General features: G+C 73.3%; 192 protein-coding genes and 1 pseudogene (2 of these 193 running past the window's edge). 90 read left to right on the plus strand and 103 right to left on the minus strand.

Annotated elements, in window-relative coordinates; all coding sequences use genetic code 11:
• Positions 1-191: the end of an Lrp/AsnC family transcriptional regulator gene (locus HS045_RS26510; protein ID WP_196454190.1), read on the plus strand. Its footprint begins 262 nt before the window's first position; only the last 191 of its 453 coding nucleotides appear in the window; its start codon lies beyond the left edge, outside the window; the stop codon is at positions 189-191.
• A gap of 156 nt (positions 192-347) precedes the next feature.
• Here HS045_RS26510 and HS045_RS26515 read toward each other — a convergent pair whose 3' ends face one another.
• The 3 genes from HS045_RS26515 to HS045_RS26525 all read right to left on the minus strand — a co-directional run bounded on the left by HS045_RS26515 (position 348) and on the right by HS045_RS26525 (position 3,085).
• Complete coding sequence (locus HS045_RS26515; protein WP_196454191.1) at positions 348-1,274, minus strand: DUF2382 domain-containing protein; 927 nt, start codon at positions 1,272-1,274, stop codon at positions 348-350.
• 179 nt (positions 1,275-1,453) lie between these two features.
• Positions 1,454-2,086, minus strand: coding sequence for an ATP-binding protein (locus tag HS045_RS26520; protein ID WP_230884832.1), 633 nt, complete (start codon positions 2,084-2,086; stop codon positions 1,454-1,456).
• A 183-nt stretch (positions 2,087-2,269) separates the two neighbouring features.
• Entirely contained in the window at positions 2,270-3,085 is an 816-nt protein-coding gene (locus tag HS045_RS26525) for an SAM-dependent methyltransferase (protein WP_307827734.1), read from the minus strand.
• 297 nt (positions 3,086-3,382) lie between these two features.
• On the opposite strand from HS045_RS26525, the gene HS045_RS26530 reads away from it, so the two are divergent.
• From HS045_RS26530 to HS045_RS26540, 3 genes are all read left to right on the plus strand, one after another.
• Positions 3,383-4,219: a helix-turn-helix transcriptional regulator gene (locus HS045_RS26530; RefSeq protein ID WP_196454193.1), complete on the plus strand. Its 837-nt coding sequence runs from the start codon at positions 3,383-3,385 to the stop codon at positions 4,217-4,219.
• Positions 4,220-4,367: 148 nt separating this feature from the next.
• Complete coding sequence (locus tag HS045_RS26535) at positions 4,368-4,748, plus strand: hypothetical protein (RefSeq protein WP_196454194.1); 381 nt, start codon at positions 4,368-4,370, stop codon at positions 4,746-4,748.
• Positions 4,749-4,926: 178 nt separating this feature from the next.
• Positions 4,927-5,451, plus strand: coding sequence for a TraR/DksA family transcriptional regulator (locus HS045_RS26540; protein WP_196454195.1), 525 nt, complete (start codon positions 4,927-4,929; stop codon positions 5,449-5,451).
• A gap of 134 nt (positions 5,452-5,585) precedes the next feature.
• Here HS045_RS26540 and eda read toward each other — a convergent pair whose 3' ends face one another.
• The 4 genes from eda to zwf all read right to left on the minus strand — a co-directional run bounded on the left by eda (position 5,586) and on the right by zwf (position 10,770).
• Positions 5,586-6,206 (minus strand): bifunctional 4-hydroxy-2-oxoglutarate aldolase/2-dehydro-3-deoxy-phosphogluconate aldolase, encoded by a 621-nt coding sequence (gene eda / locus HS045_RS26545; RefSeq protein ID WP_196454196.1) that lies wholly within the window; start codon positions 6,204-6,206, stop codon positions 5,586-5,588.
• On the minus strand, positions 6,203-7,168 hold the full coding sequence (gene glk, locus HS045_RS26550) for a glucokinase (protein ID WP_196454197.1): 966 nt from the start codon (positions 7,166-7,168) through the stop codon (positions 6,203-6,205). The genes eda and glk overlap by 4 nt, the downstream gene beginning before the upstream one ends.
• The gene (gene edd / locus HS045_RS26555) at positions 7,165-9,189 is read right to left on the minus strand and encodes a phosphogluconate dehydratase (RefSeq protein ID WP_230884834.1); all 2,025 of its coding nucleotides are present in this window, start codon (positions 9,187-9,189) and stop codon (positions 7,165-7,167) included. Before edd ends, glk begins: the two co-directional genes overlap by 4 nt.
• 84 nt (positions 9,190-9,273) lie before the next feature.
• On the minus strand, positions 9,274-10,770 hold the full coding sequence (gene zwf / locus HS045_RS26560; RefSeq protein WP_196454198.1) for a glucose-6-phosphate dehydrogenase: 1,497 nt from the start codon (positions 10,768-10,770) through the stop codon (positions 9,274-9,276).
• A gap of 142 nt (positions 10,771-10,912) precedes the next feature.
• Between zwf and HS045_RS26565 the strand changes: the two genes are divergently transcribed.
• Both HS045_RS26565 and HS045_RS26570 read left to right on the plus strand, forming a co-directional pair.
• Positions 10,913-12,082, plus strand: coding sequence for an ROK family transcriptional regulator (locus HS045_RS26565; protein ID WP_196454199.1), 1,170 nt, complete (start codon positions 10,913-10,915; stop codon positions 12,080-12,082).
• 90 nt (positions 12,083-12,172) lie between these two features.
• Positions 12,173-14,521: an ATP-binding protein gene (locus HS045_RS26570; protein ID WP_196454200.1), complete on the plus strand. Its 2,349-nt coding sequence runs from the start codon at positions 12,173-12,175 to the stop codon at positions 14,519-14,521.
• A 49-nt stretch (positions 14,522-14,570) separates the two neighbouring features.
• On the opposite strand, the gene HS045_RS26575 is transcribed toward HS045_RS26570, so the two are convergent.
• Positions 14,571-14,843 carry a hypothetical protein gene (locus HS045_RS26575; RefSeq protein ID WP_196454201.1) on the minus strand — a complete coding sequence of 91 codons (273 nt, stop codon included), beginning with the start codon at positions 14,841-14,843 and terminating at the stop codon, positions 14,571-14,573.
• Between the two features lie 216 nt (positions 14,844-15,059).
• Between HS045_RS26575 and HS045_RS26580 the strand changes: the two genes are divergently transcribed.
• From HS045_RS26580 to HS045_RS26595, 4 genes are all read left to right on the plus strand, one after another.
• Complete coding sequence (locus tag HS045_RS26580) at positions 15,060-15,452, plus strand: ChaB family protein (protein ID WP_196454202.1); 393 nt, start codon at positions 15,060-15,062, stop codon at positions 15,450-15,452.
• A gap of 185 nt (positions 15,453-15,637) precedes the next feature.
• The gene (locus tag HS045_RS26585; RefSeq protein WP_196454203.1) at positions 15,638-17,299 is read left to right on the plus strand and encodes a catalase; all 1,662 of its coding nucleotides are present in this window, start codon (positions 15,638-15,640) and stop codon (positions 17,297-17,299) included.
• A 247-nt stretch (positions 17,300-17,546) separates the two neighbouring features.
• Positions 17,547-18,089 carry a cysteine hydrolase family protein gene (locus HS045_RS26590; RefSeq protein WP_196454204.1) on the plus strand — a complete coding sequence of 181 codons (543 nt, stop codon included), beginning with the start codon at positions 17,547-17,549 and terminating at the stop codon, positions 18,087-18,089.
• 93 nt (positions 18,090-18,182) lie between these two features.
• The gene (locus HS045_RS26595; RefSeq protein WP_196454205.1) at positions 18,183-19,634 is read left to right on the plus strand and encodes a DUF2254 family protein; all 1,452 of its coding nucleotides are present in this window, start codon (positions 18,183-18,185) and stop codon (positions 19,632-19,634) included.
• Positions 19,635-19,682: 48 nt separating this feature from the next.
• Here the strand turns inward: HS045_RS26595 and HS045_RS26600 are convergent, their stop codons facing one another.
• From HS045_RS26600 to HS045_RS26620, 5 genes are all read right to left on the minus strand, one after another.
• Complete coding sequence (locus tag HS045_RS26600; RefSeq protein ID WP_196454206.1) at positions 19,683-22,403, minus strand: ATP-binding protein; 2,721 nt, start codon at positions 22,401-22,403, stop codon at positions 19,683-19,685.
• 96 nt (positions 22,404-22,499) lie between these two features.
• On the minus strand, positions 22,500-23,174 hold the full coding sequence (locus tag HS045_RS26605; RefSeq protein WP_196454207.1) for a DUF6766 family protein: 675 nt from the start codon (positions 23,172-23,174) through the stop codon (positions 22,500-22,502).
• 94 nt (positions 23,175-23,268) lie between these two features.
• Entirely contained in the window at positions 23,269-23,664 is a 396-nt protein-coding gene (locus HS045_RS26610) for a hypothetical protein (protein WP_196454208.1), read from the minus strand.
• A 51-nt stretch (positions 23,665-23,715) separates the two neighbouring features.
• The gene (locus HS045_RS26615) at positions 23,716-24,675 is read right to left on the minus strand and encodes a glycosyltransferase (RefSeq protein ID WP_196454209.1); all 960 of its coding nucleotides are present in this window, start codon (positions 24,673-24,675) and stop codon (positions 23,716-23,718) included.
• Positions 24,672-25,217, minus strand: a complete 546-nt coding sequence (locus tag HS045_RS26620) for an HAD-IIIA family hydrolase (protein WP_196454210.1) — start codon at positions 25,215-25,217, stop codon at positions 24,672-24,674. Before HS045_RS26620 ends, HS045_RS26615 begins: the two co-directional genes overlap by 4 nt.
• Before the next feature lie 189 nt (positions 25,218-25,406).
• Between HS045_RS26620 and HS045_RS26625 the strand changes: the two genes are divergently transcribed.
• The 8 genes from HS045_RS26625 to HS045_RS34970 all read left to right on the plus strand — a co-directional run bounded on the left by HS045_RS26625 (position 25,407) and on the right by HS045_RS34970 (position 34,463).
• Complete coding sequence (locus HS045_RS26625) at positions 25,407-27,047, plus strand: carbamoyltransferase C-terminal domain-containing protein (protein ID WP_196454211.1); 1,641 nt, start codon at positions 25,407-25,409, stop codon at positions 27,045-27,047.
• Positions 27,044-28,081 (plus strand): glycosyltransferase family 2 protein, encoded by a 1,038-nt coding sequence (locus HS045_RS26630; RefSeq protein ID WP_196454212.1) that lies wholly within the window; start codon positions 27,044-27,046, stop codon positions 28,079-28,081. Before HS045_RS26625 ends, HS045_RS26630 begins: the two co-directional genes overlap by 4 nt.
• A 137-nt stretch (positions 28,082-28,218) precedes the next feature.
• On the plus strand, positions 28,219-29,289 hold the full coding sequence (locus HS045_RS26635) for a glycosyltransferase family 9 protein (RefSeq protein ID WP_307827735.1): 1,071 nt from the start codon (positions 28,219-28,221) through the stop codon (positions 29,287-29,289).
• Positions 29,286-30,494: a glycosyltransferase gene (locus HS045_RS26640; RefSeq protein ID WP_196454214.1), complete on the plus strand. Its 1,209-nt coding sequence runs from the start codon at positions 29,286-29,288 to the stop codon at positions 30,492-30,494. The genes HS045_RS26635 and HS045_RS26640 overlap by 4 nt, the downstream gene beginning before the upstream one ends.
• Before the next feature lie 6 nt (positions 30,495-30,500).
• A complete protein-coding gene (locus tag HS045_RS26645) occupies positions 30,501-31,052 on the plus strand; it encodes an SIS domain-containing protein (RefSeq protein WP_196454215.1) in 552 nt (183 codons plus the stop codon).
• Positions 31,049-32,623, plus strand: coding sequence for a D-glycero-beta-D-manno-heptose 1-phosphate adenylyltransferase (rfaE2, locus tag HS045_RS26650; protein ID WP_196454216.1), 1,575 nt, complete (start codon positions 31,049-31,051; stop codon positions 32,621-32,623). The genes HS045_RS26645 and rfaE2 overlap by 4 nt, the downstream gene beginning before the upstream one ends.
• A 17-nt stretch (positions 32,624-32,640) precedes the next feature.
• On the plus strand, positions 32,641-33,330 hold the full coding sequence (locus tag HS045_RS26655) for an SDR family oxidoreductase (protein WP_196454217.1): 690 nt from the start codon (positions 32,641-32,643) through the stop codon (positions 33,328-33,330).
• Entirely contained in the window at positions 33,321-34,463 is a 1,143-nt protein-coding gene (locus tag HS045_RS34970) for a glycosyltransferase family 9 protein (RefSeq protein ID WP_230884835.1), read from the plus strand. Before HS045_RS26655 ends, HS045_RS34970 begins: the two co-directional genes overlap by 10 nt.
• Before the next feature lie 34 nt (positions 34,464-34,497).
• On the opposite strand, the pseudogene HS045_RS26665 reads toward HS045_RS34970, so the two are convergent.
• Positions 34,498-35,688: pseudogene (locus HS045_RS26665) on the minus strand (RNA-guided endonuclease InsQ/TnpB family protein); the annotation flags it as partial.
• Positions 35,689-35,837: 149 nt separating this feature from the next.
• Here HS045_RS26665 and HS045_RS26670 point away from each other — a divergent pair.
• Positions 35,838-36,860, plus strand: coding sequence for a UDP-glucuronic acid decarboxylase family protein (locus tag HS045_RS26670; RefSeq protein ID WP_196454219.1), 1,023 nt, complete (start codon positions 35,838-35,840; stop codon positions 36,858-36,860).
• 5 nt (positions 36,861-36,865) lie between these two features.
• Positions 36,866-37,357, plus strand: coding sequence for a cupin domain-containing protein (locus HS045_RS26675; RefSeq protein ID WP_196454220.1), 492 nt, complete (start codon positions 36,866-36,868; stop codon positions 37,355-37,357).
• A gap of 59 nt (positions 37,358-37,416) precedes the next feature.
• Here HS045_RS26675 and HS045_RS26680 read toward each other — a convergent pair whose 3' ends face one another.
• The 4 genes from HS045_RS26680 to HS045_RS26695 all read right to left on the minus strand — a co-directional run bounded on the left by HS045_RS26680 (position 37,417) and on the right by HS045_RS26695 (position 42,312).
• Complete coding sequence (locus tag HS045_RS26680) at positions 37,417-38,385, minus strand: DUF72 domain-containing protein (protein WP_196454221.1); 969 nt, start codon at positions 38,383-38,385, stop codon at positions 37,417-37,419.
• 71 nt (positions 38,386-38,456) lie between these two features.
• Positions 38,457-40,799, minus strand: a complete 2,343-nt coding sequence (locus tag HS045_RS26685) for a xanthine dehydrogenase family protein molybdopterin-binding subunit (RefSeq protein ID WP_196454222.1) — start codon at positions 40,797-40,799, stop codon at positions 38,457-38,459.
• On the minus strand, positions 40,796-41,791 hold the full coding sequence (locus tag HS045_RS26690) for a xanthine dehydrogenase family protein subunit M (protein ID WP_196454223.1): 996 nt from the start codon (positions 41,789-41,791) through the stop codon (positions 40,796-40,798). The genes HS045_RS26685 and HS045_RS26690 overlap by 4 nt, the downstream gene beginning before the upstream one ends.
• The gene (locus HS045_RS26695) at positions 41,788-42,312 is read right to left on the minus strand and encodes a (2Fe-2S)-binding protein (protein WP_196454224.1); all 525 of its coding nucleotides are present in this window, start codon (positions 42,310-42,312) and stop codon (positions 41,788-41,790) included. The genes HS045_RS26690 and HS045_RS26695 overlap by 4 nt, the downstream gene beginning before the upstream one ends.
• Positions 42,313-42,522: 210 nt before the next feature.
• On the opposite strand from HS045_RS26695, the gene HS045_RS26700 reads away from it, so the two are divergent.
• Positions 42,523-43,176, plus strand: coding sequence for a TetR/AcrR family transcriptional regulator (locus tag HS045_RS26700; RefSeq protein WP_196454225.1), 654 nt, complete (start codon positions 42,523-42,525; stop codon positions 43,174-43,176).
• Positions 43,177-43,486: 310 nt separating this feature from the next.
• Positions 43,487-43,936 (plus strand): DUF4383 domain-containing protein, encoded by a 450-nt coding sequence (locus HS045_RS26705; protein ID WP_196454226.1) that lies wholly within the window; start codon positions 43,487-43,489, stop codon positions 43,934-43,936.
• A gap of 182 nt (positions 43,937-44,118) precedes the next feature.
• Here HS045_RS26705 and HS045_RS26710 read toward each other — a convergent pair whose 3' ends face one another.
• Together HS045_RS26710 and HS045_RS26715 are read right to left on the minus strand one after the other, a co-directional pair.
• Complete coding sequence (locus tag HS045_RS26710) at positions 44,119-45,168, minus strand: NAD-dependent epimerase/dehydratase family protein (RefSeq protein ID WP_196454227.1); 1,050 nt, start codon at positions 45,166-45,168, stop codon at positions 44,119-44,121.
• Between the two features lie 79 nt (positions 45,169-45,247).
• A complete protein-coding gene (locus tag HS045_RS26715) occupies positions 45,248-45,619 on the minus strand; it encodes an STAS domain-containing protein (RefSeq protein ID WP_196454228.1) in 372 nt (123 codons plus the stop codon).
• Between the two features lie 192 nt (positions 45,620-45,811).
• Between HS045_RS26715 and HS045_RS26720 the strand changes: the two genes are divergently transcribed.
• The 3 genes from HS045_RS26720 (at position 45,812) to HS045_RS26730 (ending at position 48,569) form a co-directional block, all read left to right on the plus strand.
• On the plus strand, positions 45,812-46,765 hold the full coding sequence (locus HS045_RS26720; RefSeq protein ID WP_196454229.1) for an LLM class F420-dependent oxidoreductase: 954 nt from the start codon (positions 45,812-45,814) through the stop codon (positions 46,763-46,765).
• 85 nt (positions 46,766-46,850) lie between these two features.
• Positions 46,851-48,032 (plus strand): zinc-dependent alcohol dehydrogenase, encoded by a 1,182-nt coding sequence (locus HS045_RS26725; protein ID WP_196454230.1) that lies wholly within the window; start codon positions 46,851-46,853, stop codon positions 48,030-48,032.
• A gap of 63 nt (positions 48,033-48,095) precedes the next feature.
• Positions 48,096-48,569, plus strand: coding sequence for a hemerythrin domain-containing protein (locus tag HS045_RS26730; RefSeq protein ID WP_196454231.1), 474 nt, complete (start codon positions 48,096-48,098; stop codon positions 48,567-48,569).
• A gap of 58 nt (positions 48,570-48,627) precedes the next feature.
• Here HS045_RS26730 and HS045_RS26735 read toward each other — a convergent pair whose 3' ends face one another.
• The 5 genes from HS045_RS26735 to HS045_RS26755 form a co-directional block, all read right to left on the minus strand.
• Complete coding sequence (locus HS045_RS26735; RefSeq protein ID WP_196454232.1) at positions 48,628-49,845, minus strand: sensor histidine kinase KdpD; 1,218 nt, start codon at positions 49,843-49,845, stop codon at positions 48,628-48,630.
• A gap of 208 nt (positions 49,846-50,053) precedes the next feature.
• Positions 50,054-51,349: a Dyp-type peroxidase gene (locus HS045_RS26740; protein WP_196454233.1), complete on the minus strand. Its 1,296-nt coding sequence runs from the start codon at positions 51,347-51,349 to the stop codon at positions 50,054-50,056.
• Positions 51,346-51,990 carry a copper chaperone PCu(A)C gene (locus HS045_RS26745; RefSeq protein ID WP_196454234.1) on the minus strand — a complete coding sequence of 215 codons (645 nt, stop codon included), beginning with the start codon at positions 51,988-51,990 and terminating at the stop codon, positions 51,346-51,348. The genes HS045_RS26740 and HS045_RS26745 overlap by 4 nt, the downstream gene beginning before the upstream one ends.
• 222 nt (positions 51,991-52,212) lie before the next feature.
• Positions 52,213-52,797, minus strand: coding sequence for an MFS transporter (locus tag HS045_RS26750; protein WP_196454235.1), 585 nt, complete (start codon positions 52,795-52,797; stop codon positions 52,213-52,215).
• A gap of 108 nt (positions 52,798-52,905) precedes the next feature.
• On the minus strand, positions 52,906-53,634 hold the full coding sequence (locus HS045_RS26755) for a DUF2470 domain-containing protein (protein ID WP_196454236.1): 729 nt from the start codon (positions 53,632-53,634) through the stop codon (positions 52,906-52,908).
• 87 nt (positions 53,635-53,721) lie between these two features.
• Here HS045_RS26755 and rpsD point away from each other — a divergent pair, with 87 nt between their 5' ends.
• Complete coding sequence (gene rpsD / locus HS045_RS26760) at positions 53,722-54,336, plus strand: 30S ribosomal protein S4 (RefSeq protein WP_196454237.1); 615 nt, start codon at positions 53,722-53,724, stop codon at positions 54,334-54,336.
• A gap of 127 nt (positions 54,337-54,463) precedes the next feature.
• Here rpsD and HS045_RS26765 read toward each other — a convergent pair whose 3' ends face one another.
• Positions 54,464-55,132 carry a TetR/AcrR family transcriptional regulator gene (locus HS045_RS26765; protein WP_196454238.1) on the minus strand — a complete coding sequence of 223 codons (669 nt, stop codon included), beginning with the start codon at positions 55,130-55,132 and terminating at the stop codon, positions 54,464-54,466.
• A 75-nt stretch (positions 55,133-55,207) separates the two neighbouring features.
• Here HS045_RS26765 and HS045_RS26770 point away from each other — a divergent pair, with 75 nt between their 5' ends.
• Both HS045_RS26770 and HS045_RS26775 read left to right on the plus strand, forming a co-directional pair.
• Complete coding sequence (locus tag HS045_RS26770) at positions 55,208-55,942, plus strand: ABC transporter ATP-binding protein (protein WP_196454239.1); 735 nt, start codon at positions 55,208-55,210, stop codon at positions 55,940-55,942.
• Positions 55,943-55,974: 32 nt separating this feature from the next.
• Positions 55,975-56,709: an ABC transporter permease gene (locus HS045_RS26775; RefSeq protein WP_196454489.1), complete on the plus strand. Its 735-nt coding sequence runs from the start codon at positions 55,975-55,977 to the stop codon at positions 56,707-56,709.
• 9 nt (positions 56,710-56,718) lie between these two features.
• Here HS045_RS26775 and HS045_RS26780 read toward each other — a convergent pair whose 3' ends face one another.
• On the minus strand, positions 56,719-58,416 hold the full coding sequence (locus HS045_RS26780) for an ATP-binding protein (protein ID WP_196454240.1): 1,698 nt from the start codon (positions 58,414-58,416) through the stop codon (positions 56,719-56,721).
• A 129-nt stretch (positions 58,417-58,545) separates the two neighbouring features.
• Positions 58,546-59,538, minus strand: coding sequence for a 2-hydroxyacid dehydrogenase (locus HS045_RS26785; protein ID WP_196454241.1), 993 nt, complete (start codon positions 59,536-59,538; stop codon positions 58,546-58,548).
• A gap of 393 nt (positions 59,539-59,931) precedes the next feature.
• Between HS045_RS26785 and HS045_RS26790 the strand changes: the two genes are divergently transcribed.
• The gene (locus tag HS045_RS26790; protein WP_196454242.1) at positions 59,932-61,008 is read left to right on the plus strand and encodes a methyl-accepting chemotaxis protein; all 1,077 of its coding nucleotides are present in this window, start codon (positions 59,932-59,934) and stop codon (positions 61,006-61,008) included.
• A gap of 217 nt (positions 61,009-61,225) precedes the next feature.
• Here the strand turns inward: HS045_RS26790 and HS045_RS26795 are convergent, their stop codons facing one another.
• Both HS045_RS26795 and HS045_RS26800 read right to left on the minus strand, forming a co-directional pair.
• On the minus strand, positions 61,226-61,453 hold the full coding sequence (locus HS045_RS26795) for a hypothetical protein (RefSeq protein ID WP_230884959.1): 228 nt from the start codon (positions 61,451-61,453) through the stop codon (positions 61,226-61,228).
• A 76-nt stretch (positions 61,454-61,529) separates the two neighbouring features.
• Positions 61,530-62,882 carry a S8 family serine peptidase gene (locus tag HS045_RS26800; RefSeq protein WP_196454244.1) on the minus strand — a complete coding sequence of 451 codons (1,353 nt, stop codon included), beginning with the start codon at positions 62,880-62,882 and terminating at the stop codon, positions 61,530-61,532.
• A 180-nt stretch (positions 62,883-63,062) separates the two neighbouring features.
• Here HS045_RS26800 and HS045_RS26805 point away from each other — a divergent pair, with 180 nt between their 5' ends.
• Complete coding sequence (locus HS045_RS26805; protein ID WP_196454245.1) at positions 63,063-65,108, plus strand: spermidine synthase; 2,046 nt, start codon at positions 63,063-63,065, stop codon at positions 65,106-65,108.
• Between the two features lie 213 nt (positions 65,109-65,321).
• Here the strand turns inward: HS045_RS26805 and HS045_RS26810 are convergent, their stop codons facing one another.
• Together HS045_RS26810 and HS045_RS26815 are read right to left on the minus strand one after the other, a co-directional pair.
• On the minus strand, positions 65,322-67,196 hold the full coding sequence (locus tag HS045_RS26810) for an LCP family protein (protein WP_230884960.1): 1,875 nt from the start codon (positions 67,194-67,196) through the stop codon (positions 65,322-65,324).
• Positions 67,197-67,339: 143 nt separating this feature from the next.
• The gene (locus HS045_RS26815; RefSeq protein ID WP_307827737.1) at positions 67,340-68,596 is read right to left on the minus strand and encodes a neutral zinc metallopeptidase; all 1,257 of its coding nucleotides are present in this window, start codon (positions 68,594-68,596) and stop codon (positions 67,340-67,342) included.
• Between the two features lie 478 nt (positions 68,597-69,074).
• Between HS045_RS26815 and HS045_RS26820 the strand changes: the two genes are divergently transcribed.
• The 3 genes from HS045_RS26820 (at position 69,075) to HS045_RS26830 (ending at position 71,606) form a co-directional block, all read left to right on the plus strand.
• A complete protein-coding gene (locus HS045_RS26820; RefSeq protein WP_196454247.1) occupies positions 69,075-69,944 on the plus strand; it encodes a LysR family transcriptional regulator in 870 nt (289 codons plus the stop codon).
• Positions 69,945-70,061: 117 nt separating this feature from the next.
• Entirely contained in the window at positions 70,062-70,925 is an 864-nt protein-coding gene (folP, locus tag HS045_RS26825; RefSeq protein ID WP_196454248.1) for a dihydropteroate synthase, read from the plus strand.
• Positions 70,926-70,943: 18 nt separating this feature from the next.
• Positions 70,944-71,606 (plus strand): TrkA family potassium uptake protein, encoded by a 663-nt coding sequence (locus HS045_RS26830; protein WP_196454249.1) that lies wholly within the window; start codon positions 70,944-70,946, stop codon positions 71,604-71,606.
• A 96-nt stretch (positions 71,607-71,702) separates the two neighbouring features.
• Here the strand turns inward: HS045_RS26830 and HS045_RS26835 are convergent, their stop codons facing one another.
• Positions 71,703-73,136, minus strand: coding sequence for a cell wall metabolism sensor histidine kinase WalK (locus tag HS045_RS26835; protein WP_196454250.1), 1,434 nt, complete (start codon positions 73,134-73,136; stop codon positions 71,703-71,705).
• Positions 73,126-73,800, minus strand: a complete 675-nt coding sequence (locus HS045_RS26840; RefSeq protein ID WP_196454251.1) for a response regulator transcription factor — start codon at positions 73,798-73,800, stop codon at positions 73,126-73,128. The genes HS045_RS26835 and HS045_RS26840 overlap by 11 nt, the downstream gene beginning before the upstream one ends.
• Positions 73,801-74,018: 218 nt before the next feature.
• Between HS045_RS26840 and HS045_RS26845 the strand changes: the two genes are divergently transcribed.
• The 3 genes from HS045_RS26845 to HS045_RS26855 all read left to right on the plus strand — a co-directional run bounded on the left by HS045_RS26845 (position 74,019) and on the right by HS045_RS26855 (position 77,260).
• The gene (locus HS045_RS26845; protein ID WP_307827738.1) at positions 74,019-75,212 is read left to right on the plus strand and encodes a DUF2092 domain-containing protein; all 1,194 of its coding nucleotides are present in this window, start codon (positions 74,019-74,021) and stop codon (positions 75,210-75,212) included.
• 74 nt (positions 75,213-75,286) lie between these two features.
• On the plus strand, positions 75,287-76,270 hold the full coding sequence (locus tag HS045_RS26850) for an ABC transporter ATP-binding protein (RefSeq protein ID WP_307827739.1): 984 nt from the start codon (positions 75,287-75,289) through the stop codon (positions 76,268-76,270).
• A gap of 144 nt (positions 76,271-76,414) precedes the next feature.
• Complete coding sequence (locus tag HS045_RS26855) at positions 76,415-77,260, plus strand: ABC transporter permease (RefSeq protein WP_307827740.1); 846 nt, start codon at positions 76,415-76,417, stop codon at positions 77,258-77,260.
• A 170-nt stretch (positions 77,261-77,430) separates the two neighbouring features.
• Here HS045_RS26855 and HS045_RS26860 read toward each other — a convergent pair whose 3' ends face one another.
• Positions 77,431-78,216 carry a YcnI family protein gene (locus HS045_RS26860; protein WP_196454253.1) on the minus strand — a complete coding sequence of 262 codons (786 nt, stop codon included), beginning with the start codon at positions 78,214-78,216 and terminating at the stop codon, positions 77,431-77,433.
• A 48-nt stretch (positions 78,217-78,264) separates the two neighbouring features.
• A complete protein-coding gene (locus HS045_RS26865) occupies positions 78,265-78,834 on the minus strand; it encodes an MFS transporter (RefSeq protein ID WP_230884838.1) in 570 nt (189 codons plus the stop codon).
• A gap of 213 nt (positions 78,835-79,047) precedes the next feature.
• Between HS045_RS26865 and HS045_RS26870 the strand changes: the two genes are divergently transcribed.
• Positions 79,048-79,542 (plus strand): hypothetical protein, encoded by a 495-nt coding sequence (locus HS045_RS26870; RefSeq protein ID WP_196454255.1) that lies wholly within the window; start codon positions 79,048-79,050, stop codon positions 79,540-79,542.
• Between the two features lie 55 nt (positions 79,543-79,597).
• On the opposite strand, the gene HS045_RS26875 is transcribed toward HS045_RS26870, so the two are convergent.
• Positions 79,598-80,794, minus strand: a complete 1,197-nt coding sequence (locus HS045_RS26875) for an ROK family transcriptional regulator (RefSeq protein ID WP_196454256.1) — start codon at positions 80,792-80,794, stop codon at positions 79,598-79,600.
• Between the two features lie 95 nt (positions 80,795-80,889).
• On the opposite strand from HS045_RS26875, the gene HS045_RS26880 reads away from it, so the two are divergent.
• Entirely contained in the window at positions 80,890-82,335 is a 1,446-nt protein-coding gene (locus HS045_RS26880; protein WP_196454257.1) for an MFS transporter, read from the plus strand.
• Here the strand turns inward: HS045_RS26880 and HS045_RS26885 are convergent.
• The 4 genes from HS045_RS26885 to HS045_RS26900 form a co-directional block, all read right to left on the minus strand.
• A complete protein-coding gene (locus HS045_RS26885) occupies positions 82,296-83,072 on the minus strand; it encodes an ATP-binding cassette domain-containing protein (RefSeq protein ID WP_196454258.1) in 777 nt (258 codons plus the stop codon). The two genes, HS045_RS26880 and HS045_RS26885, sit on opposite strands and share 40 nt — an antisense overlap.
• A 4-nt stretch (positions 83,073-83,076) precedes the next feature.
• Positions 83,077-83,865, minus strand: coding sequence for an ABC-2 family transporter protein (locus tag HS045_RS26890; protein WP_307827741.1), 789 nt, complete (start codon positions 83,863-83,865; stop codon positions 83,077-83,079).
• A gap of 53 nt (positions 83,866-83,918) precedes the next feature.
• On the minus strand, positions 83,919-84,716 hold the full coding sequence (locus HS045_RS26895) for an ABC-2 family transporter protein (RefSeq protein WP_196454493.1): 798 nt from the start codon (positions 84,714-84,716) through the stop codon (positions 83,919-83,921).
• 149 nt (positions 84,717-84,865) lie between these two features.
• Positions 84,866-85,849, minus strand: a complete 984-nt coding sequence (locus HS045_RS26900; RefSeq protein WP_196454260.1) for a helix-turn-helix domain-containing protein — start codon at positions 85,847-85,849, stop codon at positions 84,866-84,868.
• 98 nt (positions 85,850-85,947) lie between these two features.
• Here HS045_RS26900 and HS045_RS26905 point away from each other — a divergent pair, with 98 nt between their 5' ends.
• From HS045_RS26905 to HS045_RS26920, 4 genes are all read left to right on the plus strand, one after another.
• Positions 85,948-86,979, plus strand: a complete 1,032-nt coding sequence (locus tag HS045_RS26905; protein WP_196454261.1) for a trans-acting enoyl reductase family protein — start codon at positions 85,948-85,950, stop codon at positions 86,977-86,979.
• Positions 86,980-87,303: 324 nt separating this feature from the next.
• Entirely contained in the window at positions 87,304-88,401 is a 1,098-nt protein-coding gene (locus tag HS045_RS26910) for an alpha/beta hydrolase (RefSeq protein ID WP_196454262.1), read from the plus strand.
• A 260-nt stretch (positions 88,402-88,661) separates the two neighbouring features.
• Entirely contained in the window at positions 88,662-90,275 is a 1,614-nt protein-coding gene (locus HS045_RS26915; RefSeq protein ID WP_196454263.1) for a serine/threonine-protein kinase, read from the plus strand.
• Positions 90,276-90,353: 78 nt separating this feature from the next.
• Positions 90,354-91,166, plus strand: coding sequence for an ABC transporter ATP-binding protein (locus tag HS045_RS26920; protein WP_196454264.1), 813 nt, complete (start codon positions 90,354-90,356; stop codon positions 91,164-91,166).
• Positions 91,167-91,219: 53 nt separating this feature from the next.
• Here the strand turns inward: HS045_RS26920 and HS045_RS26925 are convergent, their stop codons facing one another.
• The 4 genes from HS045_RS26925 to HS045_RS26940 form a co-directional block, all read right to left on the minus strand.
• The gene (locus tag HS045_RS26925) at positions 91,220-91,507 is read right to left on the minus strand and encodes an HU family DNA-binding protein (RefSeq protein WP_068893833.1); all 288 of its coding nucleotides are present in this window, start codon (positions 91,505-91,507) and stop codon (positions 91,220-91,222) included.
• Between the two features lie 206 nt (positions 91,508-91,713).
• Positions 91,714-91,926 carry a hypothetical protein gene (locus HS045_RS26930; RefSeq protein ID WP_196454265.1) on the minus strand — a complete coding sequence of 71 codons (213 nt, stop codon included), beginning with the start codon at positions 91,924-91,926 and terminating at the stop codon, positions 91,714-91,716.
• Positions 91,927-92,169: 243 nt separating this feature from the next.
• Positions 92,170-93,054 carry an SDR family oxidoreductase gene (locus HS045_RS26935; RefSeq protein WP_196454266.1) on the minus strand — a complete coding sequence of 295 codons (885 nt, stop codon included), beginning with the start codon at positions 93,052-93,054 and terminating at the stop codon, positions 92,170-92,172.
• A gap of 66 nt (positions 93,055-93,120) precedes the next feature.
• Positions 93,121-94,332 (minus strand): MFS transporter, encoded by a 1,212-nt coding sequence (locus HS045_RS26940; protein WP_196454267.1) that lies wholly within the window; start codon positions 94,330-94,332, stop codon positions 93,121-93,123.
• Positions 94,333-94,412: 80 nt separating this feature from the next.
• On the opposite strand from HS045_RS26940, the gene HS045_RS26945 reads away from it, so the two are divergent.
• A complete protein-coding gene (locus HS045_RS26945) occupies positions 94,413-95,312 on the plus strand; it encodes a LysR family transcriptional regulator (RefSeq protein ID WP_196454268.1) in 900 nt (299 codons plus the stop codon).
• A 217-nt stretch (positions 95,313-95,529) separates the two neighbouring features.
• Here the strand turns inward: HS045_RS26945 and aceA are convergent, their stop codons facing one another.
• Complete coding sequence (gene aceA, locus HS045_RS26950) at positions 95,530-96,828, minus strand: isocitrate lyase (RefSeq protein WP_196454269.1); 1,299 nt, start codon at positions 96,826-96,828, stop codon at positions 95,530-95,532.
• Positions 96,829-97,191: 363 nt separating this feature from the next.
• On the opposite strand from aceA, the gene HS045_RS26955 reads away from it, so the two are divergent.
• The 5 genes from HS045_RS26955 to HS045_RS26975 all read left to right on the plus strand — a co-directional run bounded on the left by HS045_RS26955 (position 97,192) and on the right by HS045_RS26975 (position 103,411).
• Positions 97,192-98,661: a helix-turn-helix domain-containing protein gene (locus HS045_RS26955; protein WP_374191417.1), complete on the plus strand. Its 1,470-nt coding sequence runs from the start codon at positions 97,192-97,194 to the stop codon at positions 98,659-98,661.
• A gap of 99 nt (positions 98,662-98,760) precedes the next feature.
• Positions 98,761-99,726: a glucosyl-3-phosphoglycerate synthase gene (locus tag HS045_RS26960; protein WP_196454270.1), complete on the plus strand. Its 966-nt coding sequence runs from the start codon at positions 98,761-98,763 to the stop codon at positions 99,724-99,726.
• Positions 99,727-99,772: 46 nt separating this feature from the next.
• A complete protein-coding gene (locus HS045_RS26965) occupies positions 99,773-100,993 on the plus strand; it encodes an acyl-CoA dehydrogenase family protein (protein WP_196454271.1) in 1,221 nt (406 codons plus the stop codon).
• A 337-nt stretch (positions 100,994-101,330) separates the two neighbouring features.
• Entirely contained in the window at positions 101,331-101,882 is a 552-nt protein-coding gene (locus tag HS045_RS26970) for a TetR/AcrR family transcriptional regulator (RefSeq protein ID WP_196454272.1), read from the plus strand.
• The gene (locus HS045_RS26975) at positions 101,879-103,411 is read left to right on the plus strand and encodes an MFS transporter (RefSeq protein WP_196454273.1); all 1,533 of its coding nucleotides are present in this window, start codon (positions 101,879-101,881) and stop codon (positions 103,409-103,411) included. The genes HS045_RS26970 and HS045_RS26975 overlap by 4 nt, the downstream gene beginning before the upstream one ends.
• A gap of 178 nt (positions 103,412-103,589) precedes the next feature.
• Here the strand turns inward: HS045_RS26975 and HS045_RS26980 are convergent, their stop codons facing one another.
• The 3 genes from HS045_RS26980 to HS045_RS26990 all read right to left on the minus strand — a co-directional run bounded on the left by HS045_RS26980 (position 103,590) and on the right by HS045_RS26990 (position 106,808).
• Positions 103,590-104,315 (minus strand): radical SAM protein, encoded by a 726-nt coding sequence (locus HS045_RS26980; protein WP_196454274.1) that lies wholly within the window; start codon positions 104,313-104,315, stop codon positions 103,590-103,592.
• Positions 104,287-105,834 (minus strand): YjjI family glycine radical enzyme, encoded by a 1,548-nt coding sequence (locus tag HS045_RS26985; RefSeq protein ID WP_196454275.1) that lies wholly within the window; start codon positions 105,832-105,834, stop codon positions 104,287-104,289. Before HS045_RS26985 ends, HS045_RS26980 begins: the two co-directional genes overlap by 29 nt.
• 317 nt (positions 105,835-106,151) lie before the next feature.
• Entirely contained in the window at positions 106,152-106,808 is a 657-nt protein-coding gene (locus HS045_RS26990; RefSeq protein WP_196454495.1) for a TetR/AcrR family transcriptional regulator, read from the minus strand.
• 176 nt (positions 106,809-106,984) lie between these two features.
• On the opposite strand from HS045_RS26990, the gene HS045_RS26995 reads away from it, so the two are divergent.
• Genes HS045_RS26995 through HS045_RS36280 form a run of 4 tightly spaced genes read left to right on the plus strand, consistent with a single transcriptional unit; the run spans position 106,985 to position 112,272 of the window.
• A complete protein-coding gene (locus HS045_RS26995) occupies positions 106,985-108,235 on the plus strand; it encodes an oxygenase MpaB family protein (RefSeq protein ID WP_196454276.1) in 1,251 nt (416 codons plus the stop codon).
• Positions 108,223-109,458 carry an oxygenase MpaB family protein gene (locus HS045_RS27000; protein WP_196454277.1) on the plus strand — a complete coding sequence of 412 codons (1,236 nt, stop codon included), beginning with the start codon at positions 108,223-108,225 and terminating at the stop codon, positions 109,456-109,458. The genes HS045_RS26995 and HS045_RS27000 overlap by 13 nt, the downstream gene beginning before the upstream one ends.
• Before the next feature lie 3 nt (positions 109,459-109,461).
• Positions 109,462-111,780 carry a molybdopterin cofactor-binding domain-containing protein gene (locus HS045_RS27005; protein ID WP_196454278.1) on the plus strand — a complete coding sequence of 773 codons (2,319 nt, stop codon included), beginning with the start codon at positions 109,462-109,464 and terminating at the stop codon, positions 111,778-111,780.
• Positions 111,781-111,795: 15 nt separating this feature from the next.
• The gene (locus HS045_RS36280) at positions 111,796-112,272 is read left to right on the plus strand and encodes a (2Fe-2S)-binding protein (RefSeq protein WP_196454279.1); all 477 of its coding nucleotides are present in this window, start codon (positions 111,796-111,798) and stop codon (positions 112,270-112,272) included.
• A 133-nt stretch (positions 112,273-112,405) separates the two neighbouring features.
• On the opposite strand, the gene HS045_RS27015 is transcribed toward HS045_RS36280, so the two are convergent.
• From HS045_RS27015 to HS045_RS27025, 3 genes are all read right to left on the minus strand, one after another.
• Positions 112,406-113,014, minus strand: a complete 609-nt coding sequence (locus HS045_RS27015; RefSeq protein ID WP_196454280.1) for a CueP family metal-binding protein — start codon at positions 113,012-113,014, stop codon at positions 112,406-112,408.
• A 42-nt stretch (positions 113,015-113,056) separates the two neighbouring features.
• Complete coding sequence (locus HS045_RS27020) at positions 113,057-113,713, minus strand: DUF6803 family protein (RefSeq protein WP_196454281.1); 657 nt, start codon at positions 113,711-113,713, stop codon at positions 113,057-113,059.
• Between the two features lie 293 nt (positions 113,714-114,006).
• Entirely contained in the window at positions 114,007-115,395 is a 1,389-nt protein-coding gene (locus tag HS045_RS27025; RefSeq protein ID WP_196454282.1) for an FAD-binding oxidoreductase, read from the minus strand.
• Positions 115,396-116,140: 745 nt separating this feature from the next.
• On the opposite strand from HS045_RS27025, the gene HS045_RS27030 reads away from it, so the two are divergent.
• Positions 116,141-117,724 carry an MFS transporter gene (locus tag HS045_RS27030; RefSeq protein ID WP_196454283.1) on the plus strand — a complete coding sequence of 528 codons (1,584 nt, stop codon included), beginning with the start codon at positions 116,141-116,143 and terminating at the stop codon, positions 117,722-117,724.
• Here HS045_RS27030 and HS045_RS27035 read toward each other — a convergent pair.
• The 10 genes from HS045_RS27035 to HS045_RS27080 form a co-directional block, all read right to left on the minus strand.
• A complete protein-coding gene (locus tag HS045_RS27035; RefSeq protein WP_196454284.1) occupies positions 117,687-118,274 on the minus strand; it encodes a TetR/AcrR family transcriptional regulator in 588 nt (195 codons plus the stop codon). The genes HS045_RS27030 and HS045_RS27035 overlap by 38 nt on opposite strands.
• A 119-nt stretch (positions 118,275-118,393) precedes the next feature.
• Positions 118,394-119,974 carry a class I adenylate-forming enzyme family protein gene (locus tag HS045_RS27040; RefSeq protein WP_196454285.1) on the minus strand — a complete coding sequence of 527 codons (1,581 nt, stop codon included), beginning with the start codon at positions 119,972-119,974 and terminating at the stop codon, positions 118,394-118,396.
• A 28-nt stretch (positions 119,975-120,002) separates the two neighbouring features.
• A complete protein-coding gene (locus HS045_RS27045) occupies positions 120,003-120,524 on the minus strand; it encodes a hypothetical protein (protein ID WP_196454286.1) in 522 nt (173 codons plus the stop codon).
• A gap of 78 nt (positions 120,525-120,602) precedes the next feature.
• Entirely contained in the window at positions 120,603-121,394 is a 792-nt protein-coding gene (locus HS045_RS27050; RefSeq protein ID WP_196454287.1) for an ABC transporter ATP-binding protein, read from the minus strand.
• Entirely contained in the window at positions 121,391-122,383 is a 993-nt protein-coding gene (locus tag HS045_RS27055) for an ABC transporter ATP-binding protein (protein ID WP_196454288.1), read from the minus strand. Before HS045_RS27055 ends, HS045_RS27050 begins: the two co-directional genes overlap by 4 nt.
• Positions 122,380-123,237, minus strand: a complete 858-nt coding sequence (locus HS045_RS27060) for an ABC transporter permease (protein ID WP_196454289.1) — start codon at positions 123,235-123,237, stop codon at positions 122,380-122,382. Before HS045_RS27060 ends, HS045_RS27055 begins: the two co-directional genes overlap by 4 nt.
• Entirely contained in the window at positions 123,237-124,199 is a 963-nt protein-coding gene (locus HS045_RS27065) for an ABC transporter permease (protein WP_196454290.1), read from the minus strand. Before HS045_RS27065 ends, HS045_RS27060 begins: the two co-directional genes overlap by 1 nt.
• Positions 124,196-125,842, minus strand: coding sequence for an ABC transporter substrate-binding protein (locus HS045_RS27070; RefSeq protein ID WP_196454291.1), 1,647 nt, complete (start codon positions 125,840-125,842; stop codon positions 124,196-124,198). The genes HS045_RS27065 and HS045_RS27070 overlap by 4 nt, the downstream gene beginning before the upstream one ends.
• A gap of 213 nt (positions 125,843-126,055) precedes the next feature.
• A complete protein-coding gene (locus HS045_RS27075; RefSeq protein WP_196454292.1) occupies positions 126,056-127,471 on the minus strand; it encodes an amidase in 1,416 nt (471 codons plus the stop codon).
• A 288-nt stretch (positions 127,472-127,759) separates the two neighbouring features.
• Positions 127,760-128,134: a DUF5997 family protein gene (locus HS045_RS27080; protein WP_196454293.1), complete on the minus strand. Its 375-nt coding sequence runs from the start codon at positions 128,132-128,134 to the stop codon at positions 127,760-127,762.
• A gap of 54 nt (positions 128,135-128,188) precedes the next feature.
• On the opposite strand from HS045_RS27080, the gene HS045_RS27085 reads away from it, so the two are divergent.
• The gene (locus tag HS045_RS27085) at positions 128,189-128,902 is read left to right on the plus strand and encodes a LysR family substrate-binding domain-containing protein (RefSeq protein ID WP_307827742.1); all 714 of its coding nucleotides are present in this window, start codon (positions 128,189-128,191) and stop codon (positions 128,900-128,902) included.
• A 111-nt stretch (positions 128,903-129,013) separates the two neighbouring features.
• Here the strand turns inward: HS045_RS27085 and HS045_RS27090 are convergent, their stop codons facing one another.
• The 10 genes from HS045_RS27090 to HS045_RS27135 all read right to left on the minus strand — a co-directional run bounded on the left by HS045_RS27090 (position 129,014) and on the right by HS045_RS27135 (position 145,231).
• On the minus strand, positions 129,014-130,261 hold the full coding sequence (locus HS045_RS27090; RefSeq protein WP_196454294.1) for an MFS transporter: 1,248 nt from the start codon (positions 130,259-130,261) through the stop codon (positions 129,014-129,016).
• Between the two features lie 133 nt (positions 130,262-130,394).
• Entirely contained in the window at positions 130,395-132,443 is a 2,049-nt protein-coding gene (locus HS045_RS27095; RefSeq protein WP_196454295.1) for an MBL fold metallo-hydrolase, read from the minus strand.
• On the minus strand, positions 132,440-138,805 hold the full coding sequence (locus HS045_RS27100) for a hypothetical protein (RefSeq protein ID WP_196454296.1): 6,366 nt from the start codon (positions 138,803-138,805) through the stop codon (positions 132,440-132,442). Before HS045_RS27100 ends, HS045_RS27095 begins: the two co-directional genes overlap by 4 nt.
• A gap of 334 nt (positions 138,806-139,139) precedes the next feature.
• On the minus strand, positions 139,140-139,721 hold the full coding sequence (locus HS045_RS27105; protein WP_230884840.1) for a GNAT family N-acetyltransferase: 582 nt from the start codon (positions 139,719-139,721) through the stop codon (positions 139,140-139,142).
• Positions 139,722-139,731: 10 nt separating this feature from the next.
• Positions 139,732-140,082 carry a helix-turn-helix transcriptional regulator gene (locus HS045_RS27110; protein WP_196454297.1) on the minus strand — a complete coding sequence of 117 codons (351 nt, stop codon included), beginning with the start codon at positions 140,080-140,082 and terminating at the stop codon, positions 139,732-139,734.
• 204 nt (positions 140,083-140,286) lie between these two features.
• Positions 140,287-140,892 (minus strand): ABC transporter ATP-binding protein, encoded by a 606-nt coding sequence (locus HS045_RS27115; RefSeq protein ID WP_196454298.1) that lies wholly within the window; start codon positions 140,890-140,892, stop codon positions 140,287-140,289.
• Entirely contained in the window at positions 140,880-141,683 is an 804-nt protein-coding gene (locus HS045_RS27120; RefSeq protein ID WP_196454299.1) for an ATP-binding cassette domain-containing protein, read from the minus strand. The genes HS045_RS27115 and HS045_RS27120 overlap by 13 nt, the downstream gene beginning before the upstream one ends.
• 7 nt (positions 141,684-141,690) lie before the next feature.
• Complete coding sequence (locus HS045_RS27125) at positions 141,691-142,560, minus strand: ABC transporter permease (RefSeq protein WP_196454300.1); 870 nt, start codon at positions 142,558-142,560, stop codon at positions 141,691-141,693.
• Positions 142,557-143,525, minus strand: coding sequence for an ABC transporter permease (locus HS045_RS27130; protein WP_196454301.1), 969 nt, complete (start codon positions 143,523-143,525; stop codon positions 142,557-142,559). The genes HS045_RS27125 and HS045_RS27130 overlap by 4 nt, the downstream gene beginning before the upstream one ends.
• A gap of 32 nt (positions 143,526-143,557) precedes the next feature.
• The gene (locus HS045_RS27135; RefSeq protein ID WP_196454302.1) at positions 143,558-145,231 is read right to left on the minus strand and encodes an ABC transporter substrate-binding protein; all 1,674 of its coding nucleotides are present in this window, start codon (positions 145,229-145,231) and stop codon (positions 143,558-143,560) included.
• Positions 145,232-145,954: 723 nt separating this feature from the next.
• On the opposite strand from HS045_RS27135, the gene HS045_RS27140 reads away from it, so the two are divergent.
• Both HS045_RS27140 and HS045_RS27145 read left to right on the plus strand, forming a co-directional pair.
• Positions 145,955-147,157 (plus strand): RNA-guided endonuclease TnpB family protein, encoded by a 1,203-nt coding sequence (locus tag HS045_RS27140; RefSeq protein ID WP_196454303.1) that lies wholly within the window; start codon positions 145,955-145,957, stop codon positions 147,155-147,157.
• A 20-nt stretch (positions 147,158-147,177) separates the two neighbouring features.
• Positions 147,178-147,768 carry a hypothetical protein gene (locus HS045_RS27145; RefSeq protein ID WP_196454304.1) on the plus strand — a complete coding sequence of 197 codons (591 nt, stop codon included), beginning with the start codon at positions 147,178-147,180 and terminating at the stop codon, positions 147,766-147,768.
• Positions 147,769-147,804: 36 nt separating this feature from the next.
• Here HS045_RS27145 and HS045_RS27150 read toward each other — a convergent pair whose 3' ends face one another.
• Positions 147,805-148,440: a hypothetical protein gene (locus tag HS045_RS27150; RefSeq protein WP_196454305.1), complete on the minus strand. Its 636-nt coding sequence runs from the start codon at positions 148,438-148,440 to the stop codon at positions 147,805-147,807.
• Between the two features lie 7 nt (positions 148,441-148,447).
• Entirely contained in the window at positions 148,448-148,603 is a 156-nt protein-coding gene (locus HS045_RS27155) for a hypothetical protein (RefSeq protein ID WP_196454306.1), read from the minus strand.
• A gap of 226 nt (positions 148,604-148,829) precedes the next feature.
• Here HS045_RS27155 and HS045_RS27160 point away from each other — a divergent pair, with 226 nt between their 5' ends.
• The 5 genes from HS045_RS27160 to ligA all read left to right on the plus strand — a co-directional run bounded on the left by HS045_RS27160 (position 148,830) and on the right by ligA (position 153,599).
• A complete protein-coding gene (locus HS045_RS27160) occupies positions 148,830-149,690 on the plus strand; it encodes a universal stress protein (RefSeq protein WP_196454307.1) in 861 nt (286 codons plus the stop codon).
• A gap of 130 nt (positions 149,691-149,820) precedes the next feature.
• Positions 149,821-150,303, plus strand: a complete 483-nt coding sequence (locus HS045_RS35940) for an HPP family protein (protein WP_196454308.1) — start codon at positions 149,821-149,823, stop codon at positions 150,301-150,303.
• The gene (locus tag HS045_RS27170; protein WP_196454309.1) at positions 150,300-150,764 is read left to right on the plus strand and encodes a PLD nuclease N-terminal domain-containing protein; all 465 of its coding nucleotides are present in this window, start codon (positions 150,300-150,302) and stop codon (positions 150,762-150,764) included. Before HS045_RS35940 ends, HS045_RS27170 begins: the two co-directional genes overlap by 4 nt.
• 13 nt (positions 150,765-150,777) lie before the next feature.
• Positions 150,778-151,449: a CBS domain-containing protein gene (locus HS045_RS27175; protein ID WP_230884841.1), complete on the plus strand. Its 672-nt coding sequence runs from the start codon at positions 150,778-150,780 to the stop codon at positions 151,447-151,449.
• 44 nt (positions 151,450-151,493) lie between these two features.
• Positions 151,494-153,599 carry an NAD-dependent DNA ligase LigA gene (gene ligA / locus HS045_RS27180; protein WP_196454310.1) on the plus strand — a complete coding sequence of 702 codons (2,106 nt, stop codon included), beginning with the start codon at positions 151,494-151,496 and terminating at the stop codon, positions 153,597-153,599.
• Positions 153,600-153,752: 153 nt separating this feature from the next.
• On the opposite strand, the gene HS045_RS27185 is transcribed toward ligA, so the two are convergent.
• On the minus strand, positions 153,753-154,760 hold the full coding sequence (locus HS045_RS27185; protein WP_196454311.1) for a helix-turn-helix transcriptional regulator: 1,008 nt from the start codon (positions 154,758-154,760) through the stop codon (positions 153,753-153,755).
• 151 nt (positions 154,761-154,911) lie between these two features.
• Here HS045_RS27185 and HS045_RS27190 point away from each other — a divergent pair, with 151 nt between their 5' ends.
• The gene (locus HS045_RS27190; protein ID WP_196454312.1) at positions 154,912-156,429 is read left to right on the plus strand and encodes an MFS transporter; all 1,518 of its coding nucleotides are present in this window, start codon (positions 154,912-154,914) and stop codon (positions 156,427-156,429) included.
• Between the two features lie 197 nt (positions 156,430-156,626).
• Here the strand turns inward: HS045_RS27190 and HS045_RS27195 are convergent, their stop codons facing one another.
• Both HS045_RS27195 and HS045_RS34990 read right to left on the minus strand, forming a co-directional pair.
• On the minus strand, positions 156,627-158,243 hold the full coding sequence (locus HS045_RS27195) for a methyl-accepting chemotaxis protein (RefSeq protein WP_196454313.1): 1,617 nt from the start codon (positions 158,241-158,243) through the stop codon (positions 156,627-156,629).
• An 82-nt stretch (positions 158,244-158,325) separates the two neighbouring features.
• Positions 158,326-159,345 carry a polysaccharide deacetylase family protein gene (locus HS045_RS34990; RefSeq protein WP_230884842.1) on the minus strand — a complete coding sequence of 340 codons (1,020 nt, stop codon included), beginning with the start codon at positions 159,343-159,345 and terminating at the stop codon, positions 158,326-158,328.
• A gap of 281 nt (positions 159,346-159,626) precedes the next feature.
• On the opposite strand from HS045_RS34990, the gene HS045_RS27205 reads away from it, so the two are divergent.
• Complete coding sequence (locus HS045_RS27205) at positions 159,627-160,832, plus strand: hypothetical protein (protein ID WP_196454314.1); 1,206 nt, start codon at positions 159,627-159,629, stop codon at positions 160,830-160,832.
• Here HS045_RS27205 and HS045_RS27210 read toward each other — a convergent pair.
• Both HS045_RS27210 and HS045_RS27215 read right to left on the minus strand, forming a co-directional pair.
• Complete coding sequence (locus tag HS045_RS27210; protein ID WP_196454315.1) at positions 160,809-161,774, minus strand: LysR family transcriptional regulator; 966 nt, start codon at positions 161,772-161,774, stop codon at positions 160,809-160,811. The two genes, HS045_RS27205 and HS045_RS27210, sit on opposite strands and share 24 nt — an antisense overlap.
• A gap of 76 nt (positions 161,775-161,850) precedes the next feature.
• Positions 161,851-162,840: an LLM class flavin-dependent oxidoreductase gene (locus HS045_RS27215; RefSeq protein ID WP_196454316.1), complete on the minus strand. Its 990-nt coding sequence runs from the start codon at positions 162,838-162,840 to the stop codon at positions 161,851-161,853.
• Between the two features lie 151 nt (positions 162,841-162,991).
• On the opposite strand from HS045_RS27215, the gene HS045_RS27220 reads away from it, so the two are divergent.
• On the plus strand, positions 162,992-163,870 hold the full coding sequence (locus HS045_RS27220) for a TIGR03619 family F420-dependent LLM class oxidoreductase (protein WP_196454317.1): 879 nt from the start codon (positions 162,992-162,994) through the stop codon (positions 163,868-163,870).
• Between the two features lie 42 nt (positions 163,871-163,912).
• Positions 163,913-164,359 (plus strand): nuclear transport factor 2 family protein, encoded by a 447-nt coding sequence (locus HS045_RS27225; protein WP_307827744.1) that lies wholly within the window; start codon positions 163,913-163,915, stop codon positions 164,357-164,359.
• A gap of 205 nt (positions 164,360-164,564) precedes the next feature.
• Here HS045_RS27225 and HS045_RS27230 read toward each other — a convergent pair whose 3' ends face one another.
• The 9 genes from HS045_RS27230 to HS045_RS27270 form a co-directional block, all read right to left on the minus strand.
• Positions 164,565-166,205, minus strand: coding sequence for a GMC oxidoreductase (locus HS045_RS27230; protein WP_196454318.1), 1,641 nt, complete (start codon positions 166,203-166,205; stop codon positions 164,565-164,567).
• A gap of 181 nt (positions 166,206-166,386) precedes the next feature.
• Positions 166,387-166,887, minus strand: a complete 501-nt coding sequence (locus tag HS045_RS27235) for a carboxymuconolactone decarboxylase family protein (protein WP_196454319.1) — start codon at positions 166,885-166,887, stop codon at positions 166,387-166,389.
• Positions 166,884-167,963 carry a dihydrodipicolinate reductase gene (locus HS045_RS27240; RefSeq protein WP_196454320.1) on the minus strand — a complete coding sequence of 360 codons (1,080 nt, stop codon included), beginning with the start codon at positions 167,961-167,963 and terminating at the stop codon, positions 166,884-166,886. The genes HS045_RS27235 and HS045_RS27240 overlap by 4 nt, the downstream gene beginning before the upstream one ends.
• A 285-nt stretch (positions 167,964-168,248) precedes the next feature.
• On the minus strand, positions 168,249-170,666 hold the full coding sequence (locus HS045_RS27245) for an RICIN domain-containing protein (RefSeq protein ID WP_196454321.1): 2,418 nt from the start codon (positions 170,664-170,666) through the stop codon (positions 168,249-168,251).
• Positions 170,667-170,818: 152 nt separating this feature from the next.
• Entirely contained in the window at positions 170,819-172,126 is a 1,308-nt protein-coding gene (locus tag HS045_RS27250; RefSeq protein ID WP_196454322.1) for a pectate lyase, read from the minus strand.
• Positions 172,127-172,567: 441 nt separating this feature from the next.
• Positions 172,568-172,804: a hypothetical protein gene (locus tag HS045_RS27255; protein WP_196454323.1), complete on the minus strand. Its 237-nt coding sequence runs from the start codon at positions 172,802-172,804 to the stop codon at positions 172,568-172,570.
• Positions 172,805-172,923: 119 nt separating this feature from the next.
• Complete coding sequence (locus tag HS045_RS27260) at positions 172,924-173,718, minus strand: SPFH domain-containing protein (protein WP_196454324.1); 795 nt, start codon at positions 173,716-173,718, stop codon at positions 172,924-172,926.
• Positions 173,715-174,500: a hypothetical protein gene (locus tag HS045_RS27265; protein ID WP_196454325.1), complete on the minus strand. Its 786-nt coding sequence runs from the start codon at positions 174,498-174,500 to the stop codon at positions 173,715-173,717. The genes HS045_RS27260 and HS045_RS27265 overlap by 4 nt, the downstream gene beginning before the upstream one ends.
• Complete coding sequence (locus HS045_RS27270) at positions 174,497-176,905, minus strand: nitric-oxide reductase large subunit (protein ID WP_196454326.1); 2,409 nt, start codon at positions 176,903-176,905, stop codon at positions 174,497-174,499. Before HS045_RS27270 ends, HS045_RS27265 begins: the two co-directional genes overlap by 4 nt.
• A gap of 197 nt (positions 176,906-177,102) precedes the next feature.
• Between HS045_RS27270 and HS045_RS27275 the strand changes: the two genes are divergently transcribed.
• Together HS045_RS27275 and HS045_RS27280 are read left to right on the plus strand one after the other, a co-directional pair.
• Entirely contained in the window at positions 177,103-177,990 is an 888-nt protein-coding gene (locus HS045_RS27275; protein WP_196454327.1) for an ATP-grasp domain-containing protein, read from the plus strand.
• Positions 177,991-178,220: 230 nt separating this feature from the next.
• Positions 178,221-180,560: an ATP-binding protein gene (locus tag HS045_RS27280; RefSeq protein WP_196454328.1), complete on the plus strand. Its 2,340-nt coding sequence runs from the start codon at positions 178,221-178,223 to the stop codon at positions 180,558-180,560.
• Here the strand turns inward: HS045_RS27280 and HS045_RS27285 are convergent.
• A complete protein-coding gene (locus HS045_RS27285) occupies positions 180,544-181,089 on the minus strand; it encodes an RNA polymerase sigma factor (protein WP_230884980.1) in 546 nt (181 codons plus the stop codon). The genes HS045_RS27280 and HS045_RS27285 overlap by 17 nt on opposite strands.
• Before the next feature lie 147 nt (positions 181,090-181,236).
• Here HS045_RS27285 and HS045_RS27290 point away from each other — a divergent pair, with 147 nt between their 5' ends.
• Positions 181,237-182,022 (plus strand): hypothetical protein, encoded by a 786-nt coding sequence (locus HS045_RS27290; RefSeq protein WP_196454330.1) that lies wholly within the window; start codon positions 181,237-181,239, stop codon positions 182,020-182,022.
• 75 nt (positions 182,023-182,097) lie between these two features.
• On the opposite strand, the gene HS045_RS27295 is transcribed toward HS045_RS27290, so the two are convergent.
• Both HS045_RS27295 and HS045_RS27300 read right to left on the minus strand, forming a co-directional pair.
• Positions 182,098-182,721: a DUF305 domain-containing protein gene (locus tag HS045_RS27295; RefSeq protein WP_307827746.1), complete on the minus strand. Its 624-nt coding sequence runs from the start codon at positions 182,719-182,721 to the stop codon at positions 182,098-182,100.
• Complete coding sequence (locus HS045_RS27300; RefSeq protein WP_196454502.1) at positions 182,718-183,530, minus strand: NAD-dependent protein deacetylase; 813 nt, start codon at positions 183,528-183,530, stop codon at positions 182,718-182,720. The genes HS045_RS27295 and HS045_RS27300 overlap by 4 nt, the downstream gene beginning before the upstream one ends.
• Positions 183,531-183,731: 201 nt before the next feature.
• Between HS045_RS27300 and HS045_RS27305 the strand changes: the two genes are divergently transcribed.
• Together HS045_RS27305 and HS045_RS27310 are read left to right on the plus strand one after the other, a co-directional pair.
• Positions 183,732-184,268, plus strand: a complete 537-nt coding sequence (locus tag HS045_RS27305; protein ID WP_196454331.1) for an NUDIX hydrolase family protein — start codon at positions 183,732-183,734, stop codon at positions 184,266-184,268.
• 73 nt (positions 184,269-184,341) lie between these two features.
• Positions 184,342-185,595, plus strand: coding sequence for a methyltransferase (locus HS045_RS27310; protein WP_196454332.1), 1,254 nt, complete (start codon positions 184,342-184,344; stop codon positions 185,593-185,595).
• Here HS045_RS27310 and HS045_RS27315 read toward each other — a convergent pair.
• Positions 185,585-188,086 (minus strand): PEP/pyruvate-binding domain-containing protein, encoded by a 2,502-nt coding sequence (locus HS045_RS27315; protein WP_196454333.1) that lies wholly within the window; start codon positions 188,084-188,086, stop codon positions 185,585-185,587. The two genes, HS045_RS27310 and HS045_RS27315, sit on opposite strands and share 11 nt — an antisense overlap.
• Entirely contained in the window at positions 188,083-188,805 is a 723-nt protein-coding gene (locus tag HS045_RS27320; protein WP_196454334.1) for a TetR/AcrR family transcriptional regulator, read from the minus strand. The genes HS045_RS27315 and HS045_RS27320 overlap by 4 nt, the downstream gene beginning before the upstream one ends.
• Positions 188,806-188,933: 128 nt before the next feature.
• Between HS045_RS27320 and HS045_RS27325 the strand changes: the two genes are divergently transcribed.
• The 6 genes from HS045_RS27325 to HS045_RS27350 all read left to right on the plus strand — a co-directional run bounded on the left by HS045_RS27325 (position 188,934) and on the right by HS045_RS27350 (position 199,680).
• Positions 188,934-189,356 carry a YchJ family protein gene (locus tag HS045_RS27325; protein WP_196454335.1) on the plus strand — a complete coding sequence of 141 codons (423 nt, stop codon included), beginning with the start codon at positions 188,934-188,936 and terminating at the stop codon, positions 189,354-189,356.
• A 199-nt stretch (positions 189,357-189,555) separates the two neighbouring features.
• Positions 189,556-191,688 (plus strand): ATP-dependent RecD-like DNA helicase, encoded by a 2,133-nt coding sequence (locus tag HS045_RS27330; protein ID WP_307827748.1) that lies wholly within the window; start codon positions 189,556-189,558, stop codon positions 191,686-191,688.
• Positions 191,689-191,905: 217 nt separating this feature from the next.
• The gene (locus tag HS045_RS27335; protein WP_196454336.1) at positions 191,906-194,287 is read left to right on the plus strand and encodes a bifunctional diguanylate cyclase/phosphodiesterase; all 2,382 of its coding nucleotides are present in this window, start codon (positions 191,906-191,908) and stop codon (positions 194,285-194,287) included.
• A 288-nt stretch (positions 194,288-194,575) separates the two neighbouring features.
• Entirely contained in the window at positions 194,576-197,236 is a 2,661-nt protein-coding gene (locus tag HS045_RS27340) for an exo 1,3/1,4-beta-D-glucan glucohydrolase (RefSeq protein ID WP_196454337.1), read from the plus strand.
• A gap of 289 nt (positions 197,237-197,525) precedes the next feature.
• Entirely contained in the window at positions 197,526-198,518 is a 993-nt protein-coding gene (locus HS045_RS27345) for a Ca2+-dependent phosphoinositide-specific phospholipase C (protein WP_196454338.1), read from the plus strand.
• Between the two features lie 271 nt (positions 198,519-198,789).
• On the plus strand, positions 198,790-199,680 hold the full coding sequence (locus tag HS045_RS27350) for an IclR family transcriptional regulator (RefSeq protein WP_196454339.1): 891 nt from the start codon (positions 198,790-198,792) through the stop codon (positions 199,678-199,680).
• A 24-nt stretch (positions 199,681-199,704) separates the two neighbouring features.
• On the opposite strand, the gene HS045_RS27355 is transcribed toward HS045_RS27350, so the two are convergent.
• Positions 199,705-200,226, minus strand: a complete 522-nt coding sequence (locus tag HS045_RS27355; RefSeq protein WP_196454340.1) for a DUF3841 domain-containing protein — start codon at positions 200,224-200,226, stop codon at positions 199,705-199,707.
• A 124-nt stretch (positions 200,227-200,350) separates the two neighbouring features.
• Positions 200,351-200,851, minus strand: a complete 501-nt coding sequence (locus tag HS045_RS27360; RefSeq protein ID WP_196454341.1) for an NUDIX domain-containing protein — start codon at positions 200,849-200,851, stop codon at positions 200,351-200,353.
• Between the two features lie 784 nt (positions 200,852-201,635).
• Here HS045_RS27360 and HS045_RS27365 point away from each other — a divergent pair.
• From HS045_RS27365 to HS045_RS27385, 5 genes are all read left to right on the plus strand, one after another.
• Positions 201,636-209,555, plus strand: a complete 7,920-nt coding sequence (locus HS045_RS27365; RefSeq protein WP_196454342.1) for a LamG-like jellyroll fold domain-containing protein — start codon at positions 201,636-201,638, stop codon at positions 209,553-209,555.
• Positions 209,539-210,135 (plus strand): SMI1/KNR4 family protein, encoded by a 597-nt coding sequence (locus HS045_RS27370; RefSeq protein WP_196454343.1) that lies wholly within the window; start codon positions 209,539-209,541, stop codon positions 210,133-210,135. The genes HS045_RS27365 and HS045_RS27370 overlap by 17 nt, the downstream gene beginning before the upstream one ends.
• Before the next feature lie 385 nt (positions 210,136-210,520).
• Entirely contained in the window at positions 210,521-211,846 is a 1,326-nt protein-coding gene (locus HS045_RS27375) for an ISL3 family transposase (protein ID WP_196454344.1), read from the plus strand.
• 166 nt (positions 211,847-212,012) lie between these two features.
• Positions 212,013-213,476, plus strand: coding sequence for an IS1634 family transposase (locus HS045_RS27380; RefSeq protein WP_196454504.1), 1,464 nt, complete (start codon positions 212,013-212,015; stop codon positions 213,474-213,476).
• Positions 213,477-213,704: 228 nt separating this feature from the next.
• Positions 213,705-214,157: a hypothetical protein gene (locus HS045_RS27385; protein WP_196454345.1), complete on the plus strand. Its 453-nt coding sequence runs from the start codon at positions 213,705-213,707 to the stop codon at positions 214,155-214,157.
• A gap of 205 nt (positions 214,158-214,362) precedes the next feature.
• On the opposite strand, the gene HS045_RS27390 is transcribed toward HS045_RS27385, so the two are convergent.
• The 4 genes from HS045_RS27390 to HS045_RS27405 all read right to left on the minus strand — a co-directional run bounded on the left by HS045_RS27390 (position 214,363) and on the right by HS045_RS27405 (position 216,772).
• Positions 214,363-215,349 carry a hypothetical protein gene (locus HS045_RS27390; RefSeq protein WP_196454346.1) on the minus strand — a complete coding sequence of 329 codons (987 nt, stop codon included), beginning with the start codon at positions 215,347-215,349 and terminating at the stop codon, positions 214,363-214,365.
• An 81-nt stretch (positions 215,350-215,430) separates the two neighbouring features.
• The gene (locus HS045_RS27395; protein WP_196454347.1) at positions 215,431-215,790 is read right to left on the minus strand and encodes a hypothetical protein; all 360 of its coding nucleotides are present in this window, start codon (positions 215,788-215,790) and stop codon (positions 215,431-215,433) included.
• A gap of 92 nt (positions 215,791-215,882) precedes the next feature.
• Positions 215,883-216,299: a DUF1801 domain-containing protein gene (locus HS045_RS27400; RefSeq protein WP_196454348.1), complete on the minus strand. Its 417-nt coding sequence runs from the start codon at positions 216,297-216,299 to the stop codon at positions 215,883-215,885.
• Positions 216,300-216,400: 101 nt separating this feature from the next.
• Positions 216,401-216,772 (minus strand): VOC family protein, encoded by a 372-nt coding sequence (locus HS045_RS27405; protein ID WP_196454349.1) that lies wholly within the window; start codon positions 216,770-216,772, stop codon positions 216,401-216,403.
• Positions 216,773-216,827: 55 nt separating this feature from the next.
• Here HS045_RS27405 and HS045_RS27410 point away from each other — a divergent pair, with 55 nt between their 5' ends.
• The 4 genes from HS045_RS27410 (at position 216,828) to HS045_RS27425 (ending at position 219,430) form a co-directional block, all read left to right on the plus strand.
• Positions 216,828-217,481, plus strand: a complete 654-nt coding sequence (locus HS045_RS27410) for a helix-turn-helix domain-containing protein (protein WP_196454350.1) — start codon at positions 216,828-216,830, stop codon at positions 217,479-217,481.
• Between the two features lie 156 nt (positions 217,482-217,637).
• Positions 217,638-217,958 (plus strand): TfoX/Sxy family protein, encoded by a 321-nt coding sequence (locus HS045_RS27415; RefSeq protein WP_196454351.1) that lies wholly within the window; start codon positions 217,638-217,640, stop codon positions 217,956-217,958.
• A 6-nt stretch (positions 217,959-217,964) separates the two neighbouring features.
• Positions 217,965-218,438, plus strand: coding sequence for a hypothetical protein (locus tag HS045_RS27420; protein ID WP_196454352.1), 474 nt, complete (start codon positions 217,965-217,967; stop codon positions 218,436-218,438).
• A 170-nt stretch (positions 218,439-218,608) separates the two neighbouring features.
• Positions 218,609-219,430: a type II CAAX prenyl endopeptidase Rce1 family protein gene (locus HS045_RS27425; protein WP_196454353.1), complete on the plus strand. Its 822-nt coding sequence runs from the start codon at positions 218,609-218,611 to the stop codon at positions 219,428-219,430.
• Between the two features lie 110 nt (positions 219,431-219,540).
• Here the strand turns inward: HS045_RS27425 and HS045_RS27430 are convergent, their stop codons facing one another.
• The 3 genes from HS045_RS27430 to HS045_RS27440 all read right to left on the minus strand — a co-directional run bounded on the left by HS045_RS27430 (position 219,541) and on the right by HS045_RS27440 (position 220,972).
• Positions 219,541-219,798 (minus strand): hypothetical protein, encoded by a 258-nt coding sequence (locus HS045_RS27430; RefSeq protein WP_196454354.1) that lies wholly within the window; start codon positions 219,796-219,798, stop codon positions 219,541-219,543.
• Between the two features lie 187 nt (positions 219,799-219,985).
• Positions 219,986-220,753, minus strand: a complete 768-nt coding sequence (locus tag HS045_RS27435; protein WP_196454355.1) for a pirin-like bicupin family protein — start codon at positions 220,751-220,753, stop codon at positions 219,986-219,988.
• A 66-nt stretch (positions 220,754-220,819) separates the two neighbouring features.
• Positions 220,820-220,972 (minus strand): hypothetical protein, encoded by a 153-nt coding sequence (locus tag HS045_RS27440; RefSeq protein ID WP_196454356.1) that lies wholly within the window; start codon positions 220,970-220,972, stop codon positions 220,820-220,822.
• 112 nt (positions 220,973-221,084) lie between these two features.
• Here HS045_RS27440 and HS045_RS27445 point away from each other — a divergent pair, with 112 nt between their 5' ends.
• The 3 genes from HS045_RS27445 (at position 221,085) to HS045_RS27455 (ending at position 224,397) form a co-directional block, all read left to right on the plus strand.
• Positions 221,085-221,549: a MarR family winged helix-turn-helix transcriptional regulator gene (locus HS045_RS27445; protein WP_196454357.1), complete on the plus strand. Its 465-nt coding sequence runs from the start codon at positions 221,085-221,087 to the stop codon at positions 221,547-221,549.
• Positions 221,550-221,812: 263 nt separating this feature from the next.
• Positions 221,813-223,597, plus strand: a complete 1,785-nt coding sequence (locus HS045_RS27450) for a histidinol-phosphate transaminase (RefSeq protein WP_196454358.1) — start codon at positions 221,813-221,815, stop codon at positions 223,595-223,597.
• The gene (locus HS045_RS27455) at positions 223,594-224,397 is read left to right on the plus strand and encodes a phosphatidate cytidylyltransferase (protein ID WP_196454359.1); all 804 of its coding nucleotides are present in this window, start codon (positions 223,594-223,596) and stop codon (positions 224,395-224,397) included. The genes HS045_RS27450 and HS045_RS27455 overlap by 4 nt, the downstream gene beginning before the upstream one ends.
• A gap of 17 nt (positions 224,398-224,414) precedes the next feature.
• Here the strand turns inward: HS045_RS27455 and HS045_RS27460 are convergent, their stop codons facing one another.
• The gene (locus HS045_RS27460; RefSeq protein WP_196454360.1) at positions 224,415-225,029 is read right to left on the minus strand and encodes a flavin reductase family protein; all 615 of its coding nucleotides are present in this window, start codon (positions 225,027-225,029) and stop codon (positions 224,415-224,417) included.
• A gap of 205 nt (positions 225,030-225,234) precedes the next feature.
• Between HS045_RS27460 and HS045_RS27465 the strand changes: the two genes are divergently transcribed.
• Positions 225,235-226,116: an alpha/beta fold hydrolase gene (locus HS045_RS27465; RefSeq protein ID WP_196454361.1), complete on the plus strand. Its 882-nt coding sequence runs from the start codon at positions 225,235-225,237 to the stop codon at positions 226,114-226,116.
• Positions 226,113-227,749, plus strand: partial view of an FAD-binding protein gene (locus HS045_RS27470; protein WP_196454362.1) — the 5' portion only. It continues 118 nt past the right edge of the window; only the first 1,637 of its 1,755 coding nucleotides appear in the window; its start codon is at positions 226,113-226,115; its stop codon lies off the right edge, out of view. The genes HS045_RS27465 and HS045_RS27470 overlap by 4 nt, the downstream gene beginning before the upstream one ends.

Genomic DNA, 227,749 nt, shown 5'->3' on the forward strand with positions numbered 1-227,749 from the left:
AGATCGAGGACGTCGTCGAATGCCTGCGCATGTTCGGCCGTCCCGACTACGTGCTGCGGGTCGCGGTACCCGACATGGAGGCCTACGGCCAGCTCTGCCTGGAGCGGCTGGGGCGGCTGCCCGGCCTGGACAAGCTCACCTCGCAGATCGCGATGAAGGCGCTGAAGCCGGGCGGTGTCCTGCCGCTGTGAGGACGGGCCGGGACGGGGATGGGGACGGGCGGGCGCCCGTGGCGGCCGGTCCTCCGCGAGGGCGCCGGGCGGGAGGCTCCGCGAGAGCACGGAGGTTCCGCGGGGCCCCGGCGAAGGACCGTCCCGTGAACATCGGGGGCGCGCCTCGGCGGCGCCTCAGTAGGAGGAGCGGCCGGGCTCGCCCTCGTCGCCCTCGAAGTCGATGCGCTCCTTGCGCACCTGCTCCGAGACCGTCTCCTCCTCGGTGACCCGGTCCTTGGTCAGGCGGACCCGCTCGACCGGGACGGTGTCCTTCTCCACCGTCGCCCGCTCCTCGTGCAGGACCACCTCGTGCTCGGCCTCGCCGAGCTCCGGTCCGCTCAGCGCGTCGCCCCGGTTGGCGTCGGTGATCGGCTCGCGCTCCAGGCGGACCTCCTCGTGGCTCACCGGGACGTTGATCTGCTGCTCCTCGGTCACCACGTACTTGCGCAGCCGCGCCCGGCCGGTCTCGTGGCTCTCCGTGCCGACGTGGAGCCGCTCCTCCGAGCGGGTCATCGCGTCGTCCCGGTCGCGGCCGAAGGAGTCGTCGCCGGAGAGGTCGCCGCGGCCGAGGGAGGCGTCGCCGGAGAGGCCGCCGCGCCCCGTCCCGGAGCGGCCGAGGGACTCGTCGCCGCGCAGGTCCGCGCCGGCGGTCCCGCTCCGGCCCAGGCGCTCGCGCTCGCGCTCGCCGCCGGTGTGCGCCCATCCGCTCTCGCCCGGCCGGTTGGCGTCCTGCCAGGAACGCTCCCAGTCGATGTCGTAGTAGCGGTACAGCTCGCGCTCCTCCTCGGCCGACAGGTGACCGCCGGCGTCCACGTCCACGTTGGGCGCGTGCTTGATGCGGTCCTTGTCGAAGGAGACCTCGATGTGGTCGGAGATCATGTCCGCGGCCTGCGTCGGGACGAAGGTCTCCTTGGTGCCGAACATGCCCGTCTTCACGCAGAGCCACTCGGGGCGGCCGGTGGCATCGTCGAGGTAGACGTGCTTGACGTCTCCGACCTTGTCGCCGTTGGAGTCGTAGACGGTCTGGTTGATCACCGTGTTGATCTGCTCCAGAGTGATCATGTCTTTTCTCCCCGTTTGTCGCTTTTGTCGCTTCCGCTGGAAAGCCATACCACCGTCAGCCGGAGAGAAACCTCTCCGGCCGGAGGATCGCCGGGGGAAGGGCGCCGCGAGGAGGGGCGCCGCGGGGGCGCGCGGGAAGGACGGCGGCGACGAGGGCGGGTGGATCGTCCGGTGCCGGGTCAGGAGCCGTCGAAGCGGATGGTCCGGAGCAGGTCGGCGGCGGGGCGGTCCAGGATCGTGACGCTCACCGCCGGAGGGAGGGAGCCCGTGCGGGCCCGGGCGACCAGCGTCCGCCAGCGGCGGCAGTGCCGGGCGAAGAGGGGGCCGGCCACCACCCGGCCCCGGGTGACCTGCCCCGCGCGTGCGGTCCTCGGCTCGACGTCGAGCATGACCAGGTGCAGCCCGGTGCCGTTCAACCGGGCGACCCAGGCCAGGCCGTACAGGATGTGCGGCCAGGTGCCCCGGCTGTGCGCGACGACGGCGTGACCGGCGAGCAGGGCGCGGACGATGCGGGTCATGTGGGTGGTGTGCACGACCGGGGTGCGCAGCCGGACGGGCAGGGAGGAGAGGCGGGGCGCCCACCAGGTGCGGGACTGGCGCGAGTCGATCACCCGCGCGCCTCCCGCGGGCACCGGCTCCGTCTCGTCGCCGCGCAGGCCGTACAACCGGTCCAGCAGGGTGCTCTTGCCCGCGCCGGGGAGCCCGGTGAGCAGCACCAGGGAACCCGGCGGATAGACCAGGTCCCGGACGGACGGCGGGCAGGCCGGGGTGGCGGCCATCGCGTGCACCTCGCAGGGGTCGGGGGACGTCATCCCATCATGCGTGCCCGGAGGCGTCCACGTGCGCGTGAACGACCGGCGGCCTCCGCGGACGTGCGCCACCGGCCCCCGGATCGGGAGCCGCGGGCCCCGGATCGGGAGCCGCGGGCCCCGGATCGGGAGCCGCGGGCCGGGGACCGGGGCTGGGAGCCGCGGGCCGCGGGCCGGGGCCGGGGGTCACGGTTTGCGGGCGACGACGCCGAACTGGGCCACTTCCGCGGGGAGCTCGCCGGGGCCGGCGAATTCGGGACGCCAGCGCGAGCACGACACCATGCCGGGCTCCAGCACCTCGAGGCCGTCGAGGAAACCGGCGATCTCCCGGCTGCCGCGGGCGGTGATCGGCGGGGTGGCGTGGTCGTTCCAGAACCGCATGGCCTCGGCGTTCGCCTCCCCGCCCAGCTCCAGGGTGGGATGGGTGAGCACCAGGTGGCTGCCGGAGGGCACGGCGTCCATCAGCCGGTGCACGATCCCCCGGGCCTCCGCGGTGTCGAGGATGAAGTTGAGGATCCCCAGCAGCATGACCGCCACCGGCCGGTCGAAGTCCAGCGTCCTGGCGGCGGCCTTCAGGATCGCGTCGGTGTCCCGCGCGTCGGCGTCGACGTAGTCGGTGGCGCCCTCGGGCGTGCCCGCCAGCAGCGCGCGGGCGTGCACCAGGACGAGCGGGTCGTTGTCGACGTAGACGATCCGCGCGTCCGGCGCCACCCGCTGCGCCACCTCGTGGGTGTTGTCGACGGTGGGCAGCCCGGTGCCGATGTCGAGGAACTGGCGGATGCCCGCCTCGCCCGCCAGATGGCGGACCGCCCGCCCCAGGAACGCCCGGTCGGCGCGCGCGACGTGGACGATGTCGGGGAACATGCCGAAGACCCGGTCGCCGACCGCGCGGTCGGCGGGGTAGTGGTCCTTGCCGCCCAGCCAGTAGTTCCACACCCGGGCGTTGTGCGCGACGTCGGGGTTCAGCCTGCCCGGCTCGATGGGGGCTCGCTCGTCTTCCACGCGTTCTCCTCGGCGTTCGTGCCTCCGGTGCGGCCGGATTCCGCCGCCGCGGACGGCGGCGCTCCGGGCGATCATGAGGATCATAGTGAATTGTCTGCTTATGGGGTCAGGCTCGCGTGGTCGTCCCGGTCTTGTGCGGTACGGCTGACGCGGCCGTGCGGGCGTGGAAAACTTGACCCGGTCGGACGGGGGCGGTTTGCCGTGAAGGGAGCGGGCTTGCGTACGGTTCCGCCGGTAGGAGAGCACACTGAGGATCATGCCTCCGGTTACGGGCAGGCGGGTCCCACGGTCCTGCGGATGGTGGTGGGCGCGAACCTGCGCCGCCTCCGTACGGCGTGCGGGATCACCCGCGAGGAGGCGGGGAGGGCGATCCGGGCCTCCGACTCCAAGATCAGCCGGCTGGAGCTGGGCCGGACCGGGTTCAAGCAGCGGGACGTGGCCGACCTGCTCACCCTCTACGGCGTCACCGACGAGGCCGAGCGGGAGACCCTGCTCGCCCTGGCGGCCCGGGCCGGCGCGCCGGGCTGGTGGCACGAGTACGGCGACGCGGTCCCCCCCTGGTTCGACGCCTTCCTCGACCTGGAGCAGTCCGCCTGCGTCATCCGCACCTACGAGCTCCAGTTCGTCCCCGGCCTGCTGCAGACCGAGGACTACGCCCGCGCGGTGATCGGCTCCGGCGCCGGGGACGCCTCCCCGGAGGAGATCGAGCGCCGGGTCGCGCTGCGGATGCGGCGCGGGCGGCTGCTGCACCGGCCCGATCCGCCCCGGTTCTGGGCGGTCATCGACGAGGTGGCGCTGCGCCGCCTCATCGGGGGGCGTTCGACGATGCGCGCCCAGATCGAGCACCTCATCCGGCTCGCCGAGCTGCCCCACGTCACCATCCAGATCATGCCGTTCAGCGTCACCGGCCACGCCGAGACGGCCGGGCCGATCACGGTCCTGCGCTTCGCGGAGGGCGAGCTTCCCGACGTGGTCTACCTGGAGCAGCTCTCCGGGGCCGTCTATCTGGACAAGGACGCCGACACCGCGCGCTACCGGTACGTCATGAACCGGTTGAGCGTGGAGGCCGGGCAGCCGACCGAGACGGCCGAGACCCTCCGGCGGATCCTCGCGGAGACCGGCTACCCCGACTGATCCCGCCGCCGGAGGGACCCGGGGCCCGACGGGCTCCACGGGCCCGCCCGGCGCCGCCCGCCGTACCGGTCGCGGCCCGGCGGCCCGGTGCGTCCGCCCGGCCCGCGCGGAGCGCTCCGCGCGGGGAGGTGGGCTATGGTCGGAGGCGATGAGGGAACCGCGGTGGAGTGCACGCAGGCCCGCTGCGGTGGCGGCCGCGGTGGGTCTCGTCTTCGTGGTCCTGCTCTTCGCGGCGGCCCCCTCCTCCTGGTCCGCCGGCTGGTCCGCCGACCGCGGGTCCGCCGAGGCCGGGACCGGCCTGCGGCTCCCGGACACCGGCGGGACGCACCCGTCGACCGCCCCGAGGGTGCTGGCGGGCGGAGCCGAGCACCTGCCGACGCCGGGACAGCTTCGCTCCCTCCCCGCCGTCGGAGAGCCCGCCGCGCTCCTCGTCCTGCTGCCGCTCGCCCTGCTGGGCACGGGCCCGGTGACGGGTTCCCGGCGCTGTGCCCGCCGCGTCGTCACCCCGCGCAGCCCGCCGCTGCCCTAGCGTCCTCCGTCCTTCTTCCCCGACCTTCGCCGGGCCCGCCGCACGCGGCCTCGACGGAGGTCTCCCGGCCGTGCGCCCCGCGCCGCCGCGCGCCCGCCGCCGACCGGACCGGATCTCACGGTGACGGGCCGCGACCGGCCCGAACCGTCAGCGAACCATGCAAGGAGTCGATGCCGTCATGGGTGACATCAGATCAGCGAACAGGCCGCCGGACGAGCGCCGGCGGCACACCGCGCGACCGGAGGAGGCGCGGAGCGTTCCGCGCCCCGCCACCGCACCGCCCGCCACCGCACCGCCCGCCACCGCACCGCCCGCCACCGCACCGCCCGCCACCGCACCGCCGGCCGCCGCGACGCCGGGAGGAAGTGACATGACCGTCGGGGCCCATCTCAGCGGCGTCCAGCTCGGCGCGATCCGGGAGGAGCTGGACGAGCAGCTGTTCCGGTGGAACAAGCGGCTGGCCGAACTGGCGGACGCGGTGAACGACGACGCGGTGGAGGTGTCGGAGAAGGCGGAACTGCTCGCCGACCTCGTCTCCGCGGAGCGGAACGCCGCGGTCGTGCGCGAGGCCCTGGAGGGCATCGCCGGACGGGACTACGGCAGGTGCGACGGCTGCGGTTCCGCGATCCCCTTCGAGCGGTTGAAGGCCCGGCCCCTCGCGCGGCTGTGCGTGCCGTGCCAGCGCCGCCACGAGGGCGGCTGAGCCGCCGGCCGCTGCACCGCTGAACCGGCGTCACCGCGTCCGCGGTGACGCCGGGACCGGCCTCCGGCCTCCGGTCGCCGACCGGGTGGCCGAGGGCCGGTCAGGTGGCCGGGTGGCCGGGTGGCCGGGGTCGGTCAGGCGGCCGGGCGGAGCGCGGCGGCCTCGGCGGCGAGCTTCTCGATCCGGGCGTAGTCGCCGGAGGCGAGCGCGTCGGCGGGGGTGAGCCAGGTCCCGCCCACGCAGCCGACGTTCGGCAGCGCGAGGTAGTCGGGCGCCGTCGCGAGTTTGATCCCGCCCGTCGGGCAGAACCGCACGTCGGGCAGGGGGCCGCCCAGCGACTTCAGGTACGGCAGGCCGCCCGCCGCCTCGGCCGGGAAGAACTTCATCTCGGTCAGCCCGCGCTCGGCCAGCGCCATGACCTCCGAGGCGGTCGCCACCCCGGGCAGGAACGGCACGCCGCCGTCCTCCATGGCGTCCACCAGCGCGGCCGTGCTGCCCGGACTGACCAGGAACCTCGACCCGGCCTCCACCGAGGCGGCGACGTCACGGGCGCTCCTGACGGTCCCCGCGCCGATCACGGCGTCGGGCACCTCGGCGGCGATCCGCCGGATCGCCTCCAGCGCGGCCGGGGTGCGGAGGGTGACCTCGATGACGGGCAGACCGCCCGCCACCAGGGCGCGGGCCAGGGGCACCGCGGTCTCCGGGTCGTCGATCACGACGACCGGGACCACCGGGGCGATGTCGAGCAGGCTCATGGGTACTCCAGGATGGACGGGGTCGCCAGACGCTGGGCCAGCCAGGCCGCCGCGCCGGTGAGGGCGGGCTGCGGGGCCACGATCAGCGTGGTGGCGATGGCGGACAGGTAGTCGCCGAGGGTCGGGGTGGCCTCGAACCTGCGACGGAAGTCGCCGGTCAGAACCCGGTCCACGATACGGGGCAGCACGCCGCCCCCGAGGTAGACCCCGCCGCGGGCGCCCAGTGTCAGCGCGACGTTCCCGGCGAAGGTGCCGAGCAGGCCGCAGAAGACCTCGACGGTCTCCGCGCAGAGCGGGTCGTCGGCCCGGTCCACGATGTCCGCGGGGGCCAGGCGCGGCGCGTCCACGCCGTGCACCAGCGCCAGGGCGTGGTGCAGCCGGGTCAGCCCCGGCCCGGACAGCAGGTGCTCGGCCACCACGTGGCGGGCCCCCTCGGAGTGCAGCGCCCGGACGATCTCGCGGTCCCGCTCGTCCAGGACCGGCACGGTCACGTGCCCGCCCTCGCCGGGCAGGGGCATCCACCCCTCGGCCACGGGCACCAGGCCCGCGACGCCGAGGCCGGTCCCCGGGCCGAGCACCGCCTTGACCCCCTGCGACGGCTCGGGGCCGCCGAGGGAGACCAGGTCGTCGCCGGCCAGGTGCGGCAGCGACGCGGCCAGCGCCTCGAAGTCGTTGAGCAGTTCGACGTGGGGGATCCCCAGGTCGCGCACCGAACCCGACCAGCCGGCGTTGGTCAGCCGGTAGCGGTCGCCCTCCACCGGACCGGCGATCGCCAGACAGGCCGCTCCCGGCCGAACTCCGCCCGCATGGTCTGCGAGATAGGCGGCTACGGCTTCGGGGAGTCCGTCGTGGTCCTTGCCGGCCAGTACGGCCACCGACTCCGGCCGGCCACCGGGTGCGGTGACCAGCCCGAACCGGGCGTTGGTGCCGCCGATGTCGGCGACGAGCCAGGGGTGGCTCATGCGTCTCCTCCATCGGACGGAACGGCGGTCCCGGCGTCCGCGCCGCCGACGGCGGTCCCGGCGTCCGGGACGGTCCCGGCGGCCCCGGTCTCCGGGGTGGTCCCGGCGGACCGGGCGACGCCCTCGGCGCGTCCGTTGAGGGCGAAGATGCCCGCCCCGCGCTCGGCGGGGCCCGCCGCGGCGCGGAAGGCGGCGAACAGCTCGCGGCCGGTGCCGACCCACTGGGCGTCCGTCAGCGGGGCGCCCTGCGGGGTGCGGGCGGCCAGCTCCGCGGCCGGCACCAGCAGCTCCAGGGTGCCCGCCGTGGAGTCGAGGCGGATCGGGTCGCCGTCCCGGACCAGCGCGATCGGACCGCCGTGCGCGGCCTCGGGCGACAGGTGGATGGCGGCCGGGACCTTGCCCGACGCGCCGGACATGCGGCCGTCGGTGACGATCGCCACCCGCTGGCCGCGGTCCAGCAGGACCGACAGCGGCGGGGTGAGCTTGTGCAGCTCGGGCATGCCGTTCGCGCTCGGGCCCTGGTAGCGGATGACCGCCACGAAGTCCTGGCCGTCCAGCTCGCCCGCCTCGAAGGCGCTCAGCAGCTCCAGCTGGTCGTCGAAGACCTTCGCCGGGGCCTCGACCACCCGGTGCTCGGGCTTGACGGCCGAGACCTTGATGACCGAGCGGCCCAGGTTGCCGTCGAGCATGAGGGTGCCGCCGTCGGGGGAGAACGGGTCGCTCACCGGCCGCAGCACGTCCAGGTCGCCGCTGCCCCCGGTGCGCTCGGTCCAGACCAGCTCGCCGGGGGTGTCCTGCGATCTCATGCCGACTTCTGAGATCGTGGTGTCCTGCGCCTCCGGGGCCGCCTTCAGCTCGGGGGCCGAGCGGTAGTGGTCCAGCCCCCGACCGGCGATGGTCAGCACGTCGCGGTGGAGCAGCCCGGCGTCGAGCAGGTCGCCGATGAGCACCTGCATGCCGCCCGCCGCCTGGAAGTGGTTCACGTCCGCCTGGCCGTTGGGGTACATCCGGGTCAGCAGCGGCACGGCCTTCGACAGGGCGGCCAGGTCGTCCCAGAGCAGCTCGATCCCGGCCGCCGCCGCGATGGCGACGATGTGCATGGTGTGGTTGGTCGAGCCGCCCGTGGCCAGCAGCGCCACGCAGGCGTTGACGATCGCCTTCTCGTCGACGACCTTCCCGACGGGGGCGTACTCGTCGCCGTGCGCGGTGATCTCCACCGCCCGCCGGCCCGCCGCCTTCGTCAGGGCCTCGCGCAGCTCCGTGCGCGGGTTGACGAACGTCGCGCCCGGCAGGTGCAGGCCCATGACCTCGACCATGACCTGGTTGGAGTTGGCGGTGCCGTAGAAGGTGCAGGTGCCGGGGGAGTGGTAGGACTGCGCCTCGGCGTCCAGCAGCTCCTCCTTGCCGACCTTGCCTTCGGCGAACAGCTGCCGGGTGCGGGCCTTGACCTTGTTGGGCAGGCCGGAGGTCATCGGCCCGGCGGGCACGAAGACCGCGGGCAGGTGGCCGAAGTGCAGCGCGCCGATCAGCAGGCCGGGGACGATCTTGTCGCAGACGCCCAGCATGAGCGTGGCGTCGAACATGTCGTGGGAGAGCGCGATCGCGGTGGCCATCGCGATGACCTCGCGGCTGTAGAGCGAGAGCTCCATGCCGGGACGGCCCTGCGTGATGCCGTCGCACATGGCGGGCACCCCGCCGGCGAACTGCGCGACGCCGCCCGCCGCGCGGACCGCGGCCTTGAGGATCGCCGGGTAGGTCTCGTACGGCTGGTGCGCCGAGAGCATGTCGTTGTAGCTCGACACGATCGCCACGCCGGGCCTGACGTTCGCGCGCAGCGCGGGCTTGTCGATCCCGGCGGCGGCGAAGCCGTGGGCCAGGTTGGCGCAGCCCAGACTGGAGCGGGCGGGCCCGCGCTCACGGGCGGCCCGGGCCTCGGCCTCCAGCCGTGCCAGGTAGGCGCCGCGGCTGGCGCGGCTGCGGTCGATCAGGCGGTCGGTGACCTCTTGGATGACGCGGTTCATCCGGCCTCCTCCATCGGTGCGGGTGTCGGTTCGGTCGGTTCGGTCGGTTCACCCGGCCGGGGCGGGCCGGGCCGGTCGGGGCGCTCACTCATCTGCGTCCTCCTCGTGCCAGGCGCGGCCGCTGCGGCCGAGGAGCTCGTGCGCCCCGGCCGGGCCGGGGGTGCCCGCCGGGTACGGCTCGGGCAGCGTGTCCTGCGCCTCCCACGCCTGCAGGATCGGGTCGATCCACCGCCAGGCGGCCTCCACCTCGTCGCGCCGCATGAACAGGGTGGGATTGCCGGCCAGGACGTCCATGAGCAGCCGCTCGTAGGCGTCGGGCGCCCGGCCGGAGAAGGTGTCGGCGAAGCTCAGGCTCAGCGGGACCGGCTGGAGCGCCACCTCGCCCGCGCCCGGTTCCTTGGCCATGACGTGCAGCCGGATGCCCTCGCTCGGCTGGAGCCGGAGGACCAGCCGGTTGGGCGCGCTGCCGGGGAAGATGGAGTGCGGCACGTCCTTGAACTGGACCACGATCTCCGAGCACCGGTACGGCATGCGCTTGCCGGTGCGCAGGTAGAACGGCACCCCGGCCCAGCGCCAGTTCTTCACCTCGGCGCGGATGGCGGCGAAGGTCTCCACCCGGTGGGAGGCCTCGGTGGGCGGGGTGCCGTCGGGCTCGTCGAGGTAGCCGGGGACCGGCGCGCCGCCGGACTCGCCGGCGGTGTACTGGCCGCGGACGGTGAAGCGGTTCACCTCGCCGCCGGTGATCGGCCGCAACGCCTCCAGGACCTTGACCTTCTCGTCCCGGATGGACTCGCGGTCGTTGCGCGCCGGAGGCTCCATGGCGACCAGGCACAGGAGCTGCAGCAGGTGGTTCTGGACCATGTCGCGCAGGGCGCCGGCGTGGTCGTAGTAGCCGCGGCGGCCCGGCGTGCCGACGGTCTCGGCGACGGTGATCTGGATGTGGTCGATCCACAGGGAGTTCCAGATCGGCTCCAGGAACGCGTTGGCGAAGCGGAGCACGAGCAGGTTCTGGACCGTCTCCTTGCCCAGGTAGTGGTCGATGCGGAAGATCTGCCGCTCGCGGAAGATCGCGCCGACCTCGTCGTTGATGTGCCGGGCGCTGGCCAGGTCGCGGCCGAGGGGCTTCTCCAGCACCACCCGCGAGGAGGGGGTGACCAGGCCGGCGCGGTGCGCCTCGCGGCAGAAGGGGCCGAACGTCATGGGCGGGCTGGCCAGGTAGAACACCCGGTCCCGCCGCTCGTGGCCGGCGAGCAGGCCGCCGAGCCGCCGCCAGCCGGGGGAGTCCTCGTCGGAGACGCCGGAGACGTCGACGGTGACGTGGTGCAGGCGGTCGAGGAAGCGCTGCCAGAGGCCGCGCTCGGCGGGGACGTCCAGCGGCATGGAGGCGCGGACCTCGGCGTCGACCTTGCCGCGGAAGTCGGCGTCGTCGAGCCCGCCCCGGGACAGCGCGATGATCCGGGTCTCGGGGGCGAGCAGCCCGTCGCGGTCGCAGTGGTAGAGAGCGGGGAGCAGCTTGCGCATGGAGAGGTCGCCTGTGCCGCCGAAGACGATCAGGTCGGCGGTCTTGGGGGTCTCGCGCATGGGGGAGCTCCGTGGGGATCTTCCGGTTCGGGGATGGATCGGACATTAGTCGGATCTTGTGCTTTGCACAAGCGTTCTTTTGTCATCATAGATGAGAAAGTCGGAACTTTTCATTCCTTAAGGGGTGTGGTTCACTGGGCCGATGCCTCGACGTCCCGCAGCCGCGCTCGCCACGAGCGGCGAGGTGCTCCGTCTCATCCGCACCGGTGAAGCCGTCACCCGTGCGGACATCGGGCGTGTCACCGGCCTGTCCCGGCCCGCGGTCTCCCTGCGCGTCACCGAGTTGCTGGACCGCCGCCTGATCGTCGAGGACAACGAGGGCCCCTCCACCGGGGGGCGCCCGCCCACCCGCCTGGTCTTCAACGCCGCCGGCGGCGTCGTCCTGGTCGCCTCGCTGGGCGCCAGCCGCGCGCAGATCGCCGTCTGCGACCTCGCCGCGGGCGAGCTGGCCCGCGCCGACCTCGCCGTCGACGTCGAGGAGGGGCCCGACGTCGTGCTGCCCCTGGTCATGCGGACCTGGGAGGAGCTGCTCGGCGACCGGCCCGTGAGCCTGGTCAGGGCCGTCGGCCTGGGCGTCCCGGCGACCGTGGAGTTCGCGGCCCGCCGTACCGAGAGCGCCCGCATCATGGCGAGCTGGACCGGCGTGGCCATCCCGCCGATCATCGCCGCGCGCTTCCCCGTGCCCGTCTTCCTCGACAACGACGTCAACGTCATCGCCATCGGCGAGCACCGCGCGGTCTACACCGGCCAGGCCGACGACCTGCTGTTCATCAAGGTCTCCACCCGGATCGGCGCGGGAGTCATCGCGGGCGGCGAGATCCTGCGCGGTGCGCTGGGCGCGGCCGGGGAGATCGGCCACATCCCGGTCCGCGACGGCGGGGGAGTGCTCTGCCGGTGCGGCAACACCGACTGCCTCGACTCGGTCGCCAGCGCCACCGCGATCCTGCGCGGCCTGCGCTCCCGGGGGTACGAGGTCACGACGCTCGCCGACGTGGTCGCCCTGGTGCGCGGCGGGGACGCCGAGACGATGACGGTGATCCGGGACGCCGCCCGGATGCTGGGAGAGGTGGTGGCCGGCGCGGTCAACATCCTCAACCCGGCCGTGGTCGTCCTCGGCGGCGACGTCGCCGAGGCGTTCCAGCCGCTGGTGTCGGGGGTGCGCGAGGTGGTCTACCGCCGCTCGACCGCGCTGTCCACCCGCAACCTCCGCATCGAGCGCAGCCGCCTCGGCCCCGGGGCGGGCATCGTCGGCTGCGCCCACATGGTCCTCGACCACGTCCTCTCCCCCGAGGCGATCGACTCCTCCGCCTGACGGGGAGCCGCGACCCGCGATCACGGGCCGTGCCCCCGCCGTGGCGTGGAGTGCCCGGATCCGGGGCAGGGTGCACCGATAGTGGATGCTGTGCGGAGCGGACTCGGGGAGCGGTTCCGCCAGGTCGCCCGGGCGGGGACGGCGCTGGCGGTCCTCGCCGCGCTGCTCGTCGCCGTGCCCGGCATCGTCCTGTCGGCCTGGGTCGGGACCGTGCTGCGGGAGGCGCAGCAGCGCACCGCCGAGCAGCGGGTGGACCGGCGCGCGACGCTGATCACCGAGGCGGTGGCGACCGAGAGCGGCCGGTACACGGACGCGCTCCGCCTCCTGGCCGCCGCGCTGGGATCCCACGAGCGGCTGACGAAGCCCGAGTTCGACCAGGCGACGGGGGCGCTGCAGGGCATGCGGCTGGCCGGCGCGACCTCGATCGCCCTCCTGGTGCCGGCCACCGACGAGCAGATCCCGCGCGTGCAGGAGTTCTGGCGCCGCCGGGGCGTGCCGGACCTGGTCCTGGACCCCCGGGGCCGGGGCGGGGAGCACGTCTTCTCCGTCCTCAGCAGATCGCTGGACGGGTCCGCCCGGACGGCGACCGGGATCGACGCCACCCAGGCCGCCGAGTCCGCCCGGGCCCTGGCCGTCGCCCGCCGCAGCGGTCAGGTCACGGTCTCCGACACCTACCGGCTGATCCGCGACCGCCACCTGCCGCCGGAGCGCAGGCAGCTCTCCTTCGTGCTGACCGCGCCGGTCTACCGGCGGGTCGAGGGCGGCCGCAGGCCGTTCGTCGGCTGGGTGCTGATGGGGGTGCGCGGCAGGGACTTCATCGAGGCGACCCTGCGGCGCGCCACGCAGGGGATGACCGACGTGCGGCTGCTCGCCCGGCACGAGGACGGCGCCCTGGTGCCGCTGGCCGGGCTGTCCGGGGGCTCCCGGCGGGACCTGCCCCGCGACCTGCACCGCACGACCTCGGTGCGGGTCGCCGAGCGCGACTGGCAACTGGAGATCGACTCCTCCTCCGCGCTGCTCCCCGGCGCCCGCAGCCCGCTGCCCGCCCTCGCCGCCGCCGCGGGGACCGCGCTGAGCCTTCTGCTGGCGGCGCTGGTGTCCGTGCTGGTCGGGGGCAGGGCGCGGGCCCGGGCCCAGGTCGTGGCGGCCACCGCCGAGCTGCGCGCCGCCGAGGCCGACGCCCGCCGCCAGGCCGCCCTGCTGACCGCGGTGCTCGACAGCGCCAGCGACGGCGTCGGCGTGGTCGACGGGCAGGGCGGGTTCCTGCTGCACAACCCCGCCGCCATGGAGATCCTCGGGGTCATGCCCACCCCGGGAGGGCCCGAGACCTGGCAGGGCCACTACGGCATCTTCCTGCCGGACGGCAGCGCGCCGTTCCCCGCCGAGGACCTGCCGATGGTGCAGGCGCTGGCCGGCCGGCGGGTGGAGCAGGTGCCGATGATGATCCGCAACCGGGCCCGTCCCGAGGGAGTGGTCATCTCCGTCTCGGCGCAGCCGCTGGACCCGTCGGGCGGGCAGTCCGGTGCGGTGACGGTCTTCCGTGACATCACCGCGATGCGCGAGTACGAGGCCGAGCTGGCCGCGTTCGCGGGAGTCGTCGCCCACGACCTGCGCCGCCCGCTGACCGCGCTGCGCGGGTTCGTCGAGCTGGTCCGCGACGAGCTGGACGAGCTGGCCGGCGACCACCCCGGCGGGTCTCCCGGGGCGGCCGGTGCCGGGGCTGCCGGTGCCGGGGCGGCACGGGATCCGGCGGCGCAGGCCGTGATCGGCGAGTGCGTGCGCCAGCTGGACCAGGCGCTGGCGGGCATCACGCGGATGGCCGGCCTGATCGACGACCTGCTGGCGTACGCCACCGCCCGGGACGCCGCGCTGCACCCGGCGGAGGTCGACCTGGACGCGCTGGTACGGGAGATCGCCGCGGAGCATCTGGCCGCGGCCGCGACCGATTCCGGCCGCCCGCCGCCCCGGGTCGACGTCGGCCCGCTGTCCGCCGTGCACGCCGACCCGCCGCTGGTCCGGCAGCTGGTCGACAACCTGGTCGGCAACGCCGTCAAGTACGTCCGGCCCGGTCACGGCGCCGAGGTGGAGATCCGCGCCCTGCCGGCCCCGCCGGGGCGGGTGCGGATCGAGGTGGCCGACCGGGGCATCGGCATCCCGCCCGGCCAGCACCAGGCCATCTTCGCCGGATTCCACCGCGCCGCCGGCGGCGGCTACACCGGAACCGGTCTGGGCCTGGCCATCTGCGAGCGGATCGTCGAGCGGCACGGCGGCACCATCACCGCCGAGGACAATCCCGGAGGCGGCGCCCGGTTCCGCTTCACCCTGCCCGCCGCCCCGGGCGGATCCGGCGGAGAAGGCGGATCCGCCGGGGACACCGGATCCGCCGGATCCGCCCGGGGCGGAGAGGGCGACGAGGACGGTGGAATCCGGGCGGAGTGAGCGGGTGCGCCCGGCCCGCCCGAGCCGTCCCGGGCGGTCCCGGACGGAGTCAGCCCGCCTCGGTCATCCCCCCGCGCTGCGCGCGGTTCTGGTTCTGCCGGCGGACGGCCAGACCCATGTCCACGGCCGCCACCACGGCGAGTACGGCCATCACCGCGGTGATCCAGCCGAGGCCCGCGGCGAAGCTGAGCACGCCGATGGCGATAGCGGCGATCATGGCGAACGATCCCAGCCGGATATGGACCACGTCACGGGGCGTCGCCGGGACCATCGTCTTGCCGGTCCTGGACGTCTGCTCCGGACGCTGCGGTTCGGAAGTCATCTCACACCCTCCTCCGTATATCAGACCGCTCCCGTACCCACGGCGACCTGTCCCATGCACCCCGCCGGGGTCGGGACCGTACGGCCGTGCGGAGGTGGAGAGGCCCCGGTGAATGTTCCCCGGCGGGGTGGGAAGGGGCGGTGAACCCGGGAACCCGGGAACCCGGGAACCCGGGCACATGGGAACACGGACGAGCGGAGAAGAGGTGATCGTGCGATGCCGGCACGCGAGGAACTGCCGTCGACCCTGCGGCGCTCCCCCCGGAAGGCGCAGGAGACCTGGATCAAGGCGCACGACTCGGCGGTGGAGAGCTACGGAGAGGGCGAGCGGGCGCACCGCACGGCGTTCTCCGCACTGAAGCACTCCTTCGAGAAGGTCGGCGACCACTGGGAGCCGAAGCCGGAGAAGGGGCCGTCGGACGCCCAGGCGCGCCGGAGCACGCCCGCGGCGGGGAAGACCGCCGAGGGGGTGGACGCGTCCGCGTCCAAGGAGCACCTGTACGGCATCGCCCGGCGCCTGGACGTCCGGGGACGGTCCGCGATGACCAAGGCGCAGCTCGTGGAGGCCATCAAGAAGGCGAACAGGAAGCACACGGCGGACGCCCGCTGACCTGCGCCGGGCCGGGACCGGCAGCCGCCTGGCCGGGGCCCGGCCCGGTGCCCGGACGCCGGGTTCCGGCACCCGGCCCCTGGAGCGCGGTATTTTTCCGAAGATTCTTCCCGTCGCCGCTATAAGCCGACCGGCCGAGGATAGGAAACGCCGGAAGCGAACGCCGCAGGGAGGGAAGCGTCATCATGACGGACGTGTCGAGCATGGGACCGCAGCCGGGTGACGAGCGTCCGGTGCTGACCAATCGGCAGGGCCATCCGGTCTACGACAACCAGAACCAGCGCACGGTCGGTGCCCGGGGCCCGGCCACACTGGAGAACTACCAGTTCCTGGAGAAGATCAGCCACTTCGACCGGGAGCGCATCCCGGAGCGGGTGGTGCACGCCCGCGGGGTCACCGCCTACGGCTTCTTCGAGGCCACCGGCTACCTCGGGGACGAGCCGATCAGCCGCTACACCCGGGCGAAGGTCTTCCAGCAGGCGGGCAAACGCACCGACGTGGCCGTGCGGTTCTCCACCGTGATCGGCGGCCGGGACTCCTCCGAGGCGGCGCGCGACCCGCGCGGGTTCGCGGTGAAGTTCTACACCGAGGACGGCAACTGGGACCTCGTCGGCAACAACCTGGCCGTCTTCTTCATCCGGGACGCCATCAAGTTCCCCGACGTCATCCACGCGCTCAAGCCGGACCCGGTGACGTTCCGCCAGGAGCCCAACCGGATCTTCGACTTCATGTCGCAGACGCCCGAGTGCATGCACATGCTGGTCAACCTCTTCAGCCCGCGCGGCATCCCGGCGGACTACCGGCACATGCAGGGCTTCGGCGTCAACACCTACAAATGGGTCAATCAGCACGGAGAGACGCATCTGGTCAAATATCACTGGATGCCCAAGCAGGGCGTGCGGAGCATGACCGTCGAGGACGCCTCGGCCGTGCAGGCGACCGAGCTGGGGCACGCCACCAAGGACCTGCACGAGGCCATCGACCGGGGCGACTTCCCGGAGTGGGAGCTCCTGGTGCAGATCATGACCGACGAGGAGCACCCCGAGCTGGACTTCGACCCGCTGGACGACACCAAGGTCTGGCCGGAGGACCGGTTCCCGGCGCGGCCCGTCGGCCGGATGGTCCTCGACCGCAACGTGCGGAACAACTTCGCCGAGAACGAGCAGATCTCCTTCGGCACCGGCGTCCTCGTCGACGGGCTGGACTTCTCCGACGACAAGATGCTGATCGGCCGGACGTTCTCCTACAGCGACACCCAGCGCTACCGGGTGGGCCCGAACTACCTGCAGCTCCCGGTCAACCAGGCCAGGAACGCCGACGTGCGCACCAACCAGCGCGACGGCCAGATGACCTACCACGTGGACGGCGCCGGGGAGAACCCGCACGTCAACTACGAGCCGTCCATCACCGGGGGCCTGCGGGAGGGGCGGTACCCCACGCACGACGAGCAGGGGCCCACGATCACCGGGCGCCTGACCCGCAAGCGCATCCCGCGGACCAACGACTACACGCAGGCCGGCCAGCGCTACCTGCTGATGGAGCAGTGGGAGCGCGACGACCTCGTGCACAACTTCGTCACGCTGCTCGCGCAGTGCGACCGACCGATCCAGGAGCGCATGGTCTGGCACTTCCTGCTGGTCGAGGACGACCTGGGCCTGCGGGTGGGCGAGGGGCTGGGCATCGCCCCCGACGACGTCGCGCACCTGGAGCCGCTGGCCGGCCAGGACCTCACCGACGAGGACCGCGAGCGCCTGTCGAGACTGGGCAAGAACGGGCCGCGCGACGTGACCGGCCTGCGGATGACCCACTGCGTCCCGAACCAGCGGGCGGTCGTCACCCGCGGGTGAGGCCGCACCCGTCCGCGGCGCGCCGGTGCCGCAGATCGGCAGCGATCCCACGCCCAGGCGCGCCATCTTCCCGGCGGCGTCGATGACCGTCTCGTCCGCGTTCACGCATTCCGCGTTCGGAGTCATGATCTCCCGTGCGGTCGTCGTCCCCGCTCCTTTCGGAGGTTTCGGAATCCTGCGGTCTCCCGCCGCGGACCGGCTGAAATCGTGCCGGCATGAATGGTGGGCACGGGGATAGAAGGGACCCATGAGCACTGCCGCGCTGATCGTCATGGACATGCTGAACCCGTACGACCACCGGGACGCCGACCTCCTGGCGGAGAGCGTCGGGCGGATCGTGGAGCCGCTGGCCGGCCTCATCGGCAGGGCGCACGGGAGCGAGGACGTCGCGCTGGTCTTCGTCAACGACAACCACGGCGACTTCACCGCGACGCGGGACGACATCGCGGCCCTCGCCCTGAAGGGCAGGCGCCCCGAGCTGGTCGAACCGGTGCTGCCGCCGGACGACGCCCCCTTCCTGGCGAAGGTGCGCCACAGCGGTTTCTACGGCACCTCGCTGGAGTACCTGCTGAACCAGCGGGGCGTCGAGACGGTGATCCTGGCCGGGCAGGTGACCGAGCAGTGCGTCCTGTACAGCGCGCTCGACGCCTACGTGCGGCACTTCTCCATCAGGGTGCCGCGCGACTGCGTGGCGCACATCCACCCCGATCTGGGGGAGGCGGCGCTGCGGATGATGGAGCGCAACATGGGGGCGCAGATCGTCGGGTCCGACCGCTGCCTGTCCGGCTGACCGCCCGCCCGCCTGTCCGCTCGTCCGACCGCCTGACCGACGGGGACCGCGCACGCCGTTTCCCAGCGGGGAATCGCGGGTAGGCCGGGCGCGGTGTCCGAGATATCAAGATTGCAGCGCTATGTGCCCGCGCAGCGGGACCTCCGGGTCCGGCTGCGGCTGTCCGTCACCGAGTTCCTGCTCACCCCCCTGCTGATGGTGCTCGGGGCGGTCGCCCTGGCGCTGGGCTCCGTGCTGGTGGACATGTCCTCGCCGGGCTGGTCCCCGGAGGTGCGGAACCTCTTCCTGCGGCTGTTCCCGCACGAGAACCTGGTCGGCATGCTCCGGGTGATCGCGACCGGGCTGGTCACGGTGACCACGCTCACCATCTCGGCCCTGCTGGTGGCGATCTCGCACACCGCCACGACCGTCGCGCCGGTGGTGTTCGACCAGTTCCTGCGGCGCCGCGCCAACCAGGCGTACTTCGGCTACGTCGCCGGCTGCGCCACCTACACCTACCTGGTCATGGCCGTCTCCCGCCCCCGCTGGGCCGGGGTGGGCGCGCTGCTGGCCGTCGTGCTGGCGGCCGGGGCGCTCGTCCTGCTGGTCTTCATGGCCTACGTCATGATCGACCAGATGCGCCCGACCTCCGTGGTCCGTTCGATCCAGGACCTGGCCTTCACGGCGCGCCTGCGCCAGCTCCCGCTGCTCGCCCGCTCCCGTACGGCGCCGGCCGTCGAGGGCGAGTCCCTTCCGGTGACCACCCGGGCGACCGGGTACGTGGTGGACATCAGCACCGCCCGCCTGGAGAAACTGCTCGCGCCGGCCGGGGACCCGGCCGAGGACGCCGTGGAGGTCGCCTTCCAGGTGCGGATCGGCGACCTGCTCGCCTACGGGGACACCGTCGCCCGCATCCGCGGGGGAGACGAGGAGTCCCGCCGCCGGATCGCCGACGACGTCCTGGACTGCGTGACGATCGACCGGGTCCGCAACGCCGACGTCGACCCCGACCACGCCATCGAGCAGCTCGGCAACATCGCCTGGGCGGCCACCTCCACCCGGCAGAACCCCGACGTGGCGCTGGCCTCCGTCGGCGCCCTGCGCGACCTGTCGGCCCGGTGCGCCGCGGCCGGGATCCCCGCCGCCGAGGCGTACGGGGGACCGCTGCCGGTGGTCTACGACGACGCCCTGCAGCGGCGGATCGTGGCGGCGCTGGTGGACCTGGTGGTGGTCAGCACCTCGTCCCGGCAGCACCAGACCTGCGCGGTGGCGCTCTCGACGCTGGCGGAGATCCTGCCCCGGCTGCCGGAGCGCGACCGCGACCTGGCCGTCACGAGCCTGCAGCGGGCGCTCCCGGCGATCCTCTCCCACGTGGCCAGCGTGGAGATGGGCCGCGGCCTGGCCCGGCTGCGCGCCGCGTTCGACACGATCGGCCGGGAGGACATGGCCGACCAGGTCCGGGACATGGGGCCGCGGCTGGTCCGGGAGAACGGCCTGGAGGACGATCTCATCGACCACCTCGACGACAACGACCTCACCGGACCCCGGCCGTTCCGCTTCCGCTGACCGGAACGGGTCCGGGTCACCGCCGGTCCGGGTGTGCGGCGGTCCGGGTCACCGCCGGTCCGGGTCACCGCCGGTCCGGGTCACCGCCGGTCCGGGTGTGCGGCGGTCCGGGTCCGCGGCGGGCAGCCGGACGGTGAAGACGGTGCCGCCGCCCTCCCGGGGCGCGGCGGCCACGCTCCCGCCGTGCGCCTCGACGATCGCCCTGGTGACGGCCAGGCCCAGCCCGGTGCCCTTGATCCCGGCCTCCTGCGCGGTGGAGGCGCGGAAGAACCGGTCGAACAGGCGCGGGTACTCCTCGGCGGGGACGCCGATGCCGGTGTCGGCCACCGTCACCGCGACCGCTCCGCTCACGCACTCCTCGGCGCGGTGACCGCCGTCCCCGTCCCCGTCCCCGTCCGCGTCCTCGTCGCCGCCCCCGTGCCCGTCCTCTCCGCTCCCGCCGTCGCAGCCGGCGGTGACGGTGACGGCGCCGCCGGCCGGGGTGTACTTGACGGCGTTGGACAGCAGGTTGTCGAGCACCTGGCGGAGCCGTACCGGGTCGGCGTGCACCGGCAGGTGCACGGCCAGGTCGGTGGTGATGGTCAGGTCCTTGGCCGCGGCGGCGGCCCGGTGGTCGTCGACGGCCTGGCGGACCAGCCGGGTCAGGGAGACCGGCCGCGGATCGACGGCCACCTGCCCGGCGTCCAGCCGGGCCAGGTCCAGCAGGTCGTCGACGAGCTGCTGCAGGTGGGTGCTCCTGCGGTCGATGACGTCGGCGAACATCCGCGGCTCGTCCTCCAGACCGGGCACGTCGGCGAGCATCTCGGCGTAGCTGCGGATGACGGCGACGGGGGAGCGGATCTCGTGGCTGACCAGGGCGACCAGCTCGTCCTTCATCCGGTCCAGGTCCCGCAGCCGGTGGACCTGCTCCTGCTCCCGGGCGAGCAGGCGCCCGAGTTCCTCCTCCAGCCGGTGGCGCTCGGTGACGTCGGTGCAGATGCCGTCGGCCATCAGCCGTCCGCCCTCGCGACGGGGCGTGGCGCGGGTCCAGATCCAGCGGGTGACGCCGTCCAGGCCGATGACGCGGTACTCGGCCCGGCCCGGTCTGCCGGAGGCGACCGCGCGGTGGAGTTCGTGGAAGGCCGGCAGGTCGTCGGGGTGGACGCGGCTCTCGGTGAAGGCGGCGACGTCGATGCCGAGAGGGACGTGGCCGCCCAGGATCCCGGCGGTGCTCTGGCTCTGGTAGGTCCGGCGGGCGCGGCCCCCGTCGTCGATCTCGACGGTCCACACCAGGTCGTCGAGCTGGGCGACGACCTGGTCGAAGCGGCGCCGGCTGGTGGTCAGGGCCAGGGCGAGGTCCTCGGCGCGGCGGCGCTCCATGAACCGGCCGATGTGCGCGCCGACGCCGTCGAGCAGGTAGAGCAGGTCGTCGTCGCGTTCCTCGACGGCGTCGGCGAAGAAGGTCAGGACGGCCAGCACCCGCTCGCCGCTGCGCACCGGCAGCCCGACGGCGGTGTGCAGCCCCGCGTGCAGGGCGTGCGGGGTGCGCAGGAAGCCGCCGGGTTCGGTGTGCAGGTCGCGGACCCACACCCCGCGGCCGGAGGCCCACACCCGGCCGGGCAGCCCCTGGCCGGGGCGGACGGTCATCAGCTCCGGACCGGTGAACCCCGACAGGTCGCGGCCCGGCTCGACCCAGGAGCCGGTGCGGGAGATGCGCTTCCCCCCGGGGTCGACCTGCCAGTACTCGCCGCAGCTCCAGCCGAACGCGCCGGCGATCGCGCCGATCACGCCGCAGGAGGCCCGCTCGACGGAGTCGGCCTCGGCGAGCGCCTTGAGCACGGCGTGCTGGGCGTCGCGGAACATCCGGACGCGGTGCTGGCCGGTGATGTCCTGACCGGTGATCATCGCTCCGAGGCGGCGTCCGTCGGCGGTCTCGACCGGCCGCCCGTTCACCAGGAACCGGTGCGAGGGATCGCCGGGCGTGCGGACCACCACCTGCTGGTCGCCGAACCGCTCGCCGGCCAGCGCGCGGGCCAGCGGCACCCGGTCGCCGGGGAGCAGGGTCCTGCCGTCGGCGGCGAACAGCCCGAAGGCCGGCGCCCACTCCTCGATCGCGATCGGCTGCTCCGAGGCCTGGAGGATCTCCCGCATCGGCCGGTTGAAGCGGACCAGCACGCCGTCGCCGTCGCAGTACACGACCGGCGCGTTCAGGCTGTCCAGCAGTGCGGACAGGAACGTCCGCTCGTCCTCCAGCTGCCGCCGGAGCTCCCGGTCGGTCAGCCACGCCGCGATCACCGCCTCCGCCGTCACGGCCAGTTCCTCCAGGGTCCGCAGCTCCTCCGGGCTCCACGGACGGGGGCGGTGGTCGATCACGCAGAGCGCGCCCAGCGCCTGGCCGCCGGGCTCGTGCACCGGGACCCCGGCGTAGGCGGCCGGTTCCCCGCGGAAGACGGCGACGATGTCGCGCCACCGCTCGTCGCCGCGGGTGTCGGTCACCGCCAGCGGGGCGTCGTCGAGGACCAGGTGGCGGCACACGGACTGCGACAGGGGGCTCTGCCGCTCCGGCGGGGACGGGCTGGACCCCTCGGCGCTGAGGGTCACCTGCCGGTCGCCGGCGATCAGTGAGATCCGGGCGACGGGCACGTCCAGCAGCCGGGTCGCCATCCGGGTCACCCGGTCCAGCAGCGGCATCCGGGGGACGTCCAGCAGGCCGGTGGCGTGCAGGGCCTCGATCCGCCGCGCCTCGCCGACGCGGTCCTCGGCCGTGTCGGCGCGATCCTCGGTCTTCATGCTCCCCCCTCCCCGAGCATCGCTTCCTATCCGGCTCAGGGGGAGTGAGTCCTATATATCCGTTATATACCAAAAATCTGCGCGCGGCCCCGGGGCTCAGCCCTCGACGTCGGTCGCCCCGTGCGGCGCCCCGACCGGCTTGGACTCCGGCGATCCCCGCTGGCGCAGGTACACCGAGAGCACGACCATCGAGAGCACCGCCAGGAACTCCGACTGCCAGTTCTGCAGGGTCCGGTTCCAGAAGTCGGCCGAGGTGACGTACCCCCACCAGTTCAGCGGATCCTGCAGCCGGGAGAGCCGCTCGGCGTTCCGGCTCGCCAGCCCCGCCACCGACTGGCCCAGCCACGACAGCAGGAAGACCAGCCCCATCACCAGGCCGAGGGAGTTGCCGTACAGCGTCTGGCGCAGGCCCGTCGCCCGGGCCCAGGCCGGGCCGCCCGGCCGGGCGTACCGCCCCGTCTGCTGGTCGGCGTCGCTCTCCGGGCCCTGGTCGCCGGGCTTCTTCGACTCCGGCGAGCCGCGCTGCACCCACCAGACGGTGGCCAGCACGAACAGCAGGAACTGCAGGTACTCGGACTGCCAGTTCTCCGCCACGTCGACGGCGAAGTCCGAGGAGGTGACGTACCCGGCCCAGGAGACCGGCGCCCCGCCCTCGGCGAGCCGCCGGTCGTTGGCGGCAGCGGTCCCGGCCACGGACTGCCCGGCCAGCGCCAGCGCGAACAGGACCAGGAAGAACAGGCTGAGCGCGTTGTCCCTGGCGAAACGTCTCACGGCTCCCCCTACCGCTGCAGCAGGCCGATGGCGAAGACGTACGCCAGGCCCGCCGCGATGACGACGACGGTCACGGCGAACATCACCCGCATGGTCACCCCTCCACCTCACATGAGTACGGCAGCGCGCCGCGCGGCCGGCAGCCCGCCGCGCGCACCAGCCAGCCCCGCGCGAAGCGGTGCAGGAAGACGGTGTCGCGCGTGAGCCGTACCCGGGCCTCGTCCCCCCAGACCTCGGCCGCGCCCGGTGCGCCGCCGGGCAGATCGAGGTCGAGTACGGCCTGCTCGCAGCGCTGCCCGCCGGTGCGCAGGCCCTCGGCGGCCTCCGGGGTCAGCAGCGCGCACGCCCGCCCGCCCTGCCCGGCCGACACCGCGGCGTAGAACGCCTCCGCCGCGTGCCGGGCCGGCACGCGGTCGGCGGACGCGCAGCCCGCCGACGCCGCTCCCGCCGCCAGCGCCGCCGCGGCCGCCAGCATCACTCTCGTTCGCACCGCCGCCCCCTACCCCGGTGATCGCGGAAGTCACCGGAAGAGATCACCGGATCAGCCCCCGGCCACCTCGTCGATCAGGCGGTCCCAGTCGGCCAGGAACCGGGGCAGGCCGTAACGGGCCAGGGCGGCGGCCCGGGCGTGCTTGCCGACCTGCCGGGCCAGCTCCGGCTCCCCGGTGAAGGCCTCCAGCGCCGCGGCGAGCACGGGCACCCGGGTCGAGAGCACGCCCGCCTCCGGCGGCACCGCCTCCACGGCCTCGGTGGCGGCCAGCGCCACGACCGGCATGCCGATCATCATGGCCTCGATCAGCGAGAGCCCCAGCGAGGTCCAGCGGTAGGGGTGCAGGTAGACCCGGCGCCGGGCGAGCTCGGCGTGCATCGCCGCCTGCGGCAGGTCCTCGAAGACGCCCAGGGGGATCCCCAGGTGCCCGGCCAGCCCGGTGACCTGCATGCCGAACACGTCCAGCGGCGCCTCCTCGGCGAAGTGCGGCAGCAGGTCGGTGCCCGCCACGCGGGTGCGCCGGACCGGCTCGTTGACGACGACGGCGGCCCGGGGCAGCTCCCCGGTGTAGAGGGGGCCGGGGTCGAGGACGCCGTGCTCGATCACCCGGACGGGGGCCCGGCCGTTGTCCCAGAACAGCGCGTTGAAGTGGGTCACGTGGACCAGCGGGACGTCGGCGCGGTCGGCCAGCGGGTGCCGGGTGGCCGGGACCTCGCCCCGGGGCGTGTCGTGCTCGACGTAGACGGCGGGCACGTCCCGCCCCGGGCGCCGGCCCAGCCACCGCCCGGCCAGCTCGATCTCGTGCGGGCGCTGCAGGACGACCAGGTCCACCTCCTCCCCGCGCAGCCGGTCCGCCGGCACCTCCCGCACCGCCTCGGGCCACGGGAAGGTCCGCGCCCGGCCGCGCCCGTCAGGGCCCCGGCCGGGGACGAGGGGGACCAGGTAGTCGTGGGACCCGTGGACGAACGACGTGGTCCACGAGCCGTGCACGTGCCAGAGCAGGATCCTCACGAGGCCTCCCCCCGGGCGGGGCCGAGCGCCAGGGCGACCGCGGCGGCGAGGTCCGGGGCGACCTCCGGCGCGGCGGCGACCTCCTCGGGCAGCGTCACCTCCGTCGGGACCAGGATGCCGCGGGCCCCGGCGGCGCGGGCCGCCTCGACGTCCCGGCCGATGTCCCCGATCACCACGCAGTCCCGGGGGTCCGCGCCGAGGTCCCGCGCCGCGCGCAGGACCAGTCCGGGGGCGGGCTTGCGGCAGCCGCAGCCGTCGGCGTCGTCGTGCGGGCACACCGCCCACGCGTCGAACGGGCCGAGCAGCTCCTCGACGCGGGCGTTGACCGCCGCCAGCTCCCGCGCGCCGATCAGCCCCCGGGCCACCCCCGACTGGTTGGTGACCACGCCGACCCGGACGCCGGCGCGCCGGAGCCGGTCGAGCGCCTCCCGGGCACCGGGGACCGGCGCGACCAGCTCGGGCCGGCGGTTGTACGGGACGTCCTTCACGAGGGTGCCGTCACGGTCGAAAAGAATGGCGGCTGGTCGTTTTCCGTGCGGCATTTCATTCCTCCCGAACGTTTCTTCCCTTGCCTTCCCCTGCTTCCCGTTTGCATGGGGGTTAATCGAGAAAAAAACTACTCAGAGTGACAATCTGCTGGTTGCAGGCCATCTAGCTGCACTTCTACCGCCATGTGGTGTTTGAGAAGCGCTCCTCTCGGTAGTGACTAGGTGTCTGCGGGAGGCGAATGCATGAAATTCCTTGGATTGAATGCGATCTTTCATGACCCGGCTGCGGCCCTGGTCGTCGACGGCGAGGTGGTGGCGGCCGCGGAGGAGGAACGGTTCAGCCGCCGCAAGCACGGCAAGCGCCCGGTGCCCTTCGCGGCCTGGGAGCCGCCCGAGCAGGCGGCCGCCTGGTGCCTCGCCCAGGCCGGGCTGAGACCCGAGGACCTCGACGGGGTGGCCTACTCCTACGATCCCGCGCTCGTGCGGCCCGGTCAGCGGGGGCTCGACGAGCGCTGGGAGGACCTGCGCACCACCTACGCCCGCCGGGCGCCGAACTTCCTGGCCACGGCCCTGCCCGGCCTCGACCCGGCGCAGGTGCGCTACGTGCCCCACCACGTCGCGCACGCCGCCTCGGCGGGGCTGGCCGCGCCGTACCGCGACTCGGCCGTGCTGGTCTGCGACGGGCGCGGCGAGGCGGTCTCGCACCTGGCCGGGCGCTACGCCGACGGCGAGCTGGCCGTCCTGGCCGCCCAGGAGCTCCCGCACTCGCTCGGCCTCATGTACGAGGAGGTCACCGAGCACCTGGGCTTCATGCGCTCCAGCGACGAGTACAAGGTCATGGCCATGGCCTCCTACGGCGAGCCGCGCTTCCTGGGGGAGCTGCGCGAGCTGATCCGCGCCACCGGCGACGGCGGGTTCCGCGTCGAGCCGGTCGACTGGGCCGGCTACGCCAAGCGGCTCGGCCGGGGCGAGCCGTGGTCGGAGGACCACGCCGACCTCGCCGCCAGCGTGCAGCGGCGGCTGGAGGAGGTCCTGCTCGACCTCGTCCGCTGGCTGCACGAGCGCACCGGCGAGCGGCGGCTGACCATGGCCGGGGGCGTGGCGCTCAACTGCGTCGCCAACACGCGCCTGCTGGCCGAGGGGCCCTTCGACGAGCTCTGGGTCCAGCCCGCCGCGGGCGACGCGGGCACCGCGCTCGGCGGGGCGCTGCACCTGGCGCAGGCGGCCGGGGAGCCGGCCGCGCCGATGCCCGGCGCCGACCTCGGCCGGGGCTGGACCGACGAGGAACTGGCCGCGTGGCTCCAGGCGGCGCGGGTGCCCTACGAGCGCCCCGCCGACCTGGCCGCGGCGGTCGCCGCCGAGCTCGCCGCCGACCGCATCGTCGCCTGGTTCCAGGGGCGCAGCGAGTACGGCCCGCGCGCGCTCGGCCGCCGCTCCCTGCTGGCCCACCCCGGCCGGGCCGCCAACACCGAGCGGCTCAACGACGTCAAGGGCCGCGAGCAGTTCCGGCCGATCGCGCCGATGGTGCTCGCCGAGCGGGCGGCCGACATCTTCGAGCGGGGACCGATCCCGAGCCCCTACATGCTCTTCGTGCATGACGTGCGCCCCGAGTGGCGCGACCGCATCCCGGCCGTCGTGCACGTCGACGGCACCGCCCGGATCCAGACGGTGGACCGGGCCGGCGACCCGCTGCTGGCCCGGACGCTGCAGGAGTTCGAGGCCAGGACCGGGCTGCCGGTCGTGGTCAACACCAGTCTCAACACCGCCGGGCGGCCCATGGTCGACGATCCCCGCGACGCGCTGGAGTGCTTCGGCTCGGCCCCGGTCGACCTGCTCGTCCTCGGCCCGTACCTGATCCGCCGGGGGCGGGTGTTCGCATCATGATCACTGTTGTCGTGCCGACGATCGGCCGCCCCACGCTGACCGCCGCCCTGGCGGCCCTGGATCCCGGGACCGACGTCATCGTGGTCGACGACCGCCCGGACCCGCTCGCGGGCGACGCCTGGGAGGCCGACGGCGTCCCCGCCGACGGCCCCGCCGCCGCACCCGGCGGCCCGCCCTTCGTCGGCCCGGCCTCGCTCGGCACCGACGCCGACGTGCTGTCGGCCGTGCGCGCGGCGGGCGGGCGGGTCACGGTCCTGCGCTCCGGCGGCCGGGGACCGGCCGCCGCCAGGAACACCGGGTGGCGGGCGGCGTCCACGCCGTGGGTCGTCTTCCTCGACGACGACGTGATCCCCGAGCCCGGCTGGGACAAGGCCGTCCGCGCCGACCTGGAGGACCTGCCCGCCGACGTGGGCGGCAGCCAGGGGCGCATCGAGGTGCCGCTCCCGGCCGGACGCCGGCCCACCGACGCCGAGCGCAACACCGCGGGCCTGGCCGACGCCGACTGGATCACCGCGGACATGGCCTACCGGCGCGAGGCGCTGGAGCGGACCGGCGGCTTCGACGAGCGCTTCCCGCGCGCCTACCGGGAGGACGCCGATCTCGCGCTGCGCGTGCAGGCGGCCGGATACCGGCTGGTCAAGGGGGAGCGCGTCACCCGGCACCCGGTCCGCGACGACGGCTTCTGGGCCAGCGTGCGCTTCCAGCGGGGCAACGCCGACGACGCGCTGATGCGGCGCGTCCACGGCCCCGGCTGGCGGGCGATGCTCGGCGGCGCGCCCGGCCGGCTCCGCCGGCACGCGCTCGTCACCGGGTTCGGCCTGCTGGCGGCCGGGGCGGGGCTGGCCGGGCGGCGGCGGACGGCCGCCGCCGCGGCGGCGGCCTGGGCGCTGCTGACCGCGGAGTTCGCCTGGGCGCGCATCGCCCCGGGCCCGCGCACGCCCGGGGAGATCCGGCGGATGGCGGTCACCAGCGCGCTCATCCCCCCGGCGGCCTGCGCGCACCGCCTGCGCGGCGAGCTGAGGGCGCGCCGATGACGGACGCTTCCACGGGCCCGGGGACGGGCCCGCCCGAGCAGCCCGCCGCAGGCCGGACGGACCGGACGGACCGAACGCATCGGACGGACCGGGTGGGCCGGGCGGACCGGGCCGGTCCCCGGGCGGGGACCGTCCTGGTGGCGCGGCCCGACAACGCCGGCGACGTCCTGCTGGCCGGGCCCGCGATCCGGGCGGTCGCCGCCCGGGCGCGGGAGGTCGTCCTGCTCGCGGGCCCGCACGGCCGCGCGGCGGGCGAGCTCCTGCCCGGCGTCTCGCGGGTGCTGGAGTGGCGGACGCCGTGGATCGACCCCGAACCGCCGCCGGTGTCCGGCGCCCACGTCACCCGGCTGATCAGGGAGATCCGGCGGCTCGCCCCGGAGCAGGCGCTGGTCTTCACCTCCTTCCACCAGTCGCCGCTCCCGCTCGCGCTGCTGCTGCGGCTGGCGGGCACGCCCCGGATCGCCGCGATCAGCACCGACTACCCCGGCTCGCTGCTCGACGTGCGGCGGGTCGTCGACGAGGACGGCGAGGACGCGGACGTGCCCGAGGCCGAGCGCATGCTGGGCCTGGCCCGCCAGGCCGGCTTCGAGCTCCCCGCCGGCGACGACGGCCGGCTCGCCGTACGGCGACCGCTGCCCGGCGTCGGCCACCTGGCCGGGCCGCCCGGATATGTGGTCGTGCACCCCGGCGTCTCGGCGCCCGCGCGGGCGTGGCCGGCCGCGAGCTGGGCCCGGCTGGTCCGGCTGCTGGCCGCCGGGGGCCGGCGGGTCGTGGTGACCGGCGGCCCCGGGGAGCGGGCGCTGACGGCGGGCGTCGCCGGGCCGGGGAGCGTGACCGACCTCGGCGGGCGGACGGACCTCGCCGAACTGGCCGGGGTGATCGCCGGAGCATGCGCGGTGGTCGCGGCCAACACCGGCCCCGCCCATCTGGCCGCGGCGGTCGGCACCCCGGTCGTCAGCCTGTTCGCACCCGTCGTCCCGGCCGCCCGCTGGGCGCCGTACGGCGTGCCGTCCGTCGTCCTCGGCGACCAGCACGCCCCCTGCCGCGGGAGCAGGGCCAGGACCTGCCCGGTCCCCGGCCATCCCTGCCTGTCGTCCGTGACGGCCGAGGAGGTCGCCGTGGCCGTCGGCCGCGTGGCCGCCGATCGCGTGGCCGCCGATCGCGTGGCCGTCGGCCGCGTGGCCGTGCCAAGGGAGGCAACCCCATGAGAATCGCTCTGGTGTCCGAGCACGCGAACCCGCTCGCCGCCGTCGGCGGAGTCGACGCCGGCGGGCAGAACGTCCACGTCGCGGCGCTGGCGGCGGCGCTGGCCGAGCGGGGGCACGAGGTCGTCGTGCACACCCGGCGCGACCGCCCCGACGCCCCCGACGCGGTGGCGCTGCGCCCCGGCGTGACCGTGGAGCACGTCCCGGCCGGGCCCGCCGCCGCCGTGTCCAAGGACCGGCTGCCGCCGTACATGCCGGCCTTCGCCGCGCACCTGCGGCGGCGCTGGCGGCGCCGGCGGCCCGACGTGGTCCACGCGCACTTCTGGATGAGCGGCCTGGCCGCGCTGGAGGCTGCCCGGCCCCTGGGCGTACCGGTCGTGCAGACCTTCCACGCGCTCGGCACGGTGAAGCGGCGCTGGCAGGGCGCGGCGGACACCAGCCCGCCGCAGCGGATCGCGGCCGAGACCGCCGTCGGGCGCGACGCCCAGCTGACCGTCGCCACCTGCACCGACGAGGTGAACGAGCTGCTGGCGATGGGCGTGCCCGCCGAGCGGGTCACGATCGTGCCGTGCGGCGTCGACCTCGACCTGTTCCGCCCGGAGGGCCCGGCCGCGCCGCGAGGGCGGCGGCCGCGCATCCTCAGCATCGGGCGCATGGTGCCGCGCAAGGGCGTCGGCACCGTCGTCGAGGCCCTGCGCGCCCTGCCCGGCGCCGAACTGGTGATCGCCGGCGGTGCGCCGGACGACGAGGAGGCGCGGCGGCTGGAGCGCCTGGCCGCCGCCCACGGGCTCTCCGACCGGGTCAGCGTGATCGGCAGCGTCGGTCGCGCCGACGTCCCCGCCCTGATGCGCTCGGCCGACGTCGTGGTCAGCGTGCCCTGGTACGAGCCGTTCGGCATCGCCGTCGTGGAGGCCATGGCCTGCGGGGTCGCCGTGGTCGCCTCCGCCGTCGGCGGGCACCTGGACACGGTGGCGGGCTGCGGCGTGCTGGTCCCGCCCCGCCGTCCCCGAGCGCTCGCCCGAGCCCTCAGCGACCTGCTGAAACGTCCTGACCTGCGTGCGGCCCTCGCACTGTCCGGCGAGCGCCGCGCCAGGTCCGGGTACGGCTGGCCCCGGATCGCCGAGCGGACCGAGGCCGCCTACCTGGACGTGATCACCGGCCACCGGACCCGGGGCCGGAACCGGATCGCCGCCGCCGCGGGAGGCTGAAGAACCATGCACCCACACCTGTCACGCCTGAGCGCCGCGCTCGCCGCGGTGGACGACGAGACCGAGACCATCGCCAGCTGGGGACGCAAGCTCGCGGCCGTGCTGACCGGCGGCGGCCGCCTGCTCGCCTGCGGCAACGGCGGGTCGGCCGCCGAGGCCCAGCACCTCACCGCCGAACTGGTCGGCCGCTTCCGCGACGACCGCCGGCCGTACGCGGCGATCCCGCTGCACGCCGACACCTCCAGCGTCTCCGCGATCGCCAACGACTTCGGCGCCCGGGAGGTCTACGCCCGCCAGGTGCGGGCGCACGGCCGCCCCGGAGACGTCCTGATGTGCCTGTCCACCAGCGGTTCCAGCCCGAACGTGCTGGCCGCCGCGCTCGCCGCCCGCGAGTGCGGTCTCACGACCTGGGCGCTGACCGGTCCGGGGCCCAACCCCCTGACGGACCTCTGCGACGACGCCCTGCCGGTGGCGGCGGCGGACACCGCGACCGTCCAGGAGGTGCACCTCGCGGTGATCCACATGCTCTGCCACGCGCTCGAGGAGGCCTGCGCATGAGGCCGGGCCCGCTCGTCGTCGTCGGCGACACGCTGCTCGACGTGGACGTCGAGGGCGACGCCGAACGGCTCTGCCCCGACGCGCCGGTCCCCGTGGTGGCCGCCGGGCGCCGGAGCCGCCGTCCCGGCGGGGCCGGCCTCGCCGCCCTGCTCGCGGCCCGCGCCGGGGCGGAGGTCGTCCTGGTCACCGCGCTCGGCGACGACGAGCCCGGCCGGTGGCTGCGGGAGGCGCTCTGCGGCCTGATGGAGGTGGTCCGGCTGCCGCTGCGGGGCGGCACCGTCACCAAGACCCGGATCCGGGCCCGGGGCCAGACCCTGCTGCGGCTCGACACCGGGGAGGGACGGGCGCACCCGTTCCGGCTCGGCGCCGACGGGGACCGGGCGCATTCCGGGGTGCTCGGCGCCGACGGGGACCGGGCGCACCCGCTCGGGCTCGGCGCGGGGGAGGGCCGGGCGCGCCCCGGGGTCCGCGACGACCGGTCCGCCGACGCCGCCCGGGACCACCCGGTGGCGCTGAACGCCCGCCGGGCCGCCGCGGCGCTCCGCGGCGCGGGCGCGGTCCTGGTCTCCGACTACGGCCTGGGCACGGCGCAGGCCCTGGGGGACGTGCCGGCCCTGACCCCGGCGCCGGTGGTCTGGGACCCCCACCCGCGCGGTCCGGTCCCGGCTCCCGGCTGCGCGCTCGTCACCCCGAACGAGGCCGAGGCCCGGCTGCTGTGCGCGCCGGAGCCGTACGGCTCACCCGAGCAGGCGGCCCGTCACCTGGCCCGCGCGCTCGCCGCGGAGGCGGTGGCCGTCACCCTGGGCGCCCGGGGCGCCGCCGTCGCGCGGCGCGGCGGCGCGGTCGTCCGGGTCCCGTCGCCCCCGGTGACGGCGGGAACCGACGCGTGCGGAGCGGGCGACCGGTTCGCCGGGGCCGCCGCGCTGGCGCTGCGCGGCGGCGCGCGCGCCGAGGACGCCGTCGCGGCGGCGGCCCGCGAGGCCGGCCGCTTCGTGGAGGGCGGGGGAGCGGCCGCCGTCCGGCTGCCCGGCCCCGGCCCCGGCTCAGGGCCCGGCGAACGGCTCCCCGGCCCCGGCTCAGGGCCCGGCGGACGGCTCCCCGGCCTGGGCGACCGGCCGCGCACGCCCCTGGAGGCCGCCCGGGCGGTCCGCGCCGCGGGAGGCCGGCTGGTCGCCACCGGCGGCTGCTTCGACCTGCTGCACGCCGGGCACGTCAGCCTGCTGCGGCGGGCCAGGGCTCTGGGCGACGCGCTGATCGTCTGCGTCAACTCCGACGACTCCGTCCGCCGCCTCAAGGGAGCAGGGCGCCCCGTGGTGGGCGAGGAGGACCGGGTCGAGGTGCTGCGCGCGCTGGAGTGCGTCGACGCGGTGGCGGTCTTCGACGAGGCCACCCCCGCGGCGCTGATCGAGCGGCTCCGGCCCGACGTGTGGGTCAAGGGCGGCGACTACGCCGAGTCCGACCTGCCCGAGGCCGAGGTCGTCCGCCGGGCCGGCGGCGAGACCGTCATCCTGCCCCTGATCCCCGGGCAGTCCACGACCAACCTGATCGCCGCCGCCCGCGCGGCGCTGTGAGACCTGGAGGAACCGCGATGCCCGCGACACTGGGGAACATCCTGATCACCGGCGGCGCGTCCGGCCTCGGCCTGGCCTGCGCCGAGGCCGTCGCCAAGGCCGGAGGGCGGCCGCTGGTCGCCGACGTGAACGTCCCCGCCTACGACGTCGAGCACGTGGTGGCCGACCTGTCCGACCGGCGCGAGGCGGAACGGGCCGTCACCGCGCTGGCGGAGCGGGCCGGAGGGCTCGACGGCGTCGTCACCGCCGCGGGCACCGACGCCTGCGGCCGTCTGGCCGACGTCCCCGCCGACCGCTGGGAGCGGGTGGTCCAGGTCAACCTGCTCGGCACCGCCTCGGTGGTGCGGGCCGCGCTGCCGTACCTGACCGCCTCCCGGGGGCGGGTCGTGACCTGCGCCTCCACCCTGGGCCTGCGCGCGCTGAGCGACGCCACCGCCTACTGCGCGTCCAAGTTCGCCGTCGTCGGGTTCACCCGGGCGCTGGCGGCCGAACTCGCCGGACAGGTGGGCGTGACGCTGCTGATCCCCGGCGGCATGCGGACCCACTTCTTCGACGACCGCGACCCGCAGTACAAGCCGGGCCCCGACGCGCGGCTCAACCGGCCGGAGGACGTGGCCGCGGCCGTCGTGTTCGCGCTGGGCCAGCCGGAGGGCTGCGAGGTCAGGGAACTGGTCGTCTGCCCGTCCACGGAGACGTCATGGCCCTGAACGGGGCACTGACCGGGGCGCCGATCGAAGAGCCGACCGGGGGGAGGCCGCCGTCGCTGCTGGTACTGCGCGCGCTGGGGTTGGGGGACCTGCTCACCGCCGTGCCCGCGCTCCGGGCGCTGCGGCGGACCTTCCCCGGCCACCGGATCATCCTGGCCGCCCCGGCGGCCCTGGCCGGACTGCTGCCGCTGATCGGCGCCGTCGACGAGCTGTGCGACGTGCCGGGACCGGACCCGGTGCCCGAGCGCGTCCCCGTCGCGGCCCCGGACATCGCGGTCAATCTGCACGGTCGCGGCCCGCAGAGCACCGCCGCGCTGCGGCGCACCGGACCGGGACGGCTCCTGGCCCACGCGCACCCGGACCTGCCGGACACGGTGGGCCCGCGGTGGTGCGAGGAGGTGCACGAGGTGCGCCGCTGGTGCGACCTGCTCGGCTGGTACGGCGTCCCGGCCGACCCGGCCGACCTGCTCCTGGCCGATCCCGTCCTCTCGCCGGGTCCGTCTGGTCCGTCTGGTCCGCCGGGTCCGTCTGGTCCGCCGGGTCCGTCTGGTCCGCCGGGTCCGTCTGGTCCGCCGGATCCGACTGGTTCATCGGGTACTCCCGGTCTACCGGATCCACCGGATCCACCGGATCCGCCGGGGGAGCGGACCGGCCCGGTCCTGGTCCATCCCGGGGCCGCCCATCCCGCCCGGCGCTGGCCGCCGGAGCGGTTCGCCCGGGTGGCGTCCGGCCTGCACGAGGCCGGTCACGACGTGGTGATCACCGGCGGCGCGGCGGAACGCGGCCTCGCGCGGCGGGTGGCCGCCCTCGCCGGGCTGCCCGCCGACCGGGTCCTCGCCGGGCGCACCGGCCTGCCGGAACTGGCCGCCCTGGCGGCCCGCGCCCGGCTGGTCGTCTGCGGCGACACCGGCGTGGCCCACCTGGCGAGCGCGTTCGCCACCCCGTCCGTGGTGCTGTTCGGTCCCGTACCGCCCGCCCTGTGGGGGCCGCCGACCGGCGGGCCGCACACCGCGCTGTGGGCCGGGTCGCGCGGAGACCCCCGCGGAGAGCGGCCCGACCCCGGGCTGCTGCGGATCGAGGCCGCGCGGGTCCTCGACGCCGCACTCGACCGACTGGAGGTGACCGTCCGTTGACATCCTCCCCTCCCTGAAGGAAGGGGATCCCGACCGTCACCGGTCGGCTTTCCTGCTTCACGGCCCGTTGCCCGCTCGGAGGACTCCGTTGAGGTCTTACACCGGCTCCACAGGCGTTTCACCTCTCCGCCAGCCCGGCGGCGAGGATGTTCTTGGCGGCGTTGACGTCGCGGTCGTGGACCGCGCCGCAGGCGCATCGCCACGTTCGGACGCCCAGCGGCATCGCCTCCCGCACGGCTCCGCAGTTCGAGCAGAGCCTGGAGGAGGGAAACCACCGGTCGATCACGACCAGGTCCCGCCCGTACCAGGCCGTCTTGTACTCCAGCATGGAGCGCAGCTCCCGCCAGGAGGCGTCGGAGGCGGCGCGGGCCGGATTGTGGTTTCCGACCAGGTTGCGGACGGTGAGGTCCTCGATCACGACCGTTTGGTTCTCACGGACGAGCCGGGTGGTGAGCTTGTGCAGGAAGTCGCGGCGGCGGTCGGTGATCCGGGCGTGGACGCGGGCGACCTTCAGCCGGGCCTCGGCCCGGTTGTTCGACCCTTTCGCCGTGCGGGCGAGGGCGCGCTGAGCGCGGACCAGCCTGCGCCGGTCGCGGCGTTCGTGCTTCGGGTTGGTGATCTTCTCGCCGGTCGACAGGGTGAGCAGGGACGTGATCCCGGCGTCCACCCCGACCGCGGCGTCCACCGGCTCCAGCGGCCGGATCGTCTCCTCCACCAGGAGGGACACGAACCAGCGGCCGGCCGCGTCCTTGGACACGGTGACCGTGGACGGCTGCGCCCCCTCCGGCAGCGGACGCGACCACACGATGTCCAGTGGCGCGTCCATCTTCGCCAGCGTCAGCCGTCCGTCGCGCCAGCGGAACGCCGAGCGGGTGTACTCGGCGCTCGCGCGGGACCTCCTCTTGCTCTTGAACGTGGGGTACTTCGCCCGGCGCGCGAAGAAGTTCGCGAACGCCGCCTGCAGGTGGCGCAGCGCCTGCTGCAGCGGCACCGAGGACACCTCGAACAGGAACTCCAGCCCTTCGGTGCGCTTCCAGGCCGTCAGCATGGCGGAGGTCTCCACGTAGGAGACCTTGCGGCCTTCGGCCGTATAGGCGCGGGTCCGCGCCTCCAGGGCCTTGTTGTAGACGTAGCGGACGCAGCCGAACGTCCGGGCGAGCTCGGAGGCCTGCTCGGGGGTCGGGTGGAAGCGGTACTTGTAGGCCCGCTTCACGATCTGCGCCATGCCTCACACCGTATCGCGTGTTCGGTTGAGAGCCGTGCGCGTGTTCGATACGCCGGTTCGCTCGGCGGCGAATCGGCTGCCCCTGTCCTGCTCCGCAGGGGTCCGATTCCTTCCCCGCCTGAAGGCGGGGGTTTCCTCGGAGGTATCTGATGAGTCTTTCCACCCGCCGGCGAGACGAGGGGATCCCGCGGGGCCCCCGCCGGGCCGTGGTGACCGGCGGAGCCGGCTTCCTCGGCTCCTACCTGTGCGAGCGGCTGATCGAGCGGGGGACGGAGGTGATCTGCATGGACAACCTCCTGACCGGCTCGCCGGACAACGTCGCGCACCTGATGGGCCGGCCGGGGTTCCGCCTGGTCGAGTGCGACCTCACCGGTTTCGTGCACGTGCCCGGCGACGTCGACCTCGTGCTCCACTTCGCCTCGGCCGCCTCTCCGGTGGACTACCTGCGCCACCCCATCGAGACGCTCAAGGTGGGCAGCCTCGGCACCCTGCACGCCCTCGGCCTCGCCAGGGACAAGGGCGCCCGCTTCGTGCTCGCCTCCACCAGCGAGGTGTACGGCGACCCGCTGGAGCACCCGCAGCGGGAGGACTACTGGGGCAACGTCAACCCGGTCGGGCCGCGCAGCGTCTACGACGAGGCCAAGCGCTTCGCCGAGTCGCTGACCACGGCCTACCGCAACGCGCACGGGACCGACACGGCCATCGTGCGGATCTTCAACACCTACGGGCCGCGGATGCGCCCGCACGACGGCCGCGCCATCCCGACCTTCATCCGCCAGGCGCTGTCCGGCGAGCCGATCACCGTGACCGGCGACGGCGGCCAGACCCGCTCCGTCTGCTACGTCACCGATACGGTCGAGGGCGTCCTCGCCCTGGCGGAGAGCGACTTCTCCGGCCCGGTCAACATCGGCAACCCGGCGGAGCTGACCATGCTCGCCCTCGCCGAGACGGTCCGCGACCTGACCGGATCGTCCTCGCCGATCGCGTTCGTGGAGCGGCCCGCCGACGACCCGGCCGTCCGGCGGCCCGACACCTCGCTGGCCGCGTCCCGGCTGGGCTGGCGGCCGCAGGTGGACCTCCCGGACGGGCTGCGCCGTACCATCGCCTGGTTCACCGAGGAGCTCCGCGGGTCCGGGCCGGCGCCCCGCCGCCGGGGCGCCCCGGTACATTAAAGATCATGACATATCCTGATCCGCTCTATCTCGGGGAGAAAGGCGAGGTCAACGCGACCTTCCGGCCCGCCGGCCACCAGCCCGAGCTGACCTACCCCAACGGCGGCACCGTGGTGCACTACCTGGCGACGGGGGCCTCCACGGGCGGGAAGTTCGGCCTCTACCGGTGGGACATGGGCCCGAACCCGTCGGGGCCGGGCGCGCACTTCCACCGGTCGATCTCCGAGTCGTTCTTCATCCTCTCCGGCACGGTGCGGATCTTCGACGGGACCCGCTGGATCGACACGGCCCCGGGGGACTACGTGCACGTCCCCGAGGGCGGCGTGCACGCCTTCCGCAACGAGTCGGGCGAGCCCGCCTCGATGCTCCTGCACTTCGCGCCGGGAGCCCCGCGGGAGGGCTACTTCGAGGGCCTGGCGGAGTTCGCCGTCTCGGGCCGGCCCGGCGAGGAGGAGATGGCGGAGTTCTTCCTCCGGCACGACACCCACTGGGTCTGACGGCGGACCACCGGCCCTACCTCCGCACCTCCCGCACCTCTGCGCCGCCTCCGGCCCCGCTACGGGGAGGCCCGCAGCAGGTCGGTGAGGCGGGTGGCGTTGCGCTGGGCGTTGTCGCGGCAGCAGTTGTTCATCAGCACGTGGACGGTCCCGGCCCGGCCGGAGAGCTCCCGGAGCCGCGCCGCCCAGTGCTCCAGCTCCACCTCGGAGTAGAGGTAGGCGAAGCGCTCCTCGATCTTCTTGCTGGTCCACTTCTCCGAGTGGCCGTGGAAGCGGACCACGGCCAGGTCGGCGGTGGCGGCCAGGACCGGCGGGATCGACGACGGGTGGCCCTGGGGCATGTCGACGCCGACGTACGGGACGCCGTGCTCGGCCAGGAAGCCGAGGGTCCGCTCGCGCTCGCCCTCCTCCATCCAGGTGCGGTTGCGGAACTCCACGCACGCGCGCATCGGGGCGCAGCGCCGTACGCACTCCAGCACCCGGCGCCGGTTGCCCTCACCGGCCGGGAACCACGGCGGGAACTGCAGCAGCACGGCGCCCAGCTTGCCCGCCTCGTGCAGCGGCGCGAGCGCGCCGCGGAAGCGCGACCAGACCTCCTCGGCGATCTCGGGGCCGACGTCGCGCAGGTAGAGGGTGCCGTCCGGGTCGCCGAGCCGCAGGCGGAGGTCCTTGTGGAGCGAGCGCGCCCGGGTGGGGTGCCCGGTCAGCAGCGAGAACGCCTTGACGTTGAAGGTGAAGCCCGGCGGCGTGCGGTCCCGCCAGGCCTCCGCCGTCCTGACCGACGGGGGGTGGTAGTAGGTGGCGTCCACCTCCACCAGCGGGAACCGCGCCGCGTAGAAGGCGAGCCGTTCGGCGGGCGTCGCGACCCCGTCCGGGTACCAGCCCGAGTCGAGCAGCGACCGGTCGGTCCACGAGGCCGTGCCGACGAGGACGTTCCCCGCCGGCGCGCCCGCGGCGCCCGCCGTGGCGGTGCCCGCGCGGCGCGGCGGGCGGGGGACCGGGATCGGCAGGGAGGTCTGGGTCGCCATGCCAGGGCACTGCCCGTACGGCGGGCCGCCTCACCTCCCGGTTCCGGAGGCGTTCCCCCGCGTCCTCACCGTCAGAGCAGCTTGTCCGGGGTGACGGGCAGGTCGCGCACGCGCCTGCCGGTCGCGTGGCGGACGGCGTTGGCGATCGCGGCGGCGACGCCGGTGATGCCCACCTCGCCCACGCCGATCAGGCCCAGGGGCATGGTGGGGTCGGGCACGTCCAGGCAGTGCACGTCGATGGGCGGGACGTCGGCGTGGACCGGGACGTGGTAGTCGGCCAGGCCGGGGTTCATGATCCGCCCGTTGCGCGGGTCGACGAGCGTCTCCTCCGACAGGGCCATGCCGATCCCCATCACGATGCCGCCGCGGAGCTGGCTGGCGACCATCTTCGCGTTGACCACCCTGCCGACGTCGAAGACGCCGAGCCAGCGGGAGACCCGGACCTCCCCGGTGTCCGGGTCGACCCGCACCTCGCAGAAGTGCGCCCCGCACGCGGCCTTCACCCAGCGCCGCCGGTCGCGCAGGAGCCTGGCCATGAACCGGAGCCGCCCGGCGGCCTTGCCGACGCGGGTGTCGGACCCGACGGCGGCCTCGACCGAGTCCCGGCCCGCCCGGGCCAGGATCGCCGCGTAGGTCTCACCGGGTCCCGCGGGCCCGGCCCAGAGCCCGCCGTCGCGGGCCTCGAGGTCGGCCAGCCGCCGGCCGCGCAGCGGGGAGCCGTCCGAGCCCCGGGCCAGGGCGAGCAGCGAGCCCTTCAGCTTCTCGCACGCGGCCAGCAGGCTCGCGGCCACGCTCGCGGTCTGCGCCGAGCCGCCGGCACCGGGCCCGTCGGGCAGGGCCGAGTCGCCGTACTCCACCCGCACGGCCTCGAACGGCACGCCGAGGGCGTCGGCGGCGATCTGCGCCTGCGCGGTCGCCCCGCCCATGCCCATCTCGTGGAAGCCGCAGCGCACCACGACGGAGCCGCCGGCCGACAGGCTGACCGTGACGTCGGCGGACATCTGCCAGGCGGGGTGGTAGGCCGAGGCGACGCCCATGCCGACGAGCCGCCCGCCGTCCCGCATCGAGCCCGGTTCCGGCGTCCGGCCGGACCAGCCGAACCGCTCCGCGCCGAGCGCGTAGGCCTCGCGCAGCATCCGGTGCGCGAACCGCTTGCCGTCGATCGGGTTGCGCTCCGGCTCGTTGCGCATCCGCAGCGCGATCGGGTCGAGGCCGAGTTCGCAGGCGAGCTCGTCGACGGCCGACTCCAGTGCGAAGGTCCCGATCGACTCGCCGGGCGCGCGCATGGGCGTGTTCGGGACCGCGTCCAGCTCGACCAGGTGCTGCCGGAGCAGGATGTTCTCCGCGGCGTAGAGGTGGCGCGACTGGGAGGTCACCTGCTCGGGCAGGCCGCCGGTCCGTCCGGTCCGCGTCACGCTGGTGTGGATCAGCGCGGTCAGCCCGCCGTCCGCGCGGGCGCCCAGCGCGACCCGCTGCACCGAGGGGGTGCGCCCGCCGACCGTGCGGTAGACGCCCTCCCGGGTGAGCGCCATCCGCACCGGCCTGCCGGTCACCCGGGCCGCCAGCACCGTCAGCACGGTGCCGGCCCAGACCATGGTCTTGCCGCCGAACGCGCCGCCGACGTACGGCGCGACCACCCGCACGTTCCGCGCCGGGACGCCGAACCGCAGGGCCAGGTGGTCGCGGACCCAGGCGATGTTCTGGGCGCCCTCGTGGACGGTCAGCCGGTCGCCGTCCCACACCGCCGTCGTGGCGTGCGGCTCGATCGCGTTGTGGTGGTACGGCGGCGTGGTGAAGCGCAGGTCCACCGAGACGGGCGCGGCGGCGAGCGCGGCCTCCGCGTCGCCCCTGCGGGCGCCGGCGGACTGCATCGCGGTGCTCTTCTGCGGCACGGCGTTCCCCTCCTCCGCGGCGAAGTCCACGGTGGCGGGCAGTTCCCGGTAGGAGACCCGGACCAGGCCGGCGGCGTGCCGGGCGGCCTCCGGGGTCTCGGCGACGACGACCGCGACGGGCTGGCCGTTCCAGTGCACCTCGTCGGTGTTGAGGTAGTTGACGGTCGAGCCGGAGGCGAGGGTGCTCAGGTTCAGCAGGCTCACCGGCGGCGGCGGCTTCATCGCCGGGGCGTTCTCGTGCGTGATCACGGCCAGCACGCCCGGGACCGCCCCGGCCCCGGCGGCGTCGATGCCGGTGATCCGGCCGCGGGCGACCGCCGCGTGCACCAGCGCGGCGTGCGCGAGGCCGGGGTGGGGGTACTCGGCCGCGTAGCGGGCCGCGCCGGTGGCCTTGGCCATCCCGTCGACCCGGTCGAGCGGCCTGCCGACGGTGCGGCCGGTCGCCGTCTCCGCCGGGGCCGGGGCCGGGGTCGGGGTCGGGGCCGGAGCCGGAGCCGGGGTCCGCGTGGGGGTGGAGGTCATGCCGGACTCCCCTCGGTGAGCAGCCGCCGCAGCGTCGCCGTGACGGCCCGCCGGGCCAGTTCGATCTTGAAGGTGTTCCCCGGCAGGCCCGTGGCGGGCGCGAGCTCGGCCTCGGCCGCCCGCCGGAACGACTCCTCGGTGGCGGGCGCCCCGAGCAGGGCGCGCTCGGCCTCCCGGGCCCGCCACGGAGTGGTGGCGACGCCGCCGAGGGCCAGCGCGACCCCGGTCACCGCACCGTCGCGGACCTCCAGCGCGGCGGCGACGGAGACGAGCGCGAACGCGTACGACGCCCGGTCGCGGACCTTGCGGTAGCGCGAGTTCGCCGCGATCGGCGAGGGCGGCAGTTCGACCGCGGTGACGAGCTCGTCGGGGGACAGGTCGGTCTCGACGTGCGGGGTGTCACCGGGCGGCCGGTGGAAGGAGGCCAGGGGGACGCGCCGGACGCCGCGCACGCTCTCCACCTCCACCACCGCGTCGAGCGCGGCCAGCGCGACGCACATGTCCGACGGGTGCGCCGCGATGCAGGAGCCGCTCACGCCCAGAACGGCGTGGCTGCGGTTGAACCCGCCGATCGCGTCGCATCCGCTGCCCGGCTCCCGCTTGTTGCAGGCGGCCGTGCGGTCGTAGAAGTAGGGGCAGCGGGTGCGCTGGAGCAGGTTCCCGCCGACCGTCGCCATGTTCCGCAGCTGCGCCGAGGCCCCGGCGAGGACCGCCTGCGACAGCACCGGGTAGCGGGCCCGGATCAGCGGATGCGCGGCCAGGCGGCCGTTGCGGACCAGCGCGCCGATCCGCACGCCGCCGTCCGGCCGCTCCTCGACCTCGGCCAGGGGCAGGGAGGTGATGTCGACGACCGTGTCCGGGCGCTCGATCCCGGTGCGCATCAGGTCGACGAGGTTCGTCCCGCCGCCGAGGAACTTCGCGCCGGGGTCGTCGGCGACCGCGCGGACCGCCGTCGCGACGTCGGGGGCGCTGAGGTACGCGAACGGCCTCACCGCTCCGCCTCCGCCGCGGCGAACTCCCGGATGGCGTCGACGATGCCGTTGTAGGCGCCGCACCGGCACAGGTTGCCGCTCATCCGCTCCCTGATCTCCTCGTCGGACAGCTCGAGGCCGTCCGCGCAGAGGTGCTCGGTGACGGCGCTGGGCATCCCGGCGCCGTGCTCGGCCAGCATTCCGAGCGCCGAGCAGATCTGGCCGGAGGTGCAGTAGCCGCACTGGAGGCCGTCGTTGCGGACGAAGGCCCGCTGGAGCGGGTGCCCGGGTCCGTCGCCGGCGATCCCCTCGATCGTGGTGATCTCGCGGCCGGCGTACTGCACGGCCAGGGCCAGGCAGGAGTTGATCCGCTCGCCGTCGGCGAGCACCGTGCAGGCGCCGCAGGCGCCTTGGTCGCAGCCCTTCTTCGTGCCGGTCAGCCCGAGGCGCTCGCGCAGCGCGTCGAGCAGACTGACCTGTGGCGGGAGGTCGAGCGACGCCTCGGCGCCGTTCACCCGCAACCGCACCTCGACCACGTGCATCCTCCGTTCGTGAGCCGGTCCGTGGAGCCGCCGGGACGCCTCCGCGGAGCCGCCGGGACGCCTCCGCGGAGACCGGGCGCGGGGCCGCCCGCCGGGGCGGCGGGACCGTCCGCTGCGACCGACGCTAACAGGACGGCGTACTCTTAACAAGAGAACGCCGTCCCGTTACCTCCGTCGCACGTTTGCGGGGAGTCGTATGCTTGCGGGGACATGACACAGCCGGCGTTCGTCCGGGCCAGGCGGCCGGAGCACAAGCAGCAGCGGCGCGAGGCGATCCTCGCCGCCGCCCGCGAGCTCGCCCTCCGCTCCGGTGTGCGCGACGTCAGCCTGGGCGGGGTGGCGGCGGCCGTCGGCCTGGCCAAGTCCAACGTGGTGCGCTACTTCGGCACCCGTGAGGAGATCTACCTCGAACTGGCCGCCGAGTGCTGGCTGGACTGGGCGGAGGCGGTCACCGAGCGGCTGCGGGACGCCGCCGGGCCGGCCGCCGTGGTCGACGCGCTGGCCGAGACGCTCGCCGAGCGTCCGCTCCTGTGCGACCTGCTCGGCAACGTCTCGACCAGCCTGGAGCACAACGTCTCCGTCCCGGCCGCCCGCGTCTTCAAACGGACCGTGCTGGGAGCCGTGGCCGTGCTCGGCGAGCAGGTGGCGCGGGCGCACCCGGTCCTGACCGCGGGCGAGGGGATCGAACTGGTCGGGGCGGCCGCCGGGTTCGCGGGAACGCTCTACCCGGTGGCCAACCCGGCGCCCGTGCTGGTCGAGCTGTACGCGCAGGACCCGGACATCGCCGCGGCCTGCCCGCCGTTCCTGCCGACGATGAAGAGGCTGCTCGCGGTGCTCGTCGCGGGGCTGCCGGCGGCCCGCTGATCCCGGCGGGGCGGCGGTCCCGGCGGGGCGGCGGTCCGCCGGGCGTGGAGCGGCGGTCGCGGTCGCGGGTGACGCCGCACGACGCCGCACGACGCCGTGTGACGCCGCATGACGCCGCATGACGCCGCACGACGCCGCACGACGCCGTGTGACGCCGCACGACGCGTGTGACGCCGCACGACGCCGTGTGACGCCGTGACGTCATCGTGACCCGTGTTCCCGCCGGCGGTGACTAGACACCCGACGGGCGGGTAGCAGGAGCGGGCACCAGTCCCGATCACCAGTCCCGATCACCTCTGTGGGAGACGTCATGGACGCACCGCACACGCACGCCACCGACCGCTCGCAGCTGCAGCTCGCCGCGAAGGTCGTCGGAATCGTGTTCCTGCTCGTCGGCGTGCTGGGCTTCATCCCCGGCATCACCAGCAACGTCGACCAGCTTCAGTTCGCCGGGCACCACTCCGACGCGATGCTCCTGGGCATCTTCGAAGTCTCGATCCTGCACAACATCGTGCACCTGCTGTTCGGCGTGGCGGGCCTCGCGCTCTCCCGGACCTGGTCCGGCGCCCGCACCTTCCTGATCGGCGGCGGGGCCGTCTACCTGCTGCTGTGGGTGTACGGCCTGCTGATCCCGCACGACAGCTCGGCCAACTTCGTCCCGCTCAACACCGCGGACAACTGGCTCCACTTCTTCCTCGGCCTCGGCATGATCGGTCTGGGCGTCGCGCTCAGCCGCCGCCGCACCGCCTCGCGGGTCTGACGACCGCGTCGGAGGGACGCGCGGAGAGGAGAACGGCCGCCCACCACGGTGGGCGGCCGTTCTCGCGCCCGGGCGCCGGCCACGTCCGGTGACGGCGGTGAGGGGTACGGCCGGCGTCTGGTGACGGCGGTGAGGGGTACGGCCGTCCGGGCGCCGGCCGTACCCCGGCCGCCGTGCCCGGGCTACGGCCGGGTCCCGATCCCGGTCGCCAGCTCACCGGTCCGCGCCGGTCCGCCGGTCTTCGGCGACAGGGGAGGCGTGTCCATGCCCGAGGCGGTGCGGATCCCCTCCAGCACCGCGCGGAGCGCGTCCACCGAGGAGTGCCGGGGCGTCCAGCCCAGCTCGGTGCGGGCGCGGGTGACATCCATGATCGGTACGGTGAACAGCATGTCGAGCAGGTCCGGCGAGGCGGGCACCAGGCGCAGGTGCCAGGCGGCGGAGGCGGCCCCGCGCAGCGCCCAGCCGGGGACGGGCACCCGCCGGGCGCCGAGCGCCTCGGCCAGCACCGCGGAGTCGATCACCGGCTCCGCGGCGATGTTGAAGGCGCCCGAGACCTCCCGGACGACCGCCAGGCGGTAGGCCTCGCCCATGTCCTCGGCGTGCAGCGCCTGGAAGCGGAGCTCGGGCAGGTCGGGGACGAAGGGGACGAGGCCGGGGCGGACGAGCCGGTGGGGGAGGAACGGCCCGGCGAACAGCCGTCGCTGCTCGCTGGCCGCCTCCCGCTTGAAGACGAAACCGGGGCGCAGCCGTACCACCCGGATCTCCGGGTGCTCGTGCTCGAACGCGTCGAGCGTCCGTTCGAGGTAGGCCTTCTCCCGCCCGTAGGCGGCGCCGGGCCAGCCGTGGGTGGGCCAGTCCTCGGTGACGGGGCGGTCCTTCGGGCCGGGGGAGTAGGCGCCCACCGAGGAGGCGTGGACCAGCACGGGCACCTTCGCCCGGGCCACCGCCTCGAAGACGCGGATGCCGCCCAGCGCGTTGGTGCGCCAGGTGGTCACCGGGCGGCGTGTCGGCTGGAAGATCCAGGCCAGGTGGACGACCGCGTCCGCGTCCGCGAGGTGCGGCGCGAGATCATCGGTGGAGATGTCCGCCGTCCGCCACTCGGTCTTGTCCGGATGCCAGTCGGGCAGGCGGCGGGCCAGCCCGAGGATGGATGTGACGCTGCTGTCGGCGGCCAGGGCGGACACCACGCTCGTGCCCACGTTCCCGGTCGCGCCGATGACGATTACCCGCATTCCTCCCAGATGCCCGGAGGGGGGTGACCAAACCGGGGAGGCGGGGTCCGGCTCCTGCCGGGCGGAGGCGGCCGGGGCGTCAGGGGAGCCGGACCGTGGCCGGGCTCTCCGGCCGGGCCTCGGCGAGTGCGTCGCCGAGCGTGGGGTACACGTCGAAGGCGGCGTCGAGGCCGGTCAGCCGCATCAGGCGGCGGGTCGAGGGTTTGAGGCAGCACAGGGCGCAGGTGCCGCCGCACCGGTGAGCCCTGCTGGAGGCCTGGACGAGGAGGCGCAGGCCGCAGGAGTCGATGAAGTTCATGGACGACAGGTCGAAGAGCAGCCGGGGGCTCCCGGACGCGAGCGCCTCGTCGATCTTCTCGCGGAGCCGGGGTTCCTCGGTCTTGTCGACCTCACCCACGATCCGGATGACGGTGAAGGCCCGGTGGCGCTCCCCGCTGATCTGCAATGGCATAAGGACGGCTCCAGAACAGCGACATGGTGACCGCGGTCCCGGCGTCTCCCGGACCGCTCATGCGCCTGGTCCTCCCAGTGTCACCCCTGCGGGGCGGAAGGCACAAGGAGGCGTGCTCCCCTCTTCCGTTTGGCCTCCCCTGCACGGGTATGGAGACAGGTCCGCGCAGCTCGTCCCTGGAGGAGGCGGTACATGACGGCGTTCGGATACTTCCTGTCAAGTGAGGAGCACGACCCCAGAGAGCTGGTACGGCAGGCCAGGCTCGCCGAGCAGGCGGGGTTCGAGGCCCTGTGGATCTCCGACCACTTCCACCCCTGGCTGGACGAGCAGGGGCAGAGCCCGTTCGTCTGGTCGGTGATCGGCGCGATCGCCGAGGCGACCTCGCTGCCGATCACCACGGCGGTCACCTGCCCGCTGGTCCGCATCCACCCGGTGATCATCGCGCAGGCCGCCGCCACCAGCGCGGTGCTGACCGGCGGCCGGTTCCGGCTCGGCGTCGGGACCGGGGAGGCGCTCAACGAGCACATCGTCGACTCGCGGTGGCCCCCCGCCGAGGAGCGGCTGGAGATGCTCGAAGAGGCGGTCGAGATCATGCGGGAGCTGTGGAGCGGCAAGCTGGTGACGCACCGCGGCACCCACTACGACGTGGACACCGCCCGCCTCTACACGCTGCCCGACACGCCGCCGCCGGTCTACATGTCCGGGTTCGGAGAGAAGTCGGTGGAGCTGGCCGGGCGCATCGCCGACGGCTACATCTGCACCGGCCCGTCGGCCGAGTTCGTGCAGCGGTTCCACGCCTCCGGCGGCCAGGGCAAGCCCGTCCAGGGCGGGCTGAAGGTCTGCTACGCCGCCGACGAGGCCGCGGCGCGCAAGACCGTGCACCGGCTCTGGCCGACCCAGGGCATCCAGGGCGAGGCCTCCCAGCTGCTGCCGCTCCCCCGGCACTTCGAGCAGCTCGCGCAGATGGTCACCGAGGAGGAGGCGAGCAAGGGCTCGCCGTGCGGCCCGGACCCGGAGGTCCACCTCGGGGCGATCCGGGAGTACGTCGACGCGGGCTTCGACGAGGTCTACATCAGCCAGATCGGCGACGAGCAGGAGGCGTTCTTCGACTTCTACGCCAAGGAGGTCCTGCCGCGGCTGCGCTGACCGCCCGCCCCCGGGCGGCCGTCCCGGCCGTCCGGGCGGGACCGCCGGGAGGCGGTCCCCGTCGAATCCGGATAGGAGGAAGACCATGAAGGCCGTCACCTGGCACGGTAAGCGCGACATACGGGTCAAGGAGGTCGCCGACCCGATCATCAAGGAGCCGACCGACGCGATCATCAAGGTCACCACCACCGCCATCTGCGGCTCCGACCTGCACCTGTACGAGATCATGGGACCGTTCATCGGGGAGGGGGACGTCCTCGGCCACGAGGCCATGGGCATCGTCGAGGAGGTCGGCCCCGAGGTCTCCCACATCGAACCCGGCGACCGGGTCGTCGTCCCGTTCAACATCTCCTGCGGCCGCTGCCACATGTGCGGGCTGAAGCTCTTCGCCCAGTGCGAGACCACCCAGGTCCGCGACCACGGCATGGGCGCCGCGCTGTTCGGCTACACCCGGCTGTACGGCGAGGTCCCCGGCGGCCAGGCGGAGTACCTGCGGGTCCCGCAGGCCCACTTCGGGCCGATCAAGGTGCCCGAGGGCCCGCCGGACGAGCGGTTCGTCTACCTGTCGGACGTGCTGCCCACCGCGTGGCAGGCCGTGCAGTACGCCGACATCCCCGACGTCGGCAGCGTCGCGGTCTTCGGCCTCGGCCCCATCGGCCAGATGAGCGGCCGGATCGCCAAGCACCTGGGCCACCGGGTGATCGGGATCGACGCCGTCCCCGAGCGGCTCGAGATGGCCCGCCGGCACGGCATCGAGATCATCGACTCCTCGGCGGTCCGCGACGTGCCCGAGGCGGTCCGGGAGCTCACCGGCGGCCGGGGGACCGACTCGGTGATCGACGCCGTCGGCATGGAGGCCCACGGCTCACCCGTGGCCAAGCTCACCCAGACCATCACCGGCCTGCTGCCCGACGCGCTCGCCGCGCCGCTGATGACCAACGCGGGCGTGGACCGCCTGGCCGCCCTGCACCAGTGCGTCGACGCCGTACGGCGCGGCGGCACGATCTCGGTCAGCGGCGTCTACGGCGGCATGGCCGACCCGATGCCGATGCTGCGGATGTTCGACAAGGGCGTCACCATGCGCATGGGCCAGGCCCACGTCCGGCGGTGGACCAACGACCTGATGCCGCTGGTCGCCGACGACTCCGACCCCCTGGGGGTCATGGACCTGGCCACCCACCGGCTCCCGCTGGACCAGGCGCCGCACGGCTACGAGATCTTCCAGAAGAAGCGCGACGGGGCGATCAAGATCCTGCTCAACCCGTGACCCCCGTCGTCTCCCCGTCCCCCCGGAAGAACCCTCCGGGATCACCTCGCAGAAAGGCGGAACGTGGACGCCATCGTGCTCCTGAAGGACGACCACAAGACGGTCGAGAAGCTGTTCAAGCAGTTCGAGAAGGCAGGCGAGGACGCCTACGACGAGAAGCGGAAGCTCGTCGACCAGATCATCGGGGAACTCACCACCCACGCCTACATCGAGGAGGAGGTCTTCTACCCGGTCGCCCGCGCGGAGGTCCCGGAGACCTCCGACCACATCCTGGAGAGCGTCGAGGAGCACCACGTGGTGGTCTGGATGCTCTCCGAGCTGAAGGACATGGACCCGCGGGACGAGCGGTTCGACGCGAAGGTCACCGTCCTCATGGAGAACGTCCGCCACCACGTCGAGGAGGAGGAGGACGAGTGGTTCCCCGAGGTGCGCAAGGCGATGGGCCGCAAGAAGCTCCAGGAACTGGGCGAGGAGATGGAGAAGGCCAGGGCGAAGGCGCCGGCTGAACCGCTGGCCGTCTCCAGCGCGCAGAAGTAGACCTGCCGGGTCCGTCGGGTCCGTCGGGTCCGTCGGGTCCGTGTCCGCACCGGCCGGGTCAGGCGACCCGGCCGGCGGCGGGCTCCACCGCCGGCCGCCCGGCGGCGGGCAGGGTGACGGTGAAGCGGCTGCCGGGGTCGGCCGGGGTGTAGAAGGCGTCGCCGCCGTGCGCGCGGGCCAGCTCGCGGGTGATCCACAGGCCCAGGCCCACCGAGCCGGGGGCGGCGCCGGCGCCGCTGAAGCGGGAGAACAGCAGGGAACGCCTGTCCTCGGGGACGCCCGTGCCGTGGTCGCGTACGTGCACGGCGAGCAGGCCGTCCGCTCCGGTGGGGTCGGCACTGACCACGATCGGCGGGGCGCCGTGACGCACGGCGTTGGCGGTGAGGTTGACCAGCATCTGCTCCAGCCGCTGCGGGTCGGCCCGCACGGTGAGGCCGTCGGGGACCTCGACGCGGACCGGGGCGCTGAGGTAGCCGGCCGCCCTCTCGGCCGCGGCGCGCAGGTCCAGCGGGCGCACGTCCAGGCGGAGGCCGCCGTGGCTGTCGAGCCGGTCGGCGTCCAGCAGGTCGGCGGCCAGCCGCCGGATCCGGTCGACCTGGCGGATGGCGGTCCTGGCGATCGCGTCCCGGCGCTCCTCGGGCAGGTCGGGCCCGTCCTCGTTCAGGGTCTCCACCGCGAACTGGACGGAGGTCAGCGGGGAGCGCACGTCGTGGGCCAGGGCGGCGGTCAGCGCGGCCCGCCAGCGCTCCATGCGGCGGATGGTCTCCCGGTCGCGGCGCTGGTGCTCGACCTGGCGGGCGATCAGCACGCCCACTCCGACCAGCGTGGGCACGAACACCACGACGCTGGAGACCGCCACCGGGTCGCGCCCCGAGACGACCAGCGGCGCCAGGTAGGCCAGCGCCGCCGGCGGGGTCAGCGCCAGCACGGCCGCCGTGGGGAAGTGCAGCCCCACCCACGCGAACAGCATCATGTAGAACGGCGCCGTGCCCGCCGCGGTCCCGCCGAACGCCCAGGTGGAGACGGACAGCACGGCGAGGGCGGGCAGGCTCAGCGCCAAGGGCGCGCGCGGGTCGAGGCGGTCCCACGGGAGCCACCAGGCGGCGGCGGCCACGAGCAGGTCGGCCCCGGCGATCAGGGTCAGCAGGCCGCGCCGGTCGGCCGGCGTCGCCGCGATCCCCAGGATGGCCAGCATCCCCGCCAGGGCGAACAGCGTCGCCGCCTGTCGGGCGGCGTATCTCCCACCTTCCCCCAGCACGGACCACTTTGTGGGCATTCGTCCCCCTGTGGTGAAACGCGTCCGGCTTCCACCATAACTATCGGTGGCCCTCCACCCACCCCCAGTGGTCGGCCTGAGGGGAGGCGCGGGCCGCGGCCGGGCCGCGGCCGGGACGTCGCCGACGGCGCCCCGTCGGGACCCGGCGGGGCCCGGCGGGGCCCGGCGGGGCGCCGTGATCACAGCCGTGCCCGCGCCTCCCCGGCGCTCATCCCGTCCGGCCCCCGAGCAGGGTCTCGCCGATCCAGCCGTCCTCCGCGCAGCCCGGCGGTACGGCGAACACGGCGGAGCCGATCGGGGTCGTCCACTCGTTGAGCAGGTCGGCCTCGGCCAGGCGCCGCTGGATCGGGAGGAACTGCCGGGCGACGTCCGCCTGGTAGGAGGCGAACAGCAGCCCCGAGTCGGCGCGCCCGTCGGCGGACAGGCCCTCGTCGTAGTTGTAGACCCGGCGGAAGATCCGCAGCCCCGGGTCGGTGACGCGGGCCCGCCGGATGTGGGCCTGCTCGGGGATGACGGGGAAGCCGGCCGGGGTGAGCCGCGCGAAGTCCGGTTCGTCGTGCTCCCGGGCGCCGGTGAGCGGGGCGCCGCTGTCCAGCCGGCGGCCCACGGTGAACTCCTTGGCGGTCCGGTCGGCGGCGTCCCAGGTCTCCATCTCCGCCCGGATGCGCCGCAGCACCAGGGTGGTGCCGCCGCGCAGCCACTCCGGCCCGTCGCCCGTCCACACCGCCCGGTCGAAGTCGGCCGTCCCCGGCTTCGGATTGACGGTTCCGTCGAGCTGGCCCATGACGTTGCGCTGGGTCGTGCCGGGGTCCTGGACCCGGAGGGCGCGCCGGAAGCCGCGCTGGATCCACCGCACCCGGGCGAAGGACCGGGCGTCCTTGACCGTCATGCGCAGCGCGTGGGCCACGGTGAGGGCGTCGTCGGCGCAGATCTGCAGCAGCAGGTCGCCGCCGTTCCACCGCCGCTCCAGCCTGTCGATCGGGAAGGCGGGCAGGGGGGCGACCGCCTCCGGGCGCAGGCGCTCGGCTCCGGCCGCGGCGAACAGCCCGGGACCGAACCCGAAGGTGACGGTCAGCCGGGCGGGGAGCGCCGCCAGTTCCGGTTCGGTGTCGGCGAGCGCGGGCCTGCCCGCGGTCAGCCGGCGCGCGTCGTCGGTGAGCAGCCGCATCATCCGGGCGATCGCCTCCCGCCCGGTGCCGGGCCGCAGGTCCAGTCCGACGAAGGCGGCGTGGGCCTGCGGCGCCGTGGCGATCCCGGCCTGGTGGGCGCCGTGGAACGGCTCGACGGCGGTGCCGCCGGAGGCCGCGGCCGAGACGGGAGCCGCGGCGCCCGGCCCGCGCGGGGAGGACGTCCCGGGGCCGCCGGACGCCTCGGATCCGGCGGCCGTCCCCGGCGAGCACGCCGCCACCGCTCCGGTCGCCACCGCTCCGGCCGCCACCGCTCCGGCCGCCGCGGCGCCGCCCGCCAGCAGTCTCCGCCGGGTGAGACGGGGTCCGGCGGTCACCGGTCGTCCCCACCGGAGTGCGCGTCCTCGTGCCCGTCCGTGCCCTCGCCCGTGCCGCCGCCCGTGCCGCCGCCGGTACGGGTGCCGGTGTGCGTGCCGGGCCGGTAGTCCTCCTCGCCGCCGGCGAAGTCCTTGCCGACGGCGGTGAACTCCAGGGTCGAGCCGTCCTTGAGGGTGAGGGTGAAGGGGATCTGCGCGCCGGGCTCCACCTTCTCGGTGACGCCCATCAGCATGATGTGGTCGCCCCCGGGCTGCAGGGGGTGCGAGCCGTGGGCGGGGACGACGAAGCCGCTCTCCTTGGGGCGCATGACCGTCGTGCCGCCCGACTCGACGACCTCGTGCAGCTCGACCTCCGGGGAGAGCGGGGAGGCGCCGGAGACGACGGTCACGTCGGCGCCGCCGTTGTTGACCAGGGTGCCGAAGGCGGCGGTCATGCCCTCTCCGGTGGTCTTCACCCACGGGTCGATGATCGTCAGGGCGGGTGAGGCCGACGGGGCCGCGGCCGGAGCGGCGGGCGAACCGGTCACGGCCGGCGCGGGCGCGGCCGAGGGGGCGGTCGGGGCGGCGCAGCCGGTGAGCGCCGCCGCGGCGGCGAGCAGGACCGCCGCGGGAACGGTGGGAAGGGCGCGTCGAGAGAGCACGCTGAAGGCCTTTCTGACGGGTGCGGCGGGCCGCGGCGCCGAGGGGACCGCGCCGCAGGCAGGGCGCGGATCCGCCGTGTCGGGCCTCGGGGGGCCTCGCCGGAGAAGGGGTCGCAAGGTCGGACCGCCGGGCCGCGGGACGGCGGCCTCGGCGCGGGCGGGCCCGCGCACGCGGGCCCGGGGACGCGGAACCGCCTCCGTCCGGCCCGGGAACCGGCCGGGTCAGGAGGCGGCGGCGAGCCGCGGGGGAGGTCCGCGGCGCGGCATGGCGTGGCGGAGCCCGGCCGGGCGCGGCGGCGCGGGCTCGGCCGCGGGGACCGCGAAGAAGGGCGTCAGATCCGGGACCGCGTAGGCCGCGAGGAGGCGGAGCCGTACCGGCAGCCGGCGCAGCAGCGCCCAGAGCGCCGCCTCGCCGCGCGCCAGCCAGAGGGCGGTCAGCCCGACCGCCCAGCCGTGCACGACCAGCATGCCGAGACCGGGCACGAGCCCCGAGTGGACGTGTCCGGCGGCCTCCGCCGAGGGCATCGGGTGGGACAGCGAGAACAGCAGGTGCAGCGCGGCCTGCAGACCGGCCAGGAGCGGCAGGATCACGGCCGCCGGGCGCTCGCGCCCCGCCGCCGCCAGTGCCGCGGCGAAGGCCAGCGCCGTCCCGCCCGCCGCGCCCGGCGCGGAGACGGCGCCCCCGGCGAACCGGTGCGCCGCCGTGCTCAGCCCGAGGCAGACCGCGGTGAGGACCGCGGCGCGGGCGAGCCGGAAGGGCACGGAGGCGGGGACGGAGGCGGGCATGGAGGCGGGCACGGCGTGCATGGCCGGGCCATCATCGCACGGGGGAGAGCCGCCCTCCCACCGGGCGCCGCCGCGGAGCCGCCGCGGAGCCGGCCGCACGTACGGGCGCGGTTCGCGGTGCGGCGCGGGTCAGCGGTGGCAGAGCAGGCAGTGCAGGGCGCGCTCCAGCGAGGCGGTGTCGCCGACGGGGGCGGGCCAGGGCAGCCGGATCAGGATGGGGTCCGCGACGCCCGAGCGCACGGTGGCGCCGAACCTGTCCAGCTCCCAGAGCCAGACGTCGCCGGCGGGCTCGGAGAGCAGGGCGCCGAGCGCGGCCGAGAGGCGGTCGCGGTGGGCGGTGTTGACGTGGTGGACCATGCGCTCGGCCTCGGCCGCCAGCGGGTCGGGGGCGGCGTCGAGGTACTCCTCGGCGTCCAGGACCCCCGACTCCGGCCCGGTGAGGTAGATCACCTGGCCGACGTCCACCCGGAGCAGGCGCGGGCCGTCCCGGTGCTCCAGCACCTCGAACAGGGCCTCGTCGGGGCAGCGGTCGGCGATCGCGATCGCGGTCTCGCGCAGCTCCCGCTCCGGTACGGCCTGCACCCAGCCCTGCACCTTCAGCAGGCCCCGGGAGAGCTCCACCCCGCCGAGCGAGCGGCTCGCGGTCAGGTCCACGGTCACCACCGGCTCGTCCCGCATCCCGTGGAGCGGGTCACCCGGCAGGACGAGCAGCACCGGCCGCCCGGCCCGGTCCACCCCGCCGCGGGCGGACCACGCGGGCTCGGTCGTTCCCGCCAGGGACACGTGGGTGGGAACGGCGGTCGCGGCGAGGGTGCGGACCCGCTCGGGGACGGGCGGCGCGGTGACGGGCTGCTGCATGGACCGGCTCTCCTTGAGATCTTGCGACCGTTTCGTCTAAGGTAAGGCTAACCTCAGTTAGGCATACCTAAGCACAATGGAGTGACTGTGCGCTACACCGGACCCAAGGTGCGACTCTCCAGGCGCGCCGGCGTCCCGCTGACCCGCAAGGCCGTTCGCTACTTCGAGGAGCGTCCCTACCCGCCGGGTGAGCACGGCCGCAAGACCAACCGCCGGCAGACCGGCGACTACGGCCTGCGGCTGATGGAGAAGCAGAAGCTGCGCTGGTACTACGACGTCTCGGAGCGGCAGATGCGCCGCTACTGGGACATGGCGCTGCGCAGCCCCGGCCGCTCCGGCGCGGAACTGGTGGTGCTGCTGGAGAGCCGTCTGGCCTCCCTGGTCCTGCGCGCCGGCCTCGCCCCGTCCATCTACGCCGCCCGCCAGTACGTCACGCACGGTCACATCGCCGTGGACGGCCGGAAGGTGGACATCCCCAGCTACCTGGTCAAGCCGGGCCAGGTGATCACGGTGCGGGAGCGCTCCCGTGCCATGCAGCCGTTCGTCGCCGCGGCCGAGGGCGTCTACGCCGACGAGCGGACCGCCGCCTACCTGGCCGTCGACCACGCCGACCTGCGCTTCACCGTGGTCTCCCGGCCGCTGCGCGAGCAGATCGCCGTGCCGGTGGACGAGCAGCTGGTCGTGGAGTTCTACTCCCGCTGAGCCGCGGGGCGCGGCCTTCCCGCCCGCTCCCGGTCGCGGGCGGTCTCACGGCCCGCTCCCGGTCGCGGGCGGGCTCCGCGTGCGGGCGCGAAGGCTCCCGGGATCGGAGGGCGGGGGCGGCCCGAGGTCATGACGGGTGCCCGTGGCCGCGGTCCCGGCCCGCCGGCCGGGTGCCGTAGCCGCCGATCCCCGACTCCAGCAGGCCGAAGGCCCGTTCGGCCTGCTCGCGCAGGTCCGGGGCGATGGAGCCGATGCCCTCCCCGGCGAGCATGCGCCGTACGGCGTAGCCGACCACGGCGCGCAGCGCGGCGCCGATCTGCGCGGCCACGACGGCGGGGGCGAGATCGCCGGGGCCGGTGCCGAGATCCTCGGCGATCGCCTCGGCCATCAGCCGCTCCCGGGCCTCGTTCATCTCCCGGACGCGGGCGGCGAGCGACGGGGTGGTCTCGATCATCCGGACGAAGCCGTCGCCGCCCTCGTGGAAGCCGTACCGGTAGTGGCCGGTCTCCAGGGCGTCCAGGAAGTCGCGGCGCACCGCCGCCAGCACGCTCTCTCCCGGCCCGCGCTCCCGCACGATCCGGGCGAGCAGGCCCTCCACCTCCGGGGACCGGTCCAGGAGCAGGTCCTCCTTGGTCGCGAAGTAGTTGAAGACCGTGTTGACCGAGACGTCGGCGGTCCTGGCGACCTCGGCCACCGTCACGCTGTCGAACCCCCGGGCCAGGAACAGCCCCGTGGCGATGTCGGAGATGCGCTGCCGGGTCTCTCTCTTCTTGCGCTCGCGCAGGCCCTCGCTCATGACGCCATCCTAGGTGCGGGATCTATTTTGCAGTCACTTAAAAATTAGTGTTACTGTAAAAATGGAGGCGATCAAATGATCATGACATCGGGTCTGAGCAAGACCTTTCCGAACGGCGCCGAGGCCGTCCGGGGCGTGGACCTCACCGTGGAGGAGGGCGAGATCGTGGCCCTCCTGGGGCCCAACGGCGCAGGGAAGACGACCATCATGCGCATGCTGACCACCCTGCTCCGCCCCACCGCGGGCACCGCCACGGTCGCCGGGTGCGACCTGCTCGCCGACCCCCGCGGCGTGCGCGGGCGGATCGGCTACGTGTCCCAGGGCGGCGGGATCGGCCCCGCCGAACCGGTGGGGGAGGAGCTCGAACTGCACGCCCTGCTCTACGGCATGCGTCCCGCGCAGGCGCGCGAACGGGTCGCGGAGACGCTGGAGCGGTTCGGCCTGACCCACCTGGCCGGTCTGCCGGGCGGCGCGCTCTCCGGCGGCCAGCGCCGCCGGTTCGACCTGGCGTTCGGCCTGGTCCACGGGCCGTCGCTGCTCTTCCTCGACGAGCCCACCACCGGCCTGGACCCGCAGAGCCGGGCCGACCTCTGGGACCACCTGCGGCGCCTGCGCCGGGAGCGGGGGCTCACGGTCCTGCTGACCACCCACTACCTCGACGAGGCCGACGCGCTGGCCGACCGGCTGGTCGTCGTCGACCACGGCGCGGTCATCGCCGAGGGCACCCCGGCGGAGGTCAAGGGCGACGCGGCCACCCTCGACGAGGCCTTCCTGGCCCTCACCGGCCGTTCCCTGCGGGAGGCGGCGTGAAAGGCATGAAAGGTATGAAAGACGTGAGCGGCATGAGCGGCGTGGTCCGCGAGACCTGGCTCGTCTTCCGGCACGCCACCCGCGCCGCCCTGCGGCAGAAGGCCGGTCTCGTCTTCGGCGCGCTGCAGCCACTGCTCTACCTGGTGCTGTTCGGCCCGCTGTTCACCGCCGTCGGCACCTGGGAGGTGCTGGTCCCCGGCCTGCTGGCCCAGCTCGGCCTGTTCAGCGCGGGCCTGGCCGGGTTCGGCATCGTCTTCGACGTCCGGTCCGGCGCGCTGGAGCGGCTGCGGGTGACCCCGGCCCACCGGGCGGCCCTGCTGCTGGGCCGGGTCCTGGGCAGCTCGCTGACGCTGCTCCTCCAGTCGGCCGCGCTGGTCGCGGTCGGCTACGCCTTCGGCCTGCGCGCGCCGCTCCCGGGCGTGCTGGCCGGGCTCGTCCTCATGGCGCTCCTGGGAGTCGGCCTGGCGGCGCTGTCCAACGCGATCGCGCTCACCATGAACCCGGACCTGTTCGCCCCGGTCATGAGCACCGTGGTCGTCCCGCTCACCCTGCTGTCCGGCGCGTTCCTGCCCATGTCCATGGCTCCGGCCTGGCTGGACGCGCTGTCGCGGGCCACGCCGTTCCGCTACGCGGTGGAGGCCGTCCGCGACCTGTTCGCCGGCCGCTACCTGACGCCGACCGTCGGGGTCGGCGTCGCGGTCACCGTCGTCCTCGCGGCGGTCTGCGCGGTGGCCGGCACCCGGGTCTTCAACCGGGTGAACGCCTGAGGGGCGTCCCTATCCCCGGCCGGAGCCCGCCCCGGCGGCCGCGGGGAGGGTGAGGGTGAAGGTCGAGCCCTCACCCGGGGTGCTGGCGGCCGTCAGGGAACCGCCGTGGGCCTGGGCGATCGTCCGGGCGAGGGACAGTCCCAGGCCCATGCCCCGGATGGCGTGCTCCTTGGCGAAGCGGGCGCGGTAGAAGCGGTCGAAGATGTGCGGCAGTTCGTCGGCCTCGATGCCGGCTCCGGCGTCGGTGACCGCGATCGACACGTCCTCCCCGTTCTCCCCGGCGGCGGAGGCGCGCACGGCGACCGGCGCGCCCGCGGGGGAGAACTTGATCGCGTTCGACAGCAGCCCGCCCACCGCCCGCACCAGCAGATCGCGGTCGGCGTTCACGGAGCCCACGTCCGCGTCGAGACGGACCCGGACGGGGTGGCCGCCGGACTCCCGCGCCTCGCCCGCCGTCGCCCGCACCGCCTCGTCGAGGATCCGGCGCACCGGGACCTGGGCCGGTTCGACGGCCAGCGGCCCGCTCTCGATCGTGTTCACCGCCAGCAGGTCCTCGACCAGGTGCTGCAGCTGCCCCGTGCTGCGGACCATGGCCTGCAGCATCCTGCGCTGGCGTTCGCTGACGGGTTCGGCGTCCTCGTCGGTGAAGATCTCCAGATATCCGGAGATGCTGGTCAGCGGGGTCCGGAACTCGTGGGAGACGGTGGCGACGAAGTCGCTCTTGGCCTCGTCGAGCTCCCGCAGGCGGGTCACGGTGGCCTGCTCGGCGATGTACGCCTCCCGCAGCGCCGCTTCGGCGCGCCGCCGGCCGGTGATGTCGTGGACGAACGCGTTGAACGTCCACTCGCCCCCGTCCTGGGCGGCCCACACGACCAGCTCGATGGGGAACTCGCTCCCGTCGGGCCGCCATCCGGTCAGCTCCAGCCGCCGGCCCAGGACCTTCGACTCCCCGGTCAGCAGGAACCGGATCCGGCCCGCCTGGTCGGCGGCTCGGTAGCGGGGCGGCACGATCATCTCGTGCAGCGGCCGGCCCAGCACCTCGTCGCGCGAGCGGTGGAACATGCGCTCGGCCGCGGAGTTCCAGTCGGTGATCAGCCCGGCGGCGTTCATGGAGACGAACCCCTCCAACGAGGTCTCGATCACCTGCTGCAGCCGCTGGCGGCTGTTCTCCAGCATCTGGTGGGCCCGCCTGCGGTCGATCACCCGGCCCAGCTGGTGGCCGAGGCTGGCCATCACCCGCAGCAGCGTCTCGTCCCGGGGGACCACCTGGTCGGAGAAGAACTCCAGCACGGCCGCGACCCCGTCGGCGGCCACGATCGGGAACGCGAAGACCGCCCGCACCCCCAGATCCCGTTCCTGCCGGGCGCGGAGGACGAACGGGTCACGGCTCATGTCGGACGACCAGATCGGCTGCCCCGTGGTGATGACCTGGCCGATGGTGCCGGCGCCGGGCGGGAAGTGGGCGCGGGCGGTGGCCTCCTGCAGGACCGGGAAGCGCTCGATCGCGCCGACCCACAGTCCGGAGGAGACGAAGTCGTCCCCGATGTCGGCGGGCACGCACAGGTGCCCCAGCGGCCAGCCGGTCAGCTCGCACACGGCCGCCAGCGTCGCACGCGCCGCCGGCTCCAGCTCGTGGACGGTGCCGGCCACCGCGGTGACGTTGTCGAGCAGCGCCTGCAGCGCCGCCTCCCGTTCCACCTCCGGCACGGGCCCGTCTCCCTTCACCCCGATGACCTGTGCCCCCAGAGACGGCGATAGCGCCCGTCCCCCGTCAACTTCGGGCAACGAAACGGCCATCGGCCGACGCCGTGCGACCGCCGCCCGGCGCAGGCGGTGCTAGACGGGCGGCCGGGCCGGTCCCGCCACGACGTCGCGGGGCTCCGCGCCGTCGAGGTGGCGGCGGACGTTCTCCACGGCGGCCAGGGCGATGCGCACGAGCGTCTCGCGGGTGACGGCTCCGGCGTGCGGGGTGAGGACGACGTTGGGGGCGCCCAGCAGCCGCGCGCCGGGCGGCGGAGGCTCGGGGTCGAACACGTCGATGCCCGCGGCGGCGAGCCGGCCGTCCTCCAGCGCGGCGGCGAGCGCGTCCTGGTCGATCAGCGGCCCGCGCGCGGTGTTGACGACGATGGCCGTGGGCTTGAGCAGGGCCAGGCGGCGGGCGTCCAGGAGGTGCCGGGTGCCCTCGTTGAGCGGCGCGTGCAGGGTGACGACGTCGGAGGCCCGCAGGAGCTCCTCCAGCCCGGTCCACCGCGCGCCGGTGCGCTCCTCGACGTCGCGCGGCGCGCGGCGCGGAGAGCTGTAGAGGACGGTCATGTCGAAGGCGGCGGCCTTGCGCGCCACGTCGCGGCCGATGTGGCCGAGTCCGACGACGCCCAGGGTCTTGCCGGCCAGTTCGGTCAGGTGCGGGCGGAGGCGGGGCAGCGCCCAGTCGCCCTCGGTGAGCGCGGTGTGGGCGGGCACGATCCGCTTGGCGCAGGCCAGGATGAGGGCGAAGGCGTGCTCGGCGACGCTGTTGCCCTCCGCCCCGCTGGAGGCGATGGTGCACACCGCGACGCCGCGCCGCGTCGCGGCGGCGAGGTCGACGTGGTCGTACCCGTGGCCGACGCACTGGACGAGCTCCAGCGACGGGGCGGCCTCCAGGTGGTCCGCGCCGACCGGGCTCAGCGCGGTGACGATCACGTGGGCGGCGGTGAGGGCCTCCGGGTCCTCTCCGGCGGACTCCACGACGGTGACGTGCGCGCGGTCGGCGAGCAGCCCGGCCAGGGCGGCTCCCGCCGCACGGCCGCCGACCTGCGGGGGGATGACGGCCAGGACGTTCTTGCGGGACACGTTCTTCTCCTGTGCGGGATTCGGGCCGCGGGTGCGGGTGCGGGTGCGGGTGCGGGTGCGGGTGCGCGAGGGCGGACCGCGTGACCGCGTGACCGCGGACGCGGGCCGTACCAGGGTTCGGGACGCGGGTTCGGCGATGCGGGTTCGGTGACGCGGGTTCGGCGACGCGGCCGGTGGACGGACTCCGGGCAGGACCGATGATCGCGGCAACGGCGTCCGGGCGTCCACCCCGCGACGCCGTCCCGTGACGCCGTCCCGTGACGTGCGGAGGCGGGGACCGGTGACGCGCGATGGTGCGGGCCGGAGAAATTCCCGGCCGTCGGGCCGACTGGATCCTCAGGTCCGGTCCCGTCACGCCGATCTGCTTCCGTGAGGGCATAAGGAGCGATAATGATGAAATTCTGGCGATCTCGCCGCGGAGCCGCCGACGTCCACCCGATGATGCAGTCCCGAGAGTCGCTGATGGCGGCGCTGGACAAGGCGCCCGCGGTGCTGCTGATCGTGGACGAGGCGGGGGAGGTCGTGTACCGCAACCAGGCGGCCGAGCGGCTCATGAAGGAGAGCGCGGAGACCTACGGGGTCGAGGCGTTGCTGATGCTGGCGGACGCCCTCAAGAAGGACATCCGCACGGCCAGGTCCTTCCCGTTCAGCAAGGTCAACCTGACGGACTTCAACGGCCAGACGACCCACGGATCGTCCACCTACGACCGCATCCCCGGCGGCTACATCCTGACATGGGGCGATTCCACGAAGCAGGCCCGCACGGAGGAGGCGCTGAGCCAGCTGAGCCAGGAGCTCTCCACGGCCAGCTCCCACCTCGCCGAGGCCGGTGAGGAACTCGTCCGCACGGCCGGGGAGAGCGCGAGCCGGGCGGAGACCGTCTCGCACAGCTCCACCGAGCTGAGCGAGAGCATCCGGGAGATCTCCCAGGGGGTCAGCAGCGCGGCGTCCAGCACCACGACCGCCGCCGACTCGGCGCGCGACGCGACCCGCCGGATGGAGCAGCTGCAGGAGTCGAGCCGGCAGATCGGCAGCATCACCAAGCTGATCACCGAGATCGCCGAGCAGACCAAGCTGCTCGCCCTGAACGCGACCATCGAGTCGGCGCGCGCCGGTGAGATGGGCAAGGGCTTCGCGGTCGTGGCGTCCGAGGTCAAGGACCTGGCCGCCCGTACGGCGGAGGCCACCGCGCAGATCACCGACATGATCGACGGCATCCAGGCGGAGAGCACCCAGGCCGCCGAGGGGATCTCCGGGATCGCCGGGCTCATCAACACCGTGGCCGAGCAGCAGACGCTGATCGCCACCACGGTGGAGGAGCAGAGCGCGACCAGCGCGGAGATGTCCCGCGGGATGGTCGCGGTCGCCGAGTCCGGGCAGTCCGCCGCCCGGGCCGCCGAGACCGTGCTCGCCGCCGCGGCGGCGCTGAAGGACCAGGCCACCCGGCTCACCGCCGTCATGCACGGCTGACCGGCCCCGCGCCGCACCCGGCTCCGCGCCGCACCCGGCTCCGCGCCGCACCCGGCTCCGCGCCGCACCCGGCTCCGCGCCGCACCCGGCCCCCGACCGCTCGACGGCCGGGGGCCGCAGCGCGTCGTGGCCCGTCCCGCGGGCCCGCCGTACCGCGTCGTGGCCCGCCCCGTACGGCCCGCCGCGGCGCGCAGGGCCCGCCGGGGCGGCCCGTCGCCTACCGCGGCGGGCCGTACGGCTCGATGGGCGGGTCGGCGTGGGGCCCGCCCCCGGCCTCCGGATCCACCCGGCGGGCGCCGGCCTCCGTCACGCGCAGGACGTACAGGCCCCGGGCCGGGTCGATCGCGACCAGGCCGTAGCCGGTGTCGACCTCCTCCTCCGGCAGCCCGAGCTCCTCCATGGCCCGCGCCAGCGTCGCCTCGGCCGCCAGGCGCACCGTCACCATCCGCACGGGACCGCCGATCGTCCGCACCGCGCGGGCCCGGCCTCCGGCCCGGCCTCCGGGCCGGGCTCCACCGGCGTCACGCCTCGCTCCTGCGGCGCAGCGCGGCGAGGATCCCGCGCGGGTCGACGACGCCGTAGCCGTAGTCGTGGTCGAAGCCCACCGTGCTGCGGTCGTCGGCGGTGCGGCGGAGCAGGGTGCGCAGCTGGGCGGGGGACAGCCGGGAGGCGGGCCACCGCGTGCGGACGGCGGCCACCAGCCCGGCGGCGACCGGGCAGGCCGCCGAGGTGCCGGAGTCGGGCCGGTCGGCGCCGAACGCCTTCGAGCCGGAGAAGTGCGTGTAGGCGCACAGGTCGGGCTTGCGGTCCTCCAGCCGGCCGGGCCCCTGCGAGGAGTAGCCGACCCGCTCGCCGCGCGTGTCGACGCCGCCGACCGACAGGACGCGGGGGTGGGAGTTGGCGCCGACGATCGGCCGGTCGGGGAAGGCGCACCGGCCGTCGCGGCAGTCGCGCCCGCAGTTGCCCGCCGCGAACAGCACGTCGGCGCCGGCCGCCTCCAGACCCGCCACGATCAGGTTGAACGGGTGGGCCGGGTTGTCGGAGTAGTTGCCCGGGCTGCCGACGGGGAAGTCCCACCGGGGGGAGAACGAGCCCCAGCTGTTGCTGACCACCAGGGCCCGCGACTCCTCGGGCTGGGCGTCCAGGACCGTGCGCAGGTGGGCGAAGGCCGCGACCGCGTCCGAGAGCAGGCCGTCGACGGCCGAGCCGCCCGGCCGCCGGGAGAGCAGCACGGGGATGTCGATCAGCGTCGCCTTCGGGGCGGCGATGAGCGTGTCGAAGGCGCACATCGTGCCGTGGTCCACCTCGAACTCGCCCGGCTTGCCCGTCACCCCGGCCGGGTTCCAGCTGCGCGCGGCGTCCAGCGTGAACTCCCGGCCGAGGTGGCGGGCGACGTGCGCGGCGTTGATCCCGGTGTCCAGCACGGCCAGCGCGACGCCCGCGCCGTCCAGCCCCTCGCCCGCGAGTTCCTCCACGGCCAGCAGCCGCGCCACGTCGTGCCAGTCGCCCACCGGGGGATCGCCGCCGCAGGTGAGGGTCGACTCGATCACCGGGTCGGCGAAGACGCCGGTGACGTCGGGCCGGAGCGTCGGCAGCAGGGCCAGCCGGACCGCGGCCTCGTCGTCGGAGATCTCCCCGCGGACCAGGACCGAGGCGTCCTCGGCGGCGAGCGAGAAGCGCACCGGCCGGCGGAGCGAGAGGGGGTCGCCGCCCGCGGGCGGGACCGGGCGCGGCACCGCCACCGGGGTGAAGGAGGGGTCCAGGACGACCCCGGGCAGGCCGTCGGCGACGTCGGCCGCGGCCGCGGTCCGGCGGGGGTCGGCCACGGCCGCGACGACGTCCGGAGAGGGGCGGAGCTGGATCAGGACCCGCATTGCACACCACCGAGGGTTGAAGGGATTCGAGGACGGCGAACCTCCCCACGTTCCTGCATCTGCACGGCTCCGTCCAGTCCCGCAAACCGCCCGCCACCAGCGTCTGCGGTGCAATCCCGGTGAATCGTCGCGGCCGGTCCTCCTTCCGCGGGAGGGCCGGGATCACTACGTTTGGACGGCATGACCGCCGCGGCGCAGAGCACGCCACCCCACCGCCCCGACACCCGCTCCGAGCACTGGCTCGACACCCGGCCGAGACTCGTCGTGGCCAGCGCCTTCATGCTCTTCCTGGAGCTGGCGCTGATCCGGTGGACCGGGTCGAACATCGTGCACCTGAGCTACTTCACCAACTTCGTGCTGCTCGGCTCGTTCCTCGGCATCGGGCTGGGCTTCCTGCGGGTGGGGCGGACGGACCGGCCGCCGTACTACTCGCCGGTCGCGCTGGCCGTGCTGGTCGCCGTCATCCTGCTGTTCCCGGTCACCGTGGACCGCCACACCGAGGGCGTCCTGTACTGGACCAGCCTGAGCGCGGGCGGGCCGCCGCCCTGGCTGATCCTGCCGGTGGTCTTCGTCGCCGCGGCGGTCGTGCTGATGGGCCCGGCCGAGCTGGTCGGCCGCTGCTTCCCGGAGCTGGACCGGCTGGAGGCCTACCGCTACGACCTGGTCGGCAGCCTGACCGGCATCGGCCTGTTCACCGCGCTGTCGTTCCTCGGCGCGCCCCCGGTGGCGTGGGGCGTCATCGCCGCGCTGGCCTACGCCGTCCTGCTCCGGCCGCGCGGCCTGTGGCCGCGGGTCGCGCTGGCCGTGCCGGCGCTGGTGGTCGTCGCGGCGCTGGCGGCCGAGACGCTGACCGCCGGGGCCCTGTGGTCGCCGTACTACAAGGTGACCCACAGCCGCTTCGCGCAGGAGGGCGTGCCGGTGATGGACATCCAGGTCAACGGGATCCCGCACCAGCGGGCCGTCCCGGCGGCCAGCCGCCTGGAGTGGGAGCGGCAGTACGCCCTGCCGTACGAGCGGGCGGCCGGCGGTCGGCTGGACGACGTGCTGATCGTGGGCGCGGGCAGCGGCACCGACGTGGCGATCGCGCTGTCCAAGGGGGCCGGGCGGGTGGACGCGGTGGAGATCGATCCGCGGCTGCGCGAGCTGGGCGCGGCCCATCACCCCGACCGGCCCTACGCCGACCCGCGCGTCACCACCCACATCACCGACGGCCGCGCCTTCCTGGAGCAGACGGGCAAGAAGTACGACCTGATCCTGTTCGCCCTGCCCGACTCGCTCACCCTGGTCTCCGGGGCGAGCTCGCTCCGGCTGGAGAGCTACCTGTTCACCCGGGAGGCGATGGAGGCGGCCCGGGAGCGCCTCAAGCCGGGCGGCGCCTTCTCGATGTACAACTACTACCGGGAGAGCTGGCTGGTGGACCGGCTCGCCTCGACCGTGCAGGCCGCCTTCGGGCACAGGCCGTGCGTGGACGTGGTGAGCACGGCCGGCCAGCAGGCGGTGATCACCGCGGGGGTCACCGAGCGGGCCCAGTCCTGCGGGGCCGAGTGGGCGGGCGCGACCGCCGCCACCCCGCCGCCCTCCGGGGACGACCGGCCCTTCCTCTACCTGAAGGACCGGACGATCCCGCAGATCTACGTCGTCACCCTGCTGCTGATCCTGGTCGTCAGCCTGCTCGCGGTCCGGGTGGTCGCCGGGCCGTACCGCCGGATGCGCCCCTACGCCGACCTGTTCCTGCTCGGGGTGGCGTTCCTGCTGCTGGAGACCAAGAGCGTGACCGGGTTCGCGCTGCTGTTCGGCACCACCTGGGTGGTCAACGCGATCGTGTTCGCCGGGGTGCTGGTCGCGGTGCTGGCCGCGGTGGAGGTGACGCGCCGCTTCCGGACCCCGCCGCTGCCCGTCATGTACGGCGTGCTGCTGGCCGGCCTGGTGCTGGCCTGGCTGGTGCCGAACTCCTGGCTGCTGGGCCTGCCGGTGCCGGTGCGGGCGGTGGTCGCCGTGGCGGTGGCGTTCCTGCCGATCTTCGCGGCCAACGTGGTGTTCGCCAAGCGCTTCGCCGACTCCGCCGACGGCACGACCGCGTTCGGCGCCAACCTGCTGGGCGCGATGGTCGGCGGCTGCCTGGAGTACCTGGCGCTGGTCATCGGCTACCAGGCGCTGCTGATCGTGGCGGGCCTGCTCTACCTGGGGGCGTTCGCGCTGCTGCCGAGGACCGCGCGGACCGTGTGAGCGCATCCCGGCCGGACGGGACCGTGTGAGCGCATCCCGGCCGGACGGGTGGGGCCGGACGCGCACCGGGCGGGCCGGGCGCGCTCAGCCGGTCCCCGGGCGGACCGGATGAGCGGGGCCCGGGCGGACCGGCCCCCGGGCGCACCGGACGCGCGGGGCCCGGACCCCGCGAGGGGGTCCGGGCCCCGAAGGCGCGGCGCGGATTCCGCGGGTCTAGAGGCCGCAGACCTCGTCGAGGGACTGGGCGCTCCTGTTGGCCGTCGGGCTCTTGCTGGCCGTCGGCTTGGCGGGCGCGCTGAGCGTCGGGGTGGGGGAAGCGCCGATGGTACCGGTGGCACCGGTCGCGCCGGGCGTGGCCGTCCCGCGGCCGGCCAGGGGGGCGCGGCGGGGCTGGGTCGACTGGCGCAGCGCCTTGGCGGACGCGGCGCGGATCTTCTGCCAGTCGGGGGAGCCGGTGTAGAACTCCGGCGGCACGAACTGGAGGCTGGTGATCCTGGCGTCCTTGACCTTGAGGGCCAGGTCGGTCAGGTGCTCCAGCATGTCGCGCGGGATGTTCGTCCGGGCCATGCGCTTGGCCACACCTGCGATCTTGGTGAAGTTCGTCAGGACGACGGCGGGGGTGGCCTGCTGGGCGAACGCGCCGATGACGCAGCGCTGGCGGGCCATCCGGGAGAAGTCGTCGCTGCCGACGCGCGAGCGGCCGTACCAGAGGGCCTCCTCGCCGGAGAGCGTCCGGTAGCCGGCCTTGATCGTGCCGGCGGTGCCGAACGAGCCGCCGTACTTGACGTCCTGGTCCACCTTGATCTTCAGGCCGCCGATGGCGTCGACGAGGTGGGCGAAGCCGTACATGTTGATCAGGGCGTAGTAGTCGACCTTCAGGTTGAGCGTGTAGCCGATGGCGTCCATGAGCGCCCGGGGGCCCTGGTGCTTGCGCCCCATGACCTCCGGATGGTCCTCGGCGTACTGCCAGACCTCGTTGAGCAGGCCGCCGTTGGGCAGCTCGCGCATGAAGCCGTTGGGGAACTGCTTGGCCAGCGGGCTGGTGGGCGGGAAGCGCACGTGCTGCAGGTTGCGGGGGAGGCTGAACATGACGGTGTTGCCGGTCTTGATGTGGATGCTGGCCACGTTCATGCTGTCGGTGCGGATGCCCTCCCGGTTGCCCGCGCCGTCGCCGCCGATGAGCAGGAAGTTGATCCGGTCGCGCCCGTCCCAGGGGTCCTCGGGCTTGAACGTGGGCGCGGCGGGGTCCTGCGGGTCGGTCGGGAAGATGGCGTTGACCGTCTGCTTGACGGTCAGCACCGTGCTGGCGGCCAGCGCGAAGGGAGCCGTCACCGCCACGCAGAGCGTGCCGATGGCGATGCCGGAGACGATCTGGCCGGTGCCGTTGAGCCGGCTGGGGCCGAGCGTGATGTAGGAGGCGAGCACCAGCAGGAACCAGCCGAGCGCGCCGAGTCCGGCCAGGCCCACGCCCAGGCCGAGCACGCCGTCCCGGGTGGCGAGGCCGGTGTTGCCCTCGCCGGAGAGCGTGATCGCGGTGATCAGCCCCAGGAGCAGCAGCACGCCGAAGGCGCCGAGCAGGATGGAGCCGGTGCGGCGCCGCCCGGCGCGCAGGTGCGCCGCGCCGGGCAGGATCACCGAGAGCGCGGTCCAGCCGATGAGCGTCCCGGTGGTCAGCGGCCGGGCGAACCGGGGCGGCGACGCCGGTGCGGCCGTCGGGCCCGCGGAGTCCGTCGGCGGACCCGCCGGGACGGGACCGGGCCGCGCGCCGGACGGCGGGGTCCCGCCCGCGCCCGGGGCGGTGCCCCCCGCCTCCGCGGCTTCCGCGACCGGTGCGCCGGACGCGGCCGGGACGCCGGCCGCCGCGGGAACGCCGGCCGCCGCGGATGCGTCGGTCGCGGCGGGGACGCCGGACGTGGAAGCGCCCGGCGCGCCGGATGCGCGTCCGGGGGTCGCGGCGGGGACGCCGGACGTCTGTCCGGTGGGCGTGTCGGGCACGCCGCCGGGGCGTGGGGCCCGGCCCGCGCGTCGGCGGGGGCGGCGTTTCCCGCCCTCGCCGGTGAGATCCCCCGAGTCCTGCCCAAGGTGCATCGTCACACCGCTTCCTATGGTTTCGCCCGGTCCACCTGGCTGACAGCCGAGGTTCCCCGATTGCACAGAATTGCCCTGGATTCTAGCCCCCATATCTGGACATGACAGACAGCTGGGCAATTCTGGATGAAGGGAGGTTTAACCTATGAGGTCGTGGAGGACGGGGCGAGCCAGGTGTTGCACTGGAAGGTCTTGTTCTTCTCGTAGCCCTGGCGGAACCAGCGGTTGTTGTTCGCCGGGGAGCCGTGGTCGCGGGGCCAGCCCGGATGGTCTCCCACCCGCGAGTAGAAGTAGTAGAGCGTGTTGCGCCGGGCCGGGGTGACCGGGTAGCTGGCCGCGGCCGCGCGCATGAACATCCCGCCGAAGCAGGTGGCCTGGAGCTCGAACCGGCGGCTCAGCGCGAGCTTGCCGCTCCGGCTGCCCGACTCGAGCGTCTGCTGCCACCAGGTGTTGGACAGGCCCGACAGCTGCTGGACGTGGTGACCGTACTCGTGGGCCATCATGCTGATGATCGCGCCGTGCCAGTCGGTGATCTGGCCGTAGCCCAGCGAGTTGCCCGACCCCTTGGCCATCGCCGCGGTGGAGGCGTAGATCGTGGTGTTGCGCGGGCAGTAGTACGGCACGATGCTCCCGGTCTGCGGGAAGTCCCCGCAGGCGCCGCGGCCCCGCCGCGACGCGACGGCGTAGCCCGGGCGGTGCCAGGCGATGCCCTGGTCCTTCAGGACCTTCGACCAGACCTTGTCCATGCACCGGGACGTCTTGAGGATCAGCGACTTGAGCTGGCTGTGGTTGTAGATGCTCCCGGAGCCCGCCGGGCAGTGCACCCGGGGCAGGCCCCGGGGGGAGTAGAGGGAGTTGTTCTTCAGGCTCGTGTTGAGGGTCCGCCGCGGGGTGGAGGTCTCCGATGGCTCCGCGGACGGCCGGGACGTACGGGGCTCCGGTTCGTCGCTCCTGCCGTCGCCGGGCCGTCCGGTGGAGCGCTCGTTCGGGGTGAAGGTGGGGATCGCGACCGAGGGGACCGAGGCCGAGTCGCGGCTGCTCTTGATCACCGCCCCGGCCAGCACGAGCCCGGTGAAGACCAGCGCGAGCAGGCCGAAGACCGTGCCGATGACCACTCCGGCCCCGCCGCCGCGGGGACGCGCCGGCTGCCAGGCGGGCGGCGGGTAGGCGGGCGGGCGGTGGTGGGGAGCCGGGGGCGGGGGCTGGCCGTACGGCATGCGTGCCTGGCCGGGCGGCGGTGCCTGGGGGTGGCCCTGCGGGGGTCCGGGGTGGGGGTAGGGGGCGTTCGGCGGGGGCGGGTAGCCCTGTCCGGCGGGCGGGCCCTGCGGCGGGGCCGGGGGCGGAGGGGCCTGGTACGGAGGGGCCGGGGGCGGAGGGGCCTGGTACGGACGGCCCTGCACGGGCCCCTGAGGCGGGTGGACCGGCGGCCGGTGGGGGGCCGGGGGCGGGGGCTGGCCGTACGGCGCGCGTGCCTGGCCGGGCGGCGGTGTCTGGGGGTGGCCCTGCGGGGGTCCGGGGTAGGGGGCGTTCGGCGGGGGCGGGTAGCCCTGTCCGGCGGGCGGGCCCTGCGGCGGGGCCTGGTGCGGACGGCCCTGCGGCGGGTGGCCGGGCGGCGGCGGGGCGGGATGCGGCCGCCCCTGAGGCGGTGGCGGCGGAGGGTACTGCCCGCTGGCTGTCACTCTGTCTCCCCGTGTCTCCCCGTGCACCAGGCGTCCGCTCGGACCGACCGGCCTGATGCCTTGTCGAATTTGGGGCGTAAGCATACTGATTTATCATTCGTCACGGATGTGACCGTATTCGGCTACCGTCCGAAATCATCTGAGGTGATCTCCGCGATGTGCAGGACCCGGCCGGTCGCCGTGTCCTAGCTTCGGAGCCATGAATCTGCAGCAGCTCCGCTACGTGGTCGCGACGGCGGAGCACCGCACCATGACCGATGCGGCCAGGTCGCTGTACATCGCACAACCTGCGCTCTCCCGTGCGATCAGAGATCTGGAACGCGAGCTCGGGATGACGTTGTTCGCCCGCTCCGGGCGCGGTGTGATCGTCACGGCGCAGGGGCGCCGGGTGGTCACGCTGGCCCGGGAGGCGCTCGACGCCGTCCACGAGATCGAGGCGCTCTCCGCCCAGGGCCGGTCGCCCGCGGCGGAACTGCGCATCGCCTCCCCCCCCGGTCTCGAACCGGGGGTGGCGGGCCGCATCCTCCGCGCCTACAGCGCGGAGCACCCCAAGGTGCGCGTGCACATCGTCCGCTGCGACGGACGGGACGGCGTGGTCAGCGCCATCAGGGACCAGCGGGCCGACCTCGGCCTCACGGACCTGCCCGTCCCCGCCGACCTGATCAGTCACCCGCTGGAGCGGCAGGAGATCGTGCTGATCTCCCCGCCCGGCCTCGACCTGCCCGATCCGGTGCCGGTGCGCATGCTCGACGGCATGCCGCTGGTGCTCCCGGCCCCGGGCGGCCTCCGGCGCAGGGAGTTCGACTCCCTGTTCGCCACGTACGGCGTCGCCCCCGTGGCGGCCCTGGAGACCGACGAGCGCGGCGGCCGGCTGGAGCCGGTCCTGGCGGGCGCGGCCTCCCTGCTCTGGTACCGCGGGACGGCCGAGCAGGCCGTCCGGGCCGGACTGGTGGTCCGGTCGCTCGATCCCCCGCTCCGCCGGGTGATCGCGCTCGTCCACGCGAGGCGGCGCCTGCCCGCCATCGCGCAGGAGTTCCTGACCGTGGCCGAGGGTGGGTCGGCCGCCTAGGAACACCCGGCACGACGGCCGCACACCGGCCGCCACGTCGGTTGACAGCACGACCCACAGAGGCGGCGCAGGTGGGAGCGCCGGCCTCTCCGGCACCGGGCGGTAGGCTCGGTCCCGATGACTATCTTGCGTCTGCGCGGCCGTGCGTTCCGGCCCGGCGAGTTCGCGATCATGGCGGTGGTCAACCGCACCCCCGACTCGTTCTTCGACAGGGGCAGGACCTACGGGTTCGGCGCCGCCCTGGAGGCGGTGGACCGCGCCGTCGCCGCGGGAGCCGACATCGTCGACATCGGCGGGGTCAAGGCGGGACCCGGCGACGAGGTGGACCCGGCCGAGGAGATCCGCCGGGTGGCCGACCTGGTCGCGGCGGTCCGCGACCGCCATCCCGACCTGATCGTCAGCGTCGACACCTGGCGCGCGGAGGTCGGCGAGGTCGTGGCGGAGGCCGGAGCCGACCTGCTCAACGACACCTGGGGCGGGGTGGACCCCGCGCTCGCCGGGGTCGCCGCCGCGCACGGCATCGGCCTGGTCTGCGCGCACGCCGGGCGCGTCGCCCCGCGCACCCGCCCGCACCGCATCGCCTACGCCGACGTGGTGGCCGACGTGATCGACTACACCGTGGACCTGGCCGAGCGGGCGGTCGCCGCCGGGGTCGCCCGCGAGTCGGTCCTCATCGACCCGGCGCACGACTTCGGCAAGAACACCTACCACTCCCTGGAGGTCGGCCGCCGGCTGGACGAGATGGTCGCCACCGGCTGGCCGGTGCTCGTCGCGGTCTCCAACAAGGACTTCGTCGGCGAGACCCTGGGCGGGCTCCCGGTCGACGAGCGGCACGCCGGGACCATGGCCACCCTCGCCGTCTCCGCCTGGCAGGGCGCCCGGGTCTTCCGCGTCCACGACGCGGCCTCCGCTCGCGCCGCCCTCGCGGTCGTCACCGCGCTGCGGCAGGGCCGCCAGGGTTCGCCCGAACGCCCGTTGTGAACGCAGGAGAGGACGATCGTGCCTGACACGAGGAACGACCCGGTCGTGGTGATCGGGTTGGGCCGGTTCGGCAGCTCGCTGGCGGCGGAGCTGGTGCGGCGGGGCACCGAGGTGCTGGCGATCGACAGCCGGCCGAAGGTGGTCCAGAGCATGTCGGGCAGGCTCACCCACGTCGTCGTCGCCGACTCCACGGACCTGGAGGCGCTGCGCCAGCTCGGCGTGCCCGACTTCTACCGGGCCGTGGTCGCCATCGGCACCGACCTGGAGTCCAGCATCCTGACCACCTCCCTGCTGGTGGAGCTGGAGATCGAGGACATCTGGGCCAAGGCGATCAGCCGCGACCACGGGCGCATCCTGGAGCGGGTCGGCGCCCACCACGTGATCCTCCCCGAGCACGACATGGGGGAGCGGGTGGCCCACCTGCTCAACGGACGGATGCTCGACTACATGGAGGTCGACGCCAACTACGCGCTGGTCAAGACCCGCCCGCCGCGGGACTACACCGGCGTGCCCCTGGGGGAGACCAACCTGCGCCGCAAGTACGGCGTGACGGTGGTCTGCGTCAAGAGCGAGGACGAGGAGTTCACCTACGCCGGGGCGGACACCGTCCTCGGCTACGGCGACGTGATCATCATCGCCGGGAGGATCGAGGACGTGGAGCGGTTCGCCGAGCTCCCCTGAGGCGGTGCCGGGCTTCCCCTGAGGCGGAAAGGGGGTCGCCGCTCAGCGGGGCGGGGCCGCTGGGGACAGCGGGAGTGCTCAGGACAGCGGGAGTGCTCAGGACAGCGGGAGGCGGACCACCGCGCGCAGGCCGGGGGAGGCGTCCTCCAGGTGCACCGCGCCGCCGTGCGCGTCGACCGTCTCGCGGACGATCGCCAGGCCCAGGCCCGCTCCGCCCTCGTCCCGGCTGCGCGCGCTGTCCAGCCGGGTGAACCGGTCGAAGACCCGCTCCCGGTCGGCCTCGGGGATGCCGGGCCCGTCGTCGGCCACGGTCAGCACCGCGTCCGCGCCCTCGGTCCGCAGCTCGACCAGCACCGGGGAGACGGTGTGCCGCAGCGCGTTGTCGACCAGGTTGACCAGCACCCGCCCCAGGTCGAGCGCGTCCCCGGCGACCGTGACGGCCGCGCCGCCCTCCCCGGCGATCCGCACCGTGACGGCCCCGCCGTACCGCTCGACGGTCTGCGGGACCAGGTCGTCCAGTCTGACCGGCTCCCGCCGCGCGAGCGCGCCGCCCCGCTCGTCCAGGCGCGCCAGCGCGAGCAGGTCCTCGGCGAGCCGGGTCAGGCGCGTGGTGTCCTCCAGCACGCCCTCGGCGGTCTCGCGCCAGTCGTCCGCGCCGCCCGGATGACCGAGCGCCACCTCCAACTGGAGCCGGATGCTGGCCAGCGGGCTGCGCAGCTCGTGCGCGGCGTCGGAGACCAGGGAGCGCTGGCGGGCGTCGGCCCGCTCCAGCCGGTCCAGCATGGCGTTGAGCGTGGTGGCCAGGCTGTAGACCTCGTCGCGCGACTCGGGCACCGGCAGGCGGCGGGACCTGGCGGTGCCGGTGATCTCCTCGGCGCCCCGGCGCAGCGCGGCGATGGGCCGCAGGGTCCGTCCGACGATCACCCAGCTGACCGCGGCCAGCAGGACCAGCAGCAGGGGCGTGCCGACGACCAGCACCCGCCCGGCCGTGGCGACGCTGGTCTCCACCTCGCTGAAGACCCGCGCCGCGATCACCGTCTGCCCCCGGTCCGCGCTGAGCACCCGCACCCGCAGCAGGTGCGGGATCCCGTACGGCTCGCCGTCCAGGAACCGCGCGCGGCCCTCCGTCAGCGAGGCGGCCCGCTTCCGGGCGTCCAGCAGCGGCACGAGCCGGTCGGTGCCGGTGGTGGCGTGGGTGATCCGCCCGGCGGCGTCGACCACCTGGATCAGGGTGCCGTCGGACGAGGTCAGCTCGCCGGGCAGCCGCCCGGCGTCGGCGAGCGAGACCACCCCCCGGGCGCGCTGGTAGAGCGACTCGTCGGTCCGGTCCAGCAGCGCCCGGGCCAGCACGCCCATCATCACGTGGGCGGAGACGGCCAGCGCCACGGCCAGCACCGCGGAGGCGACCGCGGTCAGCCGGAAGCGCAGGCTCCTGCGCCGCCACCACCCGGCGGTACGGCGGGCGCCCGTGCTCCGCCCGGGCTCGGCGCGGCCGTCCCCTCCGGGAGCCCCGGAGGACTCAGCCGCCATCGCCAGCCAGCCGGTACCCGGCTCCCCGCACGGTCTGCAGCGCGTTGCGGGAGAACGGCACGTCGATCTTGCGGCGCAGGTAGCCCACGTAGACCTCGACCACGTTCGGGTCGGTGTCGAAGGTGTCCCAGACGTGCTCCAGGATCTCGGTCTTGGACACCACCTCGTCGTGCCGGCGGAGCAGGTACTCCAGCAGGGCGAACTCCCGGGGCGTCAGCTCCACCGGCGTCCGCCCCCGGCTGACCTTGCGCCGGGCGGGGTCCAGCGACAGGTCCCCGGCCCGCAGCACGGCGGGCCGCCGTCCGGCGCCGCGCCGCAGCAGGGCCCGGAGCCTGGCCACCAGCACCACGTAGGAGAACGGCTTGGTGAGGTAGTCGTCGGCGCCCAGGTCCAGCCCGTCGGCCATGTCGTACTCGCCGTCCTTGGCCGACAGCATCAGGATCGGCACCCAGTTCTCCTCGGCCCGCAGCTGTTTGCAGACGTTGTAGCCCGAGAGCCGGGGCAGCATGATGTCCAGCACGACCACGTCGTAGTCGCCCTGCCTGGCCCGGTGCAGGCCGTCCTCGCCGTCGTGCGCGAGGTCGACCGCGAACCCCTCGGCCTGCAGCCCGCGCTGGAGCGCCGCGGCCATCCGCCGCTCGTCCTCCACGACGAGCACCCTCATCCCTGCCTCCTCTCGTCCGGCACCATCTTCGGCCAGTGCGGCTGAGAGGCGGCTGAGAACCCTGTGGGACCTCTCAGCTCGTCTCAGCTTCCGCACAGGGGCTCCCGTGCAGTCTTCAGGTGAAGGCACAGACGGACATGAAAGACATACCGTAAGGGAGTGACATGTCAGAGCAGGAACAGCGGCGGACCCGAAGAGGCCGCGCCGTGAGGTGGGGCGTGCCGATCGCCGCGGTCGCGGTGGTCGCGGGAGCCGTCGGCGCGGGCCCGGTCATCGCCGCGGTCCAGGGGGCGCCGGCGCTGCCCGAGCGCACCGCCGAGCAGTTGCTCGCCGACGCCGTCCGGGCCGGAGAGGCCGGGCCGCGGCCCATGTCGGGCACCCTCATGCAGACCTCCTCCTTCGGCCTGCCGGGGCTGCCGCAGGTGACGGGGGCGACCGGCAGCTCGCCCACCGCGCTGCTCGCCGGCTCGCACGAGCTGAAGGTCTGGTACGGCGGGGCCGACAAGGTCCGGCTGGCGCTGCCCGGCCGGATGAGCGAGACCGACCTGATCGTCGGAGGCGGCCAGGCCTGGCTCTGGGAGAGCGACGCGAACAAGGCCACCCGCATCAAGGCCGGTTCCGAGGAGCTCGCCGCGCACGGGGCCGGGCACGGGCGGGGGAAGGGGACCGATCACGGGGCCGAGCACGGGCCGGGGAAGGGGACCGGTCACGGTCCCGGAGCGGCCGGAGCGCTGCCCGAGGGGGCCACGCCGCAGCAGATCGCGCAGGAACTGCTCAAGAAGGCCGACGCCGACACCGCGGTCGGCGTGACCAGCAACGAGAAGGTCGCCGGCCGCGACGCCTACCAGCTCACCCTCGCCCCCAAGGACGCCGCGTCCCTGGTGAAGGAGATCAGGCTGGCGCTGGACGGGGAGACCCTGACCCCCCTGCGGGTCCAGGTCTACGCCGAGGGCTCGGCCGAACCGGCCTTCGAGGTGGGCTTCACCACGGTGACCTTCACCCCGCCCGCCCCGGAGAACTTCACCTTCACCCCGCCGCCGGGCGCGAAGGTCGAGGAGAAGTCGTTCTCCGAGCTCACGTCCGGGCACGCGGCGCGGCAGGACGAGGGCGAGAGGATGAAGGACGGGGCCGAGGTCGTCGGCACGGGTTGGACCGCGGTCGCCGTGCTCCCCTTCTCCCTGCGGGACCTCCAGGAAGGAAGGCCGGAGCAGGCCGCCGGCGGTGAGGCGGCCGGGGACGCGACCGCCGTGGCCGACGCCCTGCTGAAGTCCGCCACCCCGGTCAGCGGGACGTGGGGCAGCGGCAAGGTCATCCGGACCAAGCTGGTCTCCGCGCTGCTCACCGACGACGGGCGCCTGCTCCTCGGGGCGGTCACCCCCGAGAAGCTGGTCGAGGCGGCCGGCCGGAAGTGAGCGTGATCCCGGGGGCGCCCGCCGCGGCGCCCCCACCCGCCGCCCAGGACCGGACGACCGAAGGAGCTTCCGTGGTGACCGTCCGCACCGACCCGACCCCCCGCACGGACAGGACCGGGCCCCCGCAGGACCACGCGATCGTGATCCGGGGGCTGACCAAGCGCTTCCGCGGCGGGCAGGTGGCCGTGGACCGCCTCGACCTGGCCGTGCCGCGGGGCTCGGTCTTCGGCTTCCTCGGCCCGAACGGCTCGGGCAAGACCACGACGATCCGCATGCTGCTCGGGCTCGTCGCCCCGACGGAGGGCAGCTGGGAGCTGCTCGGCACGCCGATGCCCGGTGGGATCGGCGCCGTGCTGCCCCGGGTGGGGGCGCTGGTCGAAGGGCCGGCGTTCTACCCCTACCTGTCGGGCGAGGCGAACCTGCGCCGCTACGACGCCGCCGACCCGGCCGCCGACCCGCGCACCGCCGCGCGCCGGATCGGCCTCGCCCTGGAGCGGGTCGGGCTGACCGCGGCGGCCCGCAAGCGCTACCGCGCCTACTCGCTGGGCATGCGCCAGCGGCTGGCCATCGCCGCCGCGCTGCTCGGCCCGCGGGACCTGCTGATCCTCGACGAACCGACCAACGGGCTGGACCCGCAGGGCACCCGCGAGGTGCGCGCGCTCGTCGCGGAGGTCGCCTCCGGCGGGACGACCGTCTTCGTCTCCTCCCACCTGCTGACCGAGATCGAGCAGATGTGCACCCACGTCGGCGTCATGTGCGCCGGCCGGCTGGTGGCCGAGGGGCCGGTCGCCGAGCTGCGCGCGGGGGAGGAGGCCAGGGTCCGGGTGGAGACGCCGGATCCCGCCGCGGCGGCGGCCGTCCTGGCGGGGCTCGGGCTGACGGGGGTCCGGACCGGTGCGGCGGAGGCCGGCGCGGTGCTCGGCGGGCTCCCGCCCGAGCGCGTCACCGCCGCCCTGGTGACCGGCGGGGTCGCGGTACGCGGGCTGGCCGTGCACCGGCCGAGTCTGGAGGACGTGTTCGTGGAGCTGACCGGGGAGGGTTTCGATGTCGACGGCTGACGTGGTGACGGGGACGCCGGAGGCCGTGGCCGCCGGAACGGCGGCGGGGACCGCGGCGGCGGGGACGCCGGCGGTGAGCGGGACGCGGACCGGGGTTCCGGCGGGGGCGCGGCGGGGACCGGGGCCGGGGGCGCGGCGGGGACGGTGCGGCGGCCGGGCGCGGTGCGGGCCTGGTGGCGGCTGTTCGCCTCGGAGACCGGACTGATCTTCCGCCGGCCGCGCAACCTCGCCATGCTCGCCGTCCTGGCGTTCGTGCCGGTCCTGCTGGGCGTGGCGCTGCGCCTGTTCGGCGGGCCGGGCGAGGGCGAGGCCGACGGTGCAGGAGCGATCTTCACGCAGATCGCCGGGAACGGGCTCTTCCTCACCTTCGCCGCGCTCGCGCTCCTGGTGCAGCTGCTGCTGCCCGTGTCCGTCGCGGTGGTCGCCGGGGACGGGATCGCCGGGGAGGCGGGCGGCGGCACGCTGCGCTACCTGCTCACCGCCCCGGCGGGGCGGACCCGGCTGCTGACCGTCAAGTACGCGGGCGCGGTCGTCTTCAGCCTGGCGGCGGTCACCCTGGTCGCGCTGTCCGCGCTGGTCGTCGGACTGGTGCTGTTCCCGGCGGGGCCGATCACGCTGCTGTCGGGGACGACGGTCCCCTTCGCCGAGGGGCTGCTCAGGATCGGCGTCGTCGTGCTCTACGCCACGGCGGGGATGGCCGCCCTGGCCGCCGTCTCGCTGGCCCTGTCGACGCTGACGGAGGCGGCCGTCGGCGCCATCGCCGCCACCGTGGTGCTGGTCATCGCCACCCAGGTCGTCGGCGCCGTCCCGCAGCTGTCGGGGCTCCAGCCGTACCTGCTGACGCACTGGTGGAGCGGGTTCGACGGCGTCCTGCGCGATCCGGTGGCGACCGCGGAGATGGGGCGGGGCCTGCTGGTCTTCGCCGCCTACACGGTGATCTTCGGTTCGGTGGCCTGGGCCCGCTTCACGAGCAGGGACGTCACCGCCTGAGGGCTCCGGCGGGGGGACGGCGCGGTCCCGCGGAGCGCTGCGCTCTCCGCGGGACCGGCGTTTCCGTGCCCGGACGCCGGTGTCGCCCGCGCCCGGCGGTCACCGGGTGCGGGCGGCCCGGGGCCGTCCGTGCCCGGTGACCGCGCGGACGAGCCGTCGGCGGTCCTTCCTCAGGGGCGCGTCCCGTCCGGGCCCGCCCCGGAGGCCGTACGGCTCCCGCGGCGCAGGCCGAGCAGCCCGGCCGCGAGCCCGGCCAGCCCGGCGGCCAGCCCGGCGCCGCCGAGCAGGCGGGCGGTGCCGTCGGAGGACCCGGAGTGCCCGGAGGACGCGTCGGCGGCGACCGGGGCGACCGACGGCGCGGCGTGCGCCCCCGGGGAGGCCGCGGCGGCCGGGTGACCGCCGTGCCCGTCGCTCCCGGCCGCGGCCGGGGTGAGCCGCAGGACCGGAGCGGGGTGCTCGGGCTCGGAGCCGTCGGCCTTCGGCTCGTCGTCCCAGGCCACGACCTCACCGCTGCTGTAGGTCTGGGTCGCGGGGAAGACCAGCCGGTCGGTGTCGGTGGGCAGCCGGCCCATCGACACCTCGAACTCCTGGAACTGGCCGGGCTCGATCGTCCCGCCCGACCAGGTGACCTTCGTGACGGCCTCGGTCAGCTCGCCGTACTCGGTGGTCACCGGCTCGGGCAGCTCGCCCTCGGTCACCTCGACCTTCCAGCCCGGGACCGGCTTGACCGAGACGAAGGCCAGCGGGTGGTCGGTGGGGAAGGTCACCTCGATCTTGCCGGTCGAGGCGTCGTCACGCTCGTTGGGCACCCGGAAGGCGACCTTGGTGAAGCCGCCCTGTTCGGCGCTGCCGGGGTTGATCGTGACGTGGGCGAGGGCCGGTACGGCCAGACCGAGGGTGAGGGCGGCGGCACCGGCGGTGACCGCCAGGGTGCGGCGCACGGCGGAAGACGGCATGGGAGATCTCCACTTCGACGAGAACGGGGGAATCGGGTCGGGGCGGGGTCAGGCGGCGGGAAGCGGAGGACCGCGCCGGCTGACGGTGTGGCGGAGGAGGCCCCGGCCGGGGACGGGCGGCGGCGCGGGGAGCGGGGCGGACGGCGGGACGCGGAAGGACACGGCCGCCGCGAGCGGCCGGAACGCCGACCCCAGGCGGTGGGCGGCCGCGCGCAGCAGCGTCCACAGGGCGGCCTCGCCGCGGGCCAGCCACCAGCCGGTGATCAGCGTGGCGGTCAGGTGGACCAGGAGCATGCCCAGGCTCTCGCCCAGCCCTCGGTCGTGGAGGTGCCCTGCGGGGGAGGGCGCGACGGTGCCGCCGCCCAGGGTGAACAGTTCGTGCAGGCCCAGCTGCGTCCCGATGAGCACCGCGGTGACCGTGCCGCCGGACCGCTCGCGTCCGGCGAGCGAGGCGGACAGGACCGCCACCGCCACCGCTCCCGCGGCCAGCGCCCGCGGCTGCGGTCCCGTCCCGCCCGCGGCGGCGTGGCCGAGGGCGGCGAGCGTCACGCAGACGGCGGAGAAGACGGCCGCGCGCAGGAGCCGGAGCGGGAGGAGGGCGAGCATGACGCGAGCCATGCTCTCACGGCGGCGGCGGTGCATCGAGTCCGATCCGGCCCGGCATCGAATCCGGACGCGGTTCGGCATCGAATCCGGACGCGGCCCGGCACCGGGTGCGGACGCGGCCCGCATCGGGGCCGATGAACCGAAAGCGTGCGATCCCTGCCGCTTTATGGCTTTTGTGGCTATGGTTGCCGCGACCGGAACATGTCGAGGCCGAGGTGGTGGGGGATGAGGCACGTCTTCGGACTGCTCATCGGACTGGTGGTGACGGCGGTCCTCCTGCTCGGCGCGGGATGGGCCGCCGCGGAGATGGGCCTCGCCCTCCAGCCCGCCCAGGGCGTCGCCCCGCCCGTCGCAGGCACCGGGCAGAACTGGGCCGCGCCGGCCGCGATGGCGGGGATCGGCCTCCTGCTCGGCCTGGTGGTCGTCGGCAGGGTCTCCCCGGTGGCCTCCTTCATCCCGTCGCTGGTCCTGCTCTCCTGGACCGTGGTCTACGTCCTGGACGCCGGCCGCGGCCTGGGGTTCCTGCCCGTCAACCCGACCTTCCACGAGGCGTTGCTCCAAGCGGGCCGGGGCATGCGCATCCTGCTCACCACCGGCGTGTACGCGCTCGTCGGCGTCGCCCTGTTCCTTCCCGTCCTGCTGCCCTCCCGCTGGGCCGGAAGCGGCGGGGACGAGGACGACGACGAGTACGAGGAGTCGAACGGCCGGTCCTCCTACTGATACTGACGGGCGGCGTGCCCAGCCGGGGCGTCCGGACCGCTGACGGGCGGCGTGCTCAGCCGGGGCGTCCGGCAGCCCACGCGCTGAGGCCCTCCTCGGTGAGGACGCCGTCGAGCGCGGTGACCGCGGCCCCGTGCAGCGCGCCGTCCCCGCCGAGCACGGCGGCCACCACGGGTGGCGGATCGGGTCGGCGGAACCGCATCAGCCCGTCGGTCAGGGCCGCGCCGAACTCCGGAGCGGCCGCGGCGCGCAACGGCTCGGCGAAGCCGCCGAGCGTGACGACGTCGGGGTCGAAGGCGTTGACCAGCCCGGCGAGGCCGCGTCCGAACGCGCTCGCGGCGCGGCCCACCGCGGCCCGGACCGGCGCGTCCCGCACCGCCCTGCCCAGGGCCGCCTGCGCGTAGCTGCGCGGATCGCGGGGCGGCGGCTCTCCGAGGTGGCGGGCGATGGCGCGCCCGTCGACGGCGAGGTCCCAGCACCCCGTCGCGCCGCACGGGCAGCGCAGCGCGGGGTCGCCGAACGGCAGGTGGCCGAACTCCCCGCCGGCGCCGGTCGCGCCCAGGACGGGACGGCCGTCCACGACCAGGGTGCCCCCCACCCCGACCTCGATCGTGACGTGCAGCGCGGTGCCGGCCCCCGCGGCGGCGCCGTAGCGGGCCTCGGCGGCGCCGGCGAGCGTCGCGTCGTTGCCGATGAACAGCGGCAGGCGCGGATCGGGCACCAGCCCGGACAGGTCCACCGCGTCCCAGCCCAGCGCGGCGGACTGCACGACCGCGCCGTGCCGGACCGTCGCGGCGACGGCCGCCGACACGGCCCGGACGCGGTCGCCGTGCCGTTCGCAGGCGCGCCGCACCGCTTCCGCGATCACGCCGATCACCCGGCCGGGCTCGCGGTCGGCGTGCGCGCCCGCTTCGGCGACGTGCGGTCTGCCGTCGAGCGCCGCGACCGCGATCCGCCAGTCCTCCTGCCGGATGTCGGCCGCGATGACGACCGGGCCCTCCGGATGCGGGTGCAGCACCGTCGTCGGCCGTCCCCGCCCGGCGGAGGCGGCCGAGGTCTCGGCGAGCAGCGCCAGCTCGCGCAGGCGCGCGGTGATCTCGGTGGCCGAACCGGTGGTCAGCCCGAGCCGCTGGGCGACGCCCGCCCGGGTGACGCCCGGCTCCCGGCGCATCTCCTCCAGTACGGCCAGCGCGCCGCGCCACCGGGCGTCCCGGGCGCGGACGGAGGACGGACGACCCGAAGGGCTTGTCATGGACGCCACCGCCTCCTTATCCTCGACCAACGAGTTTATTAGAGGGGGACGCTGTGCGACGGCTGGGCCGAACGACCGAAGCGGTGCTCCTGGGCATGGACGGCACTCTCCTCGACTCCGGGGCGTCTGTCGAACGCACCCGGCCCGCGCGGGCGGGGGAGCACGGGACGTGGTGGACGGAGGATCCCGGAACGTCCGGGACGCGACGGGCGGGAGGTGCCGGAACGTCCGGGACGCGGCAGGAGGAGCCCGCCGCCGCGCGCGAGGGGGCTTCAGCGCGGGACGGCGCCGCACAGGAGCGGCGGGTCGTCCGGCAGGTCGGGTTCGCGCAGGCGGCGCTCGGATTCACCGTCAACAGCCTCGGCGCGTGCCTGGTGCTGCTCGCCCGCGACCTCGGCGCCCACCCCGGTGAACTGGCCTGGCTCTCGTCGTCCTTCGGCGCCGGTCTGCTGGCCGTCGGCGCCGCGGGACCGCTGATGCTGCGGCCGGGCCCCCGTCCGGTGCTGCTGTCGGCCGCCCTGGTCGCCGCCGCCGGCGCGGCGCTGCTCGCCGTCGCGCCCGTCGCGGCGGCCGCCGCGGCCGGCGCGCTCCTGCTGGGGCTCGGGGCGGCCGGGCTCGTCCTGGTGACCCCGGCCCTGCTGCACGGCCCGGACGCCGCCGCCCGCCTCGCCCGCGCCAACGCGGCGGCGAGCGTCAGCGCGCTGCTCGGCCCGCCCGCCATCGGCGCGCTCGACGCCGCCGGTGCGAACGGCCGGCTGGTCCTCCTGCTGGCCGTCCCGCCGCTGCTGTTCCTGGCGGCCGACGCCCGGGCCCGCCCGGCCGCGGCCTCCGGTGTCCGGGACCGGCGCCCGCCCGCCGCCCCGCGGAGCCTCCGGCCGGGTGCGGACGCCGCCGGAGCACGCGGTCCCTCCCCGGCGGCGCGGCGGGGCGGTGACGCCTCCGGCCCGCCCGCGGGGTGGCGGACGGCCGGGACGTGGGCCGCCATCGTGGTGGCGGTGTCCATGGAGTTCTGCTTCACGATCTGGGCCACGGCCCGGCTGCAGGAGACCGGGCTGACCACGGCCGCGGCCGCCGCGACGGCCACCGCGTTCCTGGCCGGGATGGCGGCCGGCCGTCTGGTGGCGCCGCGCCTGCTCGCGCGGGAGGTCCCGGTCGTCCCGCTGGGATGCGGGCTCGCGGCGGCCGGGACCCTGCTCGTCGCGGTGACCGGCGCGCCCGCACCGGTCACCGCCGGACTCCTCGTGGCCGGACTGGGGATCGCGCCGTTCTACCCGGTGACGCTCGCCCGGCTGGTCCAGGTTCCGGGGCTCCCGGCGGCGCGGTCGGCGGCGTACGGCGCGCTCGCCTCCGGCACCGCGATCCTGGCGGCGCCCGCGGCGCTGGCCGCGCTCGGGGCCGCGCTCGACCTGCGGACGGCGTTCCTGGTCACGGTGCCGCCCCTGGCGGCGGTCCTGGCCGCCGCGTCATGGCCCCGCGGAGGCGCGCGCACGCGGCCGGGCCTTCACGGGGAGGCGGGCGCCTCCGGGGGCGGGCCGGTGTAGAGGCGGGCGACGACCTCCTCCAGGGACTCCCCGTCCGGAGCCGTGGCGCGCAGGTCGTCGAGGGTGCCGTCGAAGCCGAGGCGGCCGTGGTCGATGAGCATGACGCGGCGGCAGAGCTTCTCGATGTCGCCCAGGTCGTGGGTGGTGAGCAGGACGGTGGTGCCGCGCTCGGCGTTGAGGCGGCGCAGGAAGTCGCGCATGGCGACCTTGCTCACCACGTCGAGGCCGATCGTCGGCTCGTCCAGGACCAGGACGGCCGGGTCGTGCAGGAGGGCGGCGGTGACGTCGCCGCGCATGCGCTGGCCGAGGCTGAGCTGGCGGACCGGGGTGTCCATGAACGCCCCGAGGTCGAGCAGGTCCGCCAGCTCGTCCAGCCGCCGCCGGAAATCCATTCGATCTACTTTGTAAAGATGCCGGATCAGCTGGAAGCTGTCCTTCAGCGGCAGGTCCCACCACAGGGTCGTGCGCTGCCCGAAGACCACCCCGATCCTGCGGGCGAGCGCCGTACGGCGGCGCGTGGGGTCGAGCCCGGCCACCCGCAGGCGGCCCGAGGTGGGGGCCAGGATGCCGGTGAGCATCTTGATGGTGGTGGACTTGCCCGCGCCGTTGGGGCCGAGGTAGCCGACGAACTCCCCGGCCCCGACCGTGAACGACAGGTCCCGCACGGCGTGCACGGTCCGCCGGGCGCTGCCCCGGCCGACGGTGAAGGAACGCCCGGCCCGGTCGACTTCGATCATCTGGTCAACTCCCGGTGGAACGGTAGCGGCGGATGCCCGCCCGCCAGGCCAGCGCGGCGGCCAGGGCGAGCAGCAGGGCGGCGAGCGGCGCGGCGAAGCGCAGTCCGTACGGCAGGCCGAGGGGGTCGGGCCGGTCCAGCACGTACAGGGCCGGCTGCCAGTTGACGAACGCCAGCGGGACGATGAACGTCACCCCCTTGACGAGCTGCTCGCCGTAGACGCTGAAGGGGTACTGGGTCAGCGAGCTGCCGCCGTAGGTGAAGGCGTTGGCCACCTCGGGGGCGTCGGTGAGCAGGAACTGCAGGGCCCCGCCGAGCGTGAAGATCGCAGCGAAGATGACGACCCCGCAGGCGATCATCAGCGGGACCGCCCACGCCCGCTCCCACGGCAGGTCGAGCCGGGGCAGGGCGATGCCGAGCACCACCGCGGACTGGGCGAGCCGCCCGAAGCGGTGCACGCTGAAGCGGTCGGTGGCCGTCTGGACGAACGCGGAGGCCGGGCGGATCAGCATGGTGTCGAAGCTCCCGCTGCGGATGTGGTGGCTGAGCCGGTCGACGTTGCCGAAGAGCATGTCGGCCAGGGCGAAGGACATGCCTGCGGTGCCGTACAGGAACATGACCTCGGCCAGGCCGAACCCGCCGAGTGAATCGGTGTGCCGGAAGATGATCCAGATGGCCGCGACGTCCAGGGCGTTGACGGCGAACGAGCCGAGGACCATCATCACCAGCGAGACGGGGTACTGCGCGGAGGCGCGCAGCCAGGTCCACGCGAGCAGCAGGTAGGTCCTAACCACGGGCGGCTCCGCCCGGGGCGCCCGCGGTGCGGCCGGGCCGCGGCCGTCTCGGGTCATCCACCCTGGACCACCACCTTGCGCCGGGCGGCCCGGGTGACCAGGGCGCCCAGCGCGAGCAGCGCCGCCGCCCACCCGGCCTGGAAGGCGAGCGCCTCCAGGGCGTCCCGCTTGCCGAGGTAGACGTCGGCCGGGAGCTGGACCATGGCGGCCCAGGGCAGGGACCGGGCCAGGGCGCCGAACCAGCCGGGGAACAGGTTCAGGGGCAGGATCATGCCGCTGAGGAAGAGCGTCAGCACCAGCGAGAGCGACTGCACGCCCTGGTCGTCGACGATCCAGCAGCACGACAGCGCCGTCAGGTAGCGCAGCGCGAAGCCGATCAGCACCCCCAGGACGAAGGAGGCGGCGAAGGCGGCCCAGGTCGCCGGATCGGTCGGCACGACGATGCCGAAGAGGGCGGCGCCGAGGAGGGTGGGCGGCAGGCTGCGCAGCAGGAACAGGTAGGCGGCGCGGCCCAGGTCGTCGGCCAGGCTCCACAGCTGCAGGGAGGCCGGGCGCAGCAGGTCGACGGCGACGTCCCCGCTGCGCACGCGCCCGGCGAGCTGCAGCCCGCCGCCGAAGACCTGCATGGGGCCGATGAAGGCCTGGCTGAGGAAGCAGAAGGTGACGGCGTCCGTCACGTCGTATCCGGCGAGGCCGGGGCGGGCCTGCCAGAGGGCGATCAGGACGTAGGCGCGGAGGACGCCGAAGACGCTGTTGGTGAAGGCCCCGGCGAGGGCGGCGGCGCGGTAGGCGGAGTGACGGCGGAAGCCGTAGGCGGCGATGCGCGCGTAGAGCAGGAAGACGTCCTCCAGGGAGGTTCCGGGTTCCGGTGCACTGGGGCGGCCGTGTCATTGTCCCCGTCGTACGGCGCCGCGGCAACGGGTTTTCGGCCCGGCGCCGGAGCCCGGCCGCACGTCGCGGCCGTCTACGCCCCCTGTGTTCCCTATCTTCCCTATCTTCCCTATGCCTCCGTCCGTGCCTCCGTCCGTGCCTCCGTGCTGGGGCGGGTGCGCGAGCGGAAGGTGCGGCGGTAGGCGTCCGGAGGCACGCCGACCGTGCGGCCGAAGTGCCGGCGCAGTGTCGTGGCGGTGCCCATGCCGGTGGCCGCCGCGATGGCGCCGACGCCGTCGTCGGTGGTCTCCAGCAGCTCCTGGGCACGGCGGATCCGCTGGGTCAGCAGCCATCGCAGCGGGGTGGTGCCGGTCACCGACCTGAAGCGGCGGGCCAGATGGCGCGCGCTCATGTTCGCCTGGCGGGCCATGTCCTCCACGGTCAGCGGACGGTCCAGCCGCTCGATCACCCAGGGGAGCAGCCCGGCGAGCGGGTGGTCGTGCGGGGCGGGCACGGGGGCGGTGACGAACTGGGCCTGGCCGCCGTCCCGGTGCGGCGGCACGACCAGGCGGCGGGCGACCGCGTTGGCGATCGAGGAGCCGTGGTCGAGGCGGACCAGGTGCAGGCACAGGTCCATGGCCGCGGCCTTGCCGGCGGAGGTGAGCACGCTGCCGCCGTCCACGTACAGGACGTCCGGGTTCACGTCCACCCCGGGGTAGCGGGCCGCCAGGTCACGGGTGTGCGCCCAGTGCGTGGTCGCGCGCCTTCCGTCCAGCAGGCCGGCGGCGGCCAGCACGAACGCGCCCGTGCAGAGAGAGGCCACGCGCGCGCCCGCCTCGTGTGCCGCGCGCACCGCGTCGACCAGCTCGGCGGGCGGGTCCGCCTCGACGTCGGCCCATCCTGGGACGATCACGGTGCGGGCGCGGGGGAGGTGGTCGAGGCCGCGGTCGGGTTCCAGCCGGAACCGTCCGACGCGCACGGCGCCCGGCCCGCAGACGGTGACGTCGTACCAGGGGACCGTCACGCCGGCCGGGGCGGAGGAGAAGACCTCGTACGCCAGGGACAGCTCGAAGTGCAGCATGCCGTCGGTGGCGGCCAGCGCGACGGTGTGCATGTCGGAAATTGTACGCATGATGGCGTTCCAGACGCTCACACTGGGATGCCCGCCCCCGCCAGGATGATCCCGGAGTCGTTCGAGCAGAGGGAGGGTCCATGGGATCGGGGCAGGCAGTGGCGGTGTTCGGCGCATACGGGCACACCGGCCGGTTCGTGGTGGCGGAGCTGCGGGAGCGCGGGTTCGTCCCGGTGGCCTCCGGCCGCGACGCCGGCAGGCTGCAGGCGCTGGCGGCCTCAGAACCCGGGCTGGAGACCCGCACGGCGTCGGTCGACGACCCGGCCTCGCTCGACCGCGCGCTGGCCGGCGCGGCGGCCGTGATCAACTGTGCCGGACCGTTCGCGGTGACGGCCGCCCCGGTGATCGAGGCGGCGCTGCGCGCCGGGATCCCGTACGCGGACGTGGCGGCCGAGATCGAGGCCAACGCCGACACCTTCACGCACTTCGCCGGCCGCGCCCGCGCCGCAGGAGCGGTGATCGTCCCCGCGATGGCCTTCTACGGCGGCCTCGGCGACCTGCTGACCACCGCCGCCATGGGCGACTGGGACGCGGCCGACGAGGCGCACGTCGCCTACGGGCTGAGCGGCTGGCACCCCACCGCCGGGACGCGCGCCGCCGGAGCGGTCTCCCGGCGGCGGCGGGACGGGCGGCGCGTCGTGTACACGAACGGCCGGCTGGAGTACCGCCAGGACGACCCGCCGGTCCTGGAGTGGCCCTTCCCCGACCCGATCGGCCCTCGGGCCGTCATCGGGGAGTTCACGATGGCCGACGTCGTCACCGTTCCCAGCCACCTGTCCATCCCCGAAGTGCGCACCTACATGACGGTCGCGGCCGCCAGGGACCTCGCGGCCCCGGACACGCCGGCGCCGGTCCCGGCCGACGAGCGCGGGCGGTCGGACCAGACCTTCCTCGTCGACGTCGTCGTGCGCTCCGGCGGCGGCGAGCGGCGCGCCACCGCGAGCGGCCGGGACATCTACGCCGTCACCGCCCCGCTGGTCGCGGAGGCGGTCGAGCGCATCCTCACCGGACGCACCACGACCGTCGGCGTCGCCTCCGCCGGCGCGATCTTCGACGCCTCCGACTTCCTCCGCGCGCTGTCCCCGCACATCTCCGTGGAACTGCGCTCCTAGGCCTGCCGGGAGTCCGGATCCCGGGAAGGCCGGAGGCCTCGGAGCCCGGGGACGGCGACCGGTGCGGCCGGCGGGCCGGCCCGCATCGGCGGCGCGGGACTACTCCCGGCGTCCCGTGAGCGGCCGGTCGCTGATCCCGGTGGGGTAGTGCGGATGACTCCGCGAGGGGGACGCCCGCCGCCGGCGGACGGACGACGATTACGGAGAGGCGGTTACGGAGAGATGCATGGGACATACCGTCACATATCCGTAACCATGGCGATAGCTTCGCGGAATGGTAGAAGGAAGTTCTACAGGGCATCCTCCTCTCCAGGAGGTGCCCACATGCGCGACGAGATCAACGTGGACGTCTGCCCCGGTTATCCCGTCAGCTGGCAGGCCACGGCGCTGAACACGATCATGCGCGGCACCTTCAAGCCGATCTCCGGGCTCCTGCTGCGGTCGGACGCCAGCGTGGTCGCCGCCTCCCGGATCGTCGCCCTCGCCACGAAGGTCCCGCTCCGGCTGCCCGGGCACGTGACCGTCGAGGGGGAGTCCATCGGAGGGTGCGAGGGGGAGTGGGTCCGCGGCGGGCGGGAGCTCGACGAGCGCAAGGTCCTGCTCTACTTCCACGGCGGCGCCTACTTCGTCTGCTCCCCGGCCACCCACCGGCCCATCACCTGGCGCCTGTCGGTCGCCGCCCGCCGCCCGGTGCTGGCGCTCGACTACCGCCAGGGCCCGGTGCACACGCTGGCCGAGTCGCTCCAGGACGCGCTCGCCGCCTACCGGTGCCTGCTGGAACGGGGCTACGACCCGGCCGACGTCCTGTTCGCCGGTGACTCGGCGGGCGGCCACCTCACCCTGGCCGCCCTGCTGGCGCTGCGCGACCGGGGGCTGCCGCCGCCCGCCGCCGCCGTGTGCCTGTCCCCGTGGACCGACCTCACCGACACCCCCCGCCGGGTCAACCGGCTGGCCGACCCGCTGATCCCGGCCGGCCGCGTCGACTGGCTCGCCCGGCGCTGGACCTCCGGCCTCGACGCCCGCGACCCGCTGGTGTCGCCGGTGCTCGGCGACTACGCCGGGCTGCCCCCGCTGATGATCGTCACCGGTTCCACCGAGGTCCTCCGCGACGAGGGGCGCCGCGTCGCCGAACGCGCGCGCGAGGCGGGCGTCCCGGTGACCTATGAGGAGTGGCGGCGCATGCCGCACGTCTTCCCGCTCCTCGCCGACATCCTCCCCGAGGCGCGCCGGGCCTTCCTGCACATCGCCCGCTTCCTGGACGCGGCCCGGGTGCTGTCGGCCGGGGCCGCCCCCGCGGACGTCTCCGCCGGCGGCGCGCTCGCCGCGGACCTGCGCGCCGCGGACCCCGGCGCGGCGGACCTGCTCGCCGCGGGCCTCCTCGGCTCCGAGCCCGCTGACGGATCCGGTTCGGCGGCGGCCTGAGGGCGTGGGGATCCGCCGGGTACGGCCCGGCGGCGATCTGACCGCGCAGAGAGGGGTTTCCCCCAGGTAGCGCCGGTATGTCCAGCACCTCGGACCCCATCGGTTACTTACCTTGAGGGATGATTCGCCTTACCCGCCATAGTGCTTGTGACCGGTCGGGAGCGAAGGCCCGCTCCCTCCGGTCACAGTGTGCTTGCCGTAGCGCGCACACGAGAGGCTCGATCCGGATGGCACGTGGCGGAACCGGCCCCGGGAACGGGATGCCCCCTGGCGTGCGGCCGCTGACCGTGGGAGACCCGGTCGTCATCGGCCGCCATCTCCTGCTCGGCCGGCTCGGCGCCGGCGGCATGGGCGTGGTCTACCTGGCCGAGCACCCGTACGGCGGGGTGGTCGCGATCAAGACGCCGCATCCGGTGCACCTCGACGATCCCACGCTCCGCGCCCGTTTCGCGGAGGAGGTGGAGTTCTCCCGCCGGGTGGTCCCGTTCTGCACCGCCGCGGTGATCGAGGACGGCACCGACCGGGAGCGGCCCTACCTGGTCTGCGAGTACGTCCCCGGCCCCGCCCTCTCCCAGGTGGTCTCCGCCCGCGGCCCGCTCACCCCCGACCTCGCCTACGGCATCGCCCTCGGCGTGGCCGCCGCGCTGACGGCGGTGCACGAGGCCGGGCTGGTCCACCGGGACCTGAAACCGGCCAACGTGCTGCTGTCGCCCACCGGCCCGCGGGTCATCGACTTCGGGATCGCCAGGGACATCGCCAGGGACATCGCCGGGGGCGCGAACGGCCTCGCCGCGCTCACCCAGGCCGGGCAGGTCATGGGGAGCCCCGGCTGGGTCGCCCCGGAACGCCTCACCGGCGGCAGGGCCCTGCCGCCCTCCGACGTCTTCTCCTGGGGATGCCTGGTCGCCTACGCCGCGACCGGCCACCACCCCTTCGGCGCCGGCGAGCCCGACGCGCTGGCCCGGCGGATCCTGGTGGAGCCGCCGCGGCTCTGCGCGGTGCCCGCGCTGCTGCGCCCGGTGGTCGAGGCCGCGCTGGACAAGGAGCCCGCCCGGCGCCCTCCGGCGGCGGACCTGCTCGGCGCGCTGCTCGCCGTGGGCGGGGTCGGGGACCCGTGGGACCTGCGGGTGGCGGTCGCCGAGGTGCTGGCGGAGATCTGGACGCCGGTCCCGTACCCGCAGGAGGAGGGGAACCCGGATCCGCCGCGGGCCCGCCCGGCGGCCGGGCCGGCGGACCGGTCCCGGAACCGGCCGCGGGTCCACGAGCGGCCCGAGGCCCCGGTCAGGGGGACGCGCAGGGCCGCCCGCGACGGCGCCCATCTGCCCCAGGCCGGGTTCGCCGCGCTGGCCACGGCCTCCATGGCCGTGCTCGCCGTGCTCGCCGCCGGGAACGGCGGTCTCGGGGAGGGGACGGACCGGCCGCCCGAGCACGTGCCGATGGTGGTCCCGGCCGACGGGACGCCCACGGGCGGCGCCTTCCGCAGGACCCGTCCCCCGGCGGGGGAGGCCCGGACGGTGCCGCCGGTCGGCCCGTCCACGATCACGGTCACCACGACGCGGACCTCGCCGGTGCCGCAGGTGAGCGGGCACGCGGAGGAACGGGTCCCGGACGGGCCGCGCGATCCGGCGGAACCCTCCGACGAACCCGGGGGCGGCGCCCCCGGGGAACCGCAGACCTGCGCCGACGGGGAGGGGCGGGCCGCGGCGCGGGATCCCGGAGAGGACTGCCCGCCGGATACGGCCGCGCCCAGGCCCTCCTTCACCCGGATCCCGCAGACCGGCGACGGGGAGAGCCCCTCACCGTCGCCGAGCGCGACGGCGACCGCCTCCCCCTCCCCGTCCTCCTCCGGTCCGGTGCCGCAGATCGGGGACTGAGGGACCCGTACGGGCCTCCGGGAGGGGCCGAGGCCATCCGTTAGGGTGAACGGCGCCAGCCGAGTCGGAGGGGGAACTGTGCCGGGTGCGGTCGAACTGAGCGGTGTCGGGGTCCGGGTGGTCGGGCGGACGCTGCTGGCGGACGTCGACTGGCAGGTGGAGTACGGCCAGCACTGGGTCGTCCTCGGCCCCAACGGGGCGGGCAAGACGACGATGCTCTCGCTGGCCGCCGCCGTACGGCACCCCAGCGAGGGCGCGGCCACCGTGCTCGGCCAGCGGCTGGGCCGGGTGGACCTCAGGGAGCTGCGCCGCCGCATCGGCCTGGTCGCGGCCAGCCAGCGGCTCGTCGACGAGGAGCTGCTGGAGGAGGAGGGCGCCACCGCGCACACCGTCGTCCTGACCGGATACACCGGGAGCAGCGCCCCGCTGTGGGACCGCTACGGTCCCGGCGAGCACGAGCGCGCCCACCGGCTCCTGGCCGACATGGGCTGCAAGGACCTGGGCGACCGGCTGTTCCGCGTCTGCTCGCAGGGGGAGCGGGCCCGCATCCGGGTGGCCAGGGCGCTGATGGCCGATCCGGTGGTCCTGCTGCTGGACGAGCCGTTCGCCGGACTCGACCTGCCCGCCCGCGAGGACCTGATCACCGTGCTGGAGGAACTGGCGACGGTACGGCCCGCGCTGACCACGATCACCGTGACGCACCACCTGGAGGAGGTGCCGGCGACCACGACGCACGCCCTGCTGATGCGCGACGGCCGGATCCACGCGGCGGGACCGGTGGAGGAGGTCCTCACCGGCCGGAACCTGTCGGAGTGCTTCGGCCGCGCCCTGCGGATCGACCGCCTGGACGGCCGCTGGTCCGCCCGTGCCGTCCGCGGACGGCACGGATAGGACGGAACAGGGACCGCCGACGGGACGGGGGCGTCCCTCCGCGCGGTGCGGGCTCAGTCCTTCTTGCGCTGGCGGATCAGTCCCATGAACCCGGGGCTGGGCTTGAACCGGGCCGTCCAGGTCTCGGCGATCTCCAGCGGTTCGCCGGTCTGCGGGTTGCGGCCGGTCCTGGCGGGTTTGTGGACGATCTCGAAGGAGCCGAAGCCGGGGATCGCGACCTTGTCCTCGCCTGCGACGGCGTGCTGGATGGTGTCCAGGATCGCGTCCAGCGCCGCGGCGGTCTGCCGCCGGGTGAGACCGGCCTCCGCGGCGGCCTTCTCGATCAGCTCACGCTTGTTCATGAGGAGTCCTCCTCGGCGGGCGGTCGGGGGTGACGCAGGAATCCCCTTCAGGGAGGGAGCGGTCACGTGCCTGTTCCTGCGGTGTCCGGGAGGGCCAACACTACGGGGATCACGCGGTCTGTTTCATCCCCGGGTGCCGGGGAAGGCCGGGCGCCGGGAGGAAGGGAGGCGGCCTGGCGCCGGGGAGCGCCACCGCCGGGCGCGGGTCACGCGCCGATGTGACCGAACCTCCGCCGCTCGTCGCCGTCGGCCATGACCAGCTGCGCCAGGTCCACGTGGCGGCCGACCTCCCGCACGTCGGCGCAGTCCGCCACGAGCGTGCGCTCCCCGTCGACCAGACGGGTGACGCGCAGGCACGGTCGATCGTTCACCACGAGCGCCTCGACCTCGATGCCGTTCGGTCCCAGCCAGATCCCCATAAAACCGAGGCTAGGGAGACAAGAGTAAGAACGGGGTAACTGGAAGGGCATATCAGGATGGAACATCCATGTCTGAATAAAATTTCCCCAGAACTCCCGTGTCGCGTGTTTTATCCTCATTCATTCCTCTCTCCTCCCAGGCTCACGCCCGTATCCGCACCCACGCCCGCACCTGGGTCCGTGCTCCGGCCACGGACCTATGGCCGTGCCGGGTGCTCAGAGGCCGTGCCCCGTGCCGGGTGCTCAGAGGCCGCCGACCGGGGCGAACGCCGCGGCGTGGTCACGGGCGAAGTCGGCGACGGTACGCGGCGGGCGGCCGAGAAGGCCGGTGAGCGCATCGGTGGTGAAGTCCCCCCAGCCGGAGGCGTACGCCTGCGCGTACTCCTCGAGCATGTCGGCGATCCAGGCCGGCACGCCGCAGCCGAGCAGCGTCTCGCGCTTGGCGTCGTCGCCGACCGGCAGGTACCTGACGGGTCTGCCGAGCGCGAGGCTCAGCTCACCGGCGACCTCGTCGAACGTCAGCGAGCGCGGGCCCGTGAGGGTGTACGTCGCGCCGTGGTGGCGGTCCGGATCGTCGAGGAGCACGCGGGCGGCGCACTCGGCGACGTCGCGTGCGTCGACCATGCCGATCCGCGCCGCGGCCATGTTCAGCGCGAACGCGCCGTCGGCGGCGATGTCGCCCGCCTCGTTCAGCAGGTTCTGCATGAACCAGTGCGGACGCAGGATCGTCCAGCGCATGCCGCACCGTTCGGTCTCCCGGTCCGACAGGGCGTGCAGCCTGCCGCTGCGGTTCGGCGCGTCGTGCGCCGCCCCGACGGCGGACAGGCGCACGACGCGCTCCGCACCGGCCCGGCGGGCGGCCCACACGGCGTTCATGCCGTTCTCCGGAGCACGCGGGCCGTTCGGGGTGAGCAGCCAGACGTCCTGCACGTCCTCGAAGGCGGGCGGCAGCGACCGGGCGTCGTCGAGGTCGCCGACGACGACCTCGACCCCCCGCTCGCGCAGGCCGTCCGCGCCGGACGATCGGCGGACGAGGGCGCGGAGGTTCACCCCGGCCCCGCGCAGCGCGTCCACCAGCGCGGTGGACACGGTTCCGGTGGCTCCGGTGATCAGTATGGTGCGCGACATGCTCGTTCTCCTTCGGGTGGTGAGGACATGGATCAGACGGCGAGGACACGGATCAGAGGACACGGATCAGCTGACGTACCGCGACGGCGACCCGACGGTGAGGCGCTCCAGGACCCAGAGCGCGGCGGTCCCGGCCGAGAGCGCGGCGCCCAGGGCGCACACGCCGGCCCAGCCGCCGTGCGCCCAGGCCGCCGACGCCAGCGCCGAGCCCGCCGCGCCGCCGAGGAAGAGGGAGGCCATGAAGGCGGAGTTGATCCGGTTGCGCGCCTCGGGCCGGAGTGCGTAGAGGACGTTCTGGCTGCTGTTGAGCACCGCCTGGTGCGCCAGGTCCAGCACGACCACGCCGGCGAGCAGCCAGGGCAGGGAGTGCGGCCCCGCCGCGAGCGCCGCCCAGGACGCCAGGAGCAGGGCCGTCCCGGCGCCGGTGACGGTCTGCACGTGCCCGCGGTCGGCCAGCCGCCCGGCCACCGCGGCGGTCAGCGCACCCGCGACGCCGAGCAGGCCGACCAGGCCGATGGCCGACTCCGTCCAGCCGTACGGCGGCCCCGCCAGCAGGAAGGTCAGCGCCGTCCACAGCACGCTGAACGAGGCGAGGCTCAACGCGCCGATGCCCGCGCGCCACCGCAGCAGCGGCTCGTGCCGGAACATCGCGACCGTCGAACGCAGCAGCCCCGGGTAGGACAGGCCTTTGCCGTCCCCGCCGAGCCGGGGCAGGAAGCGGTGCAGCAGTACGGCGGTCAGCGCCATCAGGGCCGCGTGCACCCAGTAGACCGTCCGCCACCCGCCCGCTTCCGACAACGCCCCGGCGGCGGTCCGCGCCAGCAGCAGACCGAGCATCAGCCCGGTCATCACCGTGCCGACCACCCGGCCGCGTTCCGCCGGATCCGCCAGCGTCGCCGCGAACGGCACCACGACCTGTGCTCCGACCGAGGTCAGGGCGGTCAGAGCCGTACCGGCCAGGAGTGCCGTGCCGTCGGCGGCGGTGGCCGAGACCAGCAGGAACACCGCGGTCGCGGCGTAGAGCGACACCGCCAGCCGCCGCCGCTCCATCAGGTCGCCGAGCGGCACCAGCAGGATCAGCCCCAGGGCGTACCCGCCCTGCGCCGCCGTCACCACCAGCGCCGCCGCCGAGGGCCCGATCTCCAGCTCCCGGCCGATCAGGTCGAGCAGCGGCTGCGCGAAGTAGTTACCGGCGACGGCCAGGCCGGTGGCGGCGGACATGAGCAGGAGCAGGCGGTGCGGCAGGCCGCCGTTCGCAGGGGATCTCGTCGCCGTCATGTCCCCAGCCTCGAGGAAAAAGGATCAATGAGTCCAACGCATGTTCGTCATGGCCGGCGATCGTGTATGACGATTGATCCATGGAGCTTCAGCAGATGCGCTACGTCGTCGCCATCGCGGAGACGGGCAACTTCACCCGCGCCGCCGAACGGTGCCTGGTCGTCCAGTCCGCGCTGAGCCACCAGATCGCCCGGCTGGAACGCGAACTGGGGGCCAGGCTGTTCGACCGCACCAGCCGTCGCGTCCGGCTGACGTCCGCCGGTGAGGCGTTCCTCCCCGCGGCCCGCCAGGCCCTCGACGCCGCCGAACGGGCCCGCGCCGAGGTGGCGGCCTCCGCCGGCGAGATCCGGGGCGGCCTGGCCGTCGGCGCCATCCCCACCGTCACGGCGGTCGATCTCCCGACCGTGCTCAGGCACTTCCACCTGCGGCACCGGCAGGTGCGGATCAGTCTCCGCTCGGGCGCGAGCGAGGAGCTGACCGAGCGGGTGCGGCAGGGCACCCTGGACGTCGCCTTCCTGGGGCTGCCCCTGGGTGCGGCGCCCAGAGGCGTCCGCGGTCGCGAACTGGCGCGCGGCGACCTCGTCGCCGTGGTGGCGCCCGGTCACCCGCTGGCGGACCGGGAACGCCTGGAGCTGCGTCACCTGTCGGACGAGCCGTTCGTCGACTTCCCCGCGGGCACCGCCGGGCGGGTCCAGTCGGACGAGGCGTTCGCGGCGGCCGGGGTGCGGCGCGAGGTCGCCTTCGAGGTGAGCTCCCCCGACTTCATGGCCCGTCTGATCCGCCAGGGTCTGGGCATCGGGATGCTACCCGCGGCCTTCGCGGCCGGGCTTCCCGATCTGCCCGTCCTGCGGCTCCGTGACGCTCCCGCCCGGATGGAACATCTCATCTGGAGCCGCTTCCCGCCGTCTCCCGCCGCCGCGGCGTTCCTGTCCGCCCTCGCTGTCCCGGTGGCCGGGACTCCGGAGCCGGCGGGCCCGTGACGCCGGGAGCACCGGGCCGGCATGCAGGAACCCCGCCTCCCTGGGGGGAAGGAGGCGGGGTCTTCGTCCTGGTCTCGGGAGTCCGAGCCCGGGGGCGGACCGGGAGCGCGGGTCTCGGCTCAGGCGGATGTCAGGCGGGCCGGGCGGGCTCCGCATGCCCTGAAGAGCCGCCCGTCCGCGCCGACCGCGAGACCTCCGCTCCCGGTCCTGGCCCGGGTCAGTGAGCCTCGAACTGCTCCTCCTCCGTGGAGCCCTTGAGGGCCGTGGTGGAGGAGTCCGGCGCGATGGCCGTGCTGACCAGGTCGAAGTATCCGGTGCCGACCTCGCGCTGGTGACGGGTGGCGGTGTAGCCGCGGGACTCGGCGGCGAACTCGGCCTCCTGCAGCTCGACGTAGGCGGTCATGCCCTCCTCGGCGTAGCCCTGAGCCAGGTTGAACATCGAGTAGTTGAGCGAGTGGAAGCCCGCCAGCGTGATGAACTGGAACTTGTAGCCCATGTGGCCGAGCTCGCGCTGGAACTTGGCGATGGTGGAGTCGTCCAGGTGCTTCTTCCAGTTGAACGACGGCGAGCAGTTGTAGGCCAGCATCTGGTCCGGGTACCGCGCCTTGATCGCCTCGGCGAACTCGCGGGCCACGTCCAGGTCGGGGGTGGAGGTCTCCATCCACAGCAGGTCGGAGTGGGGCGCGTAGGCCAGACCGCGGGCGATGCAGGCGTCGACGCCGTTGCGGACGCGGTAGAAGCCCTCGGCCGTGCGGTCACCGGTGGTGAAGGCGCGGTCGCGGGGGTCCACGTCGGTGGTCAGCAGCGTCGCGGCCTGTGCGTCGGTCCGCGCGATGATCAGGGACGGGACACCCGACACGTCGGCCGCCAGGCGGGCCGCGTTGAGGGTCTTGATGTGCTGGCCGGTCGGGATGAGGACCTTCCCGCCGAGGTGGCCGCACTTCTTCTCGGAGGCGAGCTGGTCCTCCCAGTGCACGCCCGCGGCACCGGCCGCGATCATGCCCTTCATCAGCTCGAAGGCGTTCAGCACGCCGCCGAAGCCGGCCTCGGCGTCGGCCACGATGGGAGCGAGGTAGTAAGGAGCGTTCTCCGCGTCTCCCGAGCCCTCGGACCATTCGATCTGGTCGGCCCGGAGCAGGGCGTTGTTGATGCGGCGCACGACGGCCGGGACCGAGTTGGCCGGGTAGAGGCTCTGGTCCGGGTAGGTCTGGGCGCCGAGGTTGGCGTCGGCGGCGACCTGCCAGCCGGACAGGTAGATGGCCTTCAATCCCGCCTTGACCTGCTGGACGGCCTGGTTGCCGGTCAGCGCGCCCAGGGCGTGGACGTAGTCCTCGCTGTGCAGCAGGTCCCACAACCGCTCCGCGCCGAGCTTGGCGAGAGTGTGCTCCTCCTGGATCGAGCCCCGCAGCCGCACGACGTCCTCGGCCGTGTAGGTCCGCTCGATGCCCTTCCACCGGGGGTCGGTCTGCCACTCGCGCCGCAGTTCCTCTGCGGCTCCCTTGAGGCGATCGTTCATTTTTTCACTCCTTGTCGTCCCCTGGGTGCCTTGCCCTGAGTCTGTGCCCCGCCGAAACGGGCAAACAAGGTACTTTTCGCGGAAAGAACGATGTTTTTTCTGTTCTAACTAATACTGACCGGTATTCAGTGGAGAAGAACATGCGAGTTTCCGCTATGGACTAGACCAATCATGTGTGTGGTCCGGCTCACTCGCGGCCCACTCGCGGCTCACTCGCGGCTCACTCGCGGCATGGCGCGGCGGTGCGGGGGTGGCGGTGCGGGGGTGGCGGTGGTGCGGCCGATCCGGGACGGTGTCCGCGCGCCCGGCGGGTGCGCTGTCCGCGAGTGGAAGATGGCTTGAATTTTCGCTTAGGATCAGGACATGACACCTCTTGTCGGAGAAGAACCGCTTTCTTTGACGCAGGAGCTCGACCTCATCGCCTTCGGTCAGCGCCTGCGCCACCTGCGCAAGCAGCGCGGTCTCACCCTCTCCGACCTGGGTGAGCGGGTGAGCCGGGCGCCGAGTCAGCTCTCCCTGCTGGAGAACGGCAAGCGCGAGCCGAAGCTGTCGCTGCTCAAGTCGCTCGCCTCCGCGCTCAACGTGCCGGTGGAGGAGCTGCTCCGGCGGCAGGCCCCCAACCGGCGCGCGCAGCTGGAGATGGAGCTGGAGGAGGCCCAGCGCGACCCCCTCTACGCCGGCCTCGGCCTGCCCCGGCTGAAGGTCTCCGCGCGCGTGCCCAACGACGTGCTGGAGCACATCCTCGGCCTCTACGGCGAGCTCCGCTCCCGTCAGGCCAAGGGCACCGCCACCCCGGAGGAGGCCCGTGCCGCCAACGCCGAGCTCCGCCGCAAGCAGCGCGAGCAGGGCAACTACTTCGCCGAGATCGAGAAGGCCGCCGCCGAGGCGCTGGCGGCGGTCGGCTACCGCTCCGGCGCGCTCTCGCAGAGCACCGTCCAGGCGCTGGTCACGCACTTCGGCTACAGCGTGCGGACGGTGCAGGACCTGCCCCGGACGGTCCGCTCGATCACCGACCTGCGCAACCGGCGCATCTACGTCAAGCACGAGCAGCTCGGCATGCACACCCCTCGCACGATCCTGCTGCAGACCATCGGCCACCTGGCGCTCGGCCACCACAAGCCGCGCGACTTCGCCGACTTCCTGCGCCAGCGGACCGAGGCCAACTACTTCGCCGCCGCGGTTCTGGTCCCCGAGGCCGCCGCCGCGCCGTACCTGCGGGAGGCCAAGCAGGACCGGGCGCTCAGCGTGGAGGACCTGCGCGACGTGTTCGCGGTCTCCTACGAGATGGCCGCGCACCGCTTCACCAACCTGGCCACGCACCACCTGGACCTGGTCTGCCACTTCGTCCGCAACGACGTCGGCGGGATCATCTACAAGGCCTACGAGAACGACGGCATCGTCTTCCCCGCCGACGAGCAGGGCGCGATCGAGGGCCAGCGCATGTGCCTGCAGTGGTCGGGCCGCCAGGTCTTCCTCTCGCCCGACCGCTTCTCCGTCTTCTACCAGTACTCCGACTCGCCCACCGGCACCTACTTCTGCGTCGCCCACGTGGACCCGAGCCGGGAGCGGGACTTCGCCATCACGCTCGGCGTGCCGTACCGCGAGTCGCGCTGGTTCCGCGGCCGGGAGACCGTGAACCGGACCAAGTCCGAGTGCCCGAGCGGCGACTGCTGCCGCCGGCCGCCGCCCGAGCTGACCCAGCGCTGGGAGGGCTACGCCTGGCCGTCGGCGCGCGCCAACTCGCACGTCCTCGTGGCGTTGCCGCCCGGATCCTTCCCCGGGGTGGACGAGGCCGACGTCTACACCTTCCTGGAACGCCACGCCGCGGACTGATCCCCGGTGCCGCGGGACCGGTCCGGCCGATGATTCACGTCGCCACGGTGACCCATAGGGTGATACCCGTGCATTCCGGGGTGACGGGGAGGATGGGCTGTGCTGCCTGAGGTGGAGGCATGGCTGCGCCGCCGTACGTCGTCCTGGGACGACTGGTCCCCGCCGGAGCTGCTGGAGGCCCGGGGGGACACGACGGTCAGCGTGGTGCTGCCCGCGCGCGACGAGGGGGAGACGGTCGGGGAGATCGTCACCGCGATCCGGCGCGAGCTGATGGAGGCGGTGCCGCTCGTCGACGAACTCGTGGTCGTCGACTCCCGCTCCACCGACGACACCGCCGCGCGCGCCGCGGCGGCCGGAGCCCGGGTGGTGGCGCAGGACGAGGTCCTGCCCGACCTCAAACCGCTGGACGGCAAGGGGGAGGCGCTGTGGAAGTCCCTCGCCGCGACCTCCGGCGACCTGCTGGTCTTCGTCGACGCGGACCTGCGGGAGTTCCGCACCTCGTTCGTGACCGGGCTGCTCGGGCCGCTCCTGGCCGACCCCGGCGTGGTCTACGTCAAGGGCTGCTACGACCGGCCGCTGCGCGACGCGCGGGGCGCGGACGCGCCGGGCGGGGGCGGACGGGTCACCGAGCTGGTCGCGAGGCCGCTGCTCAACCTGCACTGGCCGCTGCTCGCCGGGTTCGTCCAGCCCCTGGCGGGAGAGTACGCCGGGCGCCGCTCGGTCCTGGAGCGGGTCCCGTTCGTCACCGGCTACGGCGTGGAGCTCGGGCTCCTGATCGACCTGCTGGAGCTGTCGGGCCTGGACGCGCTGGCCCAGGTGGACCTGGGCCGCAGGGTGCACTCCCACCAGTCCACCGAGGCCCTCGGCGGCATGGCCGCGCAGATCCTGCAGACCTCCTGGTCGCGGCTGGCCCGCCAGGACAAGATGGTCCCGCTGCACGAGCCGTCCCCGCGCCTGGCCCAGTTTCGCCGCGGGCCGGCCGGGCACCATGCGACCGTGCGGGACGTGGCGGTCTCCGAGCGCCCGCCCATGGCCACCGTTCCCGGGTACGGCTCCTGCCGGTAAGGTAGAGGGTGTTACCGATGGTAACCCTTTCTCGGAGGAACGGACGATGAGCGAGAACGGCTTCTGCCCGGAACCGAGCGCCGACGTGCGCGAGGTGCGCGACTGGGTGCACGAGTTCGCCCGGACGGTCGTCCGCCCGGCCGGCGCCGAGTGGGACGAGCGCGAGGAGACGCCCTGGCCGGTCATCCAGGAGGCGGCGAAGATCGGCCTCTACTCGCTCGACTTCTTCGCCCAGCAGTCCTTCGAGCCCAGCGGCCTCGGCCTGATGGTCGCCTTCGAGGAGCTCTTCTGGGGCGACGCCGGGATCGGCCTGTCCATCGTCGGCACCGGCCTGGCCGCCGCCGCCCTGTCGGCCACCGGGACCCCCGAGCAGATGGGCGAGTGGCTGCCGCAGATGTTCGGCACCCCCGACGACGTCAAGCTCGGCGCGTTCTGCGCCTCCGAGCCCGACGCGGGCTCCGACGTGGGCGCCATCCGCACCCGCGCCGTCCACGACGAGGCCTCCGGCGACTGGATCCTCAACGGCGTCAAGACCTGGGCCACCAACGGCGGCATCGCCGACGTGCACGTCGTCGTCGCCTCGGTCGACCCCTCGCTCGGCACCCGCGGCCAGGCCTCCTTCGTCGTCCCGCCGGGGACCCCCGGCCTGTCGATGGGCCAGAAGTTCAAGAAGCACGGCATCCGGGCCTCGCACACCGCCGAGGTCGTCCTCGACGGCGTACGGGTGCCCGGCTCGTGCCTGCTCGGCGGCAAGGAGAAGCTGGACGCCCGGCTCGCACGGGTGCGCGAGGGCGGCAGGGCCGGTGAGCAGGCGGCCATGCGGACCTTCGAGACGACCCGCCCCTCGGTGGCCGCGATGGCGGTCGGCATCGCCCGCGCCGGGTTCGAGTACGCCCGGGACTACGCTCGGGAGCGTGAGCAGTTCGGCCGCCGGATCGGGGAGAACCAGGCCGTCGCCTTCCTGCTCGCCGACATGGCCACCCGGGTCGACGTCGCCCGGCTGATGACCTGGCGCGCGGCCTGGATGGCCCGCAACGGCCGGTCGTTCGACCACGCCGAGGGGTCGATGTGCAAGCTGGTGGCGGGGGAGACGGCGGTATGGGTGACCGAGCAGGCCATCCAGATCCTGGGCGGGGCCGGCTACACCCGCGACCACCCGGTCGAGCGCTTCCACCGGGACGCGAAGATCTACACCATCTTCGAGGGCACGTCCGAGATCCAGCGCCTGATCATCGGCCGCGCGGTCACCGGCCTGCCCGTTCGCTGAAGATGTCGGATTCCGCGGACGGGCTCTGACGGGCGTTCCGGATCTCTGGTCCGTCACCGGTCCGTGAGAACCGGAAGAGCGGTGCAGACGGCCGCGCCGGAGCGGCCGTCGATCATTCACGGAGAGTGGTCGTCCAGGCTGATCGCGGGCAGTCCGCGGGTCTTGTCCGGCACAACTGCGCTCACACTGAGTAGTGATCTTCGGTGGGCCTCGCGACGGGGCCGTGGACCGTCTGTTCCGTCGCTGTTCCGTGTCGGTAACGGGCAATGGCTCCACTGAATGAGTCATCCATGTCTCACTTGAAGCATTTATGTCTCTTGTGGGTTACCATTGGCTCATGAGCTTCGATCGTGATCATGTGCTGCACGCCGCCGCTGAGCTGCTGACACGCAAGGCGACGGCGACCATGGAAGAAGTCGCCCGAAGCGCGGGGATCAGCAGAGCGACGCTGAACCGTCACTTCGCCGGGCGCGATGCCCTTGTGCGCGCCCTGGAGGAGTTGGGCATCGCCGAATGCGAGGCGGCCTTGGAGGCGGCGCGCATCGAGGACGGTGCGGCCGCGGGCGCGGTGCGCCGTCTGATCTGCGAGATCCAGCCCTGTGCGGGGCTGCTCGCCTTCCTCTACTCCGAAAACCAGCTCTTCGAGGGCGAGAAGCAGAACGCGGGCTGGTTCCGTATCGAAGAGCGGCTCACCGGCCTGTTCCGCCGAGGCCAGGAGAACGGTGAGTTCCGCATCGACTTGAGCGCGACGTGGCTCGCCGAGGCTCTCTACGGCCTGCTGGCCGCCGGCAGCTGGGCCGTCATCGAGGGCCGGGTGGCCCGCAACGACTTCACCCACATGATCGCTGAGCTGCTGCTCGGCGGCGCGACGCGAAGGGACGAATCATGACCGGTGTTCTGCATCCGGGGGAGCAGGACAGCGCGCAGCGGCGCTCCGGCCGCTGGCTCGCCTTGGGCGTCCTGGTCCTCGCCGTGCTGCTCGTGGCGGTGGACGCCACCGTCCTGGGCCTGGCCACGCCCTACCTCAGTGAGGATCTGCAGCCTTCCGGCACTCAGCTGCTGTGGATCGGCGACGCCTACTCGTTCGTGATCGCCGGCCTGCTCATCTCCATGGGCAGCCTGGGCGACCGCATCGGCCGCAAGCGCCTGCTGCTGGTCGGAGCCACCGCCTTCGGGCTGGTCTCGGTGCTCAACGCCTACGCGCAGACCCCCGAGATGATGATCGCCGCCCGGGCGCTGCTCGGTGTCGCCGGCGCCACGCTGATGCCCTCCACCCTCGCGCTGATCCGCAACCTCTTCCAGGACCCCCGTGAGCGCAGTCTCGCCATCGGCATCTGGAGCGCCGCAGCCTCGGCGGGTATGGCGGTCGGCCCGATCGTCGGCGGCCTGCTGCTGGAGCACTTCTGGTGGGGCTCGGTGTTCCTGATCAACCTGCCCGTGATGGCCCTGCTGGTCGTCGTCGGGATCAAGCTGCTGCCGGAATCGCGCAACCCCTCCCCGGGGCCGTGGGACCTGCCGAGTGTCCTGCTGTCGACGGTCGGCATGGTCGGCGTCGTGTACGCGATCAAGGAGGCCGCCGCCGACGGGTTCACCTGGCCCACCCTGGCGGCAGGCCTGCTCGGTGGGGCCGCTCTCCACGGGTTCGTCCGGCGCCAGCGCCGTCTGCCGATCCCGCTGGTGGACGTCCGGCTGTTTCGCAGCGGCGGCTTCAGCGGCGCCGTCCTGGCGAACCTGCTGACCATCCTCGGATTGTCCGGGCTGCTGTTCTTCCTCTCCCAGTACCTGCAGCTCGTCCAGGACCGGCGGCCCATCGAAGCGGGCATCGCCGAGCTGCCGACCGCCGTCGGCGCGGTGGCGGCCGGCCTGATCGCCGGCGCCGCGGCGCGGCGCTTCTCGGTGCGCGCGGTCGTCTCCGGCGGCCTGGCCGTCATCGGCCTGGCCCTGGCCGCGCTCACCACGATCAGCCAGTCCACCGGCTACCCCCTGCTGGGCGCCACCCTGCTGGTCGTCGGCTTCGGCGCCGGGCTGTCGTTCACGGTCACCTCGGACGTCATCCTCACCGCCGTCCCCAAGGAGCAGGCCGGCGCTGCTTCGGCGGTCTCGGAGACGGCCTACGAACTGGGCACCGCTCTGGGCATCGCCCTGCTGGGGTCCGTCGTCACCAACATCTACCAGGACTTCACCGGACCGGCCGGAACCCCGCAGGCCGCACACGAGTCACTGGCCGGAGCCGTCGTGGCCGCCGCGCGCATGCCCGCCGATGCGGCCGCCGCGCTGCTGCACGCGGCACGCGAGTCCTTCGTCGGCGGAGTGGCCCTCGCCGCCGGCGTCGGCGCCGCCTTGCTGCTTGTCGCCGCCGCCGTCGCGTGGTTCCTGCTTCGCGGACAGAACCCGGCCGATGAGCCCGTCCAGCACTGAGGAACGAGGAAGGCCGTGCAGGCGGCACCTGCCGCCGCAGGAAAGGGCCACGTCGGCGGACGGGTCCTGGCGGCCGATTCGCCTGAGTGACTGTTGCGAAACGTCCACCAAGTGAACCGCCCCGGGTTTGATGGAGACATCGAATGAGACGCGGTCGCACGGTGTGCGGTGCCGGCGGTCAGACGGTGACGACCGTGCGGAGTCCGCCTCGCTCGAGCACCTCTCGGGCGAAGGCCACGAGCTCCGGAGTCGACTCGAGCAGTACCTGGAACTCGGGGCGCACCCCGTGCCGGCGGAAGCCGATGACGACCACGCGCAGGTCCGGGTCGAGGGCCGCCAGCCAGTCCGCGGTGCGCGCGAGCTGATCGGGAGCGTCGTTGACGCCCGGCACCAGCAGGAGCCGCACCTCGTGCAGCCTCCCGCTGCCGTGCAGGTGCCGGATCGAGTCGCGCACCAGTTCGTTGCCGCGGCCGGTGAGCCGACGGTGCACGTCGGAGTCCAGCGCCTTCAGGTCGACCATGAACCCGTCGGTGACCGGGAGCAGTTCGTCCCAGACCCGGGGCAGGGCGTGGCCGTTGGTGTCGACGAACGTCGTCAGCCGGCGTAGCCGAGGGTCGGCGCGGACGCCGCCGAACAGGTCACGGATGAAGCGCCACTGACCGGTCGCCTCGCCCCCCGAGACGGTGAGCCCGGCGAGGTACGGCTCGGCCGACCGGATCTCCTCCAGCAGTTCCGCGACGGAGGCGTCCCGGGTGTCCGGGCGCCGGGGTGGGATGGTCTGGGGGTTGTGGCAGGCCAGGCAGTCGAACGAGCAGCCCTGGAGGAAGACCGTGAACCGGTTCCCCGGGCCGTCCACCCAGGAGAACGGGATGACCTCAGCGACGCGAGCCGACATCGAGCTCATGGGCCATGATCCGTTTGGGCGCGCGGTGGTGGCCGTGCGACTGGGCGACCGCTCCGGCACCGAGGAAGGTGCTGTCGTGACGGGCGCCGTCCTCGACCTTCGCAAGATCGGACTTGCGCACCATGTAGCCGGTGATCCGGATGAAGTCGTTGCTGTCGAGGTTGAACGTCACGTCCCGCATGCCGGTGCGCAGCGCCCCGCGGACGATGTCCACGACCGCGTCGGGGTTGCGCCGCGCGGTCTCGTCGAACGCGAGGATGTCGCTGATCCCGGCAGGGAACAGCACATGGTGAGGGGTGACCGTCTGGAGGTGTCGCAGCAGCCCGGGTTCCTCGCCGATCGGGATCCGGCAGCCGGCGGTCACGCCGACGTCCAGGTCGATGCCGGATTGGCTGTGCAGCAGTGCTCGGCCGGCGTTTCCCCCGCAGTAGGGCATCGGCCGTGCGGCGACCAGGTCGCGCACGCGGAGCAGGATCTGGTGGGCCAGCTCGTCGGCCACGTCGTCGTGGCCGTAGCGTGCGGTGACGCCCTCGCATCCCAGCACCAGGGCCACCGCCTCGGCGAGCCCGAACACACCGAACATCGCGGAGTACCGGTCCAGGTGGAGCAGCCCGTCCGCCACCAGCCAGGAGTGCTCGAAGAAGCCGGCCTCCTCGACGAGGTGCCGGATCCGTGCCTCCATCAGCTCGGCGGTCAGCTCCACGTAGCGCGGCAGCAGGTCGTCCAGGAAGGAGCTCCGCGACCCCTCGTGGAGCAGCGCCACCTCGCGCAGGTTCAGCCGCACCAGCGTGTGCGAACCGCCGCCGGAGCGGAGCGAGTTGTAGCAGGACGCCACGCCGTATTCCGGTCCGAGGTCGGCGACCATCATCGGGTGGTTGACGAAGTGCGGCTTCCCGCAGGCGAAGACGGTCTCCACGGCGTCGCGCACCAGGTCGTCCGGCGTCCGCGCCGGGTCGACCTTGAGCGTCAGGTTCGGGACGACCTGCAGCAGGTCGCGCTCCAGGCGCAGGGCGGTGCGGCCGACGCGGGTGTCGTCCGGGCCGAGGTTGGCGTGGGCGAACGCGTCGGGCAGCATCCGGTCCATCGCGATCCAGAACAGCCGGAGCCTGCGGTACAGCTCCTCGTCGGAGACGCCCTCGGTGTACGGCTCGAGCAGCGCGTCGAGGTCGCCCAGCCACACCGGGTAACCGGTGATCGAGGGGACCTGGGTGTAGCCGATCAGCAGCGTGTTCAGCGCCTCGTCCAGATCGCGGGCCGGCTCGAGTTCGAGGAACGCGGACCCGTCGCGCAGAAGCTTCGCGTAGTCGGGGAGGATGTAGCGGGGCCGGTGCGGGGCGTTGCCCTCGTACATGTCGCAGATGATCCGCTTCTCAAGCGCCTCGGCGCAGGCCGCCGAGACCGGCGGCGGATCGAGGGCGTTCTCGGACAGCCCGGCAAGGCGGTGCATCCGCTGCCGGTAGGTCAGTGTCGGGTCGTCGATCACCTCCCGTGCCAGCGCGCGGACCTCAGTCATCTCCATCCTTCGAAGGTACGCGGCCGGCGTCGGCCAGGGCAGGGACGAAAGACCTGAGATCGGCTCTCGGCTTGATCTTCGACCTGTGCCCTCGGCCGTCCCTCTGATCCGCTTCTGAGATCTCTCCGTTCGGCGGACACGAGTACGGCCGCCCGGCGCCGGGCGGCGGACCGGGCCGGCCGCCGTGGCGACGTAGAGCTGGACGACGTGCCTGCCGTACCGCTGACCGGCTTCGGCTTGGGCGCCGTCCCCCCTGTTCCCCAGGGCGTCATCGCCGGAATCGTGGACGGCCGGATCCGATCGGCTGAGCCGCGCTCCGGCGGTCAGTCCGCAGAGCCGGCCGGCTCCAGCATGGGCACGAGGAACCGCCGGGCCACCGCGGCCAGCCGCCCGTCGTCGTCGAGGTCGACGACCTGGCTGGGGATCGCCAGGAAGGAGGCGGAGATCCGGACCATCAGCTCGGCCACGAGATCGGTGTCCAGGTCGCCCGAGACGTTGCCCGCGCGCTGCTCGCGGCGGAGCTGGCCTGCGACGAACTGCCGCACGATGGCGAGGGTGCGGCCTCCGTCGCTGACCATGGAGGGCACGATCAGGTCCGGTTCCGCGGTGATCAGGCCGCCGATCAGCGGGTTGCCCCGGATGGCGCGCAGCGAGCTCACGAAGCCCAGGACCACCCGGTCGGCGGCGGTGCGGGCCTGTTCGATGTCGGCGAGGAACCGGTCGAAGTAGCGGCGGAACTCCCGGCGGACCACGTGTTCGACCAGCGCGTCCTTGGTGGGGAACCGCCGGTAGACCGTGACCCGTGAGACCCCGGCCCGGCGCGCGACGTCCTCCATGGTGGAGCGCCGGATCCCCAGGCGGCAGAACTGCTCGTACGCCGCGTCGAGGATGCGCGTCCGGGTCTCGTCCAGGTCGTCGACCCGTTCGACGGCGTCGGTGTAGGCGCGTTCCAGCAGCGAATCCGAGTCGGACGGCGCCATGAGCGCGGACAGCACGGGTTCCACGATCACCTCCTGTGTTGATTCTGCCCGATCGCCCACAACCGCCGTCGCGGTCTTGTGGTGCACGACACGGTGTGCTCTATTGGTGATACGCAGATGCACTATACGTCTCATCGTATCAGCGGTGATCTCGACCTCAGGAGAGGGGCGGAGGCATGGGCGAATTCAGTAGACGCGACCTGCTGAAGGCGGGCGGGGCGTTGGGCACCATCGGGGCGTTGAGCTTCGCGACACCCGCGCAGGCGCGCGTGTGGACGTGGTCGCCCAGCGGCTCGGTGGCGGGCACGGGGGCGGGCCTCGACCCGCGGTGGGTGTGGGACGAGGAGGCCGATCCGCTGGTCGCCTCGCTGATCGACCGAGGCGACGTGCCCAGGGTCAACGCGCTGCTGCGGACCTGGACCAAGAACGGCCAGCCGCTGCCGGACGGGCTCCCGGCGGACCTGCGGGCCTTCATGGAGAAGGCGCGCAGCATGCCCGCGTGGGCCGACCGGGGCAAGCTCGCCACCGCGGTCGAGTTCAACGACAAGCGGGGCCTCTACCTCGGCGTGCTGTACGGCTTCGCCAGCGGGATGATCAGCACGGTCATCCCCAAGGAGGCGCGTGCGGTCTACTACTCGCAGGGCGGCGCGGACATGAAGGACCGCATCTCCAAGACCGCCAAGCTCGGGTACGACATCGGGTCCCGGAACGCCTACGACGACGACGGCGAAATGATCGTGACCTGCGTCAAGACCCGGCTGGTGCACGCGGCCGTGCGCCACCTCCTGCCGAAGTCCCCACACTGGCAGGGGGCCGCCGACGAGGAGATCCCGATCAGCCAGGCGGACATGATGGTCACCTGGCACAGCCTGCCCACGACCGTCATGAAGCATCTGACCTCGTGGAAGGTGTCGATCCCCGACCACGAGTCCGTGGCCTTCCTGCACTCGTGGCAGCTGGCCGGGCACATGCTCGGCATCAAGGACGAGTACATCCCCGCGTCGTGGGCCGAGGCGAACTCCCAGGCCGAGCAGGTCCTGGACCCGATCCTGGCCCCGACGCCCGAGGGTCTCAAACTGGCCGACATCCTGCTCAACCTCGGCGCCCAGATCGACGCCGGCATCCTCAGCAAGCGCATACTCGGCGCGTTCACGCGCTTCCTGCTCGGCGACCAGATCGCCGAATGGCTGAAGATCCGCAGGTACCCGTTCTGGGACGGGATCCTCGACACGTTCTGGGAGCCCTTCATCGCCGTCCGCGAGGGCGTGCTCAAGGTGTTCCCGGGGACGGACAACGTCTACTGGCTTCTCGACGAGCTCATCCGCAAGCTGGTCCTGCTCTACCTGTCCGAGCTGAGGGAGATCAGCATCGAGATCCCGGTGGCCAACAACCCGAACTACCCGGGGAGCCCGGCATGGCGGAGCTGAGCAGGCGCAGGATGCTGATCTCGGGCGGGGCCCTGGGGGCGCTCGGAGCGCTGGGGGCGGCGTTCCCGGCCCGTGCGACCCCCTGGACCTGGTCGCCGAGCGGTTCGATCGCCGGCGTCGGCGCCGGCGCCGACCCCCGGTGGGTGTGGGACGAGGCGGCCGACCCCCTGGTCGCCTCGCTCTTCGAGCGCGGCCTCATCCCCGAGGTCAACCGTCTGCTCTGGAACTGGGACCGCAATGACCAGCCCCTGCCCGAAGGGCTCCCGGCGGACCTGCGGGACTTCATGGAGGAGGCGCGCCGGCTGCCGTCATGGGCGGACCGGGGCAAGCTGGAGCGCGCGGCCGGGTTCAACAAGTCCCGCGGGCTGTACCTCAACCTGCTCAACGGCGTGGGCGGCGGCATGCTGAGCACCGCCATCCCCAAGGAGGCCCTCTCGGTCTACTACTCCAAGGGCGGCGCGGACATGGAGGACCGGGTCGCCAAGACGAGCCTCCTGGGGTTCGCCGTCGGAGACCTGAACGCCTACCGGCCCGACGGCACCTGCATCGTCCAGGCCGTGAAGACCCGGCTGGTGCACGCGGCGGTGCGGCACCTGCTGCCGCAGTCCCCGCACTGGAAGGAGGTCTCCGGCGAGGAGATCCCGATCAGCCAGGAGGACATGCTGGTCACCTGGCACACCCTGCCGACCTTCGCCATGCGCAGGATGCTCGAGTGGAAGGTCCCGATCACTCCCGCCGAGTCCGAGGCGTACCTGCACGTGTGGCAGGTGACCGCGCACATGCTCGGCATCAGGGACGAGTACGTCCCCGCGTCGTGGGCCGACGCCGACGCCCAGTCGGACCAGATCCTGCCCCGGAACACGGGCCCGACGACCGAGGGCGTGAAGCTGACCGACATCCTGCTGGACCAGCTCGCCGAGCAGACCAGCCTCGGCACCCGGGCCAGCCGGTCCCTGTGCAACGCGCTCGCCCGGTACCTGGTCGGCGACCAGGTGGCCGACTGGGACGGCATCGAGCGCGAGCCGGTGTGGGACCGGGTGATCCCCGCCGTCTGGCCGAAACTGGTGAAGTTCCGCGAGGGCCTCATCCCGCTGCCGCTGGTCCCCGAGACCGCCTGGGTGATCGACGAGGCCGCGCGGAGGTACATCTTGCTCTACCTCACCAAGTTCAAGGAAACCAAGATCGACATTCCCGTGATCAACCGTCCGGTCCCGGGCCGCTGAGCGATGACGGGATCGAATGACGGCATGCCGCCGGACGAGGCCGTCGGGCGGCGGCGGTTCCTCGGATACGTGCTGGCGGCCCCGACCCTGGTGGCCGCCGCCGAGCTCGGGGTGACGGCGTCGCCCGACATCCGGCCGCCCTCGCCCGACATCCGGCTGCCCTCGCCGGAGATCACGGAGATACTCGACCTCAACGACATGATGACCCTGGCGGCGCTGCCCACCTCGGGCCTGGTCACGGTCGAGGTCCACCCGGACGGCACGGTCTCGTTCGCGCTGCCGCGGGCCGAGGTGGGCCAGGGCATCACCACCTCGACGGCCATGCTGATCGCCGAGGAGATGTCCGTACCGCTGGACCGGGTGCGCGTCACGCTGGCCGACGCCCGGCCGGAGCTCGTGTTCAACCAGCTCACCGGCGGGTCGAACACGACCATCGCGACCTACACCCCGATCCGGGTCGCCGCCGCCGTCGCCCGGCTCCGGCTGCTGGCCGCCGCGGCCGTCGAGCTCGGCTCGGCGGTCACCGACCTGGCACTGAAGGACGGGGTGGTCACCGCCCGCTCCGGCGCGAGCGTCGGCATCGGCGCGCTCGCCGGGACGGCCGCGAGCACGCGGACCCGGCAGGTGCCGGTGACGCTCACGCCGCGCGAGGACTTCACCGTCATCGGCAGGCCGCAGAACCGGATCGACGCGCTGGACGCGGTGACCGGGCGCAAGAAGTTCACGATGGATCTCGACGTCCCGGGCGCGAAGCCGACGATGATCTGCCGGCCGCCGACCATCAACGGCAGGGTCGGCCCGGTGGCCAACCTCGCCGAGGTCCGCGCCATGCCGGGCGTCACCGACGTCGTGACGGTCTCCACCGGGGTGGCGGTGCGCGCCGAGACCTTCGGCCAGTGCATCGACGCCGTACGCGCGCTGAAGGTCTCCTGGAAGCCCGGCACCGCGGAGGGGAAGTCCGACGAGACCGTGCTCCGGGAGCTGGAGGCCGCGGAGCTTCCGATCGGGCTCAGGCCGCCGACCCCGGTCGTGGAGGAGCGGTTCACCTTCCACTTCCGCAGCAACAGCGCGCTGGAGCCCAACTGCGCGATCGCGGACGTGCGGGCCGACCGCGCCGAGATCTGGTCGTCGCTGAAGTCGCCGATCGTCGCCCAGCAGGCCATCGCCGCCACGCTGAGGCTGCCGGTCGGCAGGGTCACCGTGCACGTCACCGAGGGCGGCGGCTCCTTCGGGCGCAAACTCTTCTCCGACGCCGCGCTGGAGGCCGCCGAGGTCTCCCAGAAGCTCGGCAAGCCCGTCAAGCTCATGTGGCACCGCGCCGACGACTCCCGGCAGGGCCGCACCCACCCGATGGCCACCTCGCGGGTGCGCGTCTCCTACCTCGGCGACACCGTGCTGAGCTACAAGCAGCGGCACACCAGCGTCTCCACCGACCTCGGCCACGGGCTCGGTGAGATCATCACCGCCACGGCCGCGAAGCTCCCGGTGGGCGACATCGGTTTCTCCGAGACGTTCTTCCAGCTCAGCCAGACGATGTCCTACGACTTCGGGAGCAGCAGCCGGCTGCTCAGCGAGACGGACAAGGGCTTCAACACCGGCAGCATGCGGAACGTCTACTCGCCCGACGTCACCTGCGCCCGGGAGCTCATCGTCGACCGGCTCGCGGCGAGGATGGGCAGGGACCCCTACCGGTTCCGGCGCGACTTCCTCCGGAACGACCGCTCCCGGGCGGTGCTGGAGAAGGCGGCCGAGGCCGGCGGCTGGGGGCGGCCGATGCCGGCCGGCACCGCGCAGGGCATCGCGTTCCACGCCGAGTACAAGTCCGTCAGCGCCGCGCTGGTGGAGATCGACTGCCGGCCCGAGACCGTCGGCCGGCCCATCCGCGACGGCGTGGCCGGACCGCGCGTCACCAAGGCCGTGTTCGTGGTGGACGTCGGCCTCGTCGTGAACCCGCGGGGCCTGGAGGCGCAGATGATGGGCGGCATCATGGACGGCATCGCGCTGGCCCTGACCTCCAGCCTGCACCTGCGCGACGGGTACTTCCTCGAGGCGAGCTGGGACAACTACTTCTACACCCGGCAGTGGAACACCCCGCCCGAACTCCAGATCATCATCATGCCCAGCGGCTCGGAGAAGCCCGGCGGCGCAGGGGAACTGGGCGTCGCCGCGTCGATGGCCGCGGTCGCCTGCGCGTACGGCCGTGCGACCGGGACGATGCCCACCGGCTTCCCGATCAACCACGGCACGCTCTCCTTCACCCCCAAACCGACCGTCCCGCCCGTTCCGCCCTCCCCGACCGACGGCTTGGACCACGCCCGCTGAGACCAGGAGATCCGAGTGCCCGAGTACACCTTCCGCGTCAACGGGGAGCAGGTCACCGTCGACGTCCCCGGCGACGTGCGCCTGCTGTGGGTGCTGCGCGACATCCTCGGCATCACCGGGCCGAAGTACGGCTGCGGCATCAACGTCTGCAAGGCCTGCACCAGCCATGTCAACGGCCGCGCCGTCAACCCCTGCGCGGTCCCCGTCGCGGACCTCCGGCCGACCGACGAGGTCACCACCATCGAAGGGCTGGCGGCCACGGTCGGCGAGGACCTGCACCCCATGCAGCGGGCGTGGATCGACCACGACGTCGCCCAGTGCGGCTACTGCCAGCCCGGCCAGATCATGGCCGCCGTGGCACTGGTCCGCCGGGTCGCCGCCGAGGGCCGCGAGATCACCGACGCCGACCTCGACGGCCTCCGCAACATCTGCCGCTGCGGCACCTACTTCCGCATCCGCGAGGCCATCCGGGCAGGTGCGAAGGACATGTGAGACCGTACGGCCGGGCGGTCCGCGCCGCCGCGGCGGCGCCCGGCGATCCCCGGGGCCCGCCGCCGCGGTCCCGGCCCGCCCGGCGGGCACGGGGCGACGCCGGGGATCCGACCGCGGACGCGATCGCCGGGCCTCAGGCGAGGCGGAGCGTGGTCAGGCAGGTCGGCGCCTCCTGGCCGGTGGTGATCTCCGCCTCACCGGTCCTGCCGCCGTAAGTGATCTTCAGGGTGCCCTCGATGCCGCGGGGCAGCCAGAAACCGGTGAACCCGTTGGCGAAGGTGGTGCGCGTCTCGTCGACCAGCACCCTGCCGTTGGTCTCGTCCACGATCTTCACCTGTATGTCCCGGGCGGCCAGTTCGCCCTTGCAGGTGGTCAGCGAGTGGTGGAAGCACTCGTGGGTCTGATCCGTGTAGGGGGCCACCGACAGGTAGAAGCGGTCATCGGGGACAGGGAGGCCGACCTCCTGGGCGCCGCCGGAGACCACCAGTTCGCCGGGTCGGACCGACGCTCTCAGGTCGGTCGGGCGCTCCTGGAGGCTCAACCGGTCGAGATGGTCGATGATCTCCACGGTGCTCTTGCCGTCCAGGCCGTGGGAGGCCAGCAGCGGTCCGGCTCCGGCGGACGCCGACGGTGCCGCGCTCGGCGCGGTGGTGGCCGGGGCGGCGGTCGTGTCGTCGCCCGGGGTCGCGCACCCGGTCAGCAGCAGGGCGGAGACCGCGGTCGCGATGACGAGTCGTTTCATCCCTGGATCCTTCGCTGCGTCTCGTCGTGGTGTTCAGGGCGTTCACATGTGCATGCCGGCGTGGCCCGCGGTGTGGTAGCCGAACAGCGTCGGGTCGAGCATCCCGAAGATCATGGCGATGTGCGCGACGATGAGGAACAGTCCCACGAAGGCGGCGTGCCACTTCAGCCGGGCGGTGTCGGTGAGGCCGCGGCCCAGGACGCGCAGCTCCAGCAGGGCGATGCCGAACAGCGGGACGACGCCGGACAGGTAGCCGCCGACGGCGATGACGTCGATCGGCCCGCGCCAGCCTCCGCCGGTGGTCAGGGGGATGGCGGCGTTGACCATCAGGTAGCCGAAGACGGCGAGGAAGTACAGGCCGCCGATGATGCCGGCCCAGCGGTTGAGGGACGTGACCCACGCCTTGGCGTCGCGGTTGAACAGCAGGGCCAGTTCGGTGATCGCGACGGTCTCGGCCAGGACGACCGGTGCGGCCATGAACATCAGCAGGTTCCACGGCTGGTTGGTGGCCAGCAGTTCCATGTAGTGGGTCATGGCCACGGAGGCGCCGTCGGTGGGCAGGGCCGGCAGCGCGAACGCGCCGGCGGTCGCGGCCAGTACCGCGGCGCCGGCCACGGCGGTCCCCAGAGCCCATCGGGGCCGGTGCGCCGTCGGGGCGGTGGCGGTGGCGCTGGCGGGACGGGTCTGGGTGGCGGACATGTCGTTCCTCCTGTGGTGTGGTCGCCGACCTCCTCAGCATCGGGTGCTTCCCCGAAGGTCACCCTGCGGGTTCGATGAAGATTCGATGGAGAGCCACCCGGCGGGTTCTCCGTGGTGCGGTGGTGCGGTGCGGCCGATGGCGCGGTGCGGCGGACCTTCACCTGACCGCCAGGGGCGAAGGTCCGCGACGAACGGCCGGGCGACCAGCCGTGGCGGCTTCTCCCTGACCGCGTCGCCGGCGCGACCGGGCTCGGCGGTCGATCGGCCGCCGGCCGGAGCCGACGGCCGCGGGATCAGGAGCCGAAACCGAGGCCGAGGCGGTCGAGGAGGCGCAGCCAGAGGTTACGGCGGCCGGTGCGGTCTTCACGGGCCATCGACCATCGGGTGATCTGGATGCCGATCCATGCCAGCGGTTCCGGGGGGAAGGGCACGCCCTGGTGGCGGACCATGCGCAGGCGGGTGCGCTCGGTGGGTTCGCCGGACAGCAGATCGAGCATGACGTCGGCGGCGAAGCGGGCGGCGGTGACGCCGAGGCCGGTGAAGCCGGCGGCGTAGGCGACGCGGTCGTTGCGGGTCAGACCGTAGAAGGCGCAGAAGCGGGTGCTGGTGTCGATGACGCCGGCCCAGCGGTGGGTGAAACGGACACCCTTCAGCTGGGGGAAGGTCTCGAAGAACTGGTCGGCGAGGAGGGTGTGGGTCTTCTCGCGGTCTTCGTGCTCGGGTCGGATGGAGCGCCCGTAGTGGTAAACGGCGTCGTAGCCGCCCCACAGGATGCGCCCGTCGGGGGTGCGGCGGTAGTAGTGGAACCGGTTGCCGGTGTCGCTGATGCCGAACTGGCGGTCCCATCCGATGGAGCGATGCTGCTCGGGAGCCAAGGGCTCGGTGGCCAGAACGTAGTCGTAGACGGGGACGACCGCGTATCTCCGCCAGCCGAGCAGCGAGGTGAAGACGTTCGTGGCCAGGGCGACCTGCCGGGCCCGCACCCGCCCCTGGGGCGTGTGCAGCACGACGGCGTCCTGGTGGTCGGTGATGCGCTCGACCGGGGTGTGCTCGGCGATGCGCACGCCGAGGTCTTCGGCGACCGCGGCCAGCCCCCATGCCAGACGGGCGGGGTTCACCAGAACGGATTCGTCGGAGTCCATCCGGCCGGCGAGGTAGGTGGGGGAGTCCACGAGTCGGCGGACGGCGTCCTGGTCCAGGAATCCGGGTAGGTCGGGCTGGAAGGCGGCGATCTGGTGCTCGCGGGTGGCGACGTTGAGGGAGGCGCCGCGCGTGAAGTCGCAGTCGATGCCGTAGCGCGCGATGGTCTCGGCGATGGCGTCGAGGTTGTCCATGCCGAGCCGGTGCAGGGTGTCGTACTCCTCGGGCCAGCGCTCGCGGCCGTTGGCGGAGCCGTGGGTGAGGCTCGCATTGCAGAAACCGCCGTTCCTGCCGCTGGCGTGCTCGGCGATCCGGTCCCCTTCCAGCAGCAGCACGTCGAGGCCGGGGTCGCGTTCCTTGGCCCGCACCGCCGTCCACAGGCCGGTGAATCCGGCACCGACGATGACCAGGTCCGCTGCCGCGTCGCCGGTCAGAGCGGGCCGCGGTGCGGGCCGACCGGGGTCGTCGAGCCAGAGCGGGACGTGCTTGGCTCCGCTCAGCGCGCTCGCGGCGGCATCGGGGTGCGGGGACGTGGTGTGCATGCGTACCTCGGTAGGTGTCCGTCCACAGAAGGGCTGGTTTTGGAGAAGGGGGTCGAATCGGGCAGGGCCGCCTCAGAGCGGCAGGGCGGAGAAGCCGTGGCGCGATCGCCCTTGAGCCGCGGTGAGCGGCAGCGCGCCTTTACCGCCGGCCGTCTCCCCGGCCTGCGCCGAAGTGGACCGGCGGTTCCCTCATGGAGACCGTGCGTAAGATGGCCTTCAATATACAACACCCATTACATAACGCAAGCAATATGTCGAATGCGATGTCGTCGGCCTCGCCGGGCCGTTCGGGCTCGTGGTGGTCGGGGTGCGGCCCGAGATCCGGGTCCGCATCCCGTCGCATCTCCGCCCGGCCCTCTCGCCGACTTGGATCCGCACGTCGCAGCGATGAGGTCGACCGGCCTTGCTTTTGTGTAATGAGCGTTATATATCTGTTGGTGCATGAAACGCCGACGGGGTGCGAGCGGCGGACTTCGGGGGAACGGGGCAGTCCGGCCGTGGTCCACGGGTGCGCGCAGGCGCCGAACGGTGCGCCGCCCCGGTCCGGCGGGCGTGGCATGTCGTCGGTCCGGGGAAGCGCCGCATCACCGCGCCGTCGAGGCGCGCCGCCGCGGCGTTCGGCTGCGGCGTTCGGCGGCGGCGTTCGGCTGCGGCGGGCCGTACCGCGGCCGTACAGGCCGGGCATCCGCCTTCATTGACTCGATCACGAGCTGTTGCTCGATGAGCGCAGACGAAAGGAACGACCATGACCAGCGCCTTGGGGAAGGCCGGCACTCCGGCGACCAGGCGGCCCAGCCGCTGGCTGGCGCTGTCGGTACTCATCCTGGCCGTTCTGCTGGTGGCCGTCGACTCGACCGTCTTGGGTCTGGCGACGCCCTACATCAGTGAGGACCTGAATCCGTCGGGCACCCAGCTGCTGTGGATCGGGGACGTCTATTCCTTCGTCCTGGCCGGGCTCCTGGTGTCCATGGGCAGCCTGGGGGACCGTGTCGGCCGCAAGCGCGTCCTGCTGCTGGGCGCGGCGGGCTTCGGCGCGATATCGGTGCTCACCGCCTACGCCTCGACGCCCGAGATGATGATCTTTGCGCGTGCGCTGCTCGGGGTGGCGGGCGCCACCCTCATGCCCGCGACGCTCGCCCTGATCCGCAACCTCTTCGATGATGCACGCGAACGCAGCGTCGCCATCGGCGTGTGGGGCGCCACCGCTTCGGCGGGGATGGCGGCCGGTCCGATGCTGGGCGGCCTGCTGCTGGAGCACTTCTGGTGGGGCTCGGTCTTCCTGATCAACCTGCCCGTGATGGCCGTGCTGATCGTCATAGGCGGCAAGCTGCTGCCCGAGTCCCGCAACCCCGCTCCGGGCCCGTGGGACCTGACCGGAGTCGCCCTGTCCATGGCGGGGATGTTCGGCCTCGTGTACGCCCTGAAGGAGACCGCCGCGCACGGGTTCGGCCTGGCTCCGCTCGCCGCGGCCGTGCTGGGTACCGCAGCCCTGTACCTGTTCGTCGGCCGCCAGCGGACGCTCGCGGTTCCGCTGCTGGACATCGGGTTGTTCCGCCATCGGGGATTCAGCGGCGCGGTGCTGGCGGACATGCTGACCATCCTGGGACTGTCCGGCCTCGTCTTCTTCCTCTCGCAGTTCCTGCAGCTGGTTCAGGGACGGGGACCGTTCGAGGCCGGGCTCGCCGAGCTGCCCACCGCCGTGGGGGCGATCGCGGCCGGACTGGTCGCCGGACGCGCGGCGCGCCGTTTCTCGGTCCGCACCGTGGTCTGCGGCGGGCTCGCCGTCATCGGCCTGGCGCTCGCCCTGCTCACCGCGATCGACGAGTCCACCGGTTATCCGCTGCTGCTCACCGCCCTGCTGATGGTCGGCCTCGGCGCCGGGTGCTCCTTCACCGTGACCGCCGACGTCATCTTGTCCAGCGTTCCGAAGGAGCAGGCCGGGGCCGCGGCCGGGGTGTCCGAGACCGCCTACGAGCTGGGTGCCGCCCTCGGCATCGCACTGCTCGGCTCCATAGTGACGGGCACGTACCAGGGCTTCACCGGGCCGGCCGGAACGCCGGCCGCGGCGCACGAGTCCCTGAGCGGCGCAGTGGAAGCCGCCTCCCGCCTGCCTGCCGACACCGCTGCGGCTCTGCTGGAGGCCGCCCGCACGTCCTTCGTCGACGGCATCGTCCTCGCCAGCGGCGCGGGTGCGGTGATCCTCCTGACCGCCGCCGTCGTGGCCTGGTTCCTGCTGCGGGGGCAGGAGCTCGATCAGCGGGACCGCGGTCGGCCGGGTCCGCCGCAGGTCCTCAGAGGGCGGCGACCGGCAGGTCGATCAGGTTCATGAAGTGGTGCAGGGCCTCGATCTGGTGCTCGGGGGTCCACAGTTCGGGATGCTCGACCGTGGAGAGCACGACTCCGCTGGTCCACACGCGGATCAGGTCGACGGTGGCGTCAAGCCGGTGCCGGCCGATGAAGTCCTGGACGGCGGTCCGGATCAGCTCCCGCATCACCGGCTCGATGAGATCCAGATACTGCTGGATGAAGGGTTCGACGTCGCGGTGGCTGGCCAGGGCGACGCGGGCGCGTTCGATGGCCAGCGCTTCGTCATCGGTGGGCAGGAAGTACCGCACGGCGGCCTCCAGCCGATCGTGCGGATCCTCGATCGCCGCCAGTTCCTCCTGCGTTGAGCGGGCGTCGTCCAGCGTCTGCTCAAGCATCCTGACCAGCAGTGCTTCGCGGTTGGGGAAGTAGTGGGTGACCAGCGTGACCGACCCGCCGAGCCGGTCGCTGACCGCGCGCAGGGAGAAGTTGGCGAAACCACGCTCCCCGAGAACCCGGACCGCCGCGTTCACGATCTTCTCGCGCCGCTCGTCGTGATCGACCTGGATCGGCACCGGCACCTCCTGGCGAATTTTTTTGTACAACGGTAATTACATTCTAGGGGATCGGGGATCCCGGGCCCGCCCGTCCCGGGACGGGCGGCTCCGTCGCCGCCCGCCCCGGGGCCGGCGGGTCAGAGCCGGGTGTCGATGACGCCCTCGTGCAGGGGGTTCGGCTCCTCCTTGAGCGCCGCCTTGTGGATCTTGCCGCTGGCGGTGTAGGGCAGCTCGGTGCGGAACTCCACGTACCGGGGCACCTTGAACGGCGCCAGCCCTTCCCGGGCCCAGGCGACGACCTGATCGGCGGTGAGGTCGGCGCCGCCTTCGGGCACGATGATGACCTTGACCTCTTCCTCGCGGTCGGGGTCGGGGACGGGGACGGCGGCGATGTCGTCGACGCCGGGCATCGTGCCGATGTGGAGTTCGAGTTCGGCGGCGGAGATGTTCTCGCCGCTGCGGCGGATCATGTCGCGCAGGCGGCCGATGTAGAAGTGCTGGCCGTCGGCGTCCTTGACGGCGATGTCGCCGGTGCGGAACCAGCCGCCGGGCAGGAACAGCTCGGCATTGGCCTCGGGGCGGTTGTGGTAGCCCAGCATCATGCCGGGTCCGCGGAAGCACAGCTCTCCTGCGGTGCCCGGGGGGACCTCTTCGAAGCGCTCATCGACGATCTTGGATTCGCGGTTGGGGAAGCAGAAGCCCATCGAGCCGTTGCCCGCCAGATCGTCGCGCTCGAAGGGTACGGCGGTGCCCGAGCCGATCTCGGTGCTGGCATAGCATTCGCGGGCCTTGATCCCGAAACGCTCCTCGATCGGCGCATACGCCTCGCCGGGCATCCCGGCCACGGGCGCGCGGGTGAGGGCGAGGTCCTTGTCTCGGGGGTCTTCGGGGAACAGCAGGAGGTCTTCGTCGATCCAGGCGAAGTCGATGCGGTAGTCGTGCAGCCAGTTCATGAATTTGCGGCGGCTCAGGCCTGGAGTGATGTAGAGGGCTCCGCCCTTGAACAGGGCGACCATCAGGTACGCCTGGTTCTGCATGTAGTAGAAGGGGTGGTCGGCCAGCAGCCGGACGGAGTCCGGGTTGAGCGTGGCGCCGAAGATGCCCATCTCCATCCAGTACTCGTGCGTCAGCAGGCAGCCCTTCGGCAGCCCGGTGGTGCCCGAGGTGAACTGGATGTTGGCGATGTCGAGCGGGTCGAGGTCGGTGCGGCGGGGTGTCGCGGGCGTCTGCAGGAGATCGTCGAAGCTGAGGGCGGCCAGGTCGCCGGCACCGATCGAGACGACGTGGTCCAGGTCGACCGGGCCGATACGGCCGTCGTCGGCGGTGGCTTCGAGGAGGTCGCCCGTGCCGATCAGCCAGGTCGCCCCGGCATCGCCGAGCACGAAGTCGATCTCCCGGGCGGTGTACTTGGGGTTGAGCGGCACGATCGCGGCGCCGGCCTCGACGATCGCCAGCCAGGCGATGGGGAACTCGAGCTGGTTGCGGACGATCACGCCGACCTTGTCGCCGGGGCGGACGCCTGCCGTCTCCAGGCCGGAGCGGACGGCGGCGGTCACGGTCCGCACCTGGCTCCAGGTCAGGGAGCGCTTCTCCCCTTCGATCTCGTGAAGGGCCGGCCGGTCCGGCCAGGCCTGGGCGGCGGCGTCCAGGGCGTCGGGGATGGTCTTGCCCCGCAGTGCCTGCTGGTGCGGGGTCAGAGTGGCGACGATCTGCGTCATGGGTGGGTGCGTCCTCAGGTGTCGGAGGTCAGGAGGTGGGCCGGCCGGCCGGGCCGGAGGCGATGTCGGTGACCCACAGGGCGCGCTGTGTGGCGACGAAGGCGGGCCTGTCGCGGCCTTCGACCTGGGCGATGAGGTCGGCGACGACCAGGTGCCCCTGGGCGCCGCGGTCGATGACCTCGCTGATGGTCCCGGTGATACGGAACCGGTCGGTGAGGCGGACCACCGACACGAACCGGACCCGGTCCAGCCCGTAGTTCCACGGCACGCACCTGAAGTCCGCCCTCAGCACGTGGTTGAGCAGGAAGTCGATCATTCCCAGGAGGTGGAAGCCCTCGACGAGGCCGTCGCCGTAGCCCTCGCCCTCCTCCTCCTCGTACGGGTGGGGGTAGCCGTCGAGGTAGGTGGCGTACTCGAACTGCTCCGAGCGGTCACGGTCGACCGAGAACCAGGGCGTGGTGAACGAGCGGCCGACGATCCCCGGCAGGTCGGCGGGTGTCGCGACGTGGACCGTCACGACCTCCGAGGTATCGGTGAGATCAACACCCATAATATAATCCTTTCGTTGTATAACGTATTATATATTTAAAGATTGCGGTGGCACCCGGCAGGCCTGTTGCCGAGGGGGTCAGGCCGGGCGCCGCCGCGGCCGCCAGCCCGGCCGGGGGACCGCGTCCACCAGAGCCCGGGTGTAACCCTGCCGGGGGGCGTCGAGGACGTCGGCGGTGGGGCCGCTCTCGATGAGGCGTCCGTTGCGCAGGACGATGCAAGTGTCGCTGACCTGCCGGACGACGCCGAGGTCGTGAGATACGAACAGGTAGCTGATGCGGGTGCGCTCGCGGATGTCGGCCAGCAGGTTGAGGACCTGGGCCTGGACGCTGACGTCGAGTGCGGAGACGGCCTCGTCCAGGATCAGCAGCGCCGGGTTCAGCGCGAGGGCGCGGGCGATCGCGACGCGCTGGCGCTGGCCGCCGGACAGGGAGGCGGGATACCGGCCGGCGTGCCGGTCGTCCAGGCCGACGGACTCCAGCAGCTCGCTCACCCGGGTCCTGCGGTCGGCTCTGCGGCGCATTCCGTGGATCTTCAGCAGTTCGTGCAGGCCCGCTCCGACGGCCTGGCGCGGGTCGAGTGAGCCGTAGGGGTCCTGGAAGACCATCTGCACGCCGTGCCGGGTCTTGCCGCCGGCCCGCCCGTCGGTGACGACGACGGTGCCGGAGGTCGCGCTCTCCAGGCCCGCCACGATCCGGGCCGCGGTGGTCTTGCCGGAGCCGGACTCACCGACCACGGCCAGGCAGGAGCCGCGTTCGATGGAGAAGCCGATGCCGCGCAGGGCTTCGCGGGGGCCGCCGTTGCGGCTGTGGAAGGTCTTGCGCAGTCCCCGGACGTCCAGAACGAGGTCGCGGTGAGCGGGGATGGTCATGAGGCGCGCTCCTCCAGCCGGTCCGCGATCTCCTCGACGCGGTGGCAGGCCACCGTGCGTCCCTCGATGGACCGGTCGTGCGGCCGCTCGGCGCGGCACCGCTCGACGGCGAAGGGGCAGCGGGGCGCAAAAGAGCAGCCCGTACCCGCCTCATGGGCCGCGACGGGTCGTCCGGGGATGGCGGTCAGCCGCTTGACCTCCGCGGTGGACGGGCGGCACTGCAGCAGACCGGCGGTGTAGGGATGCAGAGGTCGGGCGGAGATCTCCGCCGAGGGCCCGGTCTCGACGATCGAACCGGCGTACATGACCGCCAGACGGTCGGTGACGGCGGCCGCCAGATCCAGGTCGTGGGTGACGAACAGCATCGACACCTGCCGCTCGCGGATCTGCTCCAGCAGGATCGCCATGACGTCGGACTGGACCGTCACGTCCAGGGCCGTCGTGGGCTCGTCGGCGAAGATCAGCCGCGGAGAGGGGAGCAGCGCCGCGACGATCATGACGCGCTGGAGCAGACCGCCCGACAGCTGGTGCGGGTACTGGTGGAGGCGCCGGGCGGCGTCGGTGATGCCGACGTCCGCCATCAGGGCGCAGGCCCGTTCGGTCGCCTCGGCCCGGTTCATCTGGCCGGTGTGCACGACGCCTTCGGTGAGGAACGCGCCGACGGTGCGGGTCGGGTTGATGTGCGCACGGGGGTCCTGGTGGATCAGTGCCACTTCGCGGGACCGGTAGCGGGCCAGCTCGCGCCGGCCGAGTGTGAGGACATCACCGCCGTCGAACGCGATGCGTCCCTCGGCGCGGGTGCCGCGCGGCAGCAGCCGCATCGCGGCTTTGATCGACACCGACTTGCCCGAGCCGGACTCGCCGACCAGGCCGACCGACTGACCTGACCGGACGCTCAGCGACACCTCCCGCACCAGGGTCCGCTCGCCGCCCCGATGGCGGAGGCGGACGTGCAGATCCTGTATGCGGAACAGCGGTGCGGGCGTCATCGGCGGCCTCCGGATCGGGACGAGAGCTGGGCTCCCAGGACGTTGAACGCGACGACCGTGACGACGATCAGGGTTCCGGCCGAAAGGCTCTGCTGGAGGGCTCCGTCCAGCAGTTCCGAGCGCCCTTCGGAGACCATGACGCCCCACTCGGCGGCCGGCGGCTGGATGCCCAGACCGAGGAAGGAGACCGCCGCGAAGTCGGCCAGCGCGGAGCCGAAGCCGTAGGTGCCCTGAGCGGTGACGATCGGCAGGACATTGGGCACCAGATGCCGCAGGCAGATCCGCCACGACGACATGCCCGCCAGCTGAAGGCTCTCCACATAGCCGCGGTGGCGCTCGCGCACCGCGACGCTGCGCACGACCCGCGCCATGTAGGGCAGGTAGACCACGCCGAGAGCCAGGACCGGCGCCCAGAACCCGGAGCCGAACACGGCCGAGGACAGCACCGCGACCAGGACGCCGGGTACGGAGAACATGACGTTGAGCAACCGGTTGACCATGCGGTCGACCCGGCCTCCATGCCACGCACTGAAGATCGCGAGCGCGGTGCCGAGGATCGTGCTGATCAGCATGATCACGGCAGGGCCGGCGAAGCTGAGCCGGGCTCCGGCCAGGGCGCGGGAGAGGATGTCGCGGCCGAGGGAGTCGGTGCCCAGCAGGTGCCGGGCACCGGGTCCCTGGTGTGCGGCCAGCACATCGGTGGCGTCGGGGTCGTACGGCGCGATCCACGGGCCGATGACCGCGATCAGCGTCAAACCGCCGGCGACCAGCGTCGAGGCGATCAGGGCGGGCCGGCCCAGGGACGCGAATCTGCGCCGGGTGAGCTCCCCGGCGGTTCCCAAGGTGACCGCCATCAGGAGGTGGCCCTTTCTCGCGGGTCCAGGGCGACCTGGAGCAGGTCGATGAGCGTGGTGACCACCACGAACGCGACCACGATGATGAGGCTGACCGCGGTGACGACCGGATGGTCCTTGCTGGAGATGCTGCGGATGAGCAGGGCTCCGACACCGTCGACGGCGAACATCTGCTCCACCACCACCGTTCCGGCGACCAACCCGGCCACCGCCAGGCCCGAGGCCGTCAGGACCGGGACGGCGGCGTTGCGCAAGGTGTGATGACGCAGCACGACGCCCGCGGGAACACCGCGGCCGCGCGCGGTCATGACGTACTCCTTCTCCGACTCCTCCGCGACCGCGGCCGCCGTCAGCTGGGACACATATGCCCCGTAGCCGATCGACAGGGCGACCGCGGGAAGGGTCAGGTGCCACACCCGGTCCAACAGGCCGTGGCCACTGCCGTAGGTGGGAAACCAGCCGAGGTCGACCGCGAAGACGCCGATGAGCGCGTTGGCGGCCACGAAGCCCGGCACCGCGATCCCCAGTCCCACCAGGGCGGACACGACGGCGCGGCCTCGCCGCGACAGGCCGCCGACCACGCCGAGCCCGATCCCGACCACGACCACGAGCAGCGCTGCCATGCCGACCAGCAGGAACGTGGTGGCCAGGCGCGGCCCGACGAGGTCGGTGACCTCTTGGCGAGAGGTCAGCGAGATGCCGAAGTCGCCGTGGAGCGCTTCGGTCAGCCAGTGCCGGTACCGCTCCAGCAGCGGGTCGTCCAGGCCGAGCCGCCGGCGCATGTTCGCGCGGGCCTCGTCGGTGGCCTTGGCGCCCAGGAGCTGGGAGACGGGATCGCCCGGGGCCGCCGCAAGCCCGGCGAAGATGACGAACGACGCGGTCAGGACCGTCGCGCCGGCCCCGGCGACCGTCGCGGCGATCTTGCGCGCCGCCGCACCGCGCGGCGTATGGTCCCGCTTCACCGGGCGGCACCGATGAAGGCCATCTGCGGCGTCGACCAGTAGGCGAAGGAGGTGATCGCGCCGGTCAGCCGGTGGTTGATGAACGTCGCGGTGTTGGTCGACACCAGTGGGATCGTGCCCGTGACAGGTTCGTAGATCTCCTGGGCCTGGACGATCAGTTTCGCGCGTTCTCTGGCGTCGAAGGAGGACCGGGCGTCGTTCAGCAGCTTGGTGACCTGCGGGTCGTCGAAGTCCGTGTAGTTGTAGGGCTGGCCGGGCAGCAGGCCGAAACCGAGAGGCTCCAGCGGGTTCTGCGAGGAGTTGAAGCTCGCGCCGTAGAGCAGGTCGATGCCCTTGCGCTTGGTGGCGTCATAACCGGCCTGGTCGAACACCAGCGGTTGCATCGCCTGGATCGTCACGGTGACACCGATCGCCTTGGCCTGCTGCTGGAACAGCTGCGCGATGCGCGAGGCCGCCTGGTCGCCGGCCTGGATCGCCAGCACCAGTGCGCGGCCGTCGTAGGAGGACTGCTTGACCAGCCGCTTGGCGGCCTCGAGGTCGAAGGACCGGGCGGCGGCCCACGTGTCGTAGTCGGCCTGGTAGATGTCGCGTTCGGCGTTCGGCCAGGACGCGGGCGTCAGCTCGGTGTAGTTGGGCTGGGCGGCGCCGTGGTAGACGACCTTGGCGATCGCCGCCCGGTCCACGGCCCGCTGGAAGGCGTCGCGGAGTTTCCGGTCCTTCAGCGGGCCGTCCGGGCGGGCGACGGAGATCGACGTGCTCTGGGTGGACGGCCCGAACACCAGGCGGCCGGTGGCGGAGCGGGACAACTTGGCGAACGTGGAGACCGGCACCTCGTACGAGCCGTCGATCTCGCCCGCCTCCAGCGCCTGGGCCAGTGCGGTGTCATCCGCCACGAAGGTGAAGTCGACCTGCTTGGCCTTGGGCTTCAGCCCGGTGTTCCAGTAGGCGTCGTTGCGCTCGATCGTGATCCCGCTGCCCGCGCGCCAGGAGGCGAACCGGTAGGGGCCGGTGCACATCAGGCCGCCGCTCGCCGTACCGACCTCGTCGCCGGTCCGCTCCGCCCACGCCTTCTGGACCACGACGCCCGCCAGCGTCGCCAGGCTGGTGACGAACGTCGAATCCGGCCGGCTGAAGGTCACCGTGATCTCCTGGGCGCCGGTGGCCTTGATGCTCTGGACGAAGCCGAAGGCGAAGGCGACCGCCGAGTCCTCGGCGGCCGACCGCTTCAGGCTGAAGACGACGTCGGCGGCGGTGAGGGGTGTGCCGTCCCAGAACGTCACGCCGTCGCGGACCGTCAGCTTCAGCCGCGTGGGGGAGACCTGCTCATATGTCGCCAGGTTCGGGCCGATGTCGAACGTCTCGTCCATCGTCAGCAGGCCCTCGCACATGTTGCGCACGATCTGACCGGAGCCGTAGTTCACCGCGTTGCGCGGGTCGAGGGTGTCGGGCTCCCCGCTCACGTTCCAAGTGATCTTTTCGACGTCGGCCGTGGCGGTCGGCAGCACCGCGATCAGCTCGGATGCGCCGGTCGGCGGCTGCGACGCCGTGCCGTCGCCGCTGCTGCACGCCGCGAGCGTGCCGCCCGCGAGAAGCACGGCAATGGTCGCCGCCGTCCCACGCGCTGTCAGGGGGGCGAGATTCATGCCTTCTCCTCCATTGAAACCGCATCCCGGCATGTGACCCACACCACGTCGGTTGTGTAACGGTGAACATATAACCAACGCGATAAAACGGGCAATGCATCCCGGTGGATGTGACCGGATGGAAATCCAGCCGACCGTTCCCGCAGAGGCGGACGGCCCGCCGAGAGGACTCGGCGGGCCGCGCAAGGGGCGAGACGCAGGAAGGGGACGGGATCAGAGGTCGGGATGGCGGGTGTGCCAGTCGGTCGCACGCTGGTAACGGGCGGCCACCGAGATCACGTCGGCATCGGCCCACAGGCGGCCGATGAACTGCAGGCCGATCGGCAGCCCGTCGGCGTCGAAGCCGCCGGGCACGCTGATCGCGGGGAGCCCGGCGTGGCTGGGCGGCTCGGTCATCGCGTGGATCAGCAGGCCCAGCGGCGGGGCCTGCCGCCCGTCGACGAGGCGGGCGGGGCCGTAGTCGCCGCCGTGCGGGAAGGCCGGAACGGGGGTGGTCGGGGTGACCAGGACGTCGGCGCCGCTCATCGCCTCGGCGAAGGCGTTGTAGATGTCGGTCCTGCCGCGCCGGAAGGCGGCGTTGACCTGCCGTCCGGTGACGCTCCTGGCGCGCTCTCCCACCTCCTGGATCATGGGCCACGGCTCCAGGCCGCCGGCCTGCATCTCTTCCACGAACTCCAGGTACTCATAGCCGTTGAAGTGGTCGAAGAACAGCGCGGTGTCGGGCAGCCGGACACCGACCTCCTCGACGGTGGCGCCTGCGGCGCGCATGTCGTCCAGCGCCTCCGTGAAGAGCCTGCGCACGTCGGGGTCGAGGACCTTCTGCCCCAGGTCGTAACAGGCGGCGATGCGCACACCTGTCAGGTCTCCCGGGGCGAGGGCGGCGTGAACATAGCTGCGGGTGTCACGCGGCACGGAGAACCGGTCGCAAGGATGGTGGCCGGCGGTGGCCTCCAGCACCATCGCGGCGTCGAGCACGGTGCGGGCGATGGGGCCGTCGGTGGAATCGCCGTCGGTGTTGTCGGCGGTGGGGACGCGGCCGATGGACGGCTTGATCCCCACCGCGCCGCACAGCGACGACGGCACGCGGATGGACCCGCCGCCGTCCGATCCCCAGGCGACCGGGCCGACCCCCGCGACGACCGCAGCGGCCGCGCCGCCACTGGATCCGCCCGCGTTGTAGCCCGGCCGCCACGGCGTGCTGGTCGAGCCCGTGAGCTTGCTCTCGGTGACCCCGAGCAGCCCGAACTCCGGGGTCGTGGTCTTGCCGAGCAGGATCACGCCCTGCTCCTTCAGCCGCGCCCATCCGATCGCGTCCTCCTGCGGCACGTACTCGGCGAAGGCCGTACAGCCGTAGGTGGTCCGCACCCCGGCCGTCTCCGTCAGGTCCTTGACCGTCATCGGCACCCCGAACAGCGGTGGCAGCTCCTCTTTCGCCCGCAACCGCCGCTCGGCCTCCCTGGCGTCCTCGCGCGCCTGCCCGGCGGTGACGGTGACCATGACGTTCAGGGCGGGATTCACCCGGTCCATCCGGTCAAGGACGGCGTCGACCACCTCCACAGGGGACACCTCGCCGCTGCGATACAGCGCACCGAGCTCCGCGGCGCTCTTCCAGTACAGGTCATCCGACATGCCGTCTCCCTGGGGCCGAGATGGATCCCCGAAGTATGTATGACGCCCGTCGTGTAACACAACACTTAAATAATGGTTCCAGTGCGACCGGCTGATGAACCGCGCCGAGTTTCGTGGAGGCCGGGTTCGTGGTCGCCCGGCCGGCGATCATGCGTGAGCAGGCGTCGGCGAAGGCGATTACCTGGGCGGCGGATCGTGTCACGGTCCCTCAGCCGACCGGCGTCGTCCCGCTGCCGTCCTCGACGACGGGGGCCGGCGTCCGATCCGCCGACCCGGCGACCCCGTCGGTCAGGATGCCTGGCGCTGCTTGAGGCGCTGTGCCTCCTTGCGCACCTCGGCCTGGACCGACCGCTCACGCTTCAGCCACTCGGGCTCCTCCGCCTTGATGGCGTCGATCTCGGCGGTGGTGAGCGGCCCGGTGACGCCGCCCCTGGCCAGGCCGGAGTTGGAGACGCCCAGCTTCACGGCGACGACCTGCCGGGGGTGCGGCCCGTTGCGCCGCAGATCGGCCAGCCAGGCCGGCGGAGCGGCCTGCAGCGCGTCCAGCTCGTCCCTGGAGACGACCCCCTCCTGGAACTCGGCGGGAGTGGCCTCCAGGAGTACACCCAGCTTCTTGGCCGCGGTCGCGGGCTTCATCGTCTGGGCGGTCTTGAGCTTGGTCATGGTGCCAAGGGTAGGGCGTGAATCCGCCTCCTCCGGCATCGGTACCCTGGGGAGGTGACCGACAGGGAGTTCCGGCTGGCGTACGTGCCCGGGGTGACGCCCGCCAAGTGGGCCGGTGTCTGGGCCGAGCGCGTGCCCGACGTGCCGCTGACCCTGGTCCCCGTCGCCGCCGCCGAGGCGGTGGGGCTCCTGCGCGCAGGCGGCGCCGACGCCGGGTTCGTACGGCTGCCCGTCGACCGCGAGGGGCTCAGCGTGATCCCCCTCTACGTCGAGACCACCGTGGTCGTGGTGTCGAAGGACCATCCGGTGGCCGCCGCCGACGAGGTGACCCTCGCCGATCTCGCCGACGACGAGGTGCTCCACCCGAGGGACGACACCCTCGGCTGGACGGCCCTGCCGGGGCTGCCGGCCTTCACGCGTCCGGACACGACGGCGGAGGCGGTCGAGCTGGTGGCGGCGGGGGCCGGGCTGCTGCTGGTCCCGCAGTCGCTGGGGCGCCTGCACCACCGCAGGGATCTGACCTGCCGGCCGGTGGCGGACACGCCGCAGTCGCAGGTCGCGCTGGCCTGGCCTGCGGAGGCGACGACCGAGCTGGTGGAGGACTTCGTCGGCATCGTCCGCGGACGCACGGCGAACAGCTCGCGGGGCCGTACCCCCGCGCCCGCCCCGGAGAAGGCGCGGAAGCAGCCGCGGCGACCCGCTCCGGACGGGTCGGGTCGCCGCGGCGCGCGAACCGGCCGGGGCGGGAAGGGCCACCGGCCCCGCTGAAGGGCCGTCTCCGCCCGCGGCGGACCTTCCGGCGGTCCCTCCGGTGGACTCCGGCGGTCCCTCCGGCGCGGCCCGTCGCCGGACGGCCGGCTCCGGCGGACCCGCGGAGGCTCACCCCTGCAGGGCGGCCTCGGGTTCGTCGTGAGTGATGTGCATGAGCTGGCGCCAGAGCGCCGCCACGAAGACGGCGGAGCCGGTGAAGGCGAACCAGAAGGGGGCGGTCACGCCGTAGCGGGCGGCCAGCGCCCCGCCGATGAGCGAACCGGCGACCAGGCCGCCGAAGATGCAGATGGTGTTCACCCCGCCCGCCCGGCCCTGCAACTCGGCCGGGACGGCCCGCTGCCGGACGGTGACCGCCGTGGTGCCCCAGATGGACAAGTGCGCGCCGAACACCAGGAAGATCGCCGAGGCCGCCCACGGGGAGGTGGTGAGCGCGAGGCCGAGATGCGTGAGCGTCTCGAGGATCAGCCCGACGCGCATGATCGCTCCGAGGCTGAACCGGCGGGTGATCGTCCCGTAGAGGGTGGTGCCGATGAGTCCGCCGATCGCGCTGACGGTGGTGAGCAGGCCGAAGCCGATCGGGCCGAGGCCGAGCCGTTCCAGGCTGTAGAGGACCAGCACCGACCAGGCGGCGCCGAACGTGATGTTGAAGATCAGGATGGTGAGGGCCAGGGTCCGTACGGCGGCGTGCCGGACCGTCCAGCCGAGCCCTTCCCTGAGGTCCTGCCGGAGGCCCGCGGCTCGGGCGCCGTCCTCCCGCCCGTGCGGCGGCAGCGAGATCCGGGAGACCATGACGAGTCCCGCCGTGACGAGCAGGAACTGCCCGGCGAACGGCCAGGTCGCGCCGGCGGTGAAGAGCAGCGCGCCCAACGGCGGCCCGGCGAGCTGGTTGAGGGTGAGGAAGCCGGTCTGCAACCGGGCGTTCGCCACCATGAGATCGTCGCGGGCGACCAGCATCGGGGTGAGCGTCGCGGTGGTGTTGTCGGCGAACACCTCGGTGATCCCGACCAGCGCCAGTGCGATCAACGCCCCGGCCACCGTCGCGGTCCCGGTGGCGATCATCGTGATCAGCCCGGCCAGGATCGCCAGCCGTACGGCGTTGGCCGTCAGCACGATCCGCCGCCGGTCCAGCCGGTCCGACAGCACCCCCGCGTAGAGGCTGAACGCCAGCGGCGGCGCCCAGCCGATCAGCGCGCCCAGCGAGATCAGGAACGGGTCGCGCGTCAGCGACGCGATGAGCAGCGGCGCCGCCGCCATCGCCACACCGTCGCCGAGGTTGGTCGCCCAGCTCGATCCCAGCAGCCACCGGAACGACGATCCCAGCCGTTCGGGTACGAATCGCCCGATCACCTTGCGCATCACAGCTCCAGGACCTTACGGCCCCCCTCCGCCGGAGGCAACGCGAATACGGTCACCCCCCGGCGGCCCTGACGGCGACGGGCGGGCCGGCGCCGTTCCCGGTGCGGCCCGCCGAGGACCGAGGATCCTCCGGTCAGCCGCCGCCCCACCGCCCCGTCACGGCCGTACGGTGCCCCCGCACCTCCAGGACCTTGGCGAAGCCCCGCTGGCGGTGTGGGAGGCCGTGGACCAGCATGACCTCGCGGGCGCCGACTTCGTCGGCGATGTCGAGGAGTCCCCGCCTGTCGGCGTGGGCCGAGAGCCGCATCATCTCGATCCGCGCCCTGAGCGGGATGTCCCGCTGCACGCCGTGGTCGTCGACGGACAGCAGAGGGGCCCGCTCTTCGACCAGCCTGAGCAGCCGGGCGCCGGCGGACTCCTCGTCCTGGTAGCCGGAGAGGAACAGCGCGCTGCGGGGCTCCGGCAGGATCCGGGCGGCCCACTGGACGGCGGGTCCTCCGGTGAGCATGCCCGACGTCGTGATCACGACACCGGAGGTGAACAGGTCCAGATCACCGGGGCGCCGGGCACGGGCCACGTTCTCGCCGAGGATGCGCAGGGGAGCCGACCGGTCCGCCGTGATGCGCTCGAAGGACGACGTCACGTCGGCGGCCATCCCGTCGAGCAGCACCGGCACGTGCGGAAGGTGCCTACGCATGATCATGGCGAGCTCCTGCGCCCGACCCAGCGCGAAGGCCGGGATGAGGACGCGCCCGCCGGCCGTGCAGACCTCCGCGACGGCCCGGATCAGGTCCTTGACCCGGGTCTCCCGCGGGTCGTGGTTCTCGGCGCAGCAGGTGGACTCCATGACGAGGAGATCCGCCTCGCGTGCCGAGTCCGGGACGGCGTAGCCGTCGACGGTCTCCTGGCGGAAGCCCGAGATGTCGCCGGTGATGACGACGCGCTGGTCACCGGCCCGGATGACGACTCCCGCGGCGCCGAGGACGTGCCCGGCCGGGAACAGCTCCACCGTGAGGTCGCCGATCCGGCGCACGGCGCCGAACGGGACCTCCTCGCAGCGTCGCGCGGCGGCCTCCACCGCGTCGCGCCGGTACAGCGCCTCGCCGTCCCCGCCCCACCGGCGGTGGAGCCGCTCGCGCTCGCCCATGAGCTTCGCGGAGTCCGCCCACATCCGCGGCATCAGCTGGGCCGTCTCCGGAGTGGAGACGATCCGCAGATCCGGGAGGCGTTCGACCAGGGCGGGAACGTAACCGCAGTGGTCGGTGTGGGCGTGCGTGACCACGACGGCGTGCACCGGCCCGGCCAGGGCCCGGGCGATGTCACGCGGGGGGAGGGCCGTCTCACCGGGCCGTAGCCCGGCGTCGACCAGCAGGCGGGTCCCCGCCGCTTCGACGAGCACGCAGGAGCCGCCGATCTCCCCGCCTCCTCCCAGGGGATGGACGCGGAGGCGCCGTTCTCCGGTGACGGCCGCCCGGGGGGACTCCGCCGCAGGCCCCGGAGGCGTGATGATCGCCTGAAGCGCCGCGGCGAGGGCCTCCGGCGTGATCCCGGCGGCCCGGGCCGCGAGCACGATCGGGGGTGCGGGCCTTTCCCGGGGTCCGGTCCGGACGTTGCGCGGGTCCCGGGTCTCGGGGCCTCCGTCGACGGTGTCGGGCGACTGCTGCAGAACCGCGAGCAGACCGGACGCCAGGCTGTGGGGATCGTGCAGCCGCCGCTGCAGGGCGGCCACCTGCGTGTCCAGCTCCTCCGCCCGTTTCTCCGCGTCGGCGAGCGCGCCCCTGGCGCTCTGGAGCGCTCCGTCGGCGTGCTCGTACCGTCCTCTGGCCGTCTCCAGCCGGTCGCGCAGCTCGTCGAGCTTCTCCTGCCGGCGTTTGTGCAGGGTACGGCGGGCCTCCGCTTCCCTGCCCAGCCGCTCCGCCAGCCGGAGGCCCGCCCGGACGGTGTCGTCGTCCGGGGACAGGACCAGCGTGGCGAGGGCCTGCAGCTCCGTCCGGTCCCGGCGGATCCGCAGCTCCCGCCGGATCCTGGAGCGGAGGGCGGGCACCTGGAGCAGCGCGTCGACGATCACCCGGCGCCGTTCGACGACGAACCGCTCCACGTCGTGTCCCTGCCCGGCCAGCCCCGGCCGGGACAGCATCACCTCCGCGGCCGCGCGGAGGATCGGCAGGAGGGGATCCGTCACCGGGGGGTCCCCATCCGCTGGGTCGCCTTCAGCACGACGGGTTCCAGCCGCAGCGTCCCGTCGCCCTGGGGGACCAGCGCGCCGAGGATCCGGAGCACGTCGACCAGATCGGCGGCGGAGACGTAGCCCTCCTGCCGGAGGTTCGCCTCCGACAGGGGATGCGCCGCACCGTCGGCTCCGACCGAGGCGATGAGCTCGGCGAGCGTCTCCGGGCTCTCGGAGAGGTCGGGAAGCTCCACCAGCGTGCGCCATGCGGCGCTGAGCGCGGGGCCGGAGAGCACCCCGGTCGATCGGACGAACTCCTCCGGGGCCTCCTTCAGGTACGTCCGGCAGCACTCCAGGGCGTGTTCGCGGTCGGCGTCGGCGCCGGAGAGCACGTGGACCACCTTGCTGATCAGCAGCGGCCAGCCCCCGGTGGCGCGCAGCAGCGCGTCCTGGCTCGACCTGTCCTGGAAACCGAGGCCGACCTCGTGCATCCACTGCCGGACGGCGGCCTGGTTGAAGCGCTGCAGCTCGATCAGTTCGGCGACGCCGGTCAGGTCGCCGGGGCCGCCGTCTCCCCCCGCGGTCCCACGGCCGGCCGAGAGCCATTCCGCGGCGTGCTCGGGCGGCGCGACCAGGACGACGGAGCGCGTGCCCCTGGCTCCCCTGACCGGGGTGGAGACCGCCCCGGCCGCGGCCCGGGCGAGGGCGGCCGCCTTCCTCGGCGGCTGGCCGGTGAGGTCGACGATCACGATGTCGTGTCCGGAACTCTGCGGGGCGCGTTGCAGCGCCCCTTCCAGGGTGAGACCGTCCGCCCCGACCCGCAGCGTCCGTGCCTGCTTGTGCCGTGACGCGGCCTCCTCCAGCGCGGCGGCCACCCGGTCGATCTGCAGCGCCGGGGAACCGGCGATCAGGTGCAGCGCGTTGCGGTGGCCGAGCAGCCGGGCCACCTGGCTGCCGGTCAGGGGGGAGCGTTCGCCGTGCTCCTTGTAGGCGTCGCGGTAGGACTGCGCGTCGAACTCCTCGGGCCGCTCGAACGTCTCGGCCTGCCCGAGCACGGCCTCGACCTCGTCGGCCCCGCCGAGCAGGTTGAGGATGTGCGGGGTGCGCAGCCGGTAGCGTTCGCCGTCGGCGGCGAGCACGCCGAGGTTGACGCACTCCTCCAGCAGTCCCCGGAACCCGTCGCTGGTGGAGTCCCTGAACCCGTGCGGCCACCACTCCAGGCATTCGGCCCGCAGCTGGTTCGCGGTCAGTTCGCCGGCGGCGCCTTCGTCGAGTGCGTGGAACGCCACGGTGTAGGCGATGACCTTGTATCGCTTGTCCAGGTTCAGGGTCCATTCGAAGCGGTCGCGGAACCCCCGGGCCAGCTTGTTGTCCCGCCAGACCGCGTCCACGTCCTCCCGCGTGATCTCGTACGGCAGGGCCGCGTGCGTCGCCGAGATCCGGCGCAACCGGGTCAGCAGGGCGTCGGCGAACAACTGGATGAGGGCGGGGGCGTTGTTCGCCTCGGCGATGACACGCGCCCCCAGCCGCGGGGAGAAGCGGAACCCCAGCGCCTCCAGCGGTTTGGTCAGCAGGCTGTAGGCGTCCTGCGGGTCGAGCGGGCCGACCGCGATGGGCGTGCCCAGGTGGGCGAGGGGCTGGTTGGACAGGCTCTCGAACCGGGCGGTCTGGTGCAGGCCCGCGAAGACGACCTTCACCCGCCGCTCCGTGTCGTTCATGAGGTTGCGCAGCGCGATGACGTTGCCGAAGGAGGCGTCCCTCGCGTCCGCGTTGAGGAACTCGTCGGCCTCGTCCAGCAGGATCAGCAACTGCCGCGCCGGATCGCCCTCGGCCCACTCCTTCACCCTCCGGCAGATCTCCTCCGGATCGGCCGGAGGGACCGGGGCGCTCGGCAGCACCTCGGCCTGGGCGAGCCGGTCGGCGAGCATCCGCCACAGCGCGGTGACCGATTCGATCTTGCCGATGTTCTGGATGACCTCGGAGATGACCACCCGCGTCCCGTCGGTCTTGCGGATGTTGCGCTCGGCCTTGCGCAGCAGCGCGGACTTGCCGAGCTGGCGCCCGCCGTACACGAACGAGGACCCGGTCCGGCTGGTGACCTCCTGCAGCTGGTCCAGGCGCCCGTAGAACATCTCCTCCGGCACGTCGCCGGTGGGCGCGTACGGGTTCGTGGCGGTGAACGGAGCCAGCAGACCCACCGTCGCGGTCCAGTTCGCGTCGGGCAGGCAGGCCAGGTAGCTGATCGCGGCGTCGTCCAGGAAGGCCGCGACCGGCGTGGGACGCCTGCGGCTCACCGCGGCCAGCTGGCGGCGCTGCTCCGTCGTGAGCACCCCGAAGTAGAAGACCAGGACGGTCTGGTCCGTCGGCTGGTCCTTCAGCCATTCGACGACCTGCTGCGGCCCCGGCGGCTTCCACACCAGCAGCAGCTGGAGCCGGTCACCGGACGGGCTCATCCGGGACCCGAAGGCCGGCAGCAGCGGATCGCCGATCGTCCGCACCCGGTCCAGCGTGATCCAGAGGCGGTCCCGCTCCCCCCGGGAGGCCCCCTGATCGCCTTCGAGGCCGATCAGCCGCAGCACGCTCGCGACGGCGGTCCGGATGTTGCCGGCGGCCTTCGGCCCCTGGGACATGGTCTGCCAGACGCGCAGGCCGTATCCCGCCACTCCACGCTGTCCTCGGGGGACGCCGGAGACCGACAGCCCGGTCCGGCGCAGGAGGTCGGCGAGGTCGGGATCGGCGACCTCGCTGCCGACGTCGAGCGCGTCCTTGAGCTTCAGGAGCCATTCGGCGCCTTCGCGGCCCTTCTGCTTCCCCGGCAGCCGGGCGGACATGCTCTCGAAGGCCTGCGGGAAGTGCGGGAAGAACCGCTCCAGGTGGTCGACGGCGTCCGAGATCTCGGGCAGCCGGTTGCCGTTCTTCGCCTGGACCGTGAACTCGCGGGCCGTGGTCAGATCGCCGTCCTCGATGTAGGCCCTGATCCGTTCGCGGACGGCGGCGACATCGGTGTTCTCCGCGCTCAGGGCGGCCAGGGAGCCGAGTTCCGCGGCGATCTCACGGTCGCGGATCCGGGCCGCCTCCAGCTCCAGCCCGTCCAGGGCGTGCATGATGGCGTCGAAGTCGTCCCGGTCGTCGCTGCCGAGCGCCTGGAGGGCGGCGGCGAAGCGGGTGGCGTCGATCTCCGGCAGTACGCCGTCGCGGCGCCACTCCGCGATCCGGTCCTGGACGTCCTCGACGCGGTCGTCGCGTTCGCGCCGGGCCGTGTCGACCAGCTTGTCCCTGCGCTGGCGGAGTTCGGCGGCGAGCGTCTGGTCGTGGTGGGCCAGGACCGACAGCAGGGCGCGTGTGCCGCGGTGGTCGCCCCGTCCGGCACGCGCCTCGAAGGCCGCCCGCCAGTCGCGGTCGCCCGCCGTGCAGAGGGGGAGCAGGTCTTCCGGCGCGGGGCCGGTCAGCGGGGCGACGGCGTCGGCGTCGAACCCGATCGCGGGGGACAGGAGCAGGTCGCCGTTGAGCAGGTGCGCGATGGGGGGCTCCGACTGGGGGAGCGGGCCGCCGTCCAGCAGGCGCAGCGCGTCGCGGACCAGCGCGGACAGGCCGGCCGCCGCCGCGGCCACGAGGACGTCGGGCGAGTCCTCCAGGCCGGCGAGCTCGCTTTCGACCTGCGCCCGGTGGCGGTGCACGGTCGTCCGGAGCTCGTCCAGGTGCCGGAAGACCCAGGAGACGCCTGAGCTGTCCGGTCGCAGGGACTTCGCCTCGCCTATCGCCGCGACCCATTTCGCCACGAGGTCCAGCGCTTTGTCGATCTTCTCGATCAGTTTGGCCCGGGCGCCGGAGTGAATGCGGCTGCCGCGTTTGCGGGAGGCCCGGTCCTTGGTCGCCGCGTCGACCATCCGCTCGATCGCGTCGCCGGTCCGCAGCGCGTCGAGCTCCTGGCCGATCTCGTCCACGCGGGAGTCGTCGTCATGGGCGACGACGGACAGCAGTTTGCCCAGGCCGGTCGAATCGTCCTGGAGCAGGGACTTCCAGACCTCTGTGGCCAGCGCGAACTTGATCGTCTGGGACGGACCCTCCTCCAGGAACCTGGCCGCGGCGGCGGAGGCCTGCTCCCGGCTCCCCTCCGCGCGGGAGGTGTCGTACATCCGCCCCGACAGGCCGGGCACCAGGTAGGCCCCGGCCCGCGCCGCCCTGCCGAACGCCTCACCGCAGGCCGTCAGACCGGGGTACGGCGAGACCACCGGCGAGAGCTCGTCCAGGAGCCGGGTCGCTTCCGGCGTCGGGTGGATCAGCCCCGTGCGCAGCGCGGCCGCCCAGGTGATCAGCTGTCCGGGCGCGTCGTCGCCGAGGGCCTTCATCGTCACGCTCCCGGCGGACTCGGTGAAGGCGGCCGACAGCCGGCCGGCGAACTCGCTCATCGCGGTGGAGATCGCGGCGCACCGGCGCGCGTTCACCTCCGCCGGCGGCCTGCCCGCGGCCTCACGCAGCCAGGCCGTCAGCCCGAACCGCCCGGTGCGCAGCGAGACCGCCTCGGCCTCGGCGGTGTCGCCGGCGAGGCCGGTCCCGCCGGTCGGCCCCGCCGACCTCGGGGACTCCGGGGACTCCTCGGCGAGCGGCGCGGAGGAGTTCCGGGCGGGCTCCGCGGGGAGCACCCCACCGGCCTCGTCGGCCCGGGGCGCCCGCACGTCCGGCGGAGGGATCCGCTCCGGGCCGGGCACGCGGGCGGACGACGGGCCCGGTTGCGCCGGCTGCACCGGGACGCCGGCGATGAAGGCGTCCAGGGAGGCCAGCTCGTCCGGGTCCGCCGAGCCGGTCGGGGCCTCTTCGGCGAGCGGCGCGGACGGTGCCGGCGGGCCGTCCGCAGAGGAGGCCCCGCCTCCGTCGCCCCCGCCTCCGTCGCCCTCGGCTCCGTTCTCTTCGGCTCCGTCGGCCCCGCCCGCGGAGTCCTCGGGGGAGAGCCCGTCCGACGGGGCCGGGGCGCCGCGGCGACCGTCCTCTGCGGAGCCCTCCGGGGCGGGGACGGCGGGCAGGACGATGCGCGCGTCGGCGGGAACGGTCAGCCAGCCCCGCACCGCCGCCGCACCCAGCTTCCGCCAGCCGGGGGGCGCCTCCTGGCGGAAGCGTTCCTGCAGGTCGTCGGTCTGCTCAAGGGCATCGGGGTCGTCGGCGAGGCTGATGAGCTCTGCGAGGATCCCCAGCACGGGGGATTCGGAGACGGCGGCCTCACGGACCTCCCGGAGCAGGTCCTCAAGGCCGGGGGGACCGCTGATGTGCGCCATCGCGAGGATCCGCCTGCGCCGGGAGCGCGCGGCGTCGAGGTGATCGAGCGCGTGCCCGAGCGCCTCGGCGGTCGCGTCGGGTGGCAGGGGGCCGTGCACGGACTCGATCGCGTCCCGCAGGCCGTCGAAGTCCCCGACGCTCCGCAGGATCACGTTGACGTCCTCGTCGAGAGGGCGCCGGGCGTCGTCGAACGCCCGTCGTACCCGTTCGGCGGCGTCCGCCGCGGCCGGAAGCGCGCGGCGCAGGAGGTCCAGCTCTGCGCGGAGCGCCTCGACGGGGGACTCCTGACCGTCCGCGGCGGCTCCGTCGGCGGCCGGGGCCGCCTCCTCGTCGCAGGACGTGCCGATCGCGGCTCCATCTGATACGTGCGATGCGTCAGATATGTCTGACGCGTCCGGTCCGTTTGATCCGTTCAAGGGAGGTTCCTGGAGTGATCGGGCGGGGAGCAGGGGCAGGGCGGCGTCTCTGAGCCCGGGCAGTGGGATCGGTCTTCCGGGAAGCTCCGGGTGGAGGACGCAGAGCTCCTGCCAGGCCGAGCGGACCGCTTCCGCGGCTTCGGGACCCATGCGCTCGGCGGAGCCGGTGAGCAGGGCGAGCGCGATCCCTGACAGCGGCACGTCGTGCTGGTAGGCGTCGGTGAGAACGAGGTCGATCATGTTCTCGGTGAGCGCTCTGGTGTTCGCCAGCATCTCGACCAGGGCGTGCGCCTCGGCGAGGACCGCGGCGGCGGCGTCGGGACGCAGCAGCCTGGCGCACTCGTCCTCGGAGAGCTCGTCGTGGTTCTCGAAACCGCCGATGAAGGGCCTGCTCAAGGTGCAGATGAGCGAAGCCCGCCGCTTCTTGTCGTTTCCGTGGAGAAGGCGGGCGAGGTTGGTGGTCGCCGATCTGGTGATCGACCGCATGTCGCGCAGCCCGACGTGGCTCAGTATCTTCTTGCGGAGCGCCGGGGGGTAGGCGCGGATCGAGAGAAGGTCGTCAGAGGTCACCCTGGCCGCCACGTCGGCCATGACCGTCTCGACGCGCGCGAACGCGGGAAGTCCGCCGACTCCGCCCAGGGGGGTCGGATGTCGTCCGTGCGGGCCGTTCTCGTCACAGCGTCGTCGCATGGTCCTCGCCCTTCCTCGTATGGCCCATGACCGTAGGGGCCGCAGATCACAAATCGTCGACGGACGGCAGGATGGGAGTCTTTCTCGCAAGGCCGGGCACGGCGCGCTTCTCCGGCGGCGCCGCCGGGCCGTCTTCGGGCACGCGGCGTCGGACATGGCGGCGGAATCGGCTGGCGCCGGTCGGCAAAGGAGAGGCTCCTCGCGGTGAGGGGGACGAGGGCGTCGCCTCGGGCCCCGACGTGCGTCGATATTATCGCGACAAACCCACCTATGCAACGTGAATACGGTTCACGGATGCATGGTTATCTGCGACCATGCATGAGAGATGTCCGTCTCAGACGCCGGTGGTCCTGCTGCGCCGTTCCAGCAGCAGCACGTCCCGCCAGACGCCGCGGTGGCGGCCGATGCGCTCGCGCACGCCCACGACCCGGAAGCCGAGCGCCTCGTGCAGGCGCAGGCTGGGGGTGTTCTCCGGGAAGACGCCGGACTGGATCGTCCAGATCCCGTTCTCCTCGGCGGCGGCGATGAGGGCCGCCAGCAGCGCGCGGCCGACGCCGCGGCCCCGGTGGCCGGGATGGACGTAGACGCTGTGCTCGATCACCCCGGCGTAGACGCACCGCGACGACACCGGTGAGGCGGCGATCCAGCCGGTCACCTCGCCGGTCGCGGTGCCGGTCGTGGTGCCGGTCGCGGTGCCGGTCGCGACGAAGCGCAGGTGCGCGGGCCGGCCCGCGGTGAAGTCCGGCCAGCTCGGCACGGCCGTCTCGAAACCGGCCTGCCCGCCGTCCAGCCCGGCCTGGTAGACGGCCAGCACCTGCTCGGCGTCGCCGTCGCGCATCGGCCGTACGGCCGGCCCGGGGCCCCGGGGCGGTCCGGTGATCGCGGATTCCCGGAGGGGGGCGGCGTCGTGGGTCATGGGGGAGTCCTCATCGGTGTGCGGGGGCGGCGGGGGCCGGGGCGGTGGGGGCCGGAGCGCCCATCACCACGTCGGCCGCGGTGGGGAAGCGGCCGACGCAGGCGTCGTTGATCCGGTACAGGCTGCTGGTGCCGCGGCGCTCGACCAGCACGAACCGCACCTCGGCCAGGATCCTCAGGTGGTGGGAGACGGTCGACTGGCCCACCCCGACCGAGGTGACGATCTCGCCGACGCTCATCGGCGCCCGGCGGCGGGCCAGCAGGGAGACGATCCGGACCCGGGTGGCGTCGGCCAGCGCCTTGAACCAGGTCGCGTACTCCTCGGCGGAGGAGCGGTCGAGTGGGACGGCGTTCTCATTCATCGCTCATCGACGATATTCGATGAATGATGGAGGCGCAACGCCGTCCCGCCCCGTCACCGGGCGGACGGCCGTTCTCCGGTCGCCCGGATCCCGGTCGCCCGGATCCCGGTCGCCCGGATCCCGGGCGCCCGGATCCCGGGCGGTCCGGATCCCGGGCGGTCCGGATCCCGCGCGGCCCGCCGGACCCCGCCGGACCCCGTCGGGTCAGCGCAGACGCTCGACGGCGATCCGCTCGTCGCAGAGCCGGTCGAGCAGCGCCGGCTCGTGACTGATGACGACCATGCCGAGGCCGCGTTCGCGGACGATCCCGCTGAGCGCGTGCCAGATCTGCGCCTGCGTGATCGCGTCGAACATGGCGGTCATCTCGTCGGCGACGAGATACCGGGTGGCGGGATGCAGCGCGCGGGCGATGCAGAAGCGCTGCAGTTCGCCTCCGGAGAGTTCGGCCGGCCAGCGGTCGAGCCACTCGCTCCTGATGCCGAGCAGATCGAGCGTCCTGCGGGGCACCGCGTGGGATTCCCGGAGCACCGAGCGCATCCGCCACTTGTGGTTGACCGCCCGTTCGGGATGCTGGTGGATCAGCTGCACCGGTCGGAACCCGCGCCGGGGCAGCGGGGCGCCGTCGACCGTGATCTCACCGGACCGCGCCCGGAGGTCGCCCGCCAGGAGGGCGCCGAGCGTCGACTTGCCGCTGCCGCTCGGTCCGGTGACGCCCACGACGCTACCGGCCTCCACCCGGAAGGAGGCGTCGCGGTACAGCGTCCTCCCGCCGGGATGGCCGTAACCGAGCCCGCTGACTACCAGTGCCACTCCACACCTCCGGCGGAGAATCGGTTCTGCGGCAGCGCGCGCCACAGATCGCGCGCGAAGGGATGGCCGAGCCCGTCGCCGTCCCCGGTGAAGGCGGAGGCGGACTCGACGGTGACGAGGCGCCCGCCGTTCATCACCGCCACCCGCTCGGCCACGGCCGCCGCCGAGAGGATGTCGTGGGTGATGAGCAGCACGGCGACCCCCTCCGCGGCGAGCTCGCGCAGGTGCCGGAGCACCTCTGCGACGGCCTCGGCGTGCAGGCCCGGGGTCGGCTCGTCGGCGATGATCAGCCGTACGGTGTCCCGGACGCTCGTGGCGAACAGCACCCGTCTGAGCATCCCCCCGGACAGCTCGAACGGGTAGAGCCCCGCCACCTCGTCCGCCAGGTCGTAGCGGGCGAACAACCGGCGTTGCTCCTGCCGCGCCGTCCTCGGATCGAGGCCGATCCGCACCTGCCTGCCGACGGGCATCAGCGGATCGAGGTTCGTCACCGACTGCGGGATGTAGGAGATCTCCCGGCCGAGCGTCCGCCGGCGCCTGGCGGCGGTCAGCCGCTCGCCCCGGAAGCGGATCTCGCCGGTGACGTCCGCGTTGCGCGGCAGGATGCCGAGGATCGCCTGCGCGAGCAGGGTCTTGCCGGACCCGCTCGCGCCGATGACCGCCAGGACCTCCCCCTCGCGGACCTCGAGGTCCAGGCCGGCGATGCCGGTGACCGTCCGCGTGCGCAGTCCTCCCGCGTACTGGACGAAACCGACGCCGAGCTCGGAGACCGTCAGGATCGGTTCGCTCATCCGGCCCTCACCCGTTCGACGTCGCGGGGTCGAGCACCGTGCGCACCCGGTCGCCGAGCCGCGCGAAGCCGAGCACGAGCAGCAGGAGCGCGAGGCCGGGGAACACCGCGAGCCACCACATGCCGCTGGAGATGTGCGGCATCCCCTCCGACAGGAGGATGCCGATCGCCGGCGTCTGCGGTGAGAAGCCGAACCCGAGGAAGGTGAGTGCGGCCTCGTGCAGGATCACGTGCGGGAACATGAGGACGAATCCGACCAGGAGTTGGGGCAGGACGAGCGGCAGGACGTGCCGGCGGGCGATGAAGAGCGGTGACCTGCCGAGACCGCGGGAGACGAGGATGAACTCCGCGCCGCGGATCTGCTTCACATCGGCCCTGACCAGCAGCGCGAGCGACATCCAATGGGTCAGCGCGATGCCCAGGACGATGCCCGGCACCCCACCGCCGACGGTGAAGGCGAGCAGGATCATGAAGATCAGGTGCGGGATGCCGATGGACAGGTCGATGAGCCAGGAGACGACGCCGTCGACCCGCCTGCCGAGGAGCGCGGCGCAGATGCCGAGCACCGCGGAGACCGCCGTGCTGATCGCCGCCGTGAGCACGCCGATCCCCAGGGAGAGCGCGAGTCCCTTCACCACTCTCGTGAAGAGGTCCTGGCCGAGGTGATCGGTCCCGAAGGGGTGCTCCACGCCCGGCGGAGACGACCGCGGCGCGGAGTTCGGCCGCAACGCGGCGTCGTCGAGGAGGAGATGGCCTGCGATGACGCAGACGACCAGGAGCACCACGACGGAGAGCGAGACGACGACGTCCCGGCGTGCGCGCAGGCGCGGGCGGGGGCGAGAGCGGGAGTGGAGGCGGGGATCGGGCGGCGCGTTCATGCCCTCCTCCGGATCCGCGGGTCGGTCGCGGCGTTGACGACGTCCGCGATCAGGTTCCCGGTGAAGACGAACAGCGCGCTGACCAGCACGATGCCCAGCAGCAGCGGGACGTCGCCGCCGAGCGCGGCCTCGGTCAGGGTGGAGCCGAGACCGGGGTAGGAGAACACCGTCTCGGCGAGCACCGACCCTCCGAACAGCTCCGCGAAGTAGGCGAACTGAAGGGTCGTCGCCGGAACCACGGAGTTCCGGAACCCGTGATTTCTGAAGATCTGCGCGGTGGTCTCGCCCCGTGCACGGGCGAATGCCACGTAGTCGCTGTTCAAGACGTCCGTCATCTTCTCGCGGGTGTGCATGGCGATGTTCGCGACGCCGACCGCGGACAGGGTGAGCGCCGGCAGCACGAAATGGTGGAGCCGCTGGGCGAACGTGACGTCCGTCGCCGGGACGCCCTGCGGTCCGGCCAGCCCCACGGGGAACCAGCCGAGCCACACGGAGAACACGACGAGGAAGACGATGCCGAGCCAGAAGGTGGGCGTCGCGGACAGGGTGTAGCTGTACCACGAGACGACCCGGTCCGCGAGCCGTCCGCGGTGCATCGCCGCGGCCACCCCGAGCAGGTATCCGAGCACCCCCGACATCGTCCAGGCGACGCCCATCAGTGCGAGCGACGCGCCGAAGCGGGCGCCCATCACGTCGAGCACGGGAGCCTTGTAGAGCGTCGAGGTCCCGAAGTCGCCCTGAACCAGGGTTCCGGCCCAGGCGAGGTACTGCTCGACCGGTGAGCGATCCAGGCCCCACTGCTCGCGGAGCCTCGCCAGCTGCTCGTCGGTGATGTTCACGTCGGCGCCGATGTACGCCTGGACCGGGTCGATCGGCGAGTTGCGGACGAGGACGAAGGCGAGCACCGACACCCCGATCAGCAGGGTCGCCAGACGCAGGAGCCGCAGCAGCACCAGCCTCGGCATGACGAGCGCCCTTCCGGTCGGCCGGAGGGTCCTCACTTCTGCCAGCGCCACTGGGTGAGGGTGGTGAACAGCGCCCACTCGTGCCCGTGGCCCTGGATCGGCTGTTCGCCGAGGTGCAGTCCGTCCCGGACGAGGTAGAGGTGGTCGATCCGGACGAGCCAGATGATCGGCGCGTCGCCGTCCGGCCCGGCGAAGCCGGTCTCGCCGTCCCACTGCGCCCGCTTCCAGTGCGTGTCCGCCTCGTCCTGGGTGGTCGCGGACAGCGCGCGGTCGAGGTGGCCGTCGACCGTCGGGTTGGAGTACTGCGGCATGTTGTTGTAGCCGGTGTCGATGACCTTCGACGAGTACATCGAGTACAGCTGGTGCGCGTGGTGGCGTCCGCCGCCCCAGGTCACGGCGTTCGCCTTGCCCTCGAGGTAGATGCCGTCCCACGTGCTGCCCTTGGTCGTGATCTGGATGCCGAGCGCGCGCGCCTGGTCCGCCACCACCAGCGCGAGGTCGCTGCGGAGCTTGTCGTCCGACGGGTACATCAGGGTGAACCCGGCCTTGCGCCCGTCCTTCTCCGCGATTCCGTCACCGTCGGAGTCGCTCCAGCCGGCCTCGGCGAGAATGCGCCTGGCGTCGTCGACGCGGCCGTCCTCGAAGGCCGCCTGCTCGTTGAACCACGGCAGGCCGTCGACGAGGGTGTGGGCCGGGCGGCCGTGGCCCTGCAGCACGATCTCGACGATCCCCTCGCGGTCGAGGCCGATGTTCAGCGCCCGGCGGATCGCCGGGTCCGCGGTCACGTCGTTGCCGACCGCGACGTCGTTGCCCTGGATCTTGCCCTTGCCGCCGGCCGGCAGCGTCGGCAGGGACAGGCCGCGGGAGTCGACGGTCGCGAAGCTCTGCAGCGTCATGCCGGCGATCCGCTGGCCGGCGAAGGTCGGGGGGACGTACGCGATGTCGACGGTCCCGGCCCTGGCGGCGGCGAGGGCCGCGTCCTCACCGAGGAAGAGGAAGGTGAGCTTGGTGAACTGCGGCCGCCGCCCGTACCAGTGGGGGTTCGCCTTGAGGATGAGCTGCTGTCCCTGCTGGTGGTCGACGACGGTGTACGGGCCGGAGCCGATCGGGTTCTTCGAGTAGTCCGCGCCGTAGTGCTCGGCGGGCAGGATCGGGATCTCCGAGAGCTGGCTGACGAAGGTCGACCGCGGTTCCTTCAGGTGGAACTCGACGTGGGACCCGTCGGTGGCGGCGATCCGGTCGACGAACGTCAGGTCGAATCGCGTGCCGTCCTTCTTCAGCGTCTCGTAGGTGAAGACGACGTCCCGGGCGGTGACCGGCTCGCCGTTCGACCAGCGGGCGTTGTCCCGGAGCGTGAAGCTCCAGGTCTTCGCGTCGTCGCTCACCGAGTACTCCGACGCCAGGTCGCCGACGAAGTCGACGTCCTCATCGACGGTGAGCAGCGAGCTGTGGATCGGCCGGATCTGCGCGGGCCGGGAGCCCCAGCCCTTCAGCGGGTCGAACTCGCCGCCGGCGATGTCGCCGACGGCGATGACGAGCTCGGTGCCGCGGCGCTGCGGTCCGCCCGGGGACGACGCGCTCTCGCCGGTCCGGCCCCACCGCGTCGTGACGCCGACGGTCACCCCCACGACCACGATGAGCGCCAGCGCGGCGGCGATCCATGCGCGCCCGGCCTTGCGGGGCAGACGTTCCTCAGCTTGAGACAAGGGAGTGACCTCGGTTTCTCGCGGTTGTCCGGGCGGGATCGCTGCCGGTGAACGGGCAACGGCGAGTCACTGTAGTGATAATCGTTATCGTTATTCAAATTGGGCCGACTCCGTGCGGCGGCGGGATCCGCAGTCGCGCAGTCGCGCAGTCGGGTGGTCGCGGGTGCCGCAGGACGGCGCCACCGTTCGAGGGCGGAGACGGCGGCCCGTCCGGTGGCGCCGGCGAGGAGGCCGTCACCGTTGCCGCGATCGGGCACGGCGGCCGGGACTCCCGGCGACCGGCGCATCCGCCCGGGCGTGGGATCCTGGGCGGATGGCGGTTGGGTGGTCCCGGCGGGAGATCCTCGTAGCGCTCAGGAGGCGCCTGCTCCGTGCGGGTGCGGTGACGGACGGGTACGCCGGCGTGGACGTCGTCGCGGAGCCGGACGCCATGCTGGTGGTCTTCCGCTGGCGGCGGGATCCGAACACCTACGCCGTCGAGGTCGGCTTTCCGGCGAGGCCCGAGAGTCCGGTGACCGGCGAGCCGTTGGACTCGGCGGATCAATGGGCCGCGGACGTCGAGCTTCACCGAGACCTCCGGAGGATGCCCCGGCCTTCAGGCCGGGGAGGAATCCGGACCCCGCCAGGGGCGGCCCGGCGAAGCCGGGACAGCCCAAAGCACGAAGCGCGCACACGTCCTCCCATTCGCTTACGGATCATGCTGCGTTTCGGTAAGATGAAAACATGCGCACGGCGTACAAGGTGCGGGTCTACCCCACCTCCCACCAGGCGGCGGTGCTCAACCGCACGTTCGGATGCGTACGCCTGGCCTGGAACAAGGTCCTGGCGTGGCGGCACGCCCGCTACCACACGCAGGGCGTGAAGACCTCCTACGCCGAGACCGACCGGTACCTGACCGCGCTCAAGCGCGAGCCGGAGCACGGGTTCTTGTCCGAGGTGTCCTCGGTGCCGCTTCAGCAGGCGCTGCGGCACCAGTACACGGCGTTCGTGAACTTCTTCGCCGGGCGCACCCGCTACCCCCGCTACAAGTCCCGGCACGGCAAGCAGTCGGCCACCTACACCCGTTCGGCGTTCCGCTGGCGCGACGGGCGACTGCACCTGGGCAAGATGGACGGCCCGCTGATGTTCGTGTGGTCCTGGCCCGACATCGACGTGACCACGCTGAACCCGACCACGGTGACCATCTCCCGCGACCCGGACGGCCGCTGGTACGCCTCCCTGGCGGTCGAGACCAACGCCGAGCCGGAGCCGCTGCCCGCCACCGGCCGGGCCGTCGGCGTCGACCTGGGCGTGAAGGACTTCGCCGTCACCAGCGACGGCGAGCGCATCCGCAACCCGCGTCACCTGGAGCGCAAGGCCCGGAACCTGGCCCGCTACCAGCGCCGCATGGCCCGCAAGCAGCGCGGGTCGAACAACCGCGCCAAGGCCAAGGCCAAGGTCGCCCGCACGCATGCGAAGGTCCGCGACGCCCGGCGGGATTTCCTGCACAAGGCCGGCACGCGGCTGGTCCGCGACCACGACGTGATCGCGATCGAAGACCTCAACGTGCGCGGCATGGTCCGCAACCGGTCCCTGGCCCGCGCCATCTCCGAGTGCGGGTGGGGTGAGTTCCGCCGCCTGCTGGAGTACAAGTGCGAGCGGTACGGCCGCCGCCTGGTCGTCATCGACCGCTGGCACCCCACGTCCAAGACCTGCAGCGCGTGCGGGCACCTGCTCGCCGGGCTGTCGCTTTCCACCCGGCACTGGACGTGCCCGACCTGCCGCACCCGGCACGACCGGGACATCAACGCGGCGAAGAACATCCTGGCCGCTGGTCAAGCGGTGTCTGCCTGTGGAGCTGACGTAAGACATTCCGGGTCCTCCCGGGTGCGGTCGGCGGTGAAGCAGGAAGCCCAGTCCGCGAGGACTGGAATCCCCCGCCTTTAGGCGGGGGAGGAAGTCAACTCATGGAAGAACTCGACACCGGGCTGGTCCACCGGAGCCGCCGCGTGATCCGGGACGGCCGCGTCGTGCTGGACACCCGCGACGCCCCGGACGTCTGCCCCGCCGGGTTCTCCATCGGCCCGGTCCCGTCCGACGGCGATCCCCCCTTCCCCGGGCCGTCGCGGAGGAGGACCTGGAGGGGTCTCGCCGCCCTCCGGGGCCGTCACCGGCACCGGTTTCCGCCGGCCGGAGCCGGCCACCGGCTGGCCGAGGCGGGGATGGACGTGACCGTTCCCCGGCGATCGATCGCCGAGGGCCGGCTCGCCTGCTGGCTGCAGGCCTGCGTCGACGACGACCGCGGGGGACATCCCGTCGGACACGCGGTCGCGTCCTGGGAGGACGAGCGGCGCACCACCGCCCGGCTCGACCTCGTGCGCATCCGGCCCGGCGTCCCGCCGGAGGTGCGCGGCGCACTGGTGCGTCTCGCGGTCCGCACGGTGACCGAGGACGGCGCTTCGCGCACGGTCACCGCGATCGACGTGCCCGAACTCCACGGACTGGGGTTCCGGCCCGGGCCCGGCGGCCTCCTGCGGGACGGCCGCGAGCACGGGTAGGCCGGACGCCCGGCGTCGCAGGCGATCAGGCGGGCGTCATCCGGCGTGGGCCAGGCGTTCGGCCCGGGCTTTCATCCCCAGCAGCATCTTGCGCTCCATCACCAGGCTGCCCGGCTCCATGACCATCATGGTGACCAGCCGCCCGAGCGGGCCGGAGTCCGGGGCCGCGATCCGGTTGCGGCTGATCAGCCTCGTCGCCCGGCCTTCGGGGTGGAGGACGAAGGCCCACACCCAGTTGCCGTCCTCGGACCGGAACACCAGCGCCCGTTCCGGATCCACGATCTCCGCGCGCATCCGCGGCCCGGTCGTCCCCAGCGGAAGGAGGTCGCCGGCCCGGAGGTCCTGGAACTGCGGCAGGATCTCGTCGGCGCTGTGCATGTCCAGGCCGAAGAGGTTCTCGATCCAGTCGTAGGTGTAGGCGCCGCCGCGCCCGCTGCCCATCTGCACCAGCCACGGCCAGATCGCGCCGGGCGGCGCGTCGACGGTGACGGCGCGGGTGGCGATCAGGCCGGGAGCGGGCAGCAGGTCGTCCCCGGGCAGCGCCTCCCGCGCCTCCTCGGGGGTGGCTCCCCAGGTCAGGCACCATCGGCGCAGCAGCAGCGGGTAGAGCGCCGCGGCGATGCCGGCGGTGAGCAACCCGGCCCGGACGGACGACCTCAACACGTTGTCCATCCCGGCCTCAGAGGGGTGCGCCCGCTCGGGAGCCCTCGGGTGCGCCGGTCAGCGTCTCGACCAGGTTCGTGAGGCGGGCGAGGCGGATCTCCAGTTCGTGGATGCGTGCCTCCAGGACGGCCGTGGACGGGGGCTGGTAGGTCAGGGCGATCTGGCGGGCCATCTCTGCTCCTCTTCTCCGGTCGGGGCGGCGCCGGGACGCGGGGTGCGCGTCCGGAGCGGTCCCGTCGTCGCGTGCGGACGGGTCGTCCGTGCCTCCAGTGTCGGCGCCGGCCGGACCGCCGGCTACGGCCGATGGGCCCGCGGTCATGGGCCGACCGGCCCTGGTCGCCGGGTGAGGGGAGAGCTGTGATGGGGGAGAACCCAAGGAAGGGTAAAGGAGGAAGGCCATGTCCGATCCCGTGATCGTGGGCACCGATGGTTCCGCCGCCGGTTCCGCCGCCGTGGAATGGGCCGCCGACGACGCCGCACGCATGCGTGCTCCGCTGCGCATCGTCTTCGCCCTGGACCGCTCGCCGTACCAGATTCCGAGGTTCTCCGCCCCCGAGTGGGGCGACGCGCTGATCCGCAACGCCGAGCGGGTCCTGGCCGAGGCCGAGGCCCTCGCCCGCGGGCGGCGGCCCGAGATCGAGGTCACCACCCGGGTGGTCGAGGGGGCGCCCGCGGTGGTCCTGCGCGACCAGGCCGCGGACGCCACCGAGATCGTGATCGGCAGCAGGGGCCTGGGCGGTTTCGCCGGAGCCGTGCTCGGCTCGGTGAGCATGCACGTGGCCGGGCACGCCCGCGGGCCCGTGGTCGTCGTCCACGACGGGCCGCGGACCGCGCACGGGGAGGTCGTCGTCGGTATCGACGACTCGCCGGAGTGCGATCCCGCCCTGGCCTACGCCTTCGAGCAGGCGGCGCTGCGCGGCGCCGGGCTGCGGGCGGTCTACGCCTGGCAACTGCCGGTGCACGTCTACGCCCCGGAGATCGTCTACGACATGGACGAGATCCGCCGGGCCCAGCACGAGGTCGCGGCGGCCAAGCTCGAATCGTGGCGGGAGACCTACCCGCAGGTGAAGGTGGTCGAGGACGTCCGGCCCGGGCATCCGGTCGAGGCGCTGACCGCGGCGTCGGAGCAGGCGGACCTGGTCGTCGTGGGTTCCCACGGCCGGGGCGCCCTCGGGTCGCTGGCGCTGGGCTCGGTCAGCCGCGGGGTCCTGCACCACGTCCGCGGCGCCGTCGCGGTGGTCCGCGCGCCGCGCGCCTGACGCGCGGTGGCGGCCGGTCGGCGCGGTGTCACAGGGCGATGGTCCTCGCGGGGGGTGACGTTCGGCCCGTGCCGGGGCCTGCCCGCAGGTGTGCGATGAGGGAAGAGCGCGGAGATCTCAAGGAGAAGCGATGAACATCGAGACCGTGACCGCCGAACAGGTGATGAGCCGGGTCCTGGTCACCATCACGCCCGAGGAGTCGCCGCTGATGGCCTGGGAGCTGATGCGCCGTGCGGGCGTCCACCACCTCCCGGTGATCGACGCCCAGGCCCGTCCCCTGGGCATCCTCACCCGCCAGGACCTGGCCGACAACTGGTCCGGCGGCCCCGCCGAGCAGTCCCGCCGCCAGGTGCACAGCCTGCTCGGGCGGGTCAGGACACCGCACGCGCGTCCCGGTCACTCGCTGGCGGAGGCGGCGGCGGCGATGCTCGACGCCTCCTGTGACGCGATCCCGGTCGTCCGCGAGGACGGCCGCCTGATCGGGATGATCACCACGGTGGACGTCCTGGCGGCCGTGGCGGGCCGTACCGTCGTCGGTGAGGGGGCGGGCGAGCTGCGGACCGCGCTGTTCCGCATCGAGCCCGTGCCGCTCCCCACCGGGGAGCGGTCATGACGCGGTCGCACCGGCGCCGGCGCGACCTCTCCGGCCGGCGGCGGGCGGTGATCCTGACGGCGGCCTCCATCGAGCTGTCGCTCACCGCCACGGCCGCCGCCGACCTGTGGCGCCGGCCGGCGGAGCGGGTCCGGGGGCGCAAGGCGCTGTGGTGGCCGCTGCTGCTCGTCCAGCCCTTCGGCCCGATCGCCTATCTGGTGCTGGGCCGCGTCCCGTCGTCCCGGTGGCCCGGCCGGGCGCCGGGCGGGCGGGCCGCAGGACCCGCGGCGGGGTGGCCGCAGGGCAGGAGGTCCCGCGCCGAACGGGACGTTCCGCCCTGTCGGGCGCGGAACCCGCACCGGATGATGAGGATGTGGACGAGCCCGCCCGGGCGGCCCGCATCCGGGCCCCCACCCTCCCCGCGGCGGCTCGCTTCCGATGGATCCGCGTCCGGCACCGGCTGCCCAGGCCGGGTGGAGTGAGAGGAGACCGGCCATGTCGATCGAGGTCAGAGATGTGATGGGACGCGTGGCGATCGCGGTGCGGCTGGACGCGACCTTCGCTGAGATCATCGCGGCGATGAAGCGCTTCGCGGTCGGCGCGGTCGCGGTGGTGGACGCCGACCGGCGCCCGGTGGGCGTGGTGTCGGAGGACGACCTGCTGCTCAAAGAGGTGGACCGGGTACGGCCCGGCATCGCGATCTTCGGGGGCGCGAAGCGCCGGCAGGAGCAGCGCAAGGCCGCGGGGGTCACCGCCGCCGAGCTGATGACGAGCCCGGCGATCACCGTGACCCCGGGCGCACCGGTTCGTGACGCCGCCCGGCTGATGCACGACAGGAGGATCAAGCAGCTGCCGGTGATCGATCCGGTCACCGGCCGGATCATCGGCACGGTGCACCAGCGGGACCTGCTGCGGGTCTTCTCCCGGCCCATGGGGGAGGTGCGCGCCGAGATCGACGCGGTCGTCCGGGACGTGGCCGGGCTCGCCCCCGACGCGCTGTCGATCGAGGTGCGCGACGGGGTGGTCACGGTCGGCGGCGTCGTCGAGCGCACGTCCCAGATCGCCCGCCTGGTCGAGGCGATCGGCCGGGTGCCGGGCGTCGTCGCGGTCGTGCCCGAGCTGGTCTGCCCGCGCGAGGAGCTGGCGGTCACCCCGCCCCTCTACTAGCCGCTCCACGGAAGAATGTCGGTTCTGTCCGACAGGATGCCCTTATGAATGACGCCCCCGCCACCCCCGTCGCTCCCGCCCTCACCGTTCTCGCCGACGAGGCCGCTTACGCCGCCGCCGTACAGCTCGCGGTCGACGCGGCCGCGACCTACTACGGTGACGGCACCTCCCCGCTCGACGACGACGCCTACGACCGGTTGGTGCGCGGCATCGAGGCCTACGAGGCCGGCCACCCCGACCAGGTGCTGCCCGGCTCGCCCACCGGCAAGGTCGCCGGCGGCGCGGTGACCGGCGATGTGCCGCACACGGTGCCGATGCTCAGCCTGGACAACGTCTTCGATCCCGCGGGGCTGGAGCGGTGGGCCGCGGGCCTGGAGCGCCGCCTGGGCCGGGAGGTCACGGCGTGGAGCGTGGAGCCCAAGCTGGACGGGCTGGCGATCTCGGTCCGCTACCGGCGCGGTCGCCTCGTCCAGCTGGTGACGAGGGGTGACGGCGCCGCCGGCGAGGACGTGAGCCACGCGATCGGAACCGTCGTGGGCCTGCCCGGGACGCTCACCGAGCCGGTCACGGTGGAGATCCGGGGCGAGGTGATGATGACGGCCGCGCAGTTCGCCGACGCCTGCGCCAAGCGGCAGGCCCACGACGGCACGACGTTCGCCAACCCGCGCAGCGCCGCCGCCGGGACGCTGCGGGCCCAGGACCGGCCGTACGCGTGCGAGCTGACGTTCTTCGGCTACGGCGCGCTGCCGCTGCCGCCCGGTGACGCCTCCGACCTGGCGGACCGGCTGCGCACGCTGCCGCACAGCCGGATCATGGACCAGGTCGCCGCCTGGGGCGTGCAGACCACCGCGGCCACCCCGGTGGCCGGCGTCGTCGCCGCGACCGTGCCGGAGGTCCAGGCCCGCATCACCGAGATCGCCGAAGCACGCGCCACGCTGCCGTTCGGCATCGACGGCATCGTCGTCAAGGCCGACCTCGCCGACGACCAGGCCCGGGCCGGGTTCGGCTCGCGGGCGCCGCGCTGGGCGATCGCCTACAAACTCCCGGCCGTCGAGAAGATCACCAAGCTGATCGCCGTGGAGTGGAACGTCGGCCGCACCGGCATCATCGCCCCGCGCGCCGAGCTGAAGCCCGTCGAGATCGACGGCAGCGTCATCACCTACGCCACCTTGCACAACGCGGCCGACATCACCCGCCGGGGCCTGATGCTGGGCGATCACGTGACCGTGTACAAGGCCGGAGACATCATCCCGCGCGTGGAGGCCCCGGTCGTGCACCTGCGCACCGGCGACGAGCAGCCGATCGCCTTCCCCGAGGTCTGCCCGAACTGCGGAGCCGCCATCGACACCGGCCAGGAGCGGTGGCGGTGCGTGCGCGGGCGGGCCTGCCGGGCGCTGGCCTCCATCACGTACGCGGCCGGCCGCGACCAGCTCGACATCGAGACCCTGGCCACCTCCCGCATCCAGCAGCTGCTCGATGCGGGGTTCATCACCGACTTCGCCGACCTGTTCACCGTCACCCGCGAGCAGCTCCTCACCCTGGAGCGGATGGGCGCCACCAGCGCCGACAAGCTGCTGGCCGCCGTCGAGGCGGCCAGGAGCCGGTCGCTGAGCCGGGTGTTCTGCGCCCTGGGCGTGCGGGGGACCGGCCGGTCGATGTCACGGCGGATCGCCCGTCGCTTCGGGACGATGGAGGCGATCCTGGCCGCGACCGCCGAGGACCTGCGGGCCGTCGACGGCATCGGCCCGGAGAAGGCGCCGGTGGTCGTGGAGGAGCTCGCCGAGCTGCGTCCGCTCATCGACAAGCTGGTGGCGGCCGGGGTGAACATGACCGAGCCCGGCGTCGTCCCGGCGACCGCGAGCGGGACCGCCGACGGTGCGGCGGCGGGGCCGGTCGCCGAGCCGCCGCTGGCGGGCATGTCGGTGGTGGCCACCGGGACGATGACCGGCCCGCTGGCGGAGCTGTCGCGCAACCAGGTCAACGAGCTGATCGAGCGCGCCGGCGGCAAGGCCTCCTCCAGCGTCTCGGCCAGAACCGGGCTGCTGGTGGCGGGGGAGAAGGCGGGATCCAAGCGGGCCAAGGCCGACGACCTGGGCGTGCGGATCGTCACCTGCGAGGAGTTCGCCGCCCTGGTCGCCGACTTCCGGTGACCTCCGCGCGCCGCCCTTCCCGGCCGTCCCGGCCCGGCCCGGCCCGGTCCGGCTCCTCGGCGTCGACGGCGTGATCGGTGTGATCGGCGTCATCCGGCCCGGTGGCCGGGGAGACGTCCCGCGTCGAGGGGCCGGCCGCTCCGGCGGTGAGGTCTACCGCCTGCGCGGGGCGCCGGCTTCGGCGTCGCCTCGGGCGGCAGCGCCGGCTTCGGTGTCGCCTCGGGCGGCAGCGCCGGGTCGGCGGCGGGACCGCTCGGCGGTGACCGGGTCCTCCCTCGCCGGTCCGGGGCGGGACGGCGGTGCGGAGTGCGTCGAGAGACGGAGAAGGTGCAACGCGGCCTCGGAGGGCGAACCCGATTCGGCGCTGTAGGCGATGATCCGCTGTCCGGAATCTCCGGGTATGAGAAGGTTTTCGAAGTAGAGTTCCATCGGGCCGACGACCGGGTGGTGGAAGCGCTTGACCCCCGAGGTGCACGTGCGCACCGGGTGCCGGGCCCAGCGCGCGGCGAACTCCTCGCTCTGGATGACGAGCCGGCCGACGAGCTCGGCCAGCCTGCGGTCGTCCGGATGGCGTCCCGCCGCCAGGCGCAGCGCGGCGACGGCGAGCGTGGCCTCCTGGGGCCAGTCGGGGTAGAGCTCGCGGAAGTGCCCGTCGAGGAAGAGCAGCCGGACCAGGTTGGGGCGCGCGGCCGGGTCGCCGGGGGCCGCGGAGTCGAGGTGACCGGCGAGCAGCGCGTGGCCGAGCCGGTTCCAGGCCAGGATGTCGTTCCTGCGGTCCAGCACCAGGGCGGGCGCCTCGGTCATCGCGTCCAGCAGCCGTCGGGCCGAGCGGCTCGCGTGCTCGGGCCGGGGCGGGGCGGGTCGCACGGACGCCGACGGCCGGGCGAGACGTTTGAGATGGGCCGTCTCGTCCCCGGTCAGCCGCAGGGCGCGGGCCAGCGCGTCGAGTACGGCGTCGGATGCGCCCGCCGACCGCCCCTGCTCCAGGCGGGTGTAGTGGGTCACGCTCACCCCCGCGAGCATCGCGAGTTCCTCGCGGCGCAGACCTGACACGCGACGGCGCGTGCCGTACGCCTTCAGGCCCAGGTCCTCGGGACGCAGCCGCGCCCGCCGGCTCTTGAGGAAGTCGCCCAGTTCTCTCGTCCTGTCCACGCGTTCCATGATGCGCGCCGGGAACGGCGGAGGGGCGGCGGAAGCCTGGTCGGAAAATGACCACCCTTCCGGACACCGGTCTGATCCCGGTTCTGGCCGGTCGCGGGGCGGCGGATGAGTCTTCTCTCCTGCGGTAACCGAGAGAAGGGATCACCTACCCATGTCGACCACCGACGCCACCGACGCCACACGCACCGTGGGCGGTGCCGGCACCAGCGCCGGCACCGCCGACGCCGTCGACGTCATCCGTGCTTCCGGCGCCGGGACCGCGCCGCCGGGCGCGCCCCGGCGGCTCACCCCCCGACTGCTGCTGGTGCTGGTCGTCCTGCTGGCCGCCCAGTTCATGCTGGCCGTGGACTTCTCCATCCTCAACGTGGCGCTGCCGGTCATCGGCGAAGGGCTGGGGTTCCCGCTGGCGCGCCTGCAGTGGATCGCCACCGCCTTCGCGCTCTGCGCCGCCGGGTTCACGCTGCTGTTCGGCAGGTTGGCCGATCTCTTCGGCCGCCGAAGGATCTTCCTGGGCGGACTCGCCGTCCTGGGCGCCGCCTCGCTGATCGGGGGCCTGGCGCAGAGTCCGGAAGCGCTGATCGTCGCCCGCGTCCTCCAGGGGCTGGCCACCGCGGCGGTCACCCCGGCGGGGCTCTCCCTGCTGACCACGTCCTTTCCGGAAGGCCCGCTGCGGGAGCGGGCGCTCGGCCTCAACGGCGCGCTGATGTCGGCCGGTTTCACCACCGGAGCCGTCCTGGGCGGGCTGCTGACCGACCTGCTCTCCTGGCGGTGGGCGTTCTTCGTCAACGTGCCGGTCGCCGCGGCCGTGCTCGTCGCCGCCCCTTTCGTGATCAAGGAGTCCAGGCCGGAACACCGGCCGAGGCTGGACGTGCCCGGCGCGGTCAGCGTCACCCTCGGCCTGCTCGCCGTCGTCTTCGGGCTCACCCAGGCCGGAGAGCACGGCTGGGGCACGGCCGGCGTCGTCGTTCCGCTGGCCGCGGGCGGGCTGCTGCTGGTCGTGTTCCACGTCGTCGAGCGCCGGTCCGCCGCGCCCCTGGTGCCTCCCGCGGTGCTGGGCAGGCGCACGGTCGCATGGGGGAACGTCGCCGGGCTCATCGCCTTCCTGACCGAGACGTCCCTGGTCTTCCTGCTGACGCTCTACCTGCAGAACGTGCTGGGCTTCTCACCGCTGGCGGCGGGGCTCTCCTTCGGCGTGCTCGGCGTGGGAACCGTGATCGGCGGCTCGATCGCACCGAAGGTCATCGGAAGGATCGGCGCCCGCCCGGCGCTCGTCACCGGAGGGCTGGTGCAGGCGGTCTCCACCGCAGCCCTGCTCGGCCTGAGGGACGAGCGCTCCTGGATGTGGCTGCTGCTGGCGGCCACCTTCGCCGGCGGTGTCGGCAACATGCTGGTCATCGTCGGATTCATGGTCACCGCCACCTCCGGCCTGCCCGACCACGAGCAGGGGTTGGCGACCGGGCTGGCCACCATGACCCAGCAGGTGGGCATCACCATGGGCACCCCGATCATGAGCGCGATCGCCGCGTCGGCGATCACCGGGACCGCCGTGCCCGCCGTGCTCGGCGGTCTGAAGGCGGCCATCGCGGTGAACGCCGCCATCGTGCTGCTGGGGGTCCTCACCACCCTGATCTTCCTGCGCGGTCGGACCCCCCGCCGCCGCCGGGGGTGACGGGACGCGCGAAGACGATCGGCGGGCGGTCCGGTACGACACTCCCGCGGAGACCGTGCGGTGCGCCGTGCCGGGGCCTGCCGACGCCCCTCTCTGTCAGACCGCCGCGGTCGGCGACGAGGCCGGGGGACGCCCGGCCTCGTACAGCCCCTTGACGAACGCGCGCCCGCGCCCCTGCTGACGCTCCGGGAACGGGGTCAGTACCGGAAGGAGGCGACGATCTCCTGCAGCGCGCCGGACATGTCGGTCAGTTCCGTCGAGGCACCCAGCGCGGCGTCGGCCTCACCGGTCGTGGCGGCCGCCGTCTGCGCCACGTCGGCGATGGTGTCGGCGATCCGCTGGGATCCGCCGGCCAGTTCGCCGACGCTGCGGTTGATCTCCTTGCTGGTGGCCGACTGCTCCTCCACCGCGGCGGCGATGGTCGACTGGATCTCCGACACGCGCTCCACGATCTGGGAGATCTCGGTGATCGCCTGGGTCGCCCGCCCGGTCTCGTCCTGGATGGAGGCGATCTTGGAGATGATGTCCTCGGAAGCGCGGGCCGTCTCCTGCGCCAGGTCCTTCACCTCGCCCGCGACGACCGCGAAGCCCTTGCCCGCGTCCCCGGCGCGCGCGGCCTCGATGGTCGCGTTGAGCGCGAGCAGGTTGGTCTGCTCGGCGATCGAGGTGATCGTCTTGACGATCTGGCCGATCTCCGCGCTGGCCTCCGACAGGTGACCGACGGTCTGGGAGGTGACCCGGGCGCTGGTCACGGCCTCGGCCGCCACGCCCGCCGCCGCGGAGGTGCCGCGGGCGATCTCGTCGATGGCGGCGTTCATCTCCTCGGCCGCCGCGGCCAGGGCCGTGACGTGGCTGGAGACCTCGGCGGCCGAGTGCGACACCTCCTCGGCCTTGCCGCTGGTGACGGAGGCCTGGACGTCCAGGCGCTCCGACAGCGACGACAGCTGGCGGCCGGAGCAGGTCAGGGCGTCGGTGCGCTCGCCGACGCCGGTCAGCGCCTCGCGCATCGCGCCGCTCGCCCGGTTGAAGGCCCGCGCCATCTCCGCGATCTCGTCGTGCCCGTCCTCGGGCAGGGTCTGCGACAGGTCGCGCCGGGCCAGGGTGCGCAGCCCGTCGACGACCCGCCGCACCGGGCGCACCACGCTGGCGGTGATGAGGTAGGTCAGCCCGACGGCGATGACCAGGGCCAGGCCCACCCCGATCAGCAGCACGGTGCGCGTCTGCTCGGCGACGTCCTCGGCCTCGGCCTGGGCGGCGTCCGCGCGCTGCTTCACCGAGTCGATGAGCGCGGTGGTCGACTCCAGGATCTCGTAGTAGGCGTCGTACCCCGGACCGACGATGAGCGCGTTGCCCTCCTTGGTCCCGGCGGGGCTGTCCTTGCGGAAGTGGGTCACCACCTGGCCGTCGTAGTCGAGGAACGTCCGGAAGCTGGAGGTGATCTTCTCGAACAGGGCCTTCTCCGCCGGCGACAGGTGCTGCACGTGCACCGCCGCCAGATCCTTCTCCAGCGCCGCGGCCGAGTCCAGGAAGCCCTTGCGGTTGGGTGAGCCGTCCTCGGTCGCGGCGGTGCCGCCGATGAAGGGGACGTCCCACGCGTAGGCGACCTGCCAGCCGCTGACGTCCGCGTCGCGGAACTTCAGCTCCATGACCTGCCGGGTGAGCCCCTGCATCTGCCCCACCCGCTCGGTGACCTCCTGCTGGGCGGCGGACTGGCTCAGGCCCATCACGGCCATCCCGGCCAGCAGGGCGCACAGGATGCCGAAGGCGACGAGGAGCCGGGTGCGCAGGCGCACGGAACGCAGCAGGGTGATCATGAGAGGCCTTTCGAGTCAGGCGATACGCCTCATATCGGCGACCCGGGCCACCGCCTGAGTGAACGGATTCTTGCTCTGTTCCTCAGCCGGCCCGCCGGTCCCGCCGCGGGCCCCGGTACGCCAGCCGCGGCGGTTTCCCGCCGAACAGCTCGGTGACGGTGACGAACCGGTAGCCGCGCGCGGAGAGGCGCTTGAGCACCTGCGGGATCGCCTTCACCGTCGTGGGGTGGATGTCGTGGAACAGGATGACGTCTCCCGGATCCACCGCCCTGACCGCCCTGCGCGCCACCGCGGAGCGGTCGCGGTGCCTCCAGTCCTCGGTGTCCACGCTCCACAGGACCACGGGACGCCCGATCCGCCTGCGGACGGCGGCGTCGTGGGCGCCGTACGGCGGGCGGACGGTCGCCGGCGTGACGCCCGCCGCCTTCTCGACGGCCCGGTCGGTGCGGGCGAGCTGGGTGCGGATCGCGGCGGCCGGCAACCTGGTGAGGTCCGGATGGGACCAGGTGTGGTTGCCGATCTCGTGCCCGGCCTCGACCATCCGCCGTACCGCGCCGGGGTGCTCGGCGACGTTGCGCCCGACGACGTAGAAGGTGGCGCGGGCGCGGTACTCGGCGAGGTGGCGCAGCAGCGTGCCGGTGTGCCGCCCCGGACCGTCGTCGAAGGTGAGGGCCACGCACATGACCCGGCGGCAGTCGGGGGATCCCTGCGCGGCGGGCGTCCGCGGGCGGACGGTGGGTGCCTGCGCGGATGCGGTGGGCTGTGCGGATGCGGGTGCCTGCGCGGATGCGGTGGGTTGCGCGGACGGGGCGGACGCCTGCCGGGACGGAGCCCCGGACGCGGGGGAGCCGGTTCCCGGTGGTGGCGACGGCGACGGCGAGGGCGACGGCCGTGCGGCCGGGGCGGCGTGGGCGACCGGAGCGGCCAGGGAGCCGGTTCCGCCGGGCGGCCCGCTCCCGGCGGAACCGGCTCCCTGGCCGGTGGCGCACGCCGCCGTCAGGACGGTGACGGCGAGCACCCGTGCGGGGTTCCACCGCGTGCCGGCCCGAACCGGCCGGTACGGCCGCGCCGCGTTCTTCGTCGACTCGCCGGTGACACCCATTCCGCACGCTCCAGCTCTCCGTGAACGGTCTCGGCGCCCCGGTGGAATCGGACCGTTCCATCCCGTTCGACGACCGCTGCGCGCAGATGGTTCGGAACGGATTCGCCTCGGGGCGGCGCTCTCCGGAGGCCGGTGCCCTCCACCGCGGGGGTGGGTTCCCCGACGCCCTGCGGCCCTGTCGCCCTATGGGGTTTGACGGGCTTGATCATCCACAAAAACCGGATAATCAGCAGCGTTAACGGTGTTGGACCTGCCGGCCGGGCGAACGCCAGGCTTGCGCCATGTTCGTGAAGCGATACGCCGAACTCCTCGCCTCTCCCGGGAGCGCCGGGTTCACCGGCACCGGACTGCTGCTCCGGCTGCCGTTCATGATGAACGGCGTCTCCACGATCATGCTGATCGCGCAGTTGCGGGGTTCCTACGCGATGGCCGGAGCGGTGGGGGCCTCCGCGCTCGCCGCCGGGGTGGTGACCGTGCCCTGGATCAGCCGCCTGATCGACCGGCGGGGCCAGCTGCGCGTGGCGGTCCCGGCCGTCCTCAACTGGGTCTTCTGGTCCGCCGTGCTCCTGATCTGCTGCCGCTCGGGCGCCGCCGAGTGGACGCTCTTCGCCGCGGCGATCCTCTCGTCGACCTATCCGAACGTGGGCGGGCTCAGCCGCGCGCGGTGGGCGGAGCTCCACCGTGACGACCCCGCCTCCCTCCACGTGGCCACATCGCTCGAGCAGGTCATCGACGAGGTCGCCTTCGTCATCGGCCCGGTCCTGGCGGCGGCGCTCTGCGGCCTGCTCCCCGAAGCGGGCCGGGCCGCGGGGATCGCGCTGGCCCTCGTGGGCCTGGTCTGCCTCTCCGCGCAGCGCGGGACCGAGCCGCGTCCGGCCCCGGGCGGGAAGGCGTCCGGTTCGTCGCTGACGCATCCGGGGATGCGCGTGCTTCTCGTCGTCTTCTTCGGCACCGGGATCCTCTTCGGGGCCCTGGAGATCACGACGGTGGCGGCCACCGAGGCCTGGGGGGTCCCCCTCGCCTCGGGGTTCGTGCTGGCGCTGCAGGCGGCCGGCTCGGCCGTGGCGGGACTGGCGCTGGGCGCCGCCGAGCAGGGGGGCGAGACCGCCACCCGGTTCCTGCGGGGGCTGGGCGGAATGGCGCTCTGCGTCTCGCTCCCCATCGCCGCCTGGAACCTGCCGAGCCTCGCCCTGCTGATGTTCCTGGCGGGGACGGCCACCGCGCCCACCATGATCAGTGGCATGTCGCTGCTCCAGCGGATCACTCCCCGGTCGCAGCTGAGCGAGAACCTGGGGATCGCCGTCGTCGCCATCTCCACCGGCATCGCCGCCGGGTCCGCGCTGACCGGTTCGATCATCGAAAGCCTGGGGGCGCAGACCGGTTACCTCCTGCCCCCGGCGGCCGCGGCGCTCAGCCTCGCCGTGGCGTTCGTCGGCCGGTCCCGGCTCCGCCCGGCCGCGGCGTCAGCCGGCGGACGAGAGCGGTAGCAGGGCCTCGTCCTCCGCGGGCAGCCACGTCCCCGGCGGGCGGAGCAGCCACCCGCCCGCCCGGGCGAGTTCCTCGGTGACCCCGCGGATCGCCTCCAGACCGGGGTGGTCCAGGGCGGGGTGATGCACCAGCCCGAGCAGGTGCAGCGGCACGGGGGCGACCAGCGGACGGAGCACCGTCCCGGGGATGTGCGGCCCGTCCACGGTGGAGAGCACCGGATGGGGATGGCGGCGCATGTGGTGGGCCATCTCGTCGGTCCCGGCGGGAGCCGTCCACCCCGGTGCCGGCAGGACGCCGAATTCGGCGAACAGCCGAGCGGCCATGTCGCTCCACTCGGGGGTGCGCGGGTCCTCCGCGCAGGCGCTGACCTCGACGCCGCGCACCAGGGCCATCGGGATCTCCGGGAGCCCCGCCAGCGGATGGCCGTCCAGGACGATCAGGGCGAGCGGCTGCAACCGCACCGGATGGTGGACGAGAGCCCGGCGCACCGGCGGACCGAGTCCGGCGAACCGGCCGAAGGAGACGTCGAGCCGGCACGTGACCAGGTCTGCGGCGGCCGCCGTGAGCCCGCCGTAGAAACGCGCGATGAACTCCAGCTCGGGCGCGGCGGCCCGTACCGCGGCCAGGAACCGCTCGGTGAGCATGCCCGGGCTGTTGAGGTCGGCCAGGAACGGGCGGCCGGGGGAACCGGCCGCGATCTCGTCGTGGAGGGCCAGCAGCCGGCGGGCACGGGGGAGCAGCCGCTCCCCGTCGCCGGTCAGCACGACCCGGCGGGTGCTCCGGGTGAACAGCGCGTAACCGAGCAGCCGTTCCAGCTGGGCGATGTCCCGGGAGAGCGCCTGCTGGGCGAGGTACATCCGAGCCGCGGCCCGGCCGAAGTGCTGTTCCTCGGCCGCTGTGACGAACACCCGGAACAGCCGCGGATTGATGTTGATCGGCACGGTGCGGAATGGTACAGGGAGACGGAAACGATCTTCCGTGGTCTCCGTGCGGCCGTCCTCGGCGCCGGTTCCGGCGTCAGGCGGGGACCAGGCCGTACTCGTCGGCCAGCAGCTCGAAGGAGCGCAGCCAGGCCCGCCTGTCGGGGGCCGCGGAGACGACGATGAGCTCGTCGGCGAGGGCGTGCTCGGCGAACCGGCCGAGGTACTCCGTCACCTCCGCCGGGGTGCCCACGGCGGAGTACCGGGCCATCTGCAGGATCTGCCGCCCGGCCGGGGAGGCGAGGACCAGGTCGGCCTCCTCCGGGGTGAACGTCCGGCCCCGCCCGAGGAACAGGCCCACCCGCCGGCGCTTGGCCTCCAGGAACTGCTCCTGCGCCTCCTGCGCGGTGTCGGCCGCGATGACGTTCACCCCCGCGATGACGTACGGCTCCCGCAACTGCGCCGACGGGGTGAACTCGCGCCGGTACAGCGCGACGGCCTCCTCCAGGGCGTCCGGGGCGAAGTGGGAGGCGAAGGCGTACGGCAGGCCGAGCGCGGCGGCGAGCCCGGCCCCGAACAGCGAGGAGCCGAGGATGTAGAGCGGCACGTCGGTGCCCCTGCCCGGGGTCGCGTCGACGCCGGGGATCCGGGACTCGCCCGTCAGGTATCCCTGCAGCTCCAGGACGTCCTGCGGGAACCCGTCGGCCGCGGCGGGGGTGCGGCGCAGGGCCCGCATGGTCTGCTGGTCGCTGCCCGGCGCCCGGCCGAGACCGAGGTCGATGCGGCCCGGGTGCAGCGTCTCCAGGGTGCCGAACTGCTCGGCGACGGTCAGCGGGGAGTGGTTGGGCAGCATGACGCCGCCGGCGCCGAGGCGGATCGTGCGCGTGTGCGCGGCCACGTGCGCGATGAGCACGCTGGTCGCCGAGGACGCGATGGACGGCATGTTGTGGTGCTCGGCGTACCAGATCCGCCGGTAGCCCCACTCCTCGGCCCGCTGCGCCAGCGTCACGCTGGCGCGGAAGCTGTCCTGGGCGGTCTCCCCCTCGCCGATGTGGGCCAGGTCGAGGATGGAGAGCGGGACGGTCATGGAGGGGCGCCTTTCACCGGGCGGGGAGGACGCGGAGCCGGCCCCGGAGACCCCCGCCGTCTCGGGACACGCTCTGCAACAGCGGTGGCGGGGCGGTTATTTCCGCCTCCCGGAGATTGAACTGAAACGTGTTCTATTGTTAGGTGGGCTCATGCGGTTCACCTACGCCGAGGCCATGACCGATCCGTCGTACCACCTGCCGCTGGCCCGGGCCGCCGAGGCCGCGGGATACGCGGGCGTCAGTGTGGCCGACTCCCTGGTCTACCCCAAGGAGTCCGCGACGGGCTACCCGTACACCGCCGACGGCGACCGCGGGTTCCTGGAGGACAAGGGCTTCGTCGAGACGTTCGTCCTGATCGCGGCCATGGGGGCGGTGACCTCGACGATCCGGTTCACGCCGTTCGTGCTCAAGCTGCCGGTCCGCCCGCCGGTGCTGGTGGCCAAGCAGGCGAGCTCGATCGCCTTCCTGACCGGCAACCGGCTGGGCCTCGGCGTCGGGCTCAGCCCGTGGCCGGAGGACTTCGCGGCGATGGGGGTGCCGTGGGCGCGGCGCGGCCGGCGGATGGACGAGGCCGTCGAGGTCCTGCGCGGCCTGACGGGCGGCGGCTACTTCGAGTACCACGGCGAGTTCTACGACCTGCCGCCGGTGAAGATGTCCCCGGTGCCCACCGAGCCGATCCCGATCCTGGTCGGCGGGCACAGCGAGGGGGCGCTGCGCCGGGCCGCCCGTCTGGGCGACGGCTGGATGCACGGCGGGGGCGACGCCGCCGAGCTGGACGCGCTGCTGGCCCGGCTGGCCGCCCTGCGCGCGGAGTACGGCACGGCCGACCGGCCCTTCGAGATCCACGCGATCTCCGCCGACGCGTACACGCCGGACGGGGTCGCACGGCTGGCCGACAAGGGCGTCACCGACCTGGTCGTCGGCTTCCGGAACCCGTACGTCAAGGGTCCGGACGCCGAACCGCTGAGCAGGAAGATCGAGCACCTGGAGCGCTTCGCCGAGAAGGTCATCGCCAGGACCGGTCCCTGAGGATCCCTTGATGATTTCCGATAACACGTTACAGTTTTTCGTGTGAGTGATTCCGCCGCCGTCGTCTGGGACCGGCCGTACGGTGACCACCCCGCCCGCCGGGCGGCGCGCTCGTCCATGGCCGCGGTCGCCGCGGGGCGCAGGGAGGAGTGGCTCGCGCTGTTCGCGCCGGACGCCCTGGTGGAGGATCCCGTCGGCCCCTCGATGCTGGACCCCGAGGGCGGGGGGCACCGCGGCCGCGACGGGATCGGGCGGTTCTGGGACGGGCACGTCGGCTCGGTGCGCGCCTTCCGCTTCCGGGTCGCGGACTCCTTCGCCAACGGGCCGTGCTGCGCGAACGTCGTCTCCATCACCATGACGCTGGACGGCGGAGCGGTCATGACGGTCGACTGCGTGATCGTCTACACCGTCGACGACTCGGGGCTGATCACCTCGCTCCGCGCCCACTGGGAGCCGGAGCGCGCGCTGGCCACGCTGACCGCGCCGTAGTCCCTCCCGCGCGGCGTCCCCGATCGCGCCGGCCGTTCCCGATCGCATTGTCCGTTCCCGATCGCGCCGGCCGTCCCCGATCGCGTTGTCCGTCCCCGATCGCGCCGGCCGTTCCCGATCGCATTGTCCGTTCCGGCCGCGCCGTGGCCCCGGCACCGCCGGTGCCGCTCGGCGCGGCCGGGGCGGACAACGCGCGGGTACGGCCTCACAGATCCGTGGCGATGATCTTCTCGATGTTGCGTTCGGCGAGCGCCGTGATGGTGACGAACGGGTTGACGGTGGTGTTGCCGGGGATCAGCGCGCCGTCGATGACGTACAGGCCGGGGTAGGCGGTGAGCCGGCCGTGGTTGTCGGTGGCCTTGTTCAGCACCGCGCCGCCGAGCGGGTGGTAGGTGAGGTGGTCGCCCCAGATCTTGTAGACGCCGAAGAGGTCGGTCCGGTAGATCGTCCCCTCCTTGGAGTTGATCCTGTCGAAGATGGTCCTGGCCATGTCGATGGACGGCTGCTTCCAGGAGGCCTGCCAGTTCAGGTCGACCCTGCCCGCCGCGGCGTTCCAGGAGAACTCGGCGCGGTGCGGGTTCCTGGTGATGGACAGGTAGAACGAGGCGAAGGTCTCGATCCCGGTGGGCAGGGGGGCGACCTCGGCGAACGCGCCGCCGGCCGCCCAGTTGTCGATGCCGGAGCAGGGGATGGCCGACTGCAGGCTCCCGGTCGGGTCCCACATGTGGTTGGCGCGGCCGCACATGACGTTGCCGTTGTCGCCCCAGCCCTTGCCGATCTCGCCGTTCAGGCCGGGCAGCGCGCCGGTGGCCTTCAGCCGGACCAGCAGCTTGCTGGTGCCGACGCTGCCGGCGGCGAAGAACACCCGCTCCGCGGTCACGGTCTTGACGGCCGTGGTGTCGCCGGCGGTGTTCAGCTGGTCGATGACGACGGTGTAGCCGCCGGCCGCGGGGGCGACCGAGGTGACCCGGTGCAGGGGCGAGACGGTCACCCGGCCGGTGGCCCTCGCCCGGGCCAGGTAGGTCTGCTGCAGCGACTTCTTGCCGTGGTTGTTGCCGTAGAGGATCTCACCGGCCAGCGCCGACCTCGGAACGGTCCCGGCCGCCTCCTGCTCCATGTAGTCCCAGTCGTACACGTCGGGCACGAAGACGAACGGGAAGCCGGAGCGCTGGGCGTGCTTGCGGCCGACCCGGGAGTACTGGTAGCAGGCGGTGGAGTCGAACCAGGCCGGATCGACGGTGCCGACCCCGAGCCCGGCGTTGGCGCGCGGGTAGTAGACGCCGTACATCTCGTCGGCGTCCACCGACGGCAGGACGGCGCCGAAGTTCTCCCGCTTGGGGGTGACCGCCATGCCGCCGTTGACCAGCGAGCCCCCGCCGACGCCGCGGCCCTGGTAGACCGTGATGCCGCCGAACTCCTCGGCGTCCAGGATGCCGGTGTGCCGGGGGATGTCCCGGTCGATCGGCAGGCCGAGGAAGTAGTTGAGCGGGGCCTTGGTCCTGGTGCGCAGCCAGTAGGACCGGTAGTCCGGCTCGCGCGTGTTGCAGAAGATCTTGCCGTCGGGGCCGGGGGTGTCCCAGGCCATGCCCATCTCGATCATGTGCACGTCGACGCCCGCCTGGGCGAGACGCAGGGCGGCGACGGAGCCGCCGTAACCGGTGCCGATCACCAGCGCCGGGACGCGGGCCCCGGAGGCGATCGGGGCGGCGGCGCGGGCGGTGTCCGCCCGGGCCGCGGTGCCGCGGCCCGCGAGGGCCGCGATTCCCAGGACGGAGCCGGTGCCGGCGATGAAACCGCGGCGGGAGATGCCGCTGGAGCCGGGGCCGTCCGGGGCGGTGTCGCTCATGTTCGGTTCCTCACCCTCGACGAAATGAGACCGGTCGTGCATGCCGCGCGGCGGGCCGCTCCGTGTGCGGAGGCGGCTCGGGCGCGTTCGCCTATACGTGAGCGCCGGGTCAGGGCGTCTGTCGCTGGGGAGTCGGGTGTTCCGTCGTCGGGGCGCCGTAGCCGTCCGGGGTTCCGGGCGGCTACGGCCGGGGAGCCGGTGCGGAGCCGCCGGGCAGCACGCACGCGGTGTCCAGGCCCAGTACGTGGTTGAGCCGGCCGAACGCCAGCCAGGCGCCGATGCTCATGCTCAGTTCCACGATCTCGGTCTGGCTGTAGTGGGCGGTCATCCGGGTCCAGAACGCGTCGTCGAGGCCGTGGTGGTCCACGGCGTACCGCTCGGCGTATTCGGCGGCCAGCCGGGTGCGGTCGTCGAAGGCGTCGGTGGTGCGCCAGGCGGCCACCGCGTCGGCGAAGTCCTCCTCGACCTTGCGCCCGTCCCGTTCGGTGCGCCAGTCCAGGCAGAAGGCGCACCCGTTGATCTGTGCGATCCGCAGCCGCGCGGCCTCGAACTCGCGGAGCCCGAGGGTCGTGTGGGCGTACACCGAGAGCGAGAAGTGCGAGGCCGCGGCTCCGATGCCGGGGACCATCTCGCCCCACACGTACGCGATCGGGTCCTTGCCCGCGGGGACGTCGATGTTCACGGCCGCTTCCTTCCGAGTCTGCCGGTCGCGGGGCGCAGCGGGACGTCGAGCGCGTCGTAGAGGCCGGGCTCGGCCTCCAGGAGCCAGTCGACGGCTCCCACCAGGCGGCCGACCGCGGTGGCGTTCCCGCCCGCGGAGCGGTTGCCGTCCTCGTCGACGGCCTCGACCGTGACCTCGATGCGGGGCCGGCCCTCGATGATCACCCGGTGCGCCCCGGCCCCGTCGGGCGGCGTCGGCCAGTCCGGCGCGCAGGACGGGTGGATGCGGGTGACGTGTTCGACGACGATGCGCGGTTCGCCCTCGACGACGCCCTGCACCTCGAAGCGGACCGCGCCCTGGGTGCCGGCCTCGAACGCGCCCATCGACGCGGTGCGCACCGGGGTGTCGAGCGGGCGCCGCTCCACGGTCTCGCGGATCTCGTCGAGCTCGACGCCGAGGCCCCGGGCGATCAGCCGCACCTGCCCGCCCCAGACCATGGTCGGGACCGTCGGCGCGATCATCGGCGGCTCGTAGTCCATCGGCTGGCCCATGCCGACGAGGTACCGGACCGCGTCGGGCTGGTCGTAGGTGGAGTAGTCGAAGATCTCCTGGCAGCGGACCGCGTCCACGACGGTGCCGAGCCCGCTGATCAGCAGGGGCAGCACGTCGTTGCCCCAGCCGGGGTCGACGCCGGAGACGAACAGCGAGCCGCCGCCGTCCGCGATGGCGGCCAGCACCGGCTCCCGCAGTTCCGGCGGGGCGTTGCGCTGGTCGTAGAGCGCGTACACCGAGGGGGTGACGACCACGGCCCCGGCCCGGATCGCCCGGGTGATGTCGGCGAGGGCCTCGTCGGGGCGGACGTCGCCGGAGGCCGCGTACACCACGACGCGGGGGCGGGCCGCCAGCACCGCGCCGACGTCGGCGGTCGCCGGGACCCCGAGGTCGCGGCCGAGCCCGCCCAGCTCGCCCGCGTCGCGGCCGACCTTCCCGGGGTCGTGGACGATCACGGCCGTGAGTTTCAGCGCGGGGTGGGCCTCGACGGCTCGGATGGCCGCTCGGCCGACGTTGCCGGTTCCCCAGACGATCGTGGACGTCATGACCGGAGCGTAGCAAGCGCTTGGTTCAATGTGTACGGCATCGCCGCGCATTCCGGACGGCCGTCTCAGAACTCTGGCGGACAGGTGACGTCGGAGGGACGGGCGGTTCCCCGGATGAAGAAGGACACCGGTGTGCGCACCCGGGTCCGGAGCGCTCCCGCCCGGGTCGGGGCGGGAGCGCGGGGGAAGCTCCGCGGCGCCGCGGGTCCGGCGACGCCGGACCCGCGTTCTCGCGCCGGTCCGGCGCCGGGGGATCTCAGGCCGGACTCGCGGTCCGGCGGTGGTTCAGCGGACGTAGACGTTGGGCCGGGGCGGGGCGGCCATGCCGTCGCCGATGAAGAAGCCCGGGTGCGGCGGCTGGTTGTAGGCGGTGTTCTGCCAGGCGATCGCGGTGCGGTACTGCGGGTCGTGCATCAGGGTGGGGATGCGCCGGTCGGTCAGGTGGGGAGTGGCGTGGATGCGCAGCGCGGTGTCGTCGGCGGTCGGCCAGATCACCTCCTCCCGCCAGTCGCCCAGCAGGTCGGCCGAGAGTGACGGGGTGGCCTTGGTGCCGTTGTTGGCGTGCACGCCGGAGGCGGTCAGCAGGCGGGTGTCGCCGCTCGGGCCGTACTTGTCGATGCGGGTCCGGTCGACCAGCTCGCGGACCGGGTCGCCGTCCCACCAGGCCAGGAAGTTGACCGCCGACGGCTTACGGCCCAGGGCGGCGCCGGTGGCGCTGCGCAGCGCGGTGTCGGCGGCCGACCACGATTCGGCGCCGGGGCCGCCGGCCCAGACGTCGGCCGAGACGCCGCGGCCGTTGTCGGTGCCGGAGGCGGTGGACCACAGCACCCGGCCGGTGCGGGCGTCGGCGAACCACGAGCCGGGCTTGGACTTGTCCTCGCTCACCTTGAAGATCTCCAAGCCGGTGCGGGCCGGGTCCAGGTCGCCCACGTGCAGCGCGTCGCCGTGCCCGAGCCTGGTGGTGTACAGGCCCGTTCCGTTGTCGTCGATCACCGCGGCGCCGTAGACGATCTCATCCCTGCCGTCGGCGTCCACGTCGGCGACCGACAGGCTGTGGTTGCCCTGCCCGGCGTAGCCGCCGTTGCCCGAGGCGCTGGAGTCGAAGGTCCAGCGGCGGGTCAGCGTTCCGTCGCGGAAGTCCCAGGCGACGACGACCGCGCGGGTGTAGTAGCCGCGCGACATGATCAGCGACGGGCGGCGGCCGTCGAGGTAGGCGGTGCCGGCCAGGAACCGGTCCACCCGGTTGCCGTAGGAGTCGCCCCAGGACGAGACGGTGCCGCGGGCCGGGGTGTAGGCGACCGTGGACAGCGCCGCGCCGGTGCGCCCGTCGAACATGGTCAGGTACTCGGGTCCGGACAGCACGTAGCCGGAGGCGTTGCGGTGGTCGGCCGCGGCCGAGCCGATGACCGCGCCGCGGCCGTCCTTGGTGCCGTCGGCGGTCTTGGCCGCGACCTCGGCGCGGCCGTCGCCGTCGTAGTCGTAGACCTGGAACTGCGTATAGTGCGCGCCGGCGCGGATGTTGCGGCCCAGGTCGATGCGCCACAGCCGGGTGCCGTCCAGCCGGTAGGCGTCGAGGTGGACGTTGCCGGTGTAGCCGGCCTGGGAGTTGTCCTTGGCGTTGGACGGGTCCCACTTCAGGACGATCTCGTACCGCCCGTCGCCGTCGAGGTCGCCGGCGGAGGCGTCTCCCGCGGTGTAGGTGTAGGCGGCGCCGTCGGGGGTGGTGCCGCCGGCCGGAGCGGAGATCGGCACGTCCAGGTGGCCGCCGGCGAAGCGCAGCGCGGGGGCGGAGGCGGCCTGCTCGGCGCCGTCGACCACGGCCCGCACGGTGTAGGAGGCGTCGGCGGCGGCGCCGGCGTCCAGGTGGTTGGTGGAGCCGGTGATGGGCGCGGTGTTGACCTTGGCGCCGTCGCGGTAGAGGTTGAAGCCCGTGGTCGGGGCCTCGGTGCCCAGCAGCCGCCAGGACACCAGGTTGGCGTTGCCGGAGCGCACGCTGATCACGCCTCGGTCCAGGTCCTCGACCTGTTTGGCGCCCGCCGGGATCGCCGTCGGGGCCGCCGTGGGCGTCGTGGTCGGCGTGGTCGTGGGCGTCGCGCTCGGGGCGGTGGTCGGCTTGGCCGTGGCGGTCGGCTTGGCCGTCGGCTGGGCGGTCGGCTTGGCCGTGGCGGTGGGGGCCGGGGCGGGGGCGGCGCCGGCGGGCTTGAGGGTCCAGCGCTTGCTCGCGGCCGAGTCGCAGGAGTTCTGCTGGACGGTGGCGTCGTTGGCGGTGGAGGCGTCCTTGACGTTGAGGCACTTGGCGCTGCCGAGGTTGACGACCTGGTAGGCCGACCCGGAGACCTGGTCGAGCCGCCAGGTGTGGAAGGCGCCGGCGGCGCACGTCTGCTGGAGGACCGGCTTGCCCGCCGAGGTGCCGTCGTCCTTGATGCCGATGCACTTGCCGCTGTGGGCGGCGGTCAGGCGCTGTCCGCCGGTGGTGTCGCTCAGTTTCCAGGTCTGGTTGGCGCCGCCGTTGCAGGCGTACTGGACGAGCTGGGCGCCGTCGGCGGTGCTCTTGGCCTTGACGTCGAGGCACAGGCCGCTGGCGGCGTTGACCAGGGTGTAGGAGCCGGCGGCCGGGGCGGCCGCCGCCGAGGCGGGGGCTCCGGCCAGCGTGCCAGCGGTGAGGACCGCCGCGGCCAGGAGGGTGAGGGAGGGTCTGCGCATGTTCGCTCCGTCGGTCGGGGGATGCGGAGGGCGGCCGTCCCGCACGGCCGGAGAGCGGGAGGCGGCCGTGACCGGGCCGGTCCGCGGCCGTGCGGGACGTGCGACGGAGCGCCGCCGGGCGGGTCCACCGCCCGGCGGCGCTCCGGAAGGGGTTACTTGTAGGTGATGGCGGAGGCGGAGTACAGGCAGTGGGCGCCGTCGGGGCCGCTGCCGGTCTCGCTCGGTTCACCGCTGGTGACGCCCTTGAACCTGCTGCAGATCTTGATCTTCTTGCCGGAGTCGCCGATGACCGTGATCCCGGAGAGCTTCGCGGTGTCGCCGTAGTTGGTGTTGATGCCGACGAGCGACTTGCCGGGGGCGGTCACCTGGACGTTGGAGACGACCACGTGGCGGGCGTACTGCTTGGAGCAGTTGCCGCAGGAGCGGTAGAGCTTGCCGAAGTCGGCGAGCTGGAAGTTCTTGATCACGAACGTGCCGGGACCGTTGTGCTGGAAGGTCTTGTCGGAGGCGGACCTGGCGCCGCCGCCGTCGACGGTCATCGTCTGGGAGGCGCTGGTGCCCTTGAAGGTGGCGGCGTCCTCGCCGACGTTCTCCCACCAGACGTTCTTGAGCGTGCAGGTGCCGGAGCAGTGGACGCCGTCGGCGGCGGGGGCGCCGATGATGACGTTCTGCAGGACGGCGCCGTCGGCGAGCTTGAAGATCGGGTCCTGGCCCTCGTTCTGGCCGTCCCCGCCGAGCTTGCCGGAGCCGTAGAAGCGCTTCATGCCGCCGTCGTAGGGACCGCTGACGGGGATGGTGGCGGTGACCGGCTGCTGGCCCTTGGCGGTGGGCCAGCCGGGCAGCGGCGCCGCGCTCGGGGCGGTGGTCGGCTTGGCCGTGGCGGTCGGCTTGGCCGTCGGCTGGGCGGTCGGCTTGGCCGTGGCGGTGGGGGCCGGGGCGGGGGCGGCGCCGGCGGGCTTGAGGGTCCAGCGCTTGCTCGCGGCCGAGTCGCAGGAGTTCTGCTGGACGGTGGCGTCGTTGGCGGTGGAGGCGTCCTTGACGTTGAGGCACTTGGCGCTGCCGAGGTTGACGACCTGGTAGGCCGACCCGGAGACCTGGTCGAGCCGCCAGGTGTGGAAGGCGCCGGCGGCGCACGTCTGCTGGACGGCGGCCTTGCCGGCGGAGGTGCCGGCGCCGGTGATGGTGGCGCACTTGCCGCTGTGGGCGGCGGTCAGGCGCTGTCCGCCGGTGGTGTCGCTCAGTTTCCAGGTCTGGTTGGCGCCGCCGTTGCAGGCGTACTGGACGAGCTGGGCGCCGTCGGCGGTGCTCTTGGCCTTGACGTCGAGGCACAGGCCGCTGGCGGCGTTGACCAGGGTGTAGGAGCCGGCGGCCGGGGCGGCCGCCGCCGAGGCGGTCGCCGTCGTCGTGGTGCCGACGAGGGCCGTCAGGGCGAACGCGGCGACACACGCCCGCCGTGTCATGGTGGATAAAGTCACTATCCAGCCTTTCGGTGCTATTCGTGGGATGTCTCCCTCACGATGGAAGTCTCCACCGGAACCCGCGGAGCCCCCGGTCTGCCGGGCGCGATGGGCGCCTACGGCATTGTGAGCGTTAACAATATGGAGAGGGCGGGAGGTGCCCAGAGCGGTGCGACGGGCGTCCATGTGCGGTCTCTCCGGCTCGGGGGTGATGCGGCCCGGAGGCGCGGCATCGAGGGCATGGGGCGGATCTTCGACATGAGGGACGTGGCGGACTCCCGGCGACGGTGTCCGAGGGACTCCGCGGTCGGGAGTGACGGGTGTTGTTTCTATCGCGTAGAGCGCCATTTGTCACGTTAATGTCTTTTTACATGATGTGTACTATCTAATGTCCAGAGTGATATATGCCGCATATGTGACGAATTGGGTGTTTTTGGGTATCGTTCATGATCCCGTTCGCTGATCGGTTTCCGAGCGGGCCTGCCGGGAGTGCCGCGCACGCGTCCAGCGCAGGCCGCCGGTGATGGCGATGACCGCGCCGATCGCGCCGAGGACCAGCCCGCCGAACATCCACAGGAACAACGGGCTCAGCCCGGTGCCGCCGTCCGCGTGGCCGGCCATGCTGCCTCCGAGGAATCCGGCGAGCGGGCCGAGCACGGCCAGGATCGAGCCGAGGACCATCGTGCGGAATCCACGCGGCTCCGGGCCCTCCTGCGGTCCTGAACCGGAACCGGAACCGGGTCCAGGGCCGGAGCCGGATCCAGGAGCAGGACCGGGACCGGAGGCCGGGGTGGGTGCGGTCACGGGTTCCTCCTCGCGACGGGGGCTCCGTTCGTCACGGCGGGGAGCCTCTCCAGAAACGGTCCGATGATGTCGATGGGCAGCGGGAAGACGATGGTGGAGTTCTGGTCGGCGCCGAGCTCCAGCAGGGTCTGCAGGTAGCGCAGCTGCAGGGCGGCCGGGCTCCTGCTGAGCGTGTCCGCGGCCTGGCGCAGTTCCTCGGAGGCCTGGAGCTCGCCGCGGGCGCCGATCACCTTGGCGCGCCGTTCCCGTTCGGCCTCGGCCTCCCGGGCCATGGCGCGCTGCATGGCCTCGGGGATCTCGACGTCCTTGATCTCCACGACCTGCACCTGGACCCCCCACGGCCCGGTCTGGGCGTCGATGCTCATGGTGAGGTCCTCGTTGAGGTCGGCCCGGTGGGCCAGGAGGGTGTCGAGGTCGGCGCGCCCGACGACCGACCGCAGCGTCGTCTGCGCGATCTGGGACGTGGCGACCGCGTGGTTCTCCACCGCCATCACCGACCGGACCGGGTCGACGATCGTGAACAGCACGACGGCGTTGACCCGGGCCGAGACGTTGTCCTTCGTGATGACCTCCTGCGGGGGGATCGTCAGGGTGACGACCCGCAGGTCGACGCGGACCAGCCGGTCCAGCCCGGGGAACACCAGCCGCGCGCCGGGCTGCAGCGGGGCGCGCAGCCGGCCCAGCCGGAACGCCACCCCGCGCTCGTACTCCCGGATCACCCGCACCGAGGCCGCCAGCGTGACCAGCACGACCGCGATCGCGACGGCCAGGGCCGTCTGCACCGGGGTCACCGCGGCCCCCCTCCGCCGGGTCCGCCGGGTCCGCCGGGTCCGCCGGGTCCGCCCGGTCCCGGTCCGCGCCCGTCCGCCGGGGGATCGGTGAAGGCCCCGGGCCCGCCGAAGGACCCGTCCCCGGCGGTCCTCCCGCGCGCGTGCCGGGGAGCCGACCCGGCGGGACGGCGGTCGCTGCGGTAGCCGGTGCGGCGGCGCGCCTCCCGGGACGCGACGACGGCCTCGGCGGCCACCGCCGCGTCCAGCGGCTCCACCTTCACGTCCGCGGGGAAGGCCGCCGCCGTGCGGCGCAGGTGCGACCAGAGCGGCAGACCGCCCACGGCGATCAGCACGGCCGCCCCCGCCAGGACGGCGCGCTCGGCCGGCGGGCGGTCGCCCAGCGCCACGGCCAGCGGCCAGAGCGCGCCGAGCAGCGCGACGGTGCAGGCGATCCCGCGGTGGAAGCGCTCGGCCTCCGAGCCCGGCCAGGGATCGACGGCCCGGGTGACCTCCCGGCCGGCGTCGGAGACGGTGCAGGCCTCCTTCACCGGGCAGGCGTTGCACACCGCGGGCCGGGCCCGGTAGCGCATCACCCGGTTGTCCGGATCGAAGGAGTGCGGCCACAGCCACTGGTCCTGCGGGCAGATCCAGGCATCGTGGTCGGGGTGGTAGGTGAAGGCGCCCGACCGCCAGGCGGAGGTGCGGCCGGCGGCGCGCCGGGCCATGCGGTCCAGGGCGAAGGCGGCCAGCAGCAGGAAGACCCCGTAGGCGACGGCCGGCCAGACGGCGGAGTCGATCATCATCGTCCTCCCGTGCCGGACGGGTCGCCGGGATGCCGCCGGTCGGAGGCGTACCGGGCGGGCCCGTTCTCCGGGCCGGCGGTCCCGCCGTCGCCGGCGACCGGTACGGGCTGCCTCTCCACGAACAGCTCCTCGACCGGGACGTCGCCGGTGGTGGAGCGGATCCGGTGCCGGACGCCGAGCCAGGTGATGTAGAGGAAGGGCAGCACCCCGCCGAAGATGAAGATCAGGTCGCCGGGCATGCGCAGCCACTCCAGGACGGCGTTGCCCGGCTGCATGATGTACTCCAGCGAGCGCGCCTCGTAGTAGCCGTCGTTGACCGAGTGCCACAGCTGGATCACCCCCAGCGGCAGCAGCGTGGCGAAGACCATCCAGGCGAGCCCGATGTTCAGCGACCAGAACGACAGCCGGGCCAGCCGGTCCGGCCAGAACCGGGCGGGGATGAGGTAGCGCAGCGCGAAGAAGGCCAGGCCCACGGCGAGCATGCCGTACACGCCCATCATCGCGCCGTGCCCGTGGTTGGAGGTCAGCGCGGTGCCGATCTGGTAGTAGGAGACGATCGGCAGATTGATCAGGAAGCCGAAGACGCCGGCGCCGAGGAAGTTCCAGAAGCCCACCGCGACCATGAACATCACCGCCCAGCGGTGCGGGAAGGGCGCGGAGCTGCGCGACTCCTGCCGGGAGCCGAGCTGCAGGAAGGTCCAGGCCTCGATGGTGAGGAACGTCAGCGGGATGATCTCCATGGCGGAGAAGAAGGCGCCCAGGGCCATGTGCTCCACCGGCGTGCCGGAGAAGTACAGGTGGTGCATGGTGCCCAGGACGCCGCCGGCGGAGTAGAGGATGATGTCGAGGAAGATGAGCTGCAGCGCGATCTTCCGGCGCACCACCCCGAGCATCACGAAGATGTAGGCGACCATGACGGTGGTGAACAGCTCCAGGAAGTCCTCCACCCACAGGTGCACCACCCAGAACCGCCAGAACTCGCTGACCGTCAGGTGGTTGCCCGTCCCGGCCAGCAGGCCCACCGCGTAGAAGCCGGGGATCGCCAGGCCGGCGTAGAAGAACACCCACGGCAGGTTCGCCCGGTGCTCGGTCCTCAGGCGGCTGCGGATCACCCGGTAGAGCATGAAGATCCAGATGAACATGCCGGCGGTGAGCAGGACCTGCCACACCCGCGGCAGGTCCAGGTACTCCCACTGCTGGTCCCAGAGCGGGGAGCCCTTCGCCCACTCCACCCCGAAGACGCTCAGCGCCTCACCGGTCAGCGAGCCGACGACCACCAGGGTCAGCGCGCCGAGCAGGCCGTAGGCCAGCCAGTGCTGCTTCTTCGGCTCCCGGCCGGAGATGTACGGCGCCAGGAAGATCCCGGCGGCCAGGAAGGACGCCGCCGTCCAGAACAGCGCCAGCTGCAGGTGCCAGGTCCGGGCGAGGTTGAACGGCAGCAGCCGGGCCAGGTCCAGGCCGAAGAAGCTCGACAGGTCGGCCCGGTAGTGCTCGATCGCCGCGCCCAGCAGGGCCTGGACGAGGAAGAGCGCGGCCACCACGAAGAAGAACCAGGCGGTGGCGCGCTGGGCGGGGGTGACCTCCACCTCGCCGGGTTGCTTGAACGCCAGCGGACGCGCCTCGGCGCCGTGCCAGCCGATCTGCCGGTTCCAGCGCCCGTAGAGCGCGAAGAGGACGCCGATGCCCACCAGCAGGGCCGTCAGCGACAGCCCGCTCCACACCAGGGCGTCGGCCGTCGGGGAGTTGCCCACCCGCGGCTCGGGCGGCCAGTTGTTGGTGTAGGAGTAGTCGTGTCCCGGGCGCTCGGCGGCGGCGGCCCACGCGGTCCAGCCGAAGAACGCGGTGAGGTCGTGGATGTCGTCGGGGGCGGTGATGGCCTTCGGGACGAGCCCGTACCGGGTGCTGTCGGTGCCGAAGAAGTCCGCGTAGTGCCGCTTGAGCCCTTCGAAGGCCCGCGCCTGGGCGGCGGTGATCCGCAGGGTGCCGGTGGCCTCGTCGTAGTGGTTGGCGCGCAGCATCCGCGCCACCTCGGCCTGCGGGTCCCGGACGCCGGAGGCGCGCAGCTCGCCTTCGATGGCGACGGCCGAGCGGCGCAGGTAGTCGGCGGTGTAGTCCGGCCCGAGGTAGCCGCCGTGACCGACGATGGAGCCGTACTGCTGCAGCCCCCGGCGCAGGAAGACCTGCTGGCCGGAGGTGATGTCCGCGCCGGTGAAGACGACCTCGCCCCGCTCGCCGACGACCCGCTGGGGCAGCGGCATCGAGCCGGTGTAGGTGCGCAGCGCCAGCAGCCCCATCACGAAGAACCCGAAGACCATCACCAGGGCGACCCCCTGGAGCCAGCCCTTGGAGACCAGCAGTTCCGAACGCCGGGCCGGGCCCGTCTCCGGAGAGCCTGTCCGTACCACCGTCGTACCCCCTCTCACTCGCGGTCGGCCGGACGCGGAGGCTCGGGCGAGGGGGCGAGGGGGCGAGGACCCGTCACCGGCCGGCAGTGCGATCGACCCTAGGATCGGCGGGTCGCGGCGGTGACGCGACGCGCGTGCCCGTTACGGAAGACGTGAACGATGCGAATTCCGGATGGAATGCCTTTACCCTGCCTGTCATGACCGTGGGATTCCTGCTCTGCTCCGATCCGCTCCGGCCGCGGCGGGCCGACCCGCACTTCGAGCGGGAGGCGCGGGCCGTACGGGAGGCTGGCGCCCCGTTGGCGCTGGTCGACCACGACGCGCTGGTGGCGGGCCGGGTGGGGGAGGCCGTGGCGCGGGTGCCTGCCGGGTTCGGGCCGGCCTGGTACCGGGGCTGGATGCTGCGGGCCGAGCGGTACGCCGAGCTGGAGGAGGCGCTGCTGGCGCGGGGCTGCCGCCTGCTCACCGGCGCCCGCGCCTACCGGTCGGGCCACGAGCTGCCCGGGTGGATCGACTGCTTCGCCGGGCTGACGCCGCAGACCGTCGTGGTGCCGCTGGAACCGGGCCAGGAGCCGCCGGCGGGCGAGCGCCTGGTGCGGCTGACGGCGGATCTCGGACCGGGCGGGTTCGTGGTGAAGGACTACGTCAAGTCGCGCAAGCACGAGTGGCTGGAGGCGTGCTACGCCCCCGATCCGGCCGCACTGGAGCGGGTGGCGGCCAGGTTCGTGGAGCTGCAGGGCGACGACCTGGCGGGCGGGCTGGTCGTGCGCCGGTTCGAGGAGTTCGAGGGCCGCCAGGCGCGCGTGTGGTGGCTGGACGGGGAAGCGGTGTTCGCCGGCCCCCACCCGGACGAGCCGGACGGCGAGGCGACCGGCCCCGGTGACCTGGGCGCGGTGCGGGCGGCGGTCCGCGGGCTGGAGGCCCGCTTCGTCACGACCGACCTGGTACGGCGGGCCGACGGCGCCTGGCGGGTGATCGAGGTGGGCGACGGGCAGGTCAGCGACTGGCCGGCGGGCGCCGACCCGGCCCTGCTGGTCGGAGCGCTGGCCGGGGCGCGGGCCGGAGCGGCTCCCGGGGAGCGCTGAGACCGGCGCCGGCGGCCCCGCCCCGGCTCACCGGTTCCCGCGGGGGTCCCACGGAGCGGCACGGCCGTTCTGCCGCCCCGGCGGCGCCGCGCGCGGTCCGGTCGCCTCCCCCGGCGGTGGCATGTCCGGACTGTGGGTATGACCAGCCGTCCCGGAACCGTTCCTTCAGGTGAGGAGGGTTCGTCCCCACCCGTCCGGTTGCCGCCGGTGAGATCTCGGGAGGTGGTTCGGTGGCGGATGCACACCCGGAAGGGGCCGAGGGGGCGCCGCCCCGCCGCCGGCCCGCCCGGTTGCCGCACGGCGGCGTCCGGCCGCTGCTGGCGGCGGCGCTGGTGGCCGCTCTGGGCACGGGCGCGTCGGTGACCGCCGGTGCCGCCCTGCACCAGGCCCAGGAGCGCACCGCCGAGCAGGCGATGGATCAGCGGACCGCCCTGGTGCGTGCGATCGTGCAGGCCGAGACCCGCCGCTACGCCGACACGCTGGCCGAGGTGGCCGCCGCGACCGGGGCGTTCGAGGAGCTCACCGCCGCCAAGTTCACCCGCTTCACCGCGTCGGTTCCGGACCTGCGCCTGGCCGGCGCCACCTCGATCGTCTTCCTGGTGGCGGCCACCGACGACCGGATCCCCCGCGTGCAGGACCACTGGCGCACCCGCGGCGTGCCGGACCTGGTCCTGCGGCCGCACGGCCGCGGACACGAACACGTCTTCGTGGTCTTCCACCGGTCGATGCAGCCCGGCGCCCGGCCGACGCCGGGGCTCGACGCCGCCCAGGCTCCGGAACCGGCCAGGGCACTGGAGGAGGCCCGCCGCACCGGCCGCGTCACCGTCTCCGACGCCTACCGGCTGCTCATCGACCGGGACCTGCCGCCCGAACGGCGGCAGAGGTCGCTGGTGATGACCGCCCCGGTGCACGGGCCCGCGGGGCAGGACGGGCCCTTCATCGGCTGGGTGTCGATGGGGGTGCGGGGTCAGGACTTCGCCGCCGCCGCCCTGCACCGGATCGCCGAGGGCCGCATCGACGTGCGCCTGGCGGCCCGGCAGGCCGACGGCCGCCTGGTGCCGCTGGCCGCCATCCCCGCGGCGGGACCGGAGCATCTCCCGCGCGACCTGCACCGCGTCACCGACGTCCGGATCGGCCAGCGCTCCTGGCAGTTGCGCATCGACGCCTCCAGTGCCGCCCTGCCCGGCGCCGCCAGCCCGCTGCCGGTCGTGACGGCGGCCGGGGGGAGCACGCTGAGCCTGCTGCTGGCCGTCCTGGTGTTCACCCTGGCCGGCGGCCGGGCCCGGGCGCGCGCACAGGTGCGGGAGGCCACCGCCGCCCTGCGGGCCGAGCACGCCGCGCTGCGCGACGCCCGCGACGAGCTGGCCGGGCACGAGACCTACCTGAGGCAGGTCTTGGACGCCATCGAGGTGACCGTCGTCACCTGCGATGCCGACGGGGCCCTCGTGCACCTCAACCAGATCGCCCGCGCCGTGCTGTCGCCCGACCCGCCGCGGACCGTCGCGGAGCTGTCCTCCCGCCTGCCCCTGCTGCGCGCCGACGGCACTCCGCTGCCGTGGGAGCAGACCCCGCTGATGCGGGCCCTGGACGGGCACGACGTCGACGGCCTGGAGGCGGACGTGACGACGCCCGACGGCGCCCGGCGCACCCTGATCCTGCACGCCCGGCCGCTGCGGCGCACCGACGGGCACCTCATCGGGGCGGTCGTCTCCTCCTACGACATCACCGCCCTGCGCGAGCACCAGGCCGAACTGCAGGCCTTCGCCGGCGTCGTGGCCCACGACCTCAAACGCCCGCTCAGCGCGATGCGGGGCCTCGCCGAACTGGCCCGCGACAGCCTCGGCGACCTCGGCGCCGGCCTCGACGCCGGCGCGGACGCCGACGCCGGCCTCGACACCGGCACCGGTGCGGAGGCCGGTGCCGGTGGGGTCCCGCAGCGGCGGGCCGTGGACGAGGCGATCGCGGCCCTGGCCCGCGAGCAGGCTCAGCTCCTGGACCGGATCCTGTCCGGGGCGGCGCAGATGACCCGCCTGATCGGGGACCTGCTGGCCTACGCCGCCGCCCGCGACGCCGCGCTGCATCCGTGCCGCATCGACCTGACCGCCCTGGCGCGGGAGGTCGCCGACGAGCACCTGGCCGCCGTCGACCTGGCCGGTACGGCGCCGCGACTGGACGTCCGGCCGCTGCCCGAGGTGTGCGCCGACCCGTCACTGGTCCGGCAGCTCCTCGACAACCTGATCGGCAACGCTCTCAAGTACACCCCGCCCGGACGCCCGGCTCAGGTGGAGGTCACCGCCCGTCCGGCTCCGGACGGCTGGGCCTGTGTCCAGGTGGCCGACCGCGGGATCGGCATCCCGCCGGGCGAGCATCACGCGATCTTCACCAGCTTCCACCGCGCCGCCCAGTCCTACAGCGGCACCGGCCTGGGACTGGCCATCTGCAAACGCGTGGCCGAACGCCACGGCGGCGCCATCACCGCGACCGACAACCCCGGTGGCGGCGCCCGCTTCACCTTCACCCTGCCCGCCGCCCCGCAGGACGAGGACGCCGGGGTCAGACGGGTTCGGTGACGTGGCGCAGGAGGGCGGCGATCCGGCGTTGCGCGCGGGCCGTGCGGCTCTTGACCGTGCCCAGCGGCAGGCCCAGCTCCCGGGCGATCTCCGCCTGGGTCATGTCGTCGTAGTAGGCCATCCGCAGCACCCCCCGCTCGTCGGGGTGGAGCAGGGCGAGGGCCCGCCGTACCTGGAGGCCGAGCCACTCCCGCTCCAGGCAGGGCGGTTCGGCGGTCAGGTGCGCGGCCTCGTCGAGGGCGACCCGCCCGACGGCGGCCCGGCGCGCGTCACGGTGGACGTCGCGGGCGGTCCGGCGGACGATCGCGTACAGCCAGGGCAGCGGGTCCCGCTCCTCGTCGAACTCCGGAGCCGCCCGCCAGGCCCGGACGAGCGCCCGCTGGACCGCCTCGGCGGCCAGGTCCGGGTCGCCGAGCAGGCGCAGCGCGGTGGCATGCAGCCGTGCCGCGTACCCGGCGTACAGCTCCGCCAGCGCGGTCTCGTCCCCGGCGCGGAAACGCCGGGCGAGCGCCCGGCCGGTCTCGTTCATGGTCACCGTCAACCCTCCATCGGCCTCGCCCATGGTGGGACATGAGTCCCTCTCGCTTCCGCGTCCTTCTGCACAGTGCGGAACCGCCTGGCCGCCCGGCGCGGTACTGCAGGGCGTCAACGACACGCGCACGAGAAGGAAGAGACCATGGAACTCAGGAAGACCTCCCTCCGCGCCGCCGCGCTGGCGGGCCTGTCGGTCCTCGCGATCGCGGGCCTGCCGGGCACCGGCCAGGCCCGGGCCGCCGCCGGGTCCGTCGCCCTGCAGGGGACGAAGCTCGTCTACGTCGCGGCCCCGGGCGCGAGCAGCAGCGCCGGCATCAACCTCTTCAACGGGGAGACCGCCGTCTTCGACACCGCGCCGCTCACCGCGGGAGCCGGATGCCGTCAGCTCACCCCGAGGGCGGTGGCCTGCGGGACCGCCGTCACGGAGTTCACCGCGACGCTGGGGGACATGAACGACAGCCTCAGCGTCGGCGCCCGGATCAACGGCACCGTCGACGGCGGGGACGGCCAGGACGGCTTCCTCGCCGGCACGACGTCGGCGAGCCCTCGGGCGATCACCTTCATCGGCGGCGCCGGGACCGACACCGTCTCCTACAGGGGCAGCGACCTGTCGGTGCGGGTCAGCCTGGACAACGTCGCCGACGACGGCCGCAACATCGACTCCGACGACATCCGCAGCGACGTGGAGAACATCGTGGGCACCCCGCACGGCGGCGACGTCCTGGTCGGCAACTCGGGCAAGAACGTGATCGACGCCGACGCGGGCCCCGGCGACAGACTGCTCGGACTGGGCGGCCCCGACCGGCTCCTCGCCAGGGACCTGGACAGGGAGACCGAGCTGAACTGCGGCACGGGCGGGGGCGACGAGGTCGTCATGGACGAGATCGACCCCGATCCGGCCGGCTGCGAGCTCGTCCGGAAGCTCTGATCGGCGGCGGAGCCGGAAGCTCTGATCGGCGGCGGAGCCGGAAGCTCTGATCGGCGGCGGAGCCGGAAGTCCCGCTCAGCGGCGGAGGACCTCCTCCAGCCGCTCGATCCCGGCCCGCCGGGAGGCCTCGACCGTCTCGGCGAGCCGCCGGGCCGCCGGGTTGAGGCCCTCCTCCCGCTCGGTGGCGGCCAGCTCGATCGCACCCCGGTGGTGGTCGATCATCAGCTCGGCGAACCTCCGGTCGAACTCCGCCCCTTCGGCCCGCCGGAGCCCGGCGATCTCGGGCCCGGTGGCCATGCCGGGCACGCCGGTCCCGCCGCGGCCGCCGGGGGAGGCGGTCTTGCCCCAGGCCGCCAGCCAGCCGGTCATCGCGGCGGTCTCCGCGCCCTGGACGCGGACGATCTCCGCCGCGAGCGCCGCGAGTCCCGGGTCGGCGGCCCGGGACGCGGCGAGCCCGGCCAGCTCCACGGCCTGCTCGTGGTGCGGGATCATCATCCGGGCGAACGCCACGTCGGCGTCGTTGAAGTCGGTCGTCGGCTGCGCGCTCGCGGCGGGCGCGGGAGCCGTCGTCCCGGCGCGGGGGGTCGGCTCCGGGACGGCGCCGCCTCCGCAGGCGGTGAGCAGGACCAGGGCGCAGGACCCCGCCAGCGAGGCGGCCACGGCGGCCGCCGGCGTGCCGGGCGCGGTGCGGGGGGTCACCGCGCCGGTCCCAGCTCGGACAGGAGCGCGGTGAGGGCCGGGCCGAGCGGGGCGTCGAAGCGCAGGAGCGCGTCGGCGTCGCCCCGGGTCGGCCCCCGGTTGACGATCACGACGGGCACGGCGTGCTCGGCGGCGCGGCGGACGAACCGGTAGCCGGACATCACCGTCAGCGAGGACCCGAGGACCAGCAGCAGGCCGGCCCGCTCGGTCAGCGCGTAGCACTCCTGGACCCGGGGGCGCGGCACGTTCTCCCCGAAGAAGATCACGTCGGGTTTGAGCAGGCCGCCGCAGCGGAGGCAGTCCACGACGCGGAAGGAGTCGATCCGGTCGTCGGCGAGGACGGCGTCGCCGTCGGGGTTGACCGCCTCGGCCCGGGCGTCCCAGTCCGGATTGGCCGCGTGCAGGCGGCGGTCGAGCAGGTCGCGGGGGGTGCGCTCACCGCAGGACAGGCAGCGGACGCGGTCGAGGCCGCCGTGCAGCTCGATCACGTCCCGGGCGCCGGCGGCCTGGTGCAGGCCGTCGACGTTCTGGGTGATGATCCCGGCGACCAGTCCGCGGCGCTGCAGCTCGGCGACCGCGCGGTGACCGGCGTTGGGGGCGGCGCGGGCGATGTGCCGCCAGCCCAGGTGGCTGCGCGCCCAGTAGCGCCTGCGGGCCGCCGCGCTGCCGGTGAACGCCTGGTAGGTCATCGGCTCGGCCCGCCGCCTGCGGCCGGTCTCCCCCCGGTAGTCCGGGATGCCGGACTCGGTCGACAGGCCGGCCCCGCTGAGGACCACCGCCTCGCCGTCCGAGACGAGATCGGCCAGCAGCCGGAGCCGGCGGCCGGAGTCCGCGCCCGACCGGCCGGGCGCACCGCAGGGCGCACCGCCGGGCGCGCCGTCGAGCACGCTGCCGTAACCCTCGTCCCCCACCCGAGCCACCTGTCCATGATGCCTGATGTCCGCATCCGGTCGAGCCGCACTTCGGGAGTGGCCGTGCCCGCGGGGCCCGTCGCGAAGTACGATCGACCAATGACCGAAATGACCGAAACCGCGTCCGGTTGGCTCTCTCCCGACGAACTGGAGGCGGCGCGCGCGCGGATGCCGATCCTCTACGTCGACGCCGTGCCGGTGCGGGTCGACGACACGGGGGCGGTCACGCACGTCGGGCTGCTGCTGCGCATCGGATCGGACGGGACGGTCAGCCGCGCCCTGGTGTCCGGGCGGGTGCTCCACCACGAGCGCGTCCGCGACGCGCTCCTGCGCCATCTGGAGAAGGACCTCGGCCCGGTGGCGCTGCCCCGCGTCCCGGCCACCCCGCAGCCGTTCACCATCGCCGAGTACTTCCCGACGCCGGGCGTCACGCCGTACCACGACCCCCGGCAGCACGCGGTCTCCCTGGCGTACGTCGTCCCGGTCGCCGGGGACTGCAGTCCCCGGCAGGACGCCCTCGACTTCGCCTGGTTCACGCCGCGGGAGGCCGCGTCGCCGTCGGTGCTGCAGGAGATGTCCGGCGGGCAGGACGTCCTGCTGAAGCAGGCCCTCGCGCACGTCGGCCGCCTGCCCTGACGGTGCGGGCGCGGGCGGGCGCCTCCGTCCGGCGGCGCGTCCCCGCGCCGCCGTGCGGCTACCCTGGGGCGCGATGAACCGCCTGACGACTCCGCGGGGCGACCTCGCCCTCGCCCGCTTCCCCGACGACCCCCGCGACCCGCTCCGCGCCTGGGACGCCGCCGACGAGTACCTCCTGCGGCACCTCGACGGCGCCGCCGGAGGACCCGGCGGGGAGACCGGCGGCTTCTCCGGCGGGCCGGTGGACCTGTCGGGCGCCGTGGTCGTGGCAGGGGACCGGTGGGGCGCGCTGACCACCGCGCTCGCCGGTCACCGCCCCGTGCAGATCACCGACTCGTTCCTCACCCAGGAGGCGACCCGGGCCAACCTGGAGCGCAACGGGATCGGCGCGGGCGCGGCGCGGCTGCTGTCGACCAGGGACGCCCCGCCGGACCGGATCGACGTGCTGCTGGTCCGGGTGCCCAGGAGCCTGGCGCTCCTGGAGGACCTGCTGCACCGGCTCGCGCCCGGCGTGCACGCCGGGACCGTCGTCGTCGGCGCGGGGATGGTCACCGAGATCCACACCTCGACGCTGCGGCTGTTCGAGCGGATCCTCGGCCCGACCAGGACGTCGCTGGCGGTGCGCAAGGCGCGGCTCATCCTGTGCACGCCCGACCCCGGTCTGCCCCGGACCCCCAGCCCCTGGCCCAAGAGCTACGAGCTGCCCGGCGGGGTGGGGCCGGCCTCGGGCCTGACCGCCGTCAACCACGCGGGCGTCTTCTGCGCCGACCGCCTCGACATCGGCACCCGGTTCCTGCTCCGGCACCTTCCGCGGCGCCGGGGGCCCGAGCGCGTCGTGGACCTGGGCTGCGGCAACGGGGTGGTCGGGACGGCCGCGGCGCTGGACAACCCCGAGGCCGAGGTGCTGTTCGTCGACGAGTCCCACCAGGCGGTGGCCTCGGCGGAGGCCACCTTCCGGGCGAACGCCGGGACGCGCGCCGCCGCGGGCACCGTACCGGCGACCGGACCGGGGCCGGTGACCGGTCCGGCGACGGGTACGGCGGCCAGGGCGGAGTTCCGGGTGGGCGACGGGCTGTCCGGCGTGCCGCCCCGGACGGTCGACCTGATCCTGAACAACCCGCCGTTCCACACCCACCGGGCCACGACCGACGCCACGGCCTGGCGCATGTTCACCGGATCGCGCGCCGCCCTGCGCCGCGGGGGCGAGCTCTGGGTCGTCGGCAACCGGCACCTGGGCTACCACGCCAAGCTGCGCCGGCTCTTCGGCAACTGCGAGGTCGTCGCGAGCGACCCGAAGTTCGTCGTCCTGCGGGCCGTCAAGCGCTGACCCCCTCCGGCCGGCCCGGTTCCCCGGCCGGGGCGATCACCTCGACGCTGCCGCGTCCCCCGTCGACGCGGATCCGGTCGCCGTCGCGCACCCGAGCGGTGGCGTTCCCGGTGCCGACGACGGCGGGGATGCCCAGCTCGCGCGCGACGATCGAGGCGTGCGAGAGCGGCGCGCCGACGTCGGTGACGACCGCCGCCGCCCGGGGGAACAACGGCGTCCAGCCCACGTTGGTCACGGCCGTCACCAGGATCTCTCCCGGCCCGAGCCGGTCGGCCTGCTCCATGGAGGAGATCACCCGGGCGGTCCCCTCGACCACCCCGGCCGCGCCGGGGAAGCCGGTGACCGTCTCCGGCGCGGGCGCCACCGGCGCGTGGGAGTCGAAGACGTCGCCCCGGCGGCCGGGGTCGGCGGCCCACCGCTCCGGGTCGAACCGGCCGCGGATGACGCCCGGGTACGGCGGCAGCGACCGGTAGTGCTCGTAGGCCGCCCGCCGCTCCGCGACGCGGGAGAGCGCCCGCCGCCCGCCGCGCAGCACGTCCATGATCTCGTCGATCGTCAGGAAGAAGAGGTCGTCGCCGCACCCGGTCAGCTCCCCGGCCCGCAGGACGAAGTCGCGCAGCACCCAGAAGGAGCGGATCGTCTCCGAACGGGCCTCCTCCCGGGCCTGGACGATCGCCCCCCACCGGTCGATCCTCCGACGCAGCCGCGCGGCCCGCCGCGGGGTGCGCTCCCGGAACCTCCGCCAGGCGGCGCGGCTCACCTCGTCCTGGCGGTCCAGGAGCTCCACCGGGTCGACCGTGGCGGCGGCGAGCAGCCTGTCGATCCACTCCGGGTCCTCTCCGGGGCGGGGGGCCGAGAGCTCGAACTCGTCCGGGCAGCGGTGGCCGTGGCGCCGGGCGAAGGTCTCCCGGTCGATCTCCCCGCGCTCCAGGCGCGCCAGGCCGAGCAGCGGCCCGAGGCTCTCCAGGCGTCCGCCGCCGACCCGGATCCCGGACGTCAGCGCGTTGGCGTCCTCCTCCCCGACCAGCCGCACCAGCCTGCCGTGGAGGAAGACGAGCGCGCCGGCGTCCTGGCGGCCCGCGGCGGCCAGCATGCGGCTGCACTCGTGGAAGTACGGCTCCACCCGGTCCCGCCAGAGCGCGGGCAGGTCCTCGGCGGCGGCGATCTCGGCACGCAGGGCCTCGGCGCGCGCGGTCGCGGTCGCGAGGAACTCCGGGAGCCTGCGGACGTACCCGCGCAGGGCGAGGCGGCCCCGGATGATCGGCAGCGACTCCCGGAGGATCCGCAGGCGCGGCATCGGCAGCGGCGGGGGAGCGAGCGACTCCGGTATCCGGCCGAAGACCGGCTCCTGGGCGGCCCGGAGCCGCCCGCCCATGCCCAGGGCCGTGGCGAGCGCGGCCGTCACGCTCAGGTTCATGTAGAACCTGCCGCCGATGTTCCCGCACAGGGGGTGGCCGCCGAGCTCGGAGAAGATCATCGCGTCGGCCATGAACACCCGCACGGCCGACCACGTGCACGGCGTCATGACGCTCGGGATCGCCTCGCCCAGGTTGCCGTTGGTCCACAGGTAGTCGCCCCGCAGGGAGTCGTTCCACTCCTCGCGCCGCCCGGTGATCGGCCGGGCCTGCAGGATGTACGGCCGCCCGTCGTGCAGCGCCCACTCGACGTCCACCGGGTGGCCGTACAGCTCCTCGATGCGCAGCCCGAGGTCGGCCAGCTCCAGCGCCTGGGCCGCCGACAGGACCGGCCGGTCGCGCAGGCCGGGCGGGACCGGCTCCTCGCGGGTGCCGCCGGGCGCGCGCACGGTCATGACGGCCTTGGACGCGACCGTCTCGGCGACGACCGTGCGGCGGTCGCGGTCGATCGTGAACGTGTCGGGTGTGACCAGGCCGCCGACGACCGCCTCGCCCAGGCCCCAGGCGGCGTTGACGGTCAGCCGGCCGCGGTCCTCGGTGAACAGCACGCCCGACGCGTCGGCCGGCACGAGTTCCTGGACGACGACGGCGAGGGCCACCTGGTCGCGGGGGATGCCGTGGCGCTCGCGGTAGGCGATGGCCCGCTCGGTCCACAACGAGGCCCAGCAGCGCCGGACCGCGTCCAGGAGCTCTTCGGCGCCGCGGACGTTCAGGTAGCTCTCCTGCTGGCCGGCGAAGGACATGCCGGGCAGGTCCTCGGCGGTCGCCGACGACCGGACCGCGACCGGGACGTCCCCGCGGTCCCCGCACAGACTCCGGTAGGCGTCCCGGACGTCGCCGGCGATGCCGTCCGGGACCGCGTGGGCGGCGAAGAGCGCCGCGATCTCGCCGGCCCCGCCCGCCAGGATCCGCTCCCGCAGGCCGTGCCGGGCCGTGAAGCCGCGGTAGGCGGCGGTGGTGACGTGGAACCCGGGCGGCACCGGCAGCCCGGCCCGGGCCAGGCGGGCCAGGGACTCGCCCTTGCCGCCCACGGTCGCCAGGTCGGCTCCGGGGGCGTCGAGCGGAAGGGTGTTCACAGGCTCTCCTCCAGCTTCCTCCGGGCGATCTCCAGGGCCCGGTCCAGATAACGCGCGGTGGCCTCGGCCACCTGCGCGGCGCTCTCGGGGGCGACGGGCCGCCCGGACCCCAGGGTCCGCTGCACCGTCTCGGCGAGCAGGGCGGCGCGCCGCTCGATGTCCAGGCCGAACGGGGCGGGCGGTGCGGGGATGTGGAAGAACCCGTAGAAGGCGGTGGCCATCACGTTCTGCTGCTCGGCGGGGGTCAGGTCGGACCGGACGAGCCCGTGCTCCTGCAGGACGCGGAGGTAGGCGGCGAACGCGGTGAACATCGCCTCGGCGGCCTCCGGGGCGGTGTGCTTGTGCCGCAGCAGGCCGCCGAGCACCTCCCTCTCGCCGAGCAGCAGCGCCTTGAGCAGCGGGCGCCGGAGCATCTCCAGCGCCAGCCGCCGGACCAGGCCGCCCACCGGCTCCGGGCGGCCGGCGGTGTGCAGCCGTACGGCCTCCAGCATCAGCACCCGCTCCCGGCGGAGCAGCGCCGTGAACAGCGCCTCCCGGCTCTTCCAGTGCAGGTAGAGCGTGCCCTTGGCGACGCCGGCGTGCCGGGAGACGTCGTCGAGGGTCGTCTTGTCGTAGCCCCAGCGGGCGATGAGCTCCGCCGCCGCGTCCAGGATCCGCTCCGCCCGCGCTCGGCGCTGCTCCGGCGTCCGCCGTCGGCGATCGGAGGACTCGGCTGTCATGACACCACCTTTCAGATAGATGACTGAATATATGCATCCAGTCATCTATTCGACAAGGCGTCGCGGTGAATCCCGGCCCGCCGCGGACCGGGGCGGGCCGGGAACGCGAGGACGGCACAATGGGAGGCATGCCCCGACGCAGCCCGCGGCCCCGCCAGGCCGTCCCCGGATCCGCCGCCCCCTGCCCCTGCGGGCTCCCCGCGCCCTACCGGGACTGCTGCGGGCGGCTGCACCGGGGGGAGGCCGCCGCGCCCACCGCCGAACTGCTCATGCGCTCGCGGTTCAGCGCCTTCAGCGTCGGCGACGCGGACTACCTCCTGCGCACCTGGCACCCGTCGACGCGCCCGCCCGCGGTGGAGCTCGACCGGGCGCTGCGCTGGACGGGCCTGGAGATCCTGGAGGCCACCGGCGGGAGCGCCTTCCACACCGAGGGCACCGTCCGCTTCCGCGCCCGCTACACCGAGCGCGGCCGGGCGGGGGAGATGGAGGAGCACAGCCGCTTCACCCGGCACGCGGGCGCGTGGGTGTACGTGGGCGCGCTCCCCGCCTGAGGACCGGCGCCCGCGGGCGCGCACCGGTCTGCGGACCGGGACGCGCCGCGACACGCCCCCCGCTCCGGAGACCGGAGCACCGCGGGCGGACCCGGCGGCGGCGCGCCTCGCTCCGGAGACCGGAGCACCGCGGGCGGACCCGGCGGCGGTGCGCCCCGCCTGCGGGTTTCTGTCGGTCGTATCCGATTGGATCCCTGCTGTGGACGTTTCCGTCGAACACCTGGTGCACGTCCGCGAGGACGGCTACACCGTCGCGCGGATGAGCGCCGAGGGCGTGCCGGACCTCATCGCCTCCGGCCGGGCCCTGGCCGGCATCCAGCCCGGGGAGTCGCTCCGGCTGGTCGGCTCCTGGGGCGAGCACCCGCGCCACGGTCGGCACTTCGCGGTGGACGGCTGCGAGCGGGTGGCCCCGGCCACGGTCCGGGCCATCCGGGTCTACCTCGGCTCGGGCCTGATCCGCGGCATCGGGCCGCGGCTCGCCCACGCCATCGTCAGCCACTTCGGGGAGGCGACGCTGGAGGTCATCGACGCCGAGCCGGAGCGGCTCAGGGAGGTCGTCAACATCGGGCCCGCCCGGCAGGCGCAGATCGTCCAGGCCTGGGAGGAGCAGAAGGAGATCGCCGCGCTGATGGCGGTCCTGCAGGGGTTCGGGGTCAGCCCGCTGCTCGCGGCCAAGATCTACCAGGTGTACGGCGCGGACTCCGGGCAGGTCCTCGCCTCCGACCCCTACCGCCTCATCGGCCAGGTCCGCGGCATCGCGTTCGGCACGGCCGACCGGATCGCGCTGAGGTCCGGCGTCCCGGAGGACAGCCCGGAGCGGATCGGCGCGGCGGTCCTGGACACCCTGGAGACCGCGGGCGCCCGCGACGGGCACTGCTACCTGCCGCTGGACGTCCTGGTCGGCAGGGCCGCCGAGCTGGTCGACCAGGGCCGGGAGCCGGTCCGCCGGGCCGTCGACGCGCTGCGGGCCGAGCGTCGGGTGGTGGTCGAGGCGTCGCCCGACGACCCGGAGCGGACCGTGGTCTACGCCCGGCACGTGCACGGCCGCGAGATCGGCCTGGCGGCCCACCTGACCAGGCTCTGCCAGGCCCCCTCGGCGCTGCCCGCGCGCACGTGGCCGGAGGACCCGGGCCTGCACGAGGAGCAGCGGGCGGCCGTGGCCATGGCGCTGACCAACACCGTGTCCGTCCTCACCGGCGGCCCGGGATGCGGCAAGAGCCACACGGTCAGGGCCGTCGCCGCCGCGGTGCGGGCGGCGGGCGGCACGGTGACCCTGGCCGCCCCGACGGGCAGGGCCGCCAAGCGGCTGTCGGAGCTGACCGGGCTGCCCGCCATGACCGTGCACCGCCTGCTGGCCCGCCGGCCGGACCCGGAGCCCGGCACGCTGTTCACCGAGACGCCCGCCCAGGCCGACCTGGTCGTGGTCGACGAGGCCTCCATGCTGGACCTGCACCTGGCCACCCGCCTGGCCGCGGCCGTCCCCTCGGGCAGCCACCTGCTGCTCGTCGGCGACGGCGACCAGCTGCCGAGCATCGCGCCCGGCAACGTGCTGGCCGACCTGCTGCGGGTCGAGGCCGTTCCGCGGACCCGGCTGACGCACGTCTTCCGCCAGGCGGCGGAGAGCGGGATCATCCAGGTCGCCCACCGCATCCGGGCCGGCCGGGTGCCCGACCTCCCCGGCCGCCGGGGGTTCTGGTTCGAGGAGGTCGACGATCCCGGCCAGGTCGCCGAGCGGGTGGTCCACCTGGCGACGGCGGCGATCCCGCGCAAGCAGGGCGTCGACCCCGGCCAGGTCCAGGTCCTGTGCCCGATGCGCAGGGGCGCGACCGGGACCGTCGAGATCGGCCGGATGATCCAGGAACGGCTCAACCCCGCCGGCGAGGGGAAGGAGGAGCACTGGTCGGGCGCCTCGGTCTTCCGGACCGGCGACCGCGTCATGTCCGTCCGCAACGACTACGACAAGGGCGTCTTCAACGGGACCACCGGGACGGTGACCGGGATCGTCCGGCAGGACAGGCTCCTGGAGGTCCGCACCGACGACGGCGAGAGCGTGCGGTACGGCTTCGGCGAGCTCGACGAGCTGACCCACGCCTACGCCGTCAGCGTGCACCGCTCCCAGGGCAGCGAGTACCCCTTCGTGGTCGCGCCGATCGTCGCCGAGGCCGGCGGCGTCATGCTGCGCCGCAGGCTGCTCTACACCCTGGTCACCCGGGCCCGGTCGTGGGTGGTCCTCGTCGGGCAGCGCGAGGCCCTGGAGACGGCGGTCCACCGGCTCGGGCACCGCCGCAACACCGGGCTCGCCCGCAGGCTCGCGCTGAGCCTGCGGGGCTGAGCGCAGGAGGGCCGCTCCTTTACCCGATCGTCACCTTCTTCCGGTCAACTGCGGCGACCGCGCACCGATAGGGGACGTATCCGACCCGCAGAAGGAGAACCCGCAGGCCCGCGCCGTCCGCCGGCCCGCACCCCTCCCCGTCACCGTTGCCGACCTCCCTTCCCGCCGTGCCGTCCGGGCACGCGGGCGGGAGTCCCGGCAGGCCACCAGAGAGATCATGATGCAGAGCCTCTTCGCGGCGGCCCGTACCGGCTCCCGCTCTGCCGGCCGCCCGCAGGCCTGGCTGGTCTTCCTCGTGCTGGGAGGCGTGGCGGCGGCGACCGCCCCGTTCGCGGCGGGGACGTCACCGGTCCTGGAGACGTTGTCCTGGGTGCTGCTGCCCGGCGTCTCCGCGGTGGCCGTCCTGACCGGGATGCGCCGCAACGGCCTGACCGGCTCGGGCCCGTGGCGGCTGATCGGCACCGGCCTCCTGATCACGCTGCTGGCGAGCGCCCTCGGCTGGGGCGTCGGCTGGGTCTGGCTGAGGAGCCCCCTGCTGCTGGGCCTCTACCAGGTGAGCACGCTCGCCGCGTACGGCTTCGCGCTGATCGCGCTGATCATGCTGAGCCTGCGGACCGCCGGCCCCCGCTGGGCGGCGCTGCTGGACGCCGGCATCATCACCATCGGCGTGGCCATGCCGCTCTGGACGCTGCTCATCGGCCCGGTCACCGACCGGGCCGTGCACATCGACACCGACCTGGTCTTCGCGCTGGCGCTGCCGGCCATCGACCTGTTCATCATCGGGCTGGTGGTCCGCCTGGCCCTGGACAGCGGACGGGTGCCGGGGCTGAGCCTGCTGAGCGCCTCCTACGCCGCCATGTTCCTCTCCGACGTCGTCTACCTGCTGAACCAGGCCTCGAGCGAGGTGTACGGCGCCGTCTCCACGGCCTGCTGGCTGGGCTGGGGCGTCCTGACCGGCGCGGCCATGCTGCACCCCAGCATGTCCGCCGCGGGCCGGGCGCAGGAGCCCACCCCCCTCAGCCGGGCGCGGGTGGCCGTGCTGCTGGTGCTGGCCCTGGCGCTGACGCTGCTCAGCCCGCTGGTCTCCGTCGTGGTCCCGATGTTCACGGGCGTCGGCGCGGTCGTGGGGCCCCACGGCAGCAGGGCGGTCACGCTGCTGACCGTGCTGCTGGCCGTACTGCTGGTACTGCGGCTGAGCACCGTCGCGTGCGTGAGCCTGGCCCAGGCGGCCGACCTGCGCGTGGCCCTGCACCGGCAGGACGCCCTGCAGCGCAGCCTGTCCCACCGCGCCTCGCACGACCCGCTGACCGGGCTGGGCAACCGCACCCTGCTGGGCGAGGCCCTGCACACCGTCATCACCGCGCACGCCGCGACCCCCGGCGCCCCCCACCCGGCGCTGCTCCTGCTGGACCTGGACGCGTTCAAGGACGTCAACGACACCTACGGCCACCCGGTGGGCGACGAGGTGCTCACCGTCGTGGCCCAGCGGCTCCGCGACCTGGTCGCCGGCGAGCACATCCTGGCCCGGCTCGGCGGCGACGAGTTCGCGATCCTGCTGCCCCGCGCCGAGACCGGCGAGGCGATGGCCGTGGCCCAGCGGATGCTGGAGACCGTGCGCTCCCCCTACCTGGTCGACGGCCGCGAGCTCTACCTGACCACCAGCATCGGCGTCCTGGCCGGCACCGTCATCGCCACCGCCTCCGACGCCCTGCGCGACGCCGACCTGGCCCTGTACGAGGCCAAGGCCGCCGGAAAGAACCAGATCATCGTCTTCGACAGCGAGCTGCGCGCCCGGCGCCTGCACCACGCGGAGCTCGCCGTCGGGCTGCGCCAGGCGCTGGCCCGGGAGGAGTTCACCCTGGCCTACCAGCCCGTCGTGGACCTGACCTCCGGCACGATCTACGCGGTGGAGGCCCTGCTGCGCTGGACCCCGGCCGGCGGGCGGCCCATCCCGCCGGACGTGTTCATCCCCGTCGCCGAGGACACCGGGCTGATCGTCGAGATCGGGCGCTGGGTCCTGAACCAGGCCTGCGCCGACGCGCAGCGCTGGCACGAGCGGTACGGCATCGCCATGACCGTCAACGTCTCCGGCAGGCAGTTGCGCGAGCGCGCGTTCCGGGACACGGTCCTGGAGGTCCTGGCCCGCTACGAGCTGCCGGAGAACGCGCTGACCCTGGAGGTCACCGAGAGCATGCTGCTGGCCACCACCGCCGCCGAGACCCGCCGCATCGTCGAGCTCCTCGCCGAGCTGCGCACCCACGGCGTGCGCATCGCGCTGGACGACTTCGGCACCGGCTACTCCTCGCTGGCCTACCTGCGCACCCTCCCGGTGGACATCCTCAAGATCGACCGCTCGTTCACCGCCCCGCTCACCGACACCGACCCCCACCAGGCCCGCGCCTTCACCAAGGCCATCGTGGAGCTCTCGGCCAGCCTGGGGCTGTCCACCGTCGTCGAGGGCGTCGAGTCCCGGGAGCAGGCCACGCTCCTGCAGCAGATGGGCTGCCCGCTGGCCCAGGGCTACCTGTTCTCCCAGCCCGCCCCGGCCCGCGCGATCGACGACATGCTCCAGGTGGCCGTCTCGCAGTCCGCCGCCTGACGCCCCACCGTTCTCCGGGGACGCCGGACCGGACCGGCGTGCAGGGGAGACCCGGTCCGGTCCGGCGTGCGGGGGATCGACCGCCGCGAATGAAGGCCCCCGGGGTCCCGGGTGGGTCGGGGAGCGGTTCCCCGGGCCGCCGAATCCGGGCGCGGAGCACGCCGCTATGTCAGAGAGCGCTCTCAGACGGCTATTGACGGGAGTGGCCTCACGGGGTCAGGATCTGCGCAGTGCGGATCACGGGGGAGCCGCCACGCCCTTGTGCCGCACCTCGAGAACGGACCCTCGATGACCACATCTCCCGCTCGATCGCGCACCGGGAGGCGCAGGCTCGCCGTGCTGGCCGGCCTCGCCGTCCTGGCCTCCGGAGTCACCGGGACGCCGAGTGCGGGCGCCGAGTCCGCCAAGGATCGCCGGCCGGTGATCGGAAAACCCTCTCTGGACGCGCGCGGCTGCGCCCGCATCGACAAGAGCCTGCCCGCCCTCGCCGACTGGCCGAAGATCGACAGCAGGATCAAGCGCAACCCGCTGGACGAGAGGCGGATCGCGAAGATCGTCGCCGGTATGACCCTGGCCGAGAAGGTCGGCCAGATGACCCAGCCGGAGATCGCGGCGATCACCCCGGAAGAGGTCAAGCAGTACGCCATCGGCTCGGTGCTCAACGGCGGCGGCTCCTGGCCCGGCCGCGACAAGCACGCCGCGCCGAAGGCCTGGCTCGACCTCGCCGACGCCTACTGGGAGGCCTCTGCGGCCACCCGGACGAAGATCCCCGTCATCTGGGGCATCGACGCCGTCCACGGCAACAACAACGTCCACGGTGCGACGATCTTCCCGCACAACGTCGGCCTGGGCGCCGCGCAGGACCCCTGCCTCATCCGCGACATCGGCGCGGCGACGGCCCGGCAGATCCGGGCCACCGGCCAGGACTGGGCCTTCGCCCCCACGCTCGCCGTCGTCCGCGACGACCGGTGGGGCCGCACCTACGAGGGCTTCTCCGAGGACCCCCGGATCGTCCGCGCCTACGGCTACGAGGCCGTCAAGGGCCTGCAGGGCGGCCACCCGTTCCGGATCGGCTCCGGCGGCGTCATCGCCACCGCCAAGCACTTCATCGGCGACGGCGGCACGGTCAAGGGCGTCGACCAGGGGGTCAACCCCTCCTCCGAGGCCGAGATGATCAACCTGCACGGCCAGGGCTACTACGGCGCGCTGGCGGCCGGCTCCCAGACCGTGATGGTCTCGTTCAACAGCTGGACGAACGAGGAACTCGGCATCGACGAGGGCAAGCTGCACGGCAGCAGGCGCGCGCTGAGCGAGATCCTCAAAGGGAAGATGGGCTTCGACGGCGTCGTCGTCTCCGACTGGAACGGCATCGGCCAGGTCGCCGGGTGCACCAACGCCGGCTGCCCGCAGGCGATCAACGCGGGCATCGACGTCGTCATGGTCCCCAACGACTGGAAGGCGTTCATCGCCAACACGATCGCCCAGGTCGAGGGCGGTCAGATCCCGATGGCCCGCATCGACGACGCGGTCACCCGCATCCTGCGGGTGAAGCTGCGGGCCGGCGTGCTCGACGGCCGCAAGCCCTCCCAGCGGGCCCACGCCGGCTCGGCCGACGCGCTGGAGGACCGGCGGCTGGCCCGGGAGGCCGTGCGCAAGTCGCAGGTCCTGCTGAAGAACAACGGCAAGGTGCTCCCGCTGGCCAGGAACTCCAAGGTCCTCGTGGTCGGCAAGAGCGCCGACAGCCTGCAGAACCAGACCGGCGGCTGGAGCCTCACCTGGCAGGGCACCGGCAACACCAACGCCGACTTCCCCAACGGCACCACGATCCTCGGCGGCCTGAAGGAGGCGCTGGGCGAGGCGAACGTCACGTTCAGCGAGACGGCCGACGGCGTCGACCCCGCGGCGTTCGACGCGGTCGTCGCGGTGATCGGCGAGACGCCGTACGCCGAGGGCGTCGGCGACCTGGCCCGGCGCTCGCTGGAGGCCGCCAAGCTCTACCCCGGCGACCTGGCCGTGCTCGACAAGGTCACGGGCAAGGGCGCCCCGGTGGTCACCGTCCACGTCACCGGCCGCCCGCTCTGGGTCAACAAGGAGCTCAACCGCTCCGACGCCTTCGTCGTCGCGTGGCTGCCGGGCACCGAGGGCGGCGGCGTCGCCGACCTGCTCGTCCGGGGCCGCCACCATCAGGGCTACACCGGCAGGCTGCCGTACTCCTGGCCGAAGACCGCCTGCCAGACGCCGCTCAACGCCGGCGACGCGGGCTACGACCCGCTCTTCCCGCTCGGGTACGGCCTGCGCTCCGGCCAGGCGAGCTCCATCGGCACGCTCGACGAGACCGCGCCGGAGTTCGGCTGCGGCTCCACCGGGGGCGGCGGCGAGGCGACCGAGGACCTGGAGATCTTCAACCGGACCGACGTGGCGCCCTACAAGGGCTTCATCGGCTCGGCGGAGAACTGGGGCGGCACCGAGATCGGCCCCGACGGCCAGGCGGCGCACGCCGAGATCGGCGTCGTGCAGTCCGACGTCAACGTGCAGCAGGACGGCCTGAAGGCGACCTGGACCGGAACCGGCCCCGCGCAGATCTACCTGCAGAACCCGGCGGGCGGCACCGACCTGCGCGGCTACCTCAACTCCGACGCCGCGCTGGTCTTCGACACGATCGTGCACCGGGCCCCGGCCGCCAGGACCGTCATCAGCACCCACTGCGTCTACCCGTGCCTGGCGGAGGTCGTGGCGACCTCCCTGTTCACGGGGCTGCCCGCGGGGACGAAGGCGACGGTCAAGATCCCCGTCTCCTGCTTCGCGGCCGGGGGCCTCGACCTGGAGAACGTCAACACGCCCTTCCTCGTCTACACCGAGGGCGCCTTCTCGGCGTCGTTCGCCAACGTCCGCTGGGTCCCGAAGGCCGCCGCGGACCCGGACGCGAGGAAATGCTCGGATCTGAGCTGACCGACCGGGACACCCGGAGGTCCGGCCCGGCCGGACCTGAGCCGGCGGATCCGGAGTCCCGGACCTGAGTCCCGGACCTGAGCCGGCGGATCCGGACGCGCGGATCTGAGCCGGCCGGCCCGGACCTCCGGACCTGAGTCGGCCGGGGAGGGAGAGGTCCCCTCCCCGGCCCCGCCCGTCGTCCCACCGCCGGGAACGGGCCTTGCGGAGCGGGCGGATCATGGTCACGATCGGCGTGACACGTCCGACGGCGCCGCGGGGACCGCCTTCCACCCTCCCGGAGGCATCCGTGCGTTCCCCCTTCCGCCTCGCCGTCACCGCCGCCCTGACCGCCTCGATGACCGCGGCCGTCTGCGGCGGCCCTGCCCGCGCGGCCGAGCCCGCCCTGACGGACCTGACCTTCGGCGGGGTGCACAACGCCTACGACAGGGCGGCCTACCCCTACCTGGTCGACGCGCTCGACGCCGGGAACCGGATGATCGAGATCGACCTGTGGACCTTCTTCGGCCAGTGGACCGTGAGCCACTCCAACCCGTTCTGGAGCGACAACAACTGCGAGAAGGGCGCGACGGCCGGCGAACTGCGCGACTCGGCGCGCAACCAGCAGTTCACGCACTGCCTGGACAACGTCAGAGCCTGGCACGAGGCGAATCCGGGCCACGAGCTCCTGGTCCTCAAGCTGGAGATGAAGGACGGGTTCCACGACAACCGGGGCCGGGGTCCCGACGAGCTCGACGCCGTCCTGCGGGACCGCTTCGGCGACGCGATGCTCACCCCCGCCGACCTGACGGGCGGCCACGCCACCCCGGACGCCGCCGCCCGCGCCGGGGCCTGGCCCGCCGACCACCGGGGCAGGATCATGGCCTACGTGATCCGGGGCACCGCCGAGAACGACAGCCTGCCCACCGAGGTGGAGTACGCCCGGCACCTGCGGGACCACCCCGCCGACGCCCAGGTCTTCCCGGTCCCCCGGGGAGGGTACGGCGCCGCCGACCCGCGCCAGGCCTACGAGGAGTCCCTGCGCCCCTGGTTCGTCGTCTTCGACGGCGGCGCGGCGTCCTTCGCCGGGCTGCCGGCCGAGCGGCGGGCGTTCTACGGCGACTACTTCACCGCGGTCACCTCCGCCCACGAGGTCGCGCCGGCGCTGGACCCCGTGAACCCGCCCGCGGACCAGGCCCTGGCCAGGACCAGGGCGCTGGGGTGCCTGGGGGCGACCGTCGTGTCCAGCGACTGGCGCCGCGTCCCCGGCTGGCAGGGCCCGCACGCCCGCACCGGGTGCTGAGGGGCCCCGCGGCCGCACCGGTCTCCCGGCATCCGGCGGCGGGGCATCCGGCGGCGGGGCGGCCGTACGGTGCCCCGCGGACCGTACGGTGCCCCGCGGACCGTGCGGCGCCCCGCCCGTCGCCGCCGGCTCGCCGGACCCCGCCGCCGGGCCCCGCCGCCGGAGCCCGTACGCCGGAGCGATCCGGCCGGTCCCGGATCTTCCCCGCGCGGTGTCCTGTTGCTACATTCCGAGATGAGAATTCATTTCAGTTCTTGGATCGGAGGGCTCGATGACCGCTCTCACCCCCGAGCCGGAGCCGACGGCGCCCGCCCGGCGCGACCTGCCGCCGTCGATGGTCGAGCGGATGACCCTGATCATGGACGCGTTCACCGGCCGCTCCACCCGGCTGACCCTGGAGGACGTGGCCCGCCGCACGCACCTGCCGCGCTCGACGGCGCACCGGATCCTCGACCAGCTGGTCCGCCTCGGCTGGATCGAGCACACCTCCTTCGGCTACGGCCTGGGGCCGCGCGCCCTGGGACTCGGCGGCGGCGACGGCGGACACGGCGAGGTCCGGGAGGCGGCCGCGCCGCTCCTGCACGACCTGCAGCTCAGGACCGGCCTCGTGGTCCACCTGGCGGTCCTCGACGGGGCGGAGGTCTTCTACCTCGACAAGGTCGGCGGCCGGTTCGCCGCCTCGGTCCCCTCCCGGGTCGGCGGCCGGGCCCCGGCCCACTCGACCGCGTTGGGCAAGGCGATGCTGGCCTGGCTCGAACCCGAGGAGGTCGACGCCCGGATCGGCGGCGCCATCGGCCGCCTGACCAGCCGCACCATCGGCGAGACGGACGTTTTGCACCAGGAGCTGAACCGGGTACGGCAGCGCCGGGGGCTGGCCTTCGAACGGGGGGAGTGCTTCCCCGACATCGCCTGCGTGGCCGCGGCGATCCGCGGCCCCGAAGGCCCGGAGGCCGCGATCTCCCTGGTGGGGGACGTACGGACGCCGCTGGAGAAGGTCGCCCCGCTGGTGGCCTGTGCCGCGCGCCAGGCCTCCGAGGCCCTCTTCCCGGACGCGGAGGCCCCCCGGCGGGCCCGCCTGATGGCGGTGGTCCCGGACCGGACGTGGTCCGCGGAGACCGTGAACCGGCTCCTGGCCACCGGCCAGAACGGCGACTGGTTCTGACGCCGCCGCGCGCACGGCGCACGCTCAGGGGCCGGTCTCCTCGTCTTCCTCTTCCGGTTCGTCCTCCGGTCTGAACGGCTCCAGCGGACGGCTGCCGAGCACCCATCCGGCCGAGACACGCGCGAGGCACGCCTGCATCCCGTTGAGCTCGTCCCGATCGATCGACCAGTCCATGTCCGGCGGGCCCTCGCCCATGACGATCGCGGCCATGAAGTCGTTCCAGCGCCCGTACGAGCTGAGCAGAACCGCCTCGTCCGGAACGTCCAGGTCGAGCACCACGTAGCGGGCGTACTCCTGCGGAGTCTGCGGGCAGAGCAGCAGCTCCGCCGCCAGCGCCACGCGGTTGTCCCGGGTATCCGGTCCCTCCCACGCCCACACCGGCGGCCGGCCCCCGCAGTCGAGGCCGCGCCGCGCCATCTCCGCCGCCATCGCCTCGTAGCAGGCCCGGTGGTTCCGGACCGTGATCCGCTCCCAGTCCCCGACCAGCTCACCGGCGTCCTCCAGCGACTCGAGAACCGCTCGGTGCTGGACCGTCCACAATCGCATCAGGTGATGATGCCAGGGCGGGGGCACGGAGATCCACGCGATCAGGCCGGGAAGGGCGGTGACGGACGGCTCCGCCGCGCTCAGGCGGTCCGCGCCGCATGCGACGGTGACGGCCCCGCCGTACTCAGGCCGGGCCGCGCCGCCCGCCGAAGTAGGCCGCCGCGACCCGGGTGTGCAGGGGGAAGGCCAGGTCCTGCGGCCGGTCGATCACCAGCCACTCCGACGTCTCGGCCGTGGGCGCGACCGGCGGGAGAGCGGACGCGGCGGTCCGCGGCCCCAGGGCGAAGACCAGGACGGTGCCGTCCGGGGCGCTGAGCACGTCGAACAGCCGGACGTCGGCGGCGTCGACGACGACGCCCGTCTCCTCCCGCAGTTCGCGCACGGCCGCCTGCTGCCAGGACTCGCCCAGGTCGACGAAGCCGCCGGGCAGGGCGAGCGCGCCCCGGTGCGGCTCGACGTCGCGGCGGACCACCAGCAGTCCCCCGTCCACCGGCAGCACCATCACCGCGACCGGGAGGGGATTGAGGTAGGAGGTGTTCCCGCAGGCGGAGCAGGTCCGCGGCCAGGCCTGGTCCGGGGCGTAGGCCATGCCGCAGAAGGAGCAGTGGGAGTTTCTGACCGTCACGGCGGTGAGACTAACAACTCCCGCTCCGGTCGCGGAGCCGTACGGACGGCCGGCGGCGCCGGTCCCGCCGTGCGGTCACGCCACCCTCCTGACCGGATCTCGGCGACGCCGACGGCCGAGGACGGGCCACCGGCCATCCTGACGGTCGAGGCGGGGAGAGGCGGCCGCACCGTCCGACGGCTGTGGAACAGGAAAGATGATCTTCCCGATTTGACCACTTTCCGTTCTTTATCTGCTACTTATGTGGATCTTGCGCATCAACGAGGTATATGTGTACCTTCTGATCGTTTGCTTGTTGATCACTCTGAACCGCTGATCCCGGCCTCCGCCGGGGGGACCGACGGGGTGGGGTAGCGACGGCACAGGCTGTCGCGCTGGCTGGTTCGGAGGGTGACGGCGTATGCGCCGCAGTCTGTCGTGGTCGCGTTCATCAAGCCGGAAGGCCTGGATGACGGCGGTGTTCACTGTGGTGCTGACACCCGGCTTATTGGGCCTTCAAGCGCTGCCGGTGACGGCCGAGACGAGTACAACCGTTGCGGCCCCGGTGCTCCGAGGCGGAGCGCTCCCGGTGCAGTTGATCGGCAGTGCGGCCGGTATGCCGTCTCTTGTGGAGGCGGAGCGCACGTCGACGACGGCGCGGTCCGCCTCCTCTACGTCACCGGATGTCAAGCCGCCCAAGCAGGTGCTGCCGTCTGAAGGCAGGTTCGTTAAGGAGTCGGCTCCTCTCACGACGCAGGCTCCCGCCTCTGCGAAGAAGACCGAGGAAGCAGAAAAGCCTCAGGCCATGGCTTCGGCGCAGGCCTCGGCGGCGGCTCCGTGCGGAAGCGTGTCGGCCTGGCGGTCGAACTACGCGGTGACCAAGGGGGATCGCCTGGCCTCGGCGGGCCGGATCTGGGAGGCCCTGATCGACATCGCCGGGTGGTTGAACACGACGCCGCCCGAGCAAGGGGACGCATGGGAGTGGGCGGATCGAGGAGCATGTCCGCTGCCGGCTGCTCCCACGGTCACCTCCATGGCACCGGTCGACGAGGCGCTGGTGATGACGCTGCAGCCGACGTTGTCGGCGACGGTGACGACCTGGTCCGGTGGCGTCGCCGGGTTCGACTTCCAGGTCTGCGACAGCCCGTCGATGTCGGGCGACTGCGTCGACTCCGACGACTACGGCTTCGACTGCTGCGGGCTGTCCGGCCAGTGGAAGCTGCCCGAGGGGTACGTGGCATGGGGACAGGAGTACTGGTGGCGGGTGTACGTCACCGACGCCTCCACCATCGGGGGGCGGGGCGCCTACTCCGAGACGCATTCGTTCACCGTGGGCGTGCGCCAGCCGTCGATCACCTCGAACCTGTCGGCCCGGGGCATCAACGGCCAGGAGTTCTACCAGGCCAGCGGCAATTACACGACCACCTTCACCGACGCCGTGGTGGCGAGCGCGGGGCCGCCGCTGTCGGTGGTGCGCTCCTACAACAGCATGGATCCGCGGCGGGACGGGGCGTTCGGTGCGGGCTGGTCGACCCGTTTCGACATGCGGATCGTGGCGGAGACGATCCGCGGCCACGAGGCACTGCTGGTGACCTACCCCGACGGGCGGACGGTGCGGTTCGCCGCCAAGGAGAACGGGACCTTCCAGCCGCCTCCCGGCACCTACGCCACGTTGGCGAAGGTCGACGGCGGAGGCTGGCGGTTGATGGACAAGTCGTCGACCTCCTACGTCTTCGATGCCCAGGGGCGGCTGCTGAAGGTGACCGACGGCCGTGGCCGCAGCCAGGACCTGGTCTACGGCGGCGACGGCAGGCTGAGCAAGGTCACCGCCGTCGGCGGCAGGTCGCTGACCTTCACCTGGACCGGCGCGCACGTCACCGGTGTGTCCACCGACCCGGTCGGTGGGCAGCCGCTGACGTGGGCCTACACCTACACCGGTGACCGGCTGACGAAGATCTGCACGCCGACCGAGGCGTGCACCGTCTTCGACTACGGCACGGGGTCGCTGTATCGCAGTTCGATTCAGGACGCCGATCCGCTGGGGTACTGGCGGCTGGGGGAGGCCTCCGGTCAGAGCGCGGCCGATCAGGGCTGGGGCGCGGGTCCGGCGTCCTACTCGGGGGTGACGCCGGGCCGGCCGGGCGCGCTGGCCGGCAGCAGTGACACCGCGGTGGAACTGAAGAGCTCCAGCTACGTCGAGCTGCCCTCAGACGTCATGCAACGACTGCGCGGGCAGGGCGCGGTGGAGCTGTGGCTGAAGACCACGGCGACGGGCCGCATCGTCTCGACGGGGCAGTGGAGCACGCTGGACCCGGTGCTGCAGGTGGGTGCCGACGGCAGGCTGCGCGCCTCCTACAGACCGACCTCCTCGCCCATCGTCTCGCCCGCGGCGGTCAACGACGGCGCCTGGCACCATGTGGTGCTCACCATCGCCGCCGACAAGCAGACCCTCTACCTGGACGGGCGCGCCGTCGGCACGCTCACCCAGGAAGCGGCGAGGGAGGAGCGAAACGTCACCCGCATCGGAGCGGGCCTGGCGGGATCGGTGGACGAGCTGGCGATCTACGATCGGCCGCTGACCGAGGCCGAGGTGACCGCGCACTTCGAGGCGCGGGCCGAGGCACCGAACAAGCTGTCGAAGATCACGCTGCCGAGCGGCCGCATCTGGGCGGCCAACACCTACGACCCCGCGACGGAGCGGCTCACCGCCCACACCGACGCCCACGGCGGCACCTGGAAGATCGGCACTCTGGCCTACGACCGGACGACCGGCAAGTCCACGGTGAAGGTGACCGACCCGCGCAGCGAGACGCTGACGTACGTCTACGACGCCTGGCGCGGATACCGCCTGGTCGCGCAGACCGACCAGCTCGGCAAGACCACCGACTACGGCTACGACACCGGCGGTTTCGTCAAGACGGTCAAGGACCCCAACGGCAACACCACCGAGAACTTCTACGACAAGCGGGGCAACACCCTGGCCGGCAAGCAGTGCCGGACGGCTGGCAACTGCCAGACCACCCGCTATGCCTACCACCTGACCAAGGACGACCCGTTCGACCCTCGCAACGACCGGCCGCTCGCCCTGCGGGATGCCCGATCGGCCAGCGCCACCGATGACACGTATGCGACCCGGTGGGAGTACAACCAGTACGGCGAGCGCACCAAGGAGACCACCCCGGCGACTCCCGGCTTCCCCGACGGGCGGACGGCCACCTCCACCTACACCGACGGCACCGAGGCCGCTATCGGCGGTGGAGCCACCCCGGCGGGATTGCTGGAAACCGTGAAGAACGCGCGCGGCGACGAGACGACCTACCGCTACGCCTCAACCGGTGATCTGGCCGAGCAGACCACCCCCGCCGGACTGAAGATCACCTTCGCCTACGACGGAATCGGCCGGGTCGTCTCCCGCAAGGAGATCTCCGACGCCCATCCCGATGGAGTGGCCTCGGCTTTCACCTACGACGCGATGAACCGGGTCCTCACCGAAACCGGCCCCGGGGTGAAGAACGAGATCACCGGCAAAACGCATACCGCCCGCACGGCCTTCACCTACGACGCCGACGGCAACACACTCACCGTGACGCTGACCGATCCGACCGGTGGCGATCCCGAGCGCACCACCACCTACACCTACGACGACCACGGCCGTGTCGCGTCGGTGACCGACCCCGAAAAGGGCATCGTCCGCACCACCTGGGATGCCACCGGTGCTGTCGTCTCCACGACCGATCCCCTGGGTACGGTCGTGGCCTCGGCCTACACCAAACGCGGCGAGCTGTACACGCGCACGCTCAAGGACTGGACCGGCAGCCCGGTCGACCCCCAAGCCGCCAAGGACGTGGTGCTGGAGTCCTTCTCCTACGACCCCGGCGGCCGACTGGCCGGCCAGGTCGACGCGCTGGGCCGCAAGACCACTTACACCTACTTCACCGACAACCGCCTGTCGCAGGTCATCGCCGACGACGTGCGGCTCAACGGCTCCACCACCCCGGCCGACGTGGTGCTGGAGGCCAACACCTACGACGCGGCCGGCAACCTGACCAAGCAGGTCACCGGCGGCGGCAAGCAGACCACCGAGTACGTCCGCGACGCCGCGGGCCGGCCGACCTCCACCACGTACGACCCGGCCACGCTCAAGCGCACCACCGCCTACACCTACGACGCGGCGGGCAACGTCACCAAGGAGACGTTCACCGGCGCGGGCAGCACCCGGGCCGAGTCGACCGAGTACGCCTACAACCCGCTCGGCCAGATGACCCGGCGAAGCGTCGACAACGGCGAGGCCGACCTGGTCTCCACCTGGAGCTACGACGAGCGCGGGCTGCTGGTCAGGCAGACCGACCCGCGTGGCAACGCCTCCGGCGCGGACGAGGACGCGTTCACCACGACGATGCGCTACGACGCCGCCGGGCGTCTAGTGGAGGCCACCGCGCCGAAGGTGACGATCGAGAAGAACGGCGCCGCCGCCGACGGCCGACCGGCCACCAAGTACGGCTACAACAGCCTGGGCCTGGCCACGCAGGTCGTCGACGCCGAAGGCCGCACCACCACCTCGACCTTCGACAAGGCCGGCCGGCCGACCGCGACGATCCGCGCCATGACCGCTTCCCCCGACCCGGGCTCTCCGACGGTCCCGGCCGGGGAGGCCGGGCACTGGGCGATGGACGAGGGCTCCGGCACCGCGCTGGCCGACGCCTCCGGCAACAAGCACACCGCCACCGCCACCGGCCCGATCACCTGGGGCGAGGGCAAGCACGGCAAGGCCGTCACCTTCGGCGCGGGCACGCACGCGCTGACCGCCGCGCCGGTGCTGCGCACCGATGAGAGCTACACCGTTGCGGCGTGGGCCTATCTGACCGCGGACGAGCACTCGGCCGTCGTCAGCCAGGACGGGACGGTCAACAGCGGCTTCAAACTGCAGTACTCGCCCGGCGACAAGAAGTGGCGGATGGTCGCCTACACCAGCGACACCGCCGGCTCGACCGACACCAAGGCCATCTCCTCCCGGACGGCCAAGCTCAACACCTGGACGCACCTGACCGGCGTCTACGACGCGCAGGCTCGCAAACTCCGCCTGTACGAGGACGGGGACCTGGTCGCCGAGAACGACTACACCAGCACCTGGAACGCCGGCGGAGGCCTGCTGATCGGCCGCAGCAAGCTCGCCGGCGCCTACCAGCACTCCTTCCGCGGCACTCTTGACGAGGTCCGCGCCTACGGCAAGGCCCTGACCGGTGAGGAGGTCCGCGCCCTGGCCACCGCCGCCCCGGCCGCCGCGGCGAGCGCCCCGGCCCAGACCGCGCCGGTCGAGTCGAAGACCACCCTCGCCTACGACGCGGCCGACCGCGTCACCAAGCTCACCGACCCGCGCGGCTACGCCACCACGGTCGAGTACGACGCCCTGGGCAACCCGGTGCGCACCACCCTGCCCGGCGCCTCCGGCCCCGGCAGCGTTTCGGTGACCGAGTACGACCTGCTCGGCGAGCAGCTCGCGTCCGTGGACCCGACCGGCGCCCGCGCCGAGGCGACCTACGACGATCTGGGCCGGATGATCACCCAGACGCAGATCGAGCGCAAACCCACCACGGCCGCGCTGACCACCAGCTTCACCTACGACACCGCCGGCAACCTCACCAAGACCGTCGCGCCCGGCGGTAAGACCACCGACTACACCGTCAACGCCGCCGGGCAGGTCACCGCCACCACCGACCCCAACCGCAACACCTCCACCATCGGCTATGACTTTCTGGGCCGCCCGGCCAAGGTGACCGATCCACTGGGCAACACCACCGAAGCCGAATACGACCTGGCCGGACGGCAGACCGCGGCCAAGGACCTCGATGCTTCCGGGGCGGTGGTCCGCACGATCGGTTTCGGCCACGACCCGGCCGGCAACCAGATCAGCCGCACCTCCGGCGAGGGACACCTCACGCGGCAGGAGTTCGACGCGCTCGGCCGGATGACCAAGCTGATCGAGCCGGTGACGGCCGACAAGACGATCACCACCACGTTCGGCTACGACGCCGCCGGCGCCCGCACCCGCCTGACCGACGGCCGCGGCAACGCCACCTGGACCACCTACAACAGCCTCGGCCTGGTCGACTCCATCACCGAACCGGCCACCACCGCCCACCCGAATGCGACCGACCGCACCTGGACTCAGGTGTACGACGCGGCGGGCAACACCACCGCCACCCTGCAGCCGGGCGGCGTGCGCATCGACCGCACCTTCGACCCGCAGGGTCAGGTGACCAAGCAGACCGGCACCGGCGCCGCCGTCGACACTCCCGAGCGCACCTTCGCCTACGACCCGGCCGGTCGGCCGACCGCGATCGGCGACTACGGCCTGGAGTATAACGACCGCGGCCTGCTCACCAAGGTGACCAAGGCCGGCGCTCAGGTCGCGGCCTACGCTTATGACGCCCTGGGCAACACGATCCAGCGCGTCGATACCGCTGGCACTGCCGCCTACACCTGGGACGACGGCAGCCGTCTGAAGACCGCTACCGATCCGGTGACCGGACGCAGCTTCACCTACGGCTATGACAAGGCCGACCGGCTCACCAGCCTCACCTCGGCAGGCCCGGCCACCACCCAGGCCTACGGCTACGACGCGCTCGACCGGCTCACCTCCCACACCCTGAAGAGCAGTAGCAACACCGAACTGTCGAAGATCGCCTACGGGTGGGACAAGGACGGCAACCTCACCTCCAAGACCACCTCCGGCACCGCCGGAGCCGGCACCAACACCTACGGCTACGACCACGCCGGGCGCCTGACCTCCTGGACCGGCCCGGACGGCAAGATCGTCGACTACGCCTGGGACGACGCGGGCAACCGCGTCAAGGCCGGGGAGGAGACGTTCGTCTACGACGAGCGCAACCGGCTGCTGTCCGGCGGTGGCACTGATTACACCTACAGCCCTCGCGGCACGCTGGCCGCCGAGACCAAGGACGGCGCTACCCGCACCCTTGTCTTCGACGCCTTCGACCAGCTCGTCTCCGACGGTGATGCCACCTACGGCTACGACGCGCTCGGCCGGATGACTTCCCGCACCAAGGGCAGTGACCAGCGGCGATTCGTCTACTCCGGGCTGGAGAACGACATCGTCTCCGTTGTCGACGGCGCTGGAGCTGTGCAGGCCAAGTACGGTCGCGACCCCTTCGGCGGCCTGCTCAGCCTGGCCGAAGGGGGCACCGCCGCTGTGGGGGTGATGAGCGACCTGCACGGTGATGTGGTGGCGACCTTCTCCGGGACCGCCCTGGTCGACTCGGTCGCCTACGATCCGTTCGGCAAGGTCACCCACCACTCCGGGATGAAGCGTTCGCTGGGCTATCAGGGTGAGTACACCGACCCGGACACCGGCAAGGTCAACATGCACGCCCGCTGGTACCAGCCCGGCACCGGAGGCTTCGTCTCCCGCGACGGCTGGACCCTACCGGCGACCCCTTCGATCCAGACCAACCGCTACACCTACGTCAACGGCAGTCCCCTCATCGGCGTGGACCCATCCGGGCACGCGCTTCCGATCATCGCCGGTATCGCCGCCTGGAAGCTGGGGGCCGCGCTCATAGCTGCGGCCGGCGCTTATACGGCAGCCCGATATGTCCAAAAGCACCCATTCTATACCAGCAGCAGCTCCTCCGCATCGTCGACCACGAGCACACCGACCGTGACGATGCCGAGGACAAGGACCGTGCCATACACCCGACCGTACATACCGACCGAGCGGGCACCTCTCCGGCGAGTCTCCAATCCACCTGCCCCTACTACCGTCCCGCCGACAACCACCACACGGCCGACAACCATCACACGGCCGACAACCATCACACGGCCTGTCACCTGTACTTCGATGTGCCCCGGCGACCTGAGCGTCCCCGATGACATCGTCGACACGAAGAGCCCTTCGTTCATCAACGACCCGAACAACGCCAACAACCCGATCTACCGGCGCACCCCGCAGCAGGAGAGGGATTACTGGTGCTCGCGCGGCCCGTGCACCGGCACCTACACGGGTCATGTAGGCACGGAGATCAGCGGCGGCGTAGCCGCTGGGGCAGGAGCTGCTGCGGCCACCGCAGCGCCTCCGAGCACAGACACCCGACCCAGCAACACGACCGGAAGCAGTAACGGAAGCTCGACTGGAAGTGGAACAGGAAGCTCCACTGGGCCCAGCAGCAACAGCGGGCCCAGTAGTCGACAACAGCAGCCGGCCCCGCCACCGCCTACCAGCGCAGATACTGATGACGATGAATGCCGAACGAATATAACTTACGGAAATCTCGATTCATACGGACGACCCACTGGGGGATACGCCGAATACTGCAATGGAGATATACCGCGCGGGTCTCCCGCAACCAGGAAGCGCACTCCAGGGTTTCCCAAGGACAATCCTCGAACAGGCGGAGGATATACGTATGCGCGCTGCCATCTTATCGGTGACAAGATCGGTGGATCCGGTAAAGACATGAGGAATCTAGTGACATGTCACCAGAATCCAACCAACAGCGCACAGATGTATCATGAGGTCGAGAAGCGAGTTAGGGCGGCTGTCAAAAATGGAGAGAACGTATCATACAGAGTGATTCCTAAGTACAACGGGAAGGCGCTCATACCGAATCGTGTCCACATAACCGCCGTAGGGGACAGAGGGCTTCTGATAGATAGATGCCTTGAGAACAGCGCCAATGGAAGGAATCTACATGGCAGCTATTGCTGATCTTGAACAGCTTATTGGGGGACCTTCCAAGCAGCCACCTCCGGTGGACTGGCCTTCGATAGAGGCAGAGCTCGGCCTGACGTTCCCGAGCGACTTCAAGGAGTGGGCAAGCAGATACACAGAGACCCGGATAGATCAATTCCTCTATATTCACCATCCGGGAATCCGTCCCGAAAAATCCCTGAAAGAGGACGCCGAGGCACGACTGAAGCAGCTCCGCCCCATAATAGAGGAATGGGGGTCTATCGATCTGATCGACGAAACCGGCGAAGAGCGGGAAGTGGAACCTTTCCCACTCTATCCCGAGACCGGAGGAGTTTATCCGTGGGGCTCTACAGATAACGGCGATTACCTTCTTTGGCTAACCAACCCCAACCCAAGGAATTGGTCTATAGTTGTCACAAACGGAGCTTCCTGGTGGCACTACAATGGATCGTTTATCGAATTCATTGTTGGCATACTTTCCCGTGAGATAGCATGTCCGATACTCCCAGATGATTTCCCGGAAATCTTAAACAGAGAAGAATATGCTCAGGCGGATATCGATCGCATAGCCAACAAACATATCAAGCAAGACTGAGATGGTCAGCCAGGACTCAGTTTCAGCGTAAGCATTCAGAAGGCGGATGACGCTGCGTAAGAGCCGTCGGTCACTCGGCCGGCGCGACAGGCGGCATCCACAGGTCGCCGGTGAAGGTACGGCGCATCGCCTCGAACACGCTCAACCCGTGCTTTCGGGCGCTGTCGAGGTAGGAGCGCACCGCCAGCCAGGCGGTAGCACCGGTCTCGGACTGATACGGCAGCTGTAGATCGTTAGACCCGACTTGGGGGCTCTTCGAAGTTAACCGGGGTTGAGCGCCGGAGCGTGCCCCGATGAGGTGAGGCCGGCGTCTTGAGAGAGCTCGCGACTCTCGTTGATCATTCCTGTTGTCGAAGCAAGATCTCACAACAGAAGAGCCGCGAGCGTGGTCAACGATACGACTCGGCTGCTGGGCCTGGAAGGCGTGGCAGTCACCAAGATCGATACCGGCAACAACACCCCTGGTCAGGGGCCTGTCCTCTATCTGGAGACCCTGGATCCGCGGGCGCGCGCCTGCCCGGCATGCGGGACGACCGCGACCCGCATGAAGGAGTGGGTGCTCACCCGACCCCGGGACCTTCCCATGGCAGGACGGGTCTGCCGGCTGCGCTGGCGCAAACGGCGCTGGCGGTGTGACCACAGCCGATGTCCGCGTACGTCGTTCACCGAGTGCGTGCCGCAGATCCCGGCCCGCTCCCGGTTGACGGTCCGTCTGCGCCAGGCGGCCGGGGCCGCGGTCGCCGACGGTGGACGCACCGTCGTGCAGTCGGCCCGCGACCACGGACTGTCCTGGCCGGTGACCTCAGCCGCGTTCACCGCCTACGCCGCCCGTGTGCTGCCCGCCCAGCCGGACCCGGTCACGGTCTTGGGCATCGATGAGACCCGGCGCGGCCGGTCCCGCTGGGCCTTCGACGAGGCGGCACAGGCGTGGAAGGCCGTCGTCGATCGCTGGCACGTGGGTTTCGTGGACCTGTCCGGAGGCCAAGGGCTGCTCGGCCAGGTCGAGGGCCGCACCAGCCAGGTCGTCATCGACTGGCTGCAGGCCCGCGGGCAGCGATGGAAGGACCAGGTGACCCACGTGGCCATCGACATGTGCACGATCTTCAAAGCGGCGGTGCGGGCCGCGCTGCCGCACGCGGTGCTGGTCGTCGACCATTTCCACATCGTGCAGCTGGCCAATGCCGCCGTCACCGAGGTGCGCCGCCGGGTGACCGTGCAGGTCCGGGGCCGCCGCGGACGCAAGGGCAACCGCGAGTGGGAACTGCGCAACCGGTTGACCCGCTCAGCGGCCCGGATGCACGGCTCTCAACTCGATCCCATGATCGATGATCTGCACGCGCTGCCGATGAAGATCGGGCAGCCGATCCTGGACGCCTGGAACGCCAAGGAAGACCTCCTGGATCTGCTGGCTCTTGCTCGCATGCATCCCGAACGGCATGTCATCGCCGAGCGGTTGTTCCGTTTCTATGACCGGTGCGCCGCCTCGGGCCTGCCCGAACTGGAGCGGCTGGCTGCGACGGTGCAGACGTGGTGGCCGGAGATCTGTGCGTTCCTGCGGACCGGGATCACCAACGCGGGTTCCGAGGGCACCAACCGCGTGATCAAGACGGTCGCCCGGGACGCGTACGGCTTCCGCAATCCGGAGAACCAGCGGCTACGCACCCGCTGCGCCACCACTCGAAAGAGCCGCGGGCACCTCAACCCCGCTTAACTTCGAAGAGCCGACTTGGGTCACGAACCAGAGCTGGCCAGTGGCACGGCTCGCTGACCTGGGTGTTCGTCGTTGCGGTGAGTGGAACCTGCGCACTAAACCGTGGCCCTAAGGTGGTCGGGTGGCCCACATCCGCACCGTGAAGACCGCCTCCGGAGCACGTGCGGTGCAGATCGTCCACTCCTCCCGCAAGGGCTCCCGGGATATCGAGCACATCGGCTCGGCCCACGACGACGTCGAACTCGAACTGCTCAAGACCGCAGCCCGGCAACGGCTCGCCGCCGGACAGGGCGAACTCGACCTCGGCCTGAACGCCCCACCCGAGGCGGGCGGCCCGTTACCGATCACCGCCTCCCGCATGGGGCACCTGCACGACGCCCTGAGCACCGCCTACGACACCCTCGGCTTCGATCACGCAAGCGGCGGTGACGAGGTCTTCCGGCACCTGGTACTGGCCCGGATCATCGAGCCGACCAGCAAGCTCGATTCGCTGCGCGTGCTGGCCGAGGCCGGCATCACCCCGGTGTCCTACCGCACCCTCACGCGCCGCCTGCCGCTCTACTGCGTCCAGGACTTCAGGGAGCGCCTGGCCGCCGCCTGCGCCCGGCAGGCGGGTCTGGGACCTGCGACGCTGGTGCTCTACGACGTGACCACCCTGTACTTCGAGACCGACGCCGGCGACGGTTTCCGCGAGCCTGGGTTCTCCAAGGAGCGCCGTCTGGAGCCGCAGATCACGGTCGGCCTGCTCACGGACGCGTCCGGGTTCCCGCTGATGGTCAGCGCGTTCGAGGGCAATACGGCCGAGACCACCACGATGCTGCCGACGCTGACGGCGTTCCTGGCCGTCCACGGCCTGCGCGATGTCGTCATCGTCGCCGACGCCGGGATGATCTCGGATGCGAACATGCGCGCCATCGAGGCCGAAGGGCTGTCGTTCATCTTGGGGATGAAGGTCCCCGAGGTCCCCTACGTCGTGGCGCAGTGGCACAGGGACCATCCCGGCCAGGCCATACCGGACGGGCACGTCTTCACCCAGCCGTGGCCGGCGGCCGCCTCGGACAGGCGAAAAGACCAGGTCCGCTACTACCAGTACCGGCATGACCGGGCCCGCAGGACACTGCGGGGCATCGACGAGCAGGTCCGCAAAGCCGAGCAGGCCGTGGCGGGCAAGACCGCGGTGAAACGGAACAGGTTCGTGAAGCTGACCGATGCGGCCAAGTCCGTCAACCGCGAGCTCGAGGCGAAGGCCCGGGCGCTGGCAGGGATCAAGGGCTACGTCACGAACGTCCCCGGTCCCACGCCCGAGTTCGTCATCGGGTCCTACCATCGGCTCTTCGAGATCGAAAAGAGCTTCCGCATGGCCAAGTCCGACCTGGCCGCGCGCCCGATCTATCACCGCACCCGAGACAGCATCGCGGCGCATCTGACCATCGTGTTCGCGGCCCTTGCGGTCTCCCGGTGGATCGAGGAGGCCACTGGCTGGTCGATCCGGAAGTTCGTCAAGACCGTCCGCCGCTACCGGACCATCGAGATCCAGGCCGGTGATCACATCATCACGGCCGCCGACCCGCTACCGGCCGACGTCCGGCAGACCCTCGAAACGATCAAGACCCGAGCCGCTGCGCACTAAATTGACCTAACTCGGGTCCTGAGCGCAGTGAGGTCATCTGCCGGCGGTGCCTGAAGCTCACCCGGCGCGAGGGTGCCGTCGACCGGCTGCGGTTGTTCGACGACCCCGACCCCGAGCCGGAGCCCGAACCGGAACCGGAGCCGCTTCCCGCCTGGTGGCCGATCCGGCGGGCGGCGCGGGTGCACGGAGAGGGCCCGGGCCCGGCGGCCCGGCGCTACCGTCTCCAGCGTGGCGATCCCTGAGATGATTCCCATCAGATACGTCCCCGGCCGACACACCGGCATGATCGGCCGTTGGAACGACGGGCAGTTCCTCGGCTCCGTCGCCGCCGCCTTCCCGCAGCGCCACGCCCTCACCGGCGACCGGTCCTGCGACGCGCACTGGTACACCGTCCTGCACACCTTCGACGACGCGGGCCATCACATCGGCTCCCGCATCCGGCGCACCGGCGGCGATGACGACCGGCGGACCGCCACCGGCTTCGGCCGAGACCGGCTGGCGCGATGGCTCGGCGCCCTGCCCGGTCTCCGTTTCGGGGACATCGCCATCCGCCCCTTCTACATCGAGTTCGATGACGTGCTGTTCGGCCTGATCTGCGAATTCGAAGGCGACGAACACGCCGAGCTCTATCCGGACCTGCTCGGCTTCTACGAACCGTGGGACGGCTCGTACGAGACCTGAGGAACCACGGGCTCCGCCCTGGGTTCGGACGGCGTCGGGAGCTTCGGCCGGCGGGTGCGCGTCCTGCCGGGAGGGGCCCGGCCGTCATGGAGCGGCGGGGGAGGGTTCCTCACCGGTGACCGGCCTGTCTGCGGGACGGGTCCGCAGCTTGCGGAGGAGGCGACGGCCGGTCGGCGAAGGGCGCGCCGCCAGTGCCCACGGCGGGTCATTGCAGGCTCAGCAGGGGCGGCGAACCGGGGCAGGCGGGGCAGGTGAAGACGTGCAGCCGGCCGTAGCGTCCCACCTGGACGCCGGTGGGCTCGCCCGGGCCCGCTTCGGTGCCGACGGGCGCGCCGTCGGCGCCGGCCTGCCGCCGGTGTTCCACGGGCCGCCAGCGAAGGGCGTCGGACGCCTTCCACTCGGTCGAGGCGATGGTCAGCAGCAGATCGCAGTCGCACCGGCAGGACGGGCAGCGCATCGCCATCGGTCCGGTCAGCGGCCAGCAGGCCCAGCCGCCGACCTTCCACCCCGGTGCGACCGACAGATGCTCGGTGTAGGTGATCTCGGCCAGGTGCTCGGCGAGCGGGTGACCGTCGACGGTGCCCTCGTCGTCGAACAAGCGCACGCGCTCGGCCAGTTCGGGCGGGAGCTGCTCGTACCAGGGGTACTCGACGACGCGCTCCGGATGCAGGACGCAAGGACGGGGCAGGTAGCGCTCGTCGGCGGTGTGCGGCAGGGGCGGGGCGGTCAGGACCGGGCCGACATCGGCGGCGCGGCGCCGGCGCAGGTGCACGACGGGCCCGGTGAAGGCGCCCAGGTCGTGGTCGGCGGGGCACCACAGCACCTGCAGCAGGTCGGCCTCCGCGGGGCGGGGCAGGCCGGGGACGTGCGCGGCGTACAGCTGGGCCAGCCCCACCAGCGCGTTGGGCTCGGTCGCCGGCCGGACGCGGGGGCCGGCGGTCCGCACGCCGTCGCCGTCGCCGTCTCGGCCGACGCCGGCCAGATCGGAGGCGGACGGTCCTCGCGGCCCGTGGTGGTCGGCGGTGCAGGTGGGCCAGGGCTCGCCTGCGGGCCACAGCAGTGGCCCGCCGATGTGGCTGTCGGTCGGGCCGGGACGCCCCGGGCGCGGGTGCAGCCGGACGGCGGCGCGGGCGTGGCGTTCGATCCCGGGAAACAGCACCCGCACCCGCAGAGGGGCGGGTGGAGTGGTCATGGCGGCGGGCGAGCACTCAGCCGGCATCGCGGTTCCGGCCCCGGAACACGTCCCGGCGAGGCAGGCGACGGGTCCGGCCGGTCATCGGAAGACGACGGCGTGACCGGAGGAGACGCTGGCCGAGCACGCCTGGTACAGCCGGTGCCAGGTGAAGATCTCCGGCTCGAACGGGTCGTCGGGCGGGGTGGCGGCCAGGCGCGCCTGCTCCCGCTCCGGCACGGCTCCGGCGCCGTCCACGTCGATGCCGAGCGCCGGGGCGATGAAGGCCAGCTCGGCCTGCAACCGCAGACTGGAGCCGACGATCCCTCCTCCCGCGACGCCCGCCTGCTCGGGCAGGAACAGCGGATCGGCGAAGTCGACCGGCACGTAGTAACCCTCGCTGTCGGCATAGCACAGCAGGTGCGAGGAGAACAGCGTGGTCTCGTCCTGGACCCGTCCCATGACGGGCATGATAGGGATGAACCACGACAGTCTCTGAACGGCCGGCCCGCCCGGCGTCGGTCTTCTCCCCGCGCCGCGCCGTCCCGCAGCGGTCAAGGGGTGACGGCCCTGTCGGCTCTCAGCGGGGGGACGCGGTGGCGGGTGGCCGTGATGATCAGTTCGCGGAGCGCCGGCCGGGTCAGGTCGGCGGCGTGGTGCAGTCTGACGTGACGGAACAGTTTGCAGTCGTCCTTGGGCGGGGTGAACAGCCTCGCCGGGTCGGGCAGTTCGGCGCCGTAGTTGAAGCCGAGGTTGACGTGCCGGGCGTACAGGTCGAGATAGGAGAAGTGCTCGGAGCGTTTGCGCGGTCCGGTGCCGAAGCCGGCGGTTCCCTGGCGGTCCCAGACCACCTCCACCACGCCGGGCAGCACGTCGTGGACCAGCTCGCGGGCGGCGCGGGCCAGCTGCTGCACGTGCGGGTCGAAGCGGGAGACGAGCCGGTCGAAGTCAGGGTTGGCGGGAGCGGTCATCGCGGGTCCTTTCCCCGGCGCGGAGCCTTCGGCGGTGCAGGTCCTCGCGGATGCGGAGGGCACGTGGGAGGAGGGGGCTGCGGGAGTGCGGACGTGGCGGGTCAGGTGCCGACGGCGGCGAAGGTGTTGCCGTCGGGATCGGCGAAGACGAGCTGCACGCCCCAGGGCATGCGCTGCGGACCGGAGACGATCGGCACTCCGTGCCTTCGGAGGTGATCAGCGGTGGACCCGGCGTCGGTGAGGGCGAAGACGATGCCGGTGAAGACACCGACCTTCTCCGGTGCCCAGGATTCGAAACCCGGTCCGGTGAGCACCAGCGCGCTCTGCCCGCCGGCGGGCGCCACCTCGACCCAGCGCATCGGTCCCATTGCGCTGTCGGTACGCGTGGCGAAGCCGAGCACGCCGACGAAGAAGTCCAGTGAGGCGGTCACGTCGGCGACGTACACCGGAACGCTGGTGATCGCACCGATCATCGGTCCCCTCCCGCGCGTTGACTATTAATTCGATAGTGCACGCTACGCTGTCGATATGGCAAGAACGTACGGCCACTACTGCGGTCTGTCGTACGCGCTGGACCTCGTCGCCGAGCGGTGGGCGCCGCTGGTGCTGCGCGAGCTGCTGTTCGGCCCGGCGCGCTACACCGACCTGCGGGCCGCACTTCCGGGCATCGGCCCCAACGTGCTGGCGGCCCGCCTCAGGGAACTGGAGCGCGCCGGGGTGATCGCCCGCAGGGTGCTCCCGCCTCCGGCCGCCTCGGCGGTCTACGAACTGACCGGCTCGGGGCGGGCCCTGCAGCCGGTGCTGCTGCACCTGACCGCCTGGGGCGTGCACCGCATGCGCCCCAGCCCTGAGGTGTCGGTCTTCCGGGCGCGCTGGGCGGCCCTGGCCCTGTGGGCGGTCACGGCCGAGGCCGTTGCGGGCCCGGACGCCGACGGCGACCTCTACCAGGTCCAGGTGGAGGGCGAGACCTTCCACCTGGCCGTCGCCGCCGGACACGTCCACGGGGCGGCAGGGCCGGCCCCGCGCCCGGCCGTCCTGTGCGTGCGCACCGACGCGATGACCGCCTACGAACTGGCCACCGGAGGCCTGAGCCCGACCGGGGCCCTCGGCCGGGGCCTGCTGCACCTCGACGGTCCCGCGGCGGCCGCGGACCGCTGGAGCGCCCTGTGCCCCGGACGGTGACCGCCGCCCGAACACGACGGCGCCGCCCCGGCCGGGACCGCGCGCCGGGCGCCGGCGGTGTCGCGAGCCCGCGGGAGCGCCAGATCGTGAAATCGTCGGGGCTCCCGGTTAGGTTGGCCGCTTCGAGGAGGTAGGACGTGAGGAGGTGGGACGCCGATGACTCCGGACGAGCGTTTCGACGCCGTGGTCGGCGAGCTGCTCGACATCGGGGGAGTGACCCCGCCGGGAGCGGGGCGCGGTTTCGGCTCGGCCGCCCTGCGGGTCGACGGCAAGATCTTCGCCATGCTGGCCGGCGGACGCCTGGTGGTCAAGCTCCCGCGGCGGCGGGTCGATGAGCTGGTCGACGCCGGCTGCGGTGTGCGCTTCGACGGGGGCAAGGGCAGGCCGATGAAGGAGTGGCTCAGTCTGGATCCGGACGACGAGTCGTCCTGGCCGGTCCTGGCCCGGGAGGCGCTGGCCTTCGTCGGCGCCCGGTGACCGCGGATGACGGTGTTCGCCTGTGCCTCCTGCGGGCAGGTGCTCAGCGGCGACCTGCGCCGACTGGCCGGGACGCCGGCGCACGCGGGGCCGGACCGCTCCACGGTGCCGCCCGGCTGCTACGCGATCGACCCGGAGCCGTTCGGCGCGCCGTTCGCGACCCGCGCCTTCCCCGAGGAGCGCCCGGCCCGCAGGCGGGCCGGTGCCGCGCCGCGGCAGGCGCCGGTCTCGGCAGGGAAGCGGGGAACCGTCGTGGTCCATCCGCATGACGCGCCGTCGCTGCGGGCGCATCCCGACGCGGCGCGCAGCAGCGGATGCTGCGGGCCGTGCGGCTCCTTCGGACCCAACATGACCTGCGGATGCGGGGTCGCCCTCGCCACCCTGGTCGCCGACTGCCATGGTCCTTACGAGCTGCGGTTGGACCCGGTACGGGTGTACGCGTTCGACGCGGTCACCGGCCGTCCCGAGACGCTGGCCTGACCCGGCCTTCCCGTGCGCGGTACGGCGGGACCGCCTCGCGCTGCGGACCGTCCGGCGGAGGCGCCTTACGGAACGTGTTCACGCCGTGAGCGGCTGGCATCGTACGGATGTGTACGTGTATCCACCGAATGCCGCTGAATTCCCCCGCTCGGCGCCCGTACCATTCGATTGTGTTGATCGCCTTCTGTGTCCTGGCCTACGTTCTGGCATGGGTGTTCTGGATTCCGGCGGCGCTGCTGTTCGAGGCGGACGCGGGGCGCATCCCCGCCGGGCTCGTGACGCTGCAGACTCTCGGCGCGGCGGCCCCGACGGTGGCGGCGCTCCTCGTGCTGCGTGTGCGCGGCCGGACGGACCTGATCCGGGCGATCGCACGCCGGTACCGGATCTGGCGGCTGCCGGTGCGCTGGTACCTGGCCGCCGCCCTGTTGATGCCCGCGCTGACGTCGGTGGCGCTGGCCGTCCGGGCGGTGGCCGATCCGACGTTGACCGTCCCCGCCGACTCCCCGCTGGGCACCATGCTCGCCGGCGGAGGGCCGGTCGTCGTCGTGCTCACCGCCCCCCTGCAGTTGGCGGGGCTGCTGTTCTCCAGTCCGCTGCTGGAGGAGTTCGGCTGGCGCGGTTACGCGCTGCCGGCCCTGCAGCAGCGGATGGCCGCCCTGCCGGCCGCGGTCCTGCTCGGCTTGCTGTGGGGGCTGTGGCATCTGCCGCTGACCGTCGCCTACGGTGAGGATCTGCCGCCCTACCTGGTCGCCATCACGGCGCACTCGGTGCTGGCGGCGTGGCTGCTCAACTCGACCCGGGGCAGCATGGTGATCACGCTGCTGTTCCATGCGTCCCTGGCGTACTCGCTGACCTCGATGTCGGTCGGCGGCGGCGACTGGCTGGAGGCGGGGCTGGCCTGGACCGTCGCGCTGGCGGTCGTCGCCGGGTCCGGCTGGCGGGAACTGTCTTTGCGGCCCCGCACGACCCTGCTTCCTGACCCTGCTTCCTGACCCCGCTCCGGCCCACCCCGCTCGGTGCAGGCGGGGCGGGTGCAGCAGGAGGGCGCGGACCGTACACCCGGCGGGCGGAGCAGGCCCGTGAGCGGACGGCGGCAGGAGAATCAGTGCCCGGCCGGTTCGTCGAGCCCGGCCCGACCGGCCGCCACGAGGACGTCGCGCCAGTCATCGATGGCAAGCATCGCCACCTCGCGCAGCAGGCGCAGGTCTCCGGTGGACAGCTCGACGATCGCACACAGCACACGCGCGTACAGTCGCCCGTGCTCCGCCCCGTCATCGAGGCGCAGGTCGTGGGCGGAGGGGAGCGCAGCGAGCACCTCCGGGGTGCGCGCCGCGCCGAAGCGCACGGCGACAGCACTCATAACGGTGTCGGGAACCTGCACACGATGAGCATATGCCTCCGGTCGGAAACGGTCCCGCACCCTCTCTGTCAGACTGCGGTGAGACAACGAGGCGTCGTTTCACTTCGTCGACGGGTGAGCGGCTCCGGCGGCCGGGTGAAGGCGTCCCGGCCGCGGTGGGCGGCCAGGACGCGCCGGGGCCGGCTGTTCAGGCGGCGAGGGCGGCGTGCATCTCCCACACCAGGATCTCGGCCGGTTCGGCGGCGGTGACCTTCTGGCCGCCGGTGGCGGTCAGGCGCACCGCGTCGCCGGTGTCCAGCGCGCCGGCGCCTTCCAGCGCGACGGACCCGCGCGGCACGAACAGGTGCAGGAACGGCGCCTCGGGCAGCTGCACGCTCTGGCCGGCCTGCAGGCGGGCGGCGTACAGCGCGGCGTAGCGGTTTTTGATCCGGATGGCCGCGGCGCCGTCGTGCTCGGCCATGCCGGAGGCGACCGGCACCAGGCCGCCGCCGAGCAGTTCGGCGTCGATCTCCAGCTGCTCGTAGCCGGGGGCGATGCCGGCCTCGTCGGGCACCACCCACATCTGCACGAAGTGGACCGGCTCGTCGTGGACGCCGCCGGCCAGGCGCCAGGAGTCGTTCTTCTCCGAGTGCAGGATGCCGGTGCCGGCGCTCATCCGCTGGGCCAGGCCCGGGTAGATGACGCCGTTGTGGCCCTCGGAGTCCTGGTGGACCAGGGAGCCCTGCAGCACCCAGGTGACGATCTCCATGTCGCGGTGCGGATGGGTGTCGAAGCCGGTGCCGGCGCGCACGACGTCGTCGTTGTTGACCAGCAGCAGGCCGTGGTGGGTGTTGGCCTCATCGTGGTGGCGGCCGAAGGAGAAGGAGTGCTTGGAGTCCAGCCAGCCGGTGGCGGTGGTGAAGCGCTCGGCCGCGCGGTGGACGTCGATGCGGGGCGCGAGGGACAGGGGGCTCATGCCGGGTTCCTTCCGGGAGGGTGGTGAAGGTCGGGTCGCCGGTGCCGGGGACGGTGCCGGTGCGGATCAGGTGTTCTTGATCGTCGCTGAGCCCTCGAAGCCGAGCCGGGTGTTGCCGAACGGGTCGGCGGAGGAGCCCTCGAAGGCGAAGGGGATGGTGATCGAGTCGGTGACGCCCTTGATGGTCAGGTCGAGGCCGGTGGCGGTGGTGGTGGTCATGGGAGCCCTCCGAGAAGAAGATGATGTGTCATGCACTGGGTCCAACTTATATGACGCGTCATTCATTCCGCAAATTCAATGACGCATCATGCATGTCGGGTACGGTGGACCCATGGACACCCCTCTCTGGCTCGACGACGACCAGCAGCGCGCCTGGCGGGCCTACCTGCGCATGCAGGCGCGGCTGGGCGCCGAGCTGAACCGGCGGCTGCAGGCGGCCTCCGGCCTGTCCCTGGCCGACTACGAGGTGCTGGTCCACCTCACCGACGTCCCCGACGGGCGGCTGCGCCCGTACGAACTGCAGCGCGCGATGGAGTGGGAGCAGAGCCGCCTGTCGCACCACCTGAGCAGGATGCAGCGCCGCGGCCTGGTCGGGCGCCGGGAGTGCGCCGACGACGGCCGCGGAGCCTTCGTCGTGCTCACCGAGGCCGGCCGCCAGGCGATCACCGCCGCCGCCCCCGGCCACGTTCGGGCCGTCCGGGACCTCTTCTTCGACGCCCTCGGCCCCGACCGGGTCGACGTCCTGCAGCAGCTGTCCACCCGGGTCCTGGCCCGGCTCGACACCGCGGGCGGGTAGGACTCGCGACCCGCGCGGCGCTCCACCAGGTCTTCACGAAGAGGGGCCCGCGACGGCCGAGGCTGAGCCTGCCGGAGAGAACCGGTCGGCGATGTTCGGCGCTGCGGCGCGTTTTGACCGGTCTGCGACCGGCTACACCCTAACGACGGCCGGAAGGCGGGCACCGCGTCGGCCGTCATTGAGCCACCCCGCGGACCGCTCCCTCCGGCGCCCGGCCGGGAGGCGGGCCGAAGGGTCGCCGAACCGCGAAGGAGGCCGTGCCCGTGGAGGCCGATGAGCTGGAGATTCGACCGGGATCGGAGGCCGACCGCGAGTGGATCTCCCGGCTCCGCCACGAGGTGTACGCCCGTGAACTCGGCCAGCATCCCGCCAACGACGCCGGGCGGCTGAGCGACGGGCTCGACGCGGACAACGTCTACCTCGTGGGGGCCCGCGGGGGACGGCCCGCCGGGTTCATCAGCGTGACACCGCCGTGGGCGGGACGCTACGCGATCGACAAGTACCTCCGCCGCACCGAGCACCCCGTCCTGAGCGAGGAGGGCCTGTTCGAGATCCGCATCCTGACCGTGGACCCGGACCGGCGGGGCGGGATGACCGGCAGGATCCTGATGTACGCGGCGCTGCGCTGGGTGGCGGCGCACGGCGGCCGCACCGTCGTGGCGCTGGGCCGCAGCGAGCTCCTGCCGATGTACCTGGCGCTGGGACTGACGTCCACCGGCGTCCCGGTGCGCTCGGGGGCGGTCGGCTTCGAGCTGCTCACCGGTGAGGTCGCCGCCCTCGTCGATCGGACGCTGCGCACGTACGGCCCGGTGCTGCGCGAGATGGAGCCGAGGCTGCGCTGGCGCCTGGAGGTGCCCTTCCTGCCCGGGACGGACGGCTGCGAGCACGGCGGCGCCTCGATCGGGGCGCTGGGCCGCCGCCTCGACACCCTGGAGGCGCACGGCGACGTCGTGCCCGCCGACGTGCTCGACGCCTGGTTCCCGCCCGCGCCCGGTGTCACCGCGGCTCTGGCCGCCCACCGGGACTGGATCGCGCGCACCTCCCCGCCCGCACAGGCCGAGGGGCTCGTCGAGGAGATCGCCGCCCGCCGCGGCCTGCCCGCCGAGGCCGTCGCCGTCGGGGCCGGTTCGTCCGATCTGATCTTCCGCGCGTTCCGCGGCCGGCTGGACGCCTCCTCCCGGGTGCTGCTGGTCGACCCCTCCTACGGCGAGTACGCCCACGTCGCCGAGCGGGTGATCGGCTGCCGCGCCGACCGGTTCGCACTCCGGCGCGAGGACGGCTGGCGGATCGACCCGGACCGCCTCGGCGACGCCCTGCGCGCACGCTACGACCTCGTGGTCGTCGTCAATCCCAACAACCCCACCGGCGTGCATCTGGACGCGCGCGACCTGCGCGAGGTGATGGCGGCGGCGCCCGGCGGGACCCGGTTCTGGATCGACGAGGCCTACGTCGGCTACGCCGGGCCGGGGCAGTCGCTGGAGCCGTACGCCGCGACCGCGGGCAACGCCGTGGTGTGCACCTCGCTGTCCAAGATGTACGCGCTGTCGGGCCTGCGGGCGGCCTATCTCACCGGGCCCCCGCAGGACGTGGCGGAACTGCGCCGCTGGAGCCCGCCCTGGACGGTGAGCCTGCCCGCGCAGATCGCCGCGGTCCGCGCCCTGCGCGATCCCGCCTACTACGCCGCCCGCTGGGCGCAGACCGCGGCGCTCCGCGGCGAGCTGGCCGCCGCGCTCGCCGCGACCGACGGGGACGTGCACGTCCGGGAGTCGGTGGCCAACTTCGTCCTGCTCACCCTGCCCCGCGGCGGTCCCGGCGCCGCCGGGCTGGTCCGCCGCTGCCGCGGCCGGGGCGTGTTCCTGCGCGACCTGTCGTCGATGTCACCGGCGTTCGAGGGCCGGACGGTGCGGATCGCGGTGCGCGACGCCGCGGCCAACGACCGGATCGCCGCGGCCGTCGCCGCGGCGCTGCGCGACCCGGGGCGCGACCCGGGGAACGGCGACCCGGGAAACCGCGACCCGCGGAACCGTGACGCGCGGAACGCGGTGTGACCGGCGTCGCGGACCTGATCCCCTTCCTCGCCGCCGCGCTCGCCCTCGGCGGCGTCGCCGTCGCGCTGTCCCGGCGGCGGGAGTACGTGCTGCGGTGGTGCGCCTGGGCCGTGGCCGTGCCGGTGGTGGTCGCCGCCCTGTCCGCGGGGGCCGTCGGGGCCGCGGTCCTGGCCGCGGCGGTGGGCGCGGTGTGCGCGGCCGAGTACGGCCGGCTGACCCGGCTGCCCCGGCCGGACCGCGTGGTGCTCGCCGGGGCGGTGGCCGCGCTGCCGGTGGCCGCCTGGCAGGCGCCCGCGCACCTGCCCCGGGTGTTCGCCGCCGCCGTCCTGGCCGTCGCCCTGGTCCCGCTGCTCGCCGGGGACGAGTCCGGCGGGCTGGACCGGTCGTGCCGGGGGGTGTTCGGCGTCGTCTGGTTCACGCCGCTGATCGGGGTGGTGCTGCTCGGCCCGGCCGCCCTGGCGGTGTTCGCCGCGGTGTCGGTCGCCGACATCGCCGCCTCGTTCGGCGGCAGGCTGCTGGGCGGCCCGGCGCTCTCCCCGCTGTCACCGGCCAAGCGCTGGAGCGGGGTCCTGACCGGGACCGTCGCGGGGCTGGGCACGCTGGCCCTGCTGGGCGGGTTCACCCCGGCCCTGGTGATCGCCGTGGCGTTCGGCGCCCCCGTGGGGGACCTGCTGGAGTCGATGGTCAAACGGGGCGCCGAGGTCAAGGACTCGGCGTCGTGGCTGGCGGGCGCCGGCGGGCTGCTGGACCGCCTCGACTCCCTCCTGCTGGCCCTCGCCCTGGCCCTGGTGCTCGGCTGACAGTGAGGGCCCGCTCCTCAGCCCCAGCGGTCGCCCCACCCCCACAGGTCCGGCACGCCCGCCGGCTCCGCGGCCGGCCCCGGCGCCTGGCGCGCGTCGACGCCGAACCGTCCCCGGAAGAAGATCAGCGGACGCCGTCCCGCGCCCGCCTCCACCTCCAGGACCCGGCCGATCACCACGTCGTGGTCGCCGGCGGCGTGCACGTCGGACACCTCGGCGTGCACCCGCAGCAGCACGCCGCGCAGGGCCGGGGTGCCCCACCGGGACAGGTCCCAGTCGAGCCCGTCGTACTTGCGGCCCGTGCCGGAGCCGAACCGGCCGCACAGGTCGACCTGGTCCTCTCCCAGCACGTTCACGCAGAACCGCCCGGAGGCGCGGATCCTGGGCCAGGTGCGGCCGCCGTGGTCGGCGCAGAACAGCACCAGCGGCGGTTCGAGCGAGACCGAGGCGAACGCCTGGCAGGCGAAGCCCACCGCCTCGCCGCCGTCCACCCCGGTGACCACGGTGACACCGGTGGCGAACGCGCCCATCGCGCGCCGCATCTCCAGCGGGGTGGGCGGGGCGGCGGGGACGGGGGCCGGGCCGGCCGGGCCGCCGGCCTCCGCCGTGAGCGCCGCGGGCTCGGCTGTCATGGCTCACCTCACGTCGTCCGGTACGGCGGGCGGCCGTACCGGACGACCGTAGGCCGCGCGGCGCCGTACCCGCGCGGGGCGGTCCCGTTGAGCGGAAGTCCGTCGGGTCCCGGCCGGTGCGGTGCCGGACCTCCGGGGCCGGCGGCGGTCCCGCTGGCCGGGACCGCCGCCGCGACCGGGCGGCGGCCCCGGTTACGTTCCTGCGATGAGCACGGAGCCAAGCCACGAGCCGGGTCACGCGTCGACGTCGCGCGAGCTCGCGACCGACGAGGGTGTGCTGCGCTACCACGAGGCCGGTGACGGCCCGCCCCTGCTGCTGCTGCACGGGTCCGGCCCCGGCGTCACCGGCTGGCGGAACTACCGCGGCAACCTGGCCGCCCTCGCCGAGCGCTTCCGCTGCCTGGTGCTGGAGTTCCCCGGCTTCGGCGTCAGCGAGCCCACCGGAGCCCACCCCATGGCCGCCGCGCCCGGCGCGGTGCTCCGCCTCCTGGACGGGCTCGGGATCGAGCGGGCCGACGTGATCGGCAACTCCATGGGCGGGATCGTGGGCGCCCAGGTGGCGGTCTCCGACCCCGCCCGGGTGCGCCGCCTGGTCACCATCGGCGGGCTGGGCGTGAACCTGTTCAGCCCCGGTCCCGGCGAGGGCATCCGGCTGCTCACGGAGTTCGCCGAGCACCCCACCCGCGAGGCGCTCGTGCGCTGGCTGCACTCCATGGTCTACGACCCGGCCCTGGTCACCGAGGAGATGATCGAGGAGCGCTGGGCGCAGGCCACCGACCCGGACACGCTCGCCGCCTCCCGCCGGATGTACGGCCGCGCCGCGCTCGCCGCCCGCGCCGCCGCCTCCGCGCGATCGAGCGCCCCGCCGTACTGGGCGACGCTGCACCGGATCACGGCCCCGACGCTGATCACCTGGGGCCGCGACGACCGGGTCAGCCCCCTCGACATGGCGCTCGTGCCGATGCGGACCATCCCGGGCGCCGAGCTGCACGTCTTCCCGGACTGCGGGCACTGGGTGATGATCGAGCAGCGGGCGGCCTGGGAGAGCGCCGTGCTGGCCTTCCTGACCCGAAAGGAGGAGACGTGAGCGAGCGGAGCGAGCGGACCGACGGGCACGGCGGCGCCGCCCCCCCGGCCGACGGGCGTGCGGACCGGCAGGAGTGGGACGCCGAGTTCGACCTCGTCGTCGTCGGCAGCGGGGGCGGCGGCATGACGGCCGCGCTCACCGCCGCCGCCGAGGGGCTGGAGCCCCTGGTCGTCGAGAAGGGCTCGCGGTACGGCGGCAGCACCGCCATCTCCGGCGGCGGCATCTGGATCCCCGGCAACCACGTGCTGCGGGCCCGGGGGCAGCACGACAGTCGCGAGGCCGTCCGCCGCTACCTCGACCGGCTCACCGCGGGGCGGGTGCCCGCCGCGCGGCTCGACGCCTACGTCGACCACGGCCCGGCCGCGATGGAACTGCTCGGCCGGAGCAGGTGGATGCGCTTCTCCTGGACCAAGGGGTACGCCGACTACCACCCCGAACTGGAGGGCGGCCGCGCGCTGGGCCGGTCCGTCGAGGCGCTGCCGTTCGACACCCGCAGGCTGGGGCCCGACGAGAGGCACCAGCGTCCCAACAGCCTGAAGGGTCCGCTGGGCCTGTGGATCACCGCGAAGGACTACCACGACCTGGCGATGGCCAAGCGCACCTGGCGCGGGCGCCGCGCCACGCTCGTGGCCGCCTGGCGGGTCGCCTCCAACCTGGTGCGCCGCCGCCACATGGCGACCGGCGGGCGCGCGCTCGTCGCGCGGCTGCGCATGGCGCTCAAGGACGCGGGGGTCCCGCTCTGGCTGAAGACGCCCATGACCGACCTCGTCGTCGACGAGCGGGGCGCCGTCACCGGCGTCGTCGTCGAGCGCGACGGCCGCACCCTGCGGCTGCGCGGCCGGTACGGCGTGCTGCTGGCCACCGGCGGCTTCGACCACAACCCCGAGCTGCGCGCGAGGTTCCTGCCGGAGGACGGCCGGGCCGACTTCAGCATGGGAGCCCGGGAGAACACCGGCGACGGCATCCTGGCGGGGGAGCGGGCCGGCGCCGCACTCGACCTGATGGACGACGCCTGGTGGATGCCCGCGGTCCGGCACCCCGCGGGCGCGGCCATCCCGCTGGTCTCCGAGCGCTGCATCCCCCGCTCGATCATCGTCTCGGGGGACGGGCGGAGGTTCGCCAACGAGTCGGCGCCGTACGTGAACTTCGTCCACGACCAGCTGGCGGGCGGCCACGTCCCGGCGTGGTTCGTGATGGACGCCCGCGCCCGCGCCCGCTACCCGTTCGCGCAGATCCTGCCCGGCGCGCCGATCCCGCAGGCGTTCTACGACGCGGGGGTGGTGCACCGGGCCGACACGATCGCCGAGCTGGCCAAGCGGATCGGCGTGCCCCCGGACGCCCTGGCCGAGACCGTCGAGCGCTTCAACGGCTTCGCCCGCGCCGGCCGGGACGCCGACTTCGGGCGGGGGGAGAGCGCCCACGACCGCTACTACGGCGACCCCACGCTGAAGAACCCGAACCTCGACGTGATCGACCGCCCGCCGTACTACGCGGTCCGCATCGAGGCCGGCGACCTCGGCACCAAGGGCGGCCTGGTCTGCGACGAGCACAGCCGGGTGCTGCGCGCGGACGGGTCGGCGATCGACGGCCTGTACGCCACCGGCAACGTCTCGGCCTCGGTGATGGGCAACGA

The sequence above is a fragment of the Planomonospora sp. ID82291 genome (assembly GCF_015711645.1).
Classification (GTDB): Bacteria; Actinomycetota; Actinomycetes; order Streptosporangiales; family Streptosporangiaceae; genus Planomonospora.

What these genes read in the sequence shown, in the direction of transcription:
- HS045_RS26515 (WP_196454191.1), bottom strand. Translation starts at nt 1,274, where the DNA reads ATGATCACTCTGGAGCAGATCAACACGGTGATCAACCAGACCGTCTAC.
- HS045_RS26520 (WP_230884832.1), bottom strand. Translation starts at nt 2,086, where the DNA reads ATGACGTCCCCCGACCCCTGCGAGGTGCACGCGATGGCCGCCACCCCG.
- HS045_RS26530 (WP_196454193.1), top strand. Translation starts at nt 3,383, where the DNA reads ATGGTGGTGGGCGCGAACCTGCGCCGCCTCCGTACGGCGTGCGGGATC.
- HS045_RS26535 (WP_196454194.1), top strand. Translation starts at nt 4,368, where the DNA reads ATGAGGGAACCGCGGTGGAGTGCACGCAGGCCCGCTGCGGTGGCGGCC.
- HS045_RS26540 (WP_196454195.1), top strand. Translation starts at nt 4,927, where the DNA reads ATGGGTGACATCAGATCAGCGAACAGGCCGCCGGACGAGCGCCGGCGG.
- eda (WP_196454196.1), bottom strand. Translation starts at nt 6,206, where the DNA reads ATGAGCCTGCTCGACATCGCCCCGGTGGTCCCGGTCGTCGTGATCGAC.
- glk (WP_196454197.1), bottom strand. Translation starts at nt 7,168, where the DNA reads ATGAGCCACCCCTGGCTCGTCGCCGACATCGGCGGCACCAACGCCCGG.
- edd (WP_230884834.1), bottom strand. Translation starts at nt 9,189, where the DNA reads ATGAACCGCGTCATCCAAGAGGTCACCGACCGCCTGATCGACCGCAGC.
- zwf (WP_196454198.1), bottom strand. Translation starts at nt 10,770, where the DNA reads ATGCGCGAGACCCCCAAGACCGCCGACCTGATCGTCTTCGGCGGCACA.
- HS045_RS26565 (WP_196454199.1), top strand. Translation starts at nt 10,913, where the DNA reads ATGCCTCGACGTCCCGCAGCCGCGCTCGCCACGAGCGGCGAGGTGCTC.
- HS045_RS26575 (WP_196454201.1), bottom strand. Translation starts at nt 14,843, where the DNA reads ATGACTTCCGAACCGCAGCGTCCGGAGCAGACGTCCAGGACCGGCAAG.
- HS045_RS26580 (WP_196454202.1), top strand. Translation starts at nt 15,060, where the DNA reads ATGCCGGCACGCGAGGAACTGCCGTCGACCCTGCGGCGCTCCCCCCGG.
- HS045_RS26585 (WP_196454203.1), top strand. Translation starts at nt 15,638, where the DNA reads ATGACGGACGTGTCGAGCATGGGACCGCAGCCGGGTGACGAGCGTCCG.
- HS045_RS26590 (WP_196454204.1), top strand. Translation starts at nt 17,547, where the DNA reads ATGAGCACTGCCGCGCTGATCGTCATGGACATGCTGAACCCGTACGAC.
- HS045_RS26600 (WP_196454206.1), bottom strand. Translation starts at nt 22,403, where the DNA reads ATGAAGACCGAGGATCGCGCCGACACGGCCGAGGACCGCGTCGGCGAG.
- HS045_RS26620 (WP_196454210.1), bottom strand. Translation starts at nt 25,217, where the DNA reads ATGCCGCACGGAAAACGACCAGCCGCCATTCTTTTCGACCGTGACGGC.
- HS045_RS26625 (WP_196454211.1), top strand. Translation starts at nt 25,407, where the DNA reads ATGAAATTCCTTGGATTGAATGCGATCTTTCATGACCCGGCTGCGGCC.
- HS045_RS26630 (WP_196454212.1), top strand. Translation starts at nt 27,044, where the DNA reads ATGATCACTGTTGTCGTGCCGACGATCGGCCGCCCCACGCTGACCGCC.
- HS045_RS26640 (WP_196454214.1), top strand. Translation starts at nt 29,286, where the DNA reads ATGAGAATCGCTCTGGTGTCCGAGCACGCGAACCCGCTCGCCGCCGTC.
- HS045_RS26645 (WP_196454215.1), top strand. Translation starts at nt 30,501, where the DNA reads ATGCACCCACACCTGTCACGCCTGAGCGCCGCGCTCGCCGCGGTGGAC.
- rfaE2 (WP_196454216.1), top strand. Translation starts at nt 31,049, where the DNA reads ATGAGGCCGGGCCCGCTCGTCGTCGTCGGCGACACGCTGCTCGACGTG.
- HS045_RS26655 (WP_196454217.1), top strand. Translation starts at nt 32,641, where the DNA reads ATGCCCGCGACACTGGGGAACATCCTGATCACCGGCGGCGCGTCCGGC.
- HS045_RS34970 (WP_230884835.1), top strand. Translation starts at nt 33,321, where the DNA reads ATGGCCCTGAACGGGGCACTGACCGGGGCGCCGATCGAAGAGCCGACC.
- HS045_RS26670 (WP_196454219.1), top strand. Translation starts at nt 35,838, where the DNA reads ATGAGTCTTTCCACCCGCCGGCGAGACGAGGGGATCCCGCGGGGCCCC.
- HS045_RS26675 (WP_196454220.1), top strand. Translation starts at nt 36,866, where the DNA reads ATGACATATCCTGATCCGCTCTATCTCGGGGAGAAAGGCGAGGTCAAC.
- HS045_RS26680 (WP_196454221.1), bottom strand. Translation starts at nt 38,385, where the DNA reads ATGGCGACCCAGACCTCCCTGCCGATCCCGGTCCCCCGCCCGCCGCGC.
- HS045_RS26685 (WP_196454222.1), bottom strand. Translation starts at nt 40,799, where the DNA reads ATGACCTCCACCCCCACGCGGACCCCGGCTCCGGCTCCGGCCCCGACC.
- HS045_RS26695 (WP_196454224.1), bottom strand. Translation starts at nt 42,312, where the DNA reads ATGCACGTGGTCGAGGTGCGGTTGCGGGTGAACGGCGCCGAGGCGTCG.
- HS045_RS26700 (WP_196454225.1), top strand. Translation starts at nt 42,523, where the DNA reads ATGACACAGCCGGCGTTCGTCCGGGCCAGGCGGCCGGAGCACAAGCAG.
- HS045_RS26705 (WP_196454226.1), top strand. Translation starts at nt 43,487, where the DNA reads ATGGACGCACCGCACACGCACGCCACCGACCGCTCGCAGCTGCAGCTC.
- HS045_RS26710 (WP_196454227.1), bottom strand. Translation starts at nt 45,168, where the DNA reads ATGCGGGTAATCGTCATCGGCGCGACCGGGAACGTGGGCACGAGCGTG.
- HS045_RS26715 (WP_196454228.1), bottom strand. Translation starts at nt 45,619, where the DNA reads ATGCCATTGCAGATCAGCGGGGAGCGCCACCGGGCCTTCACCGTCATC.
- HS045_RS26720 (WP_196454229.1), top strand. Translation starts at nt 45,812, where the DNA reads ATGACGGCGTTCGGATACTTCCTGTCAAGTGAGGAGCACGACCCCAGA.
- HS045_RS26725 (WP_196454230.1), top strand. Translation starts at nt 46,851, where the DNA reads ATGAAGGCCGTCACCTGGCACGGTAAGCGCGACATACGGGTCAAGGAG.
- HS045_RS26735 (WP_196454232.1), bottom strand. Translation starts at nt 49,845, where the DNA reads ATGCCCACAAAGTGGTCCGTGCTGGGGGAAGGTGGGAGATACGCCGCC.
- HS045_RS26750 (WP_196454235.1), bottom strand. Translation starts at nt 52,797, where the DNA reads ATGCACGCCGTGCCCGCCTCCATGCCCGCCTCCGTCCCCGCCTCCGTG.
- HS045_RS26755 (WP_196454236.1), bottom strand. Translation starts at nt 53,634, where the DNA reads ATGCAGCAGCCCGTCACCGCGCCGCCCGTCCCCGAGCGGGTCCGCACC.
- HS045_RS26765 (WP_196454238.1), bottom strand. Translation starts at nt 55,132, where the DNA reads ATGAGCGAGGGCCTGCGCGAGCGCAAGAAGAGAGAGACCCGGCAGCGC.
- HS045_RS26770 (WP_196454239.1), top strand. Translation starts at nt 55,208, where the DNA reads ATGATCATGACATCGGGTCTGAGCAAGACCTTTCCGAACGGCGCCGAG.
- HS045_RS26775 (WP_196454489.1), top strand. Translation starts at nt 55,975, where the DNA reads ATGAGCGGCGTGGTCCGCGAGACCTGGCTCGTCTTCCGGCACGCCACC.
- HS045_RS26790 (WP_196454242.1), top strand. Translation starts at nt 59,932, where the DNA reads ATGAAATTCTGGCGATCTCGCCGCGGAGCCGCCGACGTCCACCCGATG.
- HS045_RS26795 (WP_230884959.1), bottom strand. Translation starts at nt 61,453, where the DNA reads ATGGTGACGGTGCGCCTGGCGGCCGAGGCGACGCTGGCGCGGGCCATG.
- HS045_RS26800 (WP_196454244.1), bottom strand. Translation starts at nt 62,882, where the DNA reads ATGCGGGTCCTGATCCAGCTCCGCCCCTCTCCGGACGTCGTCGCGGCC.
- HS045_RS26805 (WP_196454245.1), top strand. Translation starts at nt 63,063, where the DNA reads ATGACCGCCGCGGCGCAGAGCACGCCACCCCACCGCCCCGACACCCGC.
- HS045_RS26810 (WP_230884960.1), bottom strand. Translation starts at nt 67,196, where the DNA reads ATGCACCTTGGGCAGGACTCGGGGGATCTCACCGGCGAGGGCGGGAAA.
- HS045_RS26820 (WP_196454247.1), top strand. Translation starts at nt 69,075, where the DNA reads ATGAATCTGCAGCAGCTCCGCTACGTGGTCGCGACGGCGGAGCACCGC.
- folP (WP_196454248.1), top strand. Translation starts at nt 70,062, where the DNA reads ATGACTATCTTGCGTCTGCGCGGCCGTGCGTTCCGGCCCGGCGAGTTC.
- HS045_RS26835 (WP_196454250.1), bottom strand. Translation starts at nt 73,136, where the DNA reads ATGGCGGCTGAGTCCTCCGGGGCTCCCGGAGGGGACGGCCGCGCCGAG.
- HS045_RS26840 (WP_196454251.1), bottom strand. Translation starts at nt 73,800, where the DNA reads ATGAGGGTGCTCGTCGTGGAGGACGAGCGGCGGATGGCCGCGGCGCTC.
- HS045_RS26860 (WP_196454253.1), bottom strand. Translation starts at nt 78,216, where the DNA reads ATGCCGTCTTCCGCCGTGCGCCGCACCCTGGCGGTCACCGCCGGTGCC.
- HS045_RS26865 (WP_230884838.1), bottom strand. Translation starts at nt 78,834, where the DNA reads ATGGCTCGCGTCATGCTCGCCCTCCTCCCGCTCCGGCTCCTGCGCGCG.
- HS045_RS26870 (WP_196454255.1), top strand. Translation starts at nt 79,048, where the DNA reads ATGAGGCACGTCTTCGGACTGCTCATCGGACTGGTGGTGACGGCGGTC.
- HS045_RS26875 (WP_196454256.1), bottom strand. Translation starts at nt 80,794, where the DNA reads ATGACAAGCCCTTCGGGTCGTCCGTCCTCCGTCCGCGCCCGGGACGCC.
- HS045_RS26880 (WP_196454257.1), top strand. Translation starts at nt 80,890, where the DNA reads ATGGACGGCACTCTCCTCGACTCCGGGGCGTCTGTCGAACGCACCCGG.
- HS045_RS26885 (WP_196454258.1), bottom strand. Translation starts at nt 83,072, where the DNA reads ATGATCGAAGTCGACCGGGCCGGGCGTTCCTTCACCGTCGGCCGGGGC.
- HS045_RS26900 (WP_196454260.1), bottom strand. Translation starts at nt 85,849, where the DNA reads ATGCACACCGTCGCGCTGGCCGCCACCGACGGCATGCTGCACTTCGAG.
- HS045_RS26905 (WP_196454261.1), top strand. Translation starts at nt 85,948, where the DNA reads ATGGGATCGGGGCAGGCAGTGGCGGTGTTCGGCGCATACGGGCACACC.
- HS045_RS26910 (WP_196454262.1), top strand. Translation starts at nt 87,304, where the DNA reads ATGCGCGACGAGATCAACGTGGACGTCTGCCCCGGTTATCCCGTCAGC.
- HS045_RS26915 (WP_196454263.1), top strand. Translation starts at nt 88,662, where the DNA reads ATGCCCCCTGGCGTGCGGCCGCTGACCGTGGGAGACCCGGTCGTCATC.
- HS045_RS26925 (WP_068893833.1), bottom strand. Translation starts at nt 91,507, where the DNA reads ATGAACAAGCGTGAGCTGATCGAGAAGGCCGCCGCGGAGGCCGGTCTC.
- HS045_RS26930 (WP_196454265.1), bottom strand. Translation starts at nt 91,926, where the DNA reads ATGGGGATCTGGCTGGGACCGAACGGCATCGAGGTCGAGGCGCTCGTG.
- HS045_RS26935 (WP_196454266.1), bottom strand. Translation starts at nt 93,054, where the DNA reads ATGTCGCGCACCATACTGATCACCGGAGCCACCGGAACCGTGTCCACC.
- HS045_RS26940 (WP_196454267.1), bottom strand. Translation starts at nt 94,332, where the DNA reads ATGACGGCGACGAGATCCCCTGCGAACGGCGGCCTGCCGCACCGCCTG.
- HS045_RS26945 (WP_196454268.1), top strand. Translation starts at nt 94,413, where the DNA reads ATGGAGCTTCAGCAGATGCGCTACGTCGTCGCCATCGCGGAGACGGGC.
- aceA (WP_196454269.1), bottom strand. Translation starts at nt 96,828, where the DNA reads ATGAACGATCGCCTCAAGGGAGCCGCAGAGGAACTGCGGCGCGAGTGG.
- HS045_RS26955 (WP_374191417.1), top strand. Translation starts at nt 97,192, where the DNA reads ATGACACCTCTTGTCGGAGAAGAACCGCTTTCTTTGACGCAGGAGCTC.
- HS045_RS26965 (WP_196454271.1), top strand. Translation starts at nt 99,773, where the DNA reads ATGAGCGAGAACGGCTTCTGCCCGGAACCGAGCGCCGACGTGCGCGAG.
- HS045_RS26970 (WP_196454272.1), top strand. Translation starts at nt 101,331, where the DNA reads ATGAGCTTCGATCGTGATCATGTGCTGCACGCCGCCGCTGAGCTGCTG.
- HS045_RS26975 (WP_196454273.1), top strand. Translation starts at nt 101,879, where the DNA reads ATGACCGGTGTTCTGCATCCGGGGGAGCAGGACAGCGCGCAGCGGCGC.
- HS045_RS26980 (WP_196454274.1), bottom strand. Translation starts at nt 104,315, where the DNA reads ATGAGCTCGATGTCGGCTCGCGTCGCTGAGGTCATCCCGTTCTCCTGG.
- HS045_RS26985 (WP_196454275.1), bottom strand. Translation starts at nt 105,834, where the DNA reads ATGGAGATGACTGAGGTCCGCGCGCTGGCACGGGAGGTGATCGACGAC.
- HS045_RS26990 (WP_196454495.1), bottom strand. Translation starts at nt 106,808, where the DNA reads ATGGCGCCGTCCGACTCGGATTCGCTGCTGGAACGCGCCTACACCGAC.
- HS045_RS26995 (WP_196454276.1), top strand. Translation starts at nt 106,985, where the DNA reads ATGGGCGAATTCAGTAGACGCGACCTGCTGAAGGCGGGCGGGGCGTTG.
- HS045_RS27000 (WP_196454277.1), top strand. Translation starts at nt 108,223, where the DNA reads ATGGCGGAGCTGAGCAGGCGCAGGATGCTGATCTCGGGCGGGGCCCTG.
- HS045_RS27005 (WP_196454278.1), top strand. Translation starts at nt 109,462, where the DNA reads ATGACGGGATCGAATGACGGCATGCCGCCGGACGAGGCCGTCGGGCGG.
- HS045_RS27015 (WP_196454280.1), bottom strand. Translation starts at nt 113,014, where the DNA reads ATGAAACGACTCGTCATCGCGACCGCGGTCTCCGCCCTGCTGCTGACC.
- HS045_RS27020 (WP_196454281.1), bottom strand. Translation starts at nt 113,713, where the DNA reads ATGTCCGCCACCCAGACCCGTCCCGCCAGCGCCACCGCCACCGCCCCG.
- HS045_RS27025 (WP_196454282.1), bottom strand. Translation starts at nt 115,395, where the DNA reads ATGCACACCACGTCCCCGCACCCCGATGCCGCCGCGAGCGCGCTGAGC.
- HS045_RS27030 (WP_196454283.1), top strand. Translation starts at nt 116,141, where the DNA reads ATGACCAGCGCCTTGGGGAAGGCCGGCACTCCGGCGACCAGGCGGCCC.
- HS045_RS27040 (WP_196454285.1), bottom strand. Translation starts at nt 119,974, where the DNA reads ATGACGCAGATCGTCGCCACTCTGACCCCGCACCAGCAGGCACTGCGG.
- HS045_RS27045 (WP_196454286.1), bottom strand. Translation starts at nt 120,524, where the DNA reads ATGGGTGTTGATCTCACCGATACCTCGGAGGTCGTGACGGTCCACGTC.
- HS045_RS27050 (WP_196454287.1), bottom strand. Translation starts at nt 121,394, where the DNA reads ATGACCATCCCCGCTCACCGCGACCTCGTTCTGGACGTCCGGGGACTG.
- HS045_RS27055 (WP_196454288.1), bottom strand. Translation starts at nt 122,383, where the DNA reads ATGACGCCCGCACCGCTGTTCCGCATACAGGATCTGCACGTCCGCCTC.
- HS045_RS27060 (WP_196454289.1), bottom strand. Translation starts at nt 123,237, where the DNA reads ATGGCGGTCACCTTGGGAACCGCCGGGGAGCTCACCCGGCGCAGATTC.
- HS045_RS27070 (WP_196454291.1), bottom strand. Translation starts at nt 125,842, where the DNA reads ATGAATCTCGCCCCCCTGACAGCGCGTGGGACGGCGGCGACCATTGCC.
- HS045_RS27075 (WP_196454292.1), bottom strand. Translation starts at nt 127,471, where the DNA reads ATGTCGGATGACCTGTACTGGAAGAGCGCCGCGGAGCTCGGTGCGCTG.
- HS045_RS27080 (WP_196454293.1), bottom strand. Translation starts at nt 128,134, where the DNA reads ATGACCAAGCTCAAGACCGCCCAGACGATGAAGCCCGCGACCGCGGCC.
- HS045_RS27090 (WP_196454294.1), bottom strand. Translation starts at nt 130,261, where the DNA reads ATGCGCAAGGTGATCGGGCGATTCGTACCCGAACGGCTGGGATCGTCG.
- HS045_RS27100 (WP_196454296.1), bottom strand. Translation starts at nt 138,805, where the DNA reads ATGCGACGACGCTGTGACGAGAACGGCCCGCACGGACGACATCCGACC.
- HS045_RS27105 (WP_230884840.1), bottom strand. Translation starts at nt 139,721, where the DNA reads ATGACCCACGACGCCGCCCCCCTCCGGGAATCCGCGATCACCGGACCG.
- HS045_RS27110 (WP_196454297.1), bottom strand. Translation starts at nt 140,082, where the DNA reads ATGAATGAGAACGCCGTCCCACTCGACCGCTCCTCCGCCGAGGAGTAC.
- HS045_RS27120 (WP_196454299.1), bottom strand. Translation starts at nt 141,683, where the DNA reads ATGAGCGAACCGATCCTGACGGTCTCCGAGCTCGGCGTCGGTTTCGTC.
- HS045_RS27125 (WP_196454300.1), bottom strand. Translation starts at nt 142,560, where the DNA reads ATGAACGCGCCGCCCGATCCCCGCCTCCACTCCCGCTCTCGCCCCCGC.
- HS045_RS27130 (WP_196454301.1), bottom strand. Translation starts at nt 143,525, where the DNA reads ATGCCGAGGCTGGTGCTGCTGCGGCTCCTGCGTCTGGCGACCCTGCTG.
- HS045_RS27140 (WP_196454303.1), top strand. Translation starts at nt 145,955, where the DNA reads ATGCGCACGGCGTACAAGGTGCGGGTCTACCCCACCTCCCACCAGGCG.
- HS045_RS27145 (WP_196454304.1), top strand. Translation starts at nt 147,178, where the DNA reads ATGGAAGAACTCGACACCGGGCTGGTCCACCGGAGCCGCCGCGTGATC.
- HS045_RS27150 (WP_196454305.1), bottom strand. Translation starts at nt 148,440, where the DNA reads ATGGACAACGTGTTGAGGTCGTCCGTCCGGGCCGGGTTGCTCACCGCC.
- HS045_RS27155 (WP_196454306.1), bottom strand. Translation starts at nt 148,603, where the DNA reads ATGGCCCGCCAGATCGCCCTGACCTACCAGCCCCCGTCCACGGCCGTC.
- HS045_RS27160 (WP_196454307.1), top strand. Translation starts at nt 148,830, where the DNA reads ATGTCCGATCCCGTGATCGTGGGCACCGATGGTTCCGCCGCCGGTTCC.
- HS045_RS35940 (WP_196454308.1), top strand. Translation starts at nt 149,821, where the DNA reads ATGAACATCGAGACCGTGACCGCCGAACAGGTGATGAGCCGGGTCCTG.
- HS045_RS27170 (WP_196454309.1), top strand. Translation starts at nt 150,300, where the DNA reads ATGACGCGGTCGCACCGGCGCCGGCGCGACCTCTCCGGCCGGCGGCGG.
- HS045_RS27175 (WP_230884841.1), top strand. Translation starts at nt 150,778, where the DNA reads ATGTCGATCGAGGTCAGAGATGTGATGGGACGCGTGGCGATCGCGGTG.
- ligA (WP_196454310.1), top strand. Translation starts at nt 151,494, where the DNA reads ATGAATGACGCCCCCGCCACCCCCGTCGCTCCCGCCCTCACCGTTCTC.
- HS045_RS27185 (WP_196454311.1), bottom strand. Translation starts at nt 154,760, where the DNA reads ATGGAACGCGTGGACAGGACGAGAGAACTGGGCGACTTCCTCAAGAGC.
- HS045_RS27190 (WP_196454312.1), top strand. Translation starts at nt 154,912, where the DNA reads ATGTCGACCACCGACGCCACCGACGCCACACGCACCGTGGGCGGTGCC.
- HS045_RS27195 (WP_196454313.1), bottom strand. Translation starts at nt 158,243, where the DNA reads ATGATCACCCTGCTGCGTTCCGTGCGCCTGCGCACCCGGCTCCTCGTC.
- HS045_RS34990 (WP_230884842.1), bottom strand. Translation starts at nt 159,345, where the DNA reads ATGGGTGTCACCGGCGAGTCGACGAAGAACGCGGCGCGGCCGTACCGG.
- HS045_RS27205 (WP_196454314.1), top strand. Translation starts at nt 159,627, where the DNA reads ATGTTCGTGAAGCGATACGCCGAACTCCTCGCCTCTCCCGGGAGCGCC.
- HS045_RS27215 (WP_196454316.1), bottom strand. Translation starts at nt 162,840, where the DNA reads ATGACCGTCCCGCTCTCCATCCTCGACCTGGCCCACATCGGCGAGGGG.
- HS045_RS27220 (WP_196454317.1), top strand. Translation starts at nt 162,992, where the DNA reads ATGCGGTTCACCTACGCCGAGGCCATGACCGATCCGTCGTACCACCTG.
- HS045_RS27230 (WP_196454318.1), bottom strand. Translation starts at nt 166,205, where the DNA reads ATGAGCGACACCGCCCCGGACGGCCCCGGCTCCAGCGGCATCTCCCGC.
- HS045_RS27240 (WP_196454320.1), bottom strand. Translation starts at nt 167,963, where the DNA reads ATGACGTCCACGATCGTCTGGGGAACCGGCAACGTCGGCCGAGCGGCC.
- HS045_RS27245 (WP_196454321.1), bottom strand. Translation starts at nt 170,666, where the DNA reads ATGCGCAGACCCTCCCTCACCCTCCTGGCCGCGGCGGTCCTCACCGCT.
- HS045_RS27250 (WP_196454322.1), bottom strand. Translation starts at nt 172,126, where the DNA reads ATGACACGGCGGGCGTGTGTCGCCGCGTTCGCCCTGACGGCCCTCGTC.
- HS045_RS27255 (WP_196454323.1), bottom strand. Translation starts at nt 172,804, where the DNA reads ATGGTCCTCGGCTCGATCCTGGCCGTGCTCGGCCCGCTCGCCGGATTC.
- HS045_RS27265 (WP_196454325.1), bottom strand. Translation starts at nt 174,500, where the DNA reads ATGATGATCGACTCCGCCGTCTGGCCGGCCGTCGCCTACGGGGTCTTC.
- HS045_RS27275 (WP_196454327.1), top strand. Translation starts at nt 177,103, where the DNA reads ATGACCGTGGGATTCCTGCTCTGCTCCGATCCGCTCCGGCCGCGGCGG.
- HS045_RS27285 (WP_230884980.1), bottom strand. Translation starts at nt 181,089, where the DNA reads ATGAACGAGACCGGCCGGGCGCTCGCCCGGCGTTTCCGCGCCGGGGAC.
- HS045_RS27290 (WP_196454330.1), top strand. Translation starts at nt 181,237, where the DNA reads ATGGAACTCAGGAAGACCTCCCTCCGCGCCGCCGCGCTGGCGGGCCTG.
- HS045_RS27305 (WP_196454331.1), top strand. Translation starts at nt 183,732, where the DNA reads ATGACCGAAATGACCGAAACCGCGTCCGGTTGGCTCTCTCCCGACGAA.
- HS045_RS27310 (WP_196454332.1), top strand. Translation starts at nt 184,342, where the DNA reads ATGAACCGCCTGACGACTCCGCGGGGCGACCTCGCCCTCGCCCGCTTC.
- HS045_RS27320 (WP_196454334.1), bottom strand. Translation starts at nt 188,805, where the DNA reads ATGACAGCCGAGTCCTCCGATCGCCGACGGCGGACGCCGGAGCAGCGC.
- HS045_RS27325 (WP_196454335.1), top strand. Translation starts at nt 188,934, where the DNA reads ATGCCCCGACGCAGCCCGCGGCCCCGCCAGGCCGTCCCCGGATCCGCC.
- HS045_RS27335 (WP_196454336.1), top strand. Translation starts at nt 191,906, where the DNA reads ATGATGCAGAGCCTCTTCGCGGCGGCCCGTACCGGCTCCCGCTCTGCC.
- HS045_RS27340 (WP_196454337.1), top strand. Translation starts at nt 194,576, where the DNA reads ATGACCACATCTCCCGCTCGATCGCGCACCGGGAGGCGCAGGCTCGCC.
- HS045_RS27350 (WP_196454339.1), top strand. Translation starts at nt 198,790, where the DNA reads ATGACCGCTCTCACCCCCGAGCCGGAGCCGACGGCGCCCGCCCGGCGC.
- HS045_RS27355 (WP_196454340.1), bottom strand. Translation starts at nt 200,226, where the DNA reads ATGCGATTGTGGACGGTCCAGCACCGAGCGGTTCTCGAGTCGCTGGAG.
- HS045_RS27365 (WP_196454342.1), top strand. Translation starts at nt 201,636, where the DNA reads ATGGCTTCGGCGCAGGCCTCGGCGGCGGCTCCGTGCGGAAGCGTGTCG.
- HS045_RS27370 (WP_196454343.1), top strand. Translation starts at nt 209,539, where the DNA reads ATGGCAGCTATTGCTGATCTTGAACAGCTTATTGGGGGACCTTCCAAG.
- HS045_RS27390 (WP_196454346.1), bottom strand. Translation starts at nt 215,349, where the DNA reads ATGACCACTCCACCCGCCCCTCTGCGGGTGCGGGTGCTGTTTCCCGGG.
- HS045_RS27395 (WP_196454347.1), bottom strand. Translation starts at nt 215,790, where the DNA reads ATGGGACGGGTCCAGGACGAGACCACGCTGTTCTCCTCGCACCTGCTG.
- HS045_RS27400 (WP_196454348.1), bottom strand. Translation starts at nt 216,299, where the DNA reads ATGACCGCTCCCGCCAACCCTGACTTCGACCGGCTCGTCTCCCGCTTC.
- HS045_RS27405 (WP_196454349.1), bottom strand. Translation starts at nt 216,772, where the DNA reads ATGATCGGTGCGATCACCAGCGTTCCGGTGTACGTCGCCGACGTGACC.
- HS045_RS27410 (WP_196454350.1), top strand. Translation starts at nt 216,828, where the DNA reads ATGGCAAGAACGTACGGCCACTACTGCGGTCTGTCGTACGCGCTGGAC.
- HS045_RS27415 (WP_196454351.1), top strand. Translation starts at nt 217,638, where the DNA reads ATGACTCCGGACGAGCGTTTCGACGCCGTGGTCGGCGAGCTGCTCGAC.
- HS045_RS27420 (WP_196454352.1), top strand. Translation starts at nt 217,965, where the DNA reads ATGACGGTGTTCGCCTGTGCCTCCTGCGGGCAGGTGCTCAGCGGCGAC.
- HS045_RS27430 (WP_196454354.1), bottom strand. Translation starts at nt 219,798, where the DNA reads ATGAGTGCTGTCGCCGTGCGCTTCGGCGCGGCGCGCACCCCGGAGGTG.
- HS045_RS27435 (WP_196454355.1), bottom strand. Translation starts at nt 220,753, where the DNA reads ATGAGCCCCCTGTCCCTCGCGCCCCGCATCGACGTCCACCGCGCGGCC.
- HS045_RS27440 (WP_196454356.1), bottom strand. Translation starts at nt 220,972, where the DNA reads ATGACCACCACCACCGCCACCGGCCTCGACCTGACCATCAAGGGCGTC.
- HS045_RS27445 (WP_196454357.1), top strand. Translation starts at nt 221,085, where the DNA reads ATGGACACCCCTCTCTGGCTCGACGACGACCAGCAGCGCGCCTGGCGG.
- HS045_RS27460 (WP_196454360.1), bottom strand. Translation starts at nt 225,029, where the DNA reads ATGACAGCCGAGCCCGCGGCGCTCACGGCGGAGGCCGGCGGCCCGGCC.
- HS045_RS27465 (WP_196454361.1), top strand. Translation starts at nt 225,235, where the DNA reads ATGAGCACGGAGCCAAGCCACGAGCCGGGTCACGCGTCGACGTCGCGC.